A 230,686-nucleotide genomic window follows, 5' to 3' on the forward strand; every position below is an offset into this window, starting at 1 on the left:
GGGACGCCGATCAGCTATTGCGCGGAGGAACAGGCGAAGCGAGATGCCGTCCTCGAACAGCTGCGCGCCCGGCGCACCGCCACCAGCATCGACGCCATCATCCAAAGATTCAGCATCAATCCTTCGGATTTCGAAGGCTTCTGCGCCGACTTGCTGCGCCAGCTCGGATGGCAGGCGCAGGTGACGCCGCCGACCCGGGACGGCGGCTTCGATCTCAAAATCCACAGTCCAAACGGGACGAGCTACATCGCCGAATGCAAATGCTACAACCCCAGACACCATATCGGGCGTCCGCTGCTGCAAAAGCTGCAGGGCGCCAACATGACGGAGCACGCGCAGGGTCTGCTCTTCATCACGACGAGCCGGTTCACGTCGGATGCGCTCGAGTATGCGCAGCAGGTCGGCATGAAACTCATCGACGGCGCGCAGCTTGTCCGACTTTGTCAGGAGGCGTTGCAGATACAGGGCGACATCCAGCCTTCCGAATCGTCTTTCATGCTCACCCGGGCGGACCTCATGCAGCACATCCCCGCCGATATGCGCGTATAGATCCCGTGGTCGGTGGCAGTCTCAAGGTGCAGTCACCCACATACTGCCGGGCAGTGGCTGTGGCGGCAGTTTTGAGGTGTGATTACCCTCAGACTGCTGCCAGTGGTGGCTGCAATGGCAGTATCGAGGTGACCCTACCGACAGACTGCCACCAACCTTTGGCACACAACCTGTGTAGGTCCGTGTCGGGTGGCGGTTCGCTGGTATCTCGGCTGGGAGGGTGCATTTTTCTTGCGGGTAGGCGAGTATGCCCCGCGGAATCGTGCGGTTTTGGAGATTGATAGGTGGGGTAGTCGCGCGAAATGCCACCGCTCAGCCGAGATGCATGCGGGATGCATGCCGGTGCGGCGGATGTTCATGGTGGCGCGCGACTATGGGGCGCGTGGTTATGCTGACGTACGTTCACACTGCAGCATCTGCGCCGCGCGTCTACACTGGGGAGACATGGAGCAACTTACCGTCGTGATTTCCGGATTCGACCCCTACGAGGGCGTCAGCGTGAACCCGTCGCTCGTCGTGCCCGACGCGCTCGCGAACGAAGGCGTCGACGTCGACCGGGACAACATCGAGGACCCGCTGCACGACGTCGCGATCGACGTGCATGCCGTGCATGTGCCGGTCAGCTTCCGCAACGGATGGGCGCAGCTGCACGACACGCTCGAGCAGGTGCAGCCGAACATCGTCATCGCGACCGGGCTCAAACGCGCGGCGCGCGGCATCCTGCTCGAGCGATGCGCGATCAACCTCAAGGACACGACCCGGCCCGACGCCGAGAACGTCATTCCGGGGCGCCGCGTCATCAACGAGCACGGTCCGGCGGCGTACTGGACCGGACTGCCGCTGCGCGCGATCCTCAACGCCTTCGCGAAGGACGACATCCCGGCGACGCTGAGCTCGGACGCCGGCACCTTCGTCTGCAATGCGCTGTTCTACCATCTGCAGGAATGGGCGGCGCAGCGCGGCGACACGATGGGCGGATTCGTCAACCTCCCGCTCGTCAACGAGCAGCCGCATCCGCAGCACGGCCTGTCGCTGCGCCAGCAGATCCAGGCAGGCAAGGACCTCGTGCGCGCCTCAGCCCGCTACTATCTGCAGCCGACGAGCGAGGACATCCTGCTGTAGATGGCAGTCTGTGGGTGGGGTCACACACATACTGCCGTCGAAGGATGGGGGAATGCCGATGCGCCGGCCATGAGTCGTATGGCCGCGGTGGCGCCGCGGTTTTGCGCTCAATGTGAGTTTCCGCGTGTTGCGGCACCGCCCGGCGATATGCATAGACTAGAGTTCATGCTGTGGATGTGCGTCGCCGGCGCACATGAAGGTCCTGCGAACACCCTTTCGCGAAAGGAATGACTAATGGTTGAGCGATTCCCGGTCGTGCTGCGTGGCTACGACAAAGAACGTGTGGATGAGGCGATGATTGCGGCGCAGACGACGATCGACCGTCTGCGCGAACAGGTGAAGGCCGGGGACGACACCGTGCTGCAGCTCCAGGCGCAGCTGCAGGAGGAGAAGAACCGCAAGGCCACGTCGGACAACTCCTTCGCGTCGCTCGGCGCGAACGCGCAGCAGATGCTCGCCTCCGCCGAACAGACGAGCACCGAACTGCTCGAACGTGCGAAGAAGGATGCGGCGAGCGCGCGCGTCGAGGCGCAGTCGCAGTCGCAGACGCTGATCAACAACGCCAAGCTCGATGCGCAGCATCTCGTCGACGACGCCCAGGCGAAGGCCGACACGATGCTCAAGAACGCGCAGAACGAGGCGACGACGATCATCACGAACGCGCAGCAGGAAGCGAGCCAGCTCAAGGCGTCGACGGCGAAGATGGTCAGTGAGCAGCGCCAGACGCTCGACCTCGAGCTGACGAACTCGCGCGAGGAGCATGTCAAGCGTCTCGAAGCCGAGAAGGCGTCGCAGGAGCGCGAACTCGCCGAACTGCGCGCGCAGGCGACGCAGCAGATCAGCGATCAGCGTCGCAGCGCGAACGAGGAGATCGCGCGTCTCAAGAGCGAAACGAACGACCAGATTGAGACGGCGCTCGCCGACGCGAACAAGAAACTCGCCGACGTGCGCGAACAGGTGTCGAAGCTGATGACCGAGGCGCAGCGCAAGGCCGGCGAAATCACCGATTCCGCGAAGTCGCATGCGCAGGAAATCACTGACACGGCCGAAGTCAACCGTACGAAGACGATGAGCCAGGTCAACGCTGAAGTCGAGCAGATCCGCGCCGACATCGCCGCGCAGCAGGACGAGGCGACGAAGAAGGTCGCCGAACTGCTCAAGAACCTCGAGGAACGCCGCCAGCAGGCGAAGGAGGAGGCCGAGACGCAGATCGCCGAAGCGAAGCAGATCCGCGAGGAGGCCGACGCGTACGCCGCGCACAAGCGCAAGGAGGCCGACGAGGAGTCGGCGCAGACGGTGCGCAAGGCGAGCGAGGAGGCGAGCAACCAGATCGAGCAGCGTCGTCGCGCCGCGCAGTCCGAACTCGACGGCCTGACGAAGCGCATCGGCGACCTGCAGCGCCGCGAAGCCGATATCACGCAGCGCGTCTCCGAGCTGCGTTCGATGTTCGCGAACGCCTTCGCCGGCTTCGGCCTCGGCGTCGACAACGCGCATTCGACCGACAACATGTCCGTCGTCAACGCCTTCGTCGAATCCGACAACGACGCCGACGATGACGAGTCCGCCGATGCCGACACGACCGTGCTCATCGACGACGACCACGCGTCGCACACGCCGATCGTGCCGCCTGCGCCGACGATGCCCGAACATGAGGACGCCGCCGCCGACACAACTGCCGACGCCGATGCGACCGTCGTCGCGCCGCACGCCGAGGAAAGCACGACCGAGGTCATCGACGTGACCGAAACCGCCACCGACGGATCCGCCGACGCACCGGCCTTCGACGCGAGCGACAACGACCCCGACGACACGCAGCTGACCGACTGACGGCAGCCTCGACGACCGCCCGGAACGGCCGTAATCGCGCGTTCCGGGCGTTCACATACCCACGGTGTGCGCCGTCCGCCGACACGTGGCTGCACGCGGCAACCACTGCCGACCACAGCAGTCCAACCAACAGTCAACTCGCGCCAACCACCGTCACCTGTGACAACCACCAAAACCACTGACCAGTAGCAAGGAGCAACATTGACCGCAATCACCCCATTGTCCGCCGACGAACTCAACCAGCTGACCGCCGACTTCGACTCCGACCCCGTCAACCGCATGGCGATGAACGCCGTCACGAGCGCCGGCATCGACAAGGTCGCGCGCAACTACGACCGCGCGCGCCTGCTGCAGCGCCGTTTCTCGACGACCGTCGACAACGGCGAGGCGACCCATCAGGACCGTTCCGGCCGCTGCTGGCTGTTCAGCTCGCTCAACGTGGCGCGTTTCGTCGCGAAGAAGAACATGAACCTCAAGGAGTTCGAGTTCTCGCAGAACTATGCGATGTACTACGACAAGCTCGAGCGCATCAACTATTTCATGGGCGACATGGCCGATCTGATCCGCGGCGGCGAGCCGATCGACTCGCGTCTGTTCCAGCACATGCTCGCCGACGTCATGGGCGACGGCGGCCAATGGACGATGGCGCTCAACGTCTATAAGAAATACGGCGCCGTGCCGAAGGACCTCTATCCGGAGACCGAGTCGTCGAAGAACACCGGCGAGATGAACACGCAGTTGCGTCGCCTGCTGCACACGGCCGTTGCGCACATGGTCGACGATCCTTCGCAGATCGACGATATCGTGCGCCGCACCGTCGAAGCCGGCCATCGTATGCTCACGATCCACCTTGGCGAGCCGCCGAAGCGCTTCCACTGGGAGTGGACCGACGCCGACGGCGTCTTCCACCGCGACGGCGAGATCACGCCGCAGGAGTTCTGGAACCGCTACGTCGGTTCCGCCGACCTCGAAAGCTACGTTTGCCTCGTCGACGACCCGCGTCGCGAACATGCGAAGGGCCGCAAGATCGGCATCGAACATCTGGGCAACGTCGTCGGCGGCGACCCGACCGAGTACCTCAACGTGCCCGTGCAGTTCATGAAGGACTGCGTGCGCGACATCCTCGTCGAGCAGGGCATTCCGGTGTGGTTCGGCGCCGACTGCCATCCGATGATGGATCGCGCCGACGGCGCATGGGCGACCGACCTGTTCGAATACGGCAAGGTCTACCGCGTCGATTTCGACATGACGAAGGAGCAGCGTGTGCGCTTCGGCGATTCGGCGATGAACCATGCGATGGCTTTCGTCGGCGTTGACGTCGCCGATGACGGCACGACGACCCGCCGTTGGCGCGTCGAGAATTCGTGGGGCACGAAGATCGCCGACAAGGGCTACTTCACGATGAGCGACGACTGGTTCGACGAGTACGTCTTCGAAGTGGCCGTGCCGAAGGCGATGCTGCCCGACGAGTACCTCAAGGCGCTCGACGAGCCGGCGACGATGCTGCCGGCCTGGGATCCGATGGGTGCGCTCGCGTAACACGTCCGATCCGCCGAGGTGACCGCCGCGGCCGTCACGACCAATCCGACCACATTCCGGCCTATTTCCTCTCAGCGGCGCGTGGGTTTTGCGACCCATGCGCCGCTTTGTGATACGCGACGCCGATACGTCAGGGGATGTGACCTAGTATGGGTATCCGATTTCCCGCCCGGGAACGTTCGCAGCATGCAAGAGGATCGATAAGAGGAAGAAGAGGAACGAACGATGGCAGCCCTCCGTGGTCCGGACAGTTCGCAGGACAATGTGCTTGACGCGCGCGCCGTGGTCCCTGAGACCGTCGACGTCAACATCCGTCAGCTCGACCCGATCCCGGCTCCGCGCTATTTCATCAAGGAGCTGCCGCTGACCGACGCGATGAGCGAACTCGTGCTGTCCTCACGCCGGCAGATCCGCGATATCCTGCACGGCCGCGACGACCGTGTCCTCGCGATCGTCGGCCCGTGCTCGATCCACGACCCCGCCGCCGCGCACGAGTATGCGACGCGGCTCGCCGCGCTCAACGAGGAACTCAAGGATCGATTGATGATCGTCATGCGCGTCTATTTCGAGAAGCCGCGCACGACGATCGGCTGGAAGGGCCTGATCAACGATCCCGACCTCAACGGCCGTTTCGACATCCGCAAAGGCATGTGGCTCGCGCGCAAGGTGCTCACCGACGTGCTGTCGCTCGGGCTGCCCGCGGCGACCGAATGGCTCGACCCGATCACGCCGCAGTACCTGTGCGACCTCATCAGCTGGGGCGCGATCGGCGCGCGCAATACCGAAAGTCAGGTGCACCGCGAACTCGCGAGCGGCATGAGCATGCCGATCGGCTTCAAGAACGCGACCGACGGCTCGATCAAGCCTGCCGCCGACTCGTGCTACACGGCCGCCTTCGAACACCATTTCCTGTCCGTCAACCTCGACGGCCAGGTCATCTCCGCCGAGACGAAAGGCAACCCCGACTGCCATCTTGTGTTGCGCGGCTCGAGCAGCGGCCCGAACTACGATCCGGTCTCGGTCGCCGAGGCGCTTGAGGCGCTCAAGGCGTCGACAGCTGCCGGCCCGAGCAACCACGGCCTCGTCATTGACGCCGCGCACGGCAACTGCGGCAAGGATGAGGTCGTCGAGGCGCGCGTCGTCGAGGACATTGCGTCGCGCATCGCCGCCGGCGAACGCGGCATCCTCGGCATCATGATGGAAAGCTTCCTCAAGGGCGGCCATCAGAAGCCGGCGCCGCTTGACCAGCTCATCTATGGCCAGTCGGTGACCGACGCCTGCGTGCCATGGGACCGCACCGAGCAGGTGCTGCGCGAACTCGCCGACGCCGTCGCCACCCGCCGCGGCAACTGAGCGCCCATCGCACGATGCAACGCATCATCGCCAGCGGCAACGCGTCGCAGCTGCGCGGCGGCAAGCCCGCGCCCACCCCGTCCATCCGCCCGACCGCGCGCCGCGAATCGGCGCCGGGCGCCCACATCCGCGTCATCGACGGCCTGCGCGCGCTCGCGATCGGCGGCGTGCTGCTCTACCATGCGCGCCCGTCGCTCGCCGTCGGCGGTTTCCTTGGCGTCACCGTCTTCCTTGTATTGTCCGGATTTCTGATTACGCGCGGTCTGCTTGGGCTGATGGAGGCGTCGCGCTGCTCGTATCCGCGCTTCATCGTGCGCCGCGCGCGCCGCATCTGGCCGCCGGTGCTCACGACGATCGCATTCGCGTCCGTCGTCGTCTATATGTGGGCGCCGTCGCTGCTGCTCAAGCTGCGCGCCGACGCCGTGCCGAGCGCGCTGTTCTACAGCAACTGGTCGTACATCTTCCGCCACGTCTCGTATTTCGATGCCGCCGGGCTGCCGTCGCCGCTGACGCATCTGTGGTACACGAGCCTGATCATGCAGTTCTATCTGCTGTGGCCGCTGTTGCTCGCGCTCATCGTGCGTTTCATGCGCCGCACGTGGGCGCGCGCCTGCACGATCGCCGCGCTCATCGCGGCCTCGACGATCGAGATGGCGATGCTGTACGCGCCGGGGCATGACACATCGCGCATGTACTACGGGCTCGACACGCGCGCCGCCGAACTGTTCGTCGGCGCGCTGCTCGCCGTCCTCATGCATCGGCGAAGCGACGATGGAAAGGCCGATCTGACATGGCGCGAGCGCCGCCGCGATCTGCGTTTCGGCGCGCATGTGCTGCCGCTGACGGCGGGACGTGCCGTCGACGTCGCCGCCTGCCTGTGCCTGATCGCCCTCGTCGTCTCGATGTTCGTCGTCGACGCCTCGTCTGCGTGGATGTACCACGGCGGTTTTCTGCTCTATGCGCTGCTGACGGCGGCGATGCTGTGGGCGGGGACGCTGCCGGGCGTCTTCGGACGCGCGATGGGCGTCAAGGCGCTCGCCTATCTGGGCTCGCGCTCGTTCTCGCTGTATCTTGTGCATTATCCGCTGCTGCTCGTCATGAATCCTGCGACGCGCGCCGCCACGCCGTGGTGGCTCGTCGTCGGCCAGTTCCTCGTCATCCTCGTCGTCGGCGAGGTCTTCTATCAGTGCGTCGAGGCGTTGCGCGGCGCGCCGTGGCTGCCGTGGACGCGCCGCCGATACGACAATCCCGAGCGCACGCAGCGTCCGGGTGCCTTCATCGGCGCGGTGACGGGGGTCGTCATCATCGTCATCATGCTGCTGCCGCTGCCATGGCGTCAGCTCACGCATGAACGCGCCGTCGCGCTGCGTCCCGAACTCGGCATGACGGCCGAGCAGGCGCGCAAGGAACTCGACGCGCAGCGCAAACCGCAACCGTCGCCGTCCACGCCGAAGGAGTCGGCGAAGGAGATGGCGAAGGAGGCGCCCGAGCCGCCGAAGCCGAAGGTCGAGGCGCTCAAGGCGCCCGACAATCTCGATCCGTCGCGCTGGCGTTGCGACGCGGCTGCCGGCACCTGCGACGCGCGCATCCTCATGGTCGGCGATTCGGTGACTGAAGGCGTCGCGCCGGTGCTCATGCAGCATTTCCCGAATCTGCACGTCGACGGCGCCGTCAGCCGCCAGTTCGGCACCGGCGTCGATCTGCTGCGCCAGTATCTGGGCGCCGAGGATCCGCAGCTCATCGTCTTCGCGCTCGGCACGAACGGGCCGCCGACGCAGCAGAGCGTCGACGAGGTCATCCGTCTGGCGAACGGACGGCCGTTGTATTTCCTGACGACGCGTGCGCCGGTCGGGTGGATCGACCAGACGAATCAGATGTTCGTTGATACCGCGAAGGCGCATCCGAACGTCGGCGTCATCGATTGGGCGGCGCTTTCCGGCGCGCATCCCGAATATCTGTACGACGACGGCACGCATCCGAATGAATTGGGCACGCAGGCCTACGAGCAGATGCTGATGCGCGCCGTGTGCCCGCAGTGATGCTTGCGGCGATGTGCGCGCACGGTGCAGATGGATGCGCCGTGCGCCGGCCCTTGCTAAGCTGAGGCCGGAACAAGAAGGAGCATCGTAGATGAGTGATCAGGACCCGCATCGCGGCGACACGCCCGGGCACACGTTCTTCGAGGACCATCGGCGTGCGATCGAGAACGGCGAACCGCTGACCTACACGGCGGACAGGCTCGACGAGGTGCACGCCGTCATGGCCGCCGGAGGCAACCCGCTGACGGCGATCCCCGACCTGCCGCGCTGGGAGGACGCCGTCGGCATCGACCGCATCATCAACCGCCGCGTCATGGAGCTCGACCCGCTGCCGACACCGGCACAGGTGCTGTCGGCGCTGCCGCTCGACGCCGCCGCGCAGGACATCGTCGCCTATTCGCGTGACGAAATCCGCGCATGCCTCTACGGGCAGGACGACCGTCTGCTCGTCATCGTCGGTCCGTGCTCGGTGCACGACCCGAAGGCCGCGCTCGACTATGCGCAGCGGCTGTACGAAGTCAAGCAGGAGCTCGAGGGCGAACTGCTCATCGTCATGCGTGTCTATTTCGAGAAGCCGCGCAGCACCGTCGGCTGGAAGGGCCTGATCAACGATCCGGACATCGACGGCAGCCACAACATCCAAAAAGGTCTGCTGCTCGCCCGAAAGACGCTGCTCGACGTGCTCGGCGCGGGGCTTGCGGCCGCGACCGAATTCCTCGAACCGACAAGCCCGCAGTACATCTCCGACGCGATCAGCTGGGGCGCGATCGGGGCGCGCAACACCGAAAGCCAGGTGCACCGCCAGCTTGCGAGCGGCCTGAGCATGCCGATCGGCTTCAAGAACGCGACCGACGGCTCGGTCAAGGCGGCGATGAACAGCTGCATCACGGCGGCCGGCCAGCACACCTTCTTCGGTATCGACCATATGGGGCGTGCCTGCGCGGTCGAGACGCTCGGCAACCCCGACTGCCACATCGTGCTGCGCGGCTCGAGCCACGGCCCGAACTACGACGCCGTGTCGGTGGGCGAGGCGATGGCGATGATCCGCTCGTCGATGGGCGCCGACACAGCGGCCGCACACGGCCTGATCATCGACTGCTCGCACGGCAACTCCGGCAAGGACGAGGTGCGTCAGGCCGCCGTCGTGCGTGACATCGCTGCGCGCATCGCCGCCGGCGAGCCGGGCATCACCGGCGTCATGATGGAAAGCTTCATCGAAGGCGGCAACCAGCCCGAGGCGCCGCTCGACAAGCTCGTCTACGGCAAGTCGATCACCGACCGCTGCATCAGCTGGCCCGAGACCGACCGTTTGCTGCACGAACTCGCCGAAGCCGTCAGCGCACGCCGCTGGCGCTGACGACGGCACACGCACGTCATCGATACAGCACATCATCAATAAACGAACAACCGGAAGGACACCCATGGCCAGTTTCAGCTCCGTTGCCATCATCAGCGCGCTCGACGAGGAGGCCGCGCACATCGCCGCCTCGCTCGATGATGTGCGCGAAGAACACCGCGCGAGCCTGACGATCACGCGCGGCACGCTGCCGACGCACGAGGGACGCGAACTCAATGTCTCGGTGACCGTCGGCGGCATGGGACTTGTCAACGCGGCTGCGACGACGCAGTGCCTCATCGACGTCGCGCAGCCGGACGCCGTGCTGTTCTCCGGCATCGCCGGCAATCTCAACCCCGATCTGCACATCAACGACATCGTCCTGGGCGAAACATTGCGCTACCTCGACACCGACATGCGCCTGATCGGCCAGTGGAAGCCACGCACCGAGGAATTCCACTCCGATCGCGAACTCATCGCGCTCGCCGAGGACGCGCTCGACGGCATGGGCATCCACCACATCAACGGCGTCATCGCCTCCGGCAACTACTTCGTCGACTCGCCCGAACAGGTCGAACGTGTCATCTGCGAGACGCACGCCGACGCCGTCGAGATGGAAGGTGCCGCCGTCGCGCACGTCGCCGCCCGCAACGATGTGCCGGCACTCGTCATCCGCGCGATGAGCGACAACGCCGACACCGACTACGAGGATTTCCGCTCCTTCGATGTGAGCGACTACGCGGACACGGCGGCAAAACTCGCCGTCGAGATCCTGCGCAGGATGTGAGACGATGACGCCGGCGCTCGCGATGGTGTGCTCGGCCGTGCTCGTCATGGCCGTGACGGCCGTCGTCGCCTACCGCATCGGCGCGGCGCGGCGACGGCCGCCGCACGACGCCGCGCTGTTCGCCGGCCATGGCGACGTCGACGCGATCGACGGCGAACGCCGCATGCTCGCGATGCTTGAGGAGTCGGTCGTCGTCGCCGAGCCGGACGGCACCGTGCTCGCCGCGAACGAGGCGGCCGTCGAACGCGGCATCATCGTCGACGGCATGCTCGCCGACGACGCCGTGCGCGCGCTCGTGCGCGAGGCCGCGCACGGTCCCGTCAGCCGTGAGCTGACGCTCGAGCGCGACGGCGGACCCATGCACATCGCCGCGACCGCACAGGTCACGACGCAGGCAACCACGCAACCGACCGCACAACCGACCGCACAATCGACGACGCAGGCAAATACTCAGCCGCCGGCGGCGCGCGTCACGCTCGTGTGCGCCGATACCGGCTACCGGCGCAGCGTCGACCGTGTGCGTCGCGACTTCGTCACGAACGTCTCCCATGAACTCAAGACGCCGGTCGGCGCAATCATGCTGCTCGCCGAGACGATCGCCGATGCCGGTGACGACGTCGACATGATCCGTCATTTCGCCGCGCGCATCGGCGTCGAGGCGAAACGACTCGACGGGCTCGTGCGACGCCTCATCGAACTGGGACGCATGAACGCCGGCGACGAACGGCCGACGCATGTCGTCGACGTGCGCGAACTCGTCGCGCATGCAATCGCCGACACCGAGGTCACGGCGGCCGCGCGTCGCGCAGTCGTGCGGCTGCGCGACGATGCCAACGGCGCGCCGCTGCCGGTCGACGTCGACGCCGCCGGCGTGCACATCGCGCTCAAGAACATCGTCGAGAACGCAATCAACTATTCGCCCGAAGGCGCCACCGTCGCCGTCGAGCTTGCGCGCACCGGCGACGAGGCGCGCATCCGCGTCGTCGACCACGGCGTCGGCATTCCGCAGCAGTTGCAGGGACGCGTCTTCGAACGTTTCTACCGCGTCGACCCGGCGCGCTCGCGGCTCACCGGAGGCACCGGCCTCGGATTGTCGATCGCCAACCATCATGTGCACGCCAACCACGGGCGCATCGAGCTGTGGTCGCGGCCCGGGCAGGGCTCGACGTTCACGGTGACGCTGCCGCTCGCGGACACTGCAGGCACTGCGGACACTGCAATCGTTGCTGATGCCGACCATCAGCAGAAGGAGGAGCGTCGATGACGCGCATACTGATCGTCGAGGACGAACCGTCGTATCTCGATCCGCTGCTCTACCAGCTCACGCGCGAAGGCTACGAGGCCTACGGCGCGGCGAGCGGCGAGCAGGCGTGGACGATCTATCAGGAGATGGAGTTCGATCTCGTGCTGCTCGATCTGATGCTGCCCGGCGTTTCGGGGACGACACTGTGCCGGCGCATGCGCGAGCTGCGGCGTGTGCCGATCATCATGGTGACGGCGAAATCGACGGAGAACGACGTCATCGTCGGTCTCGAGATCGGCGCCGACGACTATGTGACGAAGCCGTACTCGTTCCGTGAACTGCTCGCGCGCATCCACGCAGTGCTCCGCCGCAGCCTCGAAGGCCGCGACGAGGGTGCCGACGCAGAACGCACGCTCAGCTGCGGGCCAATCGAACTGTCGACCGCGTCGCACGAGGTGCGCGTGCGCGGCGAACTGACGGCGTTCCCGCTCAAGGAATTCGAAGTCCTCGAATACCTGCTGCGCAACAAAGGGCATGTGCTCACGCGCCACCAGCTCATCGCGCGCGTCTGGGGCAGCGACTACGTCGGCGACACGAAGACGCTCGACGTGCACATCAAACGCATCCGCGCGAAGATCGAGGACGACCCGGCGCATCCGACGCTGCTGACGACAGTGCGCGGCGTCGGCTACCGGATCGGACAGTGACTGCGGCGCGATCGTTCACGCTAAATTCACTTTTCCAGCGCGGGCGCATCTGCGCCGTCCCCTACACTGGATTGGTTGGATAGAATGGCATCGTGACCAAAGGACACCACATGCGTAGCAATCTTGGCCGGCGCGCGCTCGCGGCGCTGTGCGGCGTCGTCTGCGTCGCCGCGCTCGCGGCGTGCGGCGACAACGTCGACCCCGACAACCGGCCGACGGCGAACGCCGCATCGGTCTCGGGCAGCTTCGCCGGCGCCGGCGCGTCCTCGCAACAGACGGCCGTCGAAGCATGGATCGCCGGCTACCAGAAGACGAATCCGGACGCGAAGATCTCCTACAACCCGTCTGGCTCCGGCGCGGGCGTCGTCACGTTCCTGACCGGCGCGACCGTCTGGGCGGGCTCCGACAAGCCGCTCGACGACCGTCAGGTCGAGGAGTCGAAGCGGGTGTGCGCGGGACGGACGGCATTCGACGTGCCGGTCTACATCTCGCCGTTGGCGATCGTCTTCAATCTGCACGGCATCTCCGACGCCGGCGCCCACGTCAACATGGACGCGGCGACTGTCGCGCGGATCTTCAACGGGAAGATCACACGCTGGAACGACGCGGCGATCGCGAAGCAGAACCCGGACCTCGAGCTGCCCGACCTGCCGATCACCGTCGTGCACCGCTCGGACAAGTCGGGCACGACGCTCAACTTCCTCGAATACGTCAAGGCGGCCGCGCCGAAGGACTGGCCGTACGAGCTTTCGGAGAACTGGCCGAACGACGTCGGTCAGGGCGCGAAGGGCACGTCCGGCGTCATCTCGACAATCGATCAGGCGAACGGCACGATCGGCTACGCCGACTTCTCGCAGGCCGGCGGCATGGGCACCGTCGCGATCAAGGTCGGCGACGGCTACACCGAGATCTCGGCCGAGGCGGCCTCGAAGGCCGTCGCCGATTCATCGATCGACAAGTCGGCCACCGGCGAGCACCGCGTCGTCCTCGACATCAACCACACGACAAGCCTTGAAGGCGCGTACCCGATCGTGCTCGTCTCCTATGACATCGCATGCCCCGCCTATCCGGACGAGAACACGGCACGCTTTGCGAAATCATGGCTCAGCTACGTCACGAGCGCGAAAGGCCAGGAGCAGGCGATGAAGGCGACCGGATCGGCGCCGCTGCCCGACAATATCGCCGCATACGTGCGCGCCTCCGTGGACGCGATGGAAACGAGATGAATCCCATGACATCGGCATCTAAACCCTCACCATCCGACGCCTCATCGCTGACGAAGCCTGTCAACGGCGAGAAGGCCGACCGCATCTTCCGCGGCGTCGCCTACGCCTGCGGCATCCTGATCCTCGTCGTCCTCGCCGCCGTCGCGCTGTTCCTGCTGTTCCGCGCATGGCCGCTCATCGGCGGCGACCAGCACACAAACAGCGAGGTCATCGCGAACTTCACCGGCGGCCGCGCGACGAGCTTCTGGGGCTACGTCGGCCCGCTGTTGTTCGGCACCGTGCTCGTCGCCGCGCTCGCGCTCGTCATCGCGTTCTTCGTCTCGATCGGCATCGCGCTGTTCATCTCGCATTACGCGCCCAAGCGCCTCGCCGCCGTGCTCAGCTACATCGTCGACATCCTCGCCGCGATCCCGTCGGTCATCTACGGCCTGTGGGGCGGCCTCGTGCTCGTCCCGGCAATCTACCCGTTCTGGAACTGGGTCGCCGAGCATCTTGGCTGGATCCCGCTCTTCGCCGGTCCCGCAGCGAATCCGCCGCGCACCGTCGCGACCGTCGCGCTCGTGCTCGCAATCATGATCCTGCCGATCATCACGTCGATCACGCGCGACATCTTCCTGCAGACGCCGAAGCTGCTCGAGGAGGCGGCGCTCGGCCTCGGTGCGACGAAGTGGGAGATGATCCGCCTTTCGGTGCTGCCCTTCGCGCGTTCGGGCATCGTCTCCGCGTCGATGCTCGGCCTCGGCCGCGCGCTTGGCGAGACGATGGCCGTATTGATGATCCTGTCTCCTGGACTCAAATACTCGTTCCGCCTGCTGCAGGCCTCGCAGAACCAGACGATCGCCGCGAACATCGCCGCGCAGTATCCGGAAGCCGACAGCATCGGCGTCTCCGTGCTCATCGGCACCGGTCTCGTGCTGTTCGTCATCACGTTCCTCGTGAATCTGCTGGCGCGCCGCATCACCGAGAAAGCGAGCAAATGATGGCCCAACCGCAGTCCTCGCCTCAGGTCGATCAGACGCCGTCGATCGACTTCGACAAATTCAATCCGACCCGTTCGTACACGGCGGCGCGCAAACGCAAGGACATCGCGATGCGCGCGCTCATCATCCTCGCCTTCGTCATCGCGTTGATTCCGCTCGTCTCGGTGCTGTGGACGACGCTCGTGCACGGCGCGCGCCGTCTCAACTGGGATTTCCTGTCGCATAACATGACGAACGTCATCGGCGGCAACCAGACGCCTTCGGGCGGCTACGGCGGCATCCTGCATGCGATCATCGGCACGTTGGAGATCACGCTCGGCGCGATGGTCATCTCGATTCCAATCGGCGTCATGTGCGCCGTGTACCTGATCGAATACGCCGGCGGCTCGCGGCTCGCGCGCACGATCCATCTGCTCGTCGACGTCATGAGCGGCATCCCGTCGATCGTCGCCGGCCTGTTCGCCTATTCGATGTTCGCGATCCTCGTCGGCCCCGGCACGCTCAGCGGTTTCGAGGGTTCGGTCGCGCTGTCGCTGCTGATGATCCCGACCGTCGTCAAGACGACCGAGGAGATGCTCAAGATCGTGCCGAACGATCTGCGTGAGGCGTCGCTCGCGCTGGGCGTCACGAAGCAGCGCACAATCACGAAGGTCGTCCTGCGCACCGCGCTTTCCGGCATCGTCTCCGGCTCGATTCTCGCAATCGCGCGCGTCATCGGCGAAACGGCGCCGCTGCTGATGACGGCCGGCTACATCGTCTCGACGAACGCGAACCTGTTCTCGGGCGAGATGACGACGCTGCCGGTGTACGTCTACCAGGAGTATTCGAAGTACCACGCGAACTGTCCGGCGGACGCCGGCAGCGGCTGCGTCACCGGCATCCCGATGGAGCGCGCGTGGTCGGCCGCGCTCGTGCTCATCGTCATCGTGCTCATCCTCAACCTCATCGGCAGGATCGTCGCGAAGGTCTTCGCACCGAAGAAGAAATGAGCAGGCGGGCGCGCCCCGGCACGACGTACGCATACGCATGCAAGGCAGTTCAGGCAGTCAAGGAAGGAACGTATGGGACAGCAAATCGACGTCAATCATCTCAACATCTACTACGGCAATTTCCTCGCCGTCGAAGACGTCAACCTGCATATCGCGGCGAACAAGGTCACGGCCTTCATCGGGCCGTCTGGCTGCGGCAAGTCGACGGTGCTGCGCACGCTCGACCGCATGCATGAGATCACGCCGGGCGCGCATGTGACCGGCGAGGTGCTGCTCGAAGGACGCAATCTGTATGCGAAGGACGTCGATCCGGTCGCCGTGCGTCGCGATGTCGGCATGGTCTTCCAGCGGCCGAATCCGTTCCCGACGATGTCAATCAGGCAGAACGTGCTCGCCGGCGTCTCGCTCAACAACCGCAGGATCGCCAAGTCGGACGCCGACGATCTCGTGGAATGGGCATTGCGCGGCGCGAATCTGTGGAACGAGGTCAAGGATCGTCTCGACAATCCGGGTATTGGTTTGTCGGGCGGTCAGCAGCAGCGGTTGTGCATTGCGCGCGCCGTCGCCGTGCATCCGTCGGTGTTGTTGATGGACGAGCCGTGCTCGGCGCTCGACCCGATCTCGACGCTCGCCGTCGAGGATCTCATCGAGGAGCTCAAGAGCGACTACACGATCGTCATCGTCACGCATAACATGCAGCAGGCGGCGCGCGTCGCCGACTATACGGCGTTCTTCAACCTCAAGGCCGTCGGCCAGCCGGGTCATCTGGAGTATTTCGCCGACACGTCGACGATGTTCAACAACCCGCAGAACGAGGAGGCCGAACGCTACGTCTCCGGCCGCTTCGGCTGATCCGCTGCCGGCAGCTATTTTCTTCGAGGTCCGCTCCACACAACGTGGGGCGGACCTCGCTTTATTTGTTCATATCATGCAGCATCAAGCAAGCGGCATACAGGCCGCCATACAATGTTGGGTGACTGTTCACTTGGTGTTCACCGAAACCGTGCAGCGGCTCTCTGTCAACGTTCTAAGCTGGAATCACAACGCGGAATCAACCGGGGCATCGACTCGGGACACGTTGAACAATACGCAATGCAATGCGTGGGAAAACGCATTATCAACCATTGACTACATAGAGATTCAAGAGAACAGAGAGCATCATCATGAACAATCATTTCCCCCTGCGCGCCACGGCCGCCGTTTGTGGCATCGCACTGCTCGCATCGCTCGCCGCCTGCGGCGACAACACGGCGTCGACGGCCACGACCGCGATGGCGGACGGGACGACTGCGGCGGACGCGGCGTCGCTGAGCGGTGAATACGCCGGCGCCGGCGCGTCCTCGCAGCAGACCGCCGTCGAAGCGTGGATCGAAGGGTTCCGCGGCGTCGCGCCGAACGCGACCGTCGCCTACAACCCCTCCGGATCGGGCGCGGGCGTCAGCGCCTTCCTCAGCGGATCGACCGCATGGGCGGGCTCGGACAAGGCGCTAAGCGACGACGAAGTGGCGGCCTCGAAGGACGTGTGCGCGTCGGGCACCGCCTTCGACGTGCCCGTCTACATCTCGCCGATTGCCGTCGCCTTCAATCTTCAGGGCGTCTCGGACGCCGGCAAGCACATCAACATGGACGCGGCGACGATCGCCGACGTGTTCGCCGGCCGCATCACGCGCTGGAACGACGAACGGATCGCCGCGCAGAACCCCGATCTCAAGCTGCCCGACCTCGCGATCACCGTCGTCCACCGCTCGGACAAGTCGGGCACGACGCTCAACTTCGTCAGCTATCTCAAGGACGCCGCGCCCGGGCAGTGGGACTACGAACTGTCCGAGAACTGGCCGAACGAGGTCGGTCAGGGCGCGAAGGGCACATCCGGCGTCGTCTCGACGATCCAGCAGGCGAACGGCACAATCGGGTACGCGGACTTCTCGCAGGTGGGCGAACTCGGCTCCGTCGCCGTCAAGGTCGGCGACGACTACACGCCGATCTCCGCCGAAGCAGGTTCGAAGGTCATCGCCGATTCGCAGCTCGACACGAGCGTTGACGGCGACAACCGCATCGTCGTCACGATCAACCACACGACGAAGGCGGCAGGCGCGTACCCGATCGTGCTCGTCTCCTACGACATCGTCTGCCCGGCCTACAAGGATCCGCAGGATGCGCGCTTCGCGAAGGCGTGGCTCAGCTACGTCACGAGTGCCGAAGGACAGCACACCGCGCAGGCCGCGGCCGGCGTCGCGCCGCTGCCGGAGACGCTGACGGGGCGCATCGCCGCGTCGATCGGGCAGATCAAGGCCGAGTGAGTGACGGGACCCATACCGATGTCTGATATCGATGTCCAAGCTATCGATGTCCCGCAGCCTGCGATGAACACAGTCATTACTGAAACCGCGACCGCGACCACCGCCGCGACCGCCGCGACCGCCACCGCAAGCGCCGCCGATGACGGCACGGCGCATCGCGGACGCACGGCGGACCGCGTCTTCGCAGCCCTCGCCTACGGCAGCGGCCTGCTCATCCTCGCCGTGCTCGCCGCCGTCGCCGTCTTCCTGCTGCTGCGCGCATGGCCGGCGATCGGCGGCCCGCGCGGCGCCGTCGACGCCGTCGTCTCCAGTTTCACCGGCGGCCGCCTCACATCGTTCTGGCAGTACGTGCCGCCGCTGCTGTTCGGCTCAGTGCTCGTCGCCGCGCTCGCGCTCGGCATCGCGTTCTTCGTCGCGCTCGGCATCGCCGTCTTCATCTCGCAGTATGCACCGCGGCGATTCGTTGGCGCGCTCAACACGATCATCGATCTGCTCGCCGCGATTCCCTCGGTCGTCTACGGCCTGTGGGGCGGCCTCGTGCTCGTGCCGGCGATCTACCCGTTCTGGGATTGGGTCGCTGAACACCTCGGGTGGATTCCGCTCTTCGCCGGTCCCGCCGCAAATCCGTCGCGCACGGTGGGGACCGTCGCGCTTGTGCTGGCCGTGATGATCCTGCCGATTATCACATCGATGACGCGCGACGTCTTCCTGCAGACGCCGAAACTCCACGAAGAGGCGGCCCTGGCGCTCGGCGCGACGCAGTGGGAGACGATCAGGCTCGCCGTGCTGCCCTTCGGCCGCTCGGGCATCATCTCCGCGTCGATGCTCGGCCTCGGCCGTGCGCTCGGCGAGACGATGGCCGTGCTGATGATCCTCTCGCCAGGGCTCAAATACTCGTTCCATCTGCTGCAGGCCTCGCAAAGCCAGACGATCGCCGCGAACATCGCCGCCCAATACCCCGAAGCGAACGGTCTGGGCGTCTGCGTGCTCATCGCGACCGGACTCGTGCTCTTCGCGATCACCTTCGCTGTCAACTACATGGCTCGCAGACTCACCGGAAAGGCCGTCTCATGACCACGCTCGAATGCAATCCGCCGGTCGAGCGGATGCTCTCCGACCTCGACCTCGACAGTTTCCGCCCGTCACGATCGACGGCCGCCGCGCGCCGCCGCAAGGACCGCCTGATGCGCGCGCTGTTCACGGCGACCTTCGCGCTCGCGCTCATCCCGCTCGTCTCGCTGCTGTGGACGACGCTCGTGCACGGAATCGGCCGTCTCAACCTGGGATTCCTGACCCATAATATGACCGGCGTCATCGGCGGCAACCCGACGGCGGCCGGTGGCTACGGCGGTGTCCTGCACGCGATCATCGGCACATTGGAGATCACCTTCGGCGCGATGGCGATCTCGATCCCGATCGGCGTCATGTGCGCCGTGTACCTGATCGAATACGCACGCGACGGCTCGCGACTCGCGACGACGATCCGTCTGCTCGTCGATGTCATGAGCGGCATCCCGTCGATCGTCGCCGGCCTGTTCGCGCTGTCGTTGTTCTCGATGATCTTCGGTCCCGGCACCTTCAACGGCGTCGAAGGATCGGTCGCGCTCGCGCTGCTGATGATCCCGACGGTGTGCAAATCTTCGGAGGAGATGCTCAAGGTCGTGCCGGATGCGCTGCGTGAGGCGTCGCTCGCATTGGGCGTCACGAAACAGCGCACGATCACGAAGGTCGTGCTGCGCACGGCGCTGCCAGGCATCGTCTCCGGCTCAATTCTCGCAATTGCGCGCGTCATCGGCGAAACGGCGCCGCTGCTAATGACGGCGGGCTACGTCGTCACGACGAACGTCAATCTGTTCTCCGGACAGATGACGACGCTGCCGGTGTACGTCTATCAGGAATATTCGAAACTGAGCGCGAACTGCGCGCCGTCCGCCGGCGACATGTGCGTGCCGACGATCCCGATGGAGCGCGCGTGGTCGGCCGCGCTCGTGCTCATCGTCATCGTGCTCATTCTCAACCTCATCGGCAGGATCGTCGCGCGCGTCTGCGCCGTCCACGCCGAACGCTGAAAGGAATCGTCACCGAATATGGGACAGCAAATCGACGTCAACCATCTCAACATCTACTACGGCAATTTCCTCGCCGTCGAAGACGTTAACCTGCATATCGCGGCGAATCAGGTGACCGCGTTCATCGGGCCGTCTGGCTGCGGCAAATCGACGGTGCTGCGCACGCTCGACCGCATGCACGAGATCACGCCGGGCGCGCACGTGCGCGGCGAGGTGCTGCTCGAAGGACGCAATCTGTACGCGAAAGGGGTCGACCCGGTCGCCGTGCGACGCGACGTTGGCATGGTCTTCCAACGGCCGAATCCGTTCCCGACGATGTCAATCAGGCAGAACGTACTCGCCGGCGTGCGTCTCAACAACAAGAAGATCGCGAAATCGGACGCCGACGACCTCGTGGAATGGGCATTGCGCGGCGCGAATCTGTGGAACGAGGTCAAGGATCGTCTCGACAATCCAGGAATCGGATTGTCCGGTGGCCAGCAGCAGCGGTTGTGCATCGCGCGCGCCGTCGCCGTGCATCCGCAGGTGCTGCTGATGGACGAGCCGTGCTCGGCGCTCGACCCGATCTCGACGCTCGCCGTCGAGGACCTCATCAACGAACTCAAACGGGACTACACGATCGTCATCGTCACGCATAACATGCAGCAGGCGGCGCGCGTCGCCGACTACACGGCGTTCTTCAACCTCAAGGCGGTCGGACAGCCCGGGCGCCTCGAGTATTTCGCGGACACGTCGACGATGTTCAACGATCCGCAGAACGAGGAGGCCGAACGCTATATCTCCGGCCGCTTCGGCTGATCGGCTGCGCAGGCGCCGTTTTCTCCATCGGCGAACGCCATGTAACGCTTCGGTTTTACATGCCCGTGCTAGCTTTTTGCTGTCCTGTCTTTCGGGACGGGACGGCACACTAGAGTCCACGAGAAGAAAAAACAGGGTGTTCCATGGAGAAGTTCTTCCATCTCAAGGAGAACGGCACGACGGTCAGCAGGGAATGCATGGCCGGTCTGACGACGTTCTTCGCAATGTCCTACATCATCATCGTCAATCCGCAGATCCTGCAGCAGACCGGCATGCCATGGGGCGGCGTCTTCCTCGCGACGATCATCGCGGCGATCATCGGCACGCTCGTCATGGGTCTGTTCGCGAACGTCCCGTACGCGCAGGCCCCGGGCATGGGTCTCAACGCGTTCTTCACCTACACGGTGTGCTTCGGCCTCGGCTTCACCTGGCAGCAGGCGCTGTGTATGGTCTTCCTGTGCGGTCTGATCAACATCCTGATCACCGTCACCAAGGTGCGCAAGATGATTATCAAGGCGATCCCCGAGTCGCTGCAGCATGCGATCGGCGGCGGCATCGGCCTCTTCGTCGCCTACGTCGGCCTGCTCAACGTGGCCGCCGTCACCTTCACGCCGAACGATCCGAAGGCGGCCGCCCAGGGCGGCGCCGTGTCCGCCGTGCCGGGCATGGCCACGCTCAACACGCCGACGCTGTGGCTGTTCCTCATCGGCCTGTTGCTCGTCATCGTCTTCACGATCCTCAAGGTCAAGGGCGGCATGCTGCTCGCGATCGTGCTGACCGCCGTCATCGGCATCCCGATGGGCCTGACGACGATGAACAACAGCATCTCGATCGGCGACGCCTTCGGACAGCTGCCGCAGACCTTCGGCGCGCTGTTCTCCCATGAGGGCTTCGGCACATTGTTCGCCGACCCGGCGAAGCTGCCGCTCGTCCTCGTGACGATCTTCGCGTTCTCGATGTCGGACACCTTCGACACGCTCGGCACCTTCATCGGCACCGGCCGCCGCACCGGCATCTTCTCGAAGGCCGACGAGGAGTCGCTCGAGAATGGACACGGCTTCTCGTCGAAGATGGACAAGGCGCTGTTCGCCGACTCGATCGCGACGTCGATCGGCTCGATCTTCGGCACCTCGAACACGACGACCTACGTCGAATCGTCGGCCGGCATCGCCGCGGGCGGCCGCACCGGCCTGACCTCGGTCGTCGTCGCCTGCTGCTTCGCGCTGTCGATCTTCTTCGCACCGGTCATCTCGGCCGTGCCGAGCGCCGCGACGGCGGGCGTCCTCGTCATCGTCGGCTGCATGATGGCCGCCTCCCTCAAGGAAGTGCGCTGGGACGACATCTCCGAGGCGATCCCGGCGTTCTTCGCGTCGGTGTTCATGGCCTTCGCGTATTCGATCTCCTACGGCATCGCCGCGGGCTTCATCACCTACTGCATCGTCAAGGTCTGCAAGAAGAAGGCGGCCGAGGTCCATCCGATCGTCTGGATCGTCTCCGCGCTCTTCATCCTCGACTTCGCATGCATGGCGATCCTGTAGCGCGATGACTGCGAAGCTGTGATCCGAGGCCGTGCATGCGCATGGCGCGCACGGTCTCGCGCATGGAATACGGCAGGGCCCGCATCACCCGTTGTTCGGTGATGCGGGCCCTGCCGTCATATGGACGATCCGCGCGATCATCTCGCACGATGGCCGCGGTGGCGAAGGCGGTCTGATGGCTACTTGCCGCTCTTCGAGCCGCCGTTCGTCTCCTGGATCTGCTTGGCGAGCGCGCGCATCCATTCGTGCAGCGACTTGTACTGGTCGGGCATCTGCTCGGTCACGTCGACGACCGGCACATTGCCGGAATCGGCGGCGGCGACGAGCTGGTCGTTCATCTCGCTCGGCTCCTGCGAATTCGTGATGAGCATGCGCATGTCGCCTTTCTTGAGGAGGTCCGTGAATTCCTTGATGTCCGACGGCGTCGGCTCCGATTCGTTCGCGGACGCCTGCTTGTAGCCCTTCGGCGTCACGTCCGTCAGGCCCATGTCCTCGGCGAGGTACTGCGCGACCGATTCGACGGCCGCGTAGTTCTTGCTGCCCTTGTCCTTCGCGAGTTCCTTGAGGTCCTTGTCGAGCTGCTGTTCCTCGTCGAGCCATGTCTTGTGCAACTGTTCGAACTGTGCTTTGTGCGCGGGCTGCAGCTTGATGTAGTCGGCGGTGATCGCATCCGCCGTCTTGATGCGCGCGTTCGCCGAGAACCAGATGTGCGGATTGTCGCCGGTCTTGACGCCGCTCGCGTCGGCTGCGTCGACGACGAGCGTCTTCGACGACTGCTGCGCCGCCTTGAGCGCCCAGTCGTCGTAACCGGCGCCGTTGACGACGGCGACCTGCGCGTTCTGGATCTTCGAGATGTCGTTCGTCGTCGGCTCGTAGTCGTGCGCGTCGGTGCCGGTGTTGTTGAGGATGCTCGTCACATCGACGTATTCGCCGCCGAGGTCCTTCGCGAGCGAGCCCCACTGGTTGCTCGACGCGATGACGGTGATGACGGCGTTCCCGTTGCCGCCTCCGCTTTTGGCGTTGCCGGCGTTCGCGGTGCCGCTGGTCGAGCAGGCGCTCACGGCGGCGACGGTCGCGATGCCGGCGAGCGCCGCGAGCACGGCGCGCATCAGTTTCTTCATATGGTTCCTCGTTTCCTTGTTCATGGTGTATGCGCTCGCGCGCATGCGCGCGAGCCGTCGATCGTTGATGTGACCACTGTAGCATTATTGAGAATCGTTCGCAATAAGCGGTCCTTCGGTGTGGTGCGCCGGATGGGGCGCATGGATGGGCGGGCGAATGGGGCCGTATCGGCGGGTGGCGAGGTGTGATGGGGCGGAGCCGCGGCGGTTTGTGGGCCGGTTCGTCGACGGGGCCGACGGTACGGACCGGAGTGGGTGAGTTCGTCGACGGGACCGACGGATCGGGACGGAGATGGGTCTTGTTGCGGGTGGGGTGTCATGCGTGTCGGCGGTGTGGGGCGGTGGCGACACGCCGGGGTCGGGTCATGTCGTAGGGAGTCGGTAGATTATCACTCTTGTAAACCACAGACCGTTGGTTGGAAGTCGTTCACGGCTTCACGAAGTTTGGTTCGCCAAGCCAGCGCAGGTTGAGAAACATAGTTCCTTGAGTATTCGAGGATGGATGCCGCTCTGCCTGTGCGCAGGGCTTTTTTGTTGCCCGGCTTAGCGTTCCGCCTCACAATCGACGGCCGACTTAGGAAGGAACGCCATGAAGAGGCCCGAAAAGGAAGTGGTGGTCGCCGAGCTTACGGAAGCTTTCCGTAACGCTGACGCGGTCTACCTGACCGAGTACCGCGGGCTTACCGTTCCGCAGATCTCCGATCTGCGCGAAAAGCTAGGCCGCGATACTTCCTACACTGTGGCTAAGAACACGCTGTTCCGCATCGCCGCCAAGGAAGCGGGCATTGAGGGTCTCGATGAGATGCTCAAGGGTCCTTCCGCGGTTGTCTTCGTCCAGGGAGACTTCATCGAGGCTGCGAAGACGCTGCGTGACTTCGCCAAGACCAACAAGGCCCTTATCGTCAAGGGCGGTTACGCAGACGGAACCGTGTACGACGCCGAGGGTGCCAAGCAGCTCGCAGACCTCAAGTCTCGTCCGGAACTGCTTGCCGAAATGGCCGGCGCGCTCAAGGGCACGATGTCCAAGGCCGCCTGCCTGTTCAACGCGCTGCCGACGAAGGTCGTTCGCACGATCGACGCCCTGCGCGAAAAGCAGGAGAAGGCCGCCTGATCGCCCTGCGGTTCGCCGCATAGCAATCGGTTCGGAAAAACGGAAAACCAGATAAATTTCAGGTGCGCGGAACACGACAACAACGCTGCGTGCCACGATTGAAAGGAAGCCATAATGGCTAAGTTCACCCAGGATGAGCTCCTCGAAGCTTTCGGTGAAATGACCCTCGTCGAGCTCTCCGAGTTCGTCAAGGCCTTCGAAGAGAAGTTCGACGTCGAAGCCACCGCTCCGGTCGCCGTTGCCGCTGCCGCCGCTCCGGGCGCTGCTCCGGCCGAGGAAGAGAAGGATGAGTTCGACGTCATCCTCTCCGCCGTTGGCGACAAGAAGATCCAGGTCATCAAGGCTGTCCGCGCCATCACCAACCTCGGCCTGGCTGAGGCGAAGGCCCTCGTCGACGGCGCTCCGAAGCCGGTTCTCGAGCACGCCAAGAAGGAAGACGCCGAGAAGGCCAAGGCTCAGCTCGAAGAAGCTGGCGCCACCGTCGAGCTCAAGTGATTCGCGCGGCTCAAGCCGCACATCACAGATGCTTTGTGGGAGTCCCCTGCAGTCCGCGGACTGCAGGGGACTCCTGCGTTGTGGGGGAGATCGGTTGGCCTGGGCATGGTCTGCGGGTTGGTTCGTCGACAGGGCCGACAGGTTGTCCCGGAACTGGCCTGTTTTGCGGGTCGGGTTGTCTACCATGTCGGCGGTTCGGGACGGAAACGCGGCTGCTTGCGGGTCGGGTTGTCGACAGGGTCGATGAGCCGGGACGGAGCGGGTCGGTTTATCAACCGTGTCGAGGGTTCGGTACGGAAACGCGGGTGGTTGCGGGTCGAATCGTCGACGGTGTCGACGGAACGGGACGGAAACGCCGGTGGGGCGGGTGGTTTCGTCGGTGGGAGTAACGAATCGGGACGGAAAAGACGGCGTGATCGCGGGTTCCGCTAGGTACAGGGCCGAATTGCGGCGACGATGGTCTGCCAACCGCGGAATGTGGATAACCGGAGCGTCCGTACACATGGGTTGTCGCAGCTGGCGCGGCGATGGTCGGCGCAGATAGCGTGAGGCAGGTCAGTAATCGTGTAGGCAAAGGAGTCGGCACATGCGAGATCACGCCGAAATGAATCGTCAGCTGGATGAAGCCGAGCGGGAACGCCGATGCTTGCATCCAACGAGCAATCCCGCGCACAAGGCGTTGCTGCGCCGGGTAAGGACTGGCGAAATCGAGTCGCCGATGCCCGGATTGTTCATACGGGCCGAGCTGTGGGCGTCGCTCAAGCCGGTCGACCAACTCAAATATGTGGTGCGCGCGCTTGCGCAGTGGCATCCGGATTGGGTGTTCGGCGGCGTGGCCGCGGCATGCATGCATGGTCTGTGGCTCGAGTACAAGGTTGTGCGGCGGATTCTGCAGGATCTCACCGTTACCGTCATCTGTGAGCCGAAAGGCACCCGTCGCAGCAGCGCACACATCGAAAGGAGGCATCATGCGCATGTGCGCAGCGTGGTCGTGGATGGCGTGCGTGTGACGCCACTTGCGCAGACGGTTGCCGAGTGCGTCGCTACGATGTCGTTCGTCGACGGCACGACACTGACGTGTTGCGCGCTGCGCAAAGGCGTGCGGGCGGAACTGGTCATGGTGTGCGCGGTGGAGGACGGGCTGATGAACGACGGATTGCGCAAGGTGCTGCAGTACGCGAATGCGCATGCGGAGAACGGGGGAGAGGCGAAGACATTCGCCGTGCTCATCGAATGCGGATTCGTGCCGCCGGCGCAGCAGGTGAAATTCGTCGATCCGCAGACGGGGCGGCGCTACCGTGTTGATTATCTATGGCGGACGGCCGATGGCAGGCTCATCGTCGTCGAGCTCGACGGGCTGGTGAAGTATACGGATCCGTCGATGACGCAGGGGCGTACGCTTGGCGGCATCATCGACGATGAGCGCGAACGGACGGAAGGGCTGAAACGCGCCGGCGTGCACACGGTGATCCGCATCAGGATGGAGGACCTCGCCGATCGTTGGGAGCTGACGAGAAGGCTCGCCGAAGCGGGCGTCCCGATGGTGCAGCAGGCGGCATGACCGTGCGGATGAGTGCGGCGGGCAGTTTTGTCGGCCAGGTCGATGATTCGGTACGGAAACGCGGGTGGTTGCGGGTCGGGTTGTCGACGGTGTCGACGGTTCGCCCCGGAGACGGGCCGGTTTGCGGGTCGATTCGTCGACGTCACTGACAGGTCGGGTCGTAGCGGGTCGGATTGTCGCCGTAGTTGACGGTTTGGCCCACAAATTGGCCTGATTGCGGGTCGGTTCGTCGACAGCGTCGACGGGGTGGGTCGTTGCGGGAGGGTTCATCGCCGCGGGCGACAGCTCGGGCCGGGAAAGGGCCGGATTGCGGGTAGGGTTGTCGGCGCGGGCGGCGGATCGACCCGGGAATGGGCCTGATTGCGGGGCGGATTGTCGACGGCGGCGATGGTTCGACCTGCTGCGGCCGAGGCACGGGTGCAGCTCTGTGCGATAATGGGGGCTTCATCGGGTGGGAAACAGGCGATTTGTTGAACTACCGCGTAAAATGTTGTTCAGTATGCGTACTTCTCGGTGAAGCACCGTCGCGCGCGCGGCGCATCGAGCGGACAACGGCGAAAGGAAGGTCCCACGGTGAGCGGAGATCAACGAACGACAACGAAATGGATGATACGTGTTGACGGTTCGGATCTGGCCAGCGTCGAAACAGGGCAAACCGTGGAGATCGGCCGCAAGCCGCTGCGTCCGGTGCCGAGCGGAGGCATGCGCCGCATCGAGATCCTCGACGACACGCGTTCGATGTCGAAACGACATGCGGAATTCTCGGTGAAATCGGACGGCAACGCGATCCTGCGCGACCTCAACTCGACGAACGGCACCTTCCTCGTGCGTCCCGGCAACGAACTCGTGCGCCTTCCCGGCGGCTCCGACTTCGCGCTCAACGACGACACGGTGCGCCTGCAGTTCGGCGACGTGCCTGTCGACTTCGTGCGTTTCATCGATGACGACACAACGTCGAAGGACGACGACGTCGCCAACCTCTTCGACTACGCGCTCGACAACCAGCCGAGCGAACCCGAAGTCGCCGACATGTCGATCGACGATATCCTCAACCTGCGCGCCGGCGAGCCGACCGACATCTTCAACGCCGGGCAGGTGCGTTCGCGCGCGAAGGAGCTGCGTCAGTCGGAGCAGCAGACCTTCGTGCCGTTCTCGTCGCCGCTCAATCCGCTTGCCGTGAACGATGCGAACGACGACGACGCGCAGGATGCGGCGCCACGTGACCTGTTCGCCGATGCGCACGACGTCGCCGCCGGCAAGATTGACGAGCCGGCCGCGAAGAAAGAGGAGTTCGTGCCGCGCATGCACGACGGTCCGCGTCACGCCGACCGTCGCAACGCCGACAGTCTCGTCAGCGTCTCCGAGCTCGCGCAGCAGCATCGACCGATTCCCTCGCTCAGCATTCCGACGTCGGAGCCGGTCATCGGCGCGACGCGCGAGCCGGTTTCGCCGACCGTGTCACCGACGAACTCCGCGAACGGCGAACCGTCGATCTCGACGACGATTCGTCCGCAGTCTGAATCTGACAATGCGCAGCCTGATTACTCACAGTCTGCGAGCCCGCAGCAGCAGCCGAGCGTTTGGCAGACGTCGATGCGTGCGGGCGTCGCGATGCAGCCGCAGCAGCCGATCGTGCAGCAGTCTGCGCAGCCGATGCAGCCGACTGCACAGCCGGTTCAGTCTGCGCAGCCGATGCAGCCAGTTCAGCAGCCTGCACAGCCGGTTGCACAGCAGATGCCCGATCCGGCGCAGCCGACGCAGTTGGTCGACGCCTCGCATATCGCGGTGCAGCAGCCGATGATGCAGCCGCAGAACGTGCAGACGTCGGCGTCGCAGGTGCCGCTCGTCAACGTCGCGATTCCGACCGAGCCGACGCCCGAACAGCAGCCGACGTCTTCCGACGCCTTCACCGCACAGCGCAACGCGCTGCACTTCGACGTCATCGAATCGACATTGCAGGGCGCGGACAATGCTGCGACCTTCGACAATGCGTCGACCACCGAAAACCCGACGACTCCCGACAACTTCGCGACGACCGAGAATCCGTCGGCGGCCGATGCGACGGTGCCGATCGAGGTCGCCGCGCCGGCGCATCAGACGAATTTCGTGGCCGAAGCGACCGCGACGACCGACGCAGCGATGCCGGTCAACACAGCGACGCCAGCCAATACAACCGTGCCGACCAACACAGCCGCGCCGACCACCGCAACCACGCCAGCCGACGACGCATACGACCGTTTCCGCCGTCACGATGACGACGCCCAGCCGCTCGACGAAACGCAGACCTTCACGCCGGCCTTCGAGCCGGGGTCGGTATTCGAACGTGTCGCGAACGGCGATTTCGACAAGCCGAAGGAACTCATCGAGGTTGACGGCTACACCTCCGACGACGCCCGCCGCTCCGACGACTTCACCGAACAGTTCGAGATGGCGCGCCACGCGGAGCTGCTGCCGTTCCTCGCGATGAACCCGACGCTGTACGATGACCTGTACGAATGGCTCGCCGCGCAGTCGAACGCGGACATCGACGAGGCGCTGAGCCGCAACCCGGGATATGAGGACTACCGCAAGGCAGTAGGAAAGTGAGCAGCAGATGACGGACAATTCCACCCAGACGAGCGCTGCGCTCGACGAGCTGCGCCAGTGGCGCGAGGAGTTCAAGGCAAACCTCGTGCCCTCGCCGCTTGAGGATGTGGCGCAACTGACCGCGCAGGTTGATCTCACGCATGCGCACCCGTCGGGCATCTCCCAGCTGTTCGCCCGCGGCAGCGCGCCGTTGCATTCGCTGTTCCGCGACAGCGGCATGCTGCGCACGGCCGCACGCCGCGTCGAACGCGTCCTCGATGATCAGGGCGCGAAACGGCGCATCAGCGGCGTCGCCGAGCTTTCGCTTGTCGTCGGCGTGGCCACGTGGAAGGGCAACATGATGCCGGTGCTGCTCTACCCGGTCGAAGTCGTGCGCGACGGCAATCCGGTCGAACACCATACGACGATCAGCTTTACCGGCCATGTGCGCCTCAACGCGTCCTTCCTTGCCGCGATGCGCGAACACGGCGTCCGCCTTGACGAACGTCAGCTGTTCGACGGCTCGAACTACGCGTCCGGCACGCCGGAGACGGCCGCCGTTTTCGCCGCGATCTCGAAGGCCGCGCGGCAGGTCTTCCCTGATTTCTCAATCGAACGGCAGATCATCCTCGGTTGCTTCATGGACCCGTCGACGCAGATCCTCGTCGAAAGCCAGATGATCATCGACCATCTCGCGAAGGGACCGAGCGGCAACGTCATGCTCGACGCGCTCGCCGGCTACCCGGCAGCCCGTGGTTCATTGAGCAACGAGCAGATGCCGCCCTTCAGCCCCTTCGACGGCGACCCGCATTCCGAATACGAAATCGGCGATGTCGATAACACGGTGCGCTACGCCGCGAACATGGCCGCCGCCGGCCATTCGTTGTTCGTCGATGGCTCCGAGGACACCGACACGGCTGAACAGGCCGCCGCGATCGCCTCGCGCTGCATCATGGCCGGCCGTTCCGTGCTCTATGTGCCGTGCGTGACCGATCAGAAGCGTCGATTCTTGTCGATCATGCGCGCGAACGAACTCAACGGGCAGGTGCTCGACGTGGCCGATCCGAACGCGAACGCCGCGATTGACCATCAGCTCATCCGCGCCGTCGGCTATCAGCAGGGCGTCGCGACGTCCCGCTTCGAACAGCTCGCTGACGAACTCGTCGGCGTGCGCTCGCGGCTGACGCGCTACCTCGGCGATCTGCACGGCGTCAACAAGACGTGGGGCGTCTCGGCCTACCAGACGATCCAGAACCTTGCGAGCATCGCCGAACTGCCGACGCATCCGTCGACGCATGTGCGACTGTCGAAGGAGGTCGCGCAGGCGATCGGGCCGTCGCTCGACGATTGGGCGGCCAAGCTCGAACGTGCCGGCGAGCTCGGCGAATACACGATCGACGCGAAGGACACCGCGTGGTACAAGGCCTCCCTCTACAGCGAGGACGAGGCGATCGGCGCCTACCAGCGCGTTGTGACGATGCTGCGCACGCTGCTGCCGGCGACGCGCGAGCAGGTGGCGAACACCGTGAAGACCTGCGGTTTCTCGGTGCCGACGACGGCGCAGGAATGGGGACGTCAGGTCACGGTGCTCAAGAATCTGCGGCGTGTACTCGACGTGTTCCAGCCGGAGATCTTCGAACGCGACATCGATCTGATGATCGAGGCGACGAAACCGAAGCAGGACCGCAAATCCGACGGCTCGACGATGGGCTTCTGGGAACGCCGCCGCCACGTCAAGGAGGCGAAGAGCCTGCTGCGCGTCGGCGCGCAGGTCGAGAACCTGCACGACGCGCTGTGCGTCGTGCAGCGTCAGGCCGAGCAGTGGCGACTGTTCGTGCCGCACGGCGGCTGGCCAGTGCTGCCGCCGAAGCTCGACGACATCATCACGACGCAGGATGAACTCGTCTCCAACATGACGGCGCTCGACACGGTGCTCGCGACGACGCCCGACGGCGGCGATCTGCAGACGACCGATTTCAACGCCGTCGAGGAACGTCTCAAGGCGCTGTTTGACGACCGTAAGGCACTCGACACGCTGCCCGAACGCGCGACGCTCGAACGTGAACTCGACGCCGCCGGCCTCGCGGGCCTCGTCGACGACCTGCACAAGCGTCACGTCGCCGTCGACGCCGTGCGCGACGAGCTGCGCCTCGCCTGGTGGACGACGGTCTTCGACGACATCGTCCATTCGTCGGCGATCATCTCGAATCAGGACGGTTCGGCGCTGCAAAGCGCATCTGACCGCTTCGTGCAGGTCGACACCGAGCATGTGCGCTCGGTCGGCCCGATGATCATGCAGGAGTCGATGCACCGCCTGTGCGACCTGCTGTTCGCGCGCACACAGGAAGCGAACATGCTGCACACGGTGCTCGCCGGCTCGAGCGGCATTTCGCTGAGCCGCATCCACCACGACCATCCGGAGATCCTCGCCGCCGCGAAGCCGGTCATCATGAGCACGCCGGCGACGCTCGCCTCGGTCACGAAGCCGACGCCGATCGCCGACGTCGTCATCGTCGATGCGGCCGCGCATCTGCCGTCGATTCTGCTGTTGAACATCCTGTGCCGCGCGCGTCAGGTCGTCGTCCTCGCCCATGAGCAGACGATCACCTCCGACAGCGTGCGTACGCTCGTCTCGCTGCTGCCGCACGTCACCGTCGCGCCGCATCCGTCGCGCCGCGACCCGCGCGTCAACCGTTTCCTCGAAGCGCAGGGCTATGGCAAGGTCAGCCACGACGTGACGCGCGACGGCGTACAGGGACACGTCGTGTTCCACCAGATCGAGGCGACCGGCGTGCCGATCATGGCGAGCGGACTCGTCGAAAGCAGCCAGGGCGAGATCGACGAAATCGTTAACCTCATCACGCGCCGCGCGCAGACCTTCACATCCGTGCCGCCGAGCTACATCCTGACCGTCGTCTGCATGACGCCGACCTTCCGCACGCGTCTGGGTGCCGAACTCAAGGCGCTCGCGTCGCGCAGCGAGATCATGGGACGATTCCTGCGGCACGTGCGCATCATCGACATCACCGATGTCGCCGGCGCGCACGCGACCGACGTCATTCTGTCGATGAGCTACGCGAAGACGTCGCACGGCCGTCTGCTGCAGCAGTTCGGCGCGCTCGAAAGCGACGGCGGCAAGGGCATGCTGCTCGACGCGCTCGCGCTCGCCGACCACAACATCGACATCGTCAGCGCGTTCAGCGCCGACGATCTCGAGGACGACCGCCTGCACCACGCCGGCCCGAAGATGCTCAAGACGCTGCTCGTCTGGGCGCGCCGACTCGGCAACGAGACGCCGATCGCGGCCGTCGGCAGGCCCGACGCGGACAACGTGCTGCTCACCGATTTGGCCGCGCGCATCCGCGAGCGCGGCCTCGACGTGGCCGTCGACTACGGCTACGACGACGGCACGAGGCTGCCGATGGTCGTCGGGCGCAAGGACAAGCCGTATGTGCTCGCCGTGTTCACCGACGACGCCCAGTTCATGGGCATCCAGTCGACGCGCGAACGTCATCGCATCCTCGAACAGGACACCGAAGGCCTCGGCTGGTCGGTCATGACGATCTGGAGCGTCGCGGCCTTCGTCAACCCGGACAAGGAGGTCGACCGCGTCGTCGCGCAGCTCGACTCGCTGTATCGGGAGGCGCAGCGATGAACGACGCCGTCATCCGCGTCTTCAATGGCGGCGCCGACGATAGTGACGCTGATGCCGCTGCCGTGGACGCCGCCGGCGCTGCGGACGCCATGGTTGCCTCGGATGCCATGGTTGCCTCGGATGCCGTGGTTGCCTCGGACGTCGCAAACAAGGCCATATCGTCCGCCGCGCAGCCGCCGGCGTACAGCGCCGAGCGGCGCACGCCGCGTCGTCATCGCCGCGTCGTCATGAAGGGCACCGAGCGTTTCGACGCCGACGGCGTCAAGCTCGAAGCCGGCGACATGCGCACGCGCGAGCAGCGCGCGGCCGACGACGATCGTCGCATCCTTGGCGAGCTGCCGCCGCATTGGGGCGTGTTCGCGGAGCGCGGCCGCTAATCGGCGCGCACGGCGAGGACCGGCCCGTTCTCCTGCGCCCGCAATGTGCGCATCGCGTCGTTCGCGCTCATCGCGATCGGCGTCAGTCGCCCATCGGTCGCCGTGTCGTCGCGCGGTGTTCCCATGACGATTGCGGCGGCGCTGACCGTGCACAGGCCGCCCGTGTCGTCCGCGGCGGCATCCGCTGATTCGGTCGTGTTTTCTGATTCATTGGTGCCTCCTTTCGATTCGGTTGTGTCTGTTGATTTGCTGATGCCTGCCTCGCCGGCTGTGCGTTTGCCGTCAGCGGTTTCGTCTGCGTCGGCAGCTTCGTCGGCACTCTTGGTGGGAGGGGAGCAGCCGGTCGCCGCCGTCAGTCGCACATGCGTGCCCGGCGCGAAGGGCTGGCTGAGTTCGCCGAGACGCACGTCGATGACGGTGTGCCCCGGCGCAACCTGGGGCGTGGAACCGAGCATCGTCGGCAGCAGCACGTCGCCTTTGCGGATGTCGATGAGCGCGTAGGCGGTCACGTCGTCGAGCCGTTCGACGGCGCCGTTGAGCGCATCGCTCACCGGAATCGCCGTCGGTGTGAAATCGGCGGTGACGACGGCGTCGCCGGCCTGGATCTGACGGGAGGCGGTGAGCACGTTGCGCGTCGCCGTCGCCGTGACGACGCATTCGAGCATGCACAGGACGGCGAGCGCGGCGCAGCAGGCCGCAAGCAGCTTGCGGGCGCGCCGGTCGAGACGGCGGCCGCGCAGCGTGCGCCGGTGGTCTGATCGCGCTTTCGCGTCATGGCCGACGCGGGCGCTGAAGTCGAACAGTCGCATCATGGCAGCATGATGCGTCCGGTGCTCCGGCGGTGTCCAGCCGGAACGGGGTATGTGACCGGAAGGGTGTGTCGTCGGCCAAATGTGGACGACACGCCGTGAAAAGCTGTGGATTGTGAAGATTGTTCGCTCTCAGTGCACATCGTATCCACATCGTATCCACATCGGTGTGGATGAACGCAACGGCTATCCACAACGGTTGTTACGCACTGTGGAAAGTCGATTGTGATGGACAGGTCGATGAATCCGCTGATGAATCTACAGCCGAATCCACCGCCAGACACGACGTCGCCGGATACGACAAGGCCACCGTGGCCCGCGAACGGGCGGCACGGTGGCCTGAGCAGAACTCGACGGCTTACTTCGAGCCCTTGTCGGTGCGGTAGAAGCCGCTGCCCTTGAAGGTGATCGGGACGGCCGAATACACCTTGTGCACGGTCGGCTCGCCGCACTTGGGGCAGACGGTGATCGGCTTGTCGTCGAAGGACTGATGTTCGGTGAAGTCGTAGCCGCAATGCTTGCAGCGGTAATGGTAGACGGGCATGATGCTCCTTTCGGGTGTGCGCGTTCGCGCGAGCGCATATCGTTTCGTCCTAATCCCCAGAGACTACTCACATGTGTGCATGAACGGGGAAAAGCATCCACCGTAGGCGTAGTCGGAGGGGAAGAAATCGGCGGGACGCGCAGAAGCGAGCCGCCGCAGTCATTGGATGAAGGTCATTGGATGAACGTCACTGGATGAAGATGAGACCCTGCGGCGTGAGCACAGCGTCGACCGGCACGTCGTGCGGCTGCGTCGGCAGCGGCTCGTCGACGAATTCGGACGCCCAGCACATCGCGATGCGCTGGGCGGAGGCAGGCGCGAACCCGAGCGCGCGGTCGTACCATGCGGCGCCGCGGCCGAGGCGGCCGCCTTCACGGTCGACGGCGAGCGCCGGCAGCACGATGATCTCGGCCTCGCCGAGCGTTTCGGGAGGCAACACAGCCGTATGCGGCTCGTCGGGATGCGGCATGCGCCCGTGGCCGCCGGCATGTTCGTGCCGCAGCGTGGCGACTTCCTCGGGCGACGTCAGCCGCGACCAGCCAACCTCGTTGCCCGAGCCGAGCCGCGGCACGAGCAGATGAATGCCGCGTGCGGCCGCCTCGTTGAGGATCTGCAATGTGCTGATTTCGGTGCCCATCGACACATGGCAGGCCATCGTCAGCGGCGCCGTGCGCGGACGGGAGAAGAGCGGAAGCGCGAACAGTGCGTCGGCGCAACGTTCGCCGGCGGCGATGCGTTCCGAGGCCGTCATGTAGCGGCGTTGCGCGAGCAGCTCGTGGCGGAGCTCACGTTTGCGTTCGTCGATCGTCGGCTTCAGCTGTGTCGTATGCGCCATGGTCATGTTCTACCATGTCGGCGTCACCGTCGGGTTGCGCGTATTGTGAGATGGGACGGCGGCGATGTGGTATACGCGCGCCCGAGTGCGACAATGGAGGGCGTGACGATTCTGCGAACCCTGCGCGACGCGATGCGGCGCGACGAAACGAACGCCTTCCGCACGCCGTTGACGCTGCTCGCGCCGGCCGATGCGCCGGCGATCCGCCTGCGCACGATGACGGCCGCCGACGAGGCCGAATGGGATCAGGTGCGCATGCGCAACGCCGCATGGCTCGAGCCGTGGGATTCCAACGATCCCGAACGCCACCGCCCGGTCACGTTCCCGCAGTGGATCCGCATGCAGCGGCGCGACGAACGCTCGGGGTCGGCGATTGTGTTCGTCGTCGAATACGGCGGCCGCATCGTCGGGCAGATCTCGCTCGGCGCGATCATGCTCGGGGCGATGCGCAGCGGCATCATCGGATATTGGATTGACCATGATTACGCCGGCAGGGGATTCACACCGCTCGCCGTGGCGATGCTCGCCGACTGGGCGATGCTCGACCCGGACGGTCCGCGGCTGCATCGCGTGGAGATCGATCTCGTGCCGTGCAACGAGCGTTCGCGCCGCGTCGTGCAGAAGGTAGGCGCGCAATACGAGGGAATCAGAAGGAAATACATGTACATTAACGGACAGTGGCGCGACCACGAAACGTACAGTCTGCTCGCCGACGATGCGCCCGGCGGTTTCGCCCGCCGTCTGCTTGGCGACACGCCCGGCGGACGCGTTTCCTCATTGTCCTAAATTCTTTTATTCTTAAGAACTATGGGTTACGAATCACTGAGCACGATCGTGATCTTGGTGATGGTCGGAATCATCATGGCGATATGGCTGCCACGCAAGACGGTCGACGGCATGAAGACAGTGATGAAGCACCGCTCGGACCGATACTCCGCTTCGCTGCATCTGGTGGATGAGCAAAGCGGCACGACGTTCAACGATGCCGATTCGCCGAAGACGAAAGGGGCGATAATGCCAGCGACGCAGAAGGAACACGGTGCATACCGCGAATACCGCGAGTACGTGGCCAATGTACGCAAGCTGCGCCGTGCCGCCGCGCATCGCCGCAAACTGATCGCCGGCGCGTTGCTCACCGCCTCCGTCGTTGTCCTCGTCCTCGCCTTCGTGCTGCACTTCAGCCCGTGGTACACGCTTGTCCCGGCGGGGCTGCTCGCGCTCGTCTGCGCGCTCGGCATCCACGCGTCCAAGCAGGCGCGTGCATGGGAGGCGAAAGTCGCCGCGAAGGAACGCGAACACCGGCGCAGGCAGCGGATGCGTCCGCAGGCCGTCAAGCGTCAGGCCGAAGCGGCCGCCGCCGCGCAGCCCGCGGCCGTCGAAGCCGCGCAGGAGACAGGCGAGGAAACGCGCACCGACGTCATGGAACAACGTGAGATCCGTCGCGCGCTGCATCAGGCGCGCGTCGAGCAGGCGGAAGCGCTCGCGCGCCGCCACGCCGCGCAGGATGCGGCGGCGGCCGCGGTGCAGGCGGAGCCGGTCGCCGTGCAGGCGGAGGAGACCGCCGCGCGCGTCGAGACGAGCATGGACGCCGACGGCGCCGCGCACGCGCAGCTCGTCGTCCGCGAGGAGATGAACGCCTATCCACCCGACGAGACGAACGAACTGTCCGAGGTCTCGCCGGCGTCCGCCGTTGACGCCTTCGACATGGCGATCAATCAGGATCTGATCTCCTTCTCGCTCGGTGCGCCGCGCAACGGCATCGAACATCCGCAGCAGGCACCCGAAAGCCTCGAGATCAAGTCGACGAAGCAGGTCGCGAAAGCCGAGCCGAAGGCGGCGGCAGCCGTCGACGCATCGGCCGAATCGGTCGCTGAGTCGGCCGCCGCTGGGGATTCGGCTGCGGACGCCAACGACACGCCGAAGGAGGAGGCTGCCGCGCCGTCGCAGATCAACGATTCCGTCGCGTTCCACGAGAGCGAGCGGAACGCGACCGTCGAGGCACCGGACGAGACGAGCGATTCGCTCGGATCGAGCCTCGAATCGATTCTCGCGCGCCGCGGCAACTGATTTGCGCACGATGGTTCCGTCCCGAGCCACGCATCGATCACCATCGACTGACACCGACCGACTGATTCGGTCGGTGTTTTTCGTTGTCCGGCAACGGTTTCTCTCACAGCGTTAGCACTCGAGTTGGCAGAGTGCTACCGGTCGCGCTAGGATAGACGATTAGCGCAACGGAAAGGGTGCGGCAAGTGAATCGTCAGCCGCCTGACGTATTCGTTCCCGAGCGAAACCGTAACGATATGTTGCATGCAGCAATGCAGAAAGAGGAGGTACGTCGTGTCGTTCCCGCTCATTCCACTGGAAGACAAGATCATCGTCAAGCAGGCCGAGGCCGAGACGCAGACCGCTTCGGGCCTGTTCATCCCGGACAACGCCAAGGAGAAGCCGCAGCAGGGCGAAGTCCTCGCCGTCGGCCCGGGCCGTCGTGACGAGAAGGGCGAGCGCATCCCGATGGACGTCAAGGTCGGCGACAAGATCCTGTACTCGAAGTACGGCGGCACCGAAGTGCACTACCAGGGTGAGGACTACCTCATCGTGGCCGCGCGCGACGTGCTCGCGGTGCTTGCCTGATTCGCACCGGCCGCGCGATCCGCGCGTGCCACGTTGGCGAAGGCCCCGCGTGTCCCTGCGACACGCGGGGCCTTCGCGTATCGGGGGAGGAAGGTGGCGCGGAGCGGCACAGCTCCAACGGGGGTGCCGGCGGCGCGACGCGCGTGCGGCAGAACACGGGAATAGAGCGGCGCCGGATTGCTGTTGAGCCCTATGTGCGGCCGGTAGCCGCGCGCGAGAAGGCTGTTGCGCCGACGTTCGCCGACTGGGCGAAAACCGAGGAATGGCAACGCGACACGCCGAGATTTGCGGAAAGTTACCCTCCCGTGGCATACTAGCCAAGTTGCCGGTTGAACCTCAACCGAAAACGATGGCGGATTTCCCAAGCGGTCAAAGGGACCTGACTGTAAATCAGGCGCTTCGTGCTTCAGTGGTTCGAATCCACTATCCGCCACGCCTCGATAGCTCAGTGGTAGAGCACTTCCTTGGTAAGGAAGAGGTCGTGAGTCCGATTCTCACTCGAGGCTCTCTGGCGGGATAGCTCAGCTGGCTAGAGCGTACGACTCATAATCGTAAGGTCAAGAGTTCGAGTCTCTTTCTCGCTACTATAAGGGCCGGGAAACCGGCCCACATATTCGACAACAAGAGGTGAACCAAATGGCAAGCAAGAGCGCAGACATTCGTCCGGGCATCACGCTGGCATGCACCGAGTGCAAAGAGCGTAACTACATCACGACCAAGAATCGTCGTAACACGCCCGATCGTCTCGAACTGAAGAAGTTCTGCCCGCGTTGCGGCAAGCAGACGCTTCATCGCGAGACCCGCTGAGCACATAGACTTGTGGGAGCCCGACCATTGCGGTCGGGCTCTTTTCGTTTCCCGGCCGCCGCGCAGTCTGCGCCGCAGTCGCCCTTGTTGGGCGCGCCGCCTGCATTATTGTGGGCAGCTGAACCCGACCCGGCAGTCGCGTTTTTTGTTACTGTGGGAGTCATGACTACTTTCGCAGAGCTCACCACCATCGGCGTAGGTGGCAATATCGATCATTTCATGGAACCGACGACGCGCGCGAGCATCATCGAGGAGATCGAACACGCGGACACCCACGGCATCCCCGTGTGCGTCATCGGTGGAGGCTCGAATCTGCTCGCCTCCGACGACGACTTCCACGGCCTCGTGCTGCGCGACGCGCGCCGCCTCATCACCGTGCCCGACGAAGCCGATCCGGTCGAGAACGGCGACAACACCGTGCACGTGACCGCCGAAGCCGGCTGCAACTGGGACGACCTCGTCGCGTTCTGCGTCGAACGCGGCCTCGAAGGCATTGAAGGACTCTCGGGCATTCCCGGCAACGTCGGCGCGAGCGTCGTGCAGAACATCGGCGCCTACGGCCAGGAGGTCGCGACGAGCGTCGAATCGGTCGAAGTGTGGGACCGCGAGGATCGGCAGACGAAGACGCTGTCGAACGTCGAAATGCAGTTCGGCTACCGTTCGAGCCTGCTCAAAACGAGCATGTACAAGGCGCCGGGCGTGCCGAACGAGGAATACTATCCGTCGCCACGCTACATCGTGCTGTCCGTGACCTTCGCGCTCACGCACACCGAAACCGGCTCCGTCAACTATCCGCAGCTCGCGAAGGTGCTCGGCGTCAACCTTTCCGACCGCATCCCGATCTCCCGACTGCGCGACGCCGTGCTCGACGTGCGCGCGTCGAAGGCGATGCTCGAGGACGCGACGCGCTATCGTCTGCCGATCATGGTCGACGAGAAACGCCCGGAGGCGGTCGAACGCGCGATCCGCGCCCAGCAGCGCTACGTGACGGCGCACGATGCGCCCGCCGACGTCATCGACGAACATATGCAGGCGACGACCGGTGAAAACGAGGACTACAACCGCCACAGCTGCGGCAGCTTCTTCATGAACCCGATCGTCGACGACTCCGTCGCCGCCGCGCTGCCCGACGACTCGCCGAAGTATCCGGCGACGCTGCCCGACGGCTCGACCGGCGTCAAACTGTCCGCCGCGTGGCTCATCGACCACGCCGGCTTCCACAAAGGCTACCGCGTGTCGCCGGACGCGCGCGCCGCACTCTCCGACATGCACACGCTCGCAATCACGAATCGCGGCGGCGCGACCTGCGGCGACATCGTCGCGCTCGCATCGGCGATCCGCGACGGCGTGCGCAAGCAGTTCAACGTGACGCTCGTGCCCGAGCCGGTCATGGTCAACACGAAGCTGTCCTGAATGCGCGCGCCGGACGAACGGTGACGTCCGCCGGCACGTTTTGCCGCACTTAACGCGCATCTGCACGGAAAAACCGTGTGGATGCGCGTTTCGTATCGGAGAATCTTGCTCACAGTGAACGGTGCGCGGGGGCCGTCCTACACTTAGGCTGCGTATCTGGCAACCATCGCCTGTTCGCAGGTTACGCCAAAAGCTCATGAGCGCCAGCTGCATGTACAGAGTAGGAACGCGAACAAGGTGGCATTGTGCAGATATTCAGGACGAAGTCAGTCGAACAAACCATAGCCGAAACGAACGAGACGGGACATTCGCTCAAACGCAGCCTCGGATGGTGGGACCTCGCCGTCATGGGCGTCGCCGTCGCCGTCGGCGCCGGCATCTTCTCGGTGGGGGCGCAGGCCGCCGCCTTCCATGCAGGCCCCGCCGTCATCATCAGCTTCATCATCGCCGGCGTCGTCTGCGGCGCGGCCGTCATGTGCTACGCCGAATTCGCGTCGATCATGCCGGTGGCCGGCTCCGCGTACACCTTCACCTACGCGACGATTGGCGAGATCATGGCGTGGATCATCGGCTGGGACCTCATCCTCGAAATGCTCATGGCCGGCTCTGTCATCTCGAAATACTGGGGTGTCTACCTCAACGACTTCATGCGGCTCATGGGACTGGACTGGAACACGAACCTCAGCTTCGGCTCCTTCCACCTCGACATCGCGCCGATCATCATCGTCGGATTCTTCACCGTGCTGCTCGTCTTCGGCACGAAGATCGGCGCACGCGTCGACGGCGCGATGACGATCCTCAAGATCGCGATCGTCGTCTTCGTCGTCGTTGTCGGATTCTTCTACATAAAGGCCGCCAACTACACGCCGTTCGTGCCACCGAGCGAACCAGCGGATCATGTGCAGCACGGCGAACTCGGCGGCAGCATGGCGCAGCCGCTGTGGCAGTGGATCACGCACATGAGGCCGACGATCTACGGATGGTCCGGCGTGCTGTCCGGCGCCGCGCTCGTCTTCTTCGCGTTCATCGGCTTCGACGTTGTCGCCACCGCCTCCGAGGAGACGAAGAATCCGAAGCGCAACGTGCCGCTCGGCATCGGCGTCGGCATGCTGCTCGTCATCGTCATGTATGTGCTCGTCGCGATCGTCACGACCGGCATGGTCTCCTACAAGCAGCTCGCGACAGTGGACAGCCCCTCGCTCGCGACCGCATTCGAACTCGTCGGCGCCGACTGGGCGGCCAAGATCATCAGCTTCGCGATCGTGCTCGGTCTGGCGACCGTCGTCATGGTGCTGCTGCTCGGCCTGACGCGCGTCGTCTTCGCAATGAGCCGCGATGGCCTGCTGCCGCGCGAGATCTCGCGCACCGGCAAGCACGGCACGCCGGCGAAGCTGCAGATCGTCGTCGGCGTTGTAGTCGCGCTCGTCGCCGCCTGCTTCAACATCGATGTATTGTCCGACATGGTCAACATCGGCACGCTTTCCGCGTTCACGCTCGTCGCGCTCGCAATCCCGATCATGCGCAAGAAGCGCCCCGACCTGCCGCGCACGTTCCGCATCCCCGGCAACCCGTGGGTGCCGATCCTCGTTGCGCTCGCGAACTTCTGGCTCATGCTCAACCTGACCGTGCTCACATGGATCCGCTTCCTCGTCTGGCTCGTCGTCGGCTTCATCATCTACTTCACCTACAGCTACAGCCATGCGCGCCTGGGCACCGGCGAACTCGACGCCGAACTCGAACGCTTCGACAAGGAGCAGCGCATCAGCCAGCTTGAGGAGACGGCGCACGAGACGGCCGAAGCGAAGGCGAAGGCCGAACGCCGACGCGAGGAACGCTGAGCGGGCCCGCGCGTCGACTTTGCCCGGCCGCACTCTCGCGGTAGTCTGGGAACGAATTGTAAGGAGGACACAGATGGCCTATGTGATTGCCCAGCCCTGCGTGGACGTCAAGGACAAGGCATGCGTCGACGAATGCCCGGTCGACTGCATCTACGAAGGCAAGCGTTCGCTGTACATCAACCCGAACGAATGCGTCGACTGCGGCGCCTGCGAGCCGGTCTGCCCGACCGAGGCGATCTTCTATGAGGACGATCTGCCGCCGCAGTGGGAGTGGTACAAGGACGCGGCGATCGAATTCTTCGCCGAAGTGGGCGATCTCGGCGGCGCACAGGCCGCCGGACCGATCGGCAAGGATCCGAAGCGCGTCGCCGAGCTGCCGCCGCAGAACGGCGCGTGAGTCTCAACCTGATCTCAACCGCAGGACAAGCGCACGGTCCGCGGATCTCCCGTCCAACGGGAGATCCGCGGACCGTTTTTGTGCGCTGGGCGGTGTTGTGCGGTTGGGGATGGTTGTGAAAGGGTTCAGGGCGTCTGGAAGCGGTTTCGAGCCGGTCTCAACCGGTCGCAGGGTGTCTGAACGCGGTCCCGCATGGATTCGCGTGGCGTATCTGCATTGAGGGAGAGCAGCATCTCGGATATCGGCGAGTATGGCCTCGCGGATCGTTGGAAAATCAAGGCCGGATTGGGCCGATACTCGGCATTTGTCGAGAAGTTGCTCTCCCTCAGCGCAGATACCGTCGGCGAGGCCTCGCGAACCTCGTCAACGACGGGGACAATAATCGTCGGCAGCAGCCGAACATGCGAAAGCAAGGAGCGTGAGATGGGATTCCATGATTATTCGTCGCCGTACGACTGGTCGCGCATCGCGCAGTACAAGGAACGCGCTCGGGAATTCGCCGGAGGCATGATCGACCTGTCAATCGGCTCCCCGGCGGACGATGTGCCCGAAGCCGTGCGCGTCGCCCTCGCCGACGCCGCGAACGCCGTGAACGCCTACGGCTATCCGGCGACGGTCGGCACCGCCGAGCTGCGCGCCGCGTTGCACGAATGGTTCCGCACCTGCCGCGACGTCGAACTCGCCCAGATCGGGGCCGACGTCGTGCCGACGGTCGGTTCGAAAGAGGCGGTCGCGATGATGGCGTCGCTGCTGCATCTCGGCCCCGGCGACGTCGTCGTCCAACCGCGCGTGTCCTACCCGACCTACGAGATCGGCACCCAGGTCGCCGGCGCCACCGTGCTCAAAGTCGATGACGTCGCCGACGTCGCGTCATGGAAAGACGTGCCGGGCGTCAAGGCCGTGTGGGTGAACTCGCCGAACAATCCGACCGGCGCAACACTCGACGCGGCGCAGCTGCATGCGATCGTCGAGGCGGCGCGCGCGATCGACGCCGTTGTGCTGTCCGACGAATGCTACGCGATGATGACGTGGAACGACGACAACGACGGCGACGGCATGCTCGAACGGGATCTCGTGGGTTCGCCGTGCGCGCTGCGCGCCGACGTATGCGACGGCGACGCGCGCGGCGTGCTCGTGCTGTACTCGCTGAGCAAGCAGTCGAACATGGCCGGTTACCGCACCGCATGCATCGCCGGCGACGCGGCGATCGTGCACGACATGACGAACCTGCGCAAACAGCTGGGCCTCATCGTCCCCGGCCCCGTGCAGGCGGCGATGATGGCCGGACTGCGCGCGAGGGACGAGGTGCGTCTGCAGCACAATCGCTACCATGCGCGGCTCGAGGCGCTCGTCGACGGGCTGCGCGCCTACGGCTACGACGCGTCGATGCCGCGGGGCGCGCTCTATGTGTGGGTGAAGGCGCGATCCGGCGATTGCTGGCAGGACATGGAGGACCTCGCGTCGATCGGCATCATCGCGAGCCCCGGCGAGTTCTACGGCGACGGCGCCTATCTGCGTTTCTCGACGACCGTGAGCGACGAGGACGTCGCGGCGGCCGTCGGCAGACTGCGCGCGGCCGCGACGCTGTGACTGTTGCGGCTGGCTGGGTCGTTGCGGCTGGCTCGGCCGCCTCGCGTCGTTCAGATGCCGAGCTGCGCGCTGTCTGAGCCGAAACGACCGCGGATTGCGTCGAGCGCCTTCTCGGCGCCGCGCAGCCGCGTCTGTGTCGTCGAGTCGTGCCCGTCGTCGCCGATTTCGGCGAGCATGTCGTCGAGCGTCGGCTGGATGACCGTCGTCGCGCGGTCGCTCAGCCCGCTCACCGACATGCCGGCGAGACGGATCGCGCGCGGCAGCCGCGTCGGTGTCGCATCCGGCGGCACGCCGAGCATCGCGCGCAGCAGCTTGAGCGTGACCGGCAGCAATGCGCTCGCGGCGTCGGTCTGCTGTTCAATCGTCAATGATTTCGTCGAGATGCTCAGGTCGGGGAACCGCAGTTTCACGGTGACCGTGCGCGCGACGAGCCCTTTGCGCCGCAGCGTGGACGCGACGTCGTCGCAGCATTGGCGCAGCAGCCCACATACGCTTGCGGCGTCGCTTACGTCCTGCGCGAAGGTGTGTTCGGCACCGATTGATTTCTCCGGCGCGTGCGTGACGATCGGCCGCGCGTCGAGGCCACGCGCCGCGTTGTAGAGCCGTTCGGCGGTGATGCGCGACCCCGTGATGCCTTCGAGCAGCGGTAAATCGAGTTCGGCAAGCGACTTCACCGAGTCGATGCCGTGCTCACCGAGGCGGCGTTCGAGCGCGGGGCCGATGCCGGGGATGCCGCGCAACGGCATCATCTGCACGAATTCTGCCTGACGGTCGACCGGGATGAGCAGCATGCCGTCTGGTTTCGCGTTCGTCGACGCCATTTTCGCGACGAGTTTGTTCGACGCGACGCCGACCGAGCAGGTGATGCTGTGGCGTGCGCGCACCTGTTCGCGCAGCCATACGCCGATGTGCAGCGGCGAACCCCATTCGAGCAGCGCGCCGGCGACGTCCATATAGCATTCGTCGACCGAGACCTGCTCGATCTGGTCGGTTATGCGACTGAAGATCGTGCCGAAGATGTCGCGTGAGACCTGGCTGTAGTAGTGGTGGTCGACGGGCAGGAAGACGCCGCTGGGACACAGCTGATGCGCGCGCGACGCCGGCATCGCCGAGTTGATGCCGTATTTGCGCGCCTCGTAGTTCGCCGCCGATACGACGGCGCGGTTGCCGGTGCCGATGATGACCGGACGCCCTGCGAGTTCGGGATGCCGCGCGATCTCAAGCGACGCGAAGAACGCGTCCATGTCGATGTGCAGCACCGTGCAGCCACGTGCGTCGTGGCCCCAGTCGCGCTTGGCGGCGGCGATGCGTGGTGCTGTGCTCATGCACCGTATTCTAATGGAACATTTGTTCGAATGGAAGCGGAGGCCGCGGTGTGGCGTGGGAAGATTCGAGTTCGGTGGCGCGGCGTTGGGAACGCGGGAGCGGGATTGCGGGCGATTGTCGGTGATTGCGAGCGGGGGGGACACGCAATGGGACGGCGATTTGTGCTGGTCGGGGAGGGCTGCTATGCTTACAACCTGTTGCGCTTATGAAGTGCGACGTGGAGTCATGCCTGAGTGGCCGAAAGGGGCACCCTGCTAAGGTGTTAGTCGCGTTAGCGGCTCGAGGGTTCGAATCCCTCTGACTCCGCCAATGAAAGTCGAAACCGATCATGGTTTCGACTTTTTCGTTGTTCGGGCCGGTGGGCTGAGGCAGCCGCCGCCGAGTTGGACTGGGCGCTGCTGTGGTGCACTGGGTGCTGCCGATACCTGGCTGTGGGACGATCTGACCGCAGTGGGGAATCGGCTGTGTGGTGAACAGTTGTGTGGTGATTGACCGTGTAGTGCTCTGGCGTGTGGTGATCGATTGTGCAGATTGACCGTGTAACTGCGTGGGGGATTGACCGAAAAGATGAAGCCGCGGTACGCCTTTGTCCACAGCCTCGATTCGTCACTGTAGTACGTTCTGCAAATCCTTGCAAATCGTGCAACGTTTTCATGGACAGTTTCATGAGACGGCAACGCCGAGCCTCATCTACCCCCGCGAGCGCCCGATTTCTCGCCCCTCGCCGTCTGCCATCCTCCCACCAGCCGCCCCATTCGCAATCTACCCAACTGATCCCATCCAAGCGGTCCGTTCCGTCATCCCCGTCGATGCCTCGTCCCGCAATCAGGCCTGTTCGCGGGTCGGATGATCGGGGCTATCGACGTTTCGTCCCGGAGCTCGGACTGTTCGCGGGGCGGTTCGTCGCTCGCGACGACGATCCGTCCCGTTCCGTCCCGCTTCATCGGGGCCGTCGACGGTTCGACCCGCAATTGAGCCTGCTTGCGGGTGGGGTTGTTGACGCGGGCGATGAAACGGGACGCATGCGCTTGTGGACGTACGGCGGCGGCCGTCCAGCTCGCCGAGCGGTCTGCGCCGGCGCAGTGCTGAGGGGCTGGCGCGGGACTGACGGACCCGCAGGCGCTACAGTGGGACGCATGACGGAACATATCGACCCCACGGCAACTGCGGCCGCCTCGAATGACGCGCCGCGGCCCACCCAGCCTGCCCAGCCCGTGCACTCCGCACTACCCACCCAAACCACCCAACCGGCACTCGCCCTCTCCCTCCCGCTCGTCGCGATCCCGTGCATCTTCGAGGACATGGTCGTGCCGCTCAAAGCCGCGTTGCCGCTGCTCGATGGCATCGCGCAGGTGCGCATGTTCGAGGATTACACGCTCGACGAGGACACGTTCGTGGCACGAGCCGAAGGCGCCGAAGCCGTCATCGTCATCGGCGTGCACATCACCGACGACATGCTGCGCCGACTCGCCAAGACCGTGCGTTGCCTCGCGTTCGGCGGCACCGGCGTCGCCAGCTACGTCAACTTCGATCTGGCGCGCGAGCTCGGCGTGCGCATCTGCAACGTGCGTCATTACGGCGATGCGGCCGTCGCGGAGTTCACCTTCGCGCTGATCCTCGAACTCGCGCGCCGCGTCGGCGACCTCGATCGCGAACTGCGCGCCGGCGACTGGAGCGGCACGAGCAGCGTCGAACTCGCCGGCAAGACGCTCGCGATCGTCGGTTTCGGCGGCATCGGGCAGACGGTCGCGCGCATCGCCCACGGCTTCGGCATGAACGTGACCGTCTGGGATTCGAGACGCGGCCCGCGCGAACGCTACACCGAGCATGACGTGACGCCGATCGCGGACATGCGCGCGCTGTTCGCCGGCGCTGACGTCGTCTCGCTCCACATGCCGCTCGTCGACGGCACGCGTGGCATGATTGGCGACGCAGAACTCGACGCGCTGCGCCCGGGCACGATGTTCGTCAATACGGCGCGCGCCGAGATCATCGCCCTCGGCGCGCTCGTCCGCCGTCTCGAACGCGGCGACGTCCCTGCGGCGCTCGACGTCTACTATCAGGAGCCGCTGCCGATGGACAGTCCGCTGCGCGCGATCGACGGCCTCGTGCTCACACCGCACGTCGCATGGCGTTCCGACGGCGCAAACCGCAACCTCACCAAGCAGTGCGTCGAGGATGTCGTCTCGTATTTCACCGGCGGCAAGATGAACGTCGTCGTCGACCCGGAGGCGGCATGACGCGCACGATCCTCAACGACGCCGCCGCGCCGGCGCATGACGCCTTCGTCGAGAAGAAGTCCGAGTTCATCGGCGACGCGTGCCACGTCGACGACCTCGACGACGCGCTCATGTTCGTCGAACAGATCCGCGACATGCATCCGAAATCGCGGCACGTCGCATACGCGGCGATCGTCACCGACGACACCGGCCGCGTCATGGAACGGATGAGCGACGACGGCGAGCCGTCGGGCACCGCCGGCAAGCCGATTCTCGATGTGCTGCGCGCGAACGGACTGACCGACTGCGTCGTCGCCGTCACGAGATACTTCGGCGGCATCCTGCTTGGCTCGGGCGGTCTGATCCGCGCGTATTCGACCGGCGCGTCGCTCGCCGTGAAGGCGGCGCGCACGGCGTGCATCGTGCAGTGCAGGCGATATCTCGTCCGTCTCGACTACGCACAGCTCGGCGCTTTCCAGCAGCTGCTCTCCGCCTGCGACGGCGCGCAGCTCGACGCCGCGTTCACCGACCATGTCGAAGTCGAATGCGCCGTGCCGACCGACATCGAGGGTCAATTCACCGACCGCGTGCGCGAAACCTTCAACGCGAACGTCGTGCCGGAAGCGCTCGGCCTCGTCGCGCGACCCGTCGAGGAACGATAGGCGACGCGCGGCGACACGCGCACCGATACGCGGGCGCGGCGCTCGCGGCGCCGGGCGTGCGCATACGGGCGTTGCTACAGTGAGACGACGTGCGCATCCGCATACGCGCGATGCAGTGCGCTGTGATTGAGTGAAGTGATCTGGCGGCGGGCTGATTGATCGGACGGACAGAGGTGGAACGATGACCGATGAGACGATGACGACTGACGAAACGACGGATGCCGCGGTGACGTCGGATGCTGCAGTGACGGCCGATGCTACGGCGACGGAAACCGCTGCCGTCGATGCAGTCGAGGGTGCTGCTGATGCCACAGCCGCCGATGGCGTCGCTGATGCGGCCGCCGACACCCCCGACGCGCCGCATGTCGAGCCGCTGACGGCGACGTACGAGCGGCTGCGTCATTCGACGGATTCGGCGGAGCTGCACGAGTTCGCGCGCCGTCCATTGCCCGACCGCAGTGAGCAGGCGGCGTTTTCGCGCGCGACGGCATTGCTTGAGGCCGTCGCCGGCAATCCGCACACGCCGGAGGAGGACCGCGTGTTCCTCGCGAGCACGATGCCGTTCCCGAACGTGCTTGTCAAGCTGTCCGAGGACGCGTCGCCAGCGGTGCGCGAGGCGGTCGCCGCGAACGCCGACGACAAGAACTGGCTCGTCGGTCGACTCACGAAGGACGACGTGGCCGCCGTACGTGACAAGGCGCTGCGCAACAAGCGCACGTCGTGGAAGATGCGTCTCGAGGGCGCCCAGGATCCGGATATGGACGTCGACACGCTCGATTTCCTCTCCCGACTCGGCGTCGAGCTCGAACCGGATGCGAACGTTGTATTGTCGTCGATGGTGCGTCGTGCTGTAGCGCTTAACCCGAACGCGTCACAGGAGATCCTCGAAAGACTGAGCTCCGATTCGAGCGACGAGGTCGTGCATGCCGCGCGTCGTCGCCTCGCCCAATGAATCCGCCTTCTGTGGCAAAACTATGGCGAATGCGCGCGTTTCGGTGTTTTGACAACGTTTGTTGCCCTACACTAGGAAGCTATGGTAGAGCAAATGGAAGAAAGCCCGGAGCGCCTCGCACGTCCTCTCGTGCGTCTGGCGTCCATGATGGGCGTTGCAACTAGTTACACCGGTCTGTCGCGTGATTTCCATGAGATTTCCGACGAGACGCTCGTCGCGATCCTTGGTGCGCTCGGCATCGACGCGACCTCCGACGAGGCAATCGAGAAGGCGATTGCCGACATCACGCGTGAACGCAACATGCGCCTGATCGACCCGACCGTGCTGCACACGGTCGGCAAGGAGGCCCATGTCACGCTGCGCACCGGCATCACCGAGCCGGCGCAGGTCTCACTGATCCTCGAGAACGGCGAACCCTTCGCGGGCGAACTCGTGATCAACGCGATGCCGGAAGCCAAGGTGCATGAGATCGACGGCAAGTTCATCGCGGAATCCGATCTGATCCTCCCCGCTGAGCTTCCGGTCGGCTATCACACGCTGCACGTCGAAAGCGGCGAGCGTTCCGAGGACGCGACGCTCATCAGCGCGCCGGAGCGCATCGAAATGCTCGATCCGATGAAGAACGGCTCGCTGTGGGGTTGGATGGCCCAGCTGTATTCGATTCGTTCGGCTGATTCGTGGGGCGTCGGCGACTACACCGATCTGCGCACGCTGCTCACCGACGGCAAGCGCTACACGGACGCCGATTTCCTGCTCGTCAACCCGCTGCACGCCGCCGAGCCGGTCGTGCCGCTCACGCCGTCGCCGTACCTGCCGGTGTCGCGCCGCTTCGTGAACTTCACGTACATCCGTCCCGAGGACATTCCGGAGTACAACACGCTCGACGACGACGCGAAGGCGAAGGTCAAGGCCGCACACCAGAAGGTCGAAGGCCTCAACAACGACGCGCAGCTCATCGACCGCGACGCGATGTGGCTCGAGAAGAAGCCGGCGCTGCGTGAGGTCTTCGACGCCGGCCTGTCTCAGGAACGTCAGCGCGAGTTCGACGAATACAAGGCGCGCTGCGGCGAGGACCTCGAAGCCTACGCCACCTGGTGCTTGTGCTACGAGATGTGGGGCGCGCCGCAGGACAAGGCGGACAGCTGGATCCACAAGATGGACAAGCAGTCGCCCGAGGTCATCGCGTTGCGCGAACAGCATGCCGACACGCTCGAGTTCTACCGTTGGCTCGAGTGGACGGCGACGCAGCAGCTGCATCTGGCCCAGGAGGCGGCTCGCACCGCCGGCATGAAGATCGGCATCATGTCCGACATGGCCGTGGGCGTGCACCCGCTCAGCTCCGAAGTGTGGTGGAACCCGGAACGCTTCGCGAAGGGCGCCACCGTTGGTGCGCCGCCGGACGTGTTCAACCAGCAGGGCCAGAACTGGAGCCAGCCTCCGCTCAGCCCGCTGGCGCTCAAGAACACCGGCTACCGCTCCTACCGTGAGATGGTGCGCGGCATGTTCGACTGCGCCGGCGCCGTGCGCATCGACCACATCCTCGGCCTGTTCCGCCTGTGGTGGATCCCGGAGGGCCACGCGGCCGTCGACGGCACCTACGTCTACTACGACCACAACGTGATGCTCGGCATCCTCGCGATCGAGGCGAGCCGCGTCGGCGGCATCGTCGTCGGCGAGGACCTCGGCGTCGTGCCTCCGTACGTGCAGAAGTCGCTGTCCGAACACGGCGTCCTCGGCTGCGCCGTCGAATGGTTCGAGCAGATGGACGGCGTTTTCACGCCGCCAAAGCATTGGCGCCCGTACGCGCTCGCGTCGGTCAACACGCACGACCTGCCGCCGGCGGCCGGCTACCTCGAGTACGAGCACGTCAAGATCCGCGAACGTCTCGGCCTGCTCGAGGAGGGTGCCGAGGCCTTCGAGGCGAGCGCCCGCGCGGAGCACAACGCGATGCTGCAGATGCTCACCGACGAGGGGTATCTAGATCCGTCGGTGCTGCAGGACGAAACCGCGCACGAGACCGAGATCGTCGAGGCGCTGTACCGCGGCCTCAAGGGATCGCCGTGCAAGCTGCTCGCCGCGTCCATCGTCGACGCCGTCGGCGAGAAGCGCGCACAGAACCAGCCGGGCACCGACAACGAGTACCCGAACTGGCGCGTTCCGCTCGCTGACGCGGCCGGCGATGCGGTCATGCTCGAAGATCTGTTCCGCGGCGACCTGCTGCAGAGCATCACGAAGATCATGAACGCCTGATTTCCGCCATTGCGTGCATAGGGGCCCGACGCTTGATACAAGCGCCGGGCCCCTTGCCGTAGAGGAGCGCCGTCTCGTCGTTGATTCGATTTACGGCGGTCTCAGTGCTCCCTCCGCTGCTGATACGTCAGCGTGACCGCCGTTTGCGGCACGACCAGCTGATGATGACGCGCGCGCCGTGCCCATGACAAGTCATCGCCGTCCTCGTCATTGAACGGGTCGATCGGCGTCAGTAGGTCGAACAGCAGCACGAAATCGCCGTAGAATGCGGCCGCATAGTCCGGGGAGTCGCGCCAGTCGAGTGCTGAAATCTCGATGAGATGACCGAGATTCGCCACATGATGTCGCGTGGCCATCCGTGCCACGTCGTGCAGCAGCTGCACCCAGTCGCCGTCGTTGAACGCGCCCGACGCGAAATCGTCCTTCTCGACGAACCATGTGTGGCTTTCGCCGCCGCGGGCGATGCGCAGTATGTGCCGGATGATGACGCCGAATTCGATTTCGTCGAGTTTACCGAACATATTTTTTCGTTCCCGTCCATATGTTGTCCGTCGCGGTCAGTTTAGCGGCCGCCGCTGCGATCGGATCGGGATCATGCTGGAAGAACGCTGATACGAAGCGACGCGCCCTGCCGAGTAGGCGGGACGCGTCGCGTCGTTATGATTTGACGATGCTCAGTTGGCGTCTGGGACGTCTGGGACCTCTGGGGCGTCGGGGAAGCGGTAACGCTTGAGCATCTCGTCGCGGAACCATTCAGAACGCCGCTTGATGTCGTGGACCGTCCAGGATTCCTTGTCCTCGATGGATTCGCCTTCTTCCGGGATGCTCGTGTTGATCTGCAATGGGCTGCGCAGGCCGACGTATTCGCCGTTGTCCTTATAGTCGCGCTTTGAGAGGTCGTAATGCGTGTCGTTCTCGGAGACCGGGTGCTCGGAAACGGAGAAGGGCTTTTGCTGCATGTTCTCGTTGTACGCGGTGAGCGTCAGATTGCCGAAACGATGGGTGTACTCGTCTTTGAGATCATTCGCGATAGACGGATCGTCGGGGGAGATCCGTTCCTTCCAGTGTTCGGGCAGATCACCTTCGGGGAGGATGTGTTCGATCGTCCAACGCGGCTTGCCGTTGGGGAGTCTGTCGTCGAGATCGAGAGGGCGCGCCTTCGTGGACAGGCTGACGTGGTTGCTCCGCTGCAGTCCATGTTCCAGATCGATGAGTACGAAACGCGTGGTTTTCGCGTTCTGATCGTAGATCGGACGCTTGAGGATCTCTTCGCCGAAATCTTCGTCGTTCCTGCTCATGTCCTTCAGTGTATGCACGATGGCGCGTACGATGTCCTCGCCACGCAGCGAGTCGTCCGTGCCGTCGATGGCGCGGATGAGGCCGATGAGCTTGGCGCGGATGTTCGACGACTTCGGATACTCCGCGATGTTGCGCCGCACGTAGAACGTCACGAACGCGCGCAGGATCACGGACAGCTTATCCTTATCGAGTTGCAGGTCGTCGGCCTTGACGAACAGGAACAGCAGCAGTGGATAAGCCTGCGTCGATTCCAGTTGCTTGAGGTCCTGCAGCAGCTGCTGGATCTCTTGGTCATCGAGCAGGGCGTTGCCGCTGGATGCGCCGGACTCGTCGAAGAGGCGGATGATGGTGGCATATGCACGTGCACGGCCGATCATCGCCTGCATATAGGTGCGGCCGCCCAGTCGGGATGCGGATCGCTTGCGCTTGAGCACATCCTGATACCGGTACAACGCCTTGCCTTTCGTCACCGACCCCTTTGCGCTGCTTTCGAAGGCGTCGTAATTGTTGAGGAAGAACTGCGTGAACGCCTTTGAGTCCACATCGCCGTCAGCATTCGTGAAGATCCCAGCGAGTTCCTCCCAGCGCGTCTCGAGCGAAGATTCCCGCTGCGTATCATTTTGGTTGCTGTCCATGCTCAGGAACTCGCTCTTGAGCAGATCCACGAGCGTCAGCGGCAGCCCCTTCGAATTGAGCGAGGAGAAGATGTTGAAGGCGTCACCGATGTTCGGCGCTTCGATCTGCAGGATCATCAGATCCATGAGCTTGTCGTAGAAGTCTGAGATCGCCTCCATATCCGGGAAGGTGTCCTTGTCTTTCAATGTGTCGAAGACGTGGCGGTAGCGCTTCATGAACACGCGGTTCCTCTTGACGCGGGGATTTTCCACTTTGCCTTCATCGCGCGCATGGATGCAACGGATGAGTTCCTGATAGATCACCGCGTCATCGCGGAGCAGCTGCAGACGTGGGTTTGTCACATTGTCATCCACGATCAGGCGGCACGAGATACGGGTGCTCATCTTTTCCGCGCGTCGTCGATCCTCCTTGGCTACAGCGTCGTCGTCCCTGAACTCGATGCAAATCTCCCAGAGCGCCAGCAGGAACAGGGACAGGGTCGTGAGACGCTGTTGTCCGTCGATGACCTCGTAGGTCGCGCCGGATGGATCGTTCTCCTTCTCCTGCGTGGCGACCAGGATGTTGCCGATGTAATAACCGTTGTCCTCTGCGCAGATGTCTTGGAACAGCTGATCGATCTGCTGGTTCTTCCATGAGTACGGCCGCTGATACGGCGGGATCCTGTAATGCTCCCGGCTATCCATCCTCAGCGTCTCTGCGAGTGATCGGCTCTTCGCCACTATGTTCATGACGACCTCCATTGATCGATGTCCCCAACATGGTTCAGATCCATGATCACTCAACATCGCGGTTTTGTCCTGTTGTCGGTGTTTCGTCGCATCCCCCGCGCGTCGCGGGCCCAGCATTGTCAAGACAGCCGATATACTAGAGGATTGTTGTGTTTCCCTACGGGGTCCTTCAAAGCGCTTTCCCACTCGCCATAAGGACTTTCAGGGAGCCCACGGTAATGAGACCGAACGGAGACGCCCTAACCAAGCATGTCCGGGAAGTCCGGAACACAATACAAAGAAAAGGTATATCGTGAAAACTTTCACACCGAAGCCAGCTGATCTGACTCACGACTGGTACATCATCGACGCCTCCGACGTCGTGCTCGGCCGTCTTTCCGTCGCCGCGGCGAACCTGCTGCGCGGCAAGAACAAGCCGTCCTTCGCTCCGCACGCCGATTCCGGCAACTACGTCATCATCATCAACGCCGACAAGATTGCGCTGACCGGTGACAAGATGGACAAGGAACTCTACTCCCACTCCGGTCGTCCCGGCGGTCTGCGCCGCGACAGCTATGCCGAGCTGCTCAAGAACAAGCCGGAGCGCATCATCATGCACGCCGTCAAGGGCATGCTGCCGAAGAACAAGCTCGCCAAGGTCCAGCTGACCCGTCTGCGCGTCTTCGCTGGCGAGGAGCATCCGTACGCCGGCCAGCAGCCGCAGGTCTTCGAGATCGATCAGGTCTCGCAGCAGGCAAAGTGAACCGTTAGGAGATAGATATCATGGCTGAAAACACCAACAACTCCCCGGTTCAGGAAACCGAGGCTGAGAACACCGTCGCCTTCACCACCGAGACCAACTCCGGCGCCGGCACCGGCACCTCCGCGATCGCCCCGGGCTACGGCACCGGCCGTCGCAAGGAAGCCGTCGCCCGCGTGCGTCTGGTTCCGGGCACCGGCAAGTGGACGATCAACGGCCGTACGCTCGAGGAGTACTTCCCGTCGAAGCTGCAGCAGCGTGAAGTCAACTCGCCGATCGTCCTGCTCAAGCTTGAGAACAAGTTCGACGTCGTCGTCCTCGTCGACGGCGGCGGCACCACCGGCCAGGCCGGCGCGATCCGCCTCGGCGTCGCCCGCGCGCTCAACGCGATCGACCGCGACGCGAACCGTGCGGCCCTGAAGAAGGCCGGCTTCCTGACGCGCGACGCGCGCGTCGTCGAGCGCAAGAAGGCGGGTCTGCACAAGGCTCGCCGCGCACCGCAGTTCTCGAAGCGTTAATTTGCGCGTTCCATTGCTCGCAATCCTGCAGGCCATCCGCATAGCGGGTGGCCTGCTTGCTGTATATGCGGGGTACCGATTTGCGAAGCGGCGGTGGTTGTTGCTGGACGAGTCAGAGAACCTCTACAATACAAGTGGCACAGAGAGCATGCAGCGCCATTGGAGGATAGTTCTACAACTGCAGGCGTATGCAATCAACAGTGCGGAATCGTGCACCGAGAACTATATGGAACGCGTCGAAACATCTGGCGGTAATGATTTCTAGCATGGCACATGGAGCTTACCGGCGCATCATCATTTAGCTACAGTATTGAGAATAATCGTGAGTATATAGAGTATCAACTCTTTCAGTCTATAAATAATAAAAGAGTTAAACGCCAAAATGTGTGTCCTCTTTGATTAGTTGTTGTCCTGCCACGGTGTGTTCTTGTGGAGGTCGTTCCGTTCGATGCCTGTGCCGTATCGCTGCGGCATGCCGGTCTGGTCGTGCAAGGTCCGGGGATCGTTCTGCCATGCGTTCTCGTACCACTGGTCGAGCTGTTCGTCGGTGACGGCATGCTTGACGAGCCATTCGCGGCTTTCGGGGCAGATGGTGTGCCGGTGGCGCCACCGGCACACGGCCCTGATCCGACGTTCCGGACTCAGGCCTCCGTGCCGGCGCGGCATGGCGCGGATCAGTGAGTTCATGCTTTCGATGCGGTTGTTGGTCGTGGGGATGTCCCCGATCCTGGGAAGGTGAGCATCTGGTCCTTGACGACGAGCCTGCGCGGCATGCGCCTGGCTTTGGCGAGACGCTCATGTGCGTCGTGTTCGCGCCCGTCGGCGTTGCGGCGGTGTTCGTCGATGGACGTGTTGCATGCGGCCTCCCATCTCGGCCGGTTCCTGCCCCACTCGTCGACCGTTTCCCGGTCGTGCGCCTTCGATGGTGCGATCGCCGGATTCCGCAGCTGCTTGGACGGCTCGTAGCGGGGATGCCTGCCGGCCGGTCGGGTGATGTTCATGCAGATGTGGAACAGGCGGCGCTGCGCGGGCGTCTCGGGCCATGTCTCGTGCAGTGCCTTGAGCGGTCCGCCGCCTCCGTCGCACACGACCGTGTCGGGCGGCGCCGGACGCGGCAGGAGGCGTTTCCATGCGGCGGACGTCTCGCTGCGCGCGACATGCCGTCCCGCCACGTGCGAGGTCTCGTCGACGGCGATGGGCGCGACCGCGTCGCGACCCGGATGGATGCCGTCGAGGTGCGGCGCGGCATGCACGACGCCGTCTCTGGGTACGGGCGGTATCAGGCTCCACATCGGCTCGCACTTGCGTTGCGGCGTACGCGCCGGCAGATGATGCGTCTCGAGTGCGTCCTTGGACATGAGCCGGTCCAGCGCGGTGCACGGGTCCTTGGCCTTCGTTGTCCGGGTTCGCGCTTGTACTCGCGCCGCAGCCCGCGCACCGGTACCTGATCTTGCCGCCGGAGGTCCTGCCGTTCTTCTTCATCGTCCTTCCGCGGGACGAACATTTCGGTCGTTGCATGGCACCAGTCGACCAACGCGATCATGAACCGACGCGGACACCAAGCGGGAGAACAGCTCCGGAATCATTTCGGACACACGAAACGGCCGGGCGCCATAATGACCGGACACATCATGAACACCCCGACACGCCAATCGGCAAAAGGCATCAGCTCAGATTAAAGACACATCTTTTGGCGTATAACCCTAATAAAAGTATATCGTATGAAAGATATTGATATATATTGATTCAAGGGACACAGTTATGTTCTTATCTCAGTATATGAAATATGAATAATCTATAGTGGATATATCCTATAGTATAATCATGCTATCGTATAAAACAAGGGAAGGGGTATAATGCCAAGTAGAAAGGCTTTCAGATTCTGTCTTGCCGTAGGTGTAATTATGTTCACTATCTATACTCCGGCTGAGGCCTTCGCTGATACTGAAGAAAAAATAGAACAAACCGTCAACCTATACACCAGTCAGATACAGAGCACCTATTCGTTTAGTCGGTCAAGGCTTCGGTCAGAGTCTTCGACGCAACAAAAACTCGCTGAAGAAAATGGTTATAATAAGTTTGCGACACCTGATACAATGACAATTGATAGTGCGGAAGTTAAGGCAAATATATTAAAAGCCGAAGATCATGATGGCGAGTACTCTGTCGTGGCTGACATCACTACGATTCTACATCAAAGGCCAAACAAAAACGTTACTATTACTATTGGTGACGAAGAGCGTGATGTGTTAGATAGTTCTGCAACTGATATGCACAGGCTCACACTCGCAAAAGATGTAAATGTTCAAACAGGTTATCGGATTATTTCAGATGAAATCATTGGAGCTGCGGACTCACAGGTAGATATTAAAATGGTTTCACACAATGCTCCTTTTATCCTACAGACTGAGGAGAGCGCGGCACCTTCTGCGGCAATGGAGTCAAAGGCAGGGTTTGATTATCTCACAGCTGTGACGTACGCTGAAAAATGGACAGAAAATGGTAGCAATTGTACGAATCCTGAATATCCAAGTGATCCTGCTGGACCATTTTGTACTGGTGCTCAATGCACGTATTTTGTCTCTCAAGTTTTGCATGTAGGAGGCTTACCTGCAACCGATATAGACATACATAATTACAAAAGTGATGACCGATGGGGATTTAAGAAGCAGCCTCATAATTATTTCACTTCCTTTACGTGGGGTGCCGCTGATAATAATTATCGTTATATGAAGAATTATTCAAATATTTTTGATGTGGAGAACAACTATCACCGTCTTGGTGCAGGTTCGTTAATATATGCCGACTGGCAGGAAGAAGGGAAGAATGACGGGCATATCGATCATGCAATGGTTGTTGTGGGCAGTAAAGTCATAAGAGATGATAATGGGAGGGTGGTAGACGCATACCCTATTATTTGCCAGAAATCAGTGAATAGGCATGATTGGGATTTTCAAAATACTCTTAAAGATGCTCATGGTGCAAAATGGTATGGTTTGCAGTTGAGATATTAAGAATAATTTAGAAACGAAGTAATGTTGCGGTATATTTAATATGTCAAATAGTAGTATATGTGTTTGATGTGTGTTGCAAACTCCTTCATGATGAACATAAACATTTGACGTATTTTTATATAACAGGAGTGTGTGTTGAGCGAGCATCATGTAGAGAAGACAGATGAGGATACCCCTCGGATTTGCACAACTCGAAGCACCTTGATCTCGAAAATGGTTGTAGTGATATTGGGTTACTGTTGTGCATGGATTATATTGCTCGGCATTTCCTGCATTGAATATAGTCTATTATCTCATGATGCACAAAAAATGGATCAGGTTGGTCATTGCGTCAACTATGTCAAGGATCTGATTGCCGAACAGCCGCAAGAAGTTCAAGAGAAACTGAGACGCCTTGATGCACCGGAGCCTTTCAATATAGACCAATACTATGATGAGCAGAAATCTGAAGCCTTATCACCCTTTATAGGAAACCAAATCGCTGGGATAATCAGATCCTATACAATGTCCAGAGAACTCAAGCAACGACAAGTCGATGCCATCAAATGGTCGACTGAAGCGCTCGGCATCATAGTCGATGGCCCCCAGAACCATGTTCCGATGTATCCTGAGATTTTCACTCAGTGAAGCATCGCCATTATTCGTTGCCGAAAGGGTTTTGCTGCATGAGGATGCTGATGCTCAGCGCGGGGAAGGTCCAGATGTGGGTTCCGACGCCGTTGGCGTCCGCCTGAGCGCCGTGGCGGCCGGCATCGACGTGGCCGATCGGCGACGACGGCGTCGCCGATCGGCCACGTTCTTGCGAATCGCGTGCCCGATCCTCGGCAGTCCGAGCGTCGTCGGATCTGCGTCCCCGCGGCTGGTCGCGCGCATCACCCAGTTCGAGGCGCTTATGCGCGCCGATTTCGGTACATATTGACCCGATCTGGCCGCGCCGCTCACCACGGTGGCTCCGTCCCGCTCGGCGGCGTTGCGTTGCGCATGCTCCATCATCTGCGTGAAGGTCTCGTCGGCGTCGCATTGCCGGCGCATCGCGCGGTCGACCCAGAACGACTTCTCGAGCGTGACTGTGAACCGTTCCTCATGCATGCCCGGGCACGGCCGCTCGCCGGTCGTCTCCGCCGACGACCACAGCACGTCCCAATGCGCATCCGGGGGCATGTGGAAGTGCAGCGGTTTGTCGCCGCCGTTGACGACGATCGCGACGTCGAGTTCGTCCTTGCTCAGCAGGCGCATCGTGAACGAGCGCAGCGACGTGTCGAACCAGTCGCGCTCCATCGGCGTCGTGCCGTCCGGCAGCAGCCATTGGATGCGGCTCGACGGTTTGAGCAGCCCCAGCTGGCTCAGCCGCGTGAAGAAGTCCTCGTGGTTGTAGATGTCGAGCGACTTGCGCACCGCGATGAGTCTTGAGATCGACTCCATCCGCATGTATTCGGGTGTCTTCGTCTCCGGCAGGATCCAATCCCAGTCGAGCCAGGTGATGTCGTTGTCCTGGCAGTACGCGTTGTTGTTGCCGCCCTGCGAGTTGTTGAACTCGTCGCCGGCGAGCATCATCGGCGTGCCGAGCGAGAGCATCAGTGTGCCGAGCATGTTCATGCGCGCGCGTTCGCGCAGCAGCGTCACATGCGGATCGTCGCAAGGCCCCTCGACGCCGAAGTTCGCGCAGTTGTTGGTGTTCGCGCCATCGTTGTTGTGCTCGCCGTTCGCTTCGTTGTGCTTCGACGAGTACTGCGTGAGGTCGGCGAGCGTGAAGCCGTCGTGCGCCGTCACGAAGTTGATCGACGACGTCGCGCCGCGTCCCGGATCGGTCGCGAACAGGTCCGCCGATCCGCACAGCCTTGTCGCCATCTCCTGCATGCCGACGCCTTCACGCGCGCCGTCGTTGACCTCGCGCACCCAGAATCTGCGCGTCGCGTCGCGGAAACGGTCGTTCCATTCGGCGAAGGGGGAGAGGAACTGGCCGGTGCGCCATCCCTGCTCGCCCAGATCCCACGGTTCCATGATCAGCTTGAGGTTGCCGAGCAACGGTTCCGAGCGCAGTGCGTACAGGAACGGGTGGTACGGCGTGAACGACCCATTGAGCCGCGCGAGGCTGACGCCGAGGTCGAATCGGAAGCCGTCGATGCCGATTCGCTTCGCCCAGTAGCTGAGAGCATCGACGGCGAAGGTGATGTTGTGCGTGTCGGTGAAGTCGATCGTGTTGCCGCAGCCGGTCGTGTCCTCGAGTTCGCCGCCCTGATGCTGCTGACGGTAGAACGTGAGGTTGTCGAGGCCGCGCCAGCACACGGACGGCCCGGCGTTTCCGCCTTCGCAGGTGTGGTTGAAGACGACGTCCATGATCACCTCGAAGCCGGCGCCGTGCAGCGCGCGCACCATTTCGATGACCTCGTGGCGCACCGCTCGGGCGCCGCGCCGCTGCGCCGTCCTCGTCGCGTACGACGGTTCGGGGGAGAAGAAGCTCAGCGTCGAGTACCCCCAGTAGTTCGCGCGGTCGCGCTCCTGCAGGAAGACCTCGGACTGTTTCGCCATGATCGGCATCAGCTCGATCGACGTGACGCCGAGGCCTTGCAGATAGGCGAGCGTCGTCGGATGCGCGAGCCCCGCATAGGTGCCGCGCAGCTCCTCGGGAAGCCACGGTGCCTTCGCCGTGAAGCCCTTGACGTGCAGTTCGTAGATGACGGTGCGGCTCCACGGCACGTGCGGGTGCGAAGGATCGGCATCGTGCTTCGTCACGTCGCGGTCGTCGGTCGCGACCGAGATCGGAACCTTGCCGAGCGAGTCGAGCGTGTTCATCGCGCCCCACGCCGAACCTTTGATCAGACCGTCCTTGAACGAGCAGTCGTAGGCGAAGACGGCCGGGTCGAGCGTCATCGACCCTTCGACGCCTTTGGCGTAGGGGTCGAGCAGGAACTTGTACGGGTTGAAGCGCAGTCCGTGGCGTGGATCCCATGCGCCGTCGGCGCGGTAGCCGTAGTGCATGCCGTCCCACGCCGTGTCCAGATGCAGATACCACAGTCCGTAGTGCGGACCTTCCATGCGGAACAGCGTCTCGCGCACGCCGAGCGATTTGAGCACGCGCGTGCAGATCGGGAAGCGGCGTACCTGTTCGATGAACGGCAGCGTCGGCTCCTCGTTGATGCGCACGGCCTCGTTGTAGAAGCGGCTCGGCTCGTCGATCGGCTCGAGGACGCAGAACCACAGCTGGTCGGCGGTTTCGGAACGCGCGACGACGTCAGCGCCGCCGTCGTCGGTGAAGAACAGGCCTGGACGCGTCGCGTAACGATGAAGTTCGGGCAGTTGCATGACATCATTGTAGGCGGCCAGATACGGCGTGCGCCGCCCGATGCCGGGGAATGGACACCGCGATTGCCGTGCGCTCAGCGCAGCAGCGACAGCGCGCGCAGATGGTCGCGCACGATCGCGTAGGCGGCGCCGTCGGCGTCCTGATAGACATCGCACAGTCCACGTTCGATGCGCGGCGCCGCGTCGTCGCCGTAGGTGCCGGCGGCCGTGCGCGACGCGGAGGGACGCGCGGCGACGAGACGGTCGAGCTGGGCGATTTCGGCGTCGTCGAGGAACCCGGCGATCGGCCCGCACAGCAGCACGTCGGCGGCGAAGACGGCGCGCACGCCGGCGATCGCATGGGCGAGCGAACGCAGCCAGTCGCGCATGCGCTCGCGATGGTGGATCTCGCCCTGTTCGAGCACGCCGAAGAATCCGGGCAGGCTTTCGCCTTCCTCGGTGAGCTTCGTCGACGAGCAGTAGACGCTGAGGCAGCCGTTGTTGCCGCATTCGCAGCGCGGCCCGTTCGGGTCGAGCGGCATGTGCTCGATCGCACCGGTGTGGGGGCGTCCGTCCTGCAGTACGGCGCTGCCGATGTGGTTGCCGAGGAACAGACAGACGGCGTCGCGAAGCGCCGGCCTTGCGCGCAGTTCGGCGAAGGCATACGCGCAGTAGCGTTCGGTCGTCGTCACCGGCAATGTGATGCGTTCGGCGATCGCCGCGTAGTCGAGGCTGCTCGCCGTGTTGATGTGCCGCGGGACGGCGAGCCCGACGCCGAGCGGCGGCGTGCCCGCCGTCCCGACCTGTTCGGCGAAGTCGTCGATGATGCGCGCCGCCCTGCCGTAGAAGGCGGCGTCGGCATGCGCGGCGATCGTCGTGTGGCGTTCGCCGATCGTGACGCCGTCGAGGCCGACGGCGATGCAGACGATCTCGGTCGAGCGGATCGTGACGCCAATCGCGCAGCGTCGGCGGTGGTTGAAGGCGTAGGTGAGCGCGCGGCGGCCGCCCGTCGATTCGTGGTGTCCGGCGGCGACGATCAGCCCGGCGTCCTCGAGCAACCGCAGGCGCGCGTTGAGCGTTGGCGCGCTGATGTGCAGCGCGTCCGCGATGCCGCGTTTCGCGAGTGGCTCGCCGTGGTAGAGCAGCGCGAGAATCTCGCCGGCGCCGTCGGGCAGCGTCGGGATGTGGTCGTCGTGGGGCATCGGTGTCCTTTGCTCGGGTCTGCTTGCGTGCTGCGTGGTGTGCTTTGCATGGCTTGTGCAGTGCGTCTAGTTCGATAAATAGATTTTACAGAAGTTTTCGATTGCGCGGGACATTTGTAAAGAGATTTTGTGAAAGTTCTCCGCGACGGCGATCGGCGACGTTGTTCACGTGGGAGGAAAATCGCACAAAATGTTTCATTTGATGGGAAATCGGCGCGAAATCTGTCAATATCGAAAGCATAACGGACAAAAAGAGAACAGAATCGAACAAGTTTGCAGCGACACGACACATGCTGACAAGTCGACGGATATTCGATACATTGTGTACATCACCGCGTCGCGGTGGCGGTCATGCCCCGGGACGAGGACGGCAATGCGTTGTGAGCAACGCACGACAGCAGATTCTATTAGGAGGATCGCATGGCAGAAGCACGCAAGGACGATGCGCAGAAGGCCCCTGCACAGGATGTGAAGGACGCCGCGAAGAGCGCACCGGCCGCGACGCCTGTTGTGGACAAGGAAGCGGCCGCCCAGGCCGAGGTCGACGCGCTCGTCGCGAAGGCGAAGCAGGCGCTCGACGAATTCGAGAAGCTCGATCAGGAGACGGTGGACCGCATCGTCGCGAAGGCGTCCGTCGCCGCGCTCAACAAGCACCTCGTGCTCGCCAAGCTGGCCGTCGACGAGACCGGCCGCGGTCTCGTCGAGGACAAGGCGACGAAGAACATCTTCGCCTGCGAGCACGTCACGAACTACATGGCCGGACAGAAGACCGTCGGCATCATCCGCGAGGACGACGTGCTCGGCATCGACGAAGTGGCTGAGCCGGTCGGCGTCGTCGCCGGCGTGACCCCGGTCACGAACCCGACCTCCACGGCGATCTTCAAGTCGCTCATCGCGCTCAAGACCCGCTGCCCGATCGTCTTCGGCTTCCATCCGGGCGCGCAGAAGAGCTCCGTCGCGGCAGCGCGCATCGTGCGCGACGCGGCGATTGAGGCCGGCGCGCCGGAGAACTGCATCCAGTGGATCGAGCACCCGTCGATTGAGGCGACCGGCGCGCTGATGAAGCACCCCGGCATCGCGACGATCCTCGCGACCGGCGGCCCGGGCATGGTCAAGGCCGCGTACTCCTCCGGCAAGCCGGCCCTCGGCGTCGGCGCCGGCAACGCGCCCGCCTACATCGACAACAACGTCGACGTGCAGCGCGTGGCGAACGACCTGATTCTGTCCAAGCACTTCGACTACGGCATGATCTGCGCGACCGAGCAGGCAATCATCGCGCACAAGGACATCTACGATCCGCTCGTCAAGGAACTCAAGCGCCGCAAGGCCTACTTCGTCAACGAAGAGGAGAAGGCGAAGCTCGAGCAGTACATGTTCGGCTGCACCGCCTACTCCGGCAAGACGCCGAAGCTCAACTCGGTCGTGCCTGGCAAGTCGCCGCAGTTCATTGCGCACGAGGCCGGATTCGAAATCCCCGAGGACGCGACGATGATCGCCGCCGAATGCGCCGAAGTCGGCGAAATGGAACCGCTGACGATGGAGAAGCTCGCCCCGGTGCACGCCGTGCTCAAGTTCGACGACCAGGAGCAGGGCTTCGAGATGTGCGAGGAGATGCTCAAGCACGGCGCCGGCCACACGGCGGCGATCCACACGAACAACGACGACCTCGTGCGTGAGTATGGCCTGCGCATGCACGCATGCCGCATCATCTGGAACCAGCCGAGCTCGCTCGGCGGCATCGGCGACATCTACAACTCGATCGCGCCGTCGCTCACGCTCGGATGCGGCTCCTACGGCGGCAACTCGGTCTCGGGCAACGTCCAGGCCATCAATCTGCTCAACATCAAGCGCATCGCCCGAAGGAACAACAACATGCAGTGGTTCAAGATCCCGTCGAAGACCTACTTCGAGCCGAATGCGATCAAGTACCTGCGCGACATGTACGGCATCGAACGCGCCGTCATCGTTTGCGACAAGGTCATGGAACAGCTCGGCGTCGTCGATAAGGTCATCGACCAGCTGCGCGCGCGTTCGAACCGCGTCACTTTCCGCATCGTCGACTACGTCGAGCCGGAACCGAGCGTCGAGACCGTCGAGCGCGGCGCCGCGATGATGCGCGACGAGTTCGAGCCGGACACGATCATCGCCGTCGGCGGCGGCTCTCCGATGGACGCCGCGAAGATCATGTGGCTGCTCTACGAGCACCCGGAGATCGCGTTCTCCGACGTGCGCGAGAAGTTCTTCGACATCCGCAAGCGCGCGTTCAAGATCCCGCCGCTGGGCAAGAAGGCGAAGCTCGTGTGCATCCCGACCTCGTCCGGCACCGGCTCCGAGGTCACGCCGTTCGCTGTCATCACCGACCACAAGACCGGCTACAAGTATCCGATCACCGACTACGCGCTCACGCCGTCCGTCGCGATCGTCGACCCGGTGCTCGCGCGCACGCAGCCGCGCCGTCTCGCCTCCGATGCGGGCTTCGACGCGCTGACGCACTCGATGGAGGCCTACGTCTCCGTCTATGCGAACGACTTCACCGACGGCATGGCGCTGCACGCGGCCAAGCTGATCTGGGACAACCTCGCCGAGTCCGTCAACAGCGAGCCGGGCGTCGCGAAAACGAAGGCGCAGGAGAAGATGCACAACGCCGCGACGATGGCCGGCATGGCCTTCGGCTCCGCGTTCCTCGGCATGTGCCACGCGATGGCGCACACGATCGGCGCGCTGTGCCATATCGCGCACGGCCGCACGAACTCGATCCTGCTGCCGTACGTCATCCGCTACAACGGACAGGTTCCCGAGGAGCCGACGTCGTGGCCGAAGTACAGCAAGTACATCGCGCCGGAACGCTATCAGGAGATCGCGAAGAACCTCGGCATCGATCCGGGCAAGACCCCGGCCGAAGGCGTCGAGAACCTCGCGAAGGCCGTCGAGGATTACCGCGACAACAAGCTCGGCATGAACAAGTCCTTCCAGGACTGCGGCGTCGACGAGGACTACTTCTGGAGCATCCTCGAGCAGATCGGCATGCGCGCCTATGAGGATCAGTGCGCGCCGGCGAACCCGCGCATCCCGCAGATCCAGGACATGATGGACATCGCGATCGCCGCCTATTACGGCGTTTCGCAGCAGGAAGGCCACAAGATCCGCGTCGAGCGCGAAGGCGTCAACGCGACCGAGGAGGCCTCGCAGCGCATCTGATCGTCATGGCCGCGCCGCGGCCGATGACTTGTGGATGAAATGACTGTGCATATATATGGAGCGGTTCCCGCCCGAGTGATCGGGCGGGAACCGCTCCATATATATGGTTGCACCGTTCTATATGTTTGCGCCTCATGCGCCGAGCGGGATCAGGATCAGCATCAGCAGACTCATGATTGATTCGGTGATGCCGACGACCTTGACAGGTACGGTTCTGCGCCGCGCGATGAGCGGCAAAGCGACGGCGCGCGCGAGCAACGCCAATGCGAGCACCCCGTACAGCACATCACACAGGAACCCGAGCGCGACGAGGATCGCATGGTAGGTCCAGCTCGCATGCAGATAGGAGCGGCGGCCGCGTTCTCGAATCATCGTCTTGACGAACAGCACCGAACCGAACAATGCGAGCGCGAAGCCAACGGCGATCTCGACGCCGAGGCTCGGCAAGAGCGTCGGATCGTAGAACCTCGGCAGATGGTCGGTCGCCGCCGGCGCGGCGCAACGCGAGCCGAAGGGCGCGATGACCGTCGCCATCGCCGACGCAGCGAGCACTGCGACCAGATTCGCCCACAGGCTGCGTTCGCGCCGCATCCATGAGGCGAGCAGCGAGACGCCGCACAGCGCGACATAGATCGGCGCCCACCACAGGATGCCTGGATGCAGGACGAGGAATGGTACGCCAGCGGCCGCCAGAATCAGCGCATAGGTCACCATCGGAGTCAGATAGCGCCTGCGGAAGCGCGACTTGCACCAGCGAGCCGCCGTGAACTGCACGCAGTAACACAGCGCCCATAGCGCGACGAGCCATGTCGATGCCCATGTCGGACCGGCCGCGGCCCATGCGGCGAGCGACGGGAACAGCGCGATCGACCATGCACCCGGCTCGGTCGAGACCCAGTCGCGGACCGAATGGCGCTTGGACCTGCGCGGCCGGGCATCGGCATGCGTTTCAGGCATCATTGAAGAGGAGGAAGGTGTCTGAAGCATGCCCACCAGCCTAGGTGGGCGGACTTCGGCACGCCAGAAGGTGGCGGTGATTTTCCCTGAAGCGTCTGTTTTCCCATATCTCGGTCGCGACACGCCCGGGATACATCATGTAGGGGGCTGGTGGTTGAATATAACAGTTGCCTGAAAAGGGCTCGCATAATTGGAATTCAAAAAAGCGAGCGTGGCGCGGGTCATTCCGCAAGGGACGGACTTCGTGGCCATGCACTGATGTGGATCAGCCGGGAGGCGTGTGTCTTCCGGGTGCTCTTCGCCGGTGCCCTGAGCAGGTTAGTGGTAAATAGTCAACGAATCGCTAGAAAGGGCGGAAGGCAATGGCGGGACAGAAAATCCGCATCAGGCTTAAGTCCTATGACCATGAGGTCATCGACCAATCGGCGAAGAAGATCGTCGAAACGGTGACGAACGCGGGTGCAACTGTGGTTGGCCCGGTTCCGCTCCCGACGGAGAAGAACGTGTACTGCGTCATCCGTTCTCCGCATAAGTACAAGGATTCCCGCGAGCATTTCGAGATGCGCACTCACAAGCGTCTCATCGATATTGTGGATCCCACCCCCAAGGCTGTGGACTCCCTCATGCATATTGATCTGCCTGCGGACGTCAACATCGAGATCAAGCTGTAAAGGGAGGAGGAATCGCTATGTCGAACACCAAGCGCACCGCACTGCTGGGCAAGAAGCTCGGTATGTCGCAGGTTTGGGACGAGAACGGATTCTTCGTCCCCGTCACCCTCGTGGACGTCTCCACGAACGTCGTGACCGCAGTCAAGAACGAAGAGACCGACGGCTACAAGGCCGTCCAGCTCGGCTACGGCCAGGTCGACCCGCGCAAGGTCACCAAGCCGCTTGCCGGCCACTTCGCGAAGGCCGGCGTCACGCCGCGCCGTCACCTCGCTGAGGTCCGCACCGACAACGTCGAGGATTTCCAGCCGGGTCAGGAACTCACCGCCGAACTCTTCCCGGAGGGCGCGCAGGTCGACGTGACCGGCACGACCAAGGGCAAGGGCTTCGCCGGCACCATCAAGCGCTGGGGCTTCAAGTCCTACCGCCGTACGCACGGTTCCCACAAGAACGAACGCCGTCCGGGTTCGGTCGGCGCATGCGCGACTCCGAGCCGTATCCTCAAGGGCAAGCGCATGGCTGGCCGCATGGGCCACGCCACGAACACCGTTCTCAACCTCACCGTGGTCTCCTCGGACGTTGAGAATGGCGTCATCGCCATCAAGGGCGCCATCCCGGGCCCGAAGGGTGGCATCGTGCTCGTCCGTTCTGCAGTGAAGGGAGCCTGAGACTCATGGCAAACGTTACTCTGAACGTCACCGACAACAAGGGCCAGGCCACTGGCTCGATCGAGGCGCCCGCTGATTTCTTCGGCTTCACCGCCGAAGAGGTCCAGCAGCACGTCCCGCTGATCCATCAGGTCGTCATCGCGCAGCTCGCCGCCGCGCGTCAGGGCACCCACGCGGTCAAGAACCGCGCCAAGGTCTCCGGTGGCGGCCGCAAGCCGTGGAAGCAGAAGGGCACCGGCCGCGCTCGTCAGGGCTCGATCCGCGCTCCGCAGTGGTACCACGGCGGCGTTGTCCACGGACCGGTTCCGCGTGACTACTCCCAGCGCACCCCGAAGAAGATGAAGGCCGCAGCGCTCAAGTACGTGCTGTCCGACCGTGTGAACAACGGCCGCGTCGCCGTCATCGACTTCGGCATCACCGAGCCGTCGACGAAGACCGCGATCGCCGCGCTCACGCCGATCGTCGGCGATGGATTCACGACCGTCGTGCTGTCCCGCGACAACATCAACGAGTGGCTCTCCGTGCGCAACATCCCGACCGTTCATCCGATCTTCGCCGATCAGCTCAACACCTACGATGTGGTGACCGCCCAGTACGTGGTGTTCTCGAAGGAAGGCTACGAAGCGTTCCTCGAGGCGAAGAAGCCGGCAGAAAAGGAGGCCTGATTTTCATGGTCGCAGTTCACAAGCCAGCTCACGATATCATCCTCAAGCCTGTCGTCTCCGAAAAGAGCTACGCCCTGTCCGATATGGGTCAGTACACCTTCGTGGTCGCCCCGGACGCGAACAAGGTGCAGATCAAGCAGGCCATCGAGGAGATCTTCAAGGTCAAGGTGACGAACGTCAACACCCTCAACCGTGCAGGCAAGCGCACGCGCACCCGCACCGGCTACGGCCGTCGCGTCAATGAGAAGCGCGCAATCGTGACCGTCGCCGAGGGCCAGTCGATCGACATCTTCGGTAACTGAAGGTTAGCCGACAAAAGTTAAAGGAAGAACTAGATTATGGCTATCCGCGTTTATAAGCCGACCACTCCTGGCCGTCGCAACGCGTCCGTGTCGGACTTCTCCGACCTCACGCGCCGCACGCCTGAGAAGTCGCTCGTACGCAAGAACAGCAAGACTGGCGGCCGCAACTCGTACGGCCGCATGACCTCCCGCCATCGCGGCGGCGGCCACAAGCGTCAGTACCGTCTCATCGACTTCAAGCGTTGGGACAAGGACGGCGTGCCGGCGACGGTTGCCGAGATCGAGTACGATCCGAACCGTTCCGCCCGCATCGCGCTGCTGCACTACGCCGACGGCGAGAAGCGCTACATCATCGCTCCGGAAGGCGTCAAGCAGGGCGACCGCATCGAGACCGGTGCCAAGGCCGACATCAAGCCGGGCAACAACCTCCCGCTGCGCAACATCCCGACCGGTACCGTGGTCCACGCGATTGAGCTCCGCCCGCTCGGCGGCGCGAAGATCGCACGTTCCGCCGGCGCCGCCGTGCAGCTCGTCGCGAAGGACGGCGCCTACGCCCAGCTGCGTATGCCGTCCGGCGAGATTCGCAATGTGGACGCCCGCTGCCGCGCGACGATTGGTGAGGTCGGCAACTCCGACCACGCCAACATCCAGCTTGGTAAGGCAGGTCGTGCACGTTGGATGGGCAAGCGTCCGATCACCCGTGGTGAGTCCATGAACCCTGTCGATCACCCGCATGGTGGTCGTACCCGTGGCGGCAAGCCGCCGGTCTCCCCGTGGGGCAAGGGTGAGGTTCGTACTCGCCGTCCTAAGAAGGCTTCGAACAAGATGATCGTTCGTCGTCGTCCTAATGGCAAGAACCGCAAGTAAGGGAGTGTCGAACAGATGACTCGTAGCATCAAGAAGGGCCCCTTCGTCGACGCCCACCTGCAGAAGAAAGTCGACGAGCAGAATGAGAAGGGCACGCACAACGTCATCAAGACGTGGTCGCGCCGTTCGATGATCACCCCTGATTTCATCGGACACACCTTCGCAGTTCACGATGGCCGCAAGCACGTCCCGGTGTTCGTCACCGAGGCCATGGTCGGTCACAAGCTCGGTGAGTTCGCTCCGACGCGTACCTTCAAGGGTCACGTGAAGGACGACAAGAAGTCGCGCCGCTGAAAGTAGGAGAGTAAGGACACATGGAAGCTAAAGCAATCGCCCGTCACGTCCGCGTGACGCCGCGCAAGGCTCGCCGTATGGTCAACCTCATCCGAGGCAAGAAGGCGGCAGATGCAATCACCATCCTCAAGTTCGCTCCGCAGGATGCGAGCACCCCGGTGCTCAAGGTCCTTGAGAGCGCCATCGCCAACGCTCGCGTGAAGGCCGACAAGGCCGGCGAGCCGTTCCGCGAGAACGACCTGTACATCAAGGAGACCTATGTGGACGAAGGCGTGACGCTCAAGCGTTTCCGCGCTCGTGCACAGGGCCGTGCGGCTCGTATCAACAAGCGTACGAGCCACATCACGGTCGTCGTCGCCACCAAGGAAGGAGCCCGCTAAAGATGGGTCAGAAGATTAATCCCTTTGGCTATCGCCTGGGCATTACTGAGGACCATCGTTCGAAGTGGTTCTCTGATTCCAACAAGGCCGGCGAACGTTACCGTGACTTCGTGCTCGAAGACGACGCCATCCGCAAGGAGATGACGAAGGATCTCGAGCGTGCAGGCGTGTCCCGCATCATCATCGAGCGCACCCGTGACCGCGTGCGTGTGGACATCCACACGGCCCGCCCGGGCATCGTCATCGGCCGCCGCGGCGCCGAGGCGGAGCGCGTTCGCGCCAAGCTCGAGAAGCTCACCGGCAAGCAGGTCCAGCTCAACATCTTCGAAGTGAAGAACCCGGCGCTGGACGCCCAGCTCGTCGCTCAGGGCATCGCCGAGCAGCTGACGAACCGCGTGACCTTCCGTCGCGCGATGCGCAAGGCTCAGCAGGACGCCATGCGCGCCGGCGCCAAGGGTATCCGTATCAAGCTCTCGGGCCGTCTCGGCGGCGCCGAAATGAGCCGTTCGGAGTTCTACCGCGAAGGCCGCGTCCCGCTGCAGACGCTCCGCGCCCTCATTGATTACGGCTTCTTCGAGGCCAAGACCACCTACGGCCGCATCGGTGTCAAGGTGTGGATCTACAAGGGCGACATGACCGAGCGTGAGTTCGAAGAGCAGCAGGCGCAGCAGGGCAACAACCGCAACGGCCGTCGCGGCGATCGCCGCCCGCGCCGTGGCCAGCGCAATGGTCAGCGCGGCAACCAGCAGAACCAGGTGAAGACCGGCCCGGATCAGCCGATCGAAGCCCCGGTCGCGCAGGACGCCACCGCTGCACCGGCATCGGAAACTAAGGAGTGAGCTGAAGATGCTTATCCCAAAGAGGACCAAATACCGTAAGCAGCACCGTCCGGACCGCCATGGCATGTCCAAGGGCGGCAACGAGATCAACTTCGGCGATTTCGCCATCCAGGCAATGGCTCCGGCCTATGTCACCAACCGCCAGATCGAAGCGGCTCGTATCGCGATGACCCGCTACATCAAGCGTGGTGGCAAGGTGTGGATCACGATCTTCCCGGATCGTCCGCTCACCAAGCACCCGCTCGGCGCCCGAATGGGTTCCGGTAAGGGTACCCCGGAGTTCTGGATCGCCAACGTCCACCCCGGACGCGTTATGTTCGAGATCGGTGGCGTTTCCGAGGATGTCGCTCGCGAGGCCCTGCGCCGCGCAATCGACAAGCTCCCCATGAAGTGCCGTGTGATTGCTCGTGAAGGCGGTGACATCTGATGGCAGTCGGATCCGAAGAATACACGATGAAGAATCTCAACGAGAAGACCAACGCGGAGATCGAGGGCTTCCTCAAGAAGTCCAAGGAAGAGCTGTTCAACCTGCGCTTCCAGCACGCGACCGGTCAGCTTGAGAACACCGCCCGCCTTAAGGCGGTCAAGCGCGACATCGCCAGGATGTACACTGTCCTGCGCGAACGCGAGCTTGGCATCAGCCAGGCTCCCGAGGCGACCGAAACGAAAGCTGAGGAGAAGTAATGGCTGAAGAGCGCAACTCCCGCAAGGTTCGTCGCGGTTATGTCGTGTCCGATAAGATGGACAAGACCATTTCCGTGGAACTCGAACTCCGTACGACCCACCCGCTGTATGGCAAGGTCGTCCGTTCAACCCGCACGGTCAAGGCTCATGACGAACACAATGAGGCTCACGTTGGCGACCTCGTGAGTATCATGGAGACTCGTCCACTGAGCAAGACCAAGCGTTGGCGTCTCGATAGCATCATCGAGCGCGCTAAGTAATAAAGTTCGGCAAGGCTCGCTGATTCACCCGGTCCATCCTTACGCTAGGATGGACCGGGTGATCAGGGAGAACCAGCTCGGCTAAGGAGAATCAATGATTCAACAGGAAACGCGGCTTCATGTCGCCGACAACACGGGTGCGAAGGAACTCCTGTGCATCCGAGTGCTCGGCGGATCGAAGCGACGCTATGCTGGAATCGGCGACGTCATCGTCGCCTCCGTTAAGGACGCGATCCCTAACGGTTCCGTCAAGAAGGGCGACGTCGTCAAGGCCGTCGTCGTCCGCACCGTCAAGGAACGCCGTCGTGCCGACGGCTCCTACATCAAGTTCGACGAGAACGCCGCCGTCATTCTCGGCTCCGGCCGTGAACCGAAGGGCACTCGTATCTTCGGACCGGTTGGCCGTGAACTGCGCGACAAGCGCTTCATGCGCATCGTGTCCCTCGCCCCGGAGGTGATCTGAAATGGTAGCCAAGATTAAGAGCGGCGACCTGGTCAAGGTCATCCGCGGCAAGGATCGCGGCAAGGAAGGCACCGTCAAGCGTGTGCTCAAGGATGACCGTCTGATCGTCGAAGGCGTTCAGATCGTCAAGAAGCACGTCCGCGCGACCCAGCAGGGTCAGCAGGCCGGCATCGTCGAGGTCGAGGCCCCGATCCATCGCTCCAACGTGATGGTCATCGATCCCGAGACCAAGCAGCCGACGCGCGTTGGCGTCATCGTCAAGGAAGAAGCACGCGACGGCAAGGTCAAGACCGTGCGCGTCCGCGTTGCGAAGAAGTCAGGAAAGGAGCTGGCATGAGCGAAGTGGTTGAAGAGATCACCGTCGAAGCGCCTGTTACTCCGCGCCTGAAGCAGGAGTACAAGGACGTCATCGTCCCTGAACTCGAGAAGGAATTCAAGCACGACAACCCGATGCAGATCCCTCGCATCGAGAAGGTCGTCGTCTCGATGGGCGTCGGTGCCGCGGCTCGCGACTCCAAGCTCATCGAAGGCGCCGTGCGTGACCTCACCGCGATCACCGGTCAGAAGCCGAAGATCACGAAGGCCAAGAAGTCCGTCGCGCAGTTCCATCTGCGTGAAGGCCAGGCCATCGGTGCCTACGTCACGCTGCGCGGCGACCGCATGTGGGAGTTCCTCGATCGTCTTCTCACGCTGGCGCTGCCGCGCATCCGCGATTTCCGCGGCATCAACGGCCACCAGTTCGACGGTCAGGGCAACTACAACTTCGGTCTGACCGAGCAGTCCATGTTCCACGAGATCGATCCGGATTCGATCGATCACCAGCGCGGCATGGACATCACCGTGGTGACCACCACTAAGAGCGACGATGAGGCCTATGCGCTGCTCAAGGCGCTCGGCTTCCCGTTCAAGGAGAACTGAAATGGCAAAAACGTGTCTTAAGGTCAAGGCGCTGCGCAAGCCGAAGTTCAAGGTGCGTGCGTACACCCGTTGCATGGTCTGCGGCCGTCCTCATTCGGTCTACCGCAAGTTCGGCCTCTGCCGTATCTGCCTTCGCGAGAAGGCCCACCGCGGCGAGCTGCCCGGCGTCACGAAGTCCAGTTGGTAAATATCGACGCTGAAGGTCCGCGGCCCTGAAGGACTGGTCCCAGTCCCAAGGGCGGCGGAAACCACGGCGAGAAAGGGCGTTAGCCCAAATGACAATGACAGATCCGATCGCAGATATGCTTACGCGTCTGCGTAATGCGAGCGCGGCCAAGCACGAAACCGTGGATATGCCGTACTCCAAGTTCAAGAAGAACATCGCCGAGATCCTCAAGCGTGAAGGCTACATCGCGGACTTCACCGCCAAGGAGGCCCGTGTCGGCCAGACGCTCGAGCTCACGCTCAAGTACGGCCCGAACGGCGAGCGCTCCATCCAGGGCATCAAGCGCATTTCGAAGCCGGGCCTTCGCCGTTACGCGAAGTCCGACGCGCTGCCGATGCCGCTCGGTGGTCTCGGAATCGCCATCATCTCGACGAGCTCGGGACTGATGACCCAGAAGGAATGCCTCGACCGGGGCATCGGCGGCGAGATCGTCGCCTACGTTTGGTGAGAAAGGAGAGCTGAACAATGGCATCACATATTGGCAAGCTCCCGATCACCATTCCGGCGGGCGATGAAATCACGATCAACGGTCAGGAGTTCACGGTCAAGGGACCGAAGGGCTCCGACTCCTACACCATCCCTGAAGGCATCTCGGCCAAGGTCGAAGGCAACGAGCTCATCGTCACTGCCAACGACGATCTGCGCCCGACCCGTGCGAAGCACGGCCTCGCTCGCTCCATCATGGCCTCGATGGTCAAGGGTGTGCATGACGGCTACACGAAGAGCCTCGACATCGTCGGCACCGGTTACCGCGCTCAGATGAAGGGCAAGGGCATCGAGTTCTCGCTCGGTTACTCCCACACCATCACCGTTGAGCCGCCGGAAGGCATCGAGTTCGAACTGCCGAACCCGAACCAGGTGATCGTCAAGGGCACCGACAAGCAGGTCGTTGGCCAGGTTGCCGCGAACATCCGCAAGCTTCGTGCTCCGGAACCCTACAAGGGCAAGGGAATCAAGTATTCGGACGAGCGCATCCGTCGCAAGGCTGGAAAGGCTGGTAAGTGATATGAGCGTCAAGATCTACGGTAAAGGCAAAAAGGTCGCTCTGAAGCGTCGCCACGCTCGTATCCGCAAGCGCATCAGCGGCACCGCCGAGCTCCCGCGTCTGGTGGTCACGCGTTCCAACCGTCACATGGTCGCCCAGATCGTCGATGACACGATCGGCAAGACGATCGTCAGTGAATCCACGCTGATGAGCGATTTCGCCGACTTCGAGGGCACGAAGACCGAAGCGGCCAAGCAGGTCGGCCTCCTGATCGCCAAGAAGGCTCAGGATGCAGGCATCACCGCGGTCGTCTTCGACCGTGGCGGCAACATGTACCATGGTCGCGTCGCAGCCGTTGCTGATGGCGCCCGCGAGGGAGGTCTGGCACTGTGAGCGACAACGAAAAGGAAACCCAGGTGGCTGAAGAAACTCAGAACACTCAGGCAACCGCTGAGTCCAACAACGACGACCGCAGGAACCGTCGCGGACAGCGTGGCGAAGGCCGTCGTGGCGAGCGTCGCAACCGTCGCGAGGAGAATCGCGGCGACGAGATGCTCGATCGCGTCGTGACGATCAACCGCGTGTCCAAGACCCACAAGGGCGGCCGTACGTTCAGCTTCGCCGCGCTCGTCGTCGTCGGTGACGGCAACGGCACCGTCGGCGTCGGCTACGGCAAGTCCCGTGAGGTCCCGGCGGCCATCGCCAAGGGCCAGCTGGACGCCAAGAAGCATCTGTTCAACGTTCCGCGCGTCCGCGGCACCGTGACCCACCCGGTCACCGGTCGCGACCACGCCGGCGTCGTCATGCTTCGTCCGGCCGCTCCGGGTACCGGCGTTATCGCCGGCTCCGCGGTGCGCGCCGTCATGGAATGCGCAGGCATCACCGACGTCCTGACGAAGTCGATGGGTTCGTCGACCGCGGTCAACGTGGTTCGCGCGACCGTCGACGCCCTCAAGCAGCTCGAAGAGCCCGAGGAGATCGCGGCCCGTCGTGGACTGTCCGTGCAGGAAGTCGCGCCGGATGCGCTGCTCCGCTCTCGTGCGGCCGGCATCGCCGAGGCCCGCAAGGCCCGCGAGGAAGCCCAGGCTGCCGCAAAGGATGGTGAGTGATGGCTAATCTCAAGATCACGCTCGTGCACGGTGTCTGCGGTGCGAACCCGAAGCAGCGTGCGACCGTGCAGACGCTGGCCCTTCGCAAGATCGGTCAGAGCGTCGTCCGTGAAGACAATTCGACGACGCGCGGCCTCATCAACGTCGTGCGTCATCTGGTCAAGGTCGAGGAGGCTGAGTGATCATGGCTGAAGAGAACAACATTCTGCAGATGCATGACCTCCGTCCGGCTCCGGGCGCCAAGAAGGATCGCATTCGCGTCGGTCGTGGTGAAGGCTCGAAGGGCAAGACCTCGGGTCGTGGCGACAAGGGTACCAAGAAGCGCTACCAGGTCCGTCCTGGCTTCGAAGGTGGCCAGCTGCCGCTCTACATGCGCCTGCCGAAGCTCCGCGGCTTCCGTAGCCCGTTCAAGACCGAGTATCAGGTCGTCAACATCAGCACCCTCGCGGAACTCTTCCCGCAGGGTGGCGACGTCACCGTGGCTGATCTCGTGGCCAAGGGTGCCGTGCGCGCCAACCGTCCGGTCAAGGTCCTCGGCGAGGGCGAGACGACGGTGGCCTTCACCATCAAGGGTGTCAAGGCCTCCGCTTCCGCCAAGGCGAAGATCGAAGCCGCCGGTGGCTCGATCAGCGAAGACTGATTGAGATCGGCCGGGGCTTGCGCCCCGACCTGATCGACTAGTCGATATGGTCCCCTCCACGCATCGCGGGAGGGGACCATATCATTATCCGGACCCGTATCATTCAAACCGTGTTTGCAACCGTTATGCGGCCGGATCCGCACCGCCGACCGCGCGTATTGTGGGCGCCGACGCCCGCATCGCGGCTGACTGCGAACGTTTTCGGTATACGAAATGTGCGGAAATTCTATAGATTTTGGAAGCGACGACGCAACCGGTAGACACGATGGGCTAAACTCATCCCCTAGAGTGTGTTTTTCGACCGTGTGCGAGAGAGTTCGTACGAGACATGGAGGGAACCCAAGGTGAGGACATTAATCCAGGCCTTCCGAACCAAGGAGCTGAGGAAGAAGATCTTCTTCGTCCTTGGCATGATCATCATTTACCGCATCGGCGCGTTCATCCCCGCCCCGGGCGTCAGCGAGCAGGCCGTGCGTGCGTGTACGGCGAGCACCGGCTCCGAGAACTTCATCGGACTGGTCAACCTGTTCTCCGGCGGCGCGATGCTCCAGCTGTCCATCTTCGCACTCGGCGTCATGCCGTACATCACCGCGTCGATTGTCATTCAGCTGCTGCGCGTCGTCATCCCGCGCTTCGAGACGCTGCACAAGGAAGGCCAGTCGGGTGAGGCGAAGCTCACGCAGTACACGCGTTACCTGACGATCGGCCTGGCGATCCTGCAGTCGACAACGATCGTCGTCACCGCGAAGTCCGGCGCGCTGTTCAATTACCAGTGCCCGAACATCATCCCGGACGGTTCGATCTGGACGCTCGTCGTCATGGTCCTCGTCATGACCGGCGGCACCGGCCTGATCATGTGGATGGCCGAACTCATCACCGAGAAGGGCATCGGCCAGGGCATGTCGATCCTCATCTTCCTGTCCATCTGCTCCGGCTTCCTGCCGCAGCTGTGGCAGATCGGCTACGGCACGAACGGCTCCGACGGCAACTGGGGCAAGTTCGCGATCGTCACCGGCGTCCTGCTCGTCATCATGGTCTTCGTCAACTACGTCGAGCTTTCGCAGCGCCGCATCCCGGTGCAGTACACGCGCCGCATGATCGGCCGCAAGATGTACGGCGGATCGTCGACCTACCTGCCGCTCAAGATCAACATGAGCGGCGTCATCCCGCCAATCTTCGCTTCGTCGATCCTCGCGATTCCGACGCTCATCGCACAGTTCGGCAAGTCCGACGCGAGCTGGGTGCAGTGGATCAACACGAACCTCGCGAACTCGACGACGCTGTGGTACATCCTGCTGTACGCGCTGATGATCGTGTTCTTCACGTTCTTCTACACCGAGATCACGTTCAACCCGGACGAGACCGCAGACAACATGAAGCAGTACGGCGGCTTCATCCCGGGCATCCGCGCGGGCAACGCGACGGCGCGTTACCTCAAGTACGTCATCAACCGACTCAACACCGTCGGTGCCGTCTACCTGCTCTTCGTCGCGCTGCTGCCGACCGTGCTCATCATGGCGCTCAACCTCAACACGCAGCTGCCCTTCGGCGGTACGACGATCCTGATTATCGCCGGCGTCGGACTTGACACGCTGCGTCAGGCAAAGGCCCAGACTGAGCAGTACCAGTACGCTGGATTCCTGTTCGAGAACAACGAACATATCGAAGGCAAGTGACCGGCATCTCCGCGATCGACCTGAACTGAAGCCACCGTCCGCATGGGCGGTGGCTTCATGCATTCGCGCGTCCGAGTATGCTTGACGTGGATTCATCCAGCAATGCGACAACGAAAGGACCGCTCATGCGTCTTCTCATCATGGGACCCCAGGGCGTCGGCAAGGGCACGCAAGCTGCACTGCTCGCCACCCACTACGACATTCCGGCCATCTCGACCGGCGACATCTTCCGCTACAACATCAAGCACAAGACGCCGCTCGGCCTCGAAGCGCTGTCCTACACGGACAAGGGCGAGCTCGTACCGGACTCGCTGACGAACACAATCGTCAAGGACCGCCTCGCGATGGACGACACCGTCAACGGCTGGATCCTCGACGGCTATCCGCGCAACGCCTCCCAGGTCGAGGCGCTCGACACGATGCTCGCCGAGCTCGGCCAGAGCCTCGACGCCGTCGTAGCGCTCGAAGCGGGCCGCGACGTGCTGCTCGAGCGCATGGCCAAGCGCGCGAAGGAGCAAGGCCGTTCCGACGACACGCCGGAGGTCATCGCCAAGCGTCTCGAAACCTACGAGAAGGAGACGGCTCCGCTGCTCGACATCTACAAGGAGCGCGGCCTGCTCATCACCGTCGACGGCGTCGGCGATGTCGACTCGATCTCACAGACGATCATCGAGAAGCTCGACGCGAACGTCAAGGCGAGCTGAACGCCGAACGCGTGCACGCAATGACACGCATACGATGACACAGCCGACGTGCGGCCGCCGCGCCCTTCGGGGGGCAGGCGGCCGCACGTCGTCGCATATCGGCACAGATCACGTTGCCATATAGGACATATAGGATAGGGGAGTGCGACGCACGGGGAATATCGGGGGAACGGCGTCGGTTGTGCAGGACAGGACGTGATACGACACGCCGTATTTGTATCTCAGGACTTTTCGTGTATTCTTGCAATTTGGTGTGTCTTCGGACACAGCAGTAAGTCGATCATCGAATGGAATCGAGATTATGGCAAAAGACGGTGTGATTGAAGTCGAAGGACGAGTCGTCGAGGCATTGCCGAACGCGATGTTCCGCGTCGAGCTGGAGAACAAGCATATCGTGCTGGCGACGATCTCGGGCAAGATGCGCAAGAACTACATCCGCATCCTGCCGCAGGACCGCGTCGTGCTCGAGATGAGCCCATACGATCTCAATCGTGGTCGGATTACGTACCGCTACAAGTAAGGTACAGCTAAAGTAAGGAACAACCATGAAGGTTAGCCCAAGTGTGAAGAGGATCTGCGAGAACTGCCGTGTGATCCGTCGTCACGGCCGCGTCATGGTGATCTGCACCAACCCGCGTCACAAGCAGCGTCAGGGCTGAGCAGACCCAGCGGCACACCAATTCAGGCACTAAGTCACAGTCCGCGAGGACTGAACCCCGGGAGCGCAGGCCCGGGCCGGGAAACCGGAAGACTCGGTGCAAGACCTGCGTGAAACAGAAGGAATCGCAATGGCACGTCTTGCCGGAGTCGACATCCCCAATGACAAGCGCATCGAGATTGCGCTGACCTACATCTTCGGTGTGGGCCGCACTCGTGCGAAGGAAACCCTTGCCGCGACCGGAATCAATCCGGACACCCGCGTCAAGGATCTGACGGATGAGCAGCTGATCACGCTGCGTGATTACCTCGAGTCCAACTACAAGATCGAAGGCGATCTGCGTCGTGAAATCGACGCCGATATCCGTCGTAAGATTCAGATCAACTGCTACCAGGGCATGCGTCACCGTAAGGGACTCCCGGTCCGCGGACAGCGTACCAAGACCAATGCGCGTACCCGCAAGGGACCGAAGCGCACGGTCGCCGGAAAGAAGAAGGCCACCAAGTAATAGGTGAGCCCCGGGTCGCGGCCACGGCTCACACCATCGCCGCGCCACATCAACCAAGAGTTCGTTACAAGGAAACGAGGGTCAATGGCAGCTCAAAAGCAGGCTGCGCGCAAGACTCGTCGCCGCGATCGCAAGTCGATCCCGGTCGGTCAGGCGCACATCAAGTCAACGTTCAACAACACCATCATCTCCATCACCGATCCGTCCGGCGCGGTTGTGTCCTGGGCGTCCGGTGGCGACGTCGGTTTCAAGGGCTCCCGCAAGTCCACGCCGTATGCCGCCGGCATGGCAGCCGAGTCCGCGGCCCGCAAGGCCATGGAACACGGCGTCAAGAAGGTCGATGTCTTCGTCAAGGGCCCGGGTTCCGGTCGTGAGACCGCCATCCGTTCCCTGCAGTCCGCGGGTCTCGAAGTCGGTTCGATCACCGATGCGACGCCGGTGGCTTTCAACGGCGTGCGTCCTCCGAAGCGTCGCCACGTCTGAGCACTAGACCAAACCATCCATAGAGCCGCTTGAGGCCGATGAGTGCACCATCGGCCGAAGCTGAAAGGATAACACAGTGCTTATCGCACAGCGTCCGACACTTACCGAGGAATCGCTCAACCCTCAGCGTTCCCGTTTCATCATCGAGCCACTCGAGCCGGGCTTCGGATACACGCTTGGCAACTCGCTTCGCCGTACCCTCTTGAGCTCGATTCCGGGAGCGGCAGTCACGTCGGTGCGTATTTCCGGTGCCCTGCACGAGTTCACCACTCTGCCGGGAGTTGAGGAAGACGTCACTGAAATCCTGCTCAACATCAAAGGCATCGTGCTCACGAGCGAATATGACGAGCCCGTTGTCATGTATCTGCGCAAGAGCGGCAAGGGTGAGGCCACCGCGGGGGACATCACCCCGCCGGCCGGCGTCACGATCGCCAATCCGGAGATGCACATCGCGACCCTCGCCGACGATGGCGAACTCGAGATCGAGTTCACCGTCGAGCGCGGACGCGGTTACGTCCCGGCGCAGATGAACAAGCAGGATGGTGATGAGATCGGCCGCATCCCGGTCGATTCCATCTACTCGCCGGTGCTCAAGGTGAGTTACAAGGTCGAGGCGACGCGCGTCGAACAGCGCACCGATTTCGACCGGCTCATTCTGGATGTGGAGACCAAGCCGGCCATCTCCCCGCGCGACGCCGTCGCTTCCGCAGGCTCGACGCTTGTGGAGCTCTTCGGCCTGTGCCGTGAGCTCAACACGCAGGCCGAGGGCGTCGAGGTCGGTCCCGCTCCCGTCGTGGAGGAGGCCGATCCGGAGATGGCCGTCCCGATCGAGGATCTCAATCTCACGCAGCGCAGCTACAACTGCCTCAAGCGCGAGGGCATCCACACGGTCGGCGAACTGGTCAATCACACGGAGCAGGATCTGCTCGACATCCGTAATTTCGGTATGAAGTCCATCGATGAGGTCAAGGAGAAGCTCCAGTCTCTGGGACTGTCGCTCAAGGCCTCGCCGCTCGGCTTCGATACCAGCAACCTCGAAGGTGGCACCTTCTTCTCGCCTGAGGACGAGTGAGACCGAACCCCTTTCGACACAACCACCGCTTCGCCGGTTTCGGATGCTCGGGCAGTTGCCCACCTGAGTCCGGCGGGGCATTCAAGGAGAAACAATGCCTACACCTAAGAAAGGCCCACGTCTGGCTTCCAGCCCGGCACACGAGCGCCTGATGCTCGCGAACATGGCCACAAGCCTGTTCGAGCACGGCCGCATCACGACGACGCTGCCGAAGGCCAAGCGCCTTCGTCCGCTCGCCGAGCGCCTGATCACCTTCGCCAAGCGTGGCGATCTGCACTCGCGCCGTCGTGTGATGCGCGTCATCCGCAACAAGTCCGTCGTGCACAAGCTCTTCACCGAGATCGCTGAGCAGATGGAACAGCGTGAGGGCGGCTACACCCGCATCGTCAAGATTGCGCCGCGCAAGGGCGATTCCGCTCCGGCCGCGATCATCGCGCTCGTCACCGAGCCGGTGAGCCCGAAGAAGGCCGTCGTCAAGGAAGCCGAAGCTGCGACGAAGGTCGCCGCCAAGGAAGAGGCCCCGGTTGAGGCTCCGGCCGAGACCGCGACGAACGAAGCCGAGAACGCCGAGTGAGTCCGGTCCACTGACCATATGAGGGTCAGCACCTTGAAGGTGCTGACCCTTTTTATATGCCTTGTATGCCGTGCGCCGATTATCCTAGGCGCTCAGAGACGTCGTGTCCGGACTTATCCCCATAGACGAACGATGCCGCATGCCCGATGCATCGCATGACAATGTTGCCTAGGGAGTCCAGATTGGAAACGAGTATGAACGGATACAGGGAGCAGGCCGGAATGCGCGGCCGTCGCCTCATCGCGGCCCTGCTGGCCGTCGTGATGACGGCGATGCTGGGATTCTTCACCTACGCGGCATATGGTGTGCAACCAGATCATGATGTGGCGCAGCCATCGCAGTCGCGCACCGCCGTCGCCGCCGATGGGACGGACACCGGCGACGGGGACGGCGATGACGACGCCTTGAGCGCGAGCAGCGCGGACGGCAAGGCGAAGCTGTATCTGAGCGCGAACCGGATCGGCAACGTGGCCGACGCGCCTTCGGGCATCACATTGACGCTCGCCGTGGTGGGCGAGGCAGGCACGAGCTATACCGTCACCATCCCGAAATCCTCCTCTTATGCGGGCACCTATACCATCGGTCCAGGTGACGACCTGCCTGCCGACATCGGCACCGTGACCAGAACGGAGACGGCCGACGCCGTCGTGTTCTCGATCGACTTCAAGACCGCATCGGCATCCGTCGAACTGTCCGTGAACCTGACGGCGATCAACAACTACACTTCGCAGTCCGTACCGATGACGATCATCGGCGAATCGACGCGGACGATCAAATGGACCTGCCGCAAGAAGACGATGACACAGGCCGAGCAGATGCCGCCCCTGACGATCAGGCAGTATGTGAAGCCGGCGATGTCGCCGAAGACGCCCGTGCGCACGTCGCCGGACCAGGGGTCGGTTCCCGCCGTCAACGGCAAAACCGACTACACGTACCGTTTCGACGTGAACGAGGTCGACGGCGTGCACGACGACACGTCATACGCATCCGCGCAGGTGAATGCGACCGTCAACTACGGCACGACGATCACGATTCCGACACCGCCGCATTTCGTCCTCAACACGGACGCTACGGCGGCGAAGAACGCCTTCGACGACGCCACGACGATCAGCCAGCCAGGCGGAGAAGGACACGACATCATCATCACCGTGCCGAAGGGCAGCGGCGCGCAGGGATATCAAGGCAAGCCGGGATACTATCTGGTAGGCCGCATCAACGCGGCGAACACGACTGCCACGCAGACCTTCACCGCCTCGGGTGATATCACCATCGACCAGACCTATGTGGACGCCCAAGGCGTCACACGCCACCTGCGCAAGACACTGCTGGACGACTGGAGCGAACAGCTGCGCTCGAGCGACCAGAAGGGGCTGTGCCCTGTCGCCAACGGGCAGTGCCTCAAGGTGACGATCGCCGGCAACAACACCGACAACGACATCCTGCTCACCGATCCGAGCCATCTGACGACGCTCGTCTTCGGAGGGTTCGCGAACAACAGCCCGGAGGACCTCGAGGACGCCGTGATCACGATGGACGTGCCCAGCGGCTTCGACGCCACGGCGATCGTCACGCCAGTGAGCGCCACGGATCTCAAGGGACTGACTTCGTACCGCTACGAACTCACCTTGGCCGACGGCACGCAGGAAAGCGGCACCGTGGCGGCGGGAGGCACGATCACATGCGTCAAGGATTCCCCGATCCGCACCGCCAAGCTGTATCCGAACCTGCTGGCGGCCGGCGCGCATACAGCCGACGCGTCCTCATGTACGACGCTCGCCGACGACAACGCGAACTGCGCAGGCAGGGTCATGCTGTATCTGCAAGGTACGCTCGCCGCCAAGTACGACGACGGCGCACCAGTCAAGCGCGGCGACGATCTGATCACGTCGATTTCGCTGACCGATCCCGAGAAGGCGTTCCAATGGGACGCGGATTCCCGGCGTTTCGTCCAGTTCTCGGTGAAGGCTTCCGTCACGCAGCAGGTGATCGTGCCAAGCCAGCTGCGCGCGGCGCTGCAGCCCTTCGGCTGGCAGAACGGCAAGGAGCCGGGGAACCTCGAATCGGGGTACCTTTCGGTCTACCAGGGCTATGGCGGCACGACGCCGACGATATATGAACCGGAGTTCTACTACGTGCTGCCGACCGGCACCGTATACAACCGCCAGAAGGGCCTGACGTCGCTCAACTCCAATAACGGCAAGAGCCCTTCGCCGAAGGTCAGCGAATTCCAGGCGAGCGACGGGCGCGAGGTCGTCAAGATCAGCTACCGCGGCACCGGATATTGGTTCAACTGCAATGAAGGCGCAAACACTCAGGCATGGCTGTCGATCCTCGGCAACGCGACGACCGGCGTCTACCCGTACTCGATCTACGTGTATAGTCCCACGACGCCGATGACGAACCGGAAGGTCGACACGAGCGCCGCCTCCTGGAACCCCACATGGGTCGAAGGCAGGACGGCTGACCTCTACGAGGTGGGCGGCGGCAGCTGGTCGGTGAACGCGGCGAGGATCCTGATGAGCACGACGCAAGTGCAGGGCAACCTCGACGTGATGTTCAGCCGCAACGGCGAATCGAACGACATCGCTGCGACGAACACGTTCCGCGACGCGCGCGAGATGAACATCGAAGTCGTCATCAACAACGGCTCGTCGATCGTGCAGCGCAATCTGCAGCAGTTCGTCAACCTGCCTGACGGCGGCGACGACGGGTTCGGCATACGCCTGACGGGACCCGTCACGACGGCGACGGACCGATCGGTTGTCCCGGACGGCACGACGGTCACCTATTCCACGGCGCCGGCCACATTGAGCGCGAGGGCGGTGCCCGATACGACCTCCTACGTGGACGCGGTGCACGTCACCGACTGGACGGCGATCCGCTCGGTACTCATCACGGTGCCGCAGCTGTCGAGCAACACGGTGGCCGGCCATTTCATCCTCCACGGTATCGACCCCACGCTCGCCGTGGACGCCGGCAAGAGCGAATCGGTGGAATCCGGCCTGTACATCTCCGGTCTGCAACTGACCCCGCTCATCTATCGTGCAGGCGACGAGAGAGCGCCCACGATCACGGTCTCCGGCAAGTCGACGATCACCGCGCAGCTGGCGTACGTCGACGCTTCCGGCACCGAACGCGTCGTGCCGTTGGAGAACCTGACGAGACATTACAGGAACAATCAGGACGTGTTCACGAAGAGCGACTTCCCGCAGACGTTGAGCGAACTCAAGGCCAAGGAGGGCGACCTCGTGCCCGCCGGCTACAATCTGGAGTCCATCCGGATCGTAGGCGACACGACCGCGCGGTATCCAGGTGGATATCCGGCCGGGACCGCCCAATGGGACACGACGGCGCGATACGACTACAACGGCAGCGTCGTACGCTACGAGCTGCTGTCCACGGCGGCACCGCATATGCCGATCACCGGAACGGACGGCTTCTGGAACGTGTTCACGTTGTCCGCGCTGCTCGCCGGCATGACGCTCATTCCGGGTTGGTACGTCTTCTCCGGACTGCGCAGGCGCCACGGACGCTGAGCGCGCGGTCGGCGCATTTGCTAAGCTCGCCCTGTGACACGCTTACGAATCGATCTGGCATACAACGGCGCCGCCTTCCACGGATGGGCGGTGCAACCGCAGGGCAGGACCGTGCAGGGGACGATTGAAGAGGCCTTGGGCAGGATCCTCGGATTGCGCGGCGGGGATGACGGTACAGGCGTGGCTCGGCTGACCGTCGCCGGACGCACCGACGCCGGCGTGCACGCCTCGCATCAGGTCTGCCATCTCGATGTCGACGATGCCGCGCTCGCGCGCTGCGTCGGGCATATGCGGCTCACGCCGGTGCAGGCGCTTGCGACGAGGCTGTCGCGCATGATGCCCGACGACATCGCGATCCACGACGTCACCGTCGCGCCGGACGGCTTCGACGCGCGCTTCTCCGCGCTCGAACGCACCTACGTGTACCGCATCGCCGACGCGCATGCGCCGTGGGATCCGCGGCTCAAGGACTTTGTGTGGCGCACCGATCGCGAGCTTGACGTTGAGCGGATGAACGAGGCCGCCGCGCTGACGCTCGGGCTGCACGACTTCGGCTCCTTCGCCATCGCGAATCCGGGAGGGACGACGATTCGCGACGTGAAGAGCGCGTATTGGGCGCGCGTGCCGGCGCGGCCGCTGCTCGACGCGGGCATGGGGGAGCGCTACCGGACGCCCGCCGTTGAATCGGGGCTGCTGTGCTTCACAATCGTCGCCGACGCCTTCGCACGCAACATGGTGCGCTCGCTCGTCGGCGCCTGCGTGCAGGTGGGTATGGGCAAACGCGATGTCGACTGGTTCTCAGGCAAGATGGCAGTGCCGTCGCGCGAAGGCTCGACCGGGCCGATCGCGCCGCAGGGACTGACGCTCGAACATATCGCATACCCGGCCGACGGCGATCTGGCGGCCCGCGCCGAGGCAATCCGCGCGCGTCGTACGCTGCCGGGCGAGTGAGAGTGCCGGCGGCGTACGGTGTGACGGCTGTGGTGGCAGTTGGCGGTTGAGTTCAATCGCATACTGCCGTTTGACGGCGCTGCAGCGGCAGTTGATGGTTGAATGAAGTCAATCGCGGACTGCTGTCGGGGAAAGAGAGAGCGGGTGGTGCGGTTCGGCGTACGGGGACCACCACTCTAATCACCCCCTCGCCCCGTTGTTCACCCCGTTCGGGCTGCTGAATGACGCCGATCGAGGGGAATCGGTGTACTGGGGGTGATACCGCGAAACCCTTGGAACCACTGGGGATACAGCATGAAAAAAGGGCTTCCGGGCGAAGCCGGAAACCCTAGTGGCGGATGAGGCGAGATTCGAACTCGCGGAGGGGGTTGCCCTCACACGCTTTCGAGGCGTGCTCCTTAGACCGCTCGGACACTCATCCATTCGTCGCAATCAAGCAACTTGTTCATTATGCCACAGGCTGTGGGCACGTCAAATCATCGGCATGTCGCACACAGAATCGGGTGTTGTGGACATGCCGCCGAACGGTTAAAGGGAGGCCGGCGACCGGATGTCGTGGGTGTGCAGTCAGAAGGACAGGGCGGCAGAGGGCGGAGAGTGACAGAGGAACAACAGAGAGGCGGATGCACAGTCAAACGTAAGGCTGAGCATGATCGATCGAATCAGCTGAAATCGATCAGGTGAATCGGGGGATCAGGCGAAGAGGGCGGGGTCGGTGGAGGGATAGCCGAGGGTGAAGGCGGTGTAGGCGTGTGTTGCGATGAGCATCGACAGCTGCGCGAGGGCGGCGCGCGTCTTCGTGCGCTGCTGCTGCGTCATCGTCGTGTAATCGACATGCGCGGAGGAGTCGAAGGCCGCGAGCTCTTCGCGTGCGCAGTCGATCTCCAGGACGGCGACGGTGTTCGCGCGTAGGCCGGTCGCCGGGTCGACGACGTCCGCGCTGTGCGCCGTGAGCTCCTGCGTCGCATACACTTTGCGGCGCAGGTCCTTCGCACCGTCGGACAGATACATGAGCCGCGACGCCGTTTCCTTGTGATCGTCGCTCATCGCGAGCAGGCCGCCGTCCTTGACGAGCGCGGCCGTCGACGCGTCGGAGGCGACGCCGTCGGCGAAACGGCCGGCGAGCACTTCGGTGGCGAATCCGGCACGATCCTCGGCGAGTGCGAGTTTTGCGAGCGCGTCGCCGCCGATGCCGAGTTCGTCGACGTCGTCGAGACGTGTGACGGTGAGCGGCGCGTAGGAGAATCCGGACGTGCGGGCGAGCGCGTGCGCGGCGGCCTGCGCCTGTGCGCTGCGCAGTGTGCCCTCGGCGAAACGTGCGGGGCATTGGATGGCGACGTCGAGCCAACGGTGCGTCGCGTCCTCGAAGGCCGTGTATCGCGCGATTTTCGGCGCGCCCTCCTCGGCGCCGCGCGTCGACGACACATCGGCTTCGGTGAGCAGCGTCTCGCAGACGTCGACGCTGCGCTCGGATTCGGCGCGGCCCTCGACTCGCGGCGCCGCGCAGGACGCCGCAGGCAGAACGAGGACGCATGAGACGGCCGCCGCTGCAAGTCGCGTGCGCAGCGTGCGCGATGGGCGGGCGGTCGACGGGGTGGAAGGTGTCTGCATGAGACATTACAGTAATGAGGGACTGTGACCATAGGGCACAGGCTCGTACATAACTTCAGAGGAGGTCTGCACATGGAACTGGACCTGAACGGAATCCACCAGCTCGCGCGCGAGCAGGACATCGATGCGGAAACCGTTGATGAGGCGCTCTCCGAGGCGTTGCGCCTCGCCTATCTCAAGACCCCGCACGCCGCCAAGCACGCACGAGTCGAACTTGACCCGCGCGCAGGCAGCTTCACGATCTGGGCACGTGACGAAATCGCCCAGGAACCCACCGAAGACAATCTGCACCCGGCACCCACGCTCGGCGAGGAATACGACGATACGCCGAAGGACTTCGGTCGTCTCGCCGCGTCCACGGCGCGCCAGGTCATCTCCCAGCTGTTCCGCAAGGCGGAGGACGACAAGATCTTCGGCGCTTTCTCCGGACAGAAGGGCAAGCTCATCACCGGCGTCGTCCAGCAGGACGCGAAGGACACCGCCAACGTGCATGTGGCCGTCGGCGACGTCGAGGCGCTGCTGCCGCGCCGCGAGCAGGTGCCGGGTGAGCGCTACCGTCACGGCGAGCGCATCCGCGTCTACGTTGTCAACGTGTCGCGCGGCCTCAAGGGACCCGAGATCATCGTCTCGCGTTCCCATCCGGAGCTCGTGCGCAAGCTCTTCGAACGCGAGGTCCCAGAGCTTGTCTCCGGCGCCGTGTCCATCATGGCGATCGCGCGCGAGGCGGGCGCCCGCACGAAGGTCGCCGTGCGCGCGAACACGCAGGGCGTCAACCCGAAGGGCGCGCTCATCGGACCGGGCGGCTCGCGCGTGCGCGCCGTCATCGAGAACCTCGGTCAGGAGAAGATCGACATCGTCGACTGGTCGAACGAGCCGGCGAAGTTCATCGCCGCCGCGCTGTCTCCGGCGAACGTCACCGATGTGCACGTCGTCAGTGAGAAGAACCAGACGGCCGTCGCCTTCATCCCAGAGGACCAGCTCTCGCTCGCAATCGGCAAGGAAGGGCAGAACGCGCGCCTCGCCGCCAAGCTCACCGGATGGAAGATCGGCATCGAATCCGAGGAAGCCTACGCGAGGAAGAAGGCCGAGCAGCTCGTGCGCGCACGCGACGGGCGCAAGGGCACCGGAACGGATGGCGACGAGGCCCGAGGCTGAGTCGTTCGTCGCCCGCTTATTCCCGTCGCGCGTATCCAATGGCGGGAGTAAGCTAGGCCGCAAACTGACCGGCGCGCGCACGCGCGGCGCTCAGGACTAGAACGAGGGTGAACAACCATGGTTGCACGATGAGAAACCGAAAGCTCGCCGTGAGAAGATAACAGCTGCGCTCGCATACGCGCGGCTGAGGAATAGGAGAAATTGAGTGCCGAAAGCACGCGTATATGAGCTCGCCAAGGAACTTGGCGTAGACAGCAAGACCGTCCTTGAAAAGCTCAAGGACATGGGCGAATTCGTCAAATCCGCCTCATCGACCGTGGAGGCGCCGGTTGTGCGCCGCCTCAAGGCCGCATTCCCGAAGCCGGGAGAGGCGTCTCAGGAATCCAACACGAACACGAAGAAGCCGGCTGCGAAGAAGCACACCGCGCCGAAGCCGGCCGCCCCGAAGCCCGCGGCCGCGCCGAGGCCGGCTGCCGCACAAGCCGCGAAGCCGGCGGCTCCGACGCCGACACCGGGGCCGCGTGCCGCGCGTCCGGCCGCGAAGCCGGGCGCACGCAACGGCGCCCGCAAGAACGAGGAACGCGAGCAGCAGCGCAATCCGCGCGCCGCACAGTCGCGCACGAACGCAAAGATGGGCCAGCACGCCGCGAAGCCGGCGGCTCCGACACCGGGGCCGCGTGCCGCGCGTCCGGGTCAGCAGAACGGCGGCAAGGGCGGCGCGCAGCAGCATGCGCCGCGTCCGGGCAACAACCCGTTCAGCCGCAAGCAGGGCATGCATACGCCGACGCCGGCCGACATCCCGCGCCCGCATCCAATGGCGCGTCCGACCGTCAACAACAACGAGAACCGCCGCGGCGGCCGTCCCGGCCCGCGTGGCGGATTCCGCGGACGTCCGGGTCCGGGCACCGGCGCGCGTCCGGGCCAGTGGGGCCAGCATCGTCAGGGTCAGGGCGCCGGCAACGGCGCACGTCCGGGCGGCAACCGCTTCGGCGGCAACGGCGGTGGCTTCCAGAACGGCGCTTCGAGCAACGGTCCGTCCCGTGGCGGCGGCCGTGGTCGCGGCGGTGCCGCGGGCGCGTTCGGCCGTCAGGGCGGCAAGTCCTCGAAGGCGCGCAAGAACCGTCTCGCGAAGCGTCATGAGTACGAGGAGCTGAAAGCACCGGTCATCGGCGGCGTGCGCATCCCGAAGGGCAACGGACAGACGATCCGTCTGCGCCAGGGCGCTTCGCTCGCCGACCTTGCGGAGAAGATCAACGTCAACCCGGCGGCGCTCGTCACCGTGCTGTTCCATCTCGGCGAGATGGCCACGGCGACGCAGTCGCTCGACGAGGCGACGTTCCAGATCCTCGGCGAGGAGATTGGCTGGAACATCAAGATCGTCTCCGCCGAGGAGGAGGACAAGGAGCTGCTCCAGCAGTTCGACATCGACCTCGAATCGGAGGAACTGCAGGAAGACGAGGATCTCAAGCCGCGTCCGCCGGTCGTCACCGTCATGGGCCACGTCGACCACGGCAAGACGCGCCTGCTCGACACGATTCGCCGCACGAACGTCATCTCGCGCGAGGCCGGCGGCATCACGCAGCGCATCGGCGCCTATCAGGTGACCGTCGATCTCGAGGGCGAGGAACGCAAGATCACGTTCCTCGACACCCCGGGCCACGAGGCTTTCACAGCGATGCGCGCCCGTGGCGCCGAGCTCACCGATGTGGCGATCCTCGTCGTCGCGGCCGATGACGGCGTCATGCCGCAGACCGTCGAGGCGATCAACCACGCGCAGTCGGCGCATGTGCCGATCGTCGTCGCCGTCAACAAGATCGACGTCGAAGGCGCCAACCCGGAGAAGGTGCGCGGCCAGCTCACCGAGTTCGGCCTGATCCCGGAGGAATACGGCGGCAACACGATGTTCGTCGACATCTCCGCGAAGCAGGGCACGAACGTCGACAAGCTGCTCGAAGCCGTGCTGCTCACGGCCGACGCGGAACTCGATCTGCGCGCCAATCCGGACATGGACGCGCGCGGCGCGACCGTCGAAGCGAGGCTCGACAAGGGCCGCGGCGCCGTCGCGACCGTGCTCGTGCAGTCCGGCACGCTGCACATCGGCGACTCGATCGTGGCCGGCACGTCCTACGGACGCGTCCGCGCGATGCTCGACGAGAACGGCAAGAACATGGAGGCCGCAGGCCCGTCGACGCCGGTCCAGGTGCTGGGCCTGACGTCGGTGCCGACCGCGGGCGACCTGTTCCTCGTCGCTCCGGACGACCGCGCTGCACGCCAGATCGCCGAGAAGCGCCAGGCCACCGAACGCGCCGCGCAGCTCGCGAAGCGCCGCAAGGTCGTCTCGCTCGAGGACTTCAAGAAGAAGCTCGCCGAATCCGAGATCGACATGCTCAACATCGTCATCAAGGGCGACTCGTCCGGCTCGGTTGAGGCGCTTGAGGACTCGCTGATGAAGATCGAGGTCTCCGACGAGGTCGGCATCCAGGTGATCCACCGCGGCGTTGGCGCAATCACGCAGAACGACGTCAACCTCGCGAGCGTCGACAAGGCCGTCATCATCGGCTTCAACGTGCGTCCGAACCGTCAGGTCGCGGACCTCGCCGAGCGCGAAGGCGTCGAGATCAAGTACTACTCGGTCATCTACAAGGCGATCGAGGACATCGAGGCGTCGCTCAAGGGCATGCTCAAGCCGGAGTACGAGGAAGTCACGACCTCGCATTCGGAGATCCGCGAGATCTTCCGCTCGTCGAAGTTCGGCAACATCGCCGGCGTCATGGTCCTCGACGGCGAAGTCAAGCGCGGCACGAAGGCGCGCATCCTGCGCGACGGCGTCGCGACCGTCAACGACCTCGAGATCAGCTCGCTGCGCCGCTTCAAGGACGACGTCAAGTCGGTCACCGAAGGCTACGAGGCGGGCATCAACCTCGGCTCGTTCAACGACATCGAGATCGGCGACATCATCGAGACCTTCGAGATGCGCGAGATCGAACGCAAGTAAGCTGCGCCGATCAGTCGGCAACCAGTCGGCAAACGCTGAGCGAAACGCCCATGGCCCTTCGGCTATGGGCGTTTCCCATTGCGCGCGACATTCGGGTACGCTGGACTCTAGCGCGAGACGAAACCAGACACGGCAGTAAGGAAAGAAGAACCATGCAGTCAACCAATCCGCGCGCCGCACGCATCGCGGCGCTCATCCAGCGCGTCATCGCATCGAACATGGAGTCGACGCTGCATGACAAGCGGCTCAAGAACGTGACGATCACCGACGTCCACGTGACCAACGATCTACAGATCGCGAAGGTCTACTGGACGACGCTGTCGCACACCGGCAACGACGACGGCGAGCGCAAGCGCGCACGCACGGCGCTCAACCAGGCGAAGGGGCGCCTGCGTTCGGTCGTCGGCGCGAAGGCTGGCCTGAGGCTCACGCCGCAGCTGGAGTTCATCTTCGACGAAGTGCCCGGCGAGGCGCACGAGATCGAGGACATCCTCGTCACCGCGCGCAAACGCGACGAGGAGCTCGCGAAGATGCGCGCGAGCGCGCAGTACGCCGGCGACGCCGACCCGTATCGCCACGACGACTTCGAGCAGGAGGACCTCGCCGACCATGCCGGCGCGTCCGACGACGAGATCGAACGCGAACTCGACGAGCGCGAACATCTGAACAAGGACGACTACAACGAATACGACGGCGACGTCGTCGAAGTCGAGGAACTCGAGGATTTCGACGATGACGAGGATGACGTGCCGTCGGACGCGGCCCAGAGGGCCGCGCGCACGGAGCCGGAGACGACGGTCGACGAGACGCAGGACTGAGCCTGTGGCGGCGAAGGACGGCGGCGTGCAGCCGCTCAACGGACTGTTCATCGTCGACAAGCCGCAGGGTGTGACGAGCCATGACATCGTCGGCGCCGTGCGCGCGGCCGTGCACATGCGCCGCGTCGGCCACGCCGGCACGCTCGACCCGATGGCCACCGGTGTGCTCGTCGTCGGCGTCGGCAACGCGACGCGGCTGCTCAACGTCATCGTCGACCATACGAAGACCTATGCGGCGACGATCCGATTCGGCCAGCGCACGACGACTGACGACGCCGACGGCGAAGCCATCGCCGCCGCACGTACGTCCGCGTTGCCGGACGTCGACATGATCCGCGATGTTGTTTCACGCGAGTTTCACGGCACGATCGAGCAGGTGCCGAACGCCTACTCGGCGATCAAAGTGCACGGACGGCGTGCCTACGACCTCGCGCGCGCCGGCGAACACGTCGAACTCGAGGCGCGTCCCGTGACGATCGAACGGTTCGACGTGGGGGAGGCACGTGCGGCGGTCGCCGACGACGGCACGCCCGTGCTCGACGTCGACGTGACGGTGACGTGCTCGGCCGGCACCTACATCCGCGCACTCGCACGCGACCTGGGCGAGACCTTCGGCTGCGGCGCGCATCTGACGCGGCTGCGCAGGCTCGCCGTCGGCGATTTCAACGTCGACGACCCACACGTCATCGCCGCGCATACTGAGATGCGTGAATACACGAACCGCGACGGCGAACGGGTGACGCGCGCCCGCGCCGTGCTCGACATCGGCCCCGAAGGCGTCGCGACGCACCTCATCGCGATGGCCGACGCGGTACGCGAGACGATGCCGACGCTCGCCGTCAGCCGTGACGAGGCGTGCGACCTGCGCTATGGACGATGGATCACAGGACACGTCGACGGCAGAAGCGCGGCGATCGTCGACGAGGACGGCGACGTCGTCGCGATCGTCGAACAGGCGAACAAGGACGCCATCAAGCCGACCGCCGTGTTCCCGGCGGCACAGTGAGATGCAACGGCACAGTGACATGCGGATCAGGCACACGGATTTGGCAACAGGAGGACAGCACAGATGAACATCATTCGGCTCGAACCGGACGAGGGCGGCAACGTCGCATGGCCGACGCTGAGCACCACCAAAAAATCGGTTGTCACCGTCGGCGTGTTCGACGGCGTGCACCGCGGACATCAGGCCGTCATCCGACGCACCGTCGAACGCGCGAAGGCGACCGGCAGCTTCGCCGTCGTCGTCATGTTCGATCCGAGGCCAGCGTTCGTGCACAAATACGCGAAGACGCACGCCGGCATCGGCGTCCCCGACGACGTGCACGACGCGCAGGCGATCAGCGGCGTCGACGAACGGCTGCGGATGATGGACGAACTCGGCGTCGACTACGTGCTCATCGTCCACTACGATCTCGCATTCGCCGCGAAATCGTTCCGATTCTTCCTCGGACAGCTCGTCGGCAGGGTCGGTATGCGCACGCTCGTGCTCGGGCAGGACGCGCGCATGGGCGCCGGCCTCGAAGGCGACGTGAAGAAGATCGCGACGCTCGCCGAAGGCACCGGCGTGTTCGAACTCGACGTCGTCGACGACAACGGCGGTCATGTACGCGTGCCGGCGACCTTCACGCCGCAGCCGCCGCAGCAGCCGGGCGAACCCGGCGACCCGCTCGCCGGCATGAGCAAGGCGGAACGGCGCGCGTGGAGCAAACGCGTCAACGCACGCGAAGTGCGCGAACTGAGTTCGACGAACGTGCGATGGCTGCTCAGCCAGGGGCGGATCGTCGACGCGAACCGCATCCTCGGGCATGCGCATGGCGTCGAAGGCACGGTGACGCACGGCGAGGAACGCGGACGCACGATCGGATTCCCGACGGTGAATCTCGTCGAGCCGATCGACGGCTACCTGCCGGTCGACGGCGTCTACGCGGGCTGGCTCATCGATCTGGGCAGCGAGGAGGCGTACGCGGCCTCGCAGCACCCCTTCGGCGACGTCGACGAGGGCGGCGTCGCGTCGATCACGCAGCCGTACACCTCCGGCGGCGTCGAAAGCCGCCTCGCGCCGCATTCGCCGTACCGTTGGCCGGCGGCGATCTCGATCGGCACGAAGCCGACCTTCAACGAAACCACCGGTCGCGACGAGCGCGTCCTCGAAGCCTACGCCGTCACCGACGACTGGCTCGAACTGTACGGACATCGCGTACGCGTTGAATTCGCGCGCTTCCTGCGCCCGCAGATCAAGTTCGATTCGGTGGACGCGCTCGTCGACGAACTCAAACGCAACGCCGACGAGACGCTCACAATCGTCGGGCAGTGACGACTGCGAGCGTCACTTGCCCCGCTTCGTCAGCGCGAGCGCGTCGAGCGCGTCGAGCAGCGAACGCACCTCGACGATGCGCAGACCCGGAATCGACGTCGGCGTGCGCATCGGCGGCACGAGCGCCGTCGTGAACCCAAGGCGCGCCGCCTCGCGCAGCCGATATTCGAGACGCGGCACCGGACGCACCTGACCGGTCAGCGAGATCTCGCCGATCGCGCACGTCGAACGCGCGATCGGCGTGGATGTGGCCGCGCTCGCGAGCGCCGCGACGATCGCCAGATCGCAGCTCGGCTCCTTCGCGACGCCGCCGGCGATCGTCGAAATATACAGATCGCGGCTGAGCAGCGACAGGCCGCCGTGGCGGTACAGCACGGCGACGAGCATCGCGATGCGGTTCGAGTCGACGCCGTTGACGGCGCGCCGCGGCGTCGGCAGCACCGAGTCGGTGACGAGCGCCTGCACCTCCACCGGCAGCGAACGGTGGCCGTCGAGCGTGAACGTGACGCATGTGCCGTCGACGGGTGTCTCGTTCGACGACAGGAACAGGCCGGCCGGGTCGGTGACCTCCTCGATGCCGACGCCGCTCATGTCGAAGCAACCGACCTCATCGGTCGGGCCGAAACGGTTCTTCACGGCGCGCAGCAGACGCAGCGCCGTCTGCGGTTCGCCTTCGAACTGGCAGACGACGTCGACGAGATGTTCGAGCGTGCGCGGACCGGCGATCGAGCCGTCCTTCGTGACGTGACCGACGAGCAGCACCGGCACGTCGAGCGATTTCGCCGTGTCGATAAGCGCGCTCGCGACTTCGCGCACCTGCGTCGAGCCGCCACAGATGCCATCGACGTCCTGCGAGACGATCGTCTGCGCCGAATCGACGATCGCGAGCGCCGGACGGTGCTGTTCGATGAGGCCGAGCGCGGTGGCGAGGTCGGTCGTCGAGGCGAGCAGCAGGTTCGGCTCGACGGCGTCGATGCGCGAGGCGCGCAGCCGCACCTGTGCCTGCGACTCCTCGCCGGAGATGTACAGGACGTTGCCGGACGGCGTGGCGCGCGCGATGTTGCCGGCCGTCTCCAGCAGCAGCGTGGATTTGCCGATGCCGGGTTCGCCGGCGATGAGCACGACCGAGCCGGGGACGATGCCGCCGCCGAGCACACGGTCGAATTCGCCGAAGCCGGTGGGCACGCGCGTGACCGATGCCGTGTCGACGTCGGTGATCGGTTGCGCGGCGCTCAGCGCGACTGCCGTCGGCGCTGTGCGCGACGTGCGTCCGGGCGCGGCCGTGCGCTGTCCGGAGGCGGTGGGACGCGCCTCGTGGAACTCCTCAATCGTGCCCCATTGGCCGCATTCGGGACAGCGACCGAACCATTTCGCGCCGGTCCATCCGCATTCAGTGCATACGTAGCTCGTCGTGCTTTTCGCCATATGCAGCAACCTAGCGGCCTTCGCGTGCGCGCGCAAGAGTGCGGCGATTATGGTGGCTGTGGCGGTCATGGCGGTGAGAAGCGCACGCCGACTCCGGGCGCCGCGCATAACTCTATAGTTCGGGTCGATCATCGAGCGATGCGTGCAGACGGATGGGCATGCGCGTCGCAATCGCACGGATGCACACATCCGCCGGGAGATGACGATCATCGGCGCACGGCATCGCACAGTATCAAACAACCTGATGACGTGGACGGCGGCCGGATGAGGAGGCGTCCTCTCATGGCTCAGCAATACGGACCAACTATCGAGTTATGCGGGAGGCAGGGCAGAGAAGCCATGCGGGGGCATGCATGCGCATGACGGATGCCCTGATGATGCGATCATGCCGCGCAGGCCGTATGCGGGTGCGCGTGTGGCGGATACGGTCAGAAGGATGTGCCAAGATTGGCCACATGGCAGTCACATCCGGCAAACAGCAGACGCAGACCTCGTCGACGGCGCGCAAGGCGCGCATCGTCGTGTTCGCGGCGGCCGCCATCGTTGTGCTCGCGATCATCAGCGCCTTCGCATGGCCGGGATGGGCGGTGCGCCATGTGCCGCAGCCGATGGATGTGCCGATGGCGGTCGCCTCGGCGAGTCCGACGATTGACGCGAAGGCGCTGCCGGCGAACGCGTCCGAACTGCTCAAGGCGATGCCCGAGCATGTCTCCGACTTCGCGCGCACCGACGCGCAAGCCACCGACGAATGGGACGCCTCGTCGCCGCTCGAGGAGTATCGGCTCACCTATTCGACAGGCGACGAAGCCAAGGACGTGCAGGTCGTCGTCGGACAGTGGACGAGCGAGCAGGAGGCGGTCTCGCAGTACAACGCGCTCACGAAGGTGCTCGACGGCGACGAGATAGCCGCGGGCAACGTCAAGGTCAACGGCGCGAACACCGGCGCCTACGTCGTGAACGCGGACAAAGGTGACGACGCGAAGGCGGTAGCGGTGTGGCGCAACGACACCGTATGCGTGCGCATCAGCGGGCCGAAGGCCTCCGTCGAGACCGTGTTTAAGCTGTTCCCGCTGTGAGCGCAGCGCGTGCCGACTCGCGAAAGTCGGCTGAACAGTGTAATGTTAGGCAAGTTGCAAACTTTCAAGTAAGGAACGGAGGCTGACGATGGGCTCGGTCATCAAGAAGCGCCGCAAGCGGATGAGCAAGAAGAAGCACCGCAAACTGCTGCGTAAGACTCGCCACCAGCGCAAGTAGTCTTACCGCGCGATACAGCGTTCATGCGATCCCGCGGCCATGCACGATCCTCGTGCGGGCCGCGGGATCGTCTTTTACCGGCGGGCCGCGCGTGCGCGTACATTGGAACCCATGACGATCACAGTTTCCACAGACGGCTCCGCGCTCGGCAATCCCAACGGCCCGATGGGCTGGGCATGGGCGGACCATCCGACGCGCGAGACGCGCGGGCACGACCACACCGGCGACTGCGACGCCGGCGGCGCGACGAACGGCACGAACCAGATAGGCGAACTGTGCGCCGTGCTCGAGGCGCTGCGCACGCATCCGGGCGACGAGGAGCTCGTCATCGAAACCGATTCGCAGTACGCGATCAACTGTTCGACGAAATGGGTGCACGGCTGGAAGAAGAACGGCTGGAAGAACTCGAAGAAGGAGCCGGTGAAAAACGCCGAGCTCATCCGCGCAATCGACGACGAGATCCGCCGACGCGAAGGACCCGTGCGCTTCGTGTGGGTCAAGGGGCACGCCGGCAACGCCGGCAACGAGAAGGTCGACGAACTGGCGCGCACCTACGCCGGCGACTGCCGCTCGTCGGTGCGCGACGGCTATCTGCCGAAGGAGGGCTGGCAGTCGCTGCTCGCGTCGTCGTATGCGCGCGGCCTCGACGTGCCGCTCGACGCGCGCATGCTGCTTGACGACGAACTGTCGGCCGCCGACTACCGGCGCGCGCGCTGCATCGGCGGCGTCAGCGACCCCGACGGCCCGCAGCCAGTGCAGGACGACATCGTCGACACCGACACGACCGCCGCGCGCACGGCGGACGAGGAATCGGCTGTCGCGCACGACGACGTCACACACGACGATGTTGCGCCGACCGAGAAATCGACAAGCCGGCAGAACGCGGCGAGCCCGGAGCCGCTGCTGCGGCACAGCGGACTGCATGTGCACGGGACGGTCACGTTCACGCCGCCGCCGTCGTCGAGCCCCCACTACGACGGGCGTCCGCGTGCGATACGCGGCTACATCGAAGTCGAAGGCACCGTCGACGGCGACGGGACGATCACGCTTGACGGCGCGCCGTTCCTCATCCACCGTCCGCGATGACGATGTTCGTTCGAATCCACTACACTGAAAGGCAGCCGGGGCGCGACCCCGGAAGGACGAAACCAACAAAAGGAGCGTCATGGACAAGGCACAGCAGGATGCAATGAAGAAGGAAGCTGGCATCGAAGCGGCGAAGCTCGTCAAGAGCGGCATGATCGTCGGACTCGGCACGGGCTCCACGGTTCGCTTCCTCGTCGACGAACTCGGCCGCCGCAAGCAGGAGGAGGGCCTCGAGTTCACCGGCGTGACGACGTCGCGCCGCACGCAGGAGCAGGCGGAAGGCTACGGCATCAAGATCGTCAACATCGACGAGGTCGACCACATCGACCTGTGTATCGACGGCGCCGACGAGGTGGACAAGAACTTCAACGGCATCAAAGGCGGCGGCGCGGCGCTGCTGTGGGAGAAGATCGTCGCGATCAACTCGGACTACATCGTCTGGATCGTCGACGCCTCGAAGCTCGTCGACGTCATCGGCAAGTTCCCGCTGCCGGTCGAGGTCATCCCCTTCGGCGCGATGCACGTCATCGAACGCATGAAGGAACGCGGCTACAAGCCGACGCTGCGTCTCGACGCCGACGGCAAGCCGGTGCGCACCGATGAGAACAACTACGTCGTCGACCTGCACCTCGAGCGCATCGACGACCCGGCGGCCCTGCACGAGGACCTCATCAACATGGTGGGCGTCGTCGAGGACGGCCTGTTCCTCGACATGGTCAACGAGGTCATCGTCGGCGACCCGAACGGCCCGCGCACGCTCGTCAACCCGAACAAGGCGTGAGCGCCGCCGTCGCGGCGTCGGTCTGACGCATAGGGGAAGTCCCCGCAACCCGGCCGGGTTGCGGGGACTTCCCCTATGCGTCAGACCGACGCGTGCGGGCGTCCATCGGCGCCCGCACGGCGCTCACTCGCCGAGCGCCTTGTCGACGACCTGCGTCGCCTCATCGAGGACGGCGTCGAGCGTCTCGGGAGAGACGAAGGACTCCGCGTACACCTTGTAGATGTTCTCGGTGCCGGAGGGGCGCGCCGCGAACCAGTTGTCCTCGGTGACGACCTTGATGCCGCCGATCGGCGCGTCGTTGCCCGGTGCCTTCGTCAGAATCGCCGTGATGTCCTCGCCGCCGAGCGTCGTGGCCGTGACGTCCTTCGCGTCGAGCTTGGCGAACTTCTGCTTCTGCTCGAGCGTCGTCGGCGTGTCGATGCGGCTGTACCAGCTTTCGCCGAAGCGCTCGACCTGTTCCTGATGCAGCTGCGCCGGGTTCTTGCCGGTCTTGCCGGTGATCTCGGCCGCGAGCAGATCGGGGATCAGGCCGTCCTTGTCGGTCGTCCAAACGCGGCCGTTGAAGCGCAGGAAGCTCATGCCGGAGCTCTCCTCGCCGCCGAACGCGATCTCGCCGGTGAACAGCGGGTCGACGAACCACTTGAAGCCGACCGGGACCTCGACGACGCGCGCGTTAATCGACGCGGCGACGCGGTCGATGAGCGACGACGAGACGAGCGTCTTGCCGACGCCGGTGCCCGCCGGCCAGTCGGGACGGTTGCCGCCAAAGAGGTACTCGACGCACACCGCGAGGTAGTGGTTCGGGTTCATGACGCCCCAGTTCGGGCAGACGATGCCGTGGCGGTCGGCGTCCGGATCGGTGCCGCCGACGAGGTCGTACTTGTCCCACGCGCCGGCGTTGAGCTCGTCGACGAGGCCCTTCATCGCGTACTGCGACGACGGGTCCATGCGGATCTTGCCGTCATGGTCGATTGTCATGAAACGCCACGTCGGGTCGACCTCGGGACGGATGACGCCGATGTTCAGGCCGTACTTCTCGTTGATGAGCGGCCAGTAGTTGACCGAGGCGCCACCGAGCGGGTCGATGCCGAGGCGCACGCCGGAGTTGCGGATGACGTCGAAGTCGATGACGTTCTTCAGATCGTCGACGTAGTGTTCACGGAAGTCGAAACGCTCGATGAGATCCGACTTGATCGCCTGCTCGAAGGGCACGCGCTTGACGTTCCTGAAATCGCCGAGCAGTTCGTTCGCGCGGTTCGCGATCGCATTCGTCACGTCGGACGGCGCCGGACCGCCGGTGACCGGATCGTACTTGAAGCCGCCGTCGGTCGGCGGGTTGTGCGAAGGCGTCACGACGATGCCGTCGGCGAGGTCGGCGCCCTCGAAGCGCTGCGTGCCGTCGGCCGCACGGTTGTGCGTCAGGATCGCCTGGGAAACGACCGGCGTCGGCGTGAAGTCGTCGCGCGAATCGATGCGCACGCGCACGCCGTTCGCGACGAGCACCTCGATCGCGGTCTTCCATGCCGGAAGGCTCAGCGCATGCGTGTCGCGGCCGATGTAGAGCGGGCCGTCGACGCCGGCCGCCTTGCGGTACTCGGCGATCGCCTGCGTGATCGCGACGATGTGCGCCTCGTTGAACGAGGTCTTCAGCGAGGAGCCGCGGTGGCCGGAGGTGCCGAAGATGACACGCTCTTCAGGGACCGACGGATCCGGGACGACGTCATAGTACTTGCCGATGACTTCGTCGACGTTGATCAGATCTGCTTCAGTGGCGGGCATGCCCGCGTTAGGTGCAACCATACTTCCTTCATTCTGATGGGACAACAGTTACTGCTCCATGCTGCAGGGCGTGGTCGCCGTGCAGACGCGGTTCCAGTTTAGCCTGTGGCGCAGAGATGACATCGATTGCAAAGGTGGCATCGGCGGCGGCTGGCGGCAAAGAGAGCGAAGAGGCGCGTCGCGGCGCTCGCGGCCGCCCATCGTTCGCAATCGATGGACGGTCGCGGGTGCGCTCAGTCCTTGGCGAGCGGCGCCTTGATCGGCGGGATCTGCGTCGTCGCGCTGATGTTGTCGTCGAGCGGCACACGCACGAGGAGCGCCTCGCGGTCGACGGAGAACAGGATATGCCGTGTCTCGGGCAGCATGTCGCCGTCGACCTGCGCGGGCACCGGCTTGTCGAGCATGACCTCGGCCTGCACGCCCTGCATCTGGTCGATGTGCGAATGCGTCGACAGCGGGCTCTGCGCGGCCTTGCCGGTGATCGTCTGGTGGACGACGTCGCCGAAGAGGTTCGCCCAGCCGATGATGCCGCCGTTCGTGTCGATCATCTCGAAATCGAGCAGCCCGTCATTGAACGCCGCGTCCGGCATCAGCGAGAACACCGGGATCTGGCCGCAGTTGCCGGCCATGAACGTGCGGAACTCGGTGTCGCGCTGCGTGTATGTCTCGCCATCGGGACCCTTGATCGTGATCGACGCGTGGTATTTCGGCGTGAACAGATGCTTCGCGCCGGAAATGAAGTAGGCGAGCCAGCTGATGTTCTTCTTGAGCTTGGGGTCGGTGTCGTCGATCATCACAGCGTCGAAGCCGACGCCGGCGATGATCAGGAACGCGTGCGCATGGTCCTCGTCCGGGTCGTCGAGGATCCGCAGACGGCCGACGTCGACGCGATGCGAGCCGTGGGAGACCGCGATCGTCAGCGCGGCCTCGACGTCGTCGATCGGAATGCCCATGTTGCGCGCGAACAGATTGCCGGTGCCGATCGGCACGATGCCCATCGCATGCCCGGTGCCGCCGAGCGCGGACGCGACCGTGCGCACCGTGCCGTCGCCGCCGACGGCGATGACGACGTCCGCGCCGCGCGCGAGCGCCTCCTGCGCGCAGACGCGGCCGTCCTTGTCGAGCTGCGTGTCGATGAACATGACCTCGGTCAGCCCCTTGCGTTCGCAGTACGCCTTGATGCGCGCGCGCGTCGTCTCGGCGGTCGGCTTGGACGGGTTGATGATGAACGCGTAGTGCACTTGGTCGTCGCGGCGCTGCTCGAGCCGCTGCACGCGCCGACGGTGCATCGTGATACGGATGGCGGCGATGATCGCGGTGATGATCGCGATGAGCGCGATCATCACCGCGAGAATGATCAGTGCCTGTTGATTCATGGCTCGCCCTCGCTTCTCCTCGCCTGCACGCCGGACCGCACCGATGACGGCGCCCGCGCCAGCTACCGGTTTCCCATCTTAGCAAGCGACGCGCGCGTGGCAGCGCGGGCGGCTGCGTGCGTCGCGAAAACAGTGGGAAAACAACGGTCAGCTGTCGGCTTCGCGCATTACGCTTAAGCCATGCTCGATATTCAATTCATCCGTGAACACCCTGAAGTCGTCAAGGAATCCCAGCGCAAGCGCGGCGAGTCGGTCGAACTCGTCGACGAGGTGCTGCGCAGCGACGAGGTGCGCCGCACCTCGCTCAAGAAGTACGAGGAGGCGCGCTCCAGGCAGAAGGAGATCGGCAAGCAGGTCGCGAAGGCCGCCGCCGACGAGAAGGCCGCGCTCATCGCGCAGACGAAGGAGCTCTCCGAGCAGGTCTCCGCATACAAGGCGGACGCGGACACGGCGAACGAACAGTACACCACGGCGATGTGGCAGCTGTCGAACATCGTCGAGCCGGAGGCGCCGGAAGGCGGCGAGGACGACTACGTCGTCGTCAAGAAGGTAGGCACGATCCGCGACTTTGCAGCCGAGGGCTTCGAGCCGAAGGACCATCTCACGCTCGGGGAGGGCGTCGCCGGCATCGACATGAAGCGCGGCGTCAAGGTCTCCGGATCGCGTTTCTACTTCCTGCGCGGCGACATCGCGCGCATGCAGATCGCGATGCTGACGATGGCCGTCGACCAGGCGCAGGAGCACGGCTTCGTGCTCGCGATCACGCCGACGCTTGTGCGTCCCGAGGTGATGCGCGGCACCGGCTTCCTCAACTCGCATGCCGATGAGATCTACCGTCTGCGCGAACCCGACGAGGACTACCTCGTCGGCACCTCCGAGGTCGCACTTGCCGGCATGCACGAGGACGAGATCCTCGATCTGGACAAGGGCCCGCTGCGTTACTGCGGCTGGAGCTCATGCTACCGCCGCGAGGCGGGCGCCGCCGGCAAGGACACGTCGGGCATCATCCGCGTCCACCAGTTCGACAAGGTCGAGATGTTCGTCTATTGCAAGCCGGAGGACTCCTACGACCAGCACCGGCAGCTGCTCGCGATGGAGGAGGAGATGCTCGGCAAGGTCGAGGTGCCGTACCGCGTCATCGACACGGCCGCCGGCGATCTGGGATCCTCGGCTGCGCGCAAGTTCGACTGCGAGGCGTGGGTGCCGACGCAGGGCCGCTACCGCGAGCTCACGTCGACGTCGAACTGCACGCAGTATCAGGCGCGCCGCCTCAACATCCGCGAACGCGTCGAGGGCGGCACCGAGCCGGTCGCCACGCTCAACGGCACGCTCGCCACGACGCGCTGGCTCGTCGCGATCATGGAGAACCATCAGCTCAAGGACGGCTCGATCGTCGTGCCGAAGGCGATGCGTCCGTACATGGGCGGCAAGGAGATCATCGAGCCGACGACGTGGGAGGCGTGATACGCGCTTTCCGGCATTGCGCACGGACGACGCATACGGCGCCTGATACGCAGGCGCATGCTATACTGGTCGTTCGTGCGCCAAGCACATTGGATAGGTGTCCGAGCGGTCTAAGGAGACGGTCTTGAAAACCGTTGACGCGCAAGCGTCCGCGAGTTCGAATCTCGCCCTATCCGCCGACTAAGGGCTTCCGGTTTCGACCGGAAGCCCTTTTTTCATGCCGTTGTCATGCCTTGTGGCGGCCGTCGGGCCGTCAGGGAGGTCAGACATAGAGGTCATGTGGGGAGCCGCACCGGCCGCGCGCATGTTACGGCCGTGTGTCCGCGGAGGGGGAGCGGGGCGTTTTCGTAACCAACCAAAAACATGGCGATTATGTAAGTGAGCAGGTGCTCGTTTATGTTTGCCGATATCCGGACGCAGTCGGCGCCGGAGATCAACGATACGAGAAACCCAAGTGAAGGCAATGCATAACAACGATTCGTGAGCATATCCGCTCCGTTCCCGACCGAAAGAAGGCGACGATGACCGCACCATCCATACCCGCACCGCATCTGGACCAGAGCACATGCTCACCACAATCCGGCATTCCTCCGGTCGCCACGGCCGGCCAGTGTGCGGCAACGTCGCGCGCTGGTCTGGGCACGCCGGCGATCACGATGATGGTCGTCGCCGCGGCCGCGCCGCTCACCGTGCTCAGCGGCGGCACGCCGCTCGGCATCCTCACCGGCAACGGCGCCGCGTTCCCGGTGAGCTTCCTCGTCGTCGGCGTCGCCCTGCTGCTCTTCTCGATCGGCTTCTCCGCGATGAGCCGCCACGTGACCGGCTCCGGCGGCTTTTTCAACGCGATTGGCCGCGGCCTGCACCCGATGTTCGGCCTCGGCGCGTCGACGCTTGCGCTGTTCACTTATCTGATGATCCAGTCGGCGATCGTCTGCTTCCTCGGCATGCAGATCTGTACATGCCTCGCCTCGATCGCCGGGCTGACGGTGCCGTGGTGGGTGTGCTCGCTCGCGGCCGCCGCGCTCGCCGGCGTCCTCGGCTACCGCAACATCGCGATGAGCGCGAACGTCGTCAACGTGCTCATCGCCGGCGAGATCGCCGTCGCCGTCGTGCTGTGCGTCGCGATCTTCGCTCGCCATCTTCCCGCGGGTGTCGACTTTGCGGCCACGTTCAGCCCGTCCGCGTCGCTCGAAGGCGCCCCCGGCGTCGCGATCATCTTCGCGATCGCGAGCTTCGTCGGCTTCGAATCGACGTCGATCTACCGAGCCGAGGCGCGCGACCCCGACGTGACGGTGCCGCGCGCGACCTACGTGGCCGTCGTATTCGTCACGCTGCTCTACCTCGTCTCGTCCTTCGCGATCGTCGTCGCGTGGTGCTCGGACGGTGCCGTCGACGCGGACGCGCTCACCGCCGGCGATATGCTCCAGGCGACCGGCGCGAAGTACGTGGGCGGCTGGTTCGCGAACGTCATCAGCGTGCTCATCATCACGAGCCTGTTCGCGGCCGTGCTCTCCTTCCATAACGTGCTCGCCCGCTACATGCGCGCGATGGCTGACGCCCGCGCGCTGCCGTCCGTGCTCGGCCGTCTGCATGCGCGTCACGGTTCGCCGACCTTCGCGTCGCTCGTCGCGACCGCCGCTTCCGTCGGCGTCGTCCTGTGCGTCGGCATCGCCGGCCTTGACCCCTTCACCCAGGCGTTCTCATGGTTCTCCGGCGTCGCCGTCCTCGGCTTCGTCATGCTGCTCGTGCTCGCCTGCCTGTCCGTCGTTGTGATGTTCGTGCGCCGCGCCGACCTGCGCGCCGGCGAAGGCGTCCTCAAATCGGTTGTCGCGCCCGGCGTTGGCGTGCTGCTGCTTGTGGCGATCCTCGCGTGCGCCGTCATGTACTTCCCCGACCTCGTCGGCGAGGCGAGCTTCGGCGTCACGTGCCGCACGCTCGTCGCATGCGCGTGCGCCGCCTTCGCCGTCGGCGTCGTCGAAACAATCATCATGCGCAGGCGCAGCGACGACGCCTACCGTGCGCTCGAGTCGGCGATCGCCGGCTGAGCGCAGCTCCGCGAATCCCGTGCGGTCGACCGTTTCCGAACATTGTCGGAAGGACCGACCGCGCGTTCGCGTACTATGGCAAATCGTGCATGTCGCAGTCGTGCACATCGCAGCGGAAACGAAATAAGGAGGACGATGCCGAAGATCGTCGATCACGAAGAGCGGCGCCAGCAGATCGTCGACGCGTTCCTGACGCTCGTCGAACGCGGACGCGGCCTCGACGCCGCGTCGTCGCGTGCACTCGCAGCGCAGCTCGGCGTCTCGAACAGCCTGCTGTGGCGGTACTTCGACGACATGGACGCGATCGTCGAACGCGCCTACCGCGAGGTCGTCGCGCGTACGAACGCGCGCATCGAACGCGGCATCGCAGGTCGGCGCGGCCTTGACGCCGTCCATGCGCTCATCGACGAACTCATGCCGGTGACGAGCGTGTCGCAGGCGGAGGCGCGCATCGTCGTCGCCTACTGGGCCGCGAAGGTGCGCGACCGGCGCTCCTACGTCGAGCCGCACAACTGCTGGCGCGTCAAGCTCGTCGATTTCCTCGAGCAGGCGTGCGAACTCGGCGAGGTCGCCGACGACTGCCCGGTGCAGGTGCTCGCCGACGCCGTCGTCGATATCGTCGACAACGCGCAGGTCGAGTTCGCGATGTCCGAGGACGAGCATACGGCGCTCGCGGCGCGTGATCTCGCGCGCGCCATTGTGCGGCTGCACTGAACACGACGCGCGCGGGGGCAGCGTGCGTATTGATGTATTGATGAGGGTGAGCGTTTGCTCATGTAACAGAGTCGACATCTGTCGTCATCGTTGGAAACATATGGGAAACCGGTTAGAAAATCTCGTTGCCTTAAAGTGAGCATACGCTCAAAAAACAACGGAAGGATGTCATCATGACTGCCGCATCGGAACTCTACCCGGGATTCATCAGCCTTGACGAGGCCTTCGACCTGACCGAGGAGCAGGTCAAGGACATGCAGCTGAAGCACATGAACGAATACCGCACGAAGCTCGGCCTCGCAGGCGGCCTCACCTTCGACATCAAGCGCGCCGAAGGCTGCTACATCTGGGACGCGGACGGCAACAAGCGCCTCGATTTCATCGGCTGCGTCGGCGTCTACCTGCTCGGCCACAACAACCCGTTCATCGTCGAGAACGTGCGCAAATACCTCGCTACGAAGCCACTGACGATGGATCCGCTCGCCTTGAAGCCGATCACGGCGGCCTTCGCGCACAACATGGCGCTCGTCACGCCCGAGCTGACGCGCACGATCGTCAACGGCGGCGGCGGCGCGGAGGCCGTCGAGGCCGTGCTCAAGCTCGTGCGCATCGCGGCGGGACGCCATCATCCCGAGCGCAAGCGCATCGTCTCGACGCTCAACTCCTTCCATGGCAAGACGCTCGGCGCCGTCAGCGCCGGCGGCAAGGACGTGTGGCGCCGCTGGCAGCCGGTCATCGCCGACCACGCCTACGTACCCTACGGCGATCTTGACGCCGTGGAGGCGGAGTTCAAGAAGGGCAACGTCATCGCGTTCATCGCCGAGACGATCCAGGGCGAAGGCGGCGTCGTCGTGCCGCCGGAGGACTATTTCCCGACGATCCGACGCCTGTGCGACGAATACGGCGTCTACATGATCATGGACGAGGTGCAGGCCGGCTCGTGCCGCACCGGCTACGTCTGGGCGCACCAGTACTACGAGGGTCTCGTCCCCGACGCGTTCACCTTCGCGAAGGGTATGAGCGACGGCGTGCTGCCGGTCTCCGGCATCCAGGTCAAGGACAGCCTGTATCAGGAGGCTTACGGCTCCTACGACAGCGCGATGATGCACACGGCCACCTATCAGGACAACAACATCTCCGCCGCCGTCGCACTCAGCTCGCTGCAGTACATGATTGAGCACGACGTGGCCGGCCAGGTGCGCGAGAAGAGCAAGTACATTTTCGCCAAGCTCGAACAGATCCATCAGAAGTACCCGGACGTCATCGCGGAGATCCGCGGACGCGGATTCATGATCGGCCTCAAGTTCGGCGTGGACGCCGACGGCGTGGGCTACGCGAACCGCGTGGCCGCCGTCATGGCGCAGAAGTACTACGTGCACACGATGACGTCGACGAACGACGACACGATCCTGCGCGTCTACCCGAACATCACGACGACCGAAGCGGACTTCGACTGGTTCATCGACGCCTTCGACAAGGCGATCCGCGACGTCATCGGCTCGGCCGCGCCGGCGGAGAGCTGATTCGGGCACGGCGCATCCATCGAATCGACACAGCGACGGCCGGGCCGCACCACGACGCAGCGACGTCGAGGGCGGCCCGGCCGTCGCCGTGTCTGTGAATGCTACGAGCCGATCAGGCCGAAGAAGTCGCCGAGCAGCAGCGCCAGCAGCACGCAGGCGGAGAGCATTCCGATGATCCAGCTGTGGCCGCGCGCCATACGGTACTCCTTGCGCGGGGCGTCCCCGTCGACGCCGTGCGGATCGAGCTCGCCGGGACCGTAGAAGAAGTAGAGGCGCACCCACAGCCAGCACAGCATCACGATCGCGATGAGCGAGCCGATGCGCAGCGCCGTCCATCCGGCTTCGAGCGCCGCCGCATGGTCCTCGAGTCTGAGCGTGGCGCGTGCGACGAACGCGAAGTAGGCGAGGAAACCGCAGGTGAGTGCCGGCGTGAGGATGATGTTGCCGATGATGAGCGCCTTCGACTGTGCCGTGTACCGGTGCACGAGCGTGCGTCCCTTGCGTCCCGGCGATTCGGCGTCGCAATGTCGTCTGCGTGCGAACGCGACGCAGCAGCCGATGACGACGATGAGCCACAGCAGGATGACGAGCGCGTCGACGATGAGCACCTCGAGCAACGAATGAACGCAGCCCGGCTTGACGTTGGCAGGAACGGCGAACTCCTGGAAGGGTTGCGCGCCGGCGATCGGCGGCGTCGTCCAGTCAGAGTCCGTCGCGCCGGCGGCGACCGCGTTCACCCAGTCCTCGAGATTGTGCGTGTAGTGCGGCTCCAGTTGCAGTCCCGGCAGCGACAGCGACGAGCCGGTGCGCATCTGGTGGTTCGTCGGATAGTAGCGCACCGTCACGTTTTCGTTGCCGACGTCATGGGCTTCGTGGATGAGCTTCTGCGCGCCCTGCTCACAGGGCATCGACGGGTCGCGCGTGCCGTAGTTGACGAGCAGCGGCATTGTCAGGTTGTGCCGGTAGGCGGCCGCGTCGAAGTCGGCGTAGGCGAGGCCGAAGGGTGCGAAGTCGAGGCTGATGAGCTTGGGGATGATGTTGATGACGCCGCTCGGCGCGCCGACGATGTTGAGATACTGCGTCGCCGCCATCGCCATCTGCTGGCGCGGCGAGAACACCGGCGCCGACGTCAGGATCGCGAACGCGATGTCCTTGTCCCTGTCCGCCATCAGCGTCGCGATCCAAGTGCCCTCCGATTCCGCGTAGATGCCGGCCTTCGTGCGGTCCACGCCCGGCCAGTCGCGCAGCGCATCGAGGCCGGCGAGGTAATCCTCGGCGTTCGACATGTAGTCGCGCGACAGCGGCGTGTAGTTGTCGAGTCGTTTGTCCTGCACGAGCGTCGTGATGCCGGCCGACGCCATCGCGTTCGCGATGTCCGCGTAGACCTCGGAGGCCTTGCCGGTGCCGGCGCCGTGCACGAAGGAGCAGGCAGGGCGTCCCTGCGGCGCGCCGACCGGTTCGCGCACGATCGCGTTGACGGTCTTCCCGCCGCTGATCGGGAGCCGGATCTTCGTCTCCTTGACCTTGTAGGTGCCTTCCTGGGGTGTCGTGATGCCGCGTGCGGCGATCGCGGTGTCGCTCGTCGACACGGTCAGATGCGCGCTGAGCGGTTCGATGCGCCAGGACGGCATCATCAACGCGCTCACGCCGAGGAACAACGCGAGCGTGACCGTCGACACGACGAGCGTCCATGCGAATTGCTTCCAGAAATGCTGCACGGTTCCTCACTGTATCGCCAGGGTTGCCGATTCTTCGGCGCAAAGCTCAAAACGCGCCGGATGACGCCTCATCGTGCTGTGTCCGTTCGTGCTGTGCTTGTTCCGTCTGCGTCCGCTCCGCCTCTTCGAGCGAAGTGGCGCCCGCCATCCGCATCGTCCACGCCACCGTCTGCTGCGTGAGGTTGCCGCCATGCGCCTGCGTTCGTGCGACGAAATCCTCGTACAGCGCGAGTGTGCGCGGCGAGTAGGTGCCCAGTTCGCCGCGCAGATACGTCTCGTACGACGTGCGCTCAAGCGTGTCCTGATCGCTTGACAGCACGCGCATGTTCGCGCCGATGTGCGGGAAGTGCGCGACGAAATCGCGTGCCCAGTCGAGCTGCCGTGCCACGATCCGCTCCTGCCGGGCGACCCGTGCGCCGTCCAATGCGGGGATATGCGGGGCGATGTCGCGCCGGAAGCGTTCGGGCTCCGTCGACGCCATCATGCGCGCGTATTTCTCCTCGACGAGGTTGCGGCCTTCGCGCTCGGCGTCCCTGAGGTCCTGCAGATACGACCTGATGAGCGCGACCGGCCACGGCATGAACTGGCTCGTGCGCATCAGCGCGAACATCGGCCAGTTGCCCTGACAGGCGGCGCGGCCGCCCTCGTTCGTCGTGCGTTGGAACATGTCCCATTCGTGGCGCACGATTTCCTCGACGAGCGCCTCCCGCTCGCCGTCCTGCGCTGCGTTGCCATTCTGTGCTGCATCTTGTTCTCGTGTCATCATGACTCCGTTTCCTCCACCGTCGTGGCTCGTTCCGCTGTCACAGGTTCCGCCATCACAGGCTGTGCAGGCATGGCGAGGGGTCGTGGATATGAGCCTCAACATAGGGGCGCTGCCATTCGAGGAAGTCGGCGTCCGCATCGGTCAGTCCCTGCCGACGCAGCTCGTCGACGATCTGCGCGCAGATCGTCTCGATGATGCGCTCGACCTCTTTGATGTGCGGCGCGGCGCCGGCGCCGCCTTCGCCGAATCCGGCGCCGGCGAAGCAGGCGGCCGACGAGCGACGCAGCAGCGTCTCGAGTTCGTCGCACACCTCGGTCAGCCGCATGCCGGCGCGCCGGCTGAGCGCGCGCAGCGCGGCGAACCGCCACTTGTAGTACGGCGCATAGCCGACCGTCACCGGCTTGTTGAGCAGGAACACGAGCGAGGAGACGGCCATCGTGAATTCGTCGATGCACAGCCACGCGGCCGCGCCGTCGCCACGCTTGAGCATGCGCGGCACATTGTATTGGCCGGCTTGTGCGATCATGCCGAGCCTGCGCGAGATCCACGCGAGCCACACGTCCTGAGGCATGAGCTTGAACGATTGGCGCGCTTTCGAGAACGCGCCGAGCGGATCGGCGAAGACGCGCCCGTTCGTCGCGTTCGCCAACGTGGCCTCATCGAGCGTCATCCACAGATGCGGCTTGTCAGCGCCCGGCGCGCTCGCGTATCCGGTGATCGACGTGAAGAAACCGCCGATCGTGAACACGCCGTCGCGTCGGTCGTCGCCGGACGCCCTTGGCGTCGTCGTGGAACGTGTGACGCCGTCGAATTCGCGGGGGAGCGCCTCGTAGTCGCGCTGTAGCTGCTCGCCGATCCGCGCATAGTCGTCGTCGGTGAGCCACAGGCAGAACCGCGCGCCGAAGTCATGGTCCTCGGAGGTCGCGTCGTCGAAGCCGAAGCATTCCGAACCCGGACCGACCAGACCGGCGGCGATGCGGCCGACATAATCGGGATAGCGTTCCTCGAGCATCGGCTTGCCGCAGACGAGCCAGAAGTCGCGGGCGAGCTGCAGGCCGCTGCGGCGTGGAGAAGCCGTCGCGGCGGCGGTTGCAGAACCGTTGGGCATAGTCTCGGCGTTCGTAGTGCCGCCGTCTGCACTGTTGTTGGCATTCGCAGCGTCGACTTCCTGCGGGCTGTCGGCATGCGCGTCCATCATGCCTCTGGCGGCGCGCAGCGCTTCGCGCGCCTTGCTGAGATTGGCTTCGGTGACGCGATAGTAATCGGTGTGCTCGCCGTAGCAGGTACGGATGATCGCGAGCGCGCGCTCGTACTGGTCGACGGCGCTCGCCGGATCGCCGCGTGTGAACGCCACCTGCGCGGCCGCCGCGAGCGCCGACGCATAGTGTGCGCTGCCTTCGGCCCCGGCGGCCCGGTAGATCTCCAATGCCCGTCGTGCGTATGCGGCGGTCTCGTCGAGCGTCACGACACTGTCGTTGTTGTTGTCGTCTGCTGCTTCATTGTTTGCCGCGGCCTGCGTGAGCAGTGCGAGCACGAGGTTCGCGCAGGTGGAGGCGATGTCCACGTCGGTCATCGGATTGGGGCTGCCGTGTTCGAGGATCGCGAGCGCCTCGCGCAGTTCGCAGACAGCTTCGGCGGGGCGATTTGTTTCGCCGTAGAGCATCGACAGGTTGTTGTGCAGTGCCGCGAGCCGCCGGTCGTCGGCGTCATAGACGCGCCTCGCGCAGTCGAGCGCCTGATGGTAGAGGTCCTCGGCCTGCTCGTAGTTGCCGGCGGCGCGCTGCGATGTGGCCGCATTGATGAGCGTCGTCGCCCACGCCTCGGTGCCTTCGAGCCCGAGGCGCAGCGCGAGCTCGATCGCCCGCTGGATGATCCACTGGTTGTCCTTGTGGCGCGATTGCGAACGGTAGAAGCCCATCGTCTCGTTGAGCACGGTGAGCAGGCCGGGCAGGTCACCGGCGTTCTCGGCCTGCTCCATCGCGTCGAGCAGATAGGGTTCGGCCTTCGTGGCCGCCTCGTGCCGCGCGAAGATGGCGTCGAGACCGTGCAGGAACGCGTCGACGTCGAATCCGCCGTCCGCAGCGTCGTTGTCGTCCGTCGCGTTGTCGTCGTCCGCTGTCGTGGGCGGCGCAACGTCCTCGCTGAAGCGCGTCAGTTTCGCCAGCAGATCGTCCTCGTCATGCGCCATCGCGTCCGCCTTTCGCCTGTGTCTCCGGGCGCGGGCCGCCGCGCCGCCGTCTCGCTGAGCACCATCGTAGGGCATCGGCGGCGCCACACGCCGTCGCTCTGATCGCCTTGTGCGAACAAATGTTCGAATCGTGCGCCGCGTGCATCAATCAACGTCAATCAATCTGACGAATCAGACGATGAATCAGTCAACGAATCACACAATATGCCGATCGGCCGCCCACAACGTCAGTTCGTTGCGGTTCGACAGCTGCAGTTTGCGCAGCACCGAACTGACATGCGTCTCGACCGTCTTCACTGAGATGAACAGTTCGGCGGCGACCTCTTTATACGTGTATCCGCGTGCGATGAGGCGCATGACCTCCTGCTCGCGCGTCGACAGCCGGTCGAGTTCGCTGTCGTGCACCGGCCGTGCCATGTCGTCGGCAGCCGGCGGCGCGCCCTGGAACGCCGAGAGCACGAAGCCGGCGAGCTTGGGGGAGAAGACCGCGTAGCCGTCGGCGACCTGCTCGATCGAATGGACGAGCTCGTTGCCGGTGATGGTCTTCGTCACATAGCCGCGCGCGCCGGCGCGGATGACGGCGCCGACGTCCTGCGCCGAATCGGAGACCGACAGCGCGAGGAACGCCGAATCGGGCGACAGTGGCCGCGATTTCGTCAGGATCTCGGCGCCGCCTCCGCCCTCGCCGCCCGGCACATGCACGTCGAGCAGCACGACGTTCGGCTTCGTGTCGGCGATCATCATCACCGACGATTCGACGTCCGCCGCCTGCCCGACGACGTCGAAGATCGGCGCGAGCGTCGCGATGACGCCCGCCCTGAACATCTCATGGTCGTCGACGACGGCGATGCGCACCGGCTCGCGCCGTGTCCCGTCCTGTTCGCTCATGCTGTCTCCTTTGCGTCGTCCTGCGCCGCGCGAGCGTCGTTGTGCGCGGCGATCGGCATGTGCATGCGCACCTCGGTGCCCCATCCGAGCCTCGAGACGATCTCCACGCTGCCACCGCGCCGTCTGATGCGCCCGATGATCGACTCGCGGATGCCGAGCCGTTCGGGCGGCACGTCCTCCATCCTAAAGCCGTCGCCGTGGTCGCGCACGAACACCTCCACAAGCGTGTCCGACGCCTCGCAGTACACGGAGACGGGCTCGCCGCCGTGCGTCACCGCGTTGACCATCGCCTGCGCGGCGGCGTCGAGCAGCGCGTCCGTCTGCGCGCTCGGCCGTGCGTCGCCGACGGTGACGACGTCGATCGGCTTGCCGTGGCTGTCCTCGATCTGCGCGGCGATCTGCGTGAGCCCCGCCTTGACCGACCGATCCGAGGTGGTGCGTTCCTGATACAGCCAGCTGCGCAGCTCACGTTCCTGCGAACGCGCGAGCGTGAACACCGTCTGCGGCTCGGCCGCGTGCAGCTGGATCAGCGCGAGCGTCTGCAGGACGCCGTCGTGCAGATGCGCCGTCATGTCGGCGCGCTCCTCCTCGCGTTCCTTGAGCGCGCGCTCGTTCGTGAACCCGCGCATCAGCGCCATGATCCACGGCGTGAGCGTGCCGATGACGGCGAACACAAGCAGCAGGCCGCTGACGAGGCTGCGCGCGAGCGTGACCTCGCGATGCGCGAACAGCGGCTGTACAAGAAAGACGACATAGGCGACGAATTCGAGCGCGACGCCGATCGCCGTCGTCATGACCTGCCCGCGCGGCGCATTGTAGCGCATCCAGGCGATGCCGAGACCGATGACGGCGAGCGCGGCCGGCAGGATGGTGCCAGCGCGCGACGCCGCCATGTTGATGACGATCGTGCATGCGATGAGCAGCACGCCGAGCGACGCGAACAGCGCCGGCTTCGACGCCTCGTCGAACAGCTGCTTGAGGCTTTCGCCGCTGATCGTCGGCGCCGCCGAATTCAGGCCCGTGTAGTCGGTCGCGTCGTAGTCTCCTGCATCGTCGATTCCGGCGCGCGCGTCCGCGGCTCCCGGGCGCGCGTTGCCTTTCGCGAGCGGCGCGTCAGCGGCATGCGCGACCGCCGCGATGCGCCGCGCCTCGGCTTCGGGGTCGCCTGCCGGAATGAGCAGCCACAGCGCCACATAGGCGCCAAGTCCCACGCCGTACAACGCACACAAGACGACAAAGGCGAGACGCACCCATACGACGGGCACGCCCAGATGCATGCTGACGCCGCGCGCGACGCCGGCGATCCAACGCCCCTTGCGCGGCCGCATCAGCGGCAGCCGCGCCGGATACAGCGGACGGTCGGCCGCCGCACGCGCCGCGGAGGCGCCGCCTGTGCCTGTCCATGTCGAAAAGCTGTCGTGCATGCCTCCATTGTGCCGCCGTTCAGGGAGAAAACCGAGCCCCGACGTCAAGAATCAGGGATGATTCAGGGTGTCCCCGGAGGCTTTGCGCGCCTTCGAACTGCTGTAATGGAGACATGAGCAACACACAGAACGACCCGCGGCCGCAGGGGCAGCCCGGTCAGCAGGGTCCACAGCAATACACTGCCCAAGCCCAGCCGACCGCGCAGAAGCCGGAATCGAGCTTCTTCCGCTGGATTCGCGAAAGCCGCGTCGAACGCACGAACAACCGCGTCATCGCCGGCGTGTGCGGCGCGATCGCCCGTGAACTCGGCTGGAACGTGACGCTCGTGCGCGTCCTCATGGTCGTAGCCTTCTTCCTCGGCGGCTTCGGCGCCGTGCTCTACGGCATCTGTTGGCTGCTGCTGCCGGACGAGCTCGACCACCGGATCCTGCTCGAAGAGGCGATCGACGGCCACTGGGACTGGTCCTTCGTCGGCGTCATCCTGTGCATCCTCATCGGCGGGTTCAGCGGATTCGGCTTCCTGTGGTGGGGATCGTGGAGCATCAACCTCGGTGCCTTCCTGTTCGCCGCGCTCGCGTTCTTCCTGCTCGTTGACAACGGGCGCAGGCGCTTCGCCGTGAACGACGGCGTCCGACCGGGCAATCCGCCTGCAAACATGCCGTACGGTGGCGCGATGCCTCCGCAGCAGCCTGCGCCGGCCGCCGGTGCCGCCGCGCGGCAGGACGACCGTCCCTTTCGCCCCGACATGTATATGAGCGGCGGCGCGCCGGTGGACATGACCGACGCGACCAAGGCCGCGCCCGCCATGCCGCAGCCCATTGCGCCGAACTATGCGACCGCGCAGCAGTCCACTGTGCCGCCTACGCCGGTGCCGCCGGCCCCCGCACCGCAGTCCGCCGTGCCGCCGACCTATGTCGCGCCGCCGTCGCGACCGGCGCCGGTGAAGACCATGCGTCGCAAGCCGGCCGGCCCGATGCTCGTCCTGCTTGTGCTCGGGCTGATCATCATCTCGATGGCCGTGTGCTCCTTCGCCGTCAACACCATGTCGCTCGCCAGCGCGATGCAGCCGGGCGTGCTCTATGTGGGCGCCGTCTGCGCCGTGCTCGGCGTCGTCATCATCGTGCTCGGATGCGCCGGACGGCGCACCGGCGGCCTGCATCCCTTCGCCTGGACCGCGATGTTCCTCGCCGTGTGCGCGATGGCGGTCGGCGGCGCGTGGACCGCCGTCAACGTCTACAGGAACAGCATCGACCACGACTACACGCCAATCAGCCTCGCCGCCGGCAATGTCGAGCTGACGTCGTCGGCCGACGATTGGAAGAAGCTCGAACGCGGCATCGCCGTCACCGGCAACAGCTACCGCTACAACCAGCTGAGCGTCAACCTGTCCAATACGAAGAAGCACACGGTATGGCTCAACAATGGGCGTCCCGGGACGAGCACGTGCCCGACGGGCCGCATCCCGATGACGGTGACGAACGCGCGCGTCGTCGTGACGATCCCCGACGGATGTTCGTGGAAGATCCTGGGCGCATACCCGACCGATGCGGTCGGCGGCCCGTACACGTTCTCCTCGAACGGCAGCGCCCTCGGACGGTTCGACATCGTCGGCTGGGACAACGACGACATCGTCGGCTACACCCATGTGAGGATGCCCGGCATCGAGGTCGAAGTCGGCGATCCCGACGACAGGGATGAGGACATCGACGAGAGCGACGGCGATGACACGACGACCTGGGTCGACACCGACGACATGTACTTCACATCACGCAAGATGGCCGACCTGTGCACCGGCGTCAGCGTGCAGGACGGCAAGGTCGACCTCGCCGCGGACGCGAACGGGCAGATGAAAGAACTCATCGAATCCGACCGCTACTGGCCGTGCGCGGCGAGCGCGGACAAGGCGCCGAAGGAAGCCGAACTCATCATCGAACCGAACGTGCTCATCTCGGGCGGCGTCACCGTACGCTACGCCTCGCAGTGGTGAGCGGACAGGAAACGGATCATGAACAACACAGACCACAACACGCATGATGACGACACCGAGGTCATCGCACAGCAGGACGCGGCGGGCGATGTCACGACGGAGGACGTCACGACGGAGATGGACATGCCGCTGAGCGAACGCTTCGCCGACTTCGACGTCGACGCGGCCGCCGCGCCGACGCCCGACGACGGCGACACGCGCGAAATGCCGGCGCAGTCGAGGATTGACGACGCGACGACCGTCGTCATCGAACAGACGGGCGGCGACGATCTTGCACCGACGTGCGTCATGCCGCAGCAGGACGCCGACGACAAGACGCAGCCGCTGACGACCGTGCAGTCGGCCGGATGGTCGTGGTCGTCGGATGCTGCGCCCGCGATCACTGCGACGGACGACGATACTGCGACGCTCGATACAGCGACGCTTGACGATACGGTTCTTGATACGACGACCTTCGGTACGGAAACGCTGGACGTGACCGTCGTCGACGAGGACGCCGCTGAGGCAACGACAAGCGCCGCTGATACAACGGCTGCCGCGACGCCACCGTCGGAGCCGACGCCACCGTCCGCAGTGCCGATGTACAGCGCGCCGCAGCCGGCCGAGGAACCCAAGATCGTGCGTCCGAGCGGCGCGAGCGCCGGCACAATCGCGTTCGGCGTCGTCGTCACGATCTTCGGTGCGCTGACGATCCTCGTCGGGGCGACGATGAACAGCGGTCTGCTCGACTACATCGACTGGCGTGGCATCGTCAACTGGACGCTCATGGGGCTCGGCGTGCTGCTCAGCGTCGTCGCGATCGTCTGGGGCCTCATCGCCCATGTGCGCGGCCGTCGTCGTGACGAACGCCGCACCGACCGCTGAGCCGACCATATCCGTAACCCTCACGAAACCATCCGACGAAAGGAGACTATCGGGACCCATCGCTCGACACACGGCGCCGCGGCACTTCGCTTTTCCAGTTACCCATTACCCATCGCCGCGGCGGACTCACACCAACGCCGCCCCTCGCCGTCACCGCGCCATGCGCGGAAAACAGCGGAGGGCGGCGTTGCGCGCTACAGTGGCAATAATCAGCGGACGGACAACAATCAGCGAACGAACGATGGAAGGTGAGGTCGTGAGCGAGACAGGAAATGCATCGCACGCATCCACAGGTGCACAAACGGCGGCGGGGCATCTGTTCACGGCGCATGACGTGACGGCGGTCATGCCCAGGCACGGCGGCGGCGAAACCACGGTGTTTCAGGGATTGTCGTTCCACGTCGACGGCGGCGAGGTCGTCGACCTGACCGGGCCGTCGGGATCGGGAAAATCGACGCTGCTCACCGCCTTCGCGCGGCTCAACGTGCACACGAGCGGCACATTCGCGCTCGACGGCAAGAATTCGGACGCGTTCACGCCGCAGCAGTGGCGCATCAACGTCGCCTATCTGCCGCAGACGTCGACGCTCATCGGAGAAACGGTCGCCGACGCGATCCGGCTGCCGTGGACGTTCAAAATCAGGCAGAGCGAACGCGCGAACGAGCCGAAGGACATGCTCTCCGACGCGCATATCCGTGCGACGCTCGACCGCATGGGCTGCCAGGACATCGATCTCGATAGGCCGCCGCGCGACCTGTCCGGCGGTCAGGCGGCGCGCGTCAGCCTCGCGCGCACGCTGCTGACGAAACCGCGCGTGCTGCTCGCCGACGAAGTCGACGCCGGACTCGACGAGGAGAACGCGGACAAAGTCGCCGATCTGCTCAAGCTCGCAGCGCAGGAGGGCACGGCCGTCGTACGCATCCGGCACCGCGCGCCGGACGGCCGCGCGACGCGCATGATGGTGCTCAAGGACGGCGTGCTGCGTGAAGTGCCGCTGCCGACGGCCGCGCAGGTCGCCGCAGCGCAGCGGGCGGACGTCGTCGGGGCGGCTTCTGCTGCCAACGGCGCTTCGGCGGACGGAAACGCGACGGATGGAAACGGGGAGTGAACTGATGGAATCGTATTTCGACATTGACATATGGGGACTCGTCGCGGCCGTCGTCATGGTGATCGTCGCCGCCGGCATTTCGGCGCTGATGAAGACGGGCGTCGCCAAATCGCTGATCTGGGCGACGGCGCGTTCGCTCGTGCAGCTGCTCGCGATGGGCTTCATCCTTGAATACGTGATCAGGCAGAACAATGTGTGGCTCGTCATCGGACTCGTCGCGCTCATGCTGCTCGCGGCCGTGCAGATCACGATGGGACGCGCGACGGGCGCGCCGAAGGGACTTGTCGTCATCGTGCTGCTGTCGCTCGTCGTGACGATGCTGCTCATGCTCGCGATCGTCGCGGAACTCATCGTGCGGCCTAAGCCGTGGTATGCGCCGCAGCTCATCATCCCACTCACTGGCATGCTGCTGGGCAACACCGTCAGCGCGCTCGCGCTTGGCCTGAGCCGCTTCTTCGAATCGATGCGCGAACGATACGCGGAGGTGAACACGATGCTCGCGCTCGGCGCCACGAAATGGGAAGCGGCGAAACCGTCGATGATCTCGTCGATCCGCCTCGGCCTGCTGCCATCGGTCGCGATGCTCGCGTCGAGCGGCATCGTGACGATTCCGGGCATGATGTCCGGCCAGATCATCGCCGGCAAAAGCCCGGTGAGCGCGGCGAAATACCAGTTCGTCATCCTCGCGGCCGTCGCGGCGCTGACGCTCGTCGCGGATTCGATCATCATCGCGCTGATCTACAAGCGCTGCTTCATCTCCTACGACCGCTACTTCGTGCCGGAGCCGGCGAAGAAGCTCAGCTTCAAGGATTTCGTGCAGCTGCGCAAGGACGTGCATCCCGACGAAAAGCCCGAGGACGCGCAGCGCGCCGCCGCGCAGGAGCAGCGCGCCTCGATGCGGTAGGGCGGCGTCTGCGCTGCGGGCCGGTTCGTCGGGGCAGTCGACGAACCAACCCGGAAACTAGGCCGGTTGTGGGGCGGATTGTCGACACGGTCGAGGGAGTGGCCCGCTCCGGGTTGGTTTGTCGACGTGGTCGAGGGGTCGACCCGGAAAGTGGGCCGTTTGTGGGTTGGTTCGTCGACACGGCCGACGGGATGACCCGCTTCGGGGCGAGTTGTCGAGCTGGTCGACGGGTCGGCCCGGAAATCAGGCTGGTTGTGGGGCGAATCGTGGACGGGGGTGATGGAACGGGACGCAGAGGAGGGGAGCGGGGCGGAGCCGGCGGGGCCGGACGAAGCCGCGAACTGGGGCAGATACGCGAAAAGCCTCACCCGAAGGTGAGGCTTGTGAAGTGGTCGGGCTGGCGAGATTTGAACTCGCGGCCTCTTCGTCCCGAACGAAGCGCGCTACCAAGCTGCGCCACAGCCCGATGTTGCTTTTCGGCAACAGGTGATAGTTTACGCATCTGTGAAGGAATTGCAACTTCGGCGTGTCGCGACCGTTGCGCGGTAGGAGGAGAGGCCTCGACGCGTGTAGTGGCGGGTGGTTACACTGGTGCGCTATACCGAGCCCATATCCATAGGACGCATATGTGTGCGCATATGCGCGCGAAAAGGACGAACACGAGGACATGACCGAACAGAACACGCATAACGAACAGGAAGCGCTTGCCGGGACGCAGGCCGACGAGACCGTCATCGTCGAGGACGAGGAGGTCGCGGCGCCGTCGATGAGCACCGTCGAACGCGCCGAACTGCTGCTCCAGCAGGATGAGGCGATCGCGCGCCGCATCGACGAGGGCGCGACGCTTGACGAGGCCATCGACCCGTCGAACAAGGAATTCGGGCCGCTCGCGCACCCCGAACAGGTGCAGATACGCGTCGCCAAGCGTGCGATGATGCTCAAGGACGGCCTCAACCCGTATCCGGTCTCGCTTGATGTGACGAGCACGATCGACGCGGTGCGCGCCAAGTGGGACGGCAAGCTCGAGGCGGGCGAGGAGACCGACGACGTCGTCGGCATCGCCGGCCGCGTCCTGTTCATCCGCAACGCCGGCGGCTTGTGCTTCGTGCAGCTCGCGGCAGGTGACGGCACGACGATCCAGGCGATGCTTTCGAAGAAGCAGATCGGCGCCGATTCGCTCAAGCTCTTTAAGCAGCTCGTCGACCTCGGCGACCATCTGTTCGTCAAGGGCCGCGTCATCGCGTCGAAGACCGGCGAACTGTCGATCTTCGCCGACGAATGGGCGATCGCCGCGAAGGCTTTGCAGCCGCTGCCGACGCTGCACAAGGAGCTCAACGAGGACACACGCACGCGCAAGCCGTACATCGGCATGATCGCCGACGAGAAAATCCGCAACATGGTGCGCAACCGTTCGAAGGCCGTCTCCTCGCTGCGCCACACCTTCGAGGAGCACGACTTCCTCGAAGTCGAGACGCCGATGCTCCAGACGATCCACGGCGGCGCGGCGGCGCGCCCGTTCACGACGCACATGAACGCCTTCGACCTCGACCTCTATCTGCGCATCGCGCCGGAGCTCTTCCTCAAGCGCTGCCTCGTCGGCGGCATTGACCGCGTCTTCGAGATCAACCGCGACTTCCGCAACGAAGGCGTCGACGCGACGCACGCGCCGGAGTTCACGATGGTCGAGGCGTACGAGGCCTACGGCAACTACGACACGATCGCCAAGCTCGTCAAGGAGCTCGTGCAGAAGACCGCGATCGACGTCTTCGGCTCGACGAAGGTCACGCTGCTCGACGGCACCGAATACGACTTCGGCGGCGAATGGAAGCAGATGAGCATGTACGACTCGCTCTCCGAAGCACTCGGCCAAGAGATCACGCCGGAGACGAGCGTCGCCGAACTCGGCGCGATCGCCGACAAGCTCGGCGTCGAACGCGACGAGGTCGAGAACCACGGCAAGCTCGTCGAACACCTGTGGGAGCACTTCTACGAGGACAAGCTCTACGAACCGACCTTCGTGCGCGACTTCCCGGTCGAGACGTCGCCGCTCGTCAAGGCGCACCGTTCCAAGCCGGGCGTCGTCGAGAAATGGGACCTCTACGTGCGCGGCTTCGAACTGGCGACCGGATACTCCGAGCTCAACGACCCGATCGTGCAGCGCGAACGCTTCGTCGCGCAGGCCAAGGACGCGCTCGCCGGCGACGAGGAGGCCTGCGACATCGACGAGGACTTCCTTGAGGCGCTCGGCGTCGGCATGCCGCCGGCCGGCGGCATGGGCATGGGCATCGACCGTCTGCTCATCGCGCTCACCGGAGCCACGATCCGCGAGACGATCACGTTCCCGCTCGTCAAGCCGCTCAACAGCTGAGCCTCGATTCCTCTTCGGCGCGTCTCGCGCGTCCGGGTGCATCCGCATACCGGCCGTGCGAGACGCGCCGTCGTATGCGGGGGCGGCTAATCGGGGATGTCCAGAATCGGCGATGTCTGTTTTGCGCCTCGCGCGCGTTTCCTGATACGGTGGTCGCACTTGTGCCGGCGGCGTTCGCCGGTGGGAGCATGCGTCTTTTTGACAAGAGAAAGAGGAAAGATCATGAGTTTCAACGAACAGCCGCAGGTGCCGCCGATGCCGTCGGCGCCGCAGCCTGCGCCCGACATGCAGCGTACACTGCGCGAACTGAGCGATCCGAAGGTCAAGGTCGGCAATCTCGGTGTTTCGGTCGCCGCCGTCACGACGGTCGTCGCCGCCGTCCTCGCCATCATCGCGATGTTCCTGCCGTGCGTGACCGTCTCGGTCGGCGGCTTATTCTCGCAGACGGTCAGCCTCATTCAGGGCGACGGTTGGATCGTCCTCATCCTCGCTATCGCCGTGGCCGTGCTCGCCGTCATCCGTCAGGCGCTCGCGGCGTTCGTCGTGGCCGTGCTGAATTTCCTGCTGTGGCTGTTCGAGACGGTCAACACCGGGCATGTCGCCGGCGAGGCGTCGTCGTATTCCGACCTCGTGCAGGTCAAGGTGAGCTACGGCGCGGGGTACTGGCTGTGGGCCGTCACCGTGTTCGTCATCCTCATCGCGACGGGCATCGAGTTCTACAACATGATGCAGCTCAAGAAGACGCAGGCCGCGTCGACGCCGGGCGCCGCTCCGGCCGCGCCGGTGGCGCCGTATCCGATGGGCACGCCGCCCGCTCCCGCTGCGCCGCAGGCGCCGGTCGCCCCTGCGGCGCCCGCGCCGTCGTATGCGGCACCGGCTGCTGCGGCGTCGACTGTGCCGACTCCGGCCGCGTCGGCGGCCGATGCGTCGCTGCCGCCGTATGCCGCGCCCGTTCCGCCGGCGGCTTCGGTCACCGAAGTGTCGCAGACCGACGTCTATCAGGTGCCCGATCCCTCCTCGCCGACCGGCGCCGATGACGTCGTCGTCGAACAGCAGACGGCCTACGGCGACGTGCCGAATCCGCAGGCGCCGACGTCGCAGTCGCCGCAGCAGCAGTGACATCGATACGACGATGAAACGACGATGATATGAAACCGGTCCTTCGGGGCCGGTTTTTCGTTGCGGGGGAGGTGACCGCGGGATGGTGCGGTCAGCGAAAAATGAGGCGCGGCATGTAGAGTGAACATCGTAATCGTCAATCGACAGGAAGAAAGAGGAATCATGGACCCGAATCAGCAGCAGCCGGGCGCACCGATGCCCCCGCAGGGCGCGCCGGCGGCACAGCGTCCAGCGCCGCAGGCTCCCTTCGGCGCACCGCAGCCGCAGTACGCGCAGAACGCCCCGTACATGCCGCCGCAGAGCGCGCCGCGCCAGCAGAACGCCGACATCAAGACCACGTTGGCCACGCGCATCCAGCTCGGCAAGCTGCACATCATCTACGCCGACTTCATCACGTTCTTCGGCGCGCTGCTCGGCGTCATCGCCGTGTTCGTGCCGTTCTTCTCCTCGAAGGGGTATTCACGCGAGACGCTGGCGCTCATCGCCTCGGGCTCGCCTTATGTCTTCTTCGGCTGGCAGTTCCTCGTGCTCACCGTCACGATCGCCGGACTCGCGTTCATCGACAACAAAGCCGTTCCTCTGACGCTCGCGATCGTCTATACCGTGCTCTTCATCGACCAGATCGCCTGGGGCTCGTTCAACACGCATGGCTATGCGAACTACCACATCGGCTTCTATCTGATGCTCTTCGCCGTCATCTTCATGCTCGCCGGCACGATCATCGCGATGTGGCTCGAATCGCAGCAGACAAAGCTGACCAACGGCACCGCCCGCCCGACCGCGCCGATCCCGACCTCCTATCCGGCACCGACGAACGCCTATGTGAACAACGGCTGGCAGTCCGGTGTCCCGCCGACGCAGCCGGTCGGCACGACCGACAACAGCAACTGGCAGTTCGGTGTGCCGAACCAGCCGCAGGCTCCGGCCGCGCCCGCCGCTGCGGCAGTGCCGACCGGCCAGTTCCCGACGGCCCCGGCCGCCCCTACGGCGCCGTCCGCGCCGACGATGCCGCCGACGATGCCGGGCGCCAACGCCTGAGCGTGCTGCACAGCTGAATATGCTGCATATGCACAGCTGAATCGATGATGAACGACCGCTGCGCCGCGGCGGTCATATCGATATCGATGAGCCACGAAGACCTCCACGGAATGTGGAGGTCTTCGTGGCTCATCGGCGTGCCGACGTTTGCCAAACGCCGCGACGCGCGTAGTGTGGAACGCCGACGACTCATGGCGGATGTGGAAAGGCAGGACACAGTGACCATTGACCAGTACATCAGCGGCATGCGCGTGCGCACGCTCGCGCTGAGCGTCGCCCCTGTGTGGATCGGCACCGCCGCAGGCGTCGGCATCGTGCGCGAGCGCGCGGCCGCGTCGTCGCGATGCACGGTCCTCACCGGCGGCGCGTCGTGCGTGCCGGACACCGCGCGCATCGCCGCCGTCGCCGTGCTGTGTCTGCTCGTCGCGATGCTGCTGCAGATCGCCGCGAATTTCGTCAACGACTACTCCGACGGCATCCGCGGCACCGACGCGCACCGCGCGGCCGGTGCGATCGCCGCGCGGCTCGATGACGATCTCGACACGCCGGCCGACCGCATGGAGGTGCCGCCCGCACGCCTCGTCGTATCCGGCGTGCCCCCGCGGCACGTGCTCGCGGCGGCCGTCGTCAACGCGGCGCTCGCCTGTACATGCGGGCTCGCCGTCGTCGTCATCACCGGATACTGGTGGCTCATCGTCGTCGGGGCGCTATGCCTTGCCGCCGGCTGGTATTACGTCGGCGGCCGTCGTCCTTATGGATATATGGGATTCGGCGAGGTCGCCGTGTTCGTCTTCTTTGGACTCGTGGCCACGCTCGGCACGACCTACGCGATCGCCGGCGCACTCGACGCGGCCGCATGGGTCGGCGCGGCCGCCATCGGCGTCGTCGCCGTCGCCGTGCTGTGCGTCAACAATCTGCGCGACATCGACACCGATCGCGCGGCCGGCAAGCGCACGTGGGCCGTGCGCATGGGCCGCACTTGGGGCACCGTGTGCACGATCGCGCTCATCGCGATCGTCTCGCTCGGCGCGGCCGTCGCGTGGGCGGCGACGAGCGTACAGGGGGAGCGGCTCGCGCATCTGTCCGTACTCACCGCGTTCCTCGGCATCCTCGGCGCCGTGTGCGCGCTGCTCACTGGATGGTTCGCCGCGCTCGACATCGCCAAGCGCAACTATATGCGCGCGATGCGCTCGCTCGGGCTGCTCGCGCTCGCGACGGCGCTGACGTTCAACGGATTCGCATTGATGATCTGATTGATGATCCGAACGTCGCGGCGTGCGTGAAACGTCATGTGAAACGTGTGGCTGTTCGACGCGCCGATTTGGCAGCACGCAACGCTAGACTGAAGCGTATGACATACAAACTGGTACTGCTCCGACATGGTCAGAGCGAATGGAACAAGACAAATCAGTTCACCGGCTGGGTTGACGTCCCGCTGACCGAAAAGGGTCGCGAGGAAGCCAAGCACGGCGGCGAGCTCATGAAGGAAAAGGGTGTCCTGCCGGACATCGTCTTCACGTCGCTGCTGCGCCGCGCAATCAACACGGCGAACATCGCGCTCGACGAGGCCGATCGTCTGTGGATTCCGGTCAAGCGTGACTGGCGTCTCAACGAGCGCCACTACGGCGCGCTGCAGGGCAAGAACAAGACCGAGATCCGCGAGGAGTACGGCGACGAGAAGTTCATGCTGTGGCGCCGCTCCTACGGCACCCCGCCGCCCGAGATCGATCCGAACGACAAGTACGCGCAGAACAACGATCCGCGCTACGCCGGCGATCCGGTTCCGGAAGCCGAGTGCCTCGCCGACGTCGTGGCCCGCGTCGAGCCGTACTGGGATGCCGAGATCATCCCGGAGCTCAAGAGCGGCAAGACCGTCCTGATCGCCGCCCACGGCAACTCGCTGCGCGCGATTGTCAAGATGCTCGACGGTCTGACCGAAGAGGAGATCGCCAAGGTCAACATCCCGACCGCGATCCCGCTCGTCTATGAGCTCGATGAGAACTTCAAGCCGATCAAGAAGGGTGGCGAGTACCTCGATCCCGAGGCCGCTGCCGCCGGTGCTGCCGCTGTCGCGGCCCAGGGCCAGAAGTGAGTCTTTGACTGCTCGCTGACTTTCCGCTGATTCTCTGATTCGGCGATTGAGTCGCCCCGATACGTTTCGTTTCGGGGCGACTTTTTACTGTCTGTTTCCTTTGTTTTCCTTTGATTCCCGTTGGGCTAGGGCTTCGGTTCCGTCGGCGCAGATTTCGGGTACGGAGTTATCCATGGTTGGGGCGGATACGTCTGCGTGCCTTCTCTACGGGCCCGTTCTCATCCGGATCCAGGGTGGATTCGTTGACGTACGAGGGTTCGCGGGCACGTTTCCGCCCGTACCAAGGATGGGGCCGTATCGCTGCCCTCGCTCCGGGTACTTTCTCATCCGCGTCCCGGGCAGTTTGGTATTCCTGATGCCTGCCTCAGGCACGAAATCATCCGCAGTTCGGGTGATTGTGTATCCGTGGACCTTCTCCGAGCACGCTTCCATCCGTGTCTTGGGCGGGCTAGGTTGCATGCGCTTATCTATAGGTACGTTTCCGCCCATATCAGGGATAAAGCCGTATCGCTGTGACTTTTCCGAACGCGGTTTCGTCCATGTTCTGGATGATTCCGTGTGCTCGGCATCTGATTTGGGTACGGAGCCGCCCATGCCATGGGCGGCTCCGGATTCCTTCATCCTCTCCCGGTACGATTCGACCCATGCAGTGGATCAATCGGTCTCCGAGATGAAGGGCAGGGATACCGCAACGTCCATGATACGGATGGGACCGACGGCGTATGACGGCTCCCACCGTCTGGTCATGAGCCGTCGGAGCAGTCAACTCCGCTGCCCATGTACACGATGGTCAAGATGCTATCGGGCGCTGTCGGGTGATGAGACCCTCTCGATTTCCCTCACCATCGCCTCAACATACTGTTGCTCGCGAGTCTGCATCCTCTCACGGTAGTCATCGTATGATTCGATCCCCGCCTGCCCGACATTGAGTCGATACACGGCGACACGCTTGGGTGCATCCTCCGGTCGTTTCGCTGATCCGCCGTGTAGAAGATCACAGCCGGTAAGCACATCCAGCTGCCTATCCGAGTATGCTTCGGCCACTTTCAAATCGGAGATCGGGTTAAGCTGGAAGGCGAGATTGGCGTCGAAGCGAAGCATATAGGCAAGCAGCTGCAGTCGATCATCGCGTTCCGGTGTGTCGCTCATCTTGTACTTGGCATCCGCAACAACAATATTGTCTGTCCCATTGCGATAGTCGAGAAGGAAATCCGGGTACATGGTTTTCTTCCCGCCCTCTCCAACATAAGTGTGGTACCCATGCTCGCTGCTTGCATTGTCCGGGTGCTCGACTGCAATTATCTGCGGCAGATGATCGTGCAGCAGCACGTTGAGGTAGGACTCCCACATCCACGAGCAGTTGAAGAGAATGCCGTTCGGTGTGTACTCGCTCGATGATTCCGTGAACTCAACGCCGCGATTCGTCAGGATTTCGATGCACAGTCGCTGCAGCGTGCGGTAATCCTGATAAAACGGGTGGAGTACCGGCTTGCGTATGTTCTCGCTGATGATTTTTTGCCGCTCGTCCGACTCATAATGCGGCGTCGCCTGACGGATCTGCTCCACAGCCTTTCGTGTCTTCTGATCCTGATGCAGAATCCTGCGAGTGTCGGAATCCTGAGAATCAAGGAATTCGATGGTGTGCCGGATGAGCTCCGTCACCGGATTGTCGGCGTCGAATTCGCGTGTGCTATAAGCGACCGATCCGAGAAACGGCGTGTTCTTGCGGATATGACGTGCCACATCGATTCTTCCGCGCGGTCTTGGATCGTTATAGTATCGGCGGACGTACTGGCGGAAGATGCCCTTCGAGACGGCGTTCTTGAGGAATGACGGGAACATGAGTCGCAGCAGCATCGTCCATGCCGATTTCGGATTCGCGTCGAAATCGAGATTGAGCAGATTGAAGTGCAGCACGCGCTCCATCATGTAGTTGAAGAACCAGTCCTTGCCGATGTGAACCGGCCGGCCGTTCTCATCACGTGAGAAACGCGAGGAGATGGACATCTGGAAGGTGCCGTCGTTATTTCGGATTAGTCCCGCGATGTTCTGCGTATAAAGATGCAGCTTCGGACTGTTGACCCACGGGCCGTAACCCAGAACGTACTTGTCTCTGAGATCGGCGTTATGCTTCTCATCGCTGAAGTAGAACCAATGCCTGTTCTCCCGCACCTTGGTGTCGATGAGCTGGTGCTGGACGAAATCAATCTGCGATTGGGTAAGTCCCGGAGCCGCTGTGCTCTCTTGTGGGGATTCAACAGGTTCATCTTGCGCATCCGCAGATGTGATTGGGCCCTGCCTGAATGCTTCCTCGAGGGAGATGACCCCGTTTGAGATATCTGTTCTGGATCTCTCTTCTTTTGAAGAGAGATCCAGAACAGAGTTGTCCGCAGCGAGATAGGAGAGATCACCACTATGGGAAATCCAGGGTTCCCACTCGTTTGGCTGAGTCATCATGCCTATTCCTGATCATCCGATTCAGAAATCCCGGACTTGTACCAGATATCACTGAATCTACCAAGAGCGTTATCATCGGTCGAACCGCGAAGGTACTCGGTGAGCAGCGGTTTAACGCGGTTTTCCCATGTCTCGGCTTTTGCCTTGTTATATTCTTCAGGGTCATTGTTAGCTGCTTTGGCGAGATCCTGGAAGTAGGATGCACCGAGTTCATAGGATTCACCGAGACCATCGGTCTCACGAATCTCCTTGTTGATGGCATCCATGAGCTTTGCCATTTTCTGGTAGCTGTTCGTCGTGATGTCGAAATCCTCACGCATCTCACGGCTGTTTTCAGCACTGATGTTGATGAAGTTGAAGCGACGGCGCATAGCGAAGTCGAATGAGTCGACGCTTCGATCGATATCGTTCATCGTGCCGATAATCGTTACGTTCTCCGGAATGGTGAACTTTCCACCATCAAGATAGCGCTGGGCGAAGGTCTCTCCATCCGCCAACTCGACTTGATGCATATTGGCGTACTGCGTGTCGATGCCAACTTCCCGGTATCCGCCATCCAGAAGGAAGAACAGCTCGCCGAAGATGTTCGAGACATCGCCGCGGTTGATTTCGTCGATGATGAAGTAGTAACGATTATTCTGATCATTGCGTGCATTCGCACAGAACTCCATAAAGGTTCCTGCCTGCAGAGAGAAGCCGTTGCCTTTCGGATTTGGACGAAGCCCTTCCACGAAGTCCGTGTAGTCATAGCTCGGATGGAACTGCACGAAGCGGAAGCGAGAACGATCATCTGATTGTGCCGCTCGTAGTCGTTCGACCATCATTTCCTGAGTGAAGTCAGCACCATATTCCTTGCCGTCGATGAGTTCCGTGACAGCCTTGAGCACGCCAAAAGTCTTGCCGGTGCCGGGCGCTCCGTGGAAGATGAGATTAGTGTGGTTGAGGTCAGCTTTCTCGATGTTCTCTTTAATTGAGACCGTCATGCTGCTCTCCCGCTTGAAAAAAGTTGTAGATATCGATCAGGCGATGGTAAAGGTTTTGCAGTGCAGGCATAGTGTCTGGATTATCCAGTTCGTCCTTGTCGATTCCAAGATCCTTGATTGATGCGTAATCTTTATCGTTGAGGGGATAAAGCTTGATGGTTGAGACGTAGTCCGCATAGTTGTCGGCATCTTCTTTGGGTGCGGCACATGCCTGGAATCCGGTGACTTCCGTCTTGTCATCATTGAAACTGGCAAGGATGTTGATCCATGTGGCATTGACGTTGATGTAGGTGCTTCGGGTGGTGTTGATCGCGGTGAACTGCCCCACGAAGTGCATGTTGAGTGTGACGTCAGGGGTGAGTTGCTCCCACCCCAGTTGAAGATCGATGCCGCAATTCTCCTTGACGGCTTCGATGAAAGCGGTGTTTTCGAAACGCTCGCCGTGGCTGTCGGAGTAGTTCTGCTGCGGTGCGAGGCTCTCGCCGTGTGCCTTCCTTTGTGCTTCCAGATGGGCATATTCCTTGAACACCACAAGTGCCAAGCGAAGCTTGCGATAGCGGTCTTCGAGCGTATCCATGCCGGTTGTAACTTCAGCTGTAGTCATTTCCCTACTCCTTTGTGTTGTCGGTTAACCATACATATTAGTGCAATTTTCTAATTTTGCATGTGGCGCCGTGTCATCGGGGCTGTTGCGTTCGAGACGACGTGTCATATTGCGATTCGCGAGGATAACGCCCATTGCTGATTCCGGCGCCGAGTCGACATCCTGCGCATGACGAGGATCACGCACAACGGCGAAATACGAGCGTATTTCGCCGTTGTGCGCGCGGGCTTCCGAGATGGATTGAGAATATCACACAAATGCGAACATGTCAGTCAGAAATAGAATTAGAATCAAACAAAATAAATCAGAACCGCGCAAAAACAGCGCAGATTGACGCCCCTCCGAGGACTGCAGAATGCACAACGGCGAAATACGCCCGTAATTCGCCGTTGTGCGCGACATCTGCCGATCAATCAGCCGCCAGAACATGCCATACTACGATTCATTCCTTGCAGCCCACAGAGCATTCCGCCACCCACTCCCGCGCACATGACCTATATTGTGCCTCAGTCAGCCAGAACATCAGCGCACAGCGCACCCAAGGAGGCGCCCATGAACATCACGATCTTCGGCCACGGCAATCTCGCCACCGCAGTCGGCAAGAACTTCGAGCTCGCCGGCAACACCGTGCAGTACATCACCCACGAGAAGGTGTAACGCTTGGCGACATCGTCGTGCTCGGCGTCCCGTACCAGGCGTTCGACGACATCACCGACCGCTACCGCGACCAGCTGAACTCGCGGATCATCGTCGACGCGACCAACCCGATCGACTTCGAGACCTTCAAGCTGCTCCTTCCCGCGGACATGTCTGCGTCACTCCAGCTCAAGATGAGGATTCCGGACGCGGACATCATCAAGGCGTTCAACACGACGACCGCGGTCAGCCTGAACGCGGGCACGATGGCCGACGGCAAGCCCGCGCAGGTGCTCATGGCCGGTGACAGCGACGCCGCCAAGAAGTCGCTCGCCAAGGCGCTCGACGGCAGCCCGCTCGAGGTCATCGACGCCGGTGACATCGCTGAGGCGCGCGACATGGAGGCGCTCGGGCGCCTGCAGCTGCGCATGATGTTCGCGAAGCAGATCGGCTTCGACGGCGGCTTCCGCATGGTCAAGTGAGCGGTGACGACCATGACCAAACTGCCACCGATCGAGAAGATTCCCGAAGCGTGGACGGCCATCGCGGACGGCCATGTCCGGCTCGAGCCCGACGCTGGCCGCGCGCTCGTCGAGTCCTCCAACGAGGCGAAGACGTACACCGTCACGTTCGACGGCGACACGTACACGTCCAACGACAACGCCACCTACTGGCAGGGTTACGCCGGCTACCCGATCATCGCCGTGCTCATGCTGCGGGGTCGGCTTCCGCTCGACGGCTCGCTCTCTGAACAGTTCAGGGACGTCGACTGGAAGTCAATCAACGACCGATTCAAGCGGGACTACGCGGGTGCGCTCGACGAGGTCATCAGCGAACGCGGACTCGACAAAGACAGAGTCACCGCGGCGATGACGCTCGCGTACGACGACCTCAAGGAACTGCCGCTCACAATCAAGCGCGGATCAGTGCGGCCGCCCAAGTCAACGAAGACGTCAACGAAGACGAAGTAGTCACTCCTCGCTCACGTCGTCCTTCATGACCGGCTCGCCGGCGAGATACCGGTCATGAAGAGCCTTCTGCTGGTTGAACATCGCGCGCATCATGATGTGCGCGTCCTCCAGTCCGAGGTGCCGCTCGCTCTCGCCCTGGTCGAGCGTGAGCGGCTCTCCGTCCGCGCCGGCCACCGCGCGCTCGCGGTCATCACCCAGCGCGCCGTATCTGCGCGCGTAGTCGTCGAGCCGGAATCCGCGGAACCGGTAGTCGTCGCTGTGCACGCCCACCTTGCGCGAGTCGAGAATCCGGATGTCTCCCGCGCGCACTGCCTCCGCGAACCCCGCGCAGTTGCCGGTGAGGAACTTCTTCTCGAAATTCGCGCTGTGCGCCACCATGACCGCGCCGGAAAGCGCGTCCATCACCTCGCGCTGCGCAGCGAGGTCCTCCTGGAACGGCACGAGTCCGGCGAGCGACTCCGCGGTGATGCCGTTGAGTTCGACGGTGGCCTCACGCAGTCCGAGAGCCGCGCGCTCTATACTCACGCCGTACTGCTCGCGGTGTGCGTCGAATCCGCGGCCGCCGGTCATGTCGAACCGCTCCCAGCCGGCGTCCACGATGTAGTCGGACGCCGGCGAGAGTCCCGTCGTCTCCAGATCGATTCCGACGAGCACGCCGGCGGTCGGGTGCGCGCCGTACTCGGTGACGAGCGACTCCTCGAGCGTCATGCCGTCGCTCACGCGGTGTTCGACGGCGGTGCGCACATCCTGCACGTCGCGGTTCTGCAGTTCGGCGATCTCCTCGTAGATCAGCCATGGCTTGCGCATCTCCCACGGCTTGAACCGTGGCATCGGCTGCTTCGTGTACGGCGTGCGCGGCGGCTGCGGTCCGGTGACCGACTCGCGGATGCGCGCGGCGGTCTCCTCGCCGACTTCGCGCGCGAGCCAGTCGAGCTCGTCGTGCGCATCGCGCAGCTGCCAAGTGAGCAGACGGAGCGCATCAGCGCTCGGCAATGCATCCATGTCCGCCGGCGTGCGTGCAGCGTACCACACGCGCTCCATCGTGTGCGCGAGTGAGGCGCTCTGATGCCAACGTCGGAACGTCTGCGCATACAGCTGTTCCGCGTCGGCGTGGAGCGGGTCGGCGGCGTTCTGCATCGGCTGGCCTTCGATTGAGATGCGCAGCGGTTCGTTGGACACGACCGTGAGCACATCGCGCACGTCCACACCGAGGTTGAGCAGATCGTCGGTGAGGAACACCGACGCGCCGCCGACTGCGCGCGCCCACACGTCCGCATCCGCCTGCGTGGCGCTCGCGAGTCGCTCGAAATATGCGAATCCCGCATCCGTGCGCGCGATGATGTTCCTGAATTCCATTGCTGACTCCTCGACCGGTTGATTGACTGTATCCAGCCTACCCGCAGCCTCCCGTGCGCGGATGTGTGGTCGTGCACAACTCGATATTTCGACCGTATTCTCGAGTTGTGCGTGCTTGTTGATTGAGCATCCGCTGGTTTTGTTCGCACAACTCGAGGAATCTGCATGTTCTCTTGAGTTGTGCGTGAATCGAAAAAGCACAACTCAAGAATACGGACGAAATACCGAGTTGTGCGAAGATGGGCAGGAGGGAAGGGAGGTGAAGAGAGGAGGAAGAAGAGGGGTGAAGGATGAGGGGGAGCGGCGCGCGAGTGCGGTCGTGCATGCTGCACTTTGGCGAGAAAAGGCCGGCAACCTTGCTAACAGCATAGATTCCACACGGCGAGAGGGAATAGACGGACAATAGGAGACGGAGCGTCGGCAAGATGACGCGTGAATCAGCAACCGTCGTGGAACGAACCGCGCGAAGGAGGAACCATGTACTATTCGGCAGGCAATTTCGAGGCGTTCGCCCATCCAAGGAAGCCCGAGGGCGTCGAGCACAAGAGCGCCTACATCATCGGCACCGGACTGGCGGCGCTGACGTCCGCGTTCTATCTCGTGCGCGACGCGCAGATGCCGGGCAAGAACATCCACGTCTTCGACAAGGACGTGCTGCCGGGCGGCGCGCTCGACGGTGCGTTCATCAAGGGCGAAGGCTATGTGATGCGCGGCGGCCGCGAGATGGACAACCACTTCGAGGTCATGTGGGACGTCTACCGCGACGTGCCGAGCATCGAGGACGAGGACGTCTCGATGCTCGACTACTATTACTGGCTCAACAAGGAGGATCCGAACTTCTCGAAGTGCCGCGCGACGAAGGGGCGCGGCCAGGACGCGCACACCGACCGCAAGTTCGGCCTGTCCGACAAGGCCGTCATGGAGATCCTCAAGCTGTATCTGGCCACCGAGGACGAGCTGGCGAACAAGAAGATCACCGACTACTTCGACGACGAGGTGCTCAACTCGAACTTCTGGCTGTACTGGCGCACGATGTTCGCGTTCGAGAACTGGCAGTCGGCGCTCGAGATGCACCGCTACATCCACCGCTTCATCCACCACATCGGCGGTCTGCCGGACTTCTCGGCGCTGCGTTTCACCCGCTACAACCAGTACGAGTCGATGATCCTGCCGCTGATGAACTATCTGAAGGCGCATGATGTGCAGTTCCACATGCAGACGTCGGTCGACGACGTGACCTTCGAGGTCAGCGAGACCGAGATGGGACCCAAGCGCGAGTTCACGAACGTCGCGATGGACGAGATCGCCCGCGCGCAGGCCGAGAACGGCGCCTTCCCGCGCAATCCGTACTCGACGCCGAACAAGAAGGTCGCCAAGACGCTTGTCATCACCGACCTGAAGAACAACGAACGCAAGACGATTGAACTCACCGAGGACGATTTCGTCTTCATCACGAACGGCGGCCTCGTCGAATCGACGACCGAAGGCAACCAGAACACGCCGGCCGGCTTCGACCCGTCGCTCAAGCCGGGCAACGGCTGGGACACGTGGAACCGCATCGCCGCCGTCGACCCGAGCTTCGGCCACCCGGAGAAGTTCATCTACGACCCGAACCTGACGAAGTGGATGAGCGCGACCGCGACGACGCTCGACGATGAGATCATCCCATACATCGAGAAGATCACCGGACGTTCGCCCTTCGGCGGCCACACGGTGACCGGCGGCATCGTCAGTGTCGAGGACTCCAACTGGCTGATGAGCTGGACGATTAACCGCCAGCAGCAGTTCCGCGACCAGCCGGCTGACCAGATCAGCGTCTGGATCGACGCGCTGCTGCCGGACAACCCGGGCAACTACATCCGTAAGAAGATGCAGGACTGCACGGGCGAGGAGATCTGCGAGGAATGGCTCTACCATCTGGGCGTGCCGACCGACCGCATCCACGAGCTCGCCTCGAAGCACTGCAACACGATCCCGGTCATGATGCCGTACGTCGACGCGTTCTTCATGCCGCGCGAACTCGGCGACCGCCCGGACGTCGTGCCCGACGGCGCCGTCAACTTCGCGTTCATCGGCCAGTTCGCCGAGGAGCCGCGCGACACGATCTTCACGACCGAATATTCGATGCGCACCGGCATGGAGGCCGTCTACACGCTGTGCGACGTCGATCGCGGCGTGCCCGAGGTGTGGAACAGCGAATACGACGTGCGCGACATGCTCAACGCGGCCGTCAAGCTGCGCGATGGCGAGCCGCTGACGACCTTCGGCCGCAACGGCATCGAACGCAAGGCGATCGAGGTCGCGCTCAACCGCACGAAGGGCACCTACATCTACGAGATGCTCAAGACCTTCGGCGCGATCGCCGACCCGCAGCATCCGGTGGACATGAAGCCGGGCATGCGCTTCGACATGTCGTTCAGTCAGGCCGACGAGGAGCGTCTGATGAAGGAGGCAAAGGAGGCCGAGAAGGCCGCCTTCCCGGATCAGGCCGCCGAAGAGGCCGCCGCCGCGATCACGCCGGCGCAGGAAAGCGTCGACCCGCAGCCCGCCGGCTCCGATGGGCCTGAGGCCGAGGAGCGCTTCACCGCGCCGGAGGCTGCCTCCGACGCAAACGGAAAGGACGCCAAGTGAAGGCGTATGTGATTCCCGACGCGCAGTCGCGCGGCATCGATGCCATCAGGCTCGCCGACGTCCCCGAACCGGTCGCCGGGCCCGGCCATGTGCTCGTGAAGGTGCACGCGGCCGGCCTCAACCCGGTCGATTACAAGCTCACCGAAGGCGGTAACGCTTCCTGGACGTATCCGCATGTCCTCGGACTCGACGTGGCCGGCGAGATCGTCGCCATCGGCGAAGGCGTCGAGGACACATGGAAGGTCGGCATGCGCGTCGCCGGGCACGGCGACCTGCGCTGCGACGGCTGCTTCGCTGAATACGTGAGCGCACCGGCATACGAGCTCGCGCTCATCCCGGACGACGTGCCCTACACGACCGCCGCCGGTCTGTTGTGCGGCGCGCTCACCGCCTACCAGACGATCAACCGCAAGCCGAACCTCAACCTCGTGCGCACCGCGCTCGTCCACGGCGGCTCCGGCGCAGTCGGCGGCATCGCCGCGCAGCTCGCGAAGATGCACGGCGTCACCGTGCTCACGACGTGCTCGACGCGCAACGTCGACTTCGTGCGCGAACATGTGCGGCCGGACGTGGTCATCGACTACCGCACCGAGGACGTCGATGCGCGCATCCGCGAACTGACCGGCGGCCTCGGCGCCGACCTCATCGTCGACACTGTCAGCGCCGCGGAGGCGCAGCGCGACCTCGAACGGCTCGCCTACAACGGCCAGCTCGTCACGATCGTCGACGTGCCGCAGATCTCGGCAGGGCAGATGTTCGGGCGCGGCCTGAGCATCGACGTCGTCAACCTCGGCGGCGCGCACGCCTCCGGCAATCCGATTGAGCAGCATGATCTGGGTACGATGGCTTCGGACGTGCTGTCGATGGTCTCGCAGGGCGAACTCGATCCGCTCGTCACCGGCGTGCTGCCGTTCGCCGACCTCGTCGAGGGGCTGCGTTCGCTCGCCGAGCATCGCGTCACCGGCAAGCTCGTCGTCGACATCAATCGCTGATCGGCGAACACAAATACAAGTTGTCCCCAGTATCCACAACGGATCTGGGGACAACTTGCACGCGCCGTCCACAACGGTGTGGGCGGCGCGCAGCGACGTCAATCAGTCGATATCGGTGCCTTCGTCACGCGCCGGCTCCTTCGACGGGTCGAAGCCGGAGACGATGAACACGACGCGGCGCGCGGCGGAGACCGAATGGTCGCCGAGACGCTCCATGAAGCGTCCGATGAGCACGACGTTGATGAGCTGCTGGTTCGTGCCCTGGAAATCCTCGGACTGCGCGAGCATCAGCGTCTTGCGATGCAGCTCGTCGAGCTGGTCGTCGTCATGGATGATCTCGTCGGCCGTGTGCGTGTCGCGGTCGGCGAGCATCGTCACGAGACGGTCGGCGGTCACATCGAGGAAGTCCTGCATCTGCGCGAACAGATCGATGGCGTTCGCCGGCAGCGGCGAATCCGGATAGGTGCGGCGCGCGGCCTCGGCGATGTGTCGCGCCAGATCGCCCATGCGTTCGAAGGTGATCGCGAGCCGCATCGTCGAGACGACGACACGCAGATCGGTAGCGACCGGGTTCTGCCGCGCCAGCAGCTCGACGCACTGGTCGACGATCGACGTGGACAGCGCATCGGTCGCGGCATCGTCGTCGATGACCTTCTGCGCGGCGTCGAGATCCTGGCTGAGCAGCGCCGCCCCCGCACCGTGGATCGCGTCGCGCACGTTGCGCACCATATGATCGAGGTCGTCCGCGACGGCCTTGAGCCCCTCATTGAAGATAACGCGCATCTTCCCGCCTTTCGTTCATCGGCCGCGCCTTCCTGCGGCGGCCTGCCGTGTCACCAGTGTAAGGGACGCGCCGGCCGAAGCCAACCGTGAGCCCGCATCCGGCGCGATGGTGTGCCACAATAGCGGTATGCATATCGAAACGTCCGCCATCATCGCCGCGGCCTTCGCGTTGTTCGCCATCGGCGCGCTCATCGGATTGGGGATCCTGCTCGTCGATCTGCTCACGCCGCTGTTCACGCGTGCGAGTGACGGCATGCCGCTGTCGGAACGCATCAGCGACGTTTGGTCGCGGTGGCGCGGGGGCAGAAGGAAGCGCGACGCCGACGACGATGACGACGACGCCGACGACGATCTGCAGGATTCGACGGCGGCGCTGCTGACGATGATCCCCGCCGCCGCGGTCGTCGTCGACGAGACGGACGAGGTCGTGCGCGCGAACCCGGACGCCTACCGCCTCGGCGTAGTCGATGACGACGCGATCGTGTCGGTGCCGATCGCCGAGGCGATCCGCGACGTGCGCGAACACGGCGGCCGGCGCACGCTCGAGCTGATGACGCGCACGCCGCGCCGCTTCGCCGACGTCACCGACGACGACGGTCGGCCGAGCATCAGCACGGTGAGCAGGCCGAACTGGCTCAACGTCACCGTCGGCAGGATCTCGGAAGGACTCGTCGTCGTGCTGCTTGACGACGTCAGCGAAGCCGTGCGCTTCGCGCAGGTGCGTGACGATTTCATCACGAACGTCTCGGAACGCCTCGTGCAGCCGAGCGACGAACTCAAGCATTTGGCGGCGACGCTCGAGAAGGGCGGCCTCGACGAAGCGCAGATCGCGCGCGACGCGCGCAACGTGCGCCGCACGATCGGCTACATCGACCATATGATCGGCGACCTTATGCTGCTCATCAAAGCGCAGGAGCAGATCGAGCCGACCGCCGCCAACACGTTGCACGTGCTCGCCGAAGTACAGGCGGCCGTCGATGTCGCGCGGCCGCTCGCCGCCGAACACGGGCAGCGCATCATCGTGCGCGGCGACGACACGCTCGTCGTGCACGGCGAAAGCGCGCAGATCCGCGCCGCGATCGGCAAGCTGCTCGACAACGCGCTGCGATACTCGCCAGGCGGGGCGACCGTCAGCGTCGACGTGCGCGCGAGCCGCGACGGACGCGACGCCGTCATCCGCGTCATCGACAGAGGATGCGGCATCGGGGAGGACGAACAGCAGCGGATCTTCGAACGGTTCTACCGCGGGCGCAACCAGAACGGCAGGACGGGCGACGGCGCAGGTCTCGGACTGGCGATCGTCAAGCACGTCGCGCTGACGCACCACGGCAGCGTGCAGGTGTGGAGCCGGCCGGGGCAGGGCAGCACCTTCAGCCTCGTGCTGCCGATGGCGAAAGCACAGTAGGCGGGCGCGTCGGACGGCGCCTCACTGGCCGAGACGGCGGTAGTCGGAACGGTCGAAATGCTCCCAGATGAGCAGCGCGACGCCGATGAGCACACCGAGCGCGCAGATGAACATGGCCATCTGGAACCAGCGGATATGGCCGAAATACCAGCAGCAGGCGCATATGATGAGCGCAAGCGTCCACAGGATGATGCCGAAGATGAATGCCTTGCGAAGATCCACCTGCACCGGTTTCGGCATGGGACGCCGGGCATGCGGATCGATGATCGGGGCAAACTTCATAAACCTCAACCTTAATACAGGTGGGGACACGGCGAAGTCATTCTCAGGGCTGATTCGCGCGGTGTGGGGCGCGCCGGCGCCCAAGGCAATCGCGTACAATGGGGGCGTTCGGACGGACGGCAGAAAGGAACGCGCGTGTACACGATCCACCCGGTGCCCAAACGCTACGCGTGGGGATCGCGCGACAGCCTGCAGCGGATGTTCCATCTGGATGGCGCCGACGCGCAGGGACCGCTCGCCGAAATGTGGTTCAGCGGACATGCGCAGTCGCCATCGATAATCGACGTGCCGGACGACGGCGTGACGCGTCCGGTGGCGCTCACCGACATGATCGCCGGCGACCCCGATGCGATGGTCGGCGCGCGCGGCGTCGCCGAATTCGGCCCCGAACTGCCGTTCCTGTTCAAGACGATCGCCGCCGACGAACCGCTGTCGCTGCAGGTGCATCCGGTCGATTTCCAGGCGCGCGCGGGCTTCAACATGGAAAATCGGCACGGTATCGCCCTCGACGCGCCGGAACGCTCATTCAAGGACATGAACGCGAAAAGCGAGATGGTCGTCGCGCTCGAGCCATTCCTCGCCTCGGTCGGCTTCGCAGCGCACAGCTTCGCGCTGCGCAATCTGCAGCTGCTGCGTTCGCCGGTCGCGCAGCGCATGGCGCAGGCCTTCGCATCCGGGGGCCGGCGCGGCGACGACTCCCTCACCGTCTTCGCACAGGCCGACGCGATGATGCCGGTCGCCGCGACGGTCTGGCCGGAATCACGCAAACGCATCTTCCGTGCGTTCCACACGGCGGTCACGGCCGACGCGAGCGATCCGGACGAACTCATCGACGATCTGATGCAGGCGGCCGCGCAGGCGCCGCATGCACGCAACGCGATGGCCTTCGACTTCGCGCTGCGCGCCGCACGTGCGTTCCCCGGCGACACGAGCGTGCTCGCGCTGCTGATGATGAACCCGGTGCGGCTTGACGAAGGCGAATCGGTGTTCCTGCCGACCGGCGTGCCGCACGCCTATATATACGGTACCGGCGCCGAGATCATGACGAATTCGGACAACGTGTTGCGCGCCGGTATGACCGTCAAGCACAAGGACATCCCCAACCTGCTGCAATGTGTCGACTGCCGGCCATCGACGCCCGTCAACCCCTCCGATGCGCGGCTTGGCGCGCTGCTCATGCGCGACGTCGTGTTCTACAAGCCCGGCGTCAACGAATACGTGCTCGCCTACGGCCACGTCGGCGCCGGTGAGCCGTGGCCGATCGTCGACCGGCTCGCCGTGCGCTACGACGCGCTCGTGCAGCAGGTGCGCGGCCGCGGCGTCGTGCCGCACGCCGGACCGCGCGTGCTGCTGTGCACGCAGGGGGAGGTCGTCTGCACGACCGAGACCGGCACGCGCACGCTGCGTCAGGGGGAGGCCGTGTTCATCCCGGCCGCCGACGGCTGGGTGCGCGTCGGCGGCGAATCGGGCTCGTATCTGATGGCGTCGACGCCGTTCTAAGCCACCCACAAATCGCCGATGCCTCACGAAACACCGGCGTTTCGTGAGGCATCGGCGATTTCAGGGTGCGACTAGAGCCGTTCGACGACGTAATCGATGCAATGCACGAGCGCCTCGACGTCCGAAGGCTCGACGGACGGGAACACGCCGATGCGCAGCTGGTTGCGGCCGAGCTTGCGGTAACCGGAGACATCGACGATGCCGTTGTCGCGCAGCGCGGCGATGACGTTCGCCGCCGGCACCGACTCGTCGAGATCGACGGTGACGACCGACTGCGAACGCGCGGCCGGGTCGGTGACGAAGGGACGCGCATAGGAGGAATGCTCGGTCCAATGGTAGACGATGTCCGACGAACGGCGGCAGCGTGCCGACGCCCACGGCAGGCCGCCGTTCTCGTTGAGCCAACGCACCTGCTCGTTGAGCAGCACGAGCGTCACGAGCGCCGGCGTGTTGAGCGTCTGGTTCTTGCGCGAATTGTCGATCGCCGACGTCAGTGACAGGAACGGCGGAATCCAGCGGCGCGCACCCTCGAGGCCCGCGCTGCGGCGCACGCCCTCAGCGCGTTCAATCGCGGCAGGAGAGAGGAGCGCCACCCACAGGCCGCCCTCGGAGCCGAAGGCCTTCTGCGGGGAGAAGTAATAGGCGTCGGTCTGCGAGACATCCACTGGGATCGCGCCGGCCGCGCTCGTCGCGTCGATGCAGATGAGCGCACCCTGCTCGCGCGAGCCGTCGATGCGGTAGACGGGGGCCTGCACGCCCGTTGACGTCTCGTTCTGAGCCCAGCAGTAGGTGTCCACGTATTCGGTGCGCTCGGGGACGCAATAGGTGCCCGGTTCGCTTTCGAACAGAATCGGCGGCTCGAGGAACGGCGCCGACTCGACCGACGCGGCCATCTTGCCGCTGAACGAGCCGTAGACGCCGCAGGCGGCCTGACGCGTGATCAGCGATGCGCAGATGATGTCCCAGAACGCGCTCGCGCCGCCGTTGCCGAGCACGACCTCGTAGCCGTCAGGAATCGAGAAGAAGGACGCGAGGCCCTCACGGATCGAGCCGACGATGTCCTTGACGGGGGCCTGACGGTGGGAGGTGCCGAGCACGGTGAGTGCGGCACGGTCGAGGGCCTCGATCTGCTCTGGGCGGATCTTGCTCGGGCCGGAGCCGAAACGGGCGTCCTCGGGAAGCATTGACTGCGGAATCGTGATTGTGTCCATGGCTCCCAGCGTAGCCATAGCAAAGGAAAACAGCGGCGTGCGGGGCGCTTGGTGGACATCGGCGTGGATGTTGTGGGTCGGTTGTGGGTTGGTTGGTCGACTGGGGCAACGGATCGGGACGTTATGGGTAGGTTCGTCGACGTCGCCGACGGATCTGGACACGGATGAGACAGGTGACGGGGTGGATGGGCAGTTCTCTGTAGATGTATGCACGCGTACGGGCATAGGTGTGGGAGATGTGCATCGGTAGACGGGGATATGTGTGGGACATGTGGTGGAGCGACTTTGAAATGTGAAGATTTGATGGGTTGATATTCGCTTAGGGGAAAGGCGGAATCGCTTACTGCCGACACGGTTTTGACGGATCGTGCCATCGGTCGGCGGTGTCCGTGGAAACGCGGAAGCGTCACGGTTTGGCATTTTGATGATGTACCCTGAATTTTTGTGAGTCGAACGCACGCACGCCGTGCACGCAGTTGAGCAACGTTGAATAAGGAGTGATTTACGTATGAGGCATGCTGCCCACGCGACCCGCAAGGGTGCAGGCGCTATAGCCCTGACGAAGTCCCTGTTTACCACGAAGCACGGTGCGCATTCCGCCGAATCGGTCTACGCCAGCAAAGCCGCTGGCGGCGAAGTGGACGGCCTCGATCCGGCGCTTGCACGCAAACTCAATGAGGTGGCGCCGTTGACGCGTCGCTCGATCCGTGAGTCCGCGCGAGCCGCGCAGCGCCGCAACACGATCCTCGCGTCCGCGTCGCTCGCGGCGCTCGTCGGCACGGCGGCCACGTCGATGGCCTTCATGAAGACGGACGACGAGATGCTGCCGCTCGCCGAAGGCACCGAGACGACGCAGACACTCGACATCGCGCGCGTCACCGACGCCGGCGCCTCCCGTTCGGACGTGCGTGAGGCGATCGATGGTCAGGAATCGACGGCGGTCACCGGCAACTGGAACCTCGGCGAGACGAACGCCGTCAAGGACACGGCATCGCTGACGACCGCGAAGGCGTACAACGACAAAGTCTCGAAACTCGTCGACAAGGACGAGGAGCAGCTGCCGGCAGGCTTCGATGCGAATCACGCGACCGGCGACACCGGCAACGCCTACCCGTGGGGACAGTGCACGTGGTGGTCGTACGAGCGTCGCCATCAGCTCGGCCTGAGCACCGGATCCCACTTCGGTGACGCGCGCAGCTGGGGTGCCTCGGCGCAGGCGCTCGGCTACTGGGTCGACAATCAGGCGCGCGCCGTCGGCGATGTGCTCGTGTTCGCCCCCGGTCAGGAAGGCGCGCATGGCTACTACGGCCACGTCGCAATCGTCGAAGCCGTCAATCCGGACGGGTCGATCCGCATCTCCGAATCGAACGTCGAGGGTCTCGGCGTCATCTCCCAGCGCGAATTCACGGCCGAGCAGGCGAAGACCTTCACCTATATCCATTACTGACGCCGACGTCCACGCCTCGCCGACGTCACCCTTCCGGCGTCGTCGCAGTGGGGTGACATCGGTTGCATATGCGTCGATCATGGCGTACGAAGCGAAAAACCGCGCTATATCATCAAAGATTGAGACAACGATTGCAATCGGCGTGTCGCAAGTGACGGCAATGCGTTTCGATAAGTCGGCCCCTGAACGGCGCGTCGGGCATATGCTAGCGTGGAGGATGATGAAAAAGATGAAACGTTCTATTTCGATTACTACCGCTGCAGCACTCGCCGCATCCCTGCTTGTGGGTGCGCCTGCGGCTGTCGCAGATGATGCAGCGTCGAGTTCGAATTACGTCGTCTCGACACGCTCATTCCCCAAAGTGAACACGGCGAAGACCAACTTCTTCGCTGAAGCCACCTCCACGAACGTCGACGAGGACTCCGACTGGGGTGGCCTGGAGAGCATGAATGTTCCTCAGACCAAGTCGACCGCGGAGAAGGAGGCCGAACAGCAGGCCAAGGAAGAGGAAGAAGCACGCAAGCAGGCGGAAGCGGAGGCTGCGCGTCAGCAGGCCGAAGCCGCCGCACGTGAACAGGCCGAGGCCGCTGCGAGCCGCAGCCAGGAACGTGAACCGGTCGTCGAAGAGGCGCCGGCCGCGCAGCCCGAAACGCCGAGCGTACCCGTGCCGACGAGCAAGAACGGACAGGCCATCGCCGACTTCGCATCGAAGTACGTCGGAGCGCCGTATGTCGCGGGTGGCACAACGCCCGCCGGCTGGGACTGCTCCGGCTTCGTCATGTGGGTGTTCGGCCAGTTCGGCATCTCGCTGCCGCGCACGTCGGGCGCTCAGGCCACTGTCGGCACCGCCGTGCCGAGCCTTGCGCAGGCACAGCCGGGCGACATCATCGCCAACGGCATGCACGCCGCGATCTATGTCGGCAACGGCATGGTCGTCAACGCGCTCAATCCTGCCCAGGGTACGCAGATCACGAGCCTCGCCGTCTTCTCGGGCGGCTACTCCATCCGTCGCGTGCTGTAATCCCAATCCCCACATTGCACTTTTCTCGAGGGTGTGCGGTTCTCCGGAACCGTGCGCCTTCGTTTTTGTTTGGTGGGGCGATTCTTCCGCGGGTTGGGAGTTGGTTCGCGGGTCGGATTGTCGATCGGTTCGAGGGAGCTGCCCGCGGAGAGGCTGATTTGCGGGTCGGATCGTTGACCGCGTCGATGGAACGGTCTGTTGCGGGTCGGATTGTCGGCCGGCTCGAGGGAGCTGCCCGCGGAAGGGCTGATTTGCGGGTCGGATTGTCGATCGGGGCGACGAAGTGACCCGCACCAAGCAGGGGAGAAGCTGTCTCGCGCGCGGAGCACGCGTAACGAGGGGTGGCTTTTCGGCTGATAAGGTAGGTGCCGATGGAAAACCACGGTATTCTTGAACGTGGAAACCAACCGAAGAGAAGGTTGTGCTGGGCAAGGAGGTCTCTGATGGTGAACGACAACACGATTTTGGTGGGCGTCGACGGGTCGCACGCGAGCTACAAGGCGACGTGGTGGGCCGCCAACTATGCGAAGCACGTCGGGCTGAGCCTGCAGATTGTGTGCGCATATTCGCTGCCGAGCTACGCCGCCGTTTCCTTCGACGCAACGTACACGGCGATGGGGGACGACAACGCCGCACACAACGACGCGCAGGAGATTCTGTCGAAGGCGAAGGCGATCGCCGACGAGCAGGGCGTCGACGCGCAGACGCTCATCGTGACCGGTGATCCGTCGTCGGTCTTCGTCGAGCTGTCGCGTAACTACAACCTCATCGTCATCGGCAACCGCGGCAAGGGCGGCCTCGCCGAACGCCTGCTCGGCACGACGAGCTCGAGCCTGCCGGCCTACGCGTACTGCCCGATCGTCGTCGTGCCGTACACCGACGACAAGGGCAACCTGATGCATCTCAACAACGTCATCACGAAGGTCGCGGTCGGCTCCGACGACACGAAGTGGGGCATCCGCGCGCTCGAGCTCGCCGCACAGTTCGCGCATTCGTGGGGCGCGCAGCTCGACGTGATCACCGTCGTGCCGTCGAGCACGAACCTCGCCGACGACGAAGTGCGCGGCAAGTTCGAGGACGAGCTCGACGCGCGACTCAAGCCGATCCTCGCGAAGTATCCGGAGCTCAACGTGCGCAAGAACATCGTCGCCGGCAACGCCGTCGAAACGCTGACGAAGGCGAGCCGCGACCATGACATCGTCGTCGTCGGCTCGTGCGGCCGCGGCGGCTTCACCGGCCTGCTGTTCAACTCGACGAGCCAGGGGCTGCTGCAGCATTCGGTCTCGCCGGTGCTCGTCGTGCCGCGCAAGTTCGTCGAAGCCGAGGAGCAGCGCGCCGAGCGGGAGGGTGAGCCCACGGCGACCGTCACGCTCGACGAACTCGTCACCGAAGTGCCGGTCGACCGCGCCGACGAAGATGTCGAGCGGCAGATCGAGATAAAGATCGATCCGAAGGCCGCCGACTACCACGACGACAAGCAGAACGACTGATTGATTAATCGACTGATCGACGAAAGGGCGGCCGCCGCACCCGCGAGGTGCAGCGGCCGCCCTTTCGTTCGTCGTATGCGTATGCGGACGCGCTCAGCGGCGTACTTCGATGTCCATGCGCACCGGCGTCTCCTGCTCATAGGTGTGCATGACGGTGCAGCCCTTCTCGATGTGCGCCTTGACGCGCTTCTTGAGCTTCTCGACGTCCTCTTCGCTCAGGTCGGCGTCGGTTGCGTCGATCATGACCTGCTCGTTGAAGTTGATGTAGGAGTCGTTGTCGGCGTCGTAGGTGCCGTCGACGACGATTTTCGCGCCGTGGCCTTCGCCGAGCGCGTGCTCGATCGCGAATTCGCTCGACAGCGCCGCGCAGCCGGCGAGCGCGATCTTCACTAGATCTCCCGGCGTGAACTGGCCGCGGTCATGGCCGAACTTGATGTGGGCGCCGTCGTCGCTGAACGCGTCCCACGAGCCGTCCTTGTTCTTCTCGACCCACAGTCGCTTGCTCATATGTACCTCTTTTCCGCGGCGGTTGCCGCTGGCCTTGGTCAAGCACATTCTAGGTGCGTCCATGCCCCGCCGTGTCGCCGTGGCGGCTCCGGCGCCGCGGCCGCGCGGGAATGGAAGGTCAGAAGTTGCGGTTATCATGGCCAACCATGCCATTGACTCAGCAAGACCTTCAGCGAATCCGTGAACAGGACGTGCCGTCGCGCCCGCACACCGACATCCCGATGCCGTACGAGGACCTGCTGCGCAGGATCCTGATGGAGGGCAACCTCAAGAACGACCGCACCGGCACTGGCACGATCTCGCTGTTCGGCCAGCAGATGCGCTTCGATCTGGCGAAGGGCTTCCCCCTGCTGACGACGAAGCGCGTGTTCTTCAAAGGCATCGCCTACGAGCTGCTGTGGTTCCTCAAGGGGTCGAGCAACGTGCGTTGGCTGCAGGAGCACAACGTGCACATCTGGGACGAGTGGGCCGACGAGAATGGCGACCTCGGACCGGTCTACGGCGTGCAGTGGCGCAGCTGGCCCGCGCCGACCCCCGAGGATCCGAACCGCACGATCGACCAGATCTCGAACGTGCTTGACCTGATCCGCAACGACCCCGACTCGCGTCGCATGGTCGTCAGCGCATGGAATCCGGCCGAGGTCGAGCATATGGCGCTGCCGCCGTGCCATGCGCTGTTCCAGTTCTACGTCGCCGACGGCCGTCTTAGCTGCCAGCTGTACCAGCGTTCGTGCGACATGTTCCTTGGTGTGCCGTTCAACATCGCGAGCTATTCGCTGCTGACGATGATGATGGCGCAGCAGGCGGGGCTCGAGCCGGGCGAGTTCGTCTGGACCGGCGGCGACTGCCATATCTACGACAACCATGTCGATCAGGTGCTCGAGCAGCTGTCGCGCGAACCGTATCCGTATCCGCGTCTCGAGATCCGCAAGGCCGATTCGCTGTTCGATTACGACTACGACGACTTCACGATCGTCGACTACCGATACCATCCGACGATCAAGGCGCCGATTGCCGTCTGAGCGTCCGCGCCGCAGCAGGGGCCGGGCGTCGCCGGGATTGCATAGACTGGTGACCCGGTTACTTACGTTCAAGGAGACGAAATGGAGCATGATAGTAGCCGCAGTGGCTATCACGAACCCGTGCCCGGTCTTGCCGGGCCTACCGAAAATGAGTTCGAGGATGACTGGGGTGACGACTACGCCAAGACCTTCTCGATCAATCTGATCTGGGCGCAGGCGAACGACAAGGACGGTCGTTCAGGCGCCATCGGATACAAGGGGACGATGCCCTGGCATCTTCCTGAGGATCTTCGCCGCTTCAAGGCGCTCACCGTCTCGCATCCCGTCATCATGGGGCGCAGGACCTGGCAGTCGCTCAACCCGAAGTTCCGTCCGCTGCCAAACCGCGACAACATCGTGCTCACGCATGACCGCGGATTCCGGGCGCCGGGTGCGACCGTCGTGTGCGACGTCGAGGAGGCGCTCGATCTGGCCCGTCAGGAGGCAATCCCCGACGACGGCCTCGACCGCAGCGAGATCTGGGTCATTGGCGGCGCGCAGCTCTTCGAACAGATGCTGCCGATCGCGTCGAAGATCTATCTGACGCAGATCGACGCCGAGGTGGACGCGGACACCTACGCTCCCGACTTGGACAAGGCGTTGCGCTCCGGTGACTGGGAGATCATAGAACGCACCGATTGGATGCGTCCGGAACATGCCGACGGCGGCATCCGTGGCTACCGTTACGTGACGCTTGAGAATCAGCGTGCGAGCGAGGAAACACCAACCGAATGAGATGAACGGCCGTCGAAGCGGCCGATGTGAGGGATAGGAACGTGAAGAGGACAGAGATGAAGCCATACACCGTCATGACCGTGTGCACCGGCAACATCTGCCGTTCGCCGATGGGGGAGATCATCCTTCGTCATGAGTTCGCCAAGCGCGGTCTGTCCGACCGTGTGCGTGTCGAATCGAGCGGCGTCAGCGACGAGGAGTACGGCAATCCGATCGACCGTCGCGCCGTCAAGGTGCTCAAGGAGCGCGGCTACGAGATTCCGGCGCAGCATTTCGCGCATCGTATCACGCGGCAGGAGATTGACGACACTGACCTGTTTCTGCCGATGACCGCTTCCCATATGAATGCGCTGATGCACATGCTGCCGCTGAGTAAGCGCAGCGACGTACACATGTACCGTAGCTTCGACCCGGCGCTGCCCGATCCGCAACCGGGCCGCGAAGGCGAGATTGATCTCGTTGATCCGTGGTACGGCGGCATGCGCGAGTTCGAGACGGCGATCGACCAGATCGAGGAGGTCGCCCCGCACATCGCCGACTACGTCGAGCAGCAGCTCGACAACGAGCGACGCTGAGCATCCCGCCGCGAACATAAACGGCGCCGATGACGAAGCCGGGCGGTGCACGATTCTTCGTGCGCCGCCCGGCTTCGTTCGTCTACTGTGCCGATACCCGGCTGAATCAGGCGTCCTGCTGCTTCCACGTTTCGACGTCGATGTGGTGCTCCGGATTCGCCTGCCATGCGTTCCACGCCGACTCGACGATGTCGTCGACGTCGTAGCGCGCATGCCAGCCCATCTCCTCGTTGATGCGCTTCGGGGAGCCGATGAGCTGCGGCGGATCGCCGGCGCGGCGTGCCATGACCGTCTCCTTGAACGGCAGACCGGTGACCTTCTTCACTTCGTCGACGATCTGACGCACCGACGTGCCTTCGCCGGTGCCGACGTTGAAGACGTCGTACTTGCGCTCGTCGCGGTCGAGGTACTTGAGCGCTGCGAGATGCGCGTCGGCGAGGTCGGAGACGTGGATGTAGTCGCGGATGCACGTGCCGTCCGGCGTTGGGTAGTCGTCGCCGAAGATCGCGGGCGCCTTGCCTTGCTTGAGACGGTCGAACAGCATCGGGATGAGGTTGAGGATCGCCGGATCTTCGAGCTCGACGGGGCCGCAGCCGGCCACGTTGAAGTAGCGCAGGCCGCAGAAGCGGATGCCGTAGGGCTGTTCGCAGGCGCGCGCCATCCACTCGCCGAAGAGCTTCGTCTGGCCGTAGGGGTTGATCGGGATCATCGGTTCGACGTCCTCGGGGACGACGTCGACCGGCGGCTCGCCGTAGGTGGCGGCGGAGGAGGAGAAGACGAGCTTGTGCACGCCCGCCTCCTTCATGCCTTCGAGCACGTTGAGCATGCCGTTGATGTTCTGCTGGTAGTACCACAGCGGCTTTTCGACGGATTCGCCGACCTGCTTGCGCGCAGCGAAGTGGATGACGGCGTCGACGTCCTCCGCCTTCATAATTTCGGCGAGACGTTCGCCGGCGCCTGGCGCGGCGATATCCATGCCGTAGAGACGTGCCCCGCCGATGCGGTCCGGCTTGCCGTAGCTGAGGTCGTCGACGACGACGACGTCCTCTCCGGCCTCGTGCAGCGCGTGGACGACGTGCGCGCCGATGTAGCCGCAGCCGCCAGTGACAAGAACAGTCATGTTGAGCCTTCCTTCGACAGGTAGAACATCACGATATTGGTACTTTTTTTGTCGCAATGTTCGTTTATGTTCGGTTACAGTGTATCACTTGAACACTATCGCACAAAATTGGCGACTTCGGTGTGTTGCGGCCTGCGGCGCTCGCGTACGCCTGAGCTGGGCGGCCTGTGCGCCGTGCGGCCTTCTTCAGTCTATGACGTGGCCTGACGTTGCCGGCTGCGGTTTCGCGGCGCGTGCCGGCCGCCGATACAGGTCGCCGCATACACTGTGGGTATGGCTCAGCAGAACATCGAGAACATCGAGGGCAACGCCGAGGGCGTCGTCGAAGACAACGTCGAGGCGACCGTCGGCGAGGGCAACGTCGAGACGGCGCAGACGGTCAATCCGCTCCACGGCAGGAAGGTGCTCTCCTTCGTGCGCCGCTCGGCGCGCCTCGACGCGCGGCTGCAGCGCGCGATGGACAATCACGCGGCGCGCTACGTCCTCGGAGACATCGCCGAGGAGGGCAGGCTCGACCCGGCCGAAGGCTTCCGCTTCACCGGCGATTACGTGCGCGACCATTGGGGTTCCGCGGCACCGCTCACCGTCGAGATCGGCAGCGGGCAAGGTGAGAACGTCGTTGCCGCGGCCGTCGCACATCCCGAACGCAACTTCCTCGCGCTCGAGGTCTACGAGCCGGGCGTCGCGCACACGGTGCTGCTCGCGGCCAAGCATGGGCTGGAGAACCTGCGGATCGCGCAGATCAATGCGCCCGAGCTGTTCGCCGTCATGGAGCCCGGCGTCGTCGACGAAGTGTGGACCTTCTTCCCCGATCCGTGGCCGAAGATGCGGCACCACAAGCGCAGGATCGTACAGCCCGAGCTTGCCGCCGACGTGCGCGACGCGCTCGGCGAGGGCGGCGTGTGGCGCATCGCGACAGACATCGAGGACTACGCGCTGCATGTGCACGAGGTCATGGATGCGCGTACTGATTTCGAGAACGGCGGCGGCCTGACGGTGAGCCTGCCGACCGCGCATGTCGGCAAGGGCAACGCCGCGGAGGCGCAGGCGCTGCCGCACGCCGATTTCATGGAGTCGCCGCGCTTCGACGGCCGCGTGCTGACAAACTTCGAGCGCAAGGGGCTCGACGCGGGCCGCGTCATCCACGACTTCACATATCGCCGCGTCTGAGGGTCCCGAATTTGGGGGCTTTCGGGTGCGACACGCCGATGCTTGCGCGATGCGACGATTCGTGTAATATCAATTGAGTTGTCGAAAGCCCCCTTCGTCTAACGGTTAGGACACCAGACTTTCAATCTGACAACGAGAGTTCGACTCTCTCAGGGGGTACCATTTAGAAGCCTTGGAATTGCAACGATTCCAAGGCTTCTTCGCTTCTGTGGTAACGACGCAGCAACGACTGTGCAACGACTGTGCCAGCCCAGTACCAACCGCCGGCGCCGCTCCGGCGGCCGCGCTACGCTGCCGGCGTGTCGGGACGCACGGCGTCCACATGCGCCTAGGATGGCCAGATGAACGGATGAACGATGGTCGCTGGATCCGGCAGACGGAGTCGACGGCCGTGAGGAAACGGAAGGTGGACGCGATGCGGCGCTGTACACGTTGCGGCAGCGAAATCAACGACAAGGCGAAGGTGTGTCCGGTGTGCGGGATGCCCGTCGACGAGGAACGCGCACATCTGCGGCGCATGGTCGTCATCATGCTCGTCGCGGTCATCGTCGTCGCTGCGTTGCTCGTGCTGCGCTCGAGGCAGCTGAGCGCCGGCGCAGACGGGCTCGCGGTGCCCGTATCCACCGTCGGAATCGTCGCCATGTATCCGCTGATGTAGGGCGGCTCGTGTTCCCGGAAAACGGCCGAACGATACCCCCCCTCGTGGGGCTATAACACCGGCGCATGATACGCTTTTGCGTATGGGAAAGTGCAAAACGTTGACCGTCAACGGGACTCCGTATGACGTGCTCCGGCTGCTCGGCAGAGGCAACGGGGGATATTCGTTCCTTGTGCGCTCGCAGACGCATCCGCCGGTGCAGTACGTGCTCAAGCAGATCCACTATGGGCCGTACGACTACTACCAGTACGCCGACAAGATGCAGGCCGAGATCCGCGACTACCGCAAACTGCGGGAGTTGGGCGTCAAGCTGCCCGCGATGCTCGACGTTGACCTCGACCACGACCGCATCCTCAAGGAGTACGTCGATGGCCCCACGATTTACGAGCTCGTGCTGACCGACCAGATGCAGGACGACTACCTCGACCAGATCCGCCAGCTCGCCAAGCGTCTGGCCGCACGACACATCAACATCAACTACTTCCCGACGAACTTCGCCGTCGAGGACGGCGTCGTGCATTACGTCGATTTCGAATGCAAGCCGTACAAGGACACCTGGGACTTCGAGAACTGGGGCGTCAAGTACTGGTCGAAGACGCCCGAGTTCCTCACCTACGTCGCCGACCACATGCCGCAGGTCGTCAATGCGGCGCAGGAGCGGCAGTAGGGGAGCTACACGGCCGCGATGCGAGCCGCCGCACGGGCGCGGTGAGTCGCATCGGCGTGTCGCGCTCGATGATTGACGAAATATGCGCGATGACTTGCGCAAAATTCCAGTCGTTGCGCCGATTTACGACGTCGGCGATGCCGTCGCGAATCGGTGTGCCCAAGGCGCGTGCGGGCCCTCGCGGCTTGCGGCGGGGCCCCGCGCCCGCTAGACTGGGCGCCAGTCGTTCCAATGAAGCGACGACCCGTTTGCAAAGGAGCAAGACCATGGTCTACCGCATGATTTTCAACCAGACCGCCTACTTCGGACGTGGCGCCATCAACGAGATTCCGAAGGAGGCGAAGTCGCGCGGCTTCCATAAGGCGTTCATCGTCACCGATCCCGTCCTCGTCTCCAACGGCACCGCCAAGAAGGTGACCGATGTGCTCGACAAGGCCGACATCCCGTACGAAATTTTCGATGACGTCCAGCCGAATCCGCCGGTTGAGAACATCCAGCATGGCGTCGAGGAGTTCAAGAAGTCCGGCGCCGACTTCCTCATCGGCCTCGGCGGCGGCAGCCCGCAGGACACCTGCAAGGGCATCGGCATCGTCGCCGCGAATCCGGAGTTCTCCGACGTGCTTTCGCTCGAGGGCGTCGCCGATACGAAGCATCCGAGCATGCCGATCTTCGGTGTGCCGACGACGGCCGGCACCGCCTCTGAGACGACGATCAACTACGTCGTCACCGACACGGCGAACAAGCGCAAGTTCGTCGCCGTCGACCCGCACGACATCCCGGTCGCCGCCTTCGTCGACCCGGATCTGACCGACGGCATGCCGCGCGGGCTCAAGGTCGCCACCGGCCTCGACGCGCTCACGCACGCGATCGAAAGCGTCATCACACCGGGCGCATGGGGCCTTTCGGACGCGCTGTCGATGCAGACGATCCGCATGATCGCGAACAACCTCGCCAAGAGCGTCGAAGGCGACAAGGACGCCGGCGAGCAGATGGCCTACGCCTCGTACATCACCGGCATGTCCTATTCGAACGTCGGTCTCGGCCTCGTGCACGGCATGGCGCATCCGCTCGGCGGCCGCCTCGGCGTCGCGCACGGCGTCGCCAACGGCATCCTGCTCGCGCCCGTCATGGCCTACAACAAGGACTATTCGGGTGAGAAGTACCGCGACATCGCTGACGCGTTCGGCGTCGAGGACGCCTACACCGGCGACCTCGAGCATGTGCGCGACGAGGCCGTCGAGGCCGTCGCCAAGCTGACGCGCGATCTGGGCAACCCGACGACGATCAGCGAGGTCGGCGCCACCGAGGAGGACATCCCGGCGCTCGCCGCCGACGCGTTCGCCGACGTGTGCACGCCGGGCAACCCGCGCAAGGCCACCGAGGAGGACATCCTCGAGCTCTACCGCAGCCTGATGTGATCATCCGCATGTGATCGCAGCCTGTACCAGCACGGTGCCGCCTGCCGGACCTCACGGTTCGCGCGGCGGCACCGTGCTTTCGCGTGCCACGACGTGCGTCGGAAAGATGACATGCTGCTCGCACGGCGTGCCGTCGCGCGCGTCGACGATCATGTGCACGGCGCACTGCGCGATCCGGTCGAAGGGCTGATGCACGCTCGTGAGCGACGGCTTGAGGTACTCGGCGGGGAAGATGTCGTCGAATCCCATGATCGACAGCTCGTCGGGCAGCTGCAGCCCGCTTTGGCGCGCCGCGCGGTACGTGTTCACGGCCGACAGGTCGTTGCAGCAGAAGATCGCGGTCGGCCGCTCGTCGAGGTCGATGAGTTCGCGCGCGGCCTCGTAGCTGCGTTCGGCGGGGAAATAGTCGCCGTCGCGTACATAGCTCGCCGGCAGGTCGACGCCGGCCTGCAGCAGCGCCGACGTGAAGCCGTTGAAACGGGCGAGCGCCGTCTGCAGGCCCATCGGGCCGCGGATGACGCCGATGCGCGTGTGCCTGAGTCCCAGCAGGTGGCGCGCCGCCTGATAGCCGGCCGTCCAGTTGTCGATCGCGACGCTCATCACATCGTCGTCGACGGCGTCGATCGGGTCGATGACGACGACGGGGATGTCGCGTGCGCGCAGCAGCTGCTTGGCGTGCGTCGTCAGGCCGCCCATCTGCTGGAGAATGACGCCCTGGGGGTTGCGTTCGATGATGCCGCGGAAGCAGCTTTCGGAGGCCTCGCCGTGCTCCGTCTGCGTGACGGTGATCGCCAGGCCGGCCTGCTGCGCCCAGTGCGAGGCGTAGCGGATGAGCTCCATCGTGCCGTTGTGCTCGATGTATTCGACGACGAGCTCGATCGTGGGGGAGAGCTTCGTGCTGACGAGCGGCTTGGCGTAGCCGCGTTCGGCGAGCAGCCGTTCGACCGTCTCGCGCGTCGCCTGCGAGACGCCCGCGCGCCCGTTGATGACCTTCGAGACGGTGGATGCGGAGACGCCGGCGAGTCGTGCGATCTCGCCGACCTTGATCTTCGGCTGTGCGTTGCTCATCGTGTGCTCCTTGCTGCCTGATGCGGTGCGGCATCGTTTCGGGGTGCGCCGCGTCGTTTCCATTATCGCGTGGCGGCGCGTACTCGTGCGTCGCGGCGTTGTGCCCGCCGTCGATTGTAGAAAATTTCCAAAACGGATTTGCAAATTTCCTATTCCGTACTACGATGGTACACGTCAGTTCATCCAGGCAAAGGAGCCCGAGGGACATGAGTACCATCACACAAGTCAAGACCTACGATTTCCGATTCCCCACATCGCAGACGCTGTCCGGATCGGATGCAATGAACCCGGATCCCGACTACTCGTCGGCCTACGTCGAAATCCATACCGACGCCGACGACGGCATCAAGGGCGTCGGCTTCGTCTTCACGATCGGCCGCGGCAACGACGTCGTGTGCACGGCGATCGATTCGATGGCGCAGGCGCTCATCGGCCGCAACGTCGAGGAGATGCTCGACGACATGCGCATCGCCTGGGACCTGTTCGTCCACGATTCGCAGCTGCGCTGGCTCGGCCCGGAAAAAGGCGTCGAACACATGGCGATCGGCGCGGTGCTCTCCGCGCTATGGGACATCAAGGCCAAGAGGGCCGGCAAGCCGCTGTGGCTCATGCTCTCCGAAATGGAACCCGAGGAGCTCGTCTCGACGCTCGACTTCCGCTACCTGAGCGACGCACTGCGCCCCGAGGAGGCCATCGAGATCCTGCGCGAAGGCAACAAGGGCAAGCAGGAGCGCATCCAGCACCTGCTCGAGGTGGGATACCCCGGCTATTCGACGGCCCCCGGCTGGCTCGGCTACTCGGACGAGAAGATGGTCGCGCTCGCCAAGGAGGAGACCGAAGTCAAGGGCTTCAGGCAGATCAAGCTCAAGGTCGGCCAGAACATCGACGACGATCTGCGCCGTCTGGCGCTCGCACGCGAGGCGATCGGCCCGGACGTGCGCCTCGCCGTCGACGCCAATCAGGTGTGGGACGTGCCGCAGGCGATCGAATGGATCAACCGTTTCCACGAATTCGATCTCGCCTGGGTCGAGGAGCCGACGAACCCCGACGACGTCATCGGACACGCGACGATCGCGCGCGCAATCAACCCGATCAAGGTCGCCACCGGCGAGCAGATGCAGAGCCGCATCCTGTACAAGCAGTATCTGCAGACGAACGCCTTCGGCATCATGCAGATCGACGCGACGCGCGTCGCCGGTCCTCAGGAGATCATCCTCGAGTATCTGCTCGCGAAGAAGTTCAACAAGCCGGTATGCCCCCACGCCGGCGGCGTCGGACTGTGCGAGGCGGTCTGCCAGTTCGCGATGTTCGACTACGTTTCGGTCTCCGGCACGATGGACGGCCGCATGATCGAATACGTCGACAACCAGCATGAGCACTTCGTCAACCCGGTGCGCATCCGCGACGGCAACTATGTGGCCCCGACGGCACCCGGCAACGGCGCCGAGATGACGTTGGAGACCGCCGAGAAGTACCTGTACCGCGGCTGAGCGACGAAGCCAGCCGGGGCGCCAACCAATCAACAATCCAACCAATCAACCAACAACCAACCGACGGCCGACGGGCGGGGCCAAAGATGGCCCCGCACCGCGGCATCGCATCGACCAATCAATTCACAACCAACAGGCCGATTGCATACAGCAATCAGTAATCAACACACAGATCGAACAATCATCACGAACAAAGGAGTTCCCATGGATCTGCATCTCGAAGGCAAGGTCATCATCGTCACCGGTGGCTTCAAAGGCATCGGCAAGGGCATTGTCCTGCAGCTCGCGCAGGAGGGCGCGATCCCCGTCGTCATCAACCGCTCGGACGCGGCGATCGACGAGTTCAGGCATGACATCGAGCAGTACACGACCGACTACGACATCCATCTGCTCGACCTCAACGACGCCGACGGCATCGCGCCGATCGTCGAGGCGACGTACGCGAAGTACGGACACATCGACGGCATCGTCAACAACGCCGGCAAGAACGACAACAAGGATCTCGAGACGACGAGCTGGCGTGAATTCGAGGAGTCGATCCACGGCAACCTGACGCACTACTACGAGCTCGTGCACGCCGCCGTGCCGTATCTCAAGGAAAGCAAGGGCGCCGTCGTCAACATCTCGTCGAAGACGGCGCTGACCGGCCAGGGCAAGACGAGCGCGTATGCGGCGGCGAAGGGCGCCGTCCTCGGACTGACGCGCGAATGGGCGGCCGCGCTCGTCCACGACGACGTACGCGTCAACGCGATCGTCGTCTCCGAATGCTGGACGCCGCTGTACGCCGAATGGATCAAGACCTTCGGCGACGAGGCCGCCCAGCAGGCGCGCCTGTCGCTCATCACCGACAAGATCCCGCTCGGCCACCGCATGACCTCGGTCGAGGAGATCGGCGCCGAGGCGGCGTTCCTGCTTTCCGACCGCTCGTCGCACACGACCGGCCAGTGGGTCTTCGTCGACGGCGGCTATGTGCATCTCGACCGCGCGCTGAGCTGAGTCGGGAGGAGACGATCATGGCAACGACATCACCGAAGACGGCACGCAAGGCGGCGACGACCGGTTCGAAGGCCACGCTCGCGATCGTGCTCGTCACGTCGCTGTTCTTCATCTGGGGCCTGACGATGAACCTCGTGAACGCGCTCAACTCGCCGTTCGCGAACTACATGCAGCTCGACAGCGCCCAGGCGGCGCTGCTGCAGGTCGCCTACTACGGCGCCTACTTCGTCATGGCGATCCCCGCCGGTCTCATCGCCAAGCGCTTCGGCTACAAGGGCGGCGTGCTTTCGGGTCTGTTCCTCTTCGCGCTCGGCGCATTCATCGTCATCCCGGCGACGAATATGGCCAGCTACGGGCTGTTCCTGCTCGCGATGTTCGTCATCGCGCTCGGCGCCGCCTCGCTTGAGACGAACTGCAACCCGTACATCACGAAGCTCGGCGACGAGCGCGGCGAATCGTTCCGTCTCAACATGGCGCAGAGCTTCAACGGCGTGGGCAACATCGTCGGCCCGCTCATCCTCGGCCAGATCCTCGGTACGACGGTCGCCGCCGGCCAGCCCGGCTTCGAACAGGCCAAGACGCAGTTCCTGACGGACACGCGCACGATCTACATCGTCATCGGCGCCGTCCTCGTCGTCGTGTTCGCCGTGTTCGCGTTCTTCCGTCTGCCGTCGCCTCCGGGCGACGCCGAGGAGGAGGCGAGCGGCAAGGGTTCGGGCGAGACCTTCCGCACATTGCTCAAGCGCCCGTACTTCACGCTCGGCATCATCGCCGAATTCATCTTCATCGGCCTGCAGGTCGCCGGCATGGCGATCTTCTCCGCCTACGCGCTCAAGCATTGGGGTCCGGGCATCACGGCGGGCCTCGCCGCGACGATGCTGTCGGTGCTCTCGCTGCTGTTCACGATCGGCCGTTTCGTGACGACGCCGCTCATGGCGCGCTTCGACCCGGCGAAGATCCTCGGCATCTACATGAGCGTGTCGGCCGTGCTGATGTTCGTCGTCTTCCTCGGCCTGGGCAAGGTCTCGGTCATCGCGTTCATGGTCGCCTACCTGTTCATCTCGATCGGCTATCCGACCGTGTTCTCGCTCACGCTCAAGGGCCTCAAGGGCTCGGCGGCGAAGACCGGATCGTCGGCGCTCGTCATGAGCATCGTCGGCGCGGCGCTCATCCCGCTGCTGCTCGGCGTCATCCAGGACGCCGTCGGCATCGAGATCGCGGTCCTCGTCATGGTGCCCGGCTTCCTGTACGTGGCGTGGTACGCGTTCTGGGGCTCGCGCATCGGCGTGCCGAAGGCGGGCGAGACGCGATGACGCTGCAAGTGATCGATGCCCATCTGCACATCTGGGATCCGGACACACAGGACCTGCCGTGGCTCGCGGGGCTGCCCGCGCTGCGCAATCGCTATACGATCGACGACCTCGCCGCGCATTACGCGGCACAGCACGACGTCGAATTCCTCGGCGGCGTCTACGTCGAGGTCGACGCGGCCGACCCGCTGCTCGAGGACCGGCTGCTCTACGAGAACACGAGTCCGCTCATCCTGCGTCGTGTCATGCGTACGCGCGTGAGCCCCTACATGCGCATCCCCGTCATCGCCGACGGCATCCGCGAGCCGCTGCATGTGGCGAGCGAGCCGCGCGGCCGCGTCGGCGAAAAGGGATTCCTCGACGGTCTGCGCATCCTCGCGGAGCTCGGGCTGCCCTTCGACCTGTGCAACCGCGGCGACGAGCTGCCCGATATGGCGCAGGCGCTCGCCGCAGTGCCCGAGGAGACGGTCGTCATCGACCATCTGGGCAACATGCCGGGCCTCGACGAGGCGTCGAAACAGGCGATGCGGGCGCTTGGCGAACTGCCGAACGTCTACGTCAAGGTCTCGGGGGACAACCCGGTCGACCCGCATGTCGTCGAGTTCGTGCGCGAGGCCTTCGGCCCCGGCAAGCTCATGTACGCGTCGAATTGGCCGGTCGTCGAACTCAACTCGTCGTTCGACGCGCATTTCTCGCTGATGCGCGACCTGTTCGGCGACGACGAGGACTTCTTCATGCGCAACGCATGCCGCGCCTACGGCATCGACATGCCGCAACGCTGAACACGGCCGGCGGCGGGAGGAACACGACCTCCCGCCGCCGGCGCCGCATGACCCGGCACAATCGAACAATCGAACGAAACGAACGAAACGAACGAACAGAACGAAAGAAGGAAATCATGGCGAAGCATCCGGCATTCTCCGGCGTCGTCTGCCCATCGATCACGATCACCGACGATGACGGCGCGATCGACTACGAGGCGTGGGACCGCCACCTCGACCATCTCATCGAAGCCGGCATCGACGGCGTCCTCATCTTCGGCAGCATCGGCGAGTTCTACGCCTTCGACGCGCAGACGAGGAAGGAGGCCGTCGCGCACGTCGTACGCCACGTCGCAGGCCGCATCCATGTGTTCGCCGGCGTCGGCGATACCGACGTCGCCTGCGTCCTCGAACTCGCACGCTGCGCGCAACGCGACGGGGTCGACGCGATCGTCGTCGTCTCGCCGTACTACTTCGGACCCTCCGACGGCGCGGCGCGCGACTTCTTCTCCGCCGTCGCCGACGCCGTCGACATCCCCGTCATCCTCTACAACTTCCCGGCGCGCACCGGCAGCGACCTCGACCCCGAACTCGTCGCCGCGCTCGCGCGCGAGCATGCGAACATCGCCGGCATGAAGGACACGGTCGACACGATCAGCCACACGCGCAAGGTGATCCGCGCGGTGCAGCAAGTCAATCCTGATTTCGCCGTGTTCTCCGGATTCGACGAATACTATCTCGTCAACCGCGTCTCGGGCGGCGTCGGCGTCATCAGCGGACTGACGAACGTGGAACCCGAGACCTTCGTGAAACTGCGCGACGCCTACGACGCCGGCGACTTCGACGGCGCGATTGCGGCCGCCGAGCGCATCAGTCATCTGATGGCGATCTACGACCAGGCCGACCTGTTCATCTCGGCGATCAAAGGCGCCGTGCGCGCCAAAGGACTCGACATCTCGACGCGCATCCGCCGGCCGGCCGTGCAGCTGACCGACGCGCAGTACACGCGCATCGTCGAGCTGCTGCGCTAGTAGCGCTCACCGCCAGACGAAGGGTGCGCCGGCGGCGCCGATCTCGAAGAAGTACTGCGCGATGCCCAGATCGGTGCGCGTGTATGGACCGATGCCGGGGTCGGCGGCGACGGTGCGCCCGTCGGCCTCGAGACGGAACATGAACCGCTGCTGGTTGAGCGCGCTCGGCGCGAGCAGCGCCGCCTCGACGCCACGCTCGAACCACGTCGGCACGGCGATGCCTCCCTCGACCGAGGCGACCTGTCCGTAGGTCTTCGAACGCGACGACTTGCCGTGCGTCACGCCGTGGCCGACGGCGATCGCGAAGCGTACTTTGTCGTCGGCGTCGAACGCCGCATGCCGTGCCGCCTGATGCTTGCTGAACGACAGGCCGACCCAGCAGGTATCGAGTCCCAGCTGCACGGCGCGCAGCAGCACATGGGCGCCCCAGTAGCCGCAACGCCGCTCCCAGTCCTTCGTCTGGTCGGTGGCGATCGCCACATAGTTGCGCACGTTCCTGAACATGCCGTAGTGCAGCAGCGCATTGCCGAAGGCGTCCGGCTCGTCGGTGACGAGCCGCATCTCGATGCCTCCCTCGGTCTCGAGCCTGCCGATGAGCGCGCGCAGGTCGTCGCATGTCGGCGCGTCGATCGGTTCGTCGGTGTATGCGCGCACCGCGTGCCGCCTGTGCATCGCCTCGAGAAGATCCACCGATGCTCCTTATCTGCCGTGCGTTCTGCCGTGTGTCGTATCGTCAGCTGCGCCGTGTCGCCCGCTGCGCCGTGTCGCTGCTGCGGTATCCGCGATTCCCATCCGCACTGCGGACATCCTCTCGTATTATCCGCCGCACCGATTCCGCGGCCGCCGGCGTTCCACCTACGGTGAACGCGGCAGTCCGTCGACTACAGCACGGCGAAAACGCCGTCGTTCCAACGCTTATGCATGTCGACGAAGCAGGGTTGAGCGGGGAGGAAACGTGCCGGTAATACGTCGTTTCGCATCGCGAAATGCGCAGCCTGCAATGCTGGGGAAACGAACGGCAACCCAAGCGTGCTTCGGCGCACAGCTCAGCCCGGCAGGGCGGAAACGGAGGCGGCAGGCTCACCACAGGCTTTCCCTTTGCGAAGAACATACTCGAGGCGCCGCGGCATGGCGAAGGTCATGCCGCGGCGCTTTAATTTGCGCCGCGCATCGCCTGCGCCGGCTAGAGTGGAGACATCCGCGCCGCCGACGAAGGAGTGCCGATGCGCCTGTCCGCACTGAGAATCCGCAACCACAGCCGCGTGGCCGACCTCGATATCGAGGTGCGCGACCACCTCGTCCTCGTCGGCACGAACGAATCGGGAAAATCATCGATTCTGCGCTGCCTCGACCTGCTGCTCGGCGCGCCGCGCGCACGGTTGTACGCGACATTATCCGCAGCCGACGTACGCGAGCCTGCGCATCCCTTCGTCGTCGAGGCGACGCTCGTCGGCGCCGATCCGGCCGTCTTCGCCGTGCCGGATGTGACAGCTGCGGCAGCTGCGGCGGACGCGGCGGACGTCGTGCGGCTGCGTCTCGACGTGGCCGTCGGTGACGACGGCGAGACGATCGACATCCGCAGGCGCGTCCTGACGGGTGACGACGACGGCGTTGAGCTCACAGCCGCGCAGATCGACGCGATCGGATGGACGATGATGGCCGACGACGCCGACGCGCACATCGGCGACCCGCCGATGCTGCGTCGCCTGTTTGCGACGCTCGACCTCGACGGCGAACGCCGTGCGCTCGTGCAGGCCGAACGCCACGCCGACGGCGTGCTGCGCCGCTCCGAGACATTGCGCACATTGCGCGAACAAATCGCCGGACAGCTGACGGCGGCGCTGCCGGGACGCTACCGCGGCGACGACCTCGTGTTCGTCGCCGACGCGCGCGAGCGCGACCCCTTCGACCGTGTGCGCCTGCAGCTGCGCGGCCCGCACGGCCAGCGCGACCTCGGCGCGCAATCGGGCGGCCTGCGTGCCGTCTTCGTCGTCGCCCTCTTCGACCTGCTCAACTGTGACGGCAACCGTGACGGCGGCAGTAACTGCGGCGGCGTCATCGGACTCGACGAACCCGAGACACATCTGCACCCGACGAGCCAACGCAACCTCGCGCGGCTGCTCGCGCGCGGCCCGAGCCAGAAGATCATCGCGACGCACGCGCCCGACATCATCGGCGAATTCGAACCCGACGAGATCGTCGTCGTGCGCGCCGACGACGTCGTGCAGCCGCGACGCGACTTTCTCGACGACGACGACAAGCTGCTGCTGCACATGTGGGTGCGCGACCGTCTCGAACCGCTCACGGCGGAACATGTCGTCGTCGTCGAAGGCATCACCGATCGCGTGCTGCTCGAACACTGCGCCGACGTGACCGGACGCAACCTCGACACCTACGGCGTCGTCGTGCTCGAAGCGGGTGGCTGCCGCGAGATGCCGGCATGGAGCCGCGTCTTCGGCGACCGCGGCTTTCAGGTGCCGCTCACGCAGCTCATCGACGCCGACGCGGCAGACGCGATCGCACACGAATACGGCGTGCGCGTCGATGATTTGCCGTCGCGGCACGTGTGGGTGTCCCATCCCGACCTCGAAGGAGAATACGTGCGTGCGCTCGGTGCGAACGCCGCCTTCGACGCACTCGCGCAGGGCGGTTTCGGCCGCGGCGAGCTCGAACAGATGCGTCGCAAACGCGTCGACGGCACGCTCGACGAGGCCGAAGTGGCGCGATTCTGCAGGACGCGGGCGAACAAGACGCGCGCTGTGCTCGCCGTCATGCCAGCGATCGACGCGGCCGTCGCGCGCCGCATCGCGAGCGTGCAGCGGCTGCTCAACGACGTCGTGCGCTGAGCGGGACGCCGCGCAGGGCAAGCCGAGTAATCTGGACGATAGGATGCGCCGCGTGCACGGTGCCGCCGACCATCGAGCGCGGCGCGCCATCATAAATCACGTCATATCAACAACGTAACCAGGGGATGCCATGACGATGAACGACGGACAGAAGCCGCAGCGGTCGCGCGCCGTCGTCTACACCGATTTCGACGGCGTGCTCAACGCCTTCGCGAACGCCGACGCACGCGCGGACGCTGAGACGACGTTTGCTTTGGACGGCGAGGCCGTCGTGCCGGCGGGCAGCATGGCCTACCCGGTGCATTGGTCGCGTGAGCTCGCCGCGGATATGGTCGCGCTCGCGCACGACGGCACAATCGAACTCGTCTGGCTGTCCACATGGCAGCCGTACACGCCGGCGCTCAACGCGACGCTCGGCTGGGACGGCCGTGACGTGCGCACCGCGCTGTGGTACGACCCGGTCACCGGCACCGGCTTGCGCGATGGCAAACTGCGCGCCGTCGTACGCAGAATCGGCATCGAGGATGATGCGATGACGCCGACGCCGATCGTGTGGATCGACGACGAGGAGTGCACGGTGCGCGCGAAACAGGTCATCGAATCGGCGGGTCCGCTGTTCCCGGTGCTCGCCGTGCGTCCCGACTCGCGCATCGGCATCTCGCGACGGCAATGGCGGCTCATCCGCGAATTCATCGACGATCCGATGGCGTTCCCGACGTTCGCGCTCGACGTCGAACCCAGCGTGATCGAACGGGAGGCTCATTGGGGACTGTGAGCCGTCGGTGAACGTTGTGCGCACATCGGCGGGAGCGGGTTGACCGCCCGCGGCGCGTTCCTATAATTGGTGGCAACACACCGGCTTGCCATGCCGGCTTGCATGATGAAGGTGGTGATTGCCATGGCACGACTGTACCGTTCCGGCTACAGCAGACGATGCGGCAAACGGCGGTATCCCACCCGCGAGGACGCACTGCTCGCGCTCGCCTCCTGCAAAGGCTCCGCCAACGGCAGACGCGAGGAATGTCGCGCCTATCCGTGTCCGCAATGCTCGGGTTGGCATTTGACGAGCATCGCGAACGCCGAAGGACTCGCGCATAGGCACGCCGATTTGTGCCGCATCGGGAGCACGGCGCAGAAGATTGGTTTGCGCGTGTGCGCGCCGATGCGGTGGAACGCCGAGGAACGTGCGCTGTTCGTCTCGGCGACGCTGCATGCGCTCGACGGCAGCGGATTGCCCGTGTGCGCATGGGAGGAGACGTGGCTGTGGCGGGCGTTGCGCAACCGCGTCGAACAGGTGGAACGTTTCGTCTACGACGGCGTCTTCAAACATGTGCGACCGCTGGCGCAGACGATGGCGCGCGCACGCCAACTCAACGCCGACGACTGGGCGACGCCGCGGCAGACGCTGCCGCTCGCGCGCGGCTTCGGCGAGGAATGCAACGCGTGGGATTCGCCCGCGCGCCTGTGGATCGTCGCCGCTGCGAGCGTGTGAACATCCGCGCAGACGTCTTCGCAATCATGTCGGAGGCGGACCATGTCCGGGATGTTCGCGGGCGGCGACGCCGCGATCACGGTGGAATCCGGGTGCGGCATTGGCGATCGCTGAGCCGAGACGGGGCGTCTTCGCGACTGCGGCGACGACACGACGAATGGAGGAACATATATGCGGCACAGATCGCGTATCGCAAGCCGGCGGCCGGCGCGGAGGATCGGGTATGCGGCGGCGCTCGCATGCGTGCTGACGCTCGTCGGCGCCGGATGCGGATCGTCGGAGGATGCGTTGCAGCAGCCGACGCCGTCCGCTGTGACGTCGTCCACAGCGTCGTCGCCCACAGAGCCGTCGCCCACAGCGTCGTCGTCTACATCATCGCCGACTGATTCTGACGGCCGCGTCGGATCGGACATGCTGTTCAACGGCGCCGATCATTGGGGCGGCGACGTCGACGTGAGCTGCCCGGCCGGCAAGGACGTGCGCATCATCGTCGTGCGCGGCACGCTCGAGAACGTCGGCGACGGTTCGCTGGGCGAACTCGCGCGCATGATCGACGACGGCGTCGGCGGCCGCGCGGCCATCGACGACCTCGACTATCCGGCTTCTTGGGAGGCGGGCAGCGAAGCGCGCGGCGTCAACATGCTCGTCAAGACGCTCAACGCGCAGGCGCAGGCGTGCCCCGACGTCAAGACGGTGCTGCTCGGCTACTCGCAGGGCGCGATGGTCGTCGGCGACGCGCTGAGCGCACCCGACGTGCGCTTCAACAAGGACGACGGACAGCGGGTGAGCGCACGCGCGCTCACGAACATCGCCGCCGTCGAACTGTTCGGCGACCCGCGCTTCGATGGTTCTGCCGATTACGACACCGGCGACTACGATCGCTCAGTCGACGGCATCCTCGGCGCGCGCGGCGGCGACGATCTGCGCGCGCTGAGCGGCAGAATCATCAGCTATTGCAACGCCGATGATTTCGCGTGTCAGCTCGGCGGACACGGCGACGCGCACGGCCTGTACCGCTCGAATGGCAGCTTCGACGATGCTGCGCAGTACGCCGTCACGAGGATCCATACGGCGCTCGGCGAATGACGTCACTGTGCCACTACGATGGAAATACACACCCGAAATCGAAACATATATTCGAAATCAGGAAATACACAGAACAGTCAGTAGGGAATCCATGGAGGGGACGATGCGATACTGCACACGATGCGGCCAGCCGATTAAGCCGGAGGCCATGTTCTGCGCGAACTGCGGTGCGCCGGTGACGCTCGGCGACGCGACGAACGACGCGACGAGGATGGCCTCGCCGCCGGCTCCAGTGACTCCAGTAGCGCCGGCAGCGACGTCGATGGCGCCATCGGCGGGGGACAGTGCGCGCCGCAAGCTCATGATCATGATCGCGGCCGTCATCGTTGTCATCGCACTCGTCGTCGCCGGCATCGTCACCAAGGGATTCGGCGCATGGGGCGAGCGGCAGATCCCGCAGATCGACGCTTCGGCGAAAGCCTCCGACGTGGTCGCCAAACTCGAAAGCAGCGGCATCCATGTGAAGCGCGCAAAAGCGTACGGAGCCGCCAAGCAGGGCGATTATCTGCGGCTCGACGGCTATGAGCCGGGCGAACACGTCGGTCGTGACGAGACGGTCACGGTTGTCGAATCGCTCGGCCCGGGCGTGCCTGAAGGCACCGTCGGCATGGACAAGGAAAAAGCCGTCGAACGGGTGCGCGACATGGGCGTCAAAGTCGTGACCGTCGAAGTGCCGTCCACGCAGGACGGCAAGGTCATCGCGTCGATGCCGGCGGACGGCCAGCCGGTCGTCGAACAGGATGGCGTCAGGCAGATCGCGCTCGCCGTCGGCAGCGCCAAACGTTCCGGCATCCCGATGGAGATCGCCGGCATGGACAAGGACAAGGCGCAGCAGCAGCTTGAATCGAAAGGCTACGACGTCACGATGGCGCCGACGATGGCGGACAAGGACATGACCGGCAAGATCGTCTCCGCGGACCCCGACATTGGCGCCGCGAGCGACGGGACGGACGTGACGCTCTACTTCGGCGCAACGCCGAAGGAAGTCAAGCAGGCGATGCTCGTCGACCACGACGAATCGGAAGGCAACGAATACCACGCCTACGACGACCTGAGCATCCTGCTCGGCGACTGGTGCACCGACGATGGCGACTGCATCACGCTCGTCAAGGATCAGCAAGCCTACAGCGGCGACGACTACGTGCGCAGCATGCAGATCGAAGGACGCAGCGACGCGCAGTTCGGCCTGGGCGCATGCCCGTTCGCGCAGAGCATCGGCCTGTGCGACCCGGTCGATTCGCGCAATTCGAAAAGCCTGATGCGTTCGCTCATCGGCGGCGACAGCGGCGCCTTCGAGATCTACGACTCCTTCGCCTACGCGCCGTGGTGCGGCACCCGGCAGATGGGCGGCGCGGGCGCATGGTGCGACCATGGCACGCCGACCTCCGAGTATCCGGGGGACGGGTTTAACAACAGCGGACTCGAATACAAGATGAGCGATTTCCTCGTCGTCGTGCCCGTCGGCGCCGACATCAAGCAGCTCGAGAACTCCGGATACTTCGCGCGCACGAAGGACAACGACGCGAAGGAGCCGGACGCGACGCGGCCTTATCTGCTGATCCGCGACCCCTCGCTCTACGACGAGACGACGGCGAGCGCCGACGGTGCCCATCCGCGCAACCCCTTCGTCTACGACTCGGCCACGCCGGACAAACAACTCGTGCCCTTCGCTCCGGCACCGAGCGAGAAGGTCGCCTACTACAAGGTGCAGCCGGACTCGACATGGCTCGATCAGGACAATCCGGAGACGATGGTCTGTCAGGAAGGCGGCTGCACGTCGCAGACGTCGCAGACGAAGTAGGACGGGCGGGCAGGCGGCTCGACCTGTGCAATCAACAGAATCAACAGAATCAGCCGAATCAACAAATTAACTGAAACCACAGCATCAACGAAAAATCCACAAGCTTGAGGAGGGCGAGGATGGAACATGCGATCACCTGTCCGCACTGCCATACGCAGTTCGCGATCGACGAGGACGACTACGCCGACATTCTGCAGCAGGTGCGCGGCGCCGCGATCGACGAGGAGGTCGACAAACGCAGCACGCTCATCAAACAGCAGGCCGACGCCGAACTCAAGCAGGCGAACAGCGAGGCGCAGGCCAAACTCGACGCGCTCAAGACGCAGCTCGACGCACAGGTCACGCAGACGAAAATCGAAAAGGACGCGCGCATCAAGGAACTCGAGATGCAGCTCGAGGCGGCGGCGCGGCAGGCGGCGAGCGAGCGCGAGGCCGAGCTGCTCAAGGCGAAGACGGACTATGAGACGCGCATCGCCAAGCTCAACGCGACGATCGAACAGGCGGACGTGCACAAGCAGCTCGAAGTGCGCGAAGCCGTCGCCGCCGTCGAGAAGGAACGCGACGAGCTCAAACATTCGCTCGAACAGGAGCAGTACAAGAGCGAACTCGACAGGAAATCGATCACCGACACCTACGAATCACGACTGCGCATGGACGACGAACGGCATCGCAAGGAACTCGAGATGCGCGACGAGGAAATCGAACGTCTCAAGGACTTCAAGACGCGGCTGTCGACGAAAATGGTCGGTGAATCGCTCGAACAGCACTGCATGAACGAGTTCAACAAAGCGCGCATGGGCGCGTTCCCGCACGCGTACTTCGACAAGGACAACGACGCGCGCACCGGCAGCAAAGGCGACTTCATCTTCCGTGACTACGACGAGGACGGCGAGGAGTACATCTCGATCATGTTCGAGATGAAGAACGAGATGGAGTCGACGACGCTCAAACACAAGAACGCGGACTTCTTCAAGGAACTCGACAAGGACCGCAACGAGAAAGGCTGCGAATACGCGGTGCTCGTCAGCATGCTCGAAGCGGACAACGACTACTACAACACCGGCATCGTCGACGTCTCCTACGCATACGACAAGATGTACGTCATCCGTCCGCAGTTCTTCATTCCGCTGGTCACGCTGCTGCGCAACGCGGCGCGCAAATCGGTCGGGCTGCGGCATGAGGTCGAGCAGATGCGTCGGCAGAACATCGATGTGACGGGTTTCGAGGACAAGCTCAACGACTTCCGCGCGGCCTTCGGCAAGAACGTCGACTCGGCGCTAAACCACTACAACGAGGCGATCAAACGCATCGACAACGCAATCAAGGAACTGCAGAAGATGCGCAACGAGCTCGCCCTCTCCGAACGGCAGCTCGAACGGGCGAACACGAAGGCGCAGGATCTGACGATCCGCAAGCTCACATGGGGCAACCCGACGATGCGGGCGAAGTTCGCCGACGCGCGCAACGCGAAGACGCAGATCGAAGCGCGCGGGCGGCATGCGCGCGGCGGAGACGACGAAGTCGAGGCGCGCGTCGTCGATGATGGTGCGGACGGTGTTGTTGTTGACGCTGTTGCTGACGCTGCCGAAGAGTGATTGCGCGCCGCGTCACACGCGCACATGAACGCGGCGGGGGCGGCGGAAGCGACCTTCGTCGTCGCAGCCGCCGCCCCCGTTGTTCGTCCGCCGTATTCAGCGGCGCAGCGCGTCGTGTGCGTGCTCGATGACGTCCTGCGCGTCGTCGCGCATGTCGCGCATATGCGTCGAGATCGTCTTCACGGCTCTGCGCACGTCGTCGTTCTCGCTGACGAGTTCCGGCATGCGCTTCACGTTGCGCTTGAGCGTCTCGAAATCGCGGCGGAGCTCATGTTCCTCGCGATGTTCGCGGCGGCGCGCAAGCAGCCAGCATACGGCGCCGATGAGTAACACGCCGCACACGACGCCGCAAATGGCGGCGGCGATGTTCACGTTGTGCTTCGACGCGTCGACGTCCGCCTCGTCAGGATCGTCGTCGGGGTCGTGTAGCTCCTCGAGCTCGGCGTCGCTCAGCTCGTCCGGATCCTGCGTCGGATCGGTGGTCGCGGTCTTGTTCGCCATGATTGCCTCTTTCTGTCGTTTTCTGTCGTTCGACGGCACGTGCCGCCATGTCCGTTGTCTCCACGGTACGGTGTCCGTGGCGCGCGCGGGCGCAAGTATTCTTACGGCGGTATTCTTGCGGTTGCGGCGCAAGTCGGCGGCAACGTTCATGACCATGTCCGCGCCGATGCCCATACAGCGGAAGCGGACGTCGCGTTCGGCGTTCGGGTTCGCTAGAGTGGGTCGCATGAACGAAGACTATGGTCAGCACAACGATGCCCAGCAGCCGATGAACTACGCGCAGGGCGCTTATGACAACGCGGCACAGCCGCAGGGACAGCCGGAGTACAGCGCGCCGCAGCAGCCGGCGTACGGTGAACAGCCGGCGTACGGTGAACAGCCGCAGCAGGCGTATCAGGCGCCGCAGCCGCTTCCGCAGGGCGTGTACGGCGCGCAGGGCGGCTATAGCGGCGGCTACAACGCGGGTCCGGCGACGCCGTATCCGGGCGCGCCGCAGTACTACGAGGGAGCCGCCGATCCGGGCGCACGCTGGAGCGCGCTGTGCATCATCGGCTTCATCCTCTCGTTCGTGATGCCGATCGCAGGCCTGATCATCTCGATCATCGCGCTCGTGCGCATCAAGCGTACCGGCGAGAAGAGCCGCGGCATGGCGATCGCCGGCACGATCATCAGCGCCGTCTTCACCGTGCTGTCGATCGTGGGCATCTGCGTGCTCGTGTGGTTCGTCAATGCGATGGACGTCAAGGTCATCGACAACGGTGAACATGTGCAGGTGTGCATCAACGACGAATGCACGACCACCGACGGCTACTACGACGACCACAACGACTTCTCGGACGGCGACGACATCGCGTTCCTCGACGACATGGCCTCGCATCTGCCGGATCCCGACGACTCGACGATCGTCTACGAAGTCGCGATGTGAGCGCCGCGGATCACGGCGTGAGGCCTGCGACATAAGGCGACACGCCGTGATTTGCGCTTTGGGAGCATTTCGGTAATATATACATCTGTTGTCGCGATGAGCTTCTCACCGCAAAGAACACGGCCCCGTAGCTCAGTTGGTTAGAGCGCCGCCCTGTCACGGCGGAGGTCACCGGTTCAAGTCCGGCCGGGGTCGCTTGGTCAGGAAGAGAATTCCTCTTTCTGGTTCAAGGCCGCGTAGCTCAGTTGGTTAGAGCGCCGCCCTGTCACGGCGGAGGTCGCCGGTTCAAGTCCGGTCGTGGTCGCGAAAACTGCAGAACTTCGGTTCTGTGGGATTCATGGCTCTGTAGCTCAGTTGGTAGAGCGAACGACTGAAAATCGTTAGGTCAGCGGATCGACGCCGCTCGGAGCCACCACCGGAAACCCTTCCGCACATCGTGTGGGAGGGTTTCGTCGTTGTTGACCGCCGCGGTTTGCGGGTTAAAGGACAAAATGTGGGTCTAATGGGGGGTGTGCCACGCCCGTCCGGCCCAGCCTGTTCTGATGCCGAATCCGTTTTCGTATGCGTCCACGCCGGGTGCGGGGCGTTGCACGTCGGTGAGGGATCCCTCCTTCGGCCCCGGCGTGGCGGCCCTCTTGCGCATCGGATGGTTGCATATCGGGCATAGCCGCGCCCTTGCCGACTCTCTCCTGACCATGCACCAGCAGTAGCAGAAAACACCACGATGTCAAACTGGACCGCCGATTAGGCCCGGAAACCCTAATCACACCACGACACGCCAACCACCGGAAGGCCCGACGCCACTCATAAGACCCACATTCTGTCCTTTAACTCCGGTTTGCGAACGTGGTTGTGCGCCGGTGGTGCAGCAGCGTTCGCTGAGGTGGTCGTTCGTGAACGTTACAGGGGTGGGAATAGGAAGGATCCGGGGCCGGAGGGTGGCCGCGGGTCCTTTGTTGGAGGGTGTCAGCTGTCAGGGGCTCAGATCGTCAGAGTGACTTGGACCTCCTTGGCGCCGGCGGCGGCGAGCGGGACGATGTCGCCATCGACCTTCTTGCCGTCGACGCTCAGCGAACGCTCTCCGGTGCGCGTCACGTCGATGATGTAGCGTGTGCCGCGCCACGAGCGTTCGATGTGCAGCTCGGTGAATTCGGCGGGCATGTGCGGATCGATTCGCAGGCCGTCGAAGGTCGGGCGCACGCCGAGCAGGTACTGCGAGACATCGACGAAGGTCCACGCGGCGGTACCGGTCAGCCACGAGTTCTTGCCTTCGCCGGGGGCGTGCGACTCCGGTCCGGCGACCATCTGGCAGTACACGTACGGCTCGGTGCGGTGGATCTGCGAGAACTCCTCGGTGTAGGCCGGGCATGTGCGCGTGTAGACGGCGAAGGCCTCGTCGTCGTCGCCGATGATCGCGTTCGCAATCGAGATCCACGGGTTGTTGTGGCAGAAGATGCCGCCGTTCTCCTTGTAGCCTCGCGGATACGAGGAGATCTCGCCGAGTTCGATGCGGTAGGTCGAATAGGCGGGCGCGAGGATCGCCGTGCCCCAACGGCAGGTGAACAGTTCCTTCGTCGAGGCGAGCGCCTGCGCGGCGCGGCCGTCATCGACGCCGATGCCTGCCATGACGCACATGCCCTGCGGCTCGATGTAGATGCGTCCCTCACTGTCCTCGGCGGTGCCCACCGCGTTGCCGTTCGCGTCGTAGGCGCGGCGGAACCATGCGCCGTCCCAGCCGGCGTCGAGCGTCGCATCGCGCACTTCGGCGACCGCTTTGCGCACGTCGGCGACCTCGGCGCGCACCGCGTCGCCATCCATGCCGCAGGCTTCGCCGAAGCGTTCGAGGATCTGCGCGTACTGCTCACCGTAGAGGACGAACATGCCGGCGATGAACACCGATTCGGCGATGCCGGTGTCGTTGTTCTCGACGGTCTGGAAGCTTTCGCCCGGCGTCGACGAGAAGCAGTTGAGGTTGAGGCAGTCGTTCCAGTCGGCGCGGCCGATGAGCGGCAGGCCGTGCGGGCCGCGATGGCTCATCGTGAAGCGCACCGAGCGGCGCAGATGCTCGAGCAGCGGCTGCTCGGAGCCCTCCTTGTTGTCGAACTGCGCCGGCGTGCGCAGGATTGAGTCGTCGCCGGTCTCGTTGAGGTAGGCGAAGACGGAGGCCACGAGCCATAGCGGATCGTCGTTGAAGCCGCCGCCGATGTCCGCGTTGCCCTGCTTGGTCAGTGGCTGGTACTGGTGCCATGCCGAGCCATCGGGCAGCTGCGTTGAGGCGATGTCGATGATGCGGTCGCGCGCGCGTTCGGGGATCATGTGCACGAAGCCGAGCAGATCCTGGTTCGAGTCGCGGAAGCCCATGCCGCGTCCCATGCCGGATTCGTAGTACGAGGCGGAACGCGACAGGTTGAACGTGACCATGCACTGGTACTGGTTCCAGATGTTGACCATGCGGTCGAGTTTGTCGTCGCCGGTCCTGACCTGGAATCCGTCGAGCAGCGACGCCCAGTAGCCCTTGAGTTCGTCGAAGGCCACGTCGACCTTCTCGACCGTGTCGAAGCGCGCGAAGAGCTCGTGCGCCGGCTTCTTGTTGATGATGCCGACCTTCGCCGGATCGTTCGGATCCTCCCATTTCTCGTCGTCGGCGACCTCGATGTAGCCGAGCATGAACACGAGCGACGTGCTCTGGCCGGGCATGAGGCGCACGCGCACGCGCGGCGCGGCAATCGGCGACCATCCGTAGGCGACCGAGTCGTGGGCGCGGCCTTCGGCGATGACCTGCGGCGAGTCCCATCCGTTGAACTTGCCGAGGAATTCGTCGCGCACCGTGTCGTAGCCGACCGTCGGCTCGTTGACCGAGTAGAACGCGTAGTGGTTGCGGCGTTCCTTGAATTCGGTCTTGTGGTAGATGAGCGTGGCGTCGTCGTTCTGCTCGATTTCGACTTCGCCCGTCGACAGGTTGCGCTGGAAGTTGCTCGCGTCGTCGACGGCGTTCCACAGGCACCATTCGACGCACGCGGTCACGTCGACGATCCGTTCGGCGTCGTTCGTGTTCGTCAGCGTGATCTTGTTGATTTCGGCCGGCGTGTGCAGCGGGACGAAGGCGGTCAGCTCGGAGTCGATGCCGGCGTAGGAGGCGCGGAAGATGCTGTAGCCCATGCCGTGGCGGCATTCGTAGGAGTCGAGCGGCGTCTTGAGCGGCAGGAAGGTCGGCGACCAGCTGGCGACCGGCTTGAGCGCGGCGTCGTCCATCGGGTCGGCGGCGCCGTCAGTCGGCTCCATCAGCGTCAGGTAGAAGCTGCGCGCGCCTTCGTCGGCGGGGACGCCGTTGTAGCGGTAGCGCGTGATGCGGCGCAGTTTCGCGTCCTTGTAGAACGAGTATCCGCCCGCCGTGTTCGAGATGAGCGAGAAGAAGTCCTCGTTGCCGAGGTAGTTGATCCAGGGGAGCGGCGTCGCCGGGGTCTCGATCACGTATTCCCTGCGTGCGTCGTCGAAGTGGCCGTATTGCACCGTGTCCGGTCCTTTCTGGCGTGCGTGCGCGTCACGGTGGCGACGGCGACGCTGCCGACTTTGTCATAACCCGTTCACCGAGTTAGTTTATTGATAAAACTATATATAGTACGATGGTAGAACAAAATCGGGGCGCCGTGGATTCGGTGTGTCGTGCGGCGATCACGCAGCGATCATGGAGTCGTGTATTGACGATCACGAGGTCGTGCATCGGCGATTGCGGCGTCGTGCACGGGCGACTTATGCGAGCAGCCCCCGCCGGCTGATGCGGCGGAGGCTGCTGGGATGTCGGCGCGGGCATGCCCGCGGATGATGACGAAGAAGAACGATGACGACGACGAGGGGCGGCTTATGCTTCCTTCGCGTCGGACGTCGCGCTCGCGGAGGCGTCGGAACCCTGATCGCTCGTCGCCGGCGGTATCGCCGGGCCGTTGGTCGCCACGGCGGCTTCGGCGGCATCGATCGCGGTGCGCTCGGCGTCGGCGGCGCCGTCGCACGCGTCTTCGGCCGCGGCCGCCGGCGTCTCCGCCGTCAGGCCGTCGGCCACCTTGACGTCGTCGAAATCGATGTCGTCGGTGACGACGTCGACGCCGGGGATGTCGGTCGGTTCCTCCTCGACGAGTTCGTCGATGCCGGGCAGATCGGCGAGCGAATCGCCTTCCTCGCGCGCGAGCTTCGCCTGCTCGCGGAACCAGATGCGCAGCGCCGGGTTGATGTCCCTCGATTCAAGGTACTGCTGGTAGACGGGGAACAGCGCGTGCAGCCACGGATACATCAGATACAGCGTGCGTTCGGACTTGCGCTTGCGCCAATGCTGCGGATGCGCCTCGAAGGTGTTCTTGAAGCGCTTCATGTAGTTGCGGAACGACTTGAACGACGTGTCCATGCGTCGCGCCGAGATGCCGCAGATCATGCGCTCCGAATAGACGGTCTTGAAGCCGCGGCCGAGCAGATGCAGCGAGACGTCGATGTCCTCGTGCATGACGTCCTCGCGGTCGCGGCACACCTCGTCGGCGATCGCGTGCCACGCGCTCGCGCGCAGCGCCATGTTCGAACCGAATAGCAGCACCTTGCCGCCGTCGGCGCGGAAGGTGTGGCGGCGCACGCTGTCGTCGCCGCGCAGTGCGATCCTGCGCGCCGGCATGTCGTAGTAGGTGACCGGTCCGGTCGCGCCCATCGCGTCCCTGTCCTCGGTGAAGATCCCGGAGACGACCTCGACCCAGTCCGGCTTGAGCATGCAGTCGGCGTCGACGCGGCCGAGCACGTCGCCTGTCGCGGCGTTGAGTCCGAAGTTGCGCGTCGGGATGAGTCCCTGCTCCTCGTCCTGATGCAGCAGCTTGACCGGCGCCTGCGGATGTTCGCGCATGTAGCGCTCGACGACGGCCACCGTGTCGTCGGTCGAGCGGTTGTCGACGACGATGACCTCATGCGGCGTCACTGTCTGGCGCAACGCGTTGTCCAGACAGTCGGTGATGCGGTCCTGCTCGTTCCACGCCGGGATGATGATCGATACTTTCAGCATGGTTCTAAGGATATGTGCGCGACCGTACAGTGCCTGCAGGCTTCCTGTAAGCTTCCTGCAAACCGTCTGCGTCCGCGCACATCGCACATGCGGATCACGCAGTCGCATCGGGAAACGCACAGTGGCGGGCGTGGGGATTTCGCCCCGCGCCTGTGCTTTAATGATGGGCATGAGCGAGCCACAGACCGAAGATCCACAGACGATGGCCGGTGAGGCCGGCGCGAAGAGCACGGGCCGAACCGAGGGGGAGGGGCGCAAGCGCAAGATCGACGTCGCGTCGCTGTTCCCGGCGAAGGGCGACCCGAGGCGTCCTCCCGAATGGTACGGGCGTGCGCTGCTGTACACGGCGATCGCCGTCTTCATCGCCTGGTTCGCGTATTCGTCGTGGTTCAAGATCACCTACATCGTCTTCGACATCGTCATCGCGCTGTTCCTCGCGCTCGCCGTCGAGCCGCTCATCCTGCGCCTCATCAGGCATGGCTGGCGTCGCGGCGTCGCGGCCGTGACGTGCCTCGTCGGCCTCATCGTCATCGTCATCACGCTGCTCGCGCTGTTCGGCAACATGTTCGTCCAGCAGATGATCTCGATGGTCAAGGGATTCCCCGACCTGTACAACCAGCTCGCCGCGTTCATTAGCGAGAAGACCGATTTCAAGATCCCCGAGATGAACGACCTCGGCGGCGAGATCATCAAGAACATCCATGGCAACTGGGTCACGGATTTCGCGGGACAGGCCTTCAGCACGACGCTCGGCGTCTTCACGAACCTGCTCAACTTCATCACGGCGCTCATGGTCGCCTTCTACATCGCGATCGCAGGTCCCCGTCTGCGCCGCAGCCTGTGCAAGTGGATCGCGCCCAGCTCGCAGCGCCGTTTCCTGATGACGTGGACCGTCGTGCAGGAGCAGATCTCCGGATTCCTGTTCTCGCGTTCGATCCTCGCCGCGATCAACGCTGCGTGCATGTCGGTGTTCCTAGTCATCATCAAGGTGCCGTACTGGCTGCCGCTCGCGCTGTTCTGCGGCATCGTCTCCCAGTTCATCCCGACGATCGGCACCTACCTGGGCGGCGCGCTGCCGGTGATGTTCGCGTGGGGCGAGCGCGGCATCGGCTACGCGATCGGCGTCGTCGTGTTCATCACGATCTACCAGCAGATCGAGAACCTGCTGCTGTCGCCGAAGATCTCGGAACGCACGATGGATCTCAACCCGTGCATCGCGTTCCTGTCGGTGCTGTTCTTCGGCTCGATCTTCGGCGCGCTCGGCGCGTTCCTCGCGCTGCCGATCACGGCGAGCATCCAGGTGCTGCTCAAGGTCTCGATGAAGCAGTATCCACTCGTCGACGTGCCGCTGATGAACGATCCGACGACGAAGAAGAAATCGAAGATGGTCGAGGCGGCCGATGCGATCAACGAGCACGTGTTCAAGCCGATGGGCGAGCATATGCCGGGGCCGCGTCAGGCGAAGGGATCGTCGGCGCACGTCTCCTTCGACGACGACGCGATCGCGCAGCTGCGCGAGGCCGCCTACGGCGACTCCGCCGCGCATGTCACCGCCGACTCGCCGACCGTCGCGATCCCCAAGCGCATCCTCGACTCCGACCACCACCGCGGACTCAAGGGACTCGACGAACCCCACACGGACACTGCGACGGCGTCTGCGACGAAGTCCGCGGACGGCGCAACCGGCGAGGACGCCGGCGCTTCGCCCGCAGCCGACACCGCCCCAACGCCGCGGCCGGTAGAATCAGAAGGCGGCAAGCAAGACAACAACAAGAAGAGACGTTCCGAGTCCAAGGGCCCGGACAACCCAAGGAGTCATTGGCGCTGATGGTGCTGCTCAACGTTCTGGACATCCTGCTCGTCGTCGTCGGCGGCGTCGGCATGATCTATCAGGGTGTGTGCATCCTGATCTCGCTGTTCGCCAAGCCGATCACGTTCCCGGACGCGCCGATGGACAAGCGCTATGCCGTCCTCGTCTCCGCGCGCAACGAGCGCGCCGTCATCGGCAACCTCATCCGCGACATCCAGACGCAGACGTATCCGTCGTCGCTCCTCGACATCTGGCTCGTCGCCGACAACTGCACCGACGACACGGCGCAGATCGCGCGCGACCTTGGCTGCAACGTCGTTGAACGCTTCGACCAGAGCAAGATCGGCAAAGGCTACGCGCTGACCTACCTGCTCGACACGATGATCGACGAGCATACCGCCGACCGCTACGACGCATTCTTCGTCTTCGACGCCGACAACCGCCTCGACGAGCACTACTTCGAGGAGATGAACAAGGGCTTCCAGTCCGGCTTCCGCATCCTGACGAGCTACCGCAACTCGGTCAACCTCTCCGACAACTGGGTCTCGTCGGGTTCGGCGCTGTGGTTCATCCGCGAGTCGAGATTCGTCAGCGCCTCGCGCATGTGGCTCGGCAACAGCTGCCACGTCGGCGGCACCGGCTTCATGTTCTCGCAGGGCGTCATGCGCCGCAACAAGGGATGGAAGTTCCATCTGCTCACCGAGGACCTCGAGTTCACGATGGATTCGGTGCTGCATGGCGACCGCATCGGCTACGTGGGTTCGGCGATCCTCTACGACGAGCAGCCGATCACCTTCGCGCAGAGCTGGCGTCAGCGTCTGCGCTGGAGCAAGGGCTTCCTGCAGGTCTTCCGCTACTACGGGCCGGCGCTCATCCGCCGCGCGATCCGCGAGCGCGATTTCTCGTGCATCGATTTCACGCTGCTGCTGTGCCCGTTCATGCTGCTTGCGATGATCCGCATCGCGCTTGGCGCGATTTACGCCGCCTTCGGCTTCGTCTCGTGGCCGAGCCAGCTTGGTTCGCTGTTCAACTGGATGAACGGCATCGTCTGGTCGCTGCTGTTCATGATGGCGCTCGCCGCGCTGACGATCGTCGTTGAACGCCGCAGGATCGGCGCGACGAACAAGGAGCTGTTCGCCTATGTGCTCAGCTTCCCGATCTACATGCTCAGCTATGTGCCGATCTCGTTCCAGGCCGTCTTCTCGAAGGCGCAGTGGAAGCCGATCGAGCACAAGGGCGGCACGCCGGACAACGAGGAGCTCGAGCAGGAGGAGGCGGCGGACAGGGAGACCGCCGAGCACAGCGCCGTCCAACAGGCGTCGTAGCGGACCGATCGTGCGGCCGCCGTCCACGGGCTGAGACGGCTTTTCGGCCATGACGACGTGTGCAATAGTGTGGCAGGCATGAGTGTAGCTTCCCCGATGCCGGCGCCCAACGCGCCTGATCCGCGACTGTTCGCCACCGATCCGCATATGGCCGTCTCGATGCGTGGCCTGTTCAAACGCTTCGACGACAAGGTGGCCGTTGACGGCTTGTCGCTCGACATCCCGGTCGGCTCGTTCTACGGCCTCGTCGGCCCCAACGGCGCCGGCAAGACGACGACGATCAACATGTTCACCGGCATGCTCGTGCCGGACTCCGGCACGGCGACGATCCTCGGCCACGACGTGTGGGCGGACACGGCGCGCGCCAAGCGGCTCATCGGCCTGATGCCGCAGCCCGACCAGATCTTCACGACGCTCACCGGCATGCAGCTGCTCGTCTACGCCGGCATGCTGCGCGGCATGGGCCGCGCCGAAGCGTCGCGCCGCGGCGCCGACCTGCTCGCCGCCTTCGATCTGATCGACTCGGCGAACGTCATGGTGCGCGACTATTCGGCCGGCATGACGAAGAAGATCTGTCTGGCGACGGCGATGATCCACAGTCCGCGTATCCTCGTGCTCGACGAGCCCTTCGAGGCCGTCGACCCGATTTCGAGCGCGAACATCAAGGACATCCTGCTCGAATACGTCGCGACCGGTGGCACCGTCATCATCTCGTCGCATGTCATGGCGCTCGTCGAACGCATGTGCACGCACGTCGCCGTCATCAATCGCGGACGCGTCGTCGCCGCCGGCACCGTCGACGCCGTCGCGGCCGGCGAGGACCTCGAGGAGCGCTTCCTGCAGCTCGTCGGCGGCCGCCACGGTGCCGCGCATATCGCATGGCTCGACGGCGGCGAGAACGGCGAAAGCGGCGTCACCGATGCCGAGGCCGCCGCGACCGTCGCCGCTACAAACGTTGTCAACGAAGGTGGCGCGCGATGAGCGGCGCGACGACGGAAACGACGTCCGCATCATCGATGTCGATGCAGCCGGCGCCCGCGCCGATGACGCAGCCGTCGGTCGGCACCTTCGTGCGGCTGCGCTGGACGATCACCTTCGCGACGTTGAAACGCTCCGCATGGCAGCTCGTCGCCTTCGTCGTCACATTGATCGTCGCCGCTAGCTGCATCGTCGGCGCGCTCATCGGCGGCATCGCGCTCGGCGCGCAGTCCGACCCGCTCGTCGGCGTCGTGCTGCGCATCGCGATGCCGATCGCCGGCGCCTTCGCGATCCTGCTCGCCGTCATCATCCAGCTGATGATCGTCGGCGAGAACTCGACGATGACGCCGGACAACTTCGCGATCTACGGCATCACGGACCGCAGATTGACGACAGGCCTCGTCGTCGCCGGCGTTGCCGGACCGACCGGCATCACCTTCCTGCTGTGTCTGCTCGCGTTCACGCCCGCGTATGCCCATTTCGGCGCCGCGTCCGTCCTGACCGCCGTCGTCGCCGCCTTCGCCGTCATCGTCACGGCGATGCTGTGCTCGAAGGCGCTGCTCTCGCTCTTCGGCGTCCTCGTGCGTTCGCAGGCCGGCAAGAACATCTTCTACATCGTCCTGATGGTCATCGTCATCCTGCTTGCCGAAGCGCCGAGCATGACGATGGCCTCCCTCGACACGGCGGGCGCGGCGATCGACGTGCGTCATTTGGTGCGCGCGTCCACGGTGATCGGCTGGACGCCGCTCGGCGCGCCGTTCATGCTGCCCTTCGACGCCGCCGACGGCGCATGGGGCGTCTTCGCCGCCCACCTGCTCATCGTCGTCGCCACCTGCGCCGTGTGCTGGTGGCTGACGATGTGGTGCCTGCGCTACGCGCGCACGCACAACGCCGCCGTCTCCGGAGGCAAGGCGGAGAAGGGCCTCGGCATGTTCACACGGATGCCCGATTCGCCGTCCGGCGCCGTGACCGCGCGCCTGCTGTGCATGCTGCGGCGCGACCCGCGCCAGTCGGTCATGTTCATCATGCCGCTGCTCATCGTCTTCATCTTCGCGTTCATGGGACGTCAGATCGGCGACTGGTACGTGTGGACCGGCATGGTCGTCAGCTGCATGATGTTCGCGATCGCCGAGGCGAACGGCCTGGGCTACGACGGCCGCGGCTTCGCGATGGAGGTCATCTGCGGCGTGCGCGCGATTGATGACCGGCGCGGCCGTGCACGCGCGTATGTGCTCGTCGCGACGGTGAGCATCGTCGTGCTCTTCATCATCTCGATGGTCTGCTCCGGCTTCTGGCGCACGCCCGTTGGCTGGCTGCAGGGACTGACGATCGGCGTGTGCGGATGGTCGTGGACGCTCGCGACGATCGGCGTGGCCGAGGCGATGAACCCGGTCTTCATGTATCCGACGCCGTCGCTCGAGAAGCCGTTCAGCACGCCGCAGGGCCGCGGCGCGGCGCAGATGTTCATCCCGCTGCTGCAGATGCTGCTCTTCGTGGCCGTCATGATCCCGACGATCGCCGTCATCGCCGGCATCGGCTTCGGCGGCGTGTTCGACCAGTGGTATCCGGTCCTCATCCCCATCGCGCTCGCCAACGGCGTAGGGGTCCTGTGGCTTGGTACATGGCTGGGCGCTAAGCTGTTGGAGCGCCGCAAGCTCAAGGTCCTTGACACCTTGGACGGTTTCGCGGCGCTCCAGCAGTGATCTTCGCGGCCCCGACAGGCCGCGGCCGGCGAGGGGAGGCACGCGGTGCGCGACGGGACGATGAATCCGCACACGGACGGCGACGCGACGCAGGACGACGGCACGCCGACGGTTGAACAGAGCGCCGATCAAACAGCCGAACAGGCGCGCCGATGGCGTCATCTGCGCGCGCGCCGCGTCGTCCTCGTCGTCGTCGCCGCGCTCGCCTCGGTCGCGCTCGCCGTCGGTTACGTGTTCGCCGACGGGCTCGGCGTCATTCCCGGCGCACTGACGTTCTCGTCGGTCGTCGACTGTCCGCCGGCGGCGCTGCGTTCGGCGCGCGTCGGGGCGACGCTCGTCGCCGACGCCGACCTGACGCGCACCATCGACAAGAACAAGGCGGCCGCGGCAATCGACACGCTCATCCACACGAAAGGCGTCGGCAACGAAGTCTCAGTGCTCGTATTGCAGCCGGACGGCACGACGGCGGCCGCGAGCGCGCAGGACACGGCGCGCGAGCCGGCGTCGACGATGAAGACGCTGACGGCGCTCGCGGCGGCATCGACGCTCGACATGGGCTCGACGTTCACGACTTCCACCCATCTCGTGCACGAACAGGACGGCGCGGACACGCTGATCCTGCAGGGCAGCGGCGACATGCTGCTCGGTGCCGGCGCAAGCGACCCGCGTCACGTCAACGGCCGCGCGGGACTCGGCACACTCGCCGAGCGCACGGCGTCCGCGCTGGGCAAACGCGGCGTCACGAAGGTGCGCCTCGCGTGGGACGACACGATGTTCGGCGATGAACGCTCACCCAAACGCATCGCCGAGAACAACGGCGACCATCTGTACTACACGCCCGTCTCGTCGATGGCCGTCGACGGCGGCCGCCAGCGCGCCGACGCGGGCGCCGACCTCGATCGATTCTCCGACTATCCGCCGCTGTCGCAGACGACGGCGGCCGACGCGGCCGCCATCTTCGCCACGCGCCTTACCGAACACGGCATCGACGTGACGAACGCGGACGCGCTGCAGCAGATGCGCACGCCCGAGGGACGCACACCGCTCGCGTCGGTCGAATCGGCGACGCTGAGCGCCGTTATGCGCTTCATGCTCCAGCATTCCGACAACACGCTCGCCGAACAGTTCGGTCGGCTGCTCGCGCTGCATATGAAGACCGGCAACTCGCCCGAAGCGGCAGTCAAGGCCGTGCGCACGCGGCTCGAGGCGCTCGGCGTGCCGCTCGACGGCCTCGTCATGGCCGACTGTTCGGGACTGTCTCCGGGTTCACGGCTGACGGTGACGACGCTCGCCGACGTGCAGCTGCGCAACATCGAGGTCGGCGTCGCGCCGGCGGCCGCCGAAGGACTGTCCGTGCCCGGCCTCGTCGGCACCGCCGCGAGCCGCCTCGCCGACGACGCCGCGGCAGGCCTGATGCGCGTCAAGACCGGCAGTCTCGGCACCGTCACGTCGATGACCGGCAACGTCTCGCGCAAGGACGGCGGCGTCGCCGTGTTCTCGGTCATCGTCAACAATCCGTCCGACATGGCCGTCGCGCGCGACGCGATCGACGAGTTCGTCGCCACGCTCACGGAGTTGTGATGGTGTATTCGGCCGCGATGAAACAGGCGATCGGCGCCGTACGCGCCGTGCTCGCCGCACAGGGCGTCACGATGCAGGATGCGCGCTTCGCCCGCCACGGCGAACACAAACCGGACGCCGACGCGCCGCTCATCCTCGTCGCCTGCTCGGGCGGCCGCGATTCGCTCGCGCTCGCCGCCGTGGCTGCGACGGTGTGCGCCGCGTGGGGCGTGCGCGCCGGCGCCGTCATCGTCGACCACCATATGCAGACCGGTTCCGCCGACGTCGCCGCGCTCGCCGCCGAACAATGCACGGCGCTCGGGCTCGACCCGGTCGTCGTGCGCGACGTGCACGTTTCCGACGAACACGGCGACGGCGCCGAGGCGGCCGCACGTGACGCGCGCTACGCGGCGCTCGTCGACGAGGCGCGCACGCTCGGCGCCGTCGTCGTCCTGCTCGCGCACACGAAGGACGATCAGGCCGAGACGGTGCTCATCGACCTCATCCGTTCGGCAGGCCTCGACGCCATCGCCGGCATGCCGGCCACACAGTCCATTGACGGCGTATGCTTCGCGCGGCCGCTGCTCGGCGTCGCGCGCGCCGACACGACGCGCATCTGCGAGGACCTCGCGCTCAAGTGGTGGGACGATCCGACGAACGGCGACGGCGTGCCCGCCGACGAGCCGCTGCCTCAATGCTTCCCGCTGCGTTCACGCGTGCGGCACACGCTGCTGCCGCGCCTGAGCGCCTTCGCCGGCCGCGATATGACGACGATGCTCGCCGACGGCGCCACGCTCGCACGACGCGATGTCGAACTGCTCGAACGATTGACCGACGACGTCTTCGCGCGCACCGTACGGATCGAGGACGATGAGGAGGGCGGCAGGCGCGCGTTCATCGACGCCCGCGCGCTCGCCGGGCAGGACGCGGCGCTGCGCTTCCGCGTCGTCGCGCGCGCGCTCGCGATCTGCGCGCCGGGCAGCGGCAGACGCCATGTCGACGCCGTCGAGGCCCTCGTCTCGCATTGGCACGGGCAACAGGCCGTGCGACTTCCCAGAAAACGCACAGCTAATCGTCAGAAACACGTCATTGAGGTGTGCCAAGATGTAACGCATGCAAATCGTCGACATAGAGCATGAAATCGATCATGAGCTGCTGAGCCATGCGCAGATCATGGGGAAGATCAATGAAGTGGCCGCACAGGCGAGCGAGGACTACCGCGGGCGCACGCCGCTGCTCGTGTGCGTGCTCAAAGGCGCGGCGACGACGATGGTCGCGTTCTCGCAGGCGATGTCGATCCCGCTCGAGACGGACTACATGAGCCTGTCGAGCTACGGATCGGGCACTGTGAGCAGCGGCGTCGTCACCGTGCGTCAGGACCTGTCGACCGACGTGCGCGGACGCGACGTGCTCATCGTCGAGGATATCATCGATTCGGGGGTCACGCTCAAATGGCTCGTCGCCGAACTCGAACGCAGGGGAGCCGCCTCGGTCGAGATTTTCGCGCTGCTGGAGAAACCGGCACGCCATCAGGTGCAGTTGGATGTGAAATACAAGGGATTCGTGATCCCGGACGAGTTCGTCGTCGGCTTCGGACTCGACTATGACGAGCGCTACAGGAACCTCGATTCGATCGCGGTGTTGAAGCCGGAAGTATACGAAGGAGAGCAGGCATGAGCATCCCGCAGGGGCCGCAGCAGCCACGCGGCAACCGCAACGGGTCGCCGGGCAACCGCCCGAACCCGTTCAACCCGTCCGATCCGAACGGCCCGGGCGACGGCAACCAGAACGGCAGGAGGAGCGCATGGCGCTCGCCGTGGTTCTGGGGCACGATTGTCGCGCTGATCGCGCTCGTCATTGTCTTCTTCTCGATGAACGGCGGCGCGAAGACGATCACGACCGAGCAGGGCCTGTCGATCCTCAAGAGCAACGCGTCGAACATCACGAACGCGACGATCGTCGACAACCAGAACCTCGTCGAGCTCAAGCTCAAGGACGCCTATTCGGGCAAGGATCCGGATTCGGGCAACGACCGCAACTACGGCACCGACGTGCAGTTCTACTTCGCGAGCGCGCAGGACGCCGACATCGTCAAGGCCGTCGAGGACGCCAAGCCGGCGAACGGCTGGACGGCGACGATCAAGACGCAGGGCGCGCTGACCTACATGCTCACGTCGATGCTGCCGATCCTGATCATCCTCGGCTTCGGCTGGTTCCTGATGAGCCGCATGAGCAGCACGAGCGGCATGCTCGGCATGGGCGGCAAGAAGAACGCCGGCAAGCTCGCCGACGGCCAGATCCCGAAGACGAAGTTCTCGGACGTGGCCGGCGAGGAGGCCGCCGTCCAGGAGGTCGAGGAGATCAAGGACTTCCTCAAGGATCCGGCGAAGTACAAGGCGCTCGGCGCGCGCATCCCGCGCGGCGTGCTGCTCTACGGCCCTCCGGGCACCGGCAAGACGCTGTTGGCGCGCGCGATCGCAGGCGAGGCGGGCGTCCCGTTCTATTCGATGGCCGGTTCCGACTTCGTCGAGATGTTCGTCGGTCTCGGCGCCTCGCGCGTGCGCGACCTGTTCGACGAGGCGAAGAAGAACGCCCCGGCGATCATCTTCATCGACGAGATCGACGCCGTCGGCCGCAAGCGCGGCTCCGGCATGGGCGGCGGACACGACGAGCGAGAGCAGACGCTCAACCAGCTGCTCGTCGAGATGGACGGCTTCGACAACGACACGAATCTGATCATCATCGCCGCAACGAACCGCCCGGACGTGCTCGACCCGGCGCTGCTGCGCCCGGGCCGATTCGACCGTCAGGTGGCCGTCGAGGCGCCGGATCTCGAGGGCCGCGAGGAGATCCTCAAGGTGCATGCGAAGGGCAAGCCCTTCGTGCCGGATATCGACCTGCATGCGATCGCCGTGCGCACGCCGGGCTTCACCGGCGCCGATCTGGCGAACGTGCTCAACGAGGCCGCGCTGCTGTGTGCGCGCGTCGGCGCCCAGCTGATCGACAACCGTGCGATCGACGAGGCAATCGACCGCGTGATGAGCGGCCCGCGCCGCCGCACGCGCGGCATGGCGCTCGACGAGCTGCGCAACACCGCCTACCATGAGGGCGGCCATGCGCTCGTCGCCGCCGCGCTGCACAACACCGATCCGGTCACCAAGGTCACGATCCTGCCGCGAGGCCGCGCACTCGGCTATACGGCCGTCATGCCGACCGAGGACCGCTATTCGCAGTCGCGCAACGAGCTGCTCGACCAGATGGCCTACGCGATGGGCGGCCGCACCGCCGAGGAGATCGTCTTCCACGATCCGACGACCGGCGCGTCGAACGACATCGAGAAGGCGACGAGCATCGCCCGCCACATGGTCGGCGAATACGGCCTGTCCTCGCAGCTCGGTGCCGTCAAGTGGATTGACTCTGACGACGATCAGGGCCTTGACGGCCTGCGTCCGCGCAACTATTCGAACGCGACGGCCGAGATGATCGACGAGCAGGTGCTCGACCTCATCGAGACCGCGCATCAGGAGGCGTGGCAGATCCTCACCGACAACCGCGAGATCCTCGACGAACTCGTGCGTCGCCTGCTCGTCAAGCAGACGCTCAACGAGAAGGAGCTCAAGGAGGTCTTCGCCGACATCAAGATGGCGCCGGAACGTCCGGTGTGGCTCAGCAGCCCGAACCGTCCCGATTCGGATGTGCCGCCGGTGCCGATTCCCGAGTCGCTCAAGGAATCGGCGGGCATCCCGCAGCAGCAGTTCTGACGGGATCCGACGAGTCGGTCATTCAACAGGCCCGGCGCCGCAAAGCCCGGGCCTGTCCTATTGGACGGCCGGACATGTCGTAAAACCGGCAAGCAGGAAGGACACGGACATGGCAACGCACATGCTTGTCTGCAGGGGAGTGACGGTGGGCGCCGTCGACGTCGTCGACGACCCCTTCGCCGGCGCGGCGCGGCTCGACATCGACGTCGAACTCGACGGCGGTCTCGTCTCACGCGCGTCGGCGACGACGCTCATCGAGATTGCTCGGAGCACGGCGGCGGCGCATGCGGGCGAGACCGGCGCAATGATCGCCGACGCCGTCGCCGAGGCGTCGCGCCGCGAGACGGGCGCCGCGATGGCGACGGTGACGCTGACGTTGTCGCCGACGACGTCGGTGGAATCGGTGGAATCGGTGGAATCGGTGACACAGATGGCACAGCCGATGCCGGAGCCGGCGTGTCTGGGTGTGCACTGGGTCGCGACGTCCGGCGAGACGACAACCGCTGTGCCGACGTCCGCTGAGCCGGCAGAGGATACGGGGGACATGCACGCCGACATGACGTCGCACCGCGCAGTCGTCTCGATGGAAAGCGCGTCGCCGCAGGCGGCTGAGCTGTTCCGCGACGTCATCGTCACGCTCGACGGTGCGCCGGGCACGCACATCGTGGGCATCTCGCCGCTTTACCACGCGATGACGGCCGACGGCGGCGAGACACGCACCGCCGTCGCCGCGCTCGACACGACAATGGGCGCGGCAGCGCTCACGGCGTTCCTCAACGCCGCCGCGCGCGCACACGACGGCAACGTCGAACTGCATATCGTCGATATTGATGACGCCGACGGCCGCGCACGCATCGACGACGGGGGAGCGGGCAACCGCGCCGCGATCCTCGCGCCGTGGATGGACATGGATCCGAACGCGACCTTCCGTGGCGATCCGCTCGCGTATCTGCTTGCAAACGCGCCCGACACGCCGTTCGCGGGGCTCGAATCGGACCGTTGGATCATCGGAGGCGCGCAATGAGGGCGCATCGCATACGTTGGTGGGTGTATCTGCTCGCGGTCGTGCTCGGCGTCGGCGGCGGCGCCGCGACGGCCATGCTCGAGGAACGCCACCACGTCTCGCTGCTCGGGTTGCCGTGGTTCGTCTCGGCGGTGCTCGCCGTCTTCGGCATCGGCGTGCTCGTCGCCGCATGGCAGGTGCATCGATACACGACGACCGAGCCGCGCAAACGTGTGCAGCTCAAGACGATCACGCCCGAGCGCGCCGTCGATACGCTGATCCTGTCGAAGGCGCTCGCACTCGCCGGCGCTGTGCTGCTCGGCTGGTACGGCGGCGAGCTGCTGATGGTCCTCGGGCATCTGCAGGCGCCGTACTATCGGCGCATCGCAATCGAATGCGTCGTCGCATGCGCGGCGAGCCTGATCGATATGGTCTGCGGCATCATCGGCGAAGGCTTCTGCCAGCTGCCGCCGTCGGAGGGTCCCGAACATCCGAAGATCGAACGCAAACGGTTGCGCAACGGGCGTCGCGACCGCGGCGTCGCATGGAAGGCCGACGGTCAGGACGGAGACAATGACGAAGCTGCCGTACCCGGCAGGTGACGGCGGCTTCGGCAGACGGTGGTCGCGCGGATGGACGTGTGATCATCACTCCTGCGGCACGCGCACCATCGCCTCCTGCACGATCGCGGCGACGAGCGTGCCGTCGCGGCGGTAGACCTTCGCCATCGACAGGCCGCGGCCATGGCCGGCGGTGGGCGTGTCCTGCACATACAGATGCCAGTCGGTGACGTCGATGTCGCGGTACCACCACATCGAATGATCGATTGACGCGAAGGAGATGCCCGGCGTCATCACCGTCAGGCCTGCGCGACGCAGAATAGGCTCGAGCATGACCTGATCGCAGCCGAGTGCGAGGATTGCGCGGTGCATCGTCTGGGACACGTCGCATTCGCCGTCGGCGCGCATCCACACAAGCTGACGGCCGCAGTCAGCATCCGCGCTCGCCTTGTCCGGGCCGAGCAGGATCGGCTGGGACACGTAGCGGATGTCGAAGGGGGAGGTCTGTGCGTAGTACTTCGCGAAATCCGACTGATCGGCGTATGGAGCCATCAGCTCCTTCGAACTTTTGAGCGTCTCCGGCGCGGGGACGTCGGCCGGCGCGGGGTCGGCGTACTCGAAGCCGGACTGCCCGCTCTTCTGGAAGCTCGCGATTGCCGTGAGGATCGCGCCCTGCGACTGCGTGACGTTGACGCGGCGCGCCGAGAACGAATGGCCGTCGCGCAGATTCTCGACGTCGAAGAGCAGATCCTCGTGGATGTCGCCGGGGGCGATGAAATAGCCATGGATCGAATGCGGCTCGCGCCCTTCCGGCACCGTCTTCGAAGCGGCGATGAGCGACTGGGCGATGACCTGGCCGCCGTAGACGCGGCCGGTTGGGAAGTACATGCTTTCGCCGCTGATGTAGGTGTGATCGCGGTAGACGGAAGGTTCGCCGAGGCTCAGCACATCAATCAGATGCTTCAGGGGAGTGGTGTCCGACGTCATGAGGCGTCCTTTCTGTTCGGGGGCGGCGTTCCCCACGCCGTCGGGTGGTGCCCGGTAGGGGGCGGGTGCGTTGACTGTCTGCAATCTATCAGCGGCGTGTTAAGAAACGGACACGCCCTGATGATTGCAGCCGACGGCATAGCCGGGGGAGCTGATGTTCACGCGAACGTCATGGGTGCGTTCCGCACTTCCCGCGTTCGCTGCCGGGGCTCGTCGCGAACGTTACAGGTGCGCTTTGCACCATCTACGGTCGCTGACAGGGCTCGTTGCGAACGTCATGGGTGCGCTTTGCGCCGCTCATGATTGCATAGGGGCCCGGCTGCGAACGTGGACGCCGCGTTGTGCGGCGGCGGTGTTCACAACCGGGCCCTTCGGCGCCAATCGGCTGGCTCAGCGGGTGAGCTTGCGGTGCAGACGGTGCGGACGTGCCGCCTCCTCGCCCAGACGCGCGATCTTGTTCTCCTGGTACGACTGGAAGTTGCCTTCGAACCAGTACCAGCGCGCCGGGTTCTCGTCGTCGCCCTCCCACGCGAGGATGTGCGTGGCGATGCGGTCGAGGAACCAGCGGTCGTGCGAGATCACGACGGCGCAGCCCGGGAACTCGATGAGCGCGTTCTCGAGGCTTTCGAGCGTCTCGACGTCTAGATCGTTCGTCGGCTCGTCGAGCAACAGCAGGTTGCCGCCCTGCTTGAGCGTGAGCGCCAGATTGAGGCGGTTGCGCTCGCCGCCGGAGAGCACACCGGTCAGCTTCTGCTGGTCGGATCCCTTGAAGCCGAAGCTCGCGACGTAGGCGCGCGTTGGCACTTCGACGCCGCCGACCTCGATGAAGTCGTTGCCGTCGGAGACCGCCTCCCATAGGTTCTTGTTCGGGTCGAGTCCGGCGCGGTTCTGGTCGACGTAGCTGATCTTGACGGTGTCGCCGATCTTGAGATCGCCGCCGGAGAGCGGTTCGAGGCCGACGATTGTCTTGAACAGCGTCGACTTGCCGACGCCGTTGGGGCCGATGACGCCGACGATGCCGTTGCGCGGCAGCGTGAAGCTCAGGTCATCGATGAGCACGCGGTCGCCGAAGGCCTTGTGGATGTGCTCGGCCTCGAGCACCGTCGAACCCAGACGCGGTCCCGGCGGGATCTGGATCTCGGAGAAGTCGAGCTTCTTCGAGTTGCGCGCCTCCTGCTCCATCTGGTCATAGCGCTCAAGACGCGCCTTGTTCTTCGCCTGACGGGCCTTCGGCGAGGAACGCACCCATTCGAGCTCGTTCTTCAGGCGCTTGGCGAGCTTGGCGTCCTTGGCGCCCTGGATCTCCATACGCTTGGCCTTCGTCTCCAGATAGGTGGAGTAGTTGCCCTTGTAGGGGTAGAGCTGGCCGCGGTCGACCTCGCAGATCCATTCGGCGACGTTGTCCATGAAGTAGCGGTCGTGGGTGACGGCGATGACGGCGCCCAGATACTGGTGCAGGAACTTTTCGAGCCACAGGATCGACTCGGCGTCGAGGTGGTTCGTCGGTTCGTCGAGCAGCAGCAGGTCCGGCGCCTCGAGCAGCAGCTTGCACAGCGCGACGCGGCGGCGCTCGCCGCCCGAGCACACCGACACCGGCGTGTCCGGGTCCGGGCACTGCAGCGCGTCCATCGCCTGCTCGAGCTGCGAGTCGAGATCCCAGCCGTTCGCCGCGTCGATCTCGGTCTGCAGTTTGCCCATCTCCTCCATCAGCGCGTCGAAGTCGGCGTCCGGGTTCGCCATCTCCTCGCCGATTTCGTTGAAGCGGGCGACCTTGTTCGCGATGTCGCCGAAGGCCATCTTGATGTTCTCGCCGACGGTCTTGTCCTCGTCGAGCGGCGGCTCCTGCTGCAGAATGCCGACGGTGAAGCCCGGCGTGAGCGACGCCTCGCCGTTGCTGACCGTGTCGAGGCCCGCCATGATTTTCAGCAGCGTCGACTTGCCCATGCCGTTGGGGCCTACGACGCCGATCTTCGCGCCCGGCAGGAAGCTCAGCGTGACGTTGTCGAGGATCACGCGGTCGCCGTACGCCTTGCGGGCGTTGATCATCTGGTAAATAAACTCAGCCAAGGTTGAATCCGTTCCGTTGTCCGTCTTGCTTCGTGGAATCGAAGCGGTCACAAAATGCACGACCATTATTCCAAAAGCGGTCTACTAGTTGGCAACAACCGTCCAATCGGCGCTATTCCCACACGCGGGAGCAGTCCCCGCGTGTCGGGAGTTCAGATGAGCACGCCGTCGCAGTGGTCGATCTCGTGCTGGATGATCTGCGCGGTAAAGCCGGTGAACGCGGCGTGGCGCGGGCGCCCCTTGCGGGTGAGGTAGTCGACTTCGATGCGCTCGAAGCGCGGCGTGCGCCGTTCGCCCTCGAGGCTCAGACAGCCTTCGGCGGTGTCGTAGGCGCCGTCGGCCTGAGTGATGATCGGGTTGAACATGACGCCGATCGTGCCGAGATCCTCGTCGACGAAGACGATGATGCGCTTGTGCTTGCCGATCATATTCGCGGCCATGCCGACGCAGCGCGCGCGGTTCGCCGCGAGCGTGTCGACGAGATCGGCCGCGATCGCGGCGTCGCCCGGATCGTTCGGGTCGGCGGCCGCCGACGGCTCGGATAGGAAGGGGACGGAGGTGACGATCGTTCGTTGCATGGGCAGTAAGTATAGCGAGGCCCCGCGCGGTTGCCGTGCGCGGGGCCTCGCTATACGGCCTATACGGCTGTGTCTGCTGCGGCTGCGTTTCGCTCAGTCGACGCGACGTCCCCTTCCAACAACTAGGCCTTATCCGGAAGATGGTTGGTTCCGCGATGATCTCAATCGCGGAACCAACCATCCGAGTAGAGGACAAACCATCGAATCCATAATTGTTCATTGATTGCACATACCCGAAAATGGGAACATTCGGTTGAGAAATGCCGTGTCCATCATAATACTGGTGATCATGATGAGTATATTTCATCATCGATTCTTGCACACCGATGTGCAAGATGGCCCAAGGACGAGGAAAGGAACCGATGTGGGCAAGACATGCGGCGCAACAGTTCTGGCCTCTCAGTCCATCAAATCGGCCGGCAATCCGCAAATACCTCTAAGGTGGATCGTAATGCCTTTCATTCGCAGAGGCTGCAGTGCGCTGTTGTGCACCATGCTGACTTTAGGATTGACAGCCTGCGGATCGTCCGTCTCCTCTTCCCGTGAATGGAGCGACGGCGGCGACACATTCCAAATGGCAGGAAGCGTCGATGAGCGTATCAAGAATCTGCTGGAACATCACGCAGATATGGATCAGTCGCAGCGGCAGATGCTTGAGCGTGCACTCGCCAACGAAGGTAAGATCTCCCATGCCGACTATCTGACGGCATGGGACAACTACCGCCAATGCTTGGTTGCCAAGGGGTACAACCCGCCGACGATGCGCCTGATTAACGGGGTGTACATCCACCAGATCAAGATTGACACCAGCGGCATGAGCGAGGCACAGCAGGATAAACTCAACAGCGACGTCGATGGTTGTCAAGCTCGCTACGTGCTTTCAGTGGATGATATCTACCGCCTGAATGTGGCAAATCCAAGTCTATACAGCAATTCCGATGTCGCATTGGTAGATTGCCTTCGCCGCCACGCATTGGTTCCTAAAGACTATTCAGTGAACCAGTACCGTGCCGAAAGTGAGCGCTTTTTCGACACTGATGTCTCTGATACAAAGACTGAACGCGAGGCCTATACCAAACGACGCGAAGCGTTCAGCTTTGATTTCAACGCCCCACAGGCCCGTACCTGTGTGGTCACCAATGACTCCAGCCTGCTTATCGATGAACTCGAAACGTGGAAGCCGCTCAGCTGATACCGCTCATGCACTAGGCGCAGTCCCATGCCGTGTCGGATCAGCATGCCGGCAGTGACTGGTCTTGTGTTGAATGATGCAGATTCGCCCGACCGAGCTTCTCTTGTCAGGTTGATTGAGCTCGCATACACGATATGGGTAGAATGCTTGGCTATCGTTTTTCCTGATTTCTATAGTGTTCGTAGATGTCTCAGTTCGTAGATGTCGCAGAGTGGTGGCATCTACAAGTATCATGGAGCTGGCTGTTGATTGCGTCTCTTCTGATTCGTCTCAATGATGAACGATGTGCGGTGTGGCGTGAGACTGCACCGAATGCGGTCTCACACCACACCATATCTTGAGTTGGAATGCGAGGACTCGAAAGATGATGCGTGAGTTTTTCGTCCGATTCGGCGGAATTGTCATGGTGACATGTTTTGCCTGCGGTCTACTGGCGGGGTGTGGCTCCGACGAAGCGGATTCAGATACTGGTGTGGAGGGTCAACGCATTGCCTCGTCCATGCAGGACTATGTGCAGATGGTACTCGATCTCGATCAGAAAACTCGTCATGGACAGATGCAAGGGGTGCCGATGGGGGATCGTCAAGTGACTATTCTGAAGAGGGCGTTGGAGAACGGAGGGCGGGTTAGCCGGGCCGACTACGAGCAGGCATGGGCGAGCTATCGTCAATGCATTGTCAACAAAGGGTATGCCGCGCCGCCGATTATGAAGATTGGTGAGTTTTATCAAGCACGGTGGTCAATGGCATCTGTTGAAGGGCAGGAGGCGCGGGAGGAAAAACTGCGTGAAGATGATATGGCATGCGGCATGGCGGAGATGCTGAACGTGAACGAGGTGTACCAACGCCAGCATTCGAACCCGAACCTATATCGGAATCCATCGGAGGGGGTGGTGGATTGCCTGCATCGCAACAATCTGGTGAAGACGTCGTATACGGCGAAGGACTACGATGCGGAGAATCGCAGATTCGACGAATACTGGAACGATCGCCGTATGGGACGTGCTCCCACTATTGCCGAGACGCACGGGCATTTCAGTTTTGATTACGGCGATGTTGACGCGGCCATGTGTCTGGCGAACAATCATGAGGCCATGGATGTTCAGGAATACAAGCCGCCTGAATGGAAGCCATTCGGATAGGGGATGCCACAGTGGGCAAGCGCAAGGGGTCGGCCTCGGGGTGACAGGCGAACAGCCGTTTTGGCTGCCATCCCGAGGCCAGAACCCTCCGGGCTGCGTTTCGCTCAGTCGCCGAGCGCCGCGTCGAGCGCCTGTCGCAGATCGGCGATGATGTCGTCGGCGTTCTCGATGCCGCAGCTCAGGCGTACAAGGTCGATGCCGACGCCGGCCTCGTCGAGCTGCTCCTCGGTGAGCTGACGGTGCGTCGTGCCGGCCGGGTAGAGCACGCAGCTGCGCGCGTCGGCAACATGCGTCGCGATCGCGATCATCTTGAGATGGTCAAGGAACGCGGACACCTTTTCACGGCCACCGGGAACGCCGAACGAAATCACGCCGCACGTGCCGTTCGGCATGTACTTCTCGGCGAGCGCGTGGTATTTGTCGCCGGGCAGCTCCGGGCAGCTCACCCACGAGATGCGCGGGTCGTTCTCGAGGAACGTGGCGACCTTGAGCGCGTTCGCGCAGTGGCGTTCCATGCGCACGCCGAGCGACTCGAGATGCATGCCCATGATCCACGAGTTGATCGGCGCCGGCGTCGAGCCGAAGTCACGCATCAGCTGGGCGGTGCACTTCGTGATGAACGCGGCCTTGCCGAAGTCCTTCGCGTAGACGACGCCGTGGTAGGAATCGTCCGGAGTGCACATTCCGGGGAACTTCTCGGCGTGCGCGAGCCAGTCGAAGTTGCCCGAGTCGACGATCGCGCCGCCGACGCACGAGCCGTGGCCGTCCATGTACTTCGTCGTCGCATGCGTGACGATGTCGACGCCGTAGCGGAACGGCTGGCAGTTGATCGGCGTCGGGAACGTGTTGTCGACGATGAGCGGCACGCCGTGCGCGTGCGCGGCCTTCGCGAACTTCTCAAAATCGAGCACGATGAGCGCCGGATTCGCGATCGACTCGCCGAAGACGGCCTTCGTATTCGGGCGGAACGCGGCCTCGAGCTCGTCCGCGGAGCAGTCGGGGCTCACGAACGTGCATTCGATGCCCATCTTGCGCATCGTCACGTTGATCAGGTTGAAGGTGCCGCCGTAGATCGCGCTCGACGCGACGATGTGGTCGCCCTGATTGCAGATGTTGAACAGCGCGAAGAAGTTCGCGGCCTGCCCGGACGACGTGAGCATCGCCGCGGCGCCTCCCTCCATCGCGCAGATCTTCGCGGCGACCGTGTCGTTCGTTGGGTTCTGCAGACGCGTGTAGAAATATCCGGACTCGGACAGGTCGAATAGGCGGCTCATCTGCTCGCTCGACGTGTACTTGAAGGTCGTCGCCTGGATGATCGGCGGCGTGCGCGACTCGCCGTTGCCCGGCTGGTAGCCGCCCTGCACGCAGATCGTGTCCTCGTGTTCGGTGCTGATCGGTGTGGCTGTGTCTGCCATGTACGCTCCTCGTCTGCGGTTGGCTTCCCGTCACGCACGCGCCGTGCGGCGGGTAGACGTGGCGGAGTAGGTTGGACATCGGTATTAAATCACGACGGCCACGCATGCCGCCGGCGCGTCCCACACTGTGTGCGTCGGTGATGTGCAACGGACTGTGTATGTCGGCCGGCGTGTGCGCGTGAAGGAGGATGCGACGATGACGACGGCGCTGATGGTGTTCCACGACCGGCTGCGGCAATCGAAGGTGAACCGCGCGCTCGCGCAGCGTGCGGCGCACGAGGGTGACGACGTGATCGTGCGCGACATGTACGCGCTGTATCCCGATTTCCGTATCGACGTCGACGAGGAGCACCGCGTGTGCGACGCCGCCGACCGTCTCGCGTTCCTCTTCCCGTTCTACTGGTACAGCGCGCCGGCGCTGATGAAGCTGTGGGAGGACGCCGTGTTCACGCCCGGCTGGGCGTACGGCGACGGCGCGTCGATCGCCGGCAAGCGCATGCTGCTCGCCGTGACGACCGGCGGCGCCGAGGACATGTACACGGCCGACGGCAAGCACGGCGCGACGATGGACGCGTTGCTGCTGCCGTACCGCACGACCGCGCGCTACCTCGGACTTCGTTACGAGGAACCTTTTGTCGTGCACGGATCGTCGAAGACAATCGACGACGACGAACTCGCGCGCACCGCCGAACGATTCGTGCGCCGGCTGCGCGACTGAGTTCGGGGGATCGGCCGCACGCGGCTGGACGACGGCGTTTGGTTGGGTGGCTGCGCACGACTGAACGATTGCGTGTGGCTGAGTTTGGCTGGGTGGATGCGTTCAGTTGAACGACTGTATTCGGTTGAGTGACCGCACGCGGATGCGCGGGCATGCAGTCATCAAAAACGGCGACATCACTTGGGACGCGCCGATGAAAGTTAGATGGTTTGACAAATGTTGGACATCGTTGTAGCTTACTTAATAAGACGAATGAACATAGTCGTTCGGATGCGACCGCCGGCATGGCGGAAGCGCAACACAGCGCAACACAGAACAAAGGAGTCACGATGGGACTGTGGGACATCGACAAGATCGAGTACGTCGGCCGCGGCAACGGCCCGGTGGAGGGACTCGGCTTCCAGTACTATGACGCCGACAAAGTCGTCGCCGGCAAGAAGATGAAGGACTGGCTGCGCTTCGGCGTCGCCTGGTGGCACACCTTCGACGCGCCGCTGACCGACCCCTTCGGCAACGGCACTGCGCAGCGCCCGTGGGACGGCAAGTACGCCGATCCGATGGACAACGCGCTCGCGAAGGTCGACTACGCCTTCGAGTTCTTCACGAAGCTCGGCGCCGAGTACTTCTGCTTCCACGACCGTGACATCGCCCCGGAGGGCGATTCGCTGCGCGAGACGAACGCGAACCTCGACCGCGTCGTCGACAAGATCGAGGAGAACATGAAGTCCACCGGCGTCAAGCTGCTGTGGAACACCTCGTCGCTGTTCACGAACCCGCGCTTCGTCGCCGGCGCCTCGACGTCGCCGTTCGCCGACGTCTACGCCTACGCGGCCGGCCAGCTCAAGCACTCGCTCGAGATCGGCAAGCGCCTCGGCGCCGAGAACTACGTGTTCTGGGGTGGCCGCGAAGGCTACGAGAACCTGTGGGTGACCGACATGAAGCGGGAGCAGGAGCATATGGCGAAGTTCTTCCACATGTGCGCCGACTACGCCAAGGAGATCGGCATGGACGCGCAGTTCCTTATCGAGCCGAAGGCCAAGGAGCCGATGACCCATCAGTACGACTTCGATGCTGCCACCGCCTGCAACTTCCTGCGCGCCTACGACCTGATCGACGTCTTCAAGCTCAACCTTGAAGGCAACCACGCCAACCTCGCAGGCCACACCTACCAGCACGAGATCCGCGTTGCCCGCGACAACGGCGTGCTCGGTTCGCTCGACGCAAACCAGGGCGACATGCTGCTCGGCTGGGACCTCGATGAGTTCCCGACCAACCTGTACGAGACCACCTCCGTCATGTGGGAAGTGCTCGACGAAGGTCAGATCGGCCCTCACGGCGGCCTCAACTTCGACGCCAAGCCGCGCCGCACCTCGTTCAGCGCCGAAGACCTGTTCCGCGCGCACATCGCCGGCATGGACACGTTCGCCGCCGGCCTGCTCGTGGCGGACAAGATGCATCAGGACAAGTACATCGAGAACCTTGTGGCCAACCGTTACGGCTCCTACGATTCGGGCATCGGCAAGTCGATCGACGACGGCACCGCCACCCTCGAGTCGCTCAATGACTACGCCATCGACATGCCGCAGTCCGAGATCATCGCATCCACGCACCCCGATCACCTCGAGGACGTGAAGGCGACCATCAACAACTACATCATCGACGCCCTGGCCAACGCCTGACGCCGCACGGTCCGGCCGCTTGCCGCATGGGCGGCCGGACCGTCCATCCAACCTCTGCAGTGCGTGGCATATGCAGTGCACGCTGTATGGCATATGCCGCCAGTAACTCTTTCTTTCCTTCCTTCCTTCCAATGAATCGCCGCCTGTTCTTTCCTTTCCTCTGCAGGCGCGATGCAGGCCCAAGGGCCACCGGGCCACACCGTGCACCCATACGCTCCGCGCGCATCCTTCCCATCAAACACACCGCGCGCGGGGAGCACGGCGGTTCCCGGAGGCCCATGGGCTTTTTCCATACGGGCGGGCACGACGGTGTGTTCGCCTATTGCTTGCGCAAGGCGCATGGCGCACCGCCGAACCGCCCTATACCCTCCGGCCATGCTGCCGAACCGAATGTACTGTTATGACCGACCACTACCGATATGGAGGACCGCGATGACCGCAACGACCGCGACCATGGACATCACCAACCCCGTGCTGCGGGGCATGTACCCCGACCCAAGCTGGATGTGGGACGAGCCCGGGGAGCGCGTGGCCTTGGTGAATTCCTCGTTCGAACTGGTGCCGGGACTGCCGATCCACGTTTCAGACGATATCGCGAACTGGGAGCTTGCGGGGAACGCCGTCGACGAGGCGATGGCGCAACGGCTGCTGATCCCCTTCGTGCTTGATTCTGGGGGATTGTATGCGCCGACATTGCGCATGATCCGCGGGAAGTACGTGATCGCATGCACGGTCGCCCGCATCGATCTGGATGCGGCCGCCGCAGCTGGGGTCGACCCGGAGTCGATCGAGGGGGCCCGTGCAAGCCAAGGCAACTTCATCATCGAAGCCGATGCGCTTGAGGGGCCATGGCGCGGCCCGTACTGGATCGAGGGCGCCGAGGGTATCGATCCAGACATCTTCGAGGACCTTGACGGCTCCGTGTACTGGACGCAGACAAGGCCGGCCGTACGCCCGCGCTGGGAAGGGCAGACCGAGGTGTGGACCCAGCGGATTGACCCGGAGACGTGGCGGCTGTGCGCGTCGCATGACGCAGACGGCGACTATGGCAAGACGGTCCTCTGGACGGGATATGGCGTGGAGGCGGTGTGGGCCGAAGGACCGCACCTGTACCGCATCGGCGATTGGGTGTATCTGATGACCGCGGAAGGCGGCACAAGCTTCGACCACAGCGAGATGACCATGCGCACGTGGGCACCCGACGGGCTCGGGCCGGCGGTCGAAGCCCTGCAGTTCCAGGCGCACGCGGACGGGACCGAGCCGCGAGCGCCGCGTGCCGACGAACGGTCGGTTGTGGGGCGGTATGCGCGACTGTTCCATCCGTGCAAGAAGAATCCGTTCCTGACACACCGGCATCTGGGTTTGGAGGAGCGCGTGCAGTGTGTGGGCCACGCCGATCTGCTGCATCATCCACGGCTTGGCTGGTGGGTCGCGTGCCTGGGTTCGCGCGAGACCCCCACCGCGGACCATGGGGCGCTCAGTTTCCTGGGCAGGGAGACCTTTGTGGCACCTGTCGACTGGCAGCACGATCCGGCGCAATGGTCGCTGGAATCCAATGGGCCCGCGCAAGGGGAGTCCGATGACCCAGGATGGCCGGTGCTCGCCGGGGGAGCGGGGCGTCTGGCGCAGACATTGCGCATCGATGCGGCGGACGGGACCCTGCTCGACGTGTGCATCGGGCCGTGCGAATCGCAGGCGGTCGTCGATGCACGCGTGCCTTTTGCCGTCGGCGACGGCGAAGGCGCGGCCGTGCGCGCGGATGGCACGGTGTACCGGCGTATGCCGGAAGACAGGTGCGTGGTGCTGTGCCCGCCGCGTGGCACGGTGCGCATCCGGCAGGACGGCCGCCATACACTGAGCGTGGCGACCGATGGTGCGTCGGTGCAGTGGACGCTCGGCGAGGGGACGGAGCGCAGGGAAGGCATGGTGCCGATCCCCGAGGGGGAGTCGGGATCGGTTATGCTCGTCTTCGACAAAGGCATGGTGCGCGTGGTCGTGGCGCAGTCCGCGGAACAGGCATGGACGGCGCCGGCTGTCGAGGTGATCGACGTGGCGCCGCTGAGCACCGAATGGTCCGGCGGCTTTGTGGGTTGCCTCATCGGTTGTGAGGTATAGGTGGAGTGCTCAGCGCAGGCTGCGTGTACTGCCCCGCACCACAAGCGTGGTGGGCAGGATCACGTGGTGCTGCGTTGGGCGCCCTTCCGCTGTGTCCAGAAGCATGCGCGTCGAGACGGCCGCCATGTCGTGCAACGGCTGGCGCACCGTGGTGAGCGCCGGACCCAGGAAGGCGGATGTCTGCACGTCGTCGAATCCGACGACCGAAAGGTCTTCGGGGATGCGCAGCCGGTTCTGCCGGGCGGCCTCATAGACGCCCATCGCCTGCAGGTCGCTGCCGGCGAAGATCGCGGTGGGGCGGTTTGGTTGCGCCAACAGCTCCATCGCCTGCGCATAGCCGCCTTCGGTTGTGAAATCGCCTTCGGTCACCAGTTCGGGGTCCGGTGCGATGCCTTGTTCGGCGAGCGCTGACGTGTAGCCGTCGAGCCTTGCGCGCGAGCACATCATCTCTTCGGGGCCGGTGATGATGCCGATGCGCGTGTGCCCCAGGGCGAGCAGATGCCGAGTCGCGAGCACGCCGCCGGCCCAGTTGTCCGCCTGCACGGAGAAATCATCGTTCGACGGCTCGCCTGAAGGGTCGAAGATGACATAGGGGATGCCGTTGGCCTGCAATTTGGTTTTTTCTTTTTCGGTGAGATTGGCGAAGATGAAGATGACGCCGAATGGCCTGCGCCTCAGCATGCCGGTGATCCAGTCGTCGTCGGGGTGTTGGCGTGTGCCGCTTTCCGTCGTGATGACGCTGATGTCGGGCGAGTGCCTTGTCTCACGCAGCACGCCGCGCAGCACTTCGAGAGCCCAGATCGTGTCGAGGTCCTGGAAGACCACTTCGATGTACCGTTGGCCGGCGTTTTTCTGTCCGCGGCGCTGGTAGCCCGAGGCCTTGAGCGCCCGGTCGATGGCTGCGCGGGCTTCGGCCGATATGTCGGAGCGGCCGTTGAGCGCCTTGGAGACGGTCGCCAATGAGTAGCCGGTGTTCTTCGCGATGTCCGCCAACCTGACCTTGGGTTCCGGCATATGGAGCTCCTTTGCTGCCAATGAATGGGTGTGATACCATCTGCCATAATAGCGAAAGTTTCGTAACTTTTCAAGCGAAGTGAGACGCTTGTTGTGAAAACGCGAACATATTTCTGGGTAGAAATGCGCGAAACGCCGACAACGTACTTAGTTTGACTGATTGACAAAGTAGGTTTACGATAGTTTCCAACGAAAACAACGTAAGTTTTCGGAAGTTCTCAATGTTGTACCGGAGGCTTCGTAGAAGCTCGGATGCATTGCTCTTCTGGCAATGTACGTCAGCGAGGACGGCTCCACGTCAATGTCAACGTGGACAAAGATCAAGGAGGAACTATGAAACTCAAGACGCTTGCAGCAGCGACGCTGGCCGTTGCGACCGTAATCGGCATGAGCGCATGTGGCGGGTCGGGGTCGTCGTCCGATGACAAGACCATCACGTTCTGGCACAATGCTTCCGCCGGTGAAGGACGTCAGTACTGGGAGAATCTGGCAAAGTCCTTCGAAGAGGCCAACCCCGGTACCAAGGTGGAGGTCCAGGCCATCCAGAACGAGGACTTCGCCGGCAAACTGCAGACCGCCATGCAGGATCCCGCGTCCGGTCCGGATGTCTTCATGTCCCTTGGCGGCGCCAAGACCCAGGAGATGATCGACGCCGGTCAGGTCATGGACCTGACCGATAAGATCTCGGACACGGTGAAGACCGATATGAAGACGACCCTTTCCGCTGCCACGTTCGACGGCAAGGTCTACGGCGTCCCGGTCAGCGTGGAACCGGGCGGCATGTGGTATTCCAAGGATCTGTTCAAGAAGGCGGGCGTTTCCGATGTGCCGGCGACCTACGAGGACCTGCTCGCGGACGCGAAGAAGCTCAAGGACAGCGGCACCGATGCCATCGCACTCGGCGCCAAGGACGCCTGGCCCGCGGCGCATTGGTATTACTGGTTGGTCCTGCGCGAGTGCTCTTCTGAAGTCTACGACAAGAGCGTCCAGGACCACGACTTCTCGAACGAGTGCTGGGTCAACGCCGGCAAGAAGCTGCAGGAGCTCAACGACCTGAAGGCCTTCAACGACGGCTTCCTGACCACGACCGCACAGCAGGGCGCCAACTCCTCTGCGGGCCTGCTCGCCAACCATAAAGCGGCCATGGAGCTCATGGGCGCTTGGGAGCCGGGCGTGCTCAAGGACCTCACCCCCGATCAGAAGCCGATGGCTGACCTTGGATTCTTCGCGTTCCCCGAGGTCGCCGGTGGCGAAGGTGAACCCGGTGCGCTCATGGGCGGCGTGACCTACTTCTGTGTCAACCCGAAGGCTTCGCAGACCTCGATCGATTTCGTCAACTACATGGGCGAGAAGAAGAACCAAGAGGATTACGCCAAGGCGTTCTCCACCATCCCTGCCTCCGAGCCCGCGCGTGGTGTGGTGACCGATGAGTCTCTCAAGCAAGTCATCGAATATCTGGACAAGGCTCCGTCCATGCAGCTGTGGATGGATACCGCTCTGGGCACCAATATCGGCAATGCGTTGAATGCCGCTGTGGTGAACATGCTGTCGGGGCAGGGCAGTCCCGAAGACATCGTCAAGGCGATGGAGGACGCCGCCCAGAAGGGCTGATCGCGTCTGAGCAAGGTCCGGGATGGCTGGGCTGTTCCACATGGTCCAGCCATCCTTTTTCCCTGGATGACGTACAACGAAACTTAGATACATGGGATTGATGACATGACTGAAATGAATGATGCCGTGGCAGTCGGGCGACCGGTTGCCGAAACGAAGAAGCGGGGCGGAGAACGCAAACCCTCTAACGGCAAGGGGCGCAGAAATCTCGAAATTTTCATCCTTTCCGCACCCGCGATCATCCTCTTCTGCTGCTTTGTGATTCTTCCGATCATTTTGGGCGCCTACTACGGCTTCTACCAATGGAAGGGCTTTGGTACCCCGTCCGAGAACGGCAAATTCGTCGGACTGCAGAACTACATCGTGGCGTTGAAGGATCCGAACTTCCAGCAGGCGATCCTGCACACCTTTGAAATCGTCGTCGGATCCCTCGTTATCCAGGGTCCGTTGGCCATCCTCTTCGCTCTCCTGCTCAACCAGAAGTTCAAGGGGCGCGGCCTGATCCGTACGCTCATCTTCGTGCCGTATGTCGTTTCGGAAGTCATTGTCGGCACCGGCTGGAGCCTGCTGCTCCAGAAGAAGGGCGCGGTCAACCAGATTCTTGAATCACTCGGCATGCATGGCGTCGATTGGCTCGCCAACCCCAAGGTCGCGATCTGGACGCTGCTGCTACTCATCAGCTGGAAATACATCGGATTCGCCGTCATCCTCATGCTTGCAGGCATGCAGTCGATTCCTGAGGAACTGTACGAAGCGGCAAAGGTGGACGGTGCAGGGTTCTGGCAGATCCAGAAGAGCATCACACTGCCGTTGCTCGCCCCGACGCTGCGCATCTGGGTCTTCCTGTCGATGATCGGTTCGCTGCAGCTGTTCGATTTGGTCTACATCATCTGGGGCCAGTACGTTTCCACGACGGCCGGCGTCTCCACGATGGCCACCTACATGGTCCGTGAGGGACGCGGTGCAGGCAACTACGGATATGGCTCCGCCGTCGCCCTCATCATTTTCGTCATCTCGCTGATTGTGGCGCTGACCTACCAGCACTTTGTGCTCAACCGTGATCTCGATGGCGCCTTGACCGATAAGAAGGCGTCCAAGAAGCGCAAGAAGAGGCAGACCGCAGAGGATGAGGCCCTGGCGGTCGCCATGGAAGGAGTGAAGTGAGATGAGTGCTGCAACGGCATATTCCAAGAAAAACGGTTTCCATAAGTCATCAAAGACCCCATGGGGCAACCCGATAGTCTATTTCTTCTCGCTTGTGCTCGTGGCGATCTGCGTCGTCCCGGTGCTCTACATCATCTTTGGCGGATTCCGCACCAACGCGCAGATCACCAACGACCCTGCCGGTCTGCCGAATCCCTGGGTGATCAGCAACTACAAGGAAGTCATCACCAGTGACATCTTCTGGACCGAGCTGGTCAACTCACTGATTGTGGGCATCTGCACGATGGTCGGCGTCGTCGTCCTCGGCATCATGATCAGCTACGTCATCGCCCGCTACAAGTTCCGGTACTCGACACTGATGTATGCGCTGTTCTCAGCGGGCCTCATGTTCCCGATGACCGTCGGCATCACTCCGCTGTACCTGATGATCAGGAACCTGGGTCTGTCGAATTCCCTTGCGGGCATCATCCTTCCACAGATCGCATTCGGTCTGCCGCAGACCATCATCATCCTGGTCCCCTTCCTGCAATCCATCCCGATGGAATTGGAGGAGGCGTGCCTGCTGGACGGTTGCTCTCGCCTTGGCTTCTTCTGGCGCATGGTCATCCCGCTGTCGATGCCCGGCGTTGCCACGACCGGTATCCTCACCTTCGTGGGAAGCTGGAACGGCTATATGCTTCCGCTCTTCGTCCTGAGTGATGAAAGCAAGTACACGCTTCCGCTTGGTGTGCAGATGTTCAGTTCCCAGCACTCGGTGGATACGGCCAGAGTCCTGGCGTTCACCTCGCTCGCCATGCTTCCGGCCCTCATCTGCTTCACGATCTTCCAGAAGAAGATCGTGGGTGGCCTGACTGGCGCGGTCAAGGGCTGATCCGACCCGCCGCCTGCAACACATGAAGCACGGCGGCCCGGGCACAACCGGGCCGCCGTTTCCCTTAAGGAGATCGTTATGAAGATCGAAAACCCGGTACTGCCCGGATTCAACGCCGATCCGTCGATGATCAGGGTCGGAGACACCTACTACATTGCGAATTCCACATTCGAATGGTGGCCTGGCGTACGTCTGCATGAGTCGAAGGACATGGTGCACTGGCGTCTGTTGCCGAGCCCGCTGAACCGTCGTTCGCAGATCGATATGCGCGGCAACCCGTCCTCCGGCGGCGTGTGGGCTCCCGACCTGTCCTATGCGGACGGCAAGTTCTGGCTCGTGTACTCCGATGTCAAAATCGTCAACGGCGCGTTCAAGGACTGCACGAACTACCTCGTGACCGCCGAGGATATCCGTGGCCCGTGGAGCGAACCGGTCCGGATCAACGGCGTTGGCTTCGATGCAAGCCTGTTCCATGACGATGACGGGCGCAAGTACCTCGTCCAGCAGACTTGGGATTTCCGTGAATACAACCATCCCTTCGATGGCATCACGCTTACCGAGTTCGACGTCGAGACCATGCGCCTGCTCCCTGAGACCGAACGCACGATTTGGCGCGGCACCGATGTCAAACTCGTCGAAGGCCCGCACCTGTACAAAATCAACGGCATGTACTACCTGTTCTGCGCCGAGGGCGGCACTGTCTGGACGCATCAGGAGGTCGTCGCGCGTTCCTCGACGCTCGATGCGATGTCGTTCGAGGGGAGCCCGTACAACCCGTTCATCAGCAACTTCGACACCCCGCGCAGCTATCTGCAGAAGCAGGGGCATGGCGCACTCGTGGATACGCCATCCGGCGAATGGTACTACGCGTCGCTGTGTGCCCGGCCCTGGCACCATGAGAACGAATCGGTGACCGATCCGCGTGGATGGTGCACCCTGGGTCGTGAGACGTCCATCCAGAAAGTCGAATGGACCGATGACGGCTGGCCTGTCGTCGTCGGCGGTCATGGCGGACAACGCGTCGTCGAGGCGCCGCAAGACGCCATCGAGACCGAGGCACCGGCCGATCACAGCCAGCATGATGATTTCGAGGAGTCGCAGCTCGCCTTGGATTGGAACACGCTGCGTGTGCCCTTCGACGAATCGATGGGTTCCGTCGGAGGCGGCACGCTGACCTTGCGTGGGCAGGGATCGCTGTGCAACCTCTTCGACCTGTCCCTCGTTGCCCGCCGTTGGCAGGCATTCGATTTCGACGCGTCTGTCGGTGTGCGCTTCGACCCCACCAACTACCGGCAGATGGCCGGCCTGACGAACTACTACAACGACCTGTGCTGGTCGTGGGCTTTCGTCACTTGGGATGAGAAGCGGCAGTGCCGTGTGATCGAAGTCGCCCAGAACGATTTCAACTCCTACACCTCGTTCCTGCGGGACCGGGCGGTGCCGGTTCCCGATGATGTGGAGACTGTATGGCTGCGCACGCGTGTGCGTACGCAGACCTATGGTTACGACTATTCGTTCGATGGTGAGCAGTGGCATGACCTCGGTGTCGAGCTGGACGCGAAGATCCTGTCGGACGACTATGTGAACCAACGGTATGGCGGGTTCTTCACCGGTGCGTTCGTCGGTCTTGCGGCAGTGGATCTGTCGGGGTATGACGCAACGGCTGAGTTCGTGGACTTCGATTACCGCGAATTGAGTGAATGACCATGGATGCACGCTGGGCGGGCCGTCTCCGGGATGGCCCGCCCAGCGTGCATCTTCATATCTGCGGTGCAAATGACATGACCGCATGGAAGGCGAGGGGCGCATATGACATTGACAATGCCAAAGCTGCTGGATGATGGATGTGTGCTGCAATCCGGCAGACCCGTGAACATCTGGGGATGGTGTACACCGGGGGAGCGTGTCTCCGTACGTATCGGCGAATGTACGGGGGAAACCATAAGCACCGCGGATGGCGGCTGGCAGGTGCGGTTGGACGCGTTGGATCCTGGCGGCCCGTATGCCTTCGAAGTGATTGGCGATGGCACGACGGTACGGCGCTCATGCTATGCGGGTGAGGTGTTCCTGTGTTCGGGGCAATCCAATATGGAGCTTTCCATGCAATGGGTGCATCCGTACTATCCCAGCGAGTTCCAGCGGCAGGATGACCCCTTGCTGCGCCAGTTCAAGGTCGTGGACCGATACGATTTCTCCGGGCCGGTGCGTGACCATGAGGAGGCCTCATGGCTGGGGTGTGCACCCGAGACGCTGGGTCAATTCTCCGCAGTCGCGTATTTCTTTGGGCGAATGGTGCGCCAGTGGTTGCAGGTCCCCGTCGGGCTGCTCAATGTATCGTTGGGCGGTTCCCCCATCGAAGCATGGATGGACGCCGCTTCACTCGATGATTGTCCTGAAGCGTTGGAGGAGCTGGATCCCTATCTGGGTGATGGCGTGGCCGAGGCGCGGAGCGAAGAGAGTCTGTCCGCGGTCGCTGGATGGATGGAGGAGCTGCAAGCGCGGCGGATTCCTGCCGACAAGCTGCATTGGCGCCATGTCGACCTGCCGGCACGTTTTGAGAATTGCGGGTTGCCGGGATTCCAGGGAATGCTCGAATTGCGGCGGACAGTGGTGCTGCCGCCCTATTGCGAGGGTGCTGAAGGCACGCTGCGGTTGGGGGCATGGGCTGACATCGATGAGACCTGCATCAATGGAATCAACATAGGGGGCCGCCCCAACCAATATGAGCCCCGTGACTACCGGATTCCTGCCGGTATGCTGCGCGCGGGGGCCAACGAGATTGTTGTGCGCCTTGTCTGCAACGCGGGATCCGGCCGGGTGACCGAAGGCAAGGCGATGACCTTGCAGGTCGGCGATGAGGTCCATGATGTGAGCGGCATCTGGAGGCTTGCCGTCGTGGCGAGCATGGACAGGCCATGTCCGAGTGAGGATTTCGTGCGTTGGCGCCCCACCGGGTTGTATAACGCCATGCTCGCGCCTTGCTTCCGTTTCCCGGTACGCGCCGCGCTGTGGTACCAAGGGGAATCGAACACCGGGACCAGGGCGGCGCAATACGGCAAGCTGCTTGCCACGATGATTGATTTGTGGCGGGAGCGTTGGCATGATCCGCATATGCCCTTCCTCATCGTGCAATTGCCCGGCATCAGCATCGATTGCATCGAGGACGGCGGTTGGCCGCTCGTACGCGCCGGGCAGTGGGCCGTCGGGCAGCAGGTGCCCGACGTGAAGACGGTCGTGACGCTGGATGCCGGTGAACCCAACGACTTGCATCCGCATGACAAGAAGCTCGTCGCGTCACGTCTGTTCGACGCGGCATGTGCGCTGCTCTATGGAGGCGACAATGTGCAGCCGATGGTGGAGAGGATTGAGGAACGCGATGGGATGCTGTGCGTCTCCTATGCCACTGTTGCCCGCCAGGGGGCCAATCCGGTCCCTTGCACACCGTTGACGCTCGATGGCGGCGATCCGGGCGAATTCGAGTTCGTCTGGCGCGATGCCATGTGCGCGGTGCCTGCACCTGCGACGGTTGAGGGGGCGGAAGTGTGCATTCCGCTGCCTGAGCGGCGTCCCGACATACTGCGGTATGCATGGCGGAACAACCCGTCACGTGGTCTGCTTGTGGATGGCCGGGGCACTCCGATGCCTCCATTCGCCTATGATTTGAAGCGTGGTGCCATGATCGAGCCATCGGTGCGCGCTGGCGGAGACGTCGATGCCGGGACGGGACGTGCGTGATGCGCAGGCAAGTCACATGCGAGCAGGGAACACTGGAGGGATTGGCGGTGGGCGATCCCTCCATCACAGCTTTTCGTGGAGTGCCGTTCGCCGCTCCACCAGTGGGGCCAAGGCGTTGGCGACCACCCCAGCCGCCGGCGCCTTGGCAAGGTGTACGGTGTGCGTTCGACGATGCCCCGGCCTGCCTGCAACCCATTCCGGGAGCGTCAAACCCGTTCTATGACAAGGAATGGGGCATGGATCCCGCCATCCCGCTCGATGAGGATTGCCTGTATCTGAACATCTGGACGCCGGCATTGCGGGGGAGCGGCGCCGATGCGCGCCTCACCGGCGAACCCCTGCCGGTCATGGTGTGGATCCATGGAGGCGCCTACCAGTGCGGGTGCGCGATGGAGAAGGAGTTCGACGGCACCGCGCTCGCGCGTCAGGGCGTTGTGGTTGTGTCGGTGGCGTATCGGCTGAACGTGTTCGGATTTTTCTCACACCGCTGGCTGCAGGAGGAAGCGGAGGAAGGCGCCCCGTATGCGAATTTCGGATGGTTGGACCAACAGGCCGCCCTTCGGTGGGTGCGCCGCAACATCACCGTTTTCGGTGGCGACCCCACGCGCATATGCGTCTTCGGGCAGTCCGCGGGTGCGGCTTCGGTATTGGCGCAATGCTGCGCGCCGGGTAATGCCGGACTGTTCTCCCGGGCGATCATGCAATCAGGCGCGGGCCTTGGCTACTTCAATGCAACGCTGTGCTCATTGGAATCCGCACAGTCGACGGGCGCAAGGTTGATGCGGCGTCTGGGGGTGGAGAACCTCGATGAGGCGCGGGGTGTCGATGCGCAGACCCTGTTCGAGGAGGCGTCGCAGCTTGAGGCGCCTGAGGGTGTGGATGATGCCACATGGACGATGATAGCCAATTGGGTGCCATGTGTCGATGGCGTCTTCATGCCACGGCAGGAGCGCGATCTGATACTTGACGGCCAAACCAAGGACATTGATCTGGTGGTGGGAGACACGCAAGACGAATTCATGGTGCCCGACGGGCAAGGCCATCAGGTACGGGCTGGCCGCGAAGGCAACCGCCGGCTGATCGCAGCATGGCAGCTTGGCGGCGGCCGCGCACCGTATTACTACCATTTCGATGTGCCGATGCCCGGCGATGATGCGGGTTCCTTCCACTCTTCCGACCTTTGGTTCGTGTTCGGGACCTTGGGTTCATGCTGGCGACCCATGCGGGGATGCCACGTCGAGCTCTCCCAATGCATGTCACGGTATTGGACGTGTTTTGCGGCAGTGGGCGATCCCAACGGGCAGGGCCTTGTGCGTTGGGATCGCACCGACATGCATGGCGACCGCTTCATGCATCTGGGTTTCCCCATGGGAATGCGCAGTGGGCATCGCGGCGCATGACCGCACCATGGATCAGACTCCCATATCCGAGGCATCGTGATAACGGAAGCGCATGAAGTCGGCATGTCCTCCAACATGCCGGGTCGCTTGGGTGAACAGCGCGAACCGGCATCCTGTGAAATGATCCAGTTTGAACCACAGGCGGTGGGGATGTCCGATCGGTATCCACCCGGCGTCTGTTCGCACAAGGAAGCGCGCGGTATCGCGCATGTCGGTGTAGTCGATCTCCAAGCGGAACGTGGCCTGCGGCGACGGCAATGGCAGGGACTCCACTTCAACCGGGATCTCGTCGTAATGGCGTTCGGCGGTGTTGTCCGGGTGCAGCGCATTGCGCTCCGCCATGATCGCATACCAAGATCCCTGCCTGCGTGTTATGGCGGCGTATGCGTAGCAGCCTTGGAATGCGCAGAGCCCGGCGATGTCGCCTTCCATGAGTCCGCTGGCGTCGATGGTTACTTCCGCGGCGCACCGTGGGCCGGTCGTGCGTTGCGTAAGCGTATTGGTCGCCCGCAGCATGGTGGCCGATACGCGGCTTGTGGTGATGCGGAATGCGCCGGGGCGTTCCGTCACCGACCATGTCTCGTCATGTGGTGTGTGGTTGAACTGCCAATAGGGGGCCAGATGGATGTTTCCCTTGTCATCGGGCGTGTAGCGGAAATCGTCATTGCCATTGAGCGGCGCATAATGATGGTGCGGTTCGACGGAAGGAGCGCTTTCGACGTATGCCGGAACCCGCCCGTTCACGCCCAATACGGGCATGCCGTCCGTATCGAAATGCATCGGCATGAGCACGGGTGTCCTGCCCAATGCCCCGCGGTCCTGGAACATGAACGCGTACCATTGGCCATCGGGCGTGTCCACCATGCCGCCTTGCGCCACACCTTGGTCATGGTATCCCAAGTCGTCATCCAGAATGCAGCGGCCCCGGAACTCACCGTCAAGAGAATCCGCGATGAAACAATCCTCGGTTTTGCGGTGGCCACGGGCGAAATGACAGGTGAACAGGTAATACCGTCCATCATGCCGTTGCAGATGCGAGCCTTCGTATCCCAGATCCTGATTCGGCAGGTCCTGCACGAGCACGCGGTCGAGTCCACCGGCCTTCGGTCCGGACAGATCCACCTCCATCTCGGTCAGCCGCAGTGTGGTGTTGCCGTGAACGATGAACACACGCCCATCGTCAAAGAGCAGCGAAGGATCGTGGTAGAAGCCCTGGACGATATGATGACGCCATGGACCGCGGGCGTCCTCGGCGGTGAACAGGTGGGTCGTATGGGTGTCATTCGCGGAGAACAGCACATGGAATCTGCCGTTGTGCCATCGCAGGGACGGCGCCCACATGCCTTGCCCGTACAAGTCCTGATCGCCGTCCAACATATAGGCGCCCGTATGCCCAAGTGTGTGGTAGACATGGCCATACGGTTCCCAATGTGTCAGGTCGAACGACCTCAATATGTCGCATCCGGGCATGAAATGCATCGTGGTGCTCGCCATGTAATAGGTATGGCCGACCCTGATGATGTCGGGATCGGGAAAATCCGAGTTGAGTATTGGATTCCGGACAACGCCCATAGAAGCCTCCAGGGGTAAGGATTTACGATATGGAATGCCGGGTGGCGGGCGCGATATGCGGATGGCACCCGCCACCCGTTTGGGGTGCGGAAAGAATCAGCCGCGGGCCTGTACGTAGGCCTCATAGACCTGCGGGGTGGGGGCGCCGATCTGCACCCCGTCGATCGAAATCGGCCAGTCGGGAGCGTCGTCCACGCCGCTGAGCACCCAGGCGGCCTGCCTTGCCGCGCCGATCGCCACGTATTCGTCGGTCGCCGGGCATGAGACATCCATACCCAGGATGCATGGTGCGAGCGTGCGGACCGCCATTGACTTGGCTCCGCCGCCGATGAGCAGGATCCGGTCGATTTGCGCGCCGAGCGAACGGATGAGCTCCATGCAGTCGCGCTGCGAGCACAACAGGCCCTCCACGAAGGCGCGCGCCACGTTGCGGCGCTCGGTGTTGCGCAGCGTCATGCCACTCAATGTGGCGGTGGCGTCCGGGCGGTTCGGTGTGCGCTCGCCGTCGAAATACGGCACGAGCGTCATGCCGCCGGCGCCCGGGTGCGAATCGAGCGCGAGCGTGGTGAGCTCGTCGTAGTCCACGTCGAGCATTGCGCGCGCCGCGTCCAGAATACGCGAGGCGTTGATCGTGCATGCAAGGGGCAGGAAATGCCCGGTGCAGTCGGCGAATCCGGATACCGAGCCGCTCAGGTCGTAGACGGGCTGCTCACTGATCGCGGCCGCCACGCCCGATGTGCCGAGTGAAACGGACACGTCGCCCACGGTCATGCCCAGGCCGAGCGAAGCCATCGCATTGTCGCCGCCGCCGGGCGCGATGATGCATCCGCCGGGCACTTGCGCGCCGGCGATGGACGGATCCGCGTTGACCGGTGCAACTTGGTTCGGTCCAAGCACGTGGGGCAGCACGATGCGTTCGGCGTGCTCGGTGGCGGCGGCGCCCGGCGTGCAGGCGTCGTCGGGCTGCAGTCCCAGCGCGAGCAGGTCGCGCCGGTAGGTGTTGGAGGCGGCGTCGAAGTACAGTGTGCCCGAGGCGTCGGAACGGTCGGTGAACAGGGCGTCGAGATGCGCGTTTTCGCCCGGCTGCACGGGGCCGAAGCCGGCGATGCGCCAGCTCAGCCAGTCATGCGGCAGGCACACGGCGGCGATGCGTGCCGCGTTCGCCGGTTCGTGCTGCGCCACCCATTTGATTTTGGTGAGTGTGTACGAGGCGACGGGGGAGGAGCCCACGGCTTTCACCCAACGTTCGATGCCGCGCTGGTGCGGGTCCTCCGGCTCTCCGTCGGCCGCCGGCGCGGCGCCGAGCTCATCGATGAGCGCTTCGGCCTGCGGCGCCGAGCTCGTGTCGTTCCACAGCATCGCGTCGCGGATCACCCGGCCATGTTCGTCGAGTGCCACCATGCCGTGCTGCTGGCCGCCCACGGCGATCGCGGACACATCGTCCAGTCCACCGGCCTGCGAGGCGGCTTCCTGGAACGCGCGCCACCAGTGCTCCGGGTTGACGACGGATCCGTCGGGGTGCTTCGCCTGTCCGAAGCGCACCAGTTCGCCCGTTGCGGCGTCGGTGACACGGACCTTGCAGGATTGGGTCGAAGCGTCGACCCCGGCCACGAGAACTCTGCTCATGAGATGACTCCTTTGTTCGTCCGTCCGCCGTGTGCGGGGCACTGCGGCGTGCATGCGAAGCGTGCGGACGGCCTATATAGTTAGATGAGTAAACTATAATGGGTAGTGTAGCATACGATATGTCGGCGAGGAAACGCCCACGCGGGTCGCAGAGTGGCTGCACACTCGGGCTGGAGCAAGCAAGGAGTGTCTTATGGCGGTTCTCAAGCGCATCAATCAGGATGACCTACGCAACCACAACCTATCCGTGGTGCTTGATACGATGCTCCGTTCCACAAGCGCTTTCAGCCGTGCAGACCTTGCCAAGGAGACCGGCCTCACGAAAGCCACGATGTCGCTGCTCATCTCCATGCTCCTTTCGCACCGCATCGTCAAGGAGGGCGCGCCGCTCGTCCAGTCGGTGTACGGGCGTCCAAGCACGCCGCTGAGCATAGCGGGCGGCAGTGTGTGCGGCATCGGCATCCAGATCAACACCGATGGCTACGGCTATGTGGTGCTCGACCTCGACGGCAGTGTCGTGGCCGAGCGCTGGATCGCGCGCGACCTGCACGACGCCGACGCCGACGCGCTGTTCAACGAGCTTGACGCCATGCTCGTCGAACAGGAGAAGACACTGCGCGCGCAGAGCTATATGATCGCCGGCGTCGGCCTTGCGTTGCCCGGCCTGGTGACCGAGGACGGCCATCTGCTCATGGCGCGCAACTTGGGGTGGGAAGACCTCGACCTGAGCCGTTTCGACCTGATTCGCCGGTTCGACGTGGTGGTGGCGAACGAATCGAACATGGCCGCTGTGGCGCAGCTGCCGGGGTATGCCACGCAGCGCACCGACGAGGGGATTGTGGGGCCGAACGGATCGTTCCTGTATGTGTCGACCGACATCGGCATCGGCGGCGCCATTGTGCGCGGGGGGCGCGTGGTCACCGGCGACCATGGGTATGCCGGAGAGATCGGCCATCTTTCGGTGCAGATGGATGGGCCCGTCTGCCGTTGCGGCCGCCGCGGCTGCGTCGAGGCCTACGCCGGCCGCCGATCCATGGTGGAGGCCGCCGGCGTGGCCGAAGGCAATGCCGCTGCCTCACAGGCGGCGCTCGACGAATTCGGTAGGCGCGTGCGGGAAGGGGATCCGGTCGCCATGGCGGTGTTCGCCGACGCCGGGCATGCCATGACGTCGATGCTTACGTCGGTGATCAATCTGTCCGACCTCGATACCGTGATCATTGGCGGCAGCTGGGCCCGCGTGCCTGCGGATGTGCTGGAGCGCATGGCGGCGCGCGTCCAGGCGCGTATCCTCGCGCGCGGCACGCTCAATGTGCGCCTGCTGCGCGCTTCGGGCATCTCTCGCCCGGCGCTGTTCGGCGCCGCACAGACCGGCTTGCGCAATTTCATCGACGACCCGCTGCGCTACCTCGGCTGAGGGCGCCCGTACTCCATCTCAATATGCAGTTCGCATAGTGGTCGTCTTGCGGTGCGGTGCTACACTGTCTTGCGGCGTTCCCGCCCGAGCTGCGCAGGTCAAGGAACGCCGGCGATCCGCCAATACCATGCTGTGCGCAGTACCGTAAGGAAGAGGGACTTCCATGATCGAACACACCCAAAACCAATCCAACATCACCATCCGTTCGGGCAGAAGACTGCGTTGGACGACCGCGGACATCGCCGTGGCCGCCGCGCTCGGCATCGCTGCCGGCGTCGTCTTCTGGGGATTCAATTTCGCCTACTCGTCGATCTCTCCGATTCTCGGCGGACTGCTGCCGGGATTCGCGAGCATCCTGCACGCCGTGTGGTACTTCTCGGGTACGCTCGCCGTGCTCATCCTGCGCAAGCCGGGGTCGGCCGTCTTCGTCAACCTCGTCGGATGCGCCGCCGAGATGCTGATCGGCAGCTCGTTCTCCTTCGGATTCGTCTTCCTGTCGGCCGCGCTGCAGGGACTGTTCGCCGAACTGCCGTTCGCGCTGACGCGCTACCGCGTCTTTAATCTGCCGATCTCGATCCTGTCCGGCGTGAGCACGGCGGTCGAATACGGCGTCTACCTGATGCTGTTCCGCTATCAGGGCGTCGCGTTCGTCAGCCCGCGCGGCATCGTGCACATGGTGAGTGAGATCATCGGCGGCGCGCTCATCGCCGGCGTGTGCTCGTGGTACCTCTACCTGGCGATCGCGAAGACTGGCGTCCTCGACCGCTTCGCCTCCGGCCGCGCCGTCCGCACCGCCGCAACCGCCGGCACTGAGCGGTGACCCATTTTGCCGCCGTGCGCCGCATCTGGCGGCGGTCCATGGTTGACCCCAACCACCTACTGCCGCTGCAACCGTGTTTGATGGCAGTCGGTGGTTGGCCTCAATCTTGGACTGCTGCAGGGGAGGGGTGCTTCGGCGGGAGATTGGTGGGCGGACCGGGATGTCCCACTACGTAAGATAGGCGGCGAGGATACGGGAGGGCGTCCACGTACACTGAAGTCGGCGATGCATGGGCAGGAGAGAGCGTGCATCGTGACGAACGCATGCGACATCATCGAGATGTGCGCCATCACATGAAAAGAAGGTTTGTTCATGGTGGACGACAGCACGATCGTGTACGCGGGGGCCGAGGCCGGCACGCAGACCGAACTCATCAACCCCAACGAAATCGCCGCGATGGCGAAGCAGCCGAGCCACAAGCCGCCGAAAGACGACAATCGCAAATACCTGTGGGTGATCTTCGCGTCGATCGCCGTGCTCGCACTGTTCGCCGCCGTCATCCTCATCGGCGTGCAGATCCACAACCATCGTCAGCAGCAGCTCGCGCAGGAGCATGCGCGCTGCGAAAGCGCGATGACGGCGCTCAACGAGAAGGCAAAGCAGTACGAGGCGCTGCGCGACGGCGACGGCGCTGCCGCCGGAGCGATCTCCGACATTCAGGTCACCGACAGCGGCACCGTCAAGCTGCTCGACGAACAGCTCAAGGCGCAGACGCCGTCGGCGACGAGCTGCGCCGTGTCGTCGATCGACCAATACGACGCGCGCATCCAGCAGATCCACGATCACGAGGAGTGGTACGACGCGCATATGCGTTCGCTGCAGGAAGCTGTCGACGGCGTCAACGATTCGAAGCGGCTCAAGGAGGTTGAGGAGGCGACGGCCACGCTCGACGACACGTTGCGCGAGGCGCAGACGACGCTCGACCTGACGCGCGGTCAGGTGGCCGACGAGGCGACGTGGAACCGCCTGTCCGATCTCTACGCGAAGGCGCAGCAGGCTGAAGCCGGCGGCAAACTCGACGAGATCACGTCGGTCGAACAGGAGATCAAGACGGCGATTGGCGACGTCAACGCGTCGCGCGACAAGAAAGTCGCCGAAGATGAACGCAAGGCGCGCGAAGAGGCGCAGAAGAAGGCACAGGCCGAAGCCGACCGCAAGAAGGCGCAGGATCAGTCCAACAAGGACAACAACCGCGACAACGGCGGCAACAAGGAGAACAATCGCCGCTGATTGCGGCGGATACGCGACAGATACGAGGAAACCCGCCGTTGCCAGCGGGTTTGCAATCGTGGGGCCTCAGGGGCTTGAACCCTGGACCGGCGGATTATGAGTCCGATGCTCTAACCGACTGAGCTAAGGCCCCACGTCGTATCGCGGGAAACCGCGGATGCGACTTGCTAAAGTGTAGCAAACGACATGACCATTACGGTCGGGGCACGGCAGGGAATCGGCGGATGCGGAAGGGCCGGCGCGGCCGCGGGCACCGGTTGGGCGGCTGCCGCGGGTGCGCGGACGGCCCTTGTGCGATCGCCCTGCGCAGTCGCGGCGCGGGGCGCGCGGACGGTATAACGAAAAACGCCGACCCGAAGGCCGGCGTTTCCGTATCAGCGTGAGAGTCAGCTGCTCTTCTTGCCGTAGCGCTTCTCGAAGCGGGCCACACGGCCGCCGGTATCCAGAATCTTCTGCTTACCGGTGTAGAACGGGTGGCACTTCGAGCAGACGTCCACCGTCATGTGGTCGCCCTTGGCGGTCGACTTCGTGACGAAGGTGTTGCCGCAGGAGCAGGTAACCTGCACCGCATGATAATCAGGATGAATTCCTGGCTGCATAATTTGTCTCCTAAAGATACGGGGGACCCGGGTCGCCATGCCCCGATGGCAGGCGTGAACCGGATACATGCATTGTACGGCTGTGCATTGACGCAACCGTACGGCTCGTCCCGTGACGAACCACGAGCGTCGCCATCAGGGACAACTTCCCGGGCGCCGTGTTTATTCCACACCCGCACCCACACCCGTGCGCGTCCGCGTTTCTCCTGTGGGCGCCGGAGGCGACAACGGCTCTTGCTAGGATGGAACGGTTTGAACGGAGGGCCGTGCACGACGCCGGATGGCGTGAGTCCGCGGCCGAGGCATCGAAAAGGCGAAGATGGCAGAGGAACAGTTCCCGGCGGCGCGTACCGCACTTGAGGAATACCGCAGGATCGAGCAGCAGATGGCGCAGCCGGATGTGGCGTCGTCCCCGGACAGGATGCGCAAGCTGGGGCGGCGTCACGCCGAACTCGGCGCCATCGTTAGCGCGTACACCGATTATCTGCATGCCCGTGACGACGCCGAGGCTGCACATGAGATGGCGGCGGAGGATCCCGATTTCGAGGCCGAGGCGAAACGGCTCGAGGAGGCGCTGCCGGCCGCCGAGGAACGGCTGCGCACGGCGCTCATCCCGCGCGACCCGGACGACGCGCGCGACGTGATCATGGAGATCAAGGCCGGCACCGGCGGCGAGGAGGCCGCGTTGTTCGCCGGCGACCTGCTGCGCATGTACACGCGCTACGCCGAGAAGCGCGGCTGGAGCACGACGATCCAAAGCGAGAACACGACCGAGCTCGGCGGCGTCAAGGACGTGCAGCTTGCGATCCGCGCGAAGGGCACGCCGGCGCCCGAGGAGGGCGTCTGGGCGTCGCTCAAGTACGAGGGGGGCGTGCATCGCGTGCAGCGCATCCCGGTGACCGAATCGCAGGGCCGCATCCAGACGTCGGCCGCCGGCGTCATCGTGTTCCCCGAGGCCGACGAGGACGACGACGAGATCGAGATCGACCCGAAGGATCTCAAAATCGACATCTTCATGAGCTCCGGGCCCGGCGGCCAGTCAGTCAACACGACGTATTCGGCGGTGCGTATGACGCACATCCCGACCGGCATCGTCGTGAGCATGCAGGACGAGAAGTCGCAGATCCAGAACCGCGCGTCGGCGCTGCGCGTCCTCAAGAGCCGGCTGCTCGCGATGAAGCACGAGCAGGAGGCCGCCGAGGCCGCCGACATGCGCCACTCGCAGGTGCGTTCGCTCGACCGTTCCGAGCGCATCCGCACCTACAACTTCCCGGAGAACCGCATCGTCGACCACCGTACGAACTACAAGGCGTACAATCTCGACGCCGTGCTCGACGGCGACCTGCAGGCCGTCATCGACAGCGACGTGCAGGCCGACGAGGCGCAGCGCCTGGCCCGTACCAACGAGTGAGCGCCGACGAGTGAGCGCGGCGCGCGCGCAACGCACAGAACGCGTCGCATATGGCGCGATGGACATCACACGACATACGAACCATGCAGGAGGCGGCGATGGCGTCGGCAACCGATGAAGCAACCGATGGAATGGACGACGCGGCGGCGGCGCGCCCGCAGATGCCCGGGGACGGCGCGCAGGCCGTCGCCGACCTCATCGCCGTCGGCGGCGACCGACTCGCGCAGGCCGGCGTCGACACGCCGCGACACGACGCGAAGCTGCTGCTCGCCGAAGCGACGCGCGCGTCGCTGAGCGACGTCGACAAGGCGGCGCTGCTCGGCGACGACGTAGCAAGGCTCGTCGACGGCAAATCGATAGATGCGGCCGCCGCGCTCGCCGACTATTCGGCGATGCTCGCGCGCCGTGAACGCCGCGAGCCGCTGCAGTACATCGTCGGCCATGCGCCGTTCAGGTATCTGGACATCAAGGTCGGCCCCGGCGTGTTCATTCCGCGCCAGGAGACGGAGCTGCTCGTCGACGAGGCCCTCGGCTGGATCACACGGGGAGGCATGTACTGCCCGCGCGTCGTCGACCTGTGCGCGGGCAGCGGCGCGATCGGCCTGTCGATCGCCACCGAAGTGCCCGGCGCGCAAGTGTGGGGCGTCGAGAAGGACGTCCTCGCCGCGCAGTGGACGCGCCGCAACGTGAGCGAAGTGGGCGCCACGTTCCCCGACATCACGGCGAACTACCATCTCGAGATCGCCGACGCGACCTGCCCGACGACGCTCGCGCAGCTCGACGGCACCGTCGACGTCGTCGTCAGCAATCCTCCGTACATCCCGCTCACCGACGTGCCCGAGCAGTTCGAGGTGCGCGAATACGACCCGCAGACCGCGCTCTACGGCGGCTCCGCCGACGGCATGATGGTGCCGGAACGCATCATCGTGCGCGCCGCCGCGCTGCTGCGCGCAGGCGGCGTCCTTATCATGGAGCATGACGTCACGCAGGCGGACCGCACCGTCGCGTTCGCGCGTGCGAGCGGCTTCGCCGACGCGCGCACCGAGATAGACCTCACCGGCCGTCCGCGCTATCTTGTGGCGACGCGGTAGGCGGGGCGACTACAGTCGTCATCGAAGGGCGCCGCAGGTGTATGCCGCGTCGGCGTCGAAGGAACATCGGCAACGCGGAAAGGCGGGGGAGCAGGCATGAGCGACGTACGGGCCATCGATGAGCGGTCGCTGCGCGAGGCGAGGAAGGTCGTCGAGGGCGGCGGCCTCGTCGTGCTGCCGACCGACACCGTCTACGGCATCGCGTGCGACCCGCACAACGGCGACGCGATCGCGCGGATCTACGCGGCCAAGCGCCGCCCCCGCACGAAGGCGCTGCAGGTGATCATGGCCTCGGTCGACGATCTGGACGCCCTCGGCCTGACGCTGCCGACGCCGCTCAACCGTCTCGCCGCGCAGCTGCTGCCCGGCGCGTTCTCGCCGATCGCGCTCGCCGACGACGACTGCGCATTGTGCACGACGAGCCGCGACGCGCGCGGCGTGCGCACTCAGGCGATCCGCGTGCCGAACTCGCACGCCTGCCTTGAGGTGCTGCGCGCGACGGGGCCGCTCGCCGCGTCGAGCGCAAACCGTTCGGGCGGCGAGAGCGCGCAGAGCGTCGACGAGGCGGTGCGCGCCTTCGGCGACGCCGTCGACCTGTATCTTGACGGCGGCCCGACGATCGGACATGTCGCGAGCACCGTCGTGGCGGCCGACCCCCTCGCGCGCGACGGCATAGAGATCCTGCGCGAGGGCGTCATCCCGGCTTCGGTCATCCGCCGCGCGATCCATATGAACGGCGGCGGTCTGGGTCTATGAAGGTCTACCTGTTCATCTGCCTGCTCGCGGCCTGCGCGACGTTCCTGTACACGCCGATCGTGCGCCATGTGGCGATCCGCGTCGGCGCGGTCGGCGAGGTGCGCGCGCGCGACGTGCACACGGTGCCGACCCCGCGCATGGGTGGCGTCGGCATGCTGTGCGGTTTCCTGACGGCGATGTTCTTCGCGTCCCGCCTCAACTTCCTGCAGGGGGTCTTCCGCGAGAACCACCAGGCGTACATCGTCATGGCGGGCGCGGCGCTCATCTGCCTGCTGGGCGTGTGCGACGACATCTGGGACCTCGATTGGATGCTCAAGCTCGCCGGGCAGCTGCTCATCTCGGTGTTCGTCGCATGGGGCGGCCTGCAGATCATCACGTTGCCGATCGGGTCGCTCGTGACGGCGTCGCCGACGATCTCGATCGCGATCACGGCGCTGCTCATCGTCGTGTCGATCAACGCCGTGAACTTCGTCGACGGCCTCGACGGCCTCGCCGCCGGCATCGTCGCGATCGGCGGCATCGCCTTCGGCATCTACTCGTACATCCTCGCGCGCTCGGCGCCGTCGTACGCGTCGATGGCGACGCTCGTCGACGTCGCGATGGTCGGAGTCTGCCTCGGCTTTCTGCTGCACAACTGGCATCCGGCGAAGCTGTTCATGGGCGATTCCGGATCGATGCTGCTCGGCTACCTGATCACCTGCGCGTCGATCATCATGACCGGACGCATCGATCCGGCCACGGTGAACGCGTCGATCTACCTGCCCGCGTTCATGCCGATCCTGCTGCCGATCCTCGTGCTGTTCCTGCCGGTGCTCGACATGATGATGGCGATCTGCCGACGTCTGAGCAAAGGGCAGTCGCCGATGCACCCCGACCGCATGCATCTGCACCACCGCATGCTGCGCATCGGCCATTCGGTGCGCGGCGCCGTGCTCATCCTGTGGGGATGGGCGGCGCTCATCGCCTTCGGCTCGCTGATGCTGCTGTTCTTCCGGCCGCTCCATGTGCTCGTCGTCTTCCTCATGGCCGCCGCCGCGCTCACCGTCGCGACGATGTATCCGTCGATCCGCCGGCGCATGAACGGCGAGGTCGACGGCGAGGAACCGCCCGAGGAGCGAGACGCCGATCATCCGGGGCATGCGCGCGGCGGCGACGGACGGCATCGCGCGCGGCACATGCGCGACGCCGCGTCGTCGGGTCCGGCATCGCCATCGGCGGGAGGAAGGCAGCGCGGACGCCGGGACGAGTGAGCGGACGCCTTGCATCGCGCTCGCGCCGCGACTGCGCGGGAAAGCGTGGTGAACAGGGGTATATGGCCTGGTATCCTGCGGCTGCGCCGAGGCCGCGCGACCCCCGTCGCACAGGCCGTCGAGAGGGCCATGTTGCATCGTGGAACGGCGAGTGGCGTTCGTCGTCGTACGTCCATATAGTAGGCCTATGGCTACAAATCCTGATATGCATGCAGAATCCCCGTACGCTCCGCTTCCCCCCATCTTCGCCCAGCTCGGCCTCGCCTACGACGACGTGCTGCTGCTGCCGAACGAGACCGACGTCATCCCCTCCGAGGTGGATACGACGACCCATCTGACCCGCAACATCACGATGAAGGTCCCGGCGATCTCCGCCGCGATGGACACGGTGACCGAGTCCGAGATGGCGATCGCGATGGCCCGCAACGGCGGCATCGGCGTGCTGCACCGCAACCTGTCGATCGACGACCAGGCAGCGCAGGTCGACTACGTCAAGCGTTCAGAATCGGGCATGATCACCGACCCGCTCACCGTGAACCCCGACGTCACGCTCGCCGATCTGGACAAGCTGTGCGGCAAGTTCCACATCTCCGGCCTGCCGGTCGTCGATCATGAGAACAAGCTCGTCGGCATCATCACGAACCGCGACATGCGTTTCATCGCGTCGGACGACTACGACCATCTGCGCGTCAAGGACGTCATGACGAAGGATCATCTGATCACCGGCCCGTCGGACATCTCGAAGCGCGACGCGCACGACCTGCTCGCGGCGAACAAGATCGAGAAGCTGCCGCTCGTCGACGCCGAAGGCCATCTCACTGGCCTGATCACCGTCAAGGACTTCGTGAAGACCGAGCAGTACCCGGATGCGACGAAGGACGAGCAGGGCCGTCTGCGCGTCGCCGCCGGCATCGGCTTCCTCGGCGACGCGTGGCAGCGCGCGAGCGCGCTGCTCGAGGCGGGCGTCGACGTGCTCGTCGTCGACACGGCGAACGGCGAGGCCAAGCTCGCGCTCGATATGATCCGCCGCATCAAGAACGACCCGGCCTTCAGCGGCGTCGACATCATCGGCGGCAACATTGCGACGCGTCAGGGCGCGCAGGCGATGATCGACGCGGGCGTCGACGCCGTCAAGATCGGCGTGGGCCCCGGCTCGATCTGCACGACGCGCGTCGTCGCAGGCGTCGGCGTGCCGCAGCTGACGGCAGTGTACGAGGCTTCGCGCGCCTGCCGCGCCGCGGGCATCCCGTGCATCGCCGACGGCGGTATTCACTATTCGGGCGATATCGCGAAGGCACTCGTCGCCGGCGCGAGCTCGGTCATGCTCGGCGGCGTGCTCGCCGGCTGCGAGGAGGCTCCGGGTGAGAAGGTACTGCTGCACGGCAAGCAGTACAAGCTGTACCGCGGCATGGGTTCGCTCGGCGCGATGGCTCCGCGCGGCAAGAAGTCGTACTCGAAGGACCGCTATTTCCAGGCGGATGTCACGAGCTCGGACAAGGTCGTGCCGGAAGGCGTCGAGGGCGAAGTGCCGTACCGCGGACCGCTCAACGCCGTGCTGTACCAGATGATCGGCGGTCTGCACCAGTCGATGTTCTACATCGGCGCGCACAACATCCCCGAGATGAGCGAAAAGGGCCGCTTCATCCGCATCACCGACGCCGGCCTGCGCGAATCGCATCCGCATGACATCGTCATGACGGCCGAAGCACCGAACTATTCCGGCCGCTGACGGCGCCGCATCGCAACCTACCGCGCAGCGCCGCGCCGCGCGGTAGGTTGACGCACGGCAAGCACCGAGGGCCGTCCCCATATGGTCACAACCATACGGGGACGGCCCTTTTCGTTCGGTCCGCGCGGCATCCGGGTGGTCGCCATGCCGCCAGACGCACCCCTGCGCCCATACCTGCGGCATCGTAGCGGCATTCTTTAGGTGGGTTCACCCGCATACCGCCATCGTAGAGGGCGGCATCCTGTGGGTGGGATCACTCAAATACTGCCGTTGGCATGGACTTCAGCGGCATTCTTTAGGTGGGTTCACCCGCATACCGCCATCGCCAGCTGTTGGGGTGGCCGTTTATGAGTGAGCTCACCTATACAATGCCATTGTTGGTTGGGCACACAGCATTCTATGGGTGAGCTTACGCAAATACCGCCATTGGCGGGGTGCTGTGGGTAGGGCGGCGCAAGCAGGGGGCCGGCGGCCATCCGGCGGCCATCCGGCGGCGAGACGGTCCGTACGGCGGGACGGTTGTGACGATATTGTGCAAACCTTCGGGTATTGTTGGTGATGATATCGTATTCGTTCACTGGAGGAGAAAGCTGCCAGTGTGGACGATACGCCTAAAGAATCAGAGAATCATTGCGCTTGCAAGGATTCTCAGCACCAAGAGGCAGTAAGGAACCCTGTATGGACATCCAAGCTACACAGAAGTCGGGGGTGCGCAATGCCATCGTTCGCATCGCCGCGCTCGTCGTGACGCTCACGATGCTCGTCGCGACCACCGTGTTCGGCGTCGGCCGCGCGCACGCCGCCGAACTGACGGCGAGCGCCGACCCGACGACCTTCACGCAGTGGACCGAAGGCGTCGGCAACCCGCTCGACCCGCGCTCCAACGGCCGCGTCTGGACCGACAAGTCGGTCACGACCGGCGATGTGACGCTCGACGCCGGCAACGGCGAACAGGTCGTCGTCGGCAAGGACAAGGCCGCCGACTTCCTCGTCGGCCTGTCCGCGATGTCGAGCGCCCAGCAGATCACCGGCATGAGCAGCGGCAACAAGCCGCTCGACGTCACGCTCGTGCTCGACGTCTCCGGTTCGATGTCCTCCAACATGGACTACACCTATACGCCGGTCTACGGCGAGGTCACCGGCGAGACGCTGTTCGTCCGCAGCGACTCCGGGAGCTACACGGCCGTGTATCCGATTATGAACGAGACGACCGGTCACTGGCAGTACACCGATAGGGACGGATCGGTGCTGTACACGCCGAAGATGAGCCCTGAAGACACCGATCCGGATCATGTCCAGCTCTACCGCCGTATGCCGCGCATCACGCGTCTCGACGCGCTGAAGACCGCCGTCAACGGCTTCCTCGACCAGATGGCCGCGCGCAACGCGCAGATCTCCGATGCGGCCGCGAAGAACCGCGCCGGCATCGTCACCTTCGAAAGCAGGGCGGAGATCAAATCGCGCTTCACCGACGACACGGCCGCCCTGCAGGGCATCGTCAACGGCCTTCGCGACCTCGGCGGCACCTATTCCGCCGAAGGCCTGCAGCTCGCCCATCAGCTGATCGACGAGGACAAGCGCACGAACGCCGATTCCGTCGTCATCTTCTTCACCGACGGCGATCCCTTCGACTACGACGAGGCCGTCGCCGAGGCGAAGTCGCTCAAGGACTCCGGCACGCCGATTTATGCGGTCGGCACCTTCAACACGCCGGACATCAACAACCTGAGCTACACGTCGAACCGCTATATGCAGGCCGTCTCGAGCAACTATCCGAACGCCACGACGATGCAGGACCTCGGCGAGCGCGCGCCGGATTCCGACTACTACATGAACGCCAACAACGCCGACCAGCTCAAGAACATCTTCAACGACATCTGGACGGCGATCTCGAGCAAGCCGTCGTCGCCGATCGCGACGACGACCGAGTCGGGCATGGAACGCGGCACGATCACGTTCACCGACGAACTCGGCGCCTACATGACGGTGCGCGACATGAACAGCGTCGTCTTCGCCGGCAGGCAGTTCACCGCAAAGACCTCCGAAACCTCCGAGGACGGTGCGACGACGACCTACGTCTTCGAAGGCGAAGTCGACGGCAACCCGATCTACGGCACCGCGAACCTCGCCGATCTCGTCGTCACCGTGACGCACGGCGAAACCGAAACAGTGCGCGTGCAGGTGCCCGAGCAGCTGCTGCCGCTGCGCCTGTATTCGGTGAGCGTCGATCAGGACGGCAACGTGACGACGACGATCAACGACACGTTCCCGATCCGCGTCTTCTACTCGGTCGGCCTCAAGGATGGCGTGCGTGATGCGCTCGCGAACCCGGACGAGGCGCTCGCCGCGTACGTCAAGGACAACGGCGAGACCTTCACGTCGAACAAGTACGAAGAGGACGCCGAGCGCGGCTCGACGACGGCGACGTTCACGCCGGCGAAGTCGAACGACTTCTACTACTTCGTCAACGACACGCCGCTGTACAACTCCGAGAACGTGTCCGACCCGGCCAAGTCGATCGAGGAAGGCAAGACCTACCACTATCTGCGCACCTACTACGCGGACAACGCGAAGCATGAGCAGTGGGTCGCCGTCAACGGCGCCGACGCCGCCGGCAAGACGCAGACGGGCGCGAACGGCGACGTCTTCGTGCCGGCCGGCACCGTGCGCATGGGCTTGGCGAACTACACGGTCGCGAAGAAGGACAACGTGACGAAGACGGCGACCGCGGCAATCGCGCCGCGCTGGGACGGCACCACCGTCGACGTCGCGCTCGGCAACAACGGCCGTCTCGCCGTCGCGCAGTCGCCGGTGACGCCGGAGCCGGAGCCGGAGGAGACGACGCCGGCCGCCACGCCGGAGCCGACGCAGCCGGAGGGCACCGTCGAGTCGGCGCCGACGACGGACACGTCGACGGCGAACACCGGCTCGAGCGTCGCGCTCATCGTCGCCGTCGCCGCCGCGCTGCTGTGCGCGGGCCTCGGCACGCTGCAGCTGCGCCGCCGCCGCTCGACCGGCCGCCACGCCGGCTGAGCGAAGGACGGCTGTTGATCAGCCGTCCGAACGATGACGACACGACGGGGTCGTGCACGTGGAATCATGTGCACGGCCCCGTTTGTCGTATCTGCGACGCGCGGCCGATGTTTTGCGTTCAGGATAGAACTTAACGTGCGTGCGGCGACGTGAGGTAGGCTCGAATGTTCGGCGCGGGGTCGGCTCGTCCGCGCGTCGCGATGCATCCGGCGGACGTGCGCCGCGAGATTGCATCGACGAACAGACAACACAGACAACAGTGCGACAATGGAACGCGGCAACAGCGCGACAACAGCACGCAATGAACGCCGGCACACAATGAAACGCGAGAAAAGAGGCACGCTATGGTGGACGCACATGACGACGAGGTGTATTCGGCGGCGAATTCACGGCTCATCTGGATCGACTGCGAGATGACGGGGCTCGACGTCTTCCACGACGAACTGTGCGAAGTCTCCGTCGTGCCCACCGACTTCGACCTCAACGTGCTCGACGACGGCATCGACCTCGTCATCCGTCCCTCCGACGAGGCCGTCGCGCATATGAACGACTTCGTGCGCGCGATGCACACCCGTTCCGGTCTCATCACCGAATGGGAGCAGGGGCTGAGCGTCGAGGAGGCCGAGCAGAAGGTCATCGACTACGTCACGCGGTTCATCCCCGACGGCGTCAAGCCGCTGCTCGCCGGCAACTCGGTCGGCTCCGACAAGAAGTTCCTCGACCGCTACATGCCCGGTCTGATGAGCCATCTGCACTACCGCGTCGTCGACGTGAGCACGATCAAAGAGCTCGCGCGCCGCTGGTACCCGGACGTCTACGCGAACCGTCCGGCGAAGGACGGCGGCCACCGCGCGCTCGCCGACATCATCGAATCGCTCGACGAGCTGCGCTACTACCGCGAGGCCGTCATGGCGCCGGCGCCCGGCCCGGACGCGGCCACGGCGAAGCGGATCGCCGAGGACGTCGAACGCACGAGCATCGCGCGGCGCTGACCGCCGCGGCGGCGCATACGGCGCAAATCGTGCATTGCATGCAGTGAAACAAAACAAGAGGAGGACCATACCCACTATGACCAATGAGGAACCCAGGGATTGGAAGACGCTCGAGCCGCTCGACGACATCAGGCTCGTCGTCGCGGACATGGACGGCACGCTGCTCGACGCCGACAGTCAGATCCCGCTCGGCTTCAAGCCGATGCTCGACCGGCTCACGCAGCTCGGCGTGCGTTTCGTGCCGGCGAGCGGCAGGCAGTACCAGACGCTCGAGAAGATGTTCGCCGACGCGCCGCAGCGGCTGCCGATCATCGCCGAGAACGGCAACGTCGTCGCGCTCGACGGCGAGGTCATCGAAACGCATGGCGTCAGCGGCGACATCGTCGACAAGACGATCGCGATGACCGAACGCACGAGCGACGACCTCGGCCTCGTCATCTGCGCGCTCGGCGGCGCCTACGTCAGCCGTGACGACGCGCCGTTCATCGCCGAGGCGAGCAAATACTACACGAAGCTGACCGTCGTGCCCGATCTGCGCGAAGTGCTGCGCTACAAGGACGAGCAGATCCTCAAGCTCGCAATCTTCGATTTCGGCGACGCGCAGGCGATGGCCGAGCGCGAACTCGGCTTCGTTGAATCCCCGTACGCGGCAACCGCGTCGAGCCCGCATTGGGTCGACATCATGGACGGCAACGTCGACAAGGGTGAAGGCGTCAAGGCGCTGCAGCGCGCGCTCGGCATCACGCGCGCGCAGACGATGGTCTTCGGCGACTATCCCAACGACATCGGCATGCTGCGCGAGGGTGACTACTCGTTCGCGATGGCGAACGCGCATCCGCAGGTCATGAAGGTCGCGCATTATCTGGCGCCGGCGAACACGGAAGAAGGCGTGATCCGCGTCGTCGATCGGCTGGTGCGCTGATGCGGCAGGCCGAGGCGCTCGAAATCATGGACGCCGGCGCGAGCGTCTTCCTGACCGGCGCTCCCGGCGCCGGCAAGACGTACACGCTCAACGAGTTCGTCGCCGGCGCGCGCAGACGCGGCGCGAGCGTCGCCGTCACGGCGTCCACGGGCATCGCGGCCACGCA

At 64.2% G+C, this 230,686-nt stretch carries 198 protein-coding genes, 12 tRNA genes and 1 pseudogene (2 of these 211 cut by a window edge); 165 read left to right on the top strand and 46 right to left on the bottom strand.

Going from position 1 to position 230,686, the window contains the following annotated elements; all coding sequences use genetic code 11:
* From CGZ88_RS07210 to CGZ88_RS07300, 19 genes are all read left to right on the top strand, one after another.
* On the top strand, nt 1-549 hold the 3' portion of the coding sequence (locus CGZ88_RS07210; RefSeq protein ID WP_101671474.1) for a restriction endonuclease. 447 nt of this gene lie to the left of the window's left edge; 549 of the gene's 996 nt are visible here — the last part of the coding sequence; the start codon falls outside the window, past its left edge; it ends in the stop codon at nt 547-549.
* Nucleotides 550-993: 444 nt separating this feature from the next.
* Nucleotides 994-1,671: a pyroglutamyl-peptidase I gene (locus tag CGZ88_RS07215; RefSeq protein ID WP_095612590.1), complete on the top strand. Its 678-nt coding sequence runs from the start codon at nt 994-996 to the stop codon at nt 1,669-1,671.
* Nucleotides 1,672-1,905: 234 nt separating this feature from the next.
* Nucleotides 1,906-3,498: a cell division protein gene (locus CGZ88_RS07220; protein ID WP_243390102.1), complete on the top strand. Its 1,593-nt coding sequence runs from the start codon at nt 1,906-1,908 to the stop codon at nt 3,496-3,498.
* Nucleotides 3,499-3,699: 201 nt separating this feature from the next.
* The gene (locus tag CGZ88_RS07225) at nt 3,700-5,037 is read left to right on the top strand and encodes a C1 family peptidase (protein WP_101671475.1); all 1,338 of its coding nucleotides are present in this window, start codon (nt 3,700-3,702) and stop codon (nt 5,035-5,037) included.
* A gap of 225 nt (nt 5,038-5,262) precedes the next feature.
* Nucleotides 5,263-6,390 (top strand): 3-deoxy-7-phosphoheptulonate synthase, encoded by a 1,128-nt coding sequence (locus CGZ88_RS07230; protein ID WP_101671476.1) that lies wholly within the window; start codon nt 5,263-5,265, stop codon nt 6,388-6,390.
* 14 nt (nt 6,391-6,404) lie between these two features.
* On the top strand, nt 6,405-8,429 hold the full coding sequence (locus CGZ88_RS07235; RefSeq protein ID WP_165778732.1) for an acyltransferase family protein: 2,025 nt from the start codon (nt 6,405-6,407) through the stop codon (nt 8,427-8,429).
* A 220-nt stretch (nt 8,430-8,649) separates the two neighbouring features.
* Nucleotides 8,650-9,786 carry a 3-deoxy-7-phosphoheptulonate synthase gene (locus CGZ88_RS07240; protein ID WP_034523552.1) on the top strand — a complete coding sequence of 379 codons (1,137 nt, stop codon included), beginning with the start codon at nt 8,650-8,652 and terminating at the stop codon, nt 9,784-9,786.
* Between the two features lie 64 nt (nt 9,787-9,850).
* Nucleotides 9,851-10,552 (top strand): 5'-methylthioadenosine/S-adenosylhomocysteine nucleosidase, encoded by a 702-nt coding sequence (mtnN, locus tag CGZ88_RS07245; protein WP_101671478.1) that lies wholly within the window; start codon nt 9,851-9,853, stop codon nt 10,550-10,552.
* Nucleotides 10,553-10,556: 4 nt separating this feature from the next.
* Nucleotides 10,557-11,816, top strand: a complete 1,260-nt coding sequence (locus CGZ88_RS07250) for a sensor histidine kinase (protein ID WP_051198377.1) — start codon at nt 10,557-10,559, stop codon at nt 11,814-11,816.
* Nucleotides 11,813-12,502, top strand: coding sequence for a response regulator transcription factor (locus tag CGZ88_RS07255; RefSeq protein WP_101671479.1), 690 nt, complete (start codon nt 11,813-11,815; stop codon nt 12,500-12,502). The genes CGZ88_RS07250 and CGZ88_RS07255 overlap by 4 nt, the downstream gene beginning before the upstream one ends.
* 110 nt (nt 12,503-12,612) lie before the next feature.
* Nucleotides 12,613-13,728, top strand: a complete 1,116-nt coding sequence (locus CGZ88_RS07260) for a phosphate ABC transporter substrate-binding protein PstS (protein ID WP_101671480.1) — start codon at nt 12,613-12,615, stop codon at nt 13,726-13,728.
* A 5-nt stretch (nt 13,729-13,733) separates the two neighbouring features.
* On the top strand, nt 13,734-14,708 hold the full coding sequence (gene pstC, locus CGZ88_RS07265) for a phosphate ABC transporter permease subunit PstC (RefSeq protein WP_101671602.1): 975 nt from the start codon (nt 13,734-13,736) through the stop codon (nt 14,706-14,708).
* Nucleotides 14,705-15,697 (top strand): phosphate ABC transporter permease PstA, encoded by a 993-nt coding sequence (gene pstA, locus CGZ88_RS07270; protein WP_026644665.1) that lies wholly within the window; start codon nt 14,705-14,707, stop codon nt 15,695-15,697. The genes pstC (CGZ88_RS07265) and pstA (CGZ88_RS07270) overlap by 4 nt, the downstream gene beginning before the upstream one ends.
* 72 nt (nt 15,698-15,769) lie before the next feature.
* Nucleotides 15,770-16,549, top strand: a complete 780-nt coding sequence (pstB, locus tag CGZ88_RS07275; protein WP_026644664.1) for a phosphate ABC transporter ATP-binding protein PstB — start codon at nt 15,770-15,772, stop codon at nt 16,547-16,549.
* Nucleotides 16,550-16,860: 311 nt separating this feature from the next.
* Nucleotides 16,861-17,997 carry a phosphate ABC transporter substrate-binding protein PstS gene (gene pstS, locus CGZ88_RS07280; protein ID WP_101671481.1) on the top strand — a complete coding sequence of 379 codons (1,137 nt, stop codon included), beginning with the start codon at nt 16,861-16,863 and terminating at the stop codon, nt 17,995-17,997.
* A 75-nt stretch (nt 17,998-18,072) separates the two neighbouring features.
* The gene (pstC, locus tag CGZ88_RS07285) at nt 18,073-19,071 is read left to right on the top strand and encodes a phosphate ABC transporter permease subunit PstC (RefSeq protein WP_423734423.1); all 999 of its coding nucleotides are present in this window, start codon (nt 18,073-18,075) and stop codon (nt 19,069-19,071) included.
* Nucleotides 19,068-20,066 (top strand): phosphate ABC transporter permease PstA, encoded by a 999-nt coding sequence (gene pstA / locus CGZ88_RS07290; protein ID WP_165778733.1) that lies wholly within the window; start codon nt 19,068-19,070, stop codon nt 20,064-20,066. Before pstC (CGZ88_RS07285) ends, pstA (CGZ88_RS07290) begins: the two co-directional genes overlap by 4 nt.
* An 18-nt stretch (nt 20,067-20,084) precedes the next feature.
* On the top strand, nt 20,085-20,864 hold the full coding sequence (pstB, locus tag CGZ88_RS07295) for a phosphate ABC transporter ATP-binding protein PstB (RefSeq protein WP_101671483.1): 780 nt from the start codon (nt 20,085-20,087) through the stop codon (nt 20,862-20,864).
* 143 nt (nt 20,865-21,007) lie between these two features.
* Nucleotides 21,008-22,402, top strand: coding sequence for an NCS2 family permease (locus CGZ88_RS07300; RefSeq protein ID WP_026644659.1), 1,395 nt, complete (start codon nt 21,008-21,010; stop codon nt 22,400-22,402).
* Nucleotides 22,403-22,581: 179 nt separating this feature from the next.
* On the opposite strand, the gene CGZ88_RS07305 is transcribed toward CGZ88_RS07300, so the two are convergent.
* Nucleotides 22,582-23,523, bottom strand: coding sequence for a metal ABC transporter solute-binding protein, Zn/Mn family (locus CGZ88_RS07305; RefSeq protein ID WP_101671604.1), 942 nt, complete (start codon nt 23,521-23,523; stop codon nt 22,582-22,584).
* Between the two features lie 589 nt (nt 23,524-24,112).
* Here CGZ88_RS07305 and rplJ point away from each other — a divergent pair.
* From rplJ to CGZ88_RS09265, 6 genes are all read left to right on the top strand, one after another.
* Nucleotides 24,113-24,634, top strand: a complete 522-nt coding sequence (rplJ, locus tag CGZ88_RS07315; RefSeq protein ID WP_095612577.1) for a 50S ribosomal protein L10 — start codon at nt 24,113-24,115, stop codon at nt 24,632-24,634.
* A gap of 114 nt (nt 24,635-24,748) precedes the next feature.
* A complete protein-coding gene (rplL, locus tag CGZ88_RS07320; protein ID WP_024541000.1) occupies nt 24,749-25,129 on the top strand; it encodes a 50S ribosomal protein L7/L12 in 381 nt (126 codons plus the stop codon).
* A gap of 718 nt (nt 25,130-25,847) precedes the next feature.
* Nucleotides 25,848-26,690 carry a hypothetical protein gene (locus tag CGZ88_RS07325; RefSeq protein WP_101671484.1) on the top strand — a complete coding sequence of 281 codons (843 nt, stop codon included), beginning with the start codon at nt 25,848-25,850 and terminating at the stop codon, nt 26,688-26,690.
* A 606-nt stretch (nt 26,691-27,296) separates the two neighbouring features.
* Nucleotides 27,297-29,276: an FHA domain-containing protein gene (locus tag CGZ88_RS09150; protein ID WP_243390103.1), complete on the top strand. Its 1,980-nt coding sequence runs from the start codon at nt 27,297-27,299 to the stop codon at nt 29,274-29,276.
* Nucleotides 29,277-29,283: 7 nt separating this feature from the next.
* Entirely contained in the window at nt 29,284-32,910 is a 3,627-nt protein-coding gene (locus CGZ88_RS07340; RefSeq protein WP_101671485.1) for a helicase, read from the top strand.
* A 227-nt stretch (nt 32,911-33,137) separates the two neighbouring features.
* Nucleotides 33,138-33,287, top strand: a complete 150-nt coding sequence (locus tag CGZ88_RS09265; protein ID WP_101671605.1) for a BAG family molecular chaperone regulator 5 — start codon at nt 33,138-33,140, stop codon at nt 33,285-33,287.
* Here CGZ88_RS09265 and CGZ88_RS07350 read toward each other — a convergent pair.
* From CGZ88_RS07350 to CGZ88_RS07360, 3 genes are all read right to left on the bottom strand, one after another.
* The gene (locus CGZ88_RS07350) at nt 33,284-34,099 is read right to left on the bottom strand and encodes an SAF domain-containing protein (protein WP_101671486.1); all 816 of its coding nucleotides are present in this window, start codon (nt 34,097-34,099) and stop codon (nt 33,284-33,286) included. The two genes, CGZ88_RS09265 and CGZ88_RS07350, sit on opposite strands and share 4 nt — an antisense overlap.
* Before the next feature lie 355 nt (nt 34,100-34,454).
* Entirely contained in the window at nt 34,455-34,640 is a 186-nt protein-coding gene (locus CGZ88_RS07355; RefSeq protein WP_026644654.1) for an FmdB family zinc ribbon protein, read from the bottom strand.
* Nucleotides 34,641-34,827: 187 nt separating this feature from the next.
* On the bottom strand, nt 34,828-35,475 hold the full coding sequence (locus CGZ88_RS07360) for a 5-formyltetrahydrofolate cyclo-ligase (RefSeq protein ID WP_101671606.1): 648 nt from the start codon (nt 35,473-35,475) through the stop codon (nt 34,828-34,830).
* 102 nt (nt 35,476-35,577) lie between these two features.
* On the opposite strand from CGZ88_RS07360, the gene CGZ88_RS07365 reads away from it, so the two are divergent.
* The 11 genes from CGZ88_RS07365 (at nt 35,578) to dapC (ending at nt 44,154) form a co-directional block, all read left to right on the top strand.
* Nucleotides 35,578-36,261, top strand: a complete 684-nt coding sequence (locus CGZ88_RS07365; RefSeq protein ID WP_026644653.1) for a GNAT family N-acetyltransferase — start codon at nt 35,578-35,580, stop codon at nt 36,259-36,261.
* A 60-nt stretch (nt 36,262-36,321) separates the two neighbouring features.
* Nucleotides 36,322-37,542, top strand: a complete 1,221-nt coding sequence (locus CGZ88_RS07370; RefSeq protein ID WP_243390115.1) for a hypothetical protein — start codon at nt 36,322-36,324, stop codon at nt 37,540-37,542.
* 273 nt (nt 37,543-37,815) lie between these two features.
* A complete protein-coding gene (groES, locus tag CGZ88_RS07375) occupies nt 37,816-38,109 on the top strand; it encodes a co-chaperone GroES (RefSeq protein ID WP_026644651.1) in 294 nt (97 codons plus the stop codon).
* Nucleotides 38,110-38,460: 351 nt separating this feature from the next.
* Nucleotides 38,461-38,542 (top strand) — tRNA-Tyr (locus tag CGZ88_RS07380).
* Between the two features lies 1 nt (nt 38,543).
* Nucleotides 38,544-38,615: transfer RNA gene (locus CGZ88_RS07385), tRNA-Thr, on the top strand.
* Nucleotides 38,616-38,619: 4 nt separating this feature from the next.
* A tRNA-Met gene (locus CGZ88_RS07390) sits at nt 38,620-38,693 on the top strand.
* 52 nt (nt 38,694-38,745) lie between these two features.
* A complete protein-coding gene (gene rpmG / locus CGZ88_RS07395; RefSeq protein ID WP_022858912.1) occupies nt 38,746-38,916 on the top strand; it encodes a 50S ribosomal protein L33 in 171 nt (56 codons plus the stop codon).
* A gap of 162 nt (nt 38,917-39,078) precedes the next feature.
* A complete protein-coding gene (locus CGZ88_RS07400; RefSeq protein WP_026644650.1) occupies nt 39,079-40,329 on the top strand; it encodes an FAD-binding protein in 1,251 nt (416 codons plus the stop codon).
* A 245-nt stretch (nt 40,330-40,574) separates the two neighbouring features.
* Nucleotides 40,575-42,167 carry an amino acid permease gene (locus CGZ88_RS07405; RefSeq protein ID WP_081663899.1) on the top strand — a complete coding sequence of 531 codons (1,593 nt, stop codon included), beginning with the start codon at nt 40,575-40,577 and terminating at the stop codon, nt 42,165-42,167.
* A 73-nt stretch (nt 42,168-42,240) separates the two neighbouring features.
* Nucleotides 42,241-42,564 carry a ferredoxin gene (gene fdxA, locus CGZ88_RS07410; protein ID WP_024540987.1) on the top strand — a complete coding sequence of 108 codons (324 nt, stop codon included), beginning with the start codon at nt 42,241-42,243 and terminating at the stop codon, nt 42,562-42,564.
* Nucleotides 42,565-42,987: 423 nt separating this feature from the next.
* The gene (gene dapC / locus CGZ88_RS07415; protein WP_026644649.1) at nt 42,988-44,154 is read left to right on the top strand and encodes a succinyldiaminopimelate transaminase; all 1,167 of its coding nucleotides are present in this window, start codon (nt 42,988-42,990) and stop codon (nt 44,152-44,154) included.
* A 50-nt stretch (nt 44,155-44,204) separates the two neighbouring features.
* Here dapC and dinB read toward each other — a convergent pair whose 3' ends face one another.
* Nucleotides 44,205-45,479 carry a DNA polymerase IV gene (gene dinB, locus CGZ88_RS07420; RefSeq protein WP_101671489.1) on the bottom strand — a complete coding sequence of 425 codons (1,275 nt, stop codon included), beginning with the start codon at nt 45,477-45,479 and terminating at the stop codon, nt 44,205-44,207.
* A gap of 220 nt (nt 45,480-45,699) precedes the next feature.
* On the opposite strand from dinB, the gene CGZ88_RS07425 reads away from it, so the two are divergent.
* The 5 genes from CGZ88_RS07425 (at nt 45,700) to malQ (ending at nt 51,563) form a co-directional block, all read left to right on the top strand.
* Nucleotides 45,700-45,789, top strand: a tRNA-Ser gene (locus tag CGZ88_RS07425).
* 992 nt (nt 45,790-46,781) lie between these two features.
* A complete protein-coding gene (locus tag CGZ88_RS07430; protein ID WP_243390116.1) occupies nt 46,782-47,720 on the top strand; it encodes a D-2-hydroxyacid dehydrogenase family protein in 939 nt (312 codons plus the stop codon).
* Complete coding sequence (locus CGZ88_RS07435; protein WP_034523382.1) at nt 47,717-48,361, top strand: IMPACT family protein; 645 nt, start codon at nt 47,717-47,719, stop codon at nt 48,359-48,361. Before CGZ88_RS07430 ends, CGZ88_RS07435 begins: the two co-directional genes overlap by 4 nt.
* A 181-nt stretch (nt 48,362-48,542) precedes the next feature.
* Nucleotides 48,543-49,313, top strand: coding sequence for an AbrB family transcriptional regulator (locus CGZ88_RS07440; protein WP_026644645.1), 771 nt, complete (start codon nt 48,543-48,545; stop codon nt 49,311-49,313).
* Between the two features lie 81 nt (nt 49,314-49,394).
* Nucleotides 49,395-51,563 carry a 4-alpha-glucanotransferase gene (gene malQ, locus CGZ88_RS07445; RefSeq protein ID WP_101671491.1) on the top strand — a complete coding sequence of 723 codons (2,169 nt, stop codon included), beginning with the start codon at nt 49,395-49,397 and terminating at the stop codon, nt 51,561-51,563.
* A gap of 101 nt (nt 51,564-51,664) precedes the next feature.
* On the opposite strand, the gene CGZ88_RS07450 is transcribed toward malQ, so the two are convergent.
* Nucleotides 51,665-52,084: a hypothetical protein gene (locus tag CGZ88_RS07450; RefSeq protein WP_101671492.1), complete on the bottom strand. Its 420-nt coding sequence runs from the start codon at nt 52,082-52,084 to the stop codon at nt 51,665-51,667.
* A 153-nt stretch (nt 52,085-52,237) separates the two neighbouring features.
* Complete coding sequence (locus CGZ88_RS07455; RefSeq protein WP_165778734.1) at nt 52,238-54,226, bottom strand: DUF262 domain-containing protein; 1,989 nt, start codon at nt 54,224-54,226, stop codon at nt 52,238-52,240.
* Between the two features lie 292 nt (nt 54,227-54,518).
* Here CGZ88_RS07455 and rplM point away from each other — a divergent pair, with 292 nt between their 5' ends.
* A complete protein-coding gene (gene rplM, locus CGZ88_RS07460; RefSeq protein ID WP_026644642.1) occupies nt 54,519-54,968 on the top strand; it encodes a 50S ribosomal protein L13 in 450 nt (149 codons plus the stop codon).
* A gap of 20 nt (nt 54,969-54,988) precedes the next feature.
* Nucleotides 54,989-55,483, top strand: a complete 495-nt coding sequence (rpsI, locus tag CGZ88_RS07465) for a 30S ribosomal protein S9 (RefSeq protein WP_026644641.1) — start codon at nt 54,989-54,991, stop codon at nt 55,481-55,483.
* A gap of 399 nt (nt 55,484-55,882) precedes the next feature.
* Here the strand turns inward: rpsI and CGZ88_RS07475 are convergent, their stop codons facing one another.
* On the bottom strand, nt 55,883-56,170 hold the full coding sequence (locus CGZ88_RS07475) for a hypothetical protein (RefSeq protein ID WP_051198366.1): 288 nt from the start codon (nt 56,168-56,170) through the stop codon (nt 55,883-55,885).
* Nucleotides 56,167-56,841, bottom strand: a complete 675-nt coding sequence (locus CGZ88_RS07480) for a hypothetical protein (protein WP_101671494.1) — start codon at nt 56,839-56,841, stop codon at nt 56,167-56,169. The genes CGZ88_RS07475 and CGZ88_RS07480 overlap by 4 nt, the downstream gene beginning before the upstream one ends.
* Nucleotides 56,842-57,387: 546 nt before the next feature.
* Between CGZ88_RS07480 and CGZ88_RS07485 the strand changes: the two genes are divergently transcribed.
* Entirely contained in the window at nt 57,388-58,497 is a 1,110-nt protein-coding gene (locus CGZ88_RS07485; protein ID WP_165778735.1) for an amidase domain-containing protein, read from the top strand.
* Between the two features lie 135 nt (nt 58,498-58,632).
* The gene (locus tag CGZ88_RS08910; RefSeq protein WP_133064567.1) at nt 58,633-59,124 is read left to right on the top strand and encodes a hypothetical protein; all 492 of its coding nucleotides are present in this window, start codon (nt 58,633-58,635) and stop codon (nt 59,122-59,124) included.
* Nucleotides 59,125-59,178: 54 nt separating this feature from the next.
* Here the strand turns inward: CGZ88_RS08910 and glgX are convergent, their stop codons facing one another.
* A complete protein-coding gene (gene glgX, locus CGZ88_RS07490; RefSeq protein ID WP_101671496.1) occupies nt 59,179-61,800 on the bottom strand; it encodes a glycogen debranching protein GlgX in 2,622 nt (873 codons plus the stop codon).
* Between the two features lie 74 nt (nt 61,801-61,874).
* On the bottom strand, nt 61,875-62,981 hold the full coding sequence (locus CGZ88_RS07495; RefSeq protein ID WP_051198361.1) for an ROK family transcriptional regulator: 1,107 nt from the start codon (nt 62,979-62,981) through the stop codon (nt 61,875-61,877).
* Nucleotides 62,982-63,401: 420 nt separating this feature from the next.
* Between CGZ88_RS07495 and adhE the strand changes: the two genes are divergently transcribed.
* A complete protein-coding gene (gene adhE / locus CGZ88_RS07500; RefSeq protein ID WP_243390104.1) occupies nt 63,402-66,179 on the top strand; it encodes a bifunctional acetaldehyde-CoA/alcohol dehydrogenase in 2,778 nt (925 codons plus the stop codon).
* Nucleotides 66,180-66,311: 132 nt separating this feature from the next.
* On the opposite strand, the gene CGZ88_RS07505 is transcribed toward adhE, so the two are convergent.
* Complete coding sequence (locus CGZ88_RS07505) at nt 66,312-67,166, bottom strand: YwiC-like family protein (protein WP_243390105.1); 855 nt, start codon at nt 67,164-67,166, stop codon at nt 66,312-66,314.
* A 332-nt stretch (nt 67,167-67,498) separates the two neighbouring features.
* Here CGZ88_RS07505 and rpsJ point away from each other — a divergent pair, with 332 nt between their 5' ends.
* From rpsJ to truA, 31 genes are all read left to right on the top strand, one after another.
* Nucleotides 67,499-67,807, top strand: coding sequence for a 30S ribosomal protein S10 (gene rpsJ, locus CGZ88_RS07510; protein WP_004268570.1), 309 nt, complete (start codon nt 67,499-67,501; stop codon nt 67,805-67,807).
* A 17-nt stretch (nt 67,808-67,824) separates the two neighbouring features.
* Nucleotides 67,825-68,472, top strand: coding sequence for a 50S ribosomal protein L3 (rplC, locus tag CGZ88_RS07515; RefSeq protein WP_026644637.1), 648 nt, complete (start codon nt 67,825-67,827; stop codon nt 68,470-68,472).
* A 5-nt stretch (nt 68,473-68,477) separates the two neighbouring features.
* Nucleotides 68,478-69,137 (top strand): 50S ribosomal protein L4, encoded by a 660-nt coding sequence (gene rplD / locus CGZ88_RS07520; protein WP_101671497.1) that lies wholly within the window; start codon nt 68,478-68,480, stop codon nt 69,135-69,137.
* Between the two features lie 5 nt (nt 69,138-69,142).
* A complete protein-coding gene (gene rplW / locus CGZ88_RS07525) occupies nt 69,143-69,439 on the top strand; it encodes a 50S ribosomal protein L23 (protein ID WP_026644635.1) in 297 nt (98 codons plus the stop codon).
* A gap of 36 nt (nt 69,440-69,475) precedes the next feature.
* Nucleotides 69,476-70,306 carry a 50S ribosomal protein L2 gene (gene rplB, locus CGZ88_RS07530; RefSeq protein WP_026644634.1) on the top strand — a complete coding sequence of 277 codons (831 nt, stop codon included), beginning with the start codon at nt 69,476-69,478 and terminating at the stop codon, nt 70,304-70,306.
* 15 nt (nt 70,307-70,321) lie between these two features.
* Nucleotides 70,322-70,600: a 30S ribosomal protein S19 gene (gene rpsS, locus CGZ88_RS07535; RefSeq protein WP_022858217.1), complete on the top strand. Its 279-nt coding sequence runs from the start codon at nt 70,322-70,324 to the stop codon at nt 70,598-70,600.
* Nucleotides 70,601-70,620: 20 nt separating this feature from the next.
* On the top strand, nt 70,621-70,980 hold the full coding sequence (gene rplV, locus CGZ88_RS07540; protein WP_024540969.1) for a 50S ribosomal protein L22: 360 nt from the start codon (nt 70,621-70,623) through the stop codon (nt 70,978-70,980).
* 2 nt (nt 70,981-70,982) lie between these two features.
* Nucleotides 70,983-71,819: a 30S ribosomal protein S3 gene (gene rpsC / locus CGZ88_RS07545; RefSeq protein WP_026644633.1), complete on the top strand. Its 837-nt coding sequence runs from the start codon at nt 70,983-70,985 to the stop codon at nt 71,817-71,819.
* A gap of 7 nt (nt 71,820-71,826) precedes the next feature.
* Nucleotides 71,827-72,246, top strand: a complete 420-nt coding sequence (gene rplP, locus CGZ88_RS07550; protein ID WP_022858220.1) for a 50S ribosomal protein L16 — start codon at nt 71,827-71,829, stop codon at nt 72,244-72,246.
* Complete coding sequence (rpmC, locus tag CGZ88_RS07555; RefSeq protein WP_026644632.1) at nt 72,246-72,503, top strand: 50S ribosomal protein L29; 258 nt, start codon at nt 72,246-72,248, stop codon at nt 72,501-72,503. The genes rplP and rpmC overlap by 1 nt, the downstream gene beginning before the upstream one ends.
* Complete coding sequence (gene rpsQ, locus CGZ88_RS07560; RefSeq protein ID WP_024540966.1) at nt 72,503-72,763, top strand: 30S ribosomal protein S17; 261 nt, start codon at nt 72,503-72,505, stop codon at nt 72,761-72,763. The genes rpmC and rpsQ overlap by 1 nt, the downstream gene beginning before the upstream one ends.
* Before the next feature lie 94 nt (nt 72,764-72,857).
* Nucleotides 72,858-73,226, top strand: a complete 369-nt coding sequence (gene rplN, locus CGZ88_RS07565; RefSeq protein WP_022858223.1) for a 50S ribosomal protein L14 — start codon at nt 72,858-72,860, stop codon at nt 73,224-73,226.
* A gap of 1 nt (nt 73,227) precedes the next feature.
* A complete protein-coding gene (gene rplX, locus CGZ88_RS07570) occupies nt 73,228-73,563 on the top strand; it encodes a 50S ribosomal protein L24 (protein WP_024540965.1) in 336 nt (111 codons plus the stop codon).
* Nucleotides 73,560-74,144, top strand: coding sequence for a 50S ribosomal protein L5 (gene rplE / locus CGZ88_RS07575; RefSeq protein ID WP_095612553.1), 585 nt, complete (start codon nt 73,560-73,562; stop codon nt 74,142-74,144). Before rplX ends, rplE begins: the two co-directional genes overlap by 4 nt.
* A gap of 1 nt (nt 74,145) precedes the next feature.
* Nucleotides 74,146-74,331, top strand: coding sequence for a type Z 30S ribosomal protein S14 (locus tag CGZ88_RS07580; protein WP_004268593.1), 186 nt, complete (start codon nt 74,146-74,148; stop codon nt 74,329-74,331).
* Nucleotides 74,332-74,419: 88 nt separating this feature from the next.
* Nucleotides 74,420-74,818, top strand: coding sequence for a 30S ribosomal protein S8 (gene rpsH, locus CGZ88_RS07585; RefSeq protein ID WP_024540963.1), 399 nt, complete (start codon nt 74,420-74,422; stop codon nt 74,816-74,818).
* A 17-nt stretch (nt 74,819-74,835) separates the two neighbouring features.
* A complete protein-coding gene (gene rplF, locus CGZ88_RS07590; protein ID WP_026644630.1) occupies nt 74,836-75,375 on the top strand; it encodes a 50S ribosomal protein L6 in 540 nt (179 codons plus the stop codon).
* A gap of 1 nt (nt 75,376) precedes the next feature.
* Nucleotides 75,377-75,748: a 50S ribosomal protein L18 gene (gene rplR, locus CGZ88_RS07595; RefSeq protein WP_024540961.1), complete on the top strand. Its 372-nt coding sequence runs from the start codon at nt 75,377-75,379 to the stop codon at nt 75,746-75,748.
* Nucleotides 75,745-76,464: a 30S ribosomal protein S5 gene (rpsE, locus tag CGZ88_RS07600; protein WP_034247860.1), complete on the top strand. Its 720-nt coding sequence runs from the start codon at nt 75,745-75,747 to the stop codon at nt 76,462-76,464. Before rplR ends, rpsE begins: the two co-directional genes overlap by 4 nt.
* Entirely contained in the window at nt 76,464-76,646 is a 183-nt protein-coding gene (gene rpmD / locus CGZ88_RS07605; RefSeq protein ID WP_024540959.1) for a 50S ribosomal protein L30, read from the top strand. The genes rpsE and rpmD overlap by 1 nt, the downstream gene beginning before the upstream one ends.
* A gap of 2 nt (nt 76,647-76,648) precedes the next feature.
* Entirely contained in the window at nt 76,649-77,104 is a 456-nt protein-coding gene (gene rplO, locus CGZ88_RS07610; protein WP_024540958.1) for a 50S ribosomal protein L15, read from the top strand.
* A gap of 344 nt (nt 77,105-77,448) precedes the next feature.
* Nucleotides 77,449-78,780: a preprotein translocase subunit SecY gene (secY, locus tag CGZ88_RS07615; protein WP_026644629.1), complete on the top strand. Its 1,332-nt coding sequence runs from the start codon at nt 77,449-77,451 to the stop codon at nt 78,778-78,780.
* 125 nt (nt 78,781-78,905) lie between these two features.
* Complete coding sequence (locus CGZ88_RS07620) at nt 78,906-79,484, top strand: adenylate kinase (RefSeq protein ID WP_026644628.1); 579 nt, start codon at nt 78,906-78,908, stop codon at nt 79,482-79,484.
* Nucleotides 79,485-79,785: 301 nt separating this feature from the next.
* Nucleotides 79,786-80,004: a translation initiation factor IF-1 gene (gene infA, locus CGZ88_RS07625; RefSeq protein ID WP_004268611.1), complete on the top strand. Its 219-nt coding sequence runs from the start codon at nt 79,786-79,788 to the stop codon at nt 80,002-80,004.
* Nucleotides 80,005-80,029: 25 nt separating this feature from the next.
* Nucleotides 80,030-80,143 (top strand): 50S ribosomal protein L36, encoded by a 114-nt coding sequence (rpmJ, locus tag CGZ88_RS07630; RefSeq protein WP_003814578.1) that lies wholly within the window; start codon nt 80,030-80,032, stop codon nt 80,141-80,143.
* A 129-nt stretch (nt 80,144-80,272) separates the two neighbouring features.
* On the top strand, nt 80,273-80,650 hold the full coding sequence (gene rpsM, locus CGZ88_RS07635) for a 30S ribosomal protein S13 (protein ID WP_024540955.1): 378 nt from the start codon (nt 80,273-80,275) through the stop codon (nt 80,648-80,650).
* A gap of 84 nt (nt 80,651-80,734) precedes the next feature.
* Nucleotides 80,735-81,133 carry a 30S ribosomal protein S11 gene (gene rpsK / locus CGZ88_RS07640; protein WP_024540954.1) on the top strand — a complete coding sequence of 133 codons (399 nt, stop codon included), beginning with the start codon at nt 80,735-80,737 and terminating at the stop codon, nt 81,131-81,133.
* 76 nt (nt 81,134-81,209) lie between these two features.
* Complete coding sequence (locus CGZ88_RS07645) at nt 81,210-82,205, top strand: DNA-directed RNA polymerase subunit alpha (protein ID WP_024540953.1); 996 nt, start codon at nt 81,210-81,212, stop codon at nt 82,203-82,205.
* Nucleotides 82,206-82,299: 94 nt separating this feature from the next.
* Nucleotides 82,300-82,779 (top strand): 50S ribosomal protein L17, encoded by a 480-nt coding sequence (gene rplQ / locus CGZ88_RS07650; protein ID WP_024540952.1) that lies wholly within the window; start codon nt 82,300-82,302, stop codon nt 82,777-82,779.
* 194 nt (nt 82,780-82,973) lie between these two features.
* Nucleotides 82,974-86,315: a hypothetical protein gene (locus tag CGZ88_RS07655; protein ID WP_133120920.1), complete on the top strand. Its 3,342-nt coding sequence runs from the start codon at nt 82,974-82,976 to the stop codon at nt 86,313-86,315.
* 33 nt (nt 86,316-86,348) lie between these two features.
* A complete protein-coding gene (gene truA, locus CGZ88_RS07660; RefSeq protein WP_101671499.1) occupies nt 86,349-87,266 on the top strand; it encodes a tRNA pseudouridine(38-40) synthase TruA in 918 nt (305 codons plus the stop codon).
* Between the two features lie 332 nt (nt 87,267-87,598).
* Here truA and CGZ88_RS07665 read toward each other — a convergent pair.
* A tRNA-Ser gene (locus tag CGZ88_RS07665) sits at nt 87,599-87,687 on the bottom strand.
* Nucleotides 87,688-87,959: 272 nt separating this feature from the next.
* Nucleotides 87,960-88,877 carry a hypothetical protein gene (locus CGZ88_RS07670; RefSeq protein WP_101671500.1) on the bottom strand — a complete coding sequence of 306 codons (918 nt, stop codon included), beginning with the start codon at nt 88,875-88,877 and terminating at the stop codon, nt 87,960-87,962.
* A 72-nt stretch (nt 88,878-88,949) separates the two neighbouring features.
* Between CGZ88_RS07670 and nusA the strand changes: the two genes are divergently transcribed.
* From nusA to CGZ88_RS07695, 5 genes are all read left to right on the top strand, one after another.
* A complete protein-coding gene (gene nusA, locus CGZ88_RS07675; protein WP_101671501.1) occupies nt 88,950-90,032 on the top strand; it encodes a transcription termination factor NusA in 1,083 nt (360 codons plus the stop codon).
* 205 nt (nt 90,033-90,237) lie between these two features.
* On the top strand, nt 90,238-93,027 hold the full coding sequence (gene infB, locus CGZ88_RS07680) for a translation initiation factor IF-2 (RefSeq protein ID WP_101671502.1): 2,790 nt from the start codon (nt 90,238-90,240) through the stop codon (nt 93,025-93,027).
* 152 nt (nt 93,028-93,179) lie between these two features.
* Nucleotides 93,180-93,845, top strand: coding sequence for a 30S ribosome-binding factor RbfA (gene rbfA, locus CGZ88_RS07685; RefSeq protein WP_101671503.1), 666 nt, complete (start codon nt 93,180-93,182; stop codon nt 93,843-93,845).
* Nucleotides 93,846-93,870: 25 nt separating this feature from the next.
* The gene (truB, locus tag CGZ88_RS07690) at nt 93,871-94,851 is read left to right on the top strand and encodes a tRNA pseudouridine(55) synthase TruB (protein ID WP_026644621.1); all 981 of its coding nucleotides are present in this window, start codon (nt 93,871-93,873) and stop codon (nt 94,849-94,851) included.
* 63 nt (nt 94,852-94,914) lie between these two features.
* Entirely contained in the window at nt 94,915-96,162 is a 1,248-nt protein-coding gene (locus CGZ88_RS07695) for a riboflavin kinase (protein ID WP_101671505.1), read from the top strand.
* A 12-nt stretch (nt 96,163-96,174) separates the two neighbouring features.
* Here the strand turns inward: CGZ88_RS07695 and radA are convergent, their stop codons facing one another.
* The gene (gene radA, locus CGZ88_RS07700) at nt 96,175-97,587 is read right to left on the bottom strand and encodes a DNA repair protein RadA (RefSeq protein WP_101671506.1); all 1,413 of its coding nucleotides are present in this window, start codon (nt 97,585-97,587) and stop codon (nt 96,175-96,177) included.
* A gap of 455 nt (nt 97,588-98,042) precedes the next feature.
* On the opposite strand from radA, the gene CGZ88_RS07705 reads away from it, so the two are divergent.
* From CGZ88_RS07705 to rpiA, 4 genes are all read left to right on the top strand, one after another.
* Nucleotides 98,043-98,663, top strand: coding sequence for a hypothetical protein (locus tag CGZ88_RS07705; RefSeq protein ID WP_243390106.1), 621 nt, complete (start codon nt 98,043-98,045; stop codon nt 98,661-98,663).
* A gap of 88 nt (nt 98,664-98,751) precedes the next feature.
* Complete coding sequence (locus CGZ88_RS07710) at nt 98,752-98,841, top strand: 30S ribosomal protein bS22 (protein WP_004268639.1); 90 nt, start codon at nt 98,752-98,754, stop codon at nt 98,839-98,841.
* Nucleotides 98,842-98,952: 111 nt separating this feature from the next.
* Complete coding sequence (locus tag CGZ88_RS07715; protein WP_101671507.1) at nt 98,953-99,927, top strand: ribonuclease H family protein; 975 nt, start codon at nt 98,953-98,955, stop codon at nt 99,925-99,927.
* A 79-nt stretch (nt 99,928-100,006) separates the two neighbouring features.
* Nucleotides 100,007-100,708, top strand: coding sequence for a ribose-5-phosphate isomerase RpiA (gene rpiA / locus CGZ88_RS07720; protein ID WP_026644616.1), 702 nt, complete (start codon nt 100,007-100,009; stop codon nt 100,706-100,708).
* Nucleotides 100,709-100,831: 123 nt separating this feature from the next.
* Here rpiA and pgm read toward each other — a convergent pair whose 3' ends face one another.
* Together pgm and CGZ88_RS07730 are read right to left on the bottom strand one after the other, a co-directional pair.
* Nucleotides 100,832-102,508, bottom strand: coding sequence for a phosphoglucomutase (alpha-D-glucose-1,6-bisphosphate-dependent) (pgm, locus tag CGZ88_RS07725; RefSeq protein ID WP_026644615.1), 1,677 nt, complete (start codon nt 102,506-102,508; stop codon nt 100,832-100,834).
* 212 nt (nt 102,509-102,720) lie between these two features.
* Nucleotides 102,721-103,863, bottom strand: coding sequence for a diacylglycerol/lipid kinase family protein (locus CGZ88_RS07730; RefSeq protein ID WP_101671508.1), 1,143 nt, complete (start codon nt 103,861-103,863; stop codon nt 102,721-102,723).
* A 180-nt stretch (nt 103,864-104,043) separates the two neighbouring features.
* Here CGZ88_RS07730 and serS point away from each other — a divergent pair, with 180 nt between their 5' ends.
* From serS to CGZ88_RS07755, 5 genes are all read left to right on the top strand, one after another.
* A complete protein-coding gene (gene serS, locus CGZ88_RS07735) occupies nt 104,044-105,327 on the top strand; it encodes a serine--tRNA ligase (protein WP_026644613.1) in 1,284 nt (427 codons plus the stop codon).
* A 91-nt stretch (nt 105,328-105,418) separates the two neighbouring features.
* A tRNA-Ser gene (locus CGZ88_RS07740) sits at nt 105,419-105,503 on the top strand.
* A gap of 345 nt (nt 105,504-105,848) precedes the next feature.
* A complete protein-coding gene (locus tag CGZ88_RS07745; RefSeq protein WP_101671509.1) occupies nt 105,849-107,372 on the top strand; it encodes an APC family permease in 1,524 nt (507 codons plus the stop codon).
* Between the two features lie 135 nt (nt 107,373-107,507).
* A complete protein-coding gene (locus CGZ88_RS07750) occupies nt 107,508-108,086 on the top strand; it encodes a TetR/AcrR family transcriptional regulator (protein ID WP_165778736.1) in 579 nt (192 codons plus the stop codon).
* 173 nt (nt 108,087-108,259) lie between these two features.
* A complete protein-coding gene (locus tag CGZ88_RS07755) occupies nt 108,260-109,609 on the top strand; it encodes an aspartate aminotransferase family protein (protein WP_101671511.1) in 1,350 nt (449 codons plus the stop codon).
* Nucleotides 109,610-109,710: 101 nt separating this feature from the next.
* Here the strand turns inward: CGZ88_RS07755 and CGZ88_RS07760 are convergent, their stop codons facing one another.
* From CGZ88_RS07760 to CGZ88_RS07780, 5 genes are all read right to left on the bottom strand, one after another.
* Entirely contained in the window at nt 109,711-111,327 is a 1,617-nt protein-coding gene (locus CGZ88_RS07760; RefSeq protein ID WP_423734417.1) for an alpha/beta hydrolase family protein, read from the bottom strand.
* 46 nt (nt 111,328-111,373) lie between these two features.
* The gene (locus tag CGZ88_RS07765) at nt 111,374-112,090 is read right to left on the bottom strand and encodes a DUF4125 family protein (RefSeq protein ID WP_051198423.1); all 717 of its coding nucleotides are present in this window, start codon (nt 112,088-112,090) and stop codon (nt 111,374-111,376) included.
* A gap of 55 nt (nt 112,091-112,145) precedes the next feature.
* Nucleotides 112,146-114,281, bottom strand: a complete 2,136-nt coding sequence (locus CGZ88_RS07770) for a DUF4037 domain-containing protein (protein ID WP_101671512.1) — start codon at nt 114,279-114,281, stop codon at nt 112,146-112,148.
* 195 nt (nt 114,282-114,476) lie between these two features.
* Nucleotides 114,477-115,169, bottom strand: a complete 693-nt coding sequence (locus CGZ88_RS07775; RefSeq protein WP_026644608.1) for a LuxR C-terminal-related transcriptional regulator — start codon at nt 115,167-115,169, stop codon at nt 114,477-114,479.
* A complete protein-coding gene (locus CGZ88_RS07780; RefSeq protein ID WP_341476324.1) occupies nt 115,166-116,497 on the bottom strand; it encodes an ATP-binding protein in 1,332 nt (443 codons plus the stop codon). The genes CGZ88_RS07775 and CGZ88_RS07780 overlap by 4 nt, the downstream gene beginning before the upstream one ends.
* Nucleotides 116,498-116,706: 209 nt before the next feature.
* Between CGZ88_RS07780 and CGZ88_RS07785 the strand changes: the two genes are divergently transcribed.
* The 4 genes from CGZ88_RS07785 to CGZ88_RS07800 all read left to right on the top strand — a co-directional run bounded on the left by CGZ88_RS07785 (nt 116,707) and on the right by CGZ88_RS07800 (nt 121,457).
* On the top strand, nt 116,707-118,581 hold the full coding sequence (locus tag CGZ88_RS07785; protein ID WP_165778737.1) for a PspC domain-containing protein: 1,875 nt from the start codon (nt 116,707-116,709) through the stop codon (nt 118,579-118,581).
* A gap of 18 nt (nt 118,582-118,599) precedes the next feature.
* On the top strand, nt 118,600-119,445 hold the full coding sequence (locus CGZ88_RS07790; protein ID WP_101671514.1) for a hypothetical protein: 846 nt from the start codon (nt 118,600-118,602) through the stop codon (nt 119,443-119,445).
* Nucleotides 119,446-119,791: 346 nt separating this feature from the next.
* Complete coding sequence (locus tag CGZ88_RS07795) at nt 119,792-120,553, top strand: ABC transporter ATP-binding protein (RefSeq protein WP_243390117.1); 762 nt, start codon at nt 119,792-119,794, stop codon at nt 120,551-120,553.
* 4 nt (nt 120,554-120,557) lie between these two features.
* Nucleotides 120,558-121,457 carry an ABC transporter permease gene (locus tag CGZ88_RS07800; protein WP_101671516.1) on the top strand — a complete coding sequence of 300 codons (900 nt, stop codon included), beginning with the start codon at nt 120,558-120,560 and terminating at the stop codon, nt 121,455-121,457.
* A gap of 389 nt (nt 121,458-121,846) precedes the next feature.
* On the opposite strand, the gene CGZ88_RS07805 is transcribed toward CGZ88_RS07800, so the two are convergent.
* Nucleotides 121,847-121,923, bottom strand: a tRNA-Pro gene (locus tag CGZ88_RS07805).
* Nucleotides 121,924-122,223: 300 nt separating this feature from the next.
* On the opposite strand from CGZ88_RS07805, the gene lysS reads away from it, so the two are divergent.
* The 5 genes from lysS to CGZ88_RS07835 all read left to right on the top strand — a co-directional run bounded on the left by lysS (nt 122,224) and on the right by CGZ88_RS07835 (nt 128,074).
* Complete coding sequence (gene lysS, locus CGZ88_RS07810; RefSeq protein WP_101671611.1) at nt 122,224-123,825, top strand: lysine--tRNA ligase; 1,602 nt, start codon at nt 122,224-122,226, stop codon at nt 123,823-123,825.
* A 222-nt stretch (nt 123,826-124,047) separates the two neighbouring features.
* Nucleotides 124,048-124,944 (top strand): hypothetical protein, encoded by an 897-nt coding sequence (locus tag CGZ88_RS08915; protein WP_133120921.1) that lies wholly within the window; start codon nt 124,048-124,050, stop codon nt 124,942-124,944.
* Between the two features lie 162 nt (nt 124,945-125,106).
* Nucleotides 125,107-125,982: a hypothetical protein gene (locus CGZ88_RS07825; RefSeq protein WP_101671519.1), complete on the top strand. Its 876-nt coding sequence runs from the start codon at nt 125,107-125,109 to the stop codon at nt 125,980-125,982.
* Between the two features lie 191 nt (nt 125,983-126,173).
* Nucleotides 126,174-127,235: a 1,4-dihydroxy-2-naphthoate octaprenyltransferase gene (gene menA, locus CGZ88_RS07830; RefSeq protein WP_243390107.1), complete on the top strand. Its 1,062-nt coding sequence runs from the start codon at nt 126,174-126,176 to the stop codon at nt 127,233-127,235.
* Nucleotides 127,236-127,333: 98 nt separating this feature from the next.
* Nucleotides 127,334-128,074: a phosphoglyceromutase gene (locus CGZ88_RS07835; RefSeq protein ID WP_026644602.1), complete on the top strand. Its 741-nt coding sequence runs from the start codon at nt 127,334-127,336 to the stop codon at nt 128,072-128,074.
* A gap of 798 nt (nt 128,075-128,872) precedes the next feature.
* Here CGZ88_RS07835 and CGZ88_RS07840 read toward each other — a convergent pair.
* From CGZ88_RS07840 to CGZ88_RS07850, 3 genes are read right to left on the bottom strand one after another with little or no spacing between them, the layout of a single operon-like run.
* A complete protein-coding gene (locus tag CGZ88_RS07840) occupies nt 128,873-130,531 on the bottom strand; it encodes an McrC family protein (protein ID WP_101671520.1) in 1,659 nt (552 codons plus the stop codon).
* A 2-nt stretch (nt 130,532-130,533) separates the two neighbouring features.
* A complete protein-coding gene (locus CGZ88_RS07845; RefSeq protein WP_101671521.1) occupies nt 130,534-131,514 on the bottom strand; it encodes an McrB family protein in 981 nt (326 codons plus the stop codon).
* Nucleotides 131,498-132,118 carry a hypothetical protein gene (locus CGZ88_RS07850; protein WP_026644601.1) on the bottom strand — a complete coding sequence of 207 codons (621 nt, stop codon included), beginning with the start codon at nt 132,116-132,118 and terminating at the stop codon, nt 131,498-131,500. The genes CGZ88_RS07845 and CGZ88_RS07850 overlap by 17 nt, the downstream gene beginning before the upstream one ends.
* Nucleotides 132,119-132,375: 257 nt before the next feature.
* On the opposite strand from CGZ88_RS07850, the gene CGZ88_RS09160 reads away from it, so the two are divergent.
* Complete coding sequence (locus CGZ88_RS09160; protein ID WP_231371378.1) at nt 132,376-133,236, top strand: NADPH-dependent F420 reductase; 861 nt, start codon at nt 132,376-132,378, stop codon at nt 133,234-133,236.
* 12 nt (nt 133,237-133,248) lie between these two features.
* The gene (locus CGZ88_RS07865; RefSeq protein ID WP_026644599.1) at nt 133,249-133,725 is read left to right on the top strand and encodes a hypothetical protein; all 477 of its coding nucleotides are present in this window, start codon (nt 133,249-133,251) and stop codon (nt 133,723-133,725) included.
* Here the strand turns inward: CGZ88_RS07865 and CGZ88_RS07870 are convergent, their stop codons facing one another.
* Nucleotides 133,726-135,081 carry a 3'-5' exonuclease gene (locus CGZ88_RS07870; RefSeq protein ID WP_101671522.1) on the bottom strand — a complete coding sequence of 452 codons (1,356 nt, stop codon included), beginning with the start codon at nt 135,079-135,081 and terminating at the stop codon, nt 133,726-133,728. It lies immediately after the preceding gene.
* 477 nt (nt 135,082-135,558) lie between these two features.
* Here CGZ88_RS07870 and CGZ88_RS07875 point away from each other — a divergent pair, with 477 nt between their 5' ends.
* Nucleotides 135,559-137,712: an oleate hydratase gene (locus tag CGZ88_RS07875; protein ID WP_101671523.1), complete on the top strand. Its 2,154-nt coding sequence runs from the start codon at nt 135,559-135,561 to the stop codon at nt 137,710-137,712.
* On the top strand, nt 137,709-138,704 hold the full coding sequence (locus CGZ88_RS07880) for a zinc-binding dehydrogenase (protein ID WP_101671524.1): 996 nt from the start codon (nt 137,709-137,711) through the stop codon (nt 138,702-138,704). Before CGZ88_RS07875 ends, CGZ88_RS07880 begins: the two co-directional genes overlap by 4 nt.
* 102 nt (nt 138,705-138,806) lie before the next feature.
* On the opposite strand, the gene phoU is transcribed toward CGZ88_RS07880, so the two are convergent.
* The gene (gene phoU / locus CGZ88_RS07885) at nt 138,807-139,487 is read right to left on the bottom strand and encodes a phosphate signaling complex protein PhoU (protein WP_026644596.1); all 681 of its coding nucleotides are present in this window, start codon (nt 139,485-139,487) and stop codon (nt 138,807-138,809) included.
* 127 nt (nt 139,488-139,614) lie between these two features.
* On the opposite strand from phoU, the gene CGZ88_RS07890 reads away from it, so the two are divergent.
* Nucleotides 139,615-140,892: a sensor histidine kinase gene (locus tag CGZ88_RS07890; RefSeq protein ID WP_026644595.1), complete on the top strand. Its 1,278-nt coding sequence runs from the start codon at nt 139,615-139,617 to the stop codon at nt 140,890-140,892.
* A gap of 21 nt (nt 140,893-140,913) precedes the next feature.
* On the opposite strand, the gene CGZ88_RS07895 is transcribed toward CGZ88_RS07890, so the two are convergent.
* On the bottom strand, nt 140,914-141,174 hold the full coding sequence (locus CGZ88_RS07895) for a hypothetical protein (protein WP_026644594.1): 261 nt from the start codon (nt 141,172-141,174) through the stop codon (nt 140,914-140,916).
* Nucleotides 141,175-141,309: 135 nt separating this feature from the next.
* Between CGZ88_RS07895 and manA the strand changes: the two genes are divergently transcribed.
* The gene (gene manA, locus CGZ88_RS07900) at nt 141,310-142,674 is read left to right on the top strand and encodes a mannose-6-phosphate isomerase, class I (protein WP_026644593.1); all 1,365 of its coding nucleotides are present in this window, start codon (nt 141,310-141,312) and stop codon (nt 142,672-142,674) included.
* A 71-nt stretch (nt 142,675-142,745) separates the two neighbouring features.
* Here the strand turns inward: manA and serC are convergent, their stop codons facing one another.
* Entirely contained in the window at nt 142,746-143,885 is a 1,140-nt protein-coding gene (serC, locus tag CGZ88_RS07905) for a phosphoserine transaminase (protein WP_026644592.1), read from the bottom strand.
* A gap of 508 nt (nt 143,886-144,393) precedes the next feature.
* Between serC and CGZ88_RS07910 the strand changes: the two genes are divergently transcribed.
* The 3 genes from CGZ88_RS07910 (at nt 144,394) to CGZ88_RS07920 (ending at nt 147,843) form a co-directional block, all read left to right on the top strand.
* Nucleotides 144,394-145,332 carry a CHAP domain-containing protein gene (locus tag CGZ88_RS07910; protein WP_026644591.1) on the top strand — a complete coding sequence of 313 codons (939 nt, stop codon included), beginning with the start codon at nt 144,394-144,396 and terminating at the stop codon, nt 145,330-145,332.
* Between the two features lie 229 nt (nt 145,333-145,561).
* Complete coding sequence (locus CGZ88_RS07915; protein ID WP_101671613.1) at nt 145,562-146,353, top strand: C40 family peptidase; 792 nt, start codon at nt 145,562-145,564, stop codon at nt 146,351-146,353.
* Between the two features lie 443 nt (nt 146,354-146,796).
* Nucleotides 146,797-147,843 (top strand): universal stress protein, encoded by a 1,047-nt coding sequence (locus CGZ88_RS07920; protein WP_034523362.1) that lies wholly within the window; start codon nt 146,797-146,799, stop codon nt 147,841-147,843.
* A 93-nt stretch (nt 147,844-147,936) separates the two neighbouring features.
* Here CGZ88_RS07920 and CGZ88_RS07925 read toward each other — a convergent pair whose 3' ends face one another.
* Entirely contained in the window at nt 147,937-148,350 is a 414-nt protein-coding gene (locus tag CGZ88_RS07925; protein ID WP_026644588.1) for an OsmC family protein, read from the bottom strand.
* Between the two features lie 221 nt (nt 148,351-148,571).
* Here CGZ88_RS07925 and CGZ88_RS07930 point away from each other — a divergent pair, with 221 nt between their 5' ends.
* The 3 genes from CGZ88_RS07930 (at nt 148,572) to CGZ88_RS07940 (ending at nt 150,721) form a co-directional block, all read left to right on the top strand.
* Complete coding sequence (locus CGZ88_RS07930; RefSeq protein WP_196799991.1) at nt 148,572-149,372, top strand: thymidylate synthase; 801 nt, start codon at nt 148,572-148,574, stop codon at nt 149,370-149,372.
* Between the two features lie 81 nt (nt 149,373-149,453).
* The gene (locus CGZ88_RS07935) at nt 149,454-150,146 is read left to right on the top strand and encodes a dihydrofolate reductase (protein ID WP_026644586.1); all 693 of its coding nucleotides are present in this window, start codon (nt 149,454-149,456) and stop codon (nt 150,144-150,146) included.
* A gap of 56 nt (nt 150,147-150,202) precedes the next feature.
* Nucleotides 150,203-150,721, top strand: a complete 519-nt coding sequence (locus tag CGZ88_RS07940; protein WP_101671525.1) for a low molecular weight protein-tyrosine-phosphatase — start codon at nt 150,203-150,205, stop codon at nt 150,719-150,721.
* 106 nt (nt 150,722-150,827) lie between these two features.
* Here CGZ88_RS07940 and galE read toward each other — a convergent pair whose 3' ends face one another.
* Nucleotides 150,828-151,841, bottom strand: coding sequence for a UDP-glucose 4-epimerase GalE (galE, locus tag CGZ88_RS07945; protein WP_101671526.1), 1,014 nt, complete (start codon nt 151,839-151,841; stop codon nt 150,828-150,830).
* Nucleotides 151,842-152,114: 273 nt separating this feature from the next.
* Between galE and trmB the strand changes: the two genes are divergently transcribed.
* The 5 genes from trmB (at nt 152,115) to fucO (ending at nt 155,754) form a co-directional block, all read left to right on the top strand.
* Nucleotides 152,115-153,011, top strand: a complete 897-nt coding sequence (gene trmB, locus CGZ88_RS07950; protein ID WP_081663880.1) for a tRNA (guanosine(46)-N7)-methyltransferase TrmB — start codon at nt 152,115-152,117, stop codon at nt 153,009-153,011.
* An 87-nt stretch (nt 153,012-153,098) separates the two neighbouring features.
* A tRNA-Glu gene (locus CGZ88_RS07955) sits at nt 153,099-153,173 on the top strand.
* A 187-nt stretch (nt 153,174-153,360) separates the two neighbouring features.
* Nucleotides 153,361-153,669 carry a zinc-ribbon domain-containing protein gene (locus CGZ88_RS07960; protein ID WP_207761158.1) on the top strand — a complete coding sequence of 103 codons (309 nt, stop codon included), beginning with the start codon at nt 153,361-153,363 and terminating at the stop codon, nt 153,667-153,669.
* An 82-nt stretch (nt 153,670-153,751) separates the two neighbouring features.
* The gene (locus CGZ88_RS07965; RefSeq protein WP_101671528.1) at nt 153,752-154,336 is read left to right on the top strand and encodes a BUD32 family EKC/KEOPS complex subunit; all 585 of its coding nucleotides are present in this window, start codon (nt 153,752-153,754) and stop codon (nt 154,334-154,336) included.
* Nucleotides 154,337-154,602: 266 nt separating this feature from the next.
* A complete protein-coding gene (fucO, locus tag CGZ88_RS07970; RefSeq protein WP_101671529.1) occupies nt 154,603-155,754 on the top strand; it encodes a lactaldehyde reductase in 1,152 nt (383 codons plus the stop codon).
* Between the two features lie 51 nt (nt 155,755-155,805).
* Here the strand turns inward: fucO and CGZ88_RS07975 are convergent, their stop codons facing one another.
* Nucleotides 155,806-156,822, bottom strand: a complete 1,017-nt coding sequence (locus tag CGZ88_RS07975) for a LacI family DNA-binding transcriptional regulator (RefSeq protein WP_101671530.1) — start codon at nt 156,820-156,822, stop codon at nt 155,806-155,808.
* 206 nt (nt 156,823-157,028) lie between these two features.
* Here CGZ88_RS07975 and CGZ88_RS07980 point away from each other — a divergent pair, with 206 nt between their 5' ends.
* The 5 genes from CGZ88_RS07980 to CGZ88_RS08000 all read left to right on the top strand — a co-directional run bounded on the left by CGZ88_RS07980 (nt 157,029) and on the right by CGZ88_RS08000 (nt 162,410).
* The gene (locus CGZ88_RS07980) at nt 157,029-158,312 is read left to right on the top strand and encodes an enolase C-terminal domain-like protein (protein WP_101671531.1); all 1,284 of its coding nucleotides are present in this window, start codon (nt 157,029-157,031) and stop codon (nt 158,310-158,312) included.
* Between the two features lie 204 nt (nt 158,313-158,516).
* The gene (locus tag CGZ88_RS07985) at nt 158,517-159,308 is read left to right on the top strand and encodes an SDR family oxidoreductase (protein ID WP_101671532.1); all 792 of its coding nucleotides are present in this window, start codon (nt 158,517-158,519) and stop codon (nt 159,306-159,308) included.
* A 17-nt stretch (nt 159,309-159,325) separates the two neighbouring features.
* Nucleotides 159,326-160,621 (top strand): MFS transporter, encoded by a 1,296-nt coding sequence (locus tag CGZ88_RS07990; protein ID WP_101671533.1) that lies wholly within the window; start codon nt 159,326-159,328, stop codon nt 160,619-160,621.
* Complete coding sequence (locus CGZ88_RS07995) at nt 160,618-161,400, top strand: amidohydrolase family protein (RefSeq protein ID WP_101671534.1); 783 nt, start codon at nt 160,618-160,620, stop codon at nt 161,398-161,400. Before CGZ88_RS07990 ends, CGZ88_RS07995 begins: the two co-directional genes overlap by 4 nt.
* A gap of 116 nt (nt 161,401-161,516) precedes the next feature.
* A complete protein-coding gene (locus tag CGZ88_RS08000; protein ID WP_101671535.1) occupies nt 161,517-162,410 on the top strand; it encodes a dihydrodipicolinate synthase family protein in 894 nt (297 codons plus the stop codon).
* Nucleotides 162,411-162,416: 6 nt separating this feature from the next.
* Here the strand turns inward: CGZ88_RS08000 and CGZ88_RS08005 are convergent, their stop codons facing one another.
* Entirely contained in the window at nt 162,417-163,100 is a 684-nt protein-coding gene (locus CGZ88_RS08005; RefSeq protein ID WP_101671536.1) for a nitroreductase family protein, read from the bottom strand.
* Nucleotides 163,101-163,633: 533 nt separating this feature from the next.
* On the opposite strand from CGZ88_RS08005, the gene CGZ88_RS08010 reads away from it, so the two are divergent.
* The 6 genes from CGZ88_RS08010 to CGZ88_RS08035 all read left to right on the top strand — a co-directional run bounded on the left by CGZ88_RS08010 (nt 163,634) and on the right by CGZ88_RS08035 (nt 171,230).
* Entirely contained in the window at nt 163,634-165,256 is a 1,623-nt protein-coding gene (locus tag CGZ88_RS08010; protein WP_101671537.1) for an ATP-dependent nuclease, read from the top strand.
* 130 nt (nt 165,257-165,386) lie between these two features.
* A complete protein-coding gene (locus tag CGZ88_RS08015; RefSeq protein ID WP_243390108.1) occupies nt 165,387-166,031 on the top strand; it encodes an HAD domain-containing protein in 645 nt (214 codons plus the stop codon).
* Nucleotides 166,032-166,154: 123 nt separating this feature from the next.
* Nucleotides 166,155-166,748 carry a hypothetical protein gene (locus CGZ88_RS08020; RefSeq protein WP_101671538.1) on the top strand — a complete coding sequence of 198 codons (594 nt, stop codon included), beginning with the start codon at nt 166,155-166,157 and terminating at the stop codon, nt 166,746-166,748.
* Between the two features lie 171 nt (nt 166,749-166,919).
* The gene (locus CGZ88_RS08025) at nt 166,920-167,834 is read left to right on the top strand and encodes a cutinase family protein (protein WP_101671539.1); all 915 of its coding nucleotides are present in this window, start codon (nt 166,920-166,922) and stop codon (nt 167,832-167,834) included.
* 103 nt (nt 167,835-167,937) lie between these two features.
* The gene (locus CGZ88_RS08030) at nt 167,938-169,635 is read left to right on the top strand and encodes a PASTA domain-containing protein (protein WP_165778739.1); all 1,698 of its coding nucleotides are present in this window, start codon (nt 167,938-167,940) and stop codon (nt 169,633-169,635) included.
* Between the two features lie 119 nt (nt 169,636-169,754).
* Nucleotides 169,755-171,230: a DUF2130 domain-containing protein gene (locus CGZ88_RS08035; RefSeq protein ID WP_101671541.1), complete on the top strand. Its 1,476-nt coding sequence runs from the start codon at nt 169,755-169,757 to the stop codon at nt 171,228-171,230.
* A gap of 96 nt (nt 171,231-171,326) precedes the next feature.
* On the opposite strand, the gene CGZ88_RS08040 is transcribed toward CGZ88_RS08035, so the two are convergent.
* Nucleotides 171,327-171,731: a hypothetical protein gene (locus CGZ88_RS08040; protein WP_026644575.1), complete on the bottom strand. Its 405-nt coding sequence runs from the start codon at nt 171,729-171,731 to the stop codon at nt 171,327-171,329.
* 226 nt (nt 171,732-171,957) lie between these two features.
* Here CGZ88_RS08040 and CGZ88_RS09050 point away from each other — a divergent pair, with 226 nt between their 5' ends.
* The 4 genes from CGZ88_RS09050 to CGZ88_RS08060 all read left to right on the top strand — a co-directional run bounded on the left by CGZ88_RS09050 (nt 171,958) and on the right by CGZ88_RS08060 (nt 173,071).
* Nucleotides 171,958-172,656 (top strand): DUF4190 domain-containing protein, encoded by a 699-nt coding sequence (locus CGZ88_RS09050; RefSeq protein ID WP_101671542.1) that lies wholly within the window; start codon nt 171,958-171,960, stop codon nt 172,654-172,656.
* A 121-nt stretch (nt 172,657-172,777) separates the two neighbouring features.
* A tRNA-Asp gene (locus CGZ88_RS08050) sits at nt 172,778-172,851 on the top strand.
* Nucleotides 172,852-172,886: 35 nt separating this feature from the next.
* Nucleotides 172,887-172,960: transfer RNA gene (locus tag CGZ88_RS08055), tRNA-Asp, on the top strand.
* A gap of 35 nt (nt 172,961-172,995) precedes the next feature.
* Nucleotides 172,996-173,071: transfer RNA gene (locus CGZ88_RS08060), tRNA-Phe, on the top strand.
* A gap of 566 nt (nt 173,072-173,637) precedes the next feature.
* Here CGZ88_RS08060 and CGZ88_RS08065 read toward each other — a convergent pair.
* Both CGZ88_RS08065 and CGZ88_RS08070 read right to left on the bottom strand, forming a co-directional pair.
* On the bottom strand, nt 173,638-176,166 hold the full coding sequence (locus tag CGZ88_RS08065; RefSeq protein WP_101671543.1) for a glycoside hydrolase family 94 protein: 2,529 nt from the start codon (nt 176,164-176,166) through the stop codon (nt 173,638-173,640).
* Nucleotides 176,167-176,788: 622 nt separating this feature from the next.
* Nucleotides 176,789-177,688, bottom strand: a pseudogene (locus CGZ88_RS08070) (glycosyltransferase family 2 protein); the annotation flags it as partial.
* 202 nt (nt 177,689-177,890) lie between these two features.
* Here CGZ88_RS08070 and CGZ88_RS08075 point away from each other — a divergent pair.
* The 10 genes from CGZ88_RS08075 (at nt 177,891) to CGZ88_RS08120 (ending at nt 190,430) form a co-directional block, all read left to right on the top strand.
* Nucleotides 177,891-179,516: an AI-2E family transporter gene (locus tag CGZ88_RS08075; RefSeq protein ID WP_101671615.1), complete on the top strand. Its 1,626-nt coding sequence runs from the start codon at nt 177,891-177,893 to the stop codon at nt 179,514-179,516.
* Nucleotides 179,516-180,823, top strand: a complete 1,308-nt coding sequence (locus CGZ88_RS08080) for a glycosyltransferase family 2 protein (RefSeq protein WP_051198332.1) — start codon at nt 179,516-179,518, stop codon at nt 180,821-180,823. The genes CGZ88_RS08075 and CGZ88_RS08080 overlap by 1 nt, the downstream gene beginning before the upstream one ends.
* A gap of 96 nt (nt 180,824-180,919) precedes the next feature.
* Nucleotides 180,920-181,804 (top strand): ABC transporter ATP-binding protein, encoded by an 885-nt coding sequence (locus CGZ88_RS08085; RefSeq protein WP_231371388.1) that lies wholly within the window; start codon nt 180,920-180,922, stop codon nt 181,802-181,804.
* Nucleotides 181,801-183,504: a hypothetical protein gene (locus tag CGZ88_RS08090; protein ID WP_051198330.1), complete on the top strand. Its 1,704-nt coding sequence runs from the start codon at nt 181,801-181,803 to the stop codon at nt 183,502-183,504. Before CGZ88_RS08085 ends, CGZ88_RS08090 begins: the two co-directional genes overlap by 4 nt.
* Nucleotides 183,505-183,564: 60 nt before the next feature.
* Nucleotides 183,565-185,085 (top strand): D-alanyl-D-alanine carboxypeptidase/D-alanyl-D-alanine-endopeptidase, encoded by a 1,521-nt coding sequence (locus CGZ88_RS08095; RefSeq protein ID WP_101671616.1) that lies wholly within the window; start codon nt 183,565-183,567, stop codon nt 185,083-185,085.
* Nucleotides 185,085-186,203 carry a tRNA lysidine(34) synthetase TilS gene (tilS, locus tag CGZ88_RS08100; protein WP_101671544.1) on the top strand — a complete coding sequence of 373 codons (1,119 nt, stop codon included), beginning with the start codon at nt 185,085-185,087 and terminating at the stop codon, nt 186,201-186,203. The genes CGZ88_RS08095 and tilS overlap by 1 nt, the downstream gene beginning before the upstream one ends.
* A complete protein-coding gene (gene hpt / locus CGZ88_RS08105) occupies nt 186,178-186,741 on the top strand; it encodes a hypoxanthine phosphoribosyltransferase (protein WP_026644569.1) in 564 nt (187 codons plus the stop codon). Before tilS ends, hpt begins: the two co-directional genes overlap by 26 nt.
* The gene (gene ftsH, locus CGZ88_RS08110; protein ID WP_026644568.1) at nt 186,738-188,825 is read left to right on the top strand and encodes an ATP-dependent zinc metalloprotease FtsH; all 2,088 of its coding nucleotides are present in this window, start codon (nt 186,738-186,740) and stop codon (nt 188,823-188,825) included. The genes hpt and ftsH overlap by 4 nt, the downstream gene beginning before the upstream one ends.
* A gap of 109 nt (nt 188,826-188,934) precedes the next feature.
* On the top strand, nt 188,935-189,849 hold the full coding sequence (locus CGZ88_RS08115; protein ID WP_101671545.1) for a 2-amino-4-hydroxy-6-hydroxymethyldihydropteridine diphosphokinase: 915 nt from the start codon (nt 188,935-188,937) through the stop codon (nt 189,847-189,849).
* Nucleotides 189,846-190,430 (top strand): DUF3180 domain-containing protein, encoded by a 585-nt coding sequence (locus CGZ88_RS08120; protein WP_101671546.1) that lies wholly within the window; start codon nt 189,846-189,848, stop codon nt 190,428-190,430. Before CGZ88_RS08115 ends, CGZ88_RS08120 begins: the two co-directional genes overlap by 4 nt.
* Before the next feature lie 45 nt (nt 190,431-190,475).
* Here the strand turns inward: CGZ88_RS08120 and CGZ88_RS08125 are convergent, their stop codons facing one another.
* From CGZ88_RS08125 to CGZ88_RS08135, 3 genes are all read right to left on the bottom strand, one after another.
* Nucleotides 190,476-191,375 (bottom strand): acyl-CoA thioesterase, encoded by a 900-nt coding sequence (locus CGZ88_RS08125; RefSeq protein ID WP_026644567.1) that lies wholly within the window; start codon nt 191,373-191,375, stop codon nt 190,476-190,478.
* 390 nt (nt 191,376-191,765) lie between these two features.
* Nucleotides 191,766-193,442, bottom strand: coding sequence for an energy-dependent translational throttle protein EttA (gene ettA / locus CGZ88_RS08130; RefSeq protein WP_101671547.1), 1,677 nt, complete (start codon nt 193,440-193,442; stop codon nt 191,766-191,768).
* A gap of 152 nt (nt 193,443-193,594) precedes the next feature.
* A complete protein-coding gene (locus CGZ88_RS08135; protein WP_026644565.1) occupies nt 193,595-194,020 on the bottom strand; it encodes a peptide deformylase in 426 nt (141 codons plus the stop codon).
* Between the two features lie 364 nt (nt 194,021-194,384).
* Between CGZ88_RS08135 and CGZ88_RS08140 the strand changes: the two genes are divergently transcribed.
* Nucleotides 194,385-195,212, top strand: a complete 828-nt coding sequence (locus CGZ88_RS08140) for a hypothetical protein (protein WP_133120922.1) — start codon at nt 194,385-194,387, stop codon at nt 195,210-195,212.
* A 364-nt stretch (nt 195,213-195,576) separates the two neighbouring features.
* A complete protein-coding gene (locus CGZ88_RS08145) occupies nt 195,577-196,353 on the top strand; it encodes a hypothetical protein (RefSeq protein ID WP_026644563.1) in 777 nt (258 codons plus the stop codon).
* Between the two features lie 104 nt (nt 196,354-196,457).
* Here CGZ88_RS08145 and CGZ88_RS08150 read toward each other — a convergent pair whose 3' ends face one another.
* On the bottom strand, nt 196,458-197,768 hold the full coding sequence (locus CGZ88_RS08150) for an O-acetylhomoserine aminocarboxypropyltransferase/cysteine synthase family protein (RefSeq protein ID WP_026644562.1): 1,311 nt from the start codon (nt 197,766-197,768) through the stop codon (nt 196,458-196,460).
* 196 nt (nt 197,769-197,964) lie between these two features.
* Here CGZ88_RS08150 and CGZ88_RS08155 point away from each other — a divergent pair, with 196 nt between their 5' ends.
* The 3 genes from CGZ88_RS08155 (at nt 197,965) to CGZ88_RS08165 (ending at nt 202,280) form a co-directional block, all read left to right on the top strand.
* Entirely contained in the window at nt 197,965-198,486 is a 522-nt protein-coding gene (locus CGZ88_RS08155; protein ID WP_101671549.1) for an NAD(P)H-dependent oxidoreductase, read from the top strand.
* Nucleotides 198,487-198,815: 329 nt separating this feature from the next.
* Nucleotides 198,816-200,165: a xylose isomerase gene (gene xylA, locus CGZ88_RS08160; protein ID WP_101671550.1), complete on the top strand. Its 1,350-nt coding sequence runs from the start codon at nt 198,816-198,818 to the stop codon at nt 200,163-200,165.
* A 432-nt stretch (nt 200,166-200,597) separates the two neighbouring features.
* Entirely contained in the window at nt 200,598-202,280 is a 1,683-nt protein-coding gene (locus CGZ88_RS08165; protein WP_026644559.1) for a glycoside hydrolase family 43 protein, read from the top strand.
* A gap of 9 nt (nt 202,281-202,289) precedes the next feature.
* Here the strand turns inward: CGZ88_RS08165 and CGZ88_RS08170 are convergent, their stop codons facing one another.
* The gene (locus CGZ88_RS08170; protein ID WP_026644558.1) at nt 202,290-203,294 is read right to left on the bottom strand and encodes a LacI family DNA-binding transcriptional regulator; all 1,005 of its coding nucleotides are present in this window, start codon (nt 203,292-203,294) and stop codon (nt 202,290-202,292) included.
* Between the two features lie 333 nt (nt 203,295-203,627).
* On the opposite strand from CGZ88_RS08170, the gene CGZ88_RS08175 reads away from it, so the two are divergent.
* The 6 genes from CGZ88_RS08175 to CGZ88_RS08200 all read left to right on the top strand — a co-directional run bounded on the left by CGZ88_RS08175 (nt 203,628) and on the right by CGZ88_RS08200 (nt 212,075).
* The gene (locus tag CGZ88_RS08175) at nt 203,628-204,905 is read left to right on the top strand and encodes an extracellular solute-binding protein (RefSeq protein ID WP_026644557.1); all 1,278 of its coding nucleotides are present in this window, start codon (nt 203,628-203,630) and stop codon (nt 204,903-204,905) included.
* 105 nt (nt 204,906-205,010) lie between these two features.
* Complete coding sequence (locus CGZ88_RS08180) at nt 205,011-206,069, top strand: carbohydrate ABC transporter permease (RefSeq protein ID WP_026644556.1); 1,059 nt, start codon at nt 205,011-205,013, stop codon at nt 206,067-206,069.
* A gap of 1 nt (nt 206,070) precedes the next feature.
* On the top strand, nt 206,071-206,940 hold the full coding sequence (locus CGZ88_RS08185; protein WP_026644555.1) for a carbohydrate ABC transporter permease: 870 nt from the start codon (nt 206,071-206,073) through the stop codon (nt 206,938-206,940).
* Between the two features lie 78 nt (nt 206,941-207,018).
* Nucleotides 207,019-208,644 (top strand): glycoside hydrolase family 43 protein, encoded by a 1,626-nt coding sequence (locus CGZ88_RS08190; protein WP_101671551.1) that lies wholly within the window; start codon nt 207,019-207,021, stop codon nt 208,642-208,644.
* 105 nt (nt 208,645-208,749) lie between these two features.
* Nucleotides 208,750-210,675 carry a sialate O-acetylesterase gene (locus CGZ88_RS08195; protein WP_026644553.1) on the top strand — a complete coding sequence of 642 codons (1,926 nt, stop codon included), beginning with the start codon at nt 208,750-208,752 and terminating at the stop codon, nt 210,673-210,675.
* Complete coding sequence (locus tag CGZ88_RS08200; protein WP_101671552.1) at nt 210,675-212,075, top strand: carboxylesterase/lipase family protein; 1,401 nt, start codon at nt 210,675-210,677, stop codon at nt 212,073-212,075. Before CGZ88_RS08195 ends, CGZ88_RS08200 begins: the two co-directional genes overlap by 1 nt.
* 12 nt (nt 212,076-212,087) lie before the next feature.
* Here the strand turns inward: CGZ88_RS08200 and CGZ88_RS08205 are convergent, their stop codons facing one another.
* On the bottom strand, nt 212,088-213,647 hold the full coding sequence (locus CGZ88_RS08205; RefSeq protein WP_101671553.1) for a glycoside hydrolase family 43 protein: 1,560 nt from the start codon (nt 213,645-213,647) through the stop codon (nt 212,088-212,090).
* Nucleotides 213,648-213,743: 96 nt separating this feature from the next.
* Nucleotides 213,744-215,273, bottom strand: coding sequence for a xylulokinase (locus tag CGZ88_RS08210; RefSeq protein ID WP_101671554.1), 1,530 nt, complete (start codon nt 215,271-215,273; stop codon nt 213,744-213,746).
* Nucleotides 215,274-215,466: 193 nt separating this feature from the next.
* Here CGZ88_RS08210 and CGZ88_RS08215 point away from each other — a divergent pair, with 193 nt between their 5' ends.
* The 3 genes from CGZ88_RS08215 to CGZ88_RS08225 all read left to right on the top strand — a co-directional run bounded on the left by CGZ88_RS08215 (nt 215,467) and on the right by CGZ88_RS08225 (nt 218,737).
* Complete coding sequence (locus CGZ88_RS08215) at nt 215,467-216,687, top strand: ROK family protein (protein ID WP_026644549.1); 1,221 nt, start codon at nt 215,467-215,469, stop codon at nt 216,685-216,687.
* A 163-nt stretch (nt 216,688-216,850) separates the two neighbouring features.
* Nucleotides 216,851-217,507 (top strand): ECF transporter S component, encoded by a 657-nt coding sequence (locus CGZ88_RS08220; RefSeq protein WP_101671555.1) that lies wholly within the window; start codon nt 216,851-216,853, stop codon nt 217,505-217,507.
* A 312-nt stretch (nt 217,508-217,819) separates the two neighbouring features.
* Nucleotides 217,820-218,737 carry a hypothetical protein gene (locus CGZ88_RS08225; RefSeq protein WP_101671556.1) on the top strand — a complete coding sequence of 306 codons (918 nt, stop codon included), beginning with the start codon at nt 217,820-217,822 and terminating at the stop codon, nt 218,735-218,737.
* Between the two features lie 59 nt (nt 218,738-218,796).
* Here the strand turns inward: CGZ88_RS08225 and CGZ88_RS08230 are convergent.
* Nucleotides 218,797-218,870, bottom strand: a tRNA-Ile gene (locus CGZ88_RS08230).
* A gap of 253 nt (nt 218,871-219,123) precedes the next feature.
* Entirely contained in the window at nt 219,124-219,336 is a 213-nt protein-coding gene (gene rpmE / locus CGZ88_RS08235) for a 50S ribosomal protein L31 (RefSeq protein WP_024540314.1), read from the bottom strand.
* A gap of 319 nt (nt 219,337-219,655) precedes the next feature.
* Between rpmE and prfA the strand changes: the two genes are divergently transcribed.
* The 9 genes from prfA to CGZ88_RS08280 form a co-directional block, all read left to right on the top strand.
* Complete coding sequence (prfA, locus tag CGZ88_RS08240) at nt 219,656-220,747, top strand: peptide chain release factor 1 (RefSeq protein WP_095613261.1); 1,092 nt, start codon at nt 219,656-219,658, stop codon at nt 220,745-220,747.
* A gap of 161 nt (nt 220,748-220,908) precedes the next feature.
* Nucleotides 220,909-221,838: a peptide chain release factor N(5)-glutamine methyltransferase gene (gene prmC, locus CGZ88_RS08245; RefSeq protein ID WP_101671617.1), complete on the top strand. Its 930-nt coding sequence runs from the start codon at nt 220,909-220,911 to the stop codon at nt 221,836-221,838.
* 96 nt (nt 221,839-221,934) lie between these two features.
* Nucleotides 221,935-222,594, top strand: coding sequence for an L-threonylcarbamoyladenylate synthase (locus tag CGZ88_RS08250; RefSeq protein ID WP_101671557.1), 660 nt, complete (start codon nt 221,935-221,937; stop codon nt 222,592-222,594).
* A complete protein-coding gene (locus CGZ88_RS08255) occupies nt 222,591-223,844 on the top strand; it encodes an MraY family glycosyltransferase (protein WP_095613259.1) in 1,254 nt (417 codons plus the stop codon). The genes CGZ88_RS08250 and CGZ88_RS08255 overlap by 4 nt, the downstream gene beginning before the upstream one ends.
* Nucleotides 223,845-224,031: 187 nt before the next feature.
* A complete protein-coding gene (guaB, locus tag CGZ88_RS08260; RefSeq protein WP_101671558.1) occupies nt 224,032-225,573 on the top strand; it encodes an IMP dehydrogenase in 1,542 nt (513 codons plus the stop codon).
* A 678-nt stretch (nt 225,574-226,251) separates the two neighbouring features.
* Nucleotides 226,252-228,606: a vWA domain-containing protein gene (locus tag CGZ88_RS08265; protein ID WP_101671559.1), complete on the top strand. Its 2,355-nt coding sequence runs from the start codon at nt 226,252-226,254 to the stop codon at nt 228,604-228,606.
* 344 nt (nt 228,607-228,950) lie between these two features.
* Nucleotides 228,951-229,598, top strand: a complete 648-nt coding sequence (gene orn, locus CGZ88_RS08270) for an oligoribonuclease (RefSeq protein ID WP_101671560.1) — start codon at nt 228,951-228,953, stop codon at nt 229,596-229,598.
* 76 nt (nt 229,599-229,674) lie between these two features.
* Nucleotides 229,675-230,520 (top strand): HAD family hydrolase, encoded by an 846-nt coding sequence (locus CGZ88_RS08275; protein ID WP_133120923.1) that lies wholly within the window; start codon nt 229,675-229,677, stop codon nt 230,518-230,520.
* Nucleotides 230,520-230,686: the 5' end (the start) of a PIF1 family DEAD/DEAH box helicase gene (locus tag CGZ88_RS08280; RefSeq protein ID WP_101671561.1), read on the top strand. It continues 1,255 nt past the right edge of the window; the window shows 167 of its 1,422 coding nt (coding positions 1-167); its start codon is at nt 230,520-230,522; the stop codon falls past the right edge of the window. The genes CGZ88_RS08275 and CGZ88_RS08280 overlap by 1 nt, the downstream gene beginning before the upstream one ends.

This window comes from Bifidobacterium anseris (assembly GCF_002860345.1).
In the GTDB taxonomy this organism is placed as follows: domain Bacteria; phylum Actinomycetota; class Actinomycetes; order Actinomycetales; family Bifidobacteriaceae; genus Bifidobacterium; species Bifidobacterium anseris.

Coding starts and splice junctions, on each gene's coding strand:
- CGZ88_RS07215 (WP_095612590.1), top strand. CDS start 994: ATGGAGCAACTTACCGTCGTGATTTCCGGATTCGACCCCTACGAGGGC.
- CGZ88_RS07220 (WP_243390102.1), top strand. CDS start 1,906: ATGGTTGAGCGATTCCCGGTCGTGCTGCGTGGCTACGACAAAGAACGT.
- CGZ88_RS07230 (WP_101671476.1), top strand. CDS start 5,263: ATGGCAGCCCTCCGTGGTCCGGACAGTTCGCAGGACAATGTGCTTGAC.
- CGZ88_RS07235 (WP_165778732.1), top strand. CDS start 6,405: ATGCAACGCATCATCGCCAGCGGCAACGCGTCGCAGCTGCGCGGCGGC.
- CGZ88_RS07240 (WP_034523552.1), top strand. CDS start 8,650: ATGGCCGCCGGAGGCAACCCGCTGACGGCGATCCCCGACCTGCCGCGC.
- mtnN (WP_101671478.1), top strand. CDS start 9,851: ATGGCCAGTTTCAGCTCCGTTGCCATCATCAGCGCGCTCGACGAGGAG.
- CGZ88_RS07250 (WP_051198377.1), top strand. CDS start 10,557: ATGACGCCGGCGCTCGCGATGGTGTGCTCGGCCGTGCTCGTCATGGCC.
- CGZ88_RS07255 (WP_101671479.1), top strand. CDS start 11,813: ATGACGCGCATACTGATCGTCGAGGACGAACCGTCGTATCTCGATCCG.
- CGZ88_RS07260 (WP_101671480.1), top strand. CDS start 12,613: ATGCGTAGCAATCTTGGCCGGCGCGCGCTCGCGGCGCTGTGCGGCGTC.
- pstC (WP_101671602.1), top strand. CDS start 13,734: ATGACATCGGCATCTAAACCCTCACCATCCGACGCCTCATCGCTGACG.
- pstA (WP_026644665.1), top strand. CDS start 14,705: ATGATGGCCCAACCGCAGTCCTCGCCTCAGGTCGATCAGACGCCGTCG.
- pstB (WP_026644664.1), top strand. CDS start 15,770: ATGGGACAGCAAATCGACGTCAATCATCTCAACATCTACTACGGCAAT.
- pstS (WP_101671481.1), top strand. CDS start 16,861: ATGAACAATCATTTCCCCCTGCGCGCCACGGCCGCCGTTTGTGGCATC.
- pstA (WP_165778733.1), top strand. CDS start 19,068: ATGACCACGCTCGAATGCAATCCGCCGGTCGAGCGGATGCTCTCCGAC.
- pstB (WP_101671483.1), top strand. CDS start 20,085: ATGGGACAGCAAATCGACGTCAACCATCTCAACATCTACTACGGCAAT.
- CGZ88_RS07300 (WP_026644659.1), top strand. CDS start 21,008: ATGGAGAAGTTCTTCCATCTCAAGGAGAACGGCACGACGGTCAGCAGG.
- CGZ88_RS07305 (WP_101671604.1), bottom strand. CDS start 23,523: ATGAAGAAACTGATGCGCGCCGTGCTCGCGGCGCTCGCCGGCATCGCG.
- rplJ (WP_095612577.1), top strand. CDS start 24,113: ATGAAGAGGCCCGAAAAGGAAGTGGTGGTCGCCGAGCTTACGGAAGCT.
- rplL (WP_024541000.1), top strand. CDS start 24,749: ATGGCTAAGTTCACCCAGGATGAGCTCCTCGAAGCTTTCGGTGAAATG.
- CGZ88_RS07325 (WP_101671484.1), top strand. CDS start 25,848: ATGCCCGGATTGTTCATACGGGCCGAGCTGTGGGCGTCGCTCAAGCCG.
- CGZ88_RS09150 (WP_243390103.1), top strand. CDS start 27,297: ATGATACGTGTTGACGGTTCGGATCTGGCCAGCGTCGAAACAGGGCAA.
- CGZ88_RS07340 (WP_101671485.1), top strand. CDS start 29,284: ATGACGGACAATTCCACCCAGACGAGCGCTGCGCTCGACGAGCTGCGC.
- CGZ88_RS09265 (WP_101671605.1), top strand. CDS start 33,138: ATGAAGGGCACCGAGCGTTTCGACGCCGACGGCGTCAAGCTCGAAGCC.
- CGZ88_RS07350 (WP_101671486.1), bottom strand. CDS start 34,099: ATGATGCGACTGTTCGACTTCAGCGCCCGCGTCGGCCATGACGCGAAA.
- CGZ88_RS07355 (WP_026644654.1), bottom strand. CDS start 34,640: ATGCCCGTCTACCATTACCGCTGCAAGCATTGCGGCTACGACTTCACC.
- CGZ88_RS07360 (WP_101671606.1), bottom strand. CDS start 35,475: ATGGCGCATACGACACAGCTGAAGCCGACGATCGACGAACGCAAACGT.
- CGZ88_RS07370 (WP_243390115.1), top strand. CDS start 36,322: ATGGTCGGAATCATCATGGCGATATGGCTGCCACGCAAGACGGTCGAC.
- rpmG (WP_022858912.1), top strand. CDS start 38,746: ATGGCAAGCAAGAGCGCAGACATTCGTCCGGGCATCACGCTGGCATGC.
- CGZ88_RS07400 (WP_026644650.1), top strand. CDS start 39,079: ATGACTACTTTCGCAGAGCTCACCACCATCGGCGTAGGTGGCAATATC.
- fdxA (WP_024540987.1), top strand. CDS start 42,241: ATGGCCTATGTGATTGCCCAGCCCTGCGTGGACGTCAAGGACAAGGCA.
- dapC (WP_026644649.1), top strand. CDS start 42,988: ATGGGATTCCATGATTATTCGTCGCCGTACGACTGGTCGCGCATCGCG.
- dinB (WP_101671489.1), bottom strand. CDS start 45,479: ATGAGCACAGCACCACGCATCGCCGCCGCCAAGCGCGACTGGGGCCAC.
- CGZ88_RS07430 (WP_243390116.1), top strand. CDS start 46,782: ATGGTCGTGCCGCTCAAAGCCGCGTTGCCGCTGCTCGATGGCATCGCG.
- CGZ88_RS07435 (WP_034523382.1), top strand. CDS start 47,717: ATGACGCGCACGATCCTCAACGACGCCGCCGCGCCGGCGCATGACGCC.
- CGZ88_RS07440 (WP_026644645.1), top strand. CDS start 48,543: ATGACCGATGAGACGATGACGACTGACGAAACGACGGATGCCGCGGTG.
- malQ (WP_101671491.1), top strand. CDS start 49,395: ATGGTAGAGCAAATGGAAGAAAGCCCGGAGCGCCTCGCACGTCCTCTC.
- CGZ88_RS07450 (WP_101671492.1), bottom strand. CDS start 52,084: ATGTTCGGTAAACTCGACGAAATCGAATTCGGCGTCATCATCCGGCAC.
- CGZ88_RS07455 (WP_165778734.1), bottom strand. CDS start 54,226: ATGAACATAGTGGCGAAGAGCCGATCACTCGCAGAGACGCTGAGGATG.
- rpsI (WP_026644641.1), top strand. CDS start 54,989: ATGGCTGAAAACACCAACAACTCCCCGGTTCAGGAAACCGAGGCTGAG.
- CGZ88_RS07475 (WP_051198366.1), bottom strand. CDS start 56,170: ATGAACTCACTGATCCGCGCCATGCCGCGCCGGCACGGAGGCCTGAGT.
- CGZ88_RS07480 (WP_101671494.1), bottom strand. CDS start 56,841: ATGTCCAAGGACGCACTCGAGACGCATCATCTGCCGGCGCGTACGCCG.
- CGZ88_RS07485 (WP_165778735.1), top strand. CDS start 57,388: ATGTTCACTATCTATACTCCGGCTGAGGCCTTCGCTGATACTGAAGAA.
- glgX (WP_101671496.1), bottom strand. CDS start 61,800: ATGCAACTGCCCGAACTTCATCGTTACGCGACGCGTCCAGGCCTGTTC.
- CGZ88_RS07495 (WP_051198361.1), bottom strand. CDS start 62,981: ATGCCCCACGACGACCACATCCCGACGCTGCCCGACGGCGCCGGCGAG.
- adhE (WP_243390104.1), top strand. CDS start 63,402: ATGGCAGAAGCACGCAAGGACGATGCGCAGAAGGCCCCTGCACAGGAT.
- CGZ88_RS07505 (WP_243390105.1), bottom strand. CDS start 67,166: ATGCTTCAGACACCTTCCTCCTCTTCAATGATGCCTGAAACGCATGCC.
- rpsJ (WP_004268570.1), top strand. CDS start 67,499: ATGGCGGGACAGAAAATCCGCATCAGGCTTAAGTCCTATGACCATGAG.
- rplC (WP_026644637.1), top strand. CDS start 67,825: ATGTCGAACACCAAGCGCACCGCACTGCTGGGCAAGAAGCTCGGTATG.
- rplD (WP_101671497.1), top strand. CDS start 68,478: ATGGCAAACGTTACTCTGAACGTCACCGACAACAAGGGCCAGGCCACT.
- rplW (WP_026644635.1), top strand. CDS start 69,143: ATGGTCGCAGTTCACAAGCCAGCTCACGATATCATCCTCAAGCCTGTC.
- rplB (WP_026644634.1), top strand. CDS start 69,476: ATGGCTATCCGCGTTTATAAGCCGACCACTCCTGGCCGTCGCAACGCG.
- rpsS (WP_022858217.1), top strand. CDS start 70,322: ATGACTCGTAGCATCAAGAAGGGCCCCTTCGTCGACGCCCACCTGCAG.
- rplV (WP_024540969.1), top strand. CDS start 70,621: ATGGAAGCTAAAGCAATCGCCCGTCACGTCCGCGTGACGCCGCGCAAG.
- rpsC (WP_026644633.1), top strand. CDS start 70,983: ATGGGTCAGAAGATTAATCCCTTTGGCTATCGCCTGGGCATTACTGAG.
- rplP (WP_022858220.1), top strand. CDS start 71,827: ATGCTTATCCCAAAGAGGACCAAATACCGTAAGCAGCACCGTCCGGAC.
- rpmC (WP_026644632.1), top strand. CDS start 72,246: ATGGCAGTCGGATCCGAAGAATACACGATGAAGAATCTCAACGAGAAG.
- rpsQ (WP_024540966.1), top strand. CDS start 72,503: ATGGCTGAAGAGCGCAACTCCCGCAAGGTTCGTCGCGGTTATGTCGTG.
- rplN (WP_022858223.1), top strand. CDS start 72,858: ATGATTCAACAGGAAACGCGGCTTCATGTCGCCGACAACACGGGTGCG.
- rplX (WP_024540965.1), top strand. CDS start 73,228: ATGGTAGCCAAGATTAAGAGCGGCGACCTGGTCAAGGTCATCCGCGGC.
- rplE (WP_095612553.1), top strand. CDS start 73,560: ATGAGCGAAGTGGTTGAAGAGATCACCGTCGAAGCGCCTGTTACTCCG.
- CGZ88_RS07580 (WP_004268593.1), top strand. CDS start 74,146: ATGGCAAAAACGTGTCTTAAGGTCAAGGCGCTGCGCAAGCCGAAGTTC.
- rpsH (WP_024540963.1), top strand. CDS start 74,420: ATGACAATGACAGATCCGATCGCAGATATGCTTACGCGTCTGCGTAAT.
- rplF (WP_026644630.1), top strand. CDS start 74,836: ATGGCATCACATATTGGCAAGCTCCCGATCACCATTCCGGCGGGCGAT.
- rplR (WP_024540961.1), top strand. CDS start 75,377: ATGAGCGTCAAGATCTACGGTAAAGGCAAAAAGGTCGCTCTGAAGCGT.
- rpmD (WP_024540959.1), top strand. CDS start 76,464: ATGGCTAATCTCAAGATCACGCTCGTGCACGGTGTCTGCGGTGCGAAC.
- rplO (WP_024540958.1), top strand. CDS start 76,649: ATGGCTGAAGAGAACAACATTCTGCAGATGCATGACCTCCGTCCGGCT.
- CGZ88_RS07620 (WP_026644628.1), top strand. CDS start 78,906: ATGCGTCTTCTCATCATGGGACCCCAGGGCGTCGGCAAGGGCACGCAA.
- infA (WP_004268611.1), top strand. CDS start 79,786: ATGGCAAAAGACGGTGTGATTGAAGTCGAAGGACGAGTCGTCGAGGCA.
- rpmJ (WP_003814578.1), top strand. CDS start 80,030: ATGAAGGTTAGCCCAAGTGTGAAGAGGATCTGCGAGAACTGCCGTGTG.
- rpsM (WP_024540955.1), top strand. CDS start 80,273: ATGGCACGTCTTGCCGGAGTCGACATCCCCAATGACAAGCGCATCGAG.
- rpsK (WP_024540954.1), top strand. CDS start 80,735: ATGGCAGCTCAAAAGCAGGCTGCGCGCAAGACTCGTCGCCGCGATCGC.
- rplQ (WP_024540952.1), top strand. CDS start 82,300: ATGCCTACACCTAAGAAAGGCCCACGTCTGGCTTCCAGCCCGGCACAC.
- CGZ88_RS07655 (WP_133120920.1), top strand. CDS start 82,974: ATGAACGGATACAGGGAGCAGGCCGGAATGCGCGGCCGTCGCCTCATC.
- CGZ88_RS07670 (WP_101671500.1), bottom strand. CDS start 88,877: ATGCAGACACCTTCCACCCCGTCGACCGCCCGCCCATCGCGCACGCTG.
- nusA (WP_101671501.1), top strand. CDS start 88,950: ATGGAACTGGACCTGAACGGAATCCACCAGCTCGCGCGCGAGCAGGAC.
- rbfA (WP_101671503.1), top strand. CDS start 93,180: ATGCAGTCAACCAATCCGCGCGCCGCACGCATCGCGGCGCTCATCCAG.
- CGZ88_RS07695 (WP_101671505.1), top strand. CDS start 94,915: ATGAACATCATTCGGCTCGAACCGGACGAGGGCGGCAACGTCGCATGG.
- radA (WP_101671506.1), bottom strand. CDS start 97,587: ATGGCGAAAAGCACGACGAGCTACGTATGCACTGAATGCGGATGGACC.
- CGZ88_RS07705 (WP_243390106.1), top strand. CDS start 98,043: ATGGCAGTCACATCCGGCAAACAGCAGACGCAGACCTCGTCGACGGCG.
- CGZ88_RS07710 (WP_004268639.1), top strand. CDS start 98,752: ATGGGCTCGGTCATCAAGAAGCGCCGCAAGCGGATGAGCAAGAAGAAG.
- CGZ88_RS07715 (WP_101671507.1), top strand. CDS start 98,953: ATGACGATCACAGTTTCCACAGACGGCTCCGCGCTCGGCAATCCCAAC.
- rpiA (WP_026644616.1), top strand. CDS start 100,007: ATGGACAAGGCACAGCAGGATGCAATGAAGAAGGAAGCTGGCATCGAA.
- pgm (WP_026644615.1), bottom strand. CDS start 102,508: ATGGTTGCACCTAACGCGGGCATGCCCGCCACTGAAGCAGATCTGATC.
- CGZ88_RS07730 (WP_101671508.1), bottom strand. CDS start 103,863: ATGAATCAACAGGCACTGATCATTCTCGCGGTGATGATCGCGCTCATC.
- serS (WP_026644613.1), top strand. CDS start 104,044: ATGCTCGATATTCAATTCATCCGTGAACACCCTGAAGTCGTCAAGGAA.
- CGZ88_RS07745 (WP_101671509.1), top strand. CDS start 105,849: ATGACCGCACCATCCATACCCGCACCGCATCTGGACCAGAGCACATGC.
- CGZ88_RS07750 (WP_165778736.1), top strand. CDS start 107,508: ATGCCGAAGATCGTCGATCACGAAGAGCGGCGCCAGCAGATCGTCGAC.
- CGZ88_RS07755 (WP_101671511.1), top strand. CDS start 108,260: ATGACTGCCGCATCGGAACTCTACCCGGGATTCATCAGCCTTGACGAG.
- CGZ88_RS07765 (WP_051198423.1), bottom strand. CDS start 112,090: ATGACACGAGAACAAGATGCAGCACAGAATGGCAACGCAGCGCAGGAC.
- CGZ88_RS07770 (WP_101671512.1), bottom strand. CDS start 114,281: ATGGCGCATGACGAGGACGATCTGCTGGCGAAACTGACGCGCTTCAGC.
- CGZ88_RS07775 (WP_026644608.1), bottom strand. CDS start 115,169: ATGAGCGAACAGGACGGGACACGGCGCGAGCCGGTGCGCATCGCCGTC.
- CGZ88_RS07780 (WP_341476324.1), bottom strand. CDS start 116,497: ATGCGGCCGCGCAAGGGGCGTTGGATCGCCGGCGTCGCGCGCGGCGTC.
- CGZ88_RS07785 (WP_165778737.1), top strand. CDS start 116,707: ATGAGCAACACACAGAACGACCCGCGGCCGCAGGGGCAGCCCGGTCAG.
- CGZ88_RS07790 (WP_101671514.1), top strand. CDS start 118,600: ATGAACAACACAGACCACAACACGCATGATGACGACACCGAGGTCATC.
- CGZ88_RS07795 (WP_243390117.1), top strand. CDS start 119,792: ATGCCCAGGCACGGCGGCGGCGAAACCACGGTGTTTCAGGGATTGTCG.
- CGZ88_RS07800 (WP_101671516.1), top strand. CDS start 120,558: ATGGAATCGTATTTCGACATTGACATATGGGGACTCGTCGCGGCCGTC.
- lysS (WP_101671611.1), top strand. CDS start 122,224: ATGAGCACCGTCGAACGCGCCGAACTGCTGCTCCAGCAGGATGAGGCG.
- CGZ88_RS08915 (WP_133120921.1), top strand. CDS start 124,048: ATGAGTTTCAACGAACAGCCGCAGGTGCCGCCGATGCCGTCGGCGCCG.
- CGZ88_RS07825 (WP_101671519.1), top strand. CDS start 125,107: ATGGACCCGAATCAGCAGCAGCCGGGCGCACCGATGCCCCCGCAGGGC.
- menA (WP_243390107.1), top strand. CDS start 126,174: ATGGCGGATGTGGAAAGGCAGGACACAGTGACCATTGACCAGTACATC.
- CGZ88_RS07835 (WP_026644602.1), top strand. CDS start 127,334: ATGACATACAAACTGGTACTGCTCCGACATGGTCAGAGCGAATGGAAC.
- CGZ88_RS07840 (WP_101671520.1), bottom strand. CDS start 130,531: ATGATGACTCAGCCAAACGAGTGGGAACCCTGGATTTCCCATAGTGGT.
- CGZ88_RS07845 (WP_101671521.1), bottom strand. CDS start 131,514: ATGACGGTCTCAATTAAAGAGAACATCGAGAAAGCTGACCTCAACCAC.
- CGZ88_RS07850 (WP_026644601.1), bottom strand. CDS start 132,118: ATGACTACAGCTGAAGTTACAACCGGCATGGATACGCTCGAAGACCGC.
- CGZ88_RS09160 (WP_231371378.1), top strand. CDS start 132,376: ATGCGAACATGTCAGTCAGAAATAGAATTAGAATCAAACAAAATAAAT.
- CGZ88_RS07865 (WP_026644599.1), top strand. CDS start 133,249: ATGACCAAACTGCCACCGATCGAGAAGATTCCCGAAGCGTGGACGGCC.
- CGZ88_RS07870 (WP_101671522.1), bottom strand. CDS start 135,081: ATGGAATTCAGGAACATCATCGCGCGCACGGATGCGGGATTCGCATAT.
- CGZ88_RS07875 (WP_101671523.1), top strand. CDS start 135,559: ATGTACTATTCGGCAGGCAATTTCGAGGCGTTCGCCCATCCAAGGAAG.
- phoU (WP_026644596.1), bottom strand. CDS start 139,487: ATGCGCGTTATCTTCAATGAGGGGCTCAAGGCCGTCGCGGACGACCTC.
- CGZ88_RS07890 (WP_026644595.1), top strand. CDS start 139,615: ATGCATATCGAAACGTCCGCCATCATCGCCGCGGCCTTCGCGTTGTTC.
- CGZ88_RS07895 (WP_026644594.1), bottom strand. CDS start 141,174: ATGAAGTTTGCCCCGATCATCGATCCGCATGCCCGGCGTCCCATGCCG.
- serC (WP_026644592.1), bottom strand. CDS start 143,885: ATGGACACAATCACGATTCCGCAGTCAATGCTTCCCGAGGACGCCCGT.
- CGZ88_RS07910 (WP_026644591.1), top strand. CDS start 144,394: ATGAGGCATGCTGCCCACGCGACCCGCAAGGGTGCAGGCGCTATAGCC.
- CGZ88_RS07915 (WP_101671613.1), top strand. CDS start 145,562: ATGAAACGTTCTATTTCGATTACTACCGCTGCAGCACTCGCCGCATCC.
- CGZ88_RS07920 (WP_034523362.1), top strand. CDS start 146,797: ATGGTGAACGACAACACGATTTTGGTGGGCGTCGACGGGTCGCACGCG.
- CGZ88_RS07925 (WP_026644588.1), bottom strand. CDS start 148,350: ATGAGCAAGCGACTGTGGGTCGAGAAGAACAAGGACGGCTCGTGGGAC.
- CGZ88_RS07930 (WP_196799991.1), top strand. CDS start 148,572: ATGCCGTACGAGGACCTGCTGCGCAGGATCCTGATGGAGGGCAACCTC.
- CGZ88_RS07935 (WP_026644586.1), top strand. CDS start 149,454: ATGGAGCATGATAGTAGCCGCAGTGGCTATCACGAACCCGTGCCCGGT.
- CGZ88_RS07940 (WP_101671525.1), top strand. CDS start 150,203: ATGAAGCCATACACCGTCATGACCGTGTGCACCGGCAACATCTGCCGT.
- galE (WP_101671526.1), bottom strand. CDS start 151,841: ATGACTGTTCTTGTCACTGGCGGCTGCGGCTACATCGGCGCGCACGTC.
- trmB (WP_081663880.1), top strand. CDS start 152,115: ATGGCTCAGCAGAACATCGAGAACATCGAGGGCAACGCCGAGGGCGTC.
- CGZ88_RS07960 (WP_207761158.1), top strand. CDS start 153,361: ATGAACGATGGTCGCTGGATCCGGCAGACGGAGTCGACGGCCGTGAGG.
- CGZ88_RS07965 (WP_101671528.1), top strand. CDS start 153,752: ATGGGAAAGTGCAAAACGTTGACCGTCAACGGGACTCCGTATGACGTG.
- fucO (WP_101671529.1), top strand. CDS start 154,603: ATGGTCTACCGCATGATTTTCAACCAGACCGCCTACTTCGGACGTGGC.
- CGZ88_RS07975 (WP_101671530.1), bottom strand. CDS start 156,822: ATGAGCAACGCACAGCCGAAGATCAAGGTCGGCGAGATCGCACGACTC.
- CGZ88_RS07980 (WP_101671531.1), top strand. CDS start 157,029: ATGAGTACCATCACACAAGTCAAGACCTACGATTTCCGATTCCCCACA.
- CGZ88_RS07985 (WP_101671532.1), top strand. CDS start 158,517: ATGGATCTGCATCTCGAAGGCAAGGTCATCATCGTCACCGGTGGCTTC.
- CGZ88_RS07990 (WP_101671533.1), top strand. CDS start 159,326: ATGGCAACGACATCACCGAAGACGGCACGCAAGGCGGCGACGACCGGT.
- CGZ88_RS07995 (WP_101671534.1), top strand. CDS start 160,618: ATGACGCTGCAAGTGATCGATGCCCATCTGCACATCTGGGATCCGGAC.
- CGZ88_RS08000 (WP_101671535.1), top strand. CDS start 161,517: ATGGCGAAGCATCCGGCATTCTCCGGCGTCGTCTGCCCATCGATCACG.
- CGZ88_RS08010 (WP_101671537.1), top strand. CDS start 163,634: ATGCGCCTGTCCGCACTGAGAATCCGCAACCACAGCCGCGTGGCCGAC.
- CGZ88_RS08015 (WP_243390108.1), top strand. CDS start 165,387: ATGACGATGAACGACGGACAGAAGCCGCAGCGGTCGCGCGCCGTCGTC.
- CGZ88_RS08020 (WP_101671538.1), top strand. CDS start 166,155: ATGGCACGACTGTACCGTTCCGGCTACAGCAGACGATGCGGCAAACGG.
- CGZ88_RS08025 (WP_101671539.1), top strand. CDS start 166,920: ATGCGGCACAGATCGCGTATCGCAAGCCGGCGGCCGGCGCGGAGGATC.
- CGZ88_RS08030 (WP_165778739.1), top strand. CDS start 167,938: ATGCGATACTGCACACGATGCGGCCAGCCGATTAAGCCGGAGGCCATG.
- CGZ88_RS08035 (WP_101671541.1), top strand. CDS start 169,755: ATGGAACATGCGATCACCTGTCCGCACTGCCATACGCAGTTCGCGATC.
- CGZ88_RS08040 (WP_026644575.1), bottom strand. CDS start 171,731: ATGGCGAACAAGACCGCGACCACCGATCCGACGCAGGATCCGGACGAG.
- CGZ88_RS09050 (WP_101671542.1), top strand. CDS start 171,958: ATGAACGAAGACTATGGTCAGCACAACGATGCCCAGCAGCCGATGAAC.
- CGZ88_RS08075 (WP_101671615.1), top strand. CDS start 177,891: ATGGCCGGTGAGGCCGGCGCGAAGAGCACGGGCCGAACCGAGGGGGAG.
- CGZ88_RS08080 (WP_051198332.1), top strand. CDS start 179,516: ATGGTGCTGCTCAACGTTCTGGACATCCTGCTCGTCGTCGTCGGCGGC.
- CGZ88_RS08085 (WP_231371388.1), top strand. CDS start 180,920: ATGCCGGCGCCCAACGCGCCTGATCCGCGACTGTTCGCCACCGATCCG.
- CGZ88_RS08090 (WP_051198330.1), top strand. CDS start 181,801: ATGAGCGGCGCGACGACGGAAACGACGTCCGCATCATCGATGTCGATG.
- CGZ88_RS08095 (WP_101671616.1), top strand. CDS start 183,565: ATGAATCCGCACACGGACGGCGACGCGACGCAGGACGACGGCACGCCG.
- tilS (WP_101671544.1), top strand. CDS start 185,085: ATGGTGTATTCGGCCGCGATGAAACAGGCGATCGGCGCCGTACGCGCC.
- hpt (WP_026644569.1), top strand. CDS start 186,178: ATGCAAATCGTCGACATAGAGCATGAAATCGATCATGAGCTGCTGAGC.
- ftsH (WP_026644568.1), top strand. CDS start 186,738: ATGAGCATCCCGCAGGGGCCGCAGCAGCCACGCGGCAACCGCAACGGG.
- CGZ88_RS08115 (WP_101671545.1), top strand. CDS start 188,935: ATGGCAACGCACATGCTTGTCTGCAGGGGAGTGACGGTGGGCGCCGTC.
- CGZ88_RS08120 (WP_101671546.1), top strand. CDS start 189,846: ATGAGGGCGCATCGCATACGTTGGTGGGTGTATCTGCTCGCGGTCGTG.
- CGZ88_RS08125 (WP_026644567.1), bottom strand. CDS start 191,375: ATGACGTCGGACACCACTCCCCTGAAGCATCTGATTGATGTGCTGAGC.
- CGZ88_RS08135 (WP_026644565.1), bottom strand. CDS start 194,020: ATGCAACGAACGATCGTCACCTCCGTCCCCTTCCTATCCGAGCCGTCG.
- CGZ88_RS08145 (WP_026644563.1), top strand. CDS start 195,577: ATGATGCGTGAGTTTTTCGTCCGATTCGGCGGAATTGTCATGGTGACA.
- CGZ88_RS08150 (WP_026644562.1), bottom strand. CDS start 197,768: ATGGCAGACACAGCCACACCGATCAGCACCGAACACGAGGACACGATC.
- CGZ88_RS08155 (WP_101671549.1), top strand. CDS start 197,965: ATGACGACGGCGCTGATGGTGTTCCACGACCGGCTGCGGCAATCGAAG.
- xylA (WP_101671550.1), top strand. CDS start 198,816: ATGGGACTGTGGGACATCGACAAGATCGAGTACGTCGGCCGCGGCAAC.
- CGZ88_RS08165 (WP_026644559.1), top strand. CDS start 200,598: ATGACCGCAACGACCGCGACCATGGACATCACCAACCCCGTGCTGCGG.
- CGZ88_RS08170 (WP_026644558.1), bottom strand. CDS start 203,294: ATGCCGGAACCCAAGGTCAGGTTGGCGGACATCGCGAAGAACACCGGC.
- CGZ88_RS08175 (WP_026644557.1), top strand. CDS start 203,628: ATGAAACTCAAGACGCTTGCAGCAGCGACGCTGGCCGTTGCGACCGTA.
- CGZ88_RS08180 (WP_026644556.1), top strand. CDS start 205,011: ATGACTGAAATGAATGATGCCGTGGCAGTCGGGCGACCGGTTGCCGAA.
- CGZ88_RS08185 (WP_026644555.1), top strand. CDS start 206,071: ATGAGTGCTGCAACGGCATATTCCAAGAAAAACGGTTTCCATAAGTCA.
- CGZ88_RS08190 (WP_101671551.1), top strand. CDS start 207,019: ATGAAGATCGAAAACCCGGTACTGCCCGGATTCAACGCCGATCCGTCG.
- CGZ88_RS08195 (WP_026644553.1), top strand. CDS start 208,750: ATGACATTGACAATGCCAAAGCTGCTGGATGATGGATGTGTGCTGCAA.
- CGZ88_RS08200 (WP_101671552.1), top strand. CDS start 210,675: ATGCGCAGGCAAGTCACATGCGAGCAGGGAACACTGGAGGGATTGGCG.
- CGZ88_RS08205 (WP_101671553.1), bottom strand. CDS start 213,647: ATGGGCGTTGTCCGGAATCCAATACTCAACTCGGATTTTCCCGATCCC.
- CGZ88_RS08210 (WP_101671554.1), bottom strand. CDS start 215,273: ATGAGCAGAGTTCTCGTGGCCGGGGTCGACGCTTCGACCCAATCCTGC.
- CGZ88_RS08215 (WP_026644549.1), top strand. CDS start 215,467: ATGGCGGTTCTCAAGCGCATCAATCAGGATGACCTACGCAACCACAAC.
- CGZ88_RS08220 (WP_101671555.1), top strand. CDS start 216,851: ATGATCGAACACACCCAAAACCAATCCAACATCACCATCCGTTCGGGC.
- CGZ88_RS08225 (WP_101671556.1), top strand. CDS start 217,820: ATGGTGGACGACAGCACGATCGTGTACGCGGGGGCCGAGGCCGGCACG.
- rpmE (WP_024540314.1), bottom strand. CDS start 219,336: ATGCAGCCAGGAATTCATCCTGATTATCATGCGGTGCAGGTTACCTGC.
- prfA (WP_095613261.1), top strand. CDS start 219,656: ATGGCAGAGGAACAGTTCCCGGCGGCGCGTACCGCACTTGAGGAATAC.
- prmC (WP_101671617.1), top strand. CDS start 220,909: ATGCCCGGGGACGGCGCGCAGGCCGTCGCCGACCTCATCGCCGTCGGC.
- CGZ88_RS08250 (WP_101671557.1), top strand. CDS start 221,935: ATGAGCGACGTACGGGCCATCGATGAGCGGTCGCTGCGCGAGGCGAGG.
- CGZ88_RS08255 (WP_095613259.1), top strand. CDS start 222,591: ATGAAGGTCTACCTGTTCATCTGCCTGCTCGCGGCCTGCGCGACGTTC.
- guaB (WP_101671558.1), top strand. CDS start 224,032: ATGGCTACAAATCCTGATATGCATGCAGAATCCCCGTACGCTCCGCTT.
- CGZ88_RS08265 (WP_101671559.1), top strand. CDS start 226,252: ATGGACATCCAAGCTACACAGAAGTCGGGGGTGCGCAATGCCATCGTT.
- orn (WP_101671560.1), top strand. CDS start 228,951: ATGGTGGACGCACATGACGACGAGGTGTATTCGGCGGCGAATTCACGG.
- CGZ88_RS08275 (WP_133120923.1), top strand. CDS start 229,675: ATGACCAATGAGGAACCCAGGGATTGGAAGACGCTCGAGCCGCTCGAC.